The following is a 230,686-nucleotide window of genomic DNA, read 5'->3' on the forward strand; positions in this document are numbered from 1 at the left end:
TGCTGATTTGATGCTTTCGGCTGTGCATGTTGGGGACCTACCGCTGTACTCTAAATTAATCGGGTAGGTGTCTCAAGTTATATTGGCACAGGGGGTTGGCACAAACTGATTATCTTGGACCTACGTGTGCCCATCGGTTTGCGCTGTATTCCAGTCGTCTTATCCGTCCAATCTGACCCTCGATTCACCTCTGCTAAAGAAGGTGGTCACAATGGAAATATTGCATCTTGCTGAGGTATTCGAGGCGGTGCCGAACGTTGTAGAAACAGGCTTTGCCTGTCCGCAGCGTGTTCTGTGGGTCGTGCCGGACGAAGACGTGCTCGTTGCCATCGGCATACAGAAGAATTTAAAGAAACCGGGTGTATATAGCCTGCAGGAGGTGATGCGGCTTCTAAACGATGGCCTGCTTCAACGAATCGAAGTGAAGCTGCGACCATATGTGTTTCAGCCTGAGGAAGCGATCTTGCGCCGGAGTCTGGATGTTAGGGATCGAGCTTGGGCGGTTATTAAACCTCTGGTCCGCGAAGACTGTATTCCTGATATCTATCTGCCGCGTACCCGTGGCCGCCTGATCCTGGCGCGTGCTGCGGAATTAGAGCTCGATCCTAAGCAGGTGTACCGACCTTTGTATCGATATTGGGCGTACGGTAGCTGTATTGATGCGCTAATTGCGTGCTACGACTTGTGTGGACCGTCTGGTCAGCGGCAGAAGGCAGGATCGAACAAACGTGGTCGACGGCCAGACCGGGTGAAGCTGCAGAACGATCCATCGGTGCTTGGGCCGTCGAGAGCCGATGTCCAAACCAAGATCGTTCAGGGAATTCATGCCTTTCTGAAGCCCGGTGTGACGATAAAGAAGGCCTGGGAGGATACCAAGCGGACATACTTTAAAACCGGGGAGATTGAACACGGAAATCTGCTGATCCCGGTACTACCTGAAGATCACGAAGCGCCGTCGCTGCACCAGTTCAATCAGGTCGTAAAGGAGATGAATCAGGATTTTTCACTTACCAAGCGAAACATTGTCAACGGCGATTGAAAACTGATACAGATTTCGTCGTCCCAGCGATTTAAAACTGATACACCGCCGTCGCCGAACACCGTCCGTGTTCAGCCCATTTCTGCAACATCGCTCCCCCTCATCATCCCGGCCTGTCGCTGGTGCTTCAGCCGGTAGCTCTCACCTGCAATCGGCACGATATGCGCATGGTGCAGCAGCCGGTCGAGCAGGGCCGCGGTGAGCGTCGTATCCTGCGCAAAGGTCGTGTCCCATTGTCCGAACGGCAGGTTACTGGTCACGATCAGGCTGCTGCGCTCATACAAGGCCGCGATCACCTGGAAGAACAGGTTGGCCTGTTCCCGGTTCATCGGCAAGTAACCTATCTCGTCGATGATCAAGAGCCGATATGCCTTGATCGCGCGGTGCATCACCGCTTTCAAATTGTTCTGCGTATGCGCCGTCGTCAGTGCCAGCATGAGGTCGGCCGCCGTCGTGAAGCGCGTCTTGATGCCGGCCTGCGTGGCCTTGTAACCCAGTGCCATCGCCAGGTGCGTTTTGCCTACACCGCTCGGCCCGACCAGTACCACGTTCTCATGCCGCTCGACGAATCCCAGGCCGGCCAGCTCCTCGACTTGGCTGCGCTTTACGCCTTTGGCGAAGTCATAGTTAAATTCGTCCAGCGTCTTCACCACGGGGAATCCTGCCAGACGGGTCATCGTGTTTTGCTTGCGCACGTTGCGCCCAGCTGCTTCCTCCCTCAGCAGCCCCTCCAGGAAGTCGCTGTAGGCCATCTCCTGTTTCGCTGCTTTCTGGGTTGCGGCGCCGTAGCCCTGTGCCACGAACGGCAGGTTCAGGCTCTCGCACAACGCCGCGATACGCTCATGCTGCAGGTTCATGCCGCCACCCCTTCCGATACCCGCACCAGCAGCGCGTCATACACCTGCAACGGATGCTGTACCGGAGAAGGTTGCGCGATCCGCTCCACCACTGCTGCCGGCCGCGGCGCCGCAGGTGCTGCAGCAGCCGGCTGCGGCCTGGCTGCCGCGATGTCCGCCCGCCACGGTGCCGGCAGCGCTTGCAGGTGCTCCACTTCCCGCTTCAAGGCTTCGGCTGGCGGTTCTCCGGTCGTGCCGTGGATGCGCGCATTGGCCACTTCGCGCAGCCAGTGGGCCACCTCGACGTTGGCCGTCACGACGTCGAGCTTCTGGCCGCTCTGTGCCAGCCGGCTCGCCAGCGGCACATAGAACGATCGGCGCAGGTAGCCGTTGAACCGCTCGACCTTACCCTTGGTCTTGGCCCGGTACGGCTGGCACAGCTTGATCACGAAGCCGCTATGCCTGGCATAGTCCAGGAAGCCGGCGTGGAAGCGGTGCTCGCCCTCACCGTACGCATCGCGCTCCAGTACCACCGTCTTCATATTGTCGTACAGGACCCGCCGCGTCACGCCGCCGAACGCTGCAAAGGCGCGCTCGTGGCAGGCGATCAGGGTATCCACCTTCATGTTGTTGACGAACTCCACGTAGCTGGCCCGGCTAAAGCCGAGCGTCGCGCAGAACGCGTGCAATGGCGCGCTGCCTTTACGAAATTCGACCCAGTCCACCTGCAGCTGCTCACCCATCGCCGTCTCGAAACGCACCACCGGATCGGCGGGAGGCGCCGGGCGCAAGGTGCGCACGAAGGCCCTCAACTGGCTCATGCCGCCCTCGTAGCCGCGCGCGGCAATCTCGCGGTACAGCACGGTGGCTGGAATCACGTCGGGCTGAGCAGCTTGCTGCCGATCCCTCAGGTACTGCTCGAACTGCGCCAGCTTCGTCTGGCGTTTGACTTTGCGTTCGTACTTCGGCACGGCCTCCAGGGCCAGGTGCCGGCGCACCGTGTTCACTGCACAGCCTACCTCGGCGGCGATCTGCCGAAGGCTTAACCCATGCTTCTTCAGTAGTTGGATTTCCACGTACACCTCTTTGGGTTTCAAGGCCGCTCCGCAAAGCGGCCATCTTCTCAAAATGGTGTATCAGTTTTCAATCGCTGCCTGTATCAGTTTACAACCGCTGCTGACAAACATCAGCACGACTACTTGGAACCTTAAGCATCGGGGAGTACTCGGATCCTCTAAGAGCAGGGTATTTGGTCCCGCGGCGCGGTTCGAAATCGACGCAACCATCGTAGACGTCTACCTTGTATCGGTGTTCAATCGTGCCTGGCTGATCGGGCGGCCCGTCCTGTATGTTGTGGTCGATGTCTTTTCCCGAATGGTGGTGGGGTTTTATCTCGGGCTCGAGGGTCCAAGTTGGGAAGGCGCTAGGTTGGCCTTGTTCAATGCATTCTCATACAAGGCCGATTTCTGTCGGCAGCTAGGCATTGATATCGGCCCGGATCTTTGGCCTTGTCATCATCTGCCTCACAAACTACTGTGCGATAACGGCGAGCTGAAATCCAAGGCCTCAGATGCGTTACCAAAAGAACTCGGCATCACTATCCAGAACGCTGCGGTTCGCCGGCCTGACTGGAAACCTAATGTGGAGCAGCAGTTCAACCTCATCAATAATCACACCATCCATTTTGAGCCGGGGGCATTGAACCGCCGGCTGGACGAGATGAAGCGACGCCACTGTTCGCTCGACGCTTCGCTGACACTTCCTGAGTTGAGCCGGATCCTGGCCTACAAGCTGATCAAGTACAACTTGTCTGCATATCGCGCTCACGCACTGCCCGAAGAAATGCTGGGAGAAAATCTCATGGATGCGACCCCACTAGCGGTTTGGAATTGGGGGATGGAGCACCTGACGGGAGGAGCGAAGGTGCTAGAAAAACAGAGGGTGTGGACGAAGCTTTTACCGGCCGCCACCGCATCGGTCCGGCGTGACGGTATCTATTTCCATGGGCGCCGTTACGCCTGCGAGCGAGCTATCCGCGAAGAGTGGTTTGCACGGGCAAGAACGAACGGCAAGGTCGAACCGATCGAGATCCGTCATCTGCCGTATGCGCCTGCGTCCATCTGGATTCTCAACGCCATATCACGCGAGTGGGAACCCTGCGAACTGTTGGACGACAACGAGAAATATCGGCTGGCACGTCTGGAAGAGATGATTGATCGCGCCAAGTTGCTTGGCTTGGAAGCAGACCACAAAGCTTCGGCGCTGCGGCAGGTGTCCGCCACACTGGACGCCGAGTGCGAAGCAATCACGGCGGCCGCAAAGGAAGCCGCGGCGCAAGCCAAGCAGGGACTGAGCAAGACCGAGAAGAAGGCGAATGTGCATGCGAACCGAGCCTTCGAGAAAACTGCCGAGCGAGTTGAACACGCGCGTGAAGCGGCGCAGTCGTATTGCGAGCCACCGGCGCAAGACAATGTGGTGAAGTTGCGCCCCGATATGCGAAAACAAAACCCACTCGACGACATCTGGAGTTTGTAAAGAATTGGCGCCGGGAGCGGTGGCCATACTGGAGGCAGCTAATGAGTACCGACCATTCTTCTCCTGCGTATGTTGAGCAGAATATCGCAGAGTATCGCGATAACCCGCTCATAGAAGCACTTCCCCCGATCCTCACCGAGAAGGAAGCTGCGAGGGCAATGGTCCTGCGTCCGCAGATTCAGCCGGAAGAGCGTGCGATGTCGACCGAGGAGCGCTGGCACCTCCTTGCACGGCTCAAGTATGTCGTGATTCCTCGCCTAATTTTCTATGACGTCGAACGCACTATCTCGCGCCTGCTCCGGGCGGGCTACGTCGTCCGCAATCCGTTCGAGGCAACGACCTGGCGCAGCATCTATACCGCCCAGGATCACGAGCAGTGGCGAAACCTCGACTGGCAACTAATCCCGTGCGAATCTCAACTGTTCATCGTCGGGCTGAGCGGGTCTGGAAAGACAACCTGCGCCGATGCGATCTTGCGAACATATCCCCAACAGGTCATCCATCACGCTTCTTGGCGAGGGCGCCATCTGCCGATCACGCAACTGGTATGGCTGAAAGTGACCTGTCCCAAAAACGGTTCGATCTCGAGTTTCTGCCGTGAGTTCGCGCGACAGGTAGATGCCGCTCTCGGCACTGGCGGCAAATACGAAAAATTGTTTTCAAGGACAGTAATGCGTGAGGACATGCTTGAAGGGGCCATGCGCCAGATCGCTGCGACCCACTTCCTCGGCATCCTGATCATTGACGAGATTCAGCGGCTCAGTTTGCAGAAGACACACGGCACGGCCCCGTTGCTGCATTTCTTCCAGGATCTGCGCACAACCCTTCGGGTGCCGGTAGTGGAAATCGGTACTAGCAAGGCAGCCAACCTGTTCACAAATGAAATGAAGGACGGCCGCCGGGCTTCGGAAAGCGGCCTGATCCAGTTCGAGAGGCCGCCAAAGCGTGTGAAGGAGTGGGATGATTTCGTTCGGCGCATCTGGAGGTATCAGTGGGTCCGACAACCACAAGATCCGGATGACGAGATGCTCGATACGGTCTTCGATCTTAGTCAGAGCATTCCTGACTTCGTCGTGTTGCTCTTCAAGCTCGCGCAACAGCGTGCCATGCTCGATGGCACTGAAACGTTGACGCCGAAGCTACTGAGGCAGACGTACGATGATGGGTTGGGATTGCTTCACCCAGCGATCAATGCGCTACGCTTGAATACGACAAAGTCGCTGTCGCAATACGAAGATTTGCTGCCGGTCGACGAAGCCCTGGCGAAATTGCTCGAGTTTCCCAAACACGTCACGGTCGTGCAGGATCATCTTGATCAGCTGTTTCCGGTCACGGGTTTTGCCGCGCCGGCAGCGGAGACCGGACAGAGCGCATCACCACAGTCGTGTGACGGTAGCACGGAACCCGGCGATTCCGGTGAGGTCGATCCAGCACTACCTCCTGGGTACGTGGACATGCGGACCGCGGCGGATGCTGATGATCCGCACAAGTACCTGGTCGAGAAGGGGGTGATCAGCCATGAAGGCGTCAGCCTGGGCGGTCGTCGATAAATGGGGTGCGAAACCATCTGCAGCCTTAGAAGGGAAGCCGGCAGGAAGCGCTGGCGATATCGTCGTTCCCGAAGAGACGATATTTGGCATCGTGTCCCGCTACCATGCACTGACTGGCCATCCGACCTCCGGGGACACACTGATCGAATTGCTGGGTCGCCGATGCGTGACGCTGGGCACGGCCTTTCCCAGCGGCCTGAACGTGATCTCTAAGCATCTCCGGTTGCAGGTGAACACTATCGAAGAACTGATTGAAGGACACACGATTCTCCCGTGCTTCAGGCCGTTTATGAACCTTGCCCACTACACACGGATTGCCAATTCGATGGCGACGGGCACGGCAACCAACACAAAAATCGCTTTGGGACTGTTGGCAAGTCGCGTGGGAGCGGAAGACGTGCCACGTTTCTGCCCTGTCTGTGCTGGTGTCGACTGCGAGACAATCGGCATAGCGACGTGGTATCGCGCGCATCAGTTCCCAGGTGTCCTGGTTTGCCCGTACCACGGGGTTTCTCTCGTCGCATTTGACTGCCTGGCACAGCGCTTGAAACGCACGCAGTTATTTCTCCCGGCTGCAGCCGCGAAGTGGAGCGGAAAGAGCAATGTTCCCAATGTCGATGAGCAGGAACGCGAAAGATTGGTTCTTGTCTCGCGGCTCATTGCGCAGTTATTTTTGTTGCGCACTGTGCCGGTAAATCCCTTGACCTGGCGGAACCATTACCTTGCTCATTTGGTGGACCGGGGCTTGGCTACAACCAGCATGAGGGTCCATCAACGGGCGTTGCAAAGCGAGCTCCTCGGCTTTTGGGAAAGCTTGAGAAACCTGCCTCCGTTTGATGGCATATTCGCGCGTTGCAATGGGGAGGACTCGTGGGGTAATCCCCCCATTTTTAGAGCACGCTAAAAGTAGAGGTTAAGCGGCAAGGGCAAGTTTCTGTTTTGGTGTGATGCCGCCGAGCGCCATATTGGGTCGGTCGTGATTGTAGGTCCACAGCCAGCGGGTGGCAAATTCCTGGATTTGGTCGAGCGTTTCAAAGAGGTGGTGCGCCAGCCAATCGTAGCGCACGGTCCTGTTATATCGCTCGACGTAGGCGTTTTGCTGGGGCTGGCCTGGCTGGATGAAATCGATGCGAATGCCGTGCCTGGCGGCCCAAGCCAACGTCACGGCGCTGATATATTCGGGGCCGTTGTCGCAGCGGATCGCCTCCGGTTTGCCGCGCCATTCGATGATCCGGTCCAATGATCTGATAACGCGTTCGGATGGCAGCGAGAAGTCGACCTCGATTCCCAAGCCTTCACGATTGAAGTCATCGATGACGTTGAACAGGCGGATACTGCGGCCGTCGGCAAGCTGGTCATGCATGAAGTCCATCGACCAGCTCTGGTTGATCGCGGTCGGTACGGCCAATGGCAGCGGCTTCTCGCGCACCAAGCGGTGACGCGGCTTGATCCGCAGGTTCAGCTCAAGTTCGCGGTAAATCCTGTAGACCCTCTTATGGTTCCACTTGAATCCCTTGACGTTGCGCAGGTACAGGAAGCACAGCCCGAAGCCCCAATTGCGCTGGTTGTTCGTCAGCCGAGCCAGCCAGTCAGCGATGACGCTGTTTTCCTCGTCCAGCTTGGCCTTGTACCGATAGCAGGTCTGGCTGATGCCAAACGCCCTGCACGCCACGTTAATCGTGGCTGACCGCTGTGCCACGGCCCACTGCGCCATCTCTCGCCGCTGAGATGGCGCTACCACTTTTTTGCCAGCGCCTCGGCCACAATCTCGGCCTTCAGACGTTCCTCGGCATACATTTTCTTCAAGCGCCGATTCTCGTCTTCGAGCTCCTTCATGCGTGCCATCAGCGACGCATCCATGCCGCCGTACTTGGCGCGCCATTTGTAGAACGTGGCGTTGCTGATGCCGTGCTCGCGGCACAGTTCCGGGACAGGGCTGCCGGCTTCGGCTTGCTTGAGGATGGCGATGATCTGGCTGTCGGTAAAGCGGGACGTCTTCATGTAGAGCTTTCTGTTAAGTAGAAAATTCTACTTCTAAACACGCTCTTTTTGCGGGGGGATTACCGTGGTTGACGAGCCTTTACCGCCGGCCTCGCGCTACACACCATCCGCTGCTGCATGTCCTGCTGATCGGGTTTCTGGCCGAGAGCATCGAATCCTTTCTCTGGACAGATATCCCGTCTCTGGTGACTAATTCAGCGGCTGACGACCGGGCATCCGCAGCTACGGAATGCAAGATTGCCGAGCTGGCGGCTGAGGGCCGGTCGATGCGTCAGGTGGCAAAAGAAATCGGCCTATCTGTCAATGCAGTCTTGGTAAAAGCGGAAAAAATCGGCATCGGCTTTATGCGCAGGTCCAAGAAGCTCGATGTCACGGTTCGTTCGCAAGTTTGGCATGCCTTGGCGGCGGGCAACGCCATCGCGGATATTGTGAAAACGACCGGAATGTCAGCATCAACCGTTAATCGCATTCTGGGAGCGGATCGCGGCCTGCAAGCTCAGCGTACCGCCAGCCTGCGGGTGCAGCGGCAGGCACATGCCCGTGGCAAGCTTCGAGCCGTGACGGGCGCGACACCATCAGTCGGATTTAAGGCGCTCAGGACTGCACTTGGTGCCGACTTCACCTGGTTGTATCGGCATGACCGCGCCTGGCTCCAGGCTCAACTTCCCTCCACGCCCCGGATTGTGGAGCGGACCTCGTCAGTGGACTGGTGCATCCGCGACAGGGCGATGGCGGAGCGCGTGACGCTTGCGGTTGGAGAGATACTGGAACCGTCGAGACGTCCGACACGTTTGACGCTCAACGAGATCGGGCGATTCACTGGCAACGCATTGTGGCTCGACAAACATCTTGCACGGCTACCCCGAACGGCAGAACTGCTGTCCCAAGTCCTTGAACCAGCTGCGGTGTTTCGAGCGCGGCAACTTGCGTGGCGTGAGAAACATACCGAAGACGCGCTAGGTTAGCCGCTACACCGAAAGTTGAAGGGAACTGATGCGGATCTCTATTTTTTTGGGCTTGGTCAGGCTCGGCAATCTAGATCTAGCTCTTCGTATAGTACTTGCGGCCAGCGGGAGGAAACTCACGCGCCGGGCAGGGGCCGGGCCAGTCGCGTTGGATGCCGTGTTCTGCAAGCAGCCGCGTTATGGTTTCAGCGTCGTAAGAGACCGATAGATCGACATCCTGAAAAAAATCCATTAGTACGAGAGAGCGATGGTATTCCACTCCCGACCGGGCTCTTGCAATGCTGATCGCAGCATGCTTGTGCGCTAGCTTGGCCCACAAAATCCGCCTGGCATAGAAGTGCCAGTTGGATTCCGCACACTCTTCCAGCGCTTGCAGAGTTTCTGGAAAGGCGTACTGACTGAGTGCTGTAGGATTCCAGCCGGTGTCTTTGGCGAGACGGTTGATCGTAACTTTTTCTGGCTTGCCAACGGATGCATACAAGGCTGCGGCCGTCGCTCTGATCGAGCGCGCTCGTTCGCCGTCTTTCTCACTCTTGTGCGGAACTCTTGCCGGGCCAACCGGCCTAGGTTTCAGCTGCTGAAGCTTGCGTCTTAATAGGGTAACCGCTTCCAGATCGAGAGAGACAAGTCGCTTCATCATCCCATAATGCGATTTCCACAAATCTTCGATAGAGCAATTAGGAATATCGCGAGCGCGATCTGTAAGCTCGCGCGAAAGGCTTGCGATACGCTGCTTTATGCTCGGCTTGCTTGTCCTGCTGGTACCGATACCGCCAGTTCGTCGTTTCATAGCGGGCCGTTCAGTGCCAGCCGTTCGCTCATTCCCGCTGCTCGAACCGATGGAACTCAGGAACTGGGTGGCGTCGCGAAACAGAAAATGCGCAAACAACAGATGGCGGCCGAGCGGTGGTTCTGTAACGCTGGAATCATTCAGCATCTTTAACCATTCACTTAGCCGATCTTCGCGATAAGCTGCATCCGTCCTTCTTAGAAAAGCTTTTCCATAGAATTTTTCCATCTCTGTCTTCAGTCGGACATGGCTCACTCTGTCGTTGCCCCAACTGTAGCCAGTTGCACGCGCGCGCTCACGATAGCTCTCGACCAGCATGCGTGGTGACACCGTTGAGTGTGGTGCCGACTGCAAAAGCGTCGCAGAGAACTGGGCATAGGACAGCGCGATGGGAGCTGCTTCCTGTGCGGGCGGGCGGTGTTTGTCAACGTAGTTGTCGCGTCACCTCACACGACCTGCTGTAGTTTCTCTGGTCGAATCCGTTCCGGATTCAACCAGACTTGACCATCCAAAGTCCAGTTCCTGACATTGCGCGACCAGCGCCGAGGATTGCGGCTTTTCGCTTCTCGATATACCTGTTCGCGATGCTCGAGAATCGCTTCAGCCTGGCCGCCATGGCGCTGTGCCGGCGTCACGAATTTCAGGCCGCTGTGTTTGTGATCCTGGTTGTACCAGCGCACAAATTTCTGCGTCCATGCCCGCGCTTGTTCGAGCGTCGCGAACGGCTTACTTGGGTAATCCGGCCGATATTTGCAGGTCCTGAACAAGGACTCAGCGTAGGCATTGTCGTTGCTCACACGCGGCCTGCTGAACGACGGGGCAACGCCGAGTTGCTCCAATGTGGCCAGCATGGTCGAGCCTTTCATTGCACTGCCGTTATCCGAGTGCAGTACGAGCGGCCTGCCTGCCAATCCCTCGGCCAGACTGGCCCGCCGCATCAGCCGTGACGCCGATTCCGCCGACTCGGCCTCATGAACTTCGTGACCGACGATCTTGCGGCTGTAGATGTCGAGCACCATGTACCAGTAGTGGTACTTGCCCTTGATCGCGGCCGGCAGCCACGTAATGTCCCAACTCCAAACCTGGTTCGGCGCCATGGCGCAATGGCTCGTGACGACGCGTTCACTCGGCTTCTTTGCCTTGCCGCGATGGTGCTGTTGCGAGGCCGACTTCAAGACGCGGTAGAAGCTCGATTCCGAGGCTACATAGATGCCTCGATCAGCCAGCGTCGGCACGATCTGACTCGGTGGCAGACTGGCAAATTCCTCGCTGTTGGCGACAGCCAGAATCTCGGTACGCTCGTTGTCAGTGAGCTTGTTGGCCGGCTCAGGCCTGATGCAGGTCGGGCGGCTGTCGACGGCTACAGCATCATCCCCAGCCCGCACCCAGCGTTGAAACGTCCGTAGGGTGATGCCGAGCTCGCGGCAGGCCGGTGACAACCGGCTGCCTGCAGCTTCGGCTTCACGGATCAACGCTACACATGACAGGCGATCTGGGACGCTGATCAGTCTTCCTCTTTGTCCCCCCAGATCGCCTGGGCTTTTTTTCGCAGGATCAGCAACGCTGCGGCTTCAGCCAGCGCCTTCTCCTTGCGCTGCAAGTCTTTCTCCAACTGCCGAATCCGCTTCTTGTCTTCCTTCGACTGGACCTGTTGCGCCCGCGTCTGCTGCACCATGCTCACGTTGGCGGCCATGCATGCGGCTCGCCACGTGGCGATCTGCTCTGCAAATAGTCCCTTCCGGCGACAATACTCCGACAGTTCGCTCTCGTTTAACGCTGCCGTTTCCAGCACCACCGCGAACTTGTCCTCCGAGGTCCATTCCTCAGCATTTTTCCCACTACCTGGCACCGGTGTTCCTTGATCACGAAGTTGACGGCGCCAAGTATAAAGCGTCTGCTCGGTGATCCCGCTCTCCCGCGCCAATTCCGACACCAACCGGTTCTGGGGCGGCATCATCTGCCGCAACATCGCCTCTTTTCGTTCTGCTGGATACTGCTTCACACATTCTCTCTTGCCCGTCCCCGGTATGACTTCACTTAATCAGGTGACGCGACAACTATTCTGACACCGGGGGCGGGATGCTTTCGAAAACATATTTCTTGCAGGTGCATCGCCGCCAAGGTACGAGGGAAAGATTGTAATGTCGGCTGAATGCACACTCGCAGTGAGGGCATTTGTATAGCAAAGGGGAGGCGTGCTTACTGCACACTTCTACTCCAGGTATTTGATGCGATCGGTGAATGTAGCGAACACCATAGACATCCATATCTTCACGCAGGCATTCTAGGCAAAGTCGGATCGTCTCGGTAGAAAGCCGCTTTGGTGGGTTCGCCGCGTTGTTTGCGGTCGCTCTACTTGGATTGGCAGGGAACGACAGTCCGTTGAAAATTGCAAATAAGGGGTACAGCGTATGCGCACGCAAGATCTCCAGCGTGCACGCTTCCACATCCTCACCTATCCGCGATGCGAGCATCTCGACGTGCGGGGGGATCCAGGCAGACAAGTTGAACGGAGCGCAGTTGAATAACTCTTGGAAAGTGGCCGTCGGCGTCCCATTAGAGCTCAGGACATGGAACCGCCCGATAACGGAAATGATGGCTTCATCTGGTAAGGACGGCGCGACGAGATAATGCTCGGGCCCAGTTGTTGCAAGGGGTATAGGCCACCTCGTTATACACAACTCGTCAGTCTCCAAGTTCGCGTAGTGCTTGAAGGGTGAGAGCTGAGGCGCGCACGTCGCGCAGCCCTTCCCAGAGGGTCTTGGCACCAGGTTCGCCATCACCTTTTCGGCCCAAGAAGCCGCCCGCGCGGGCGATCAAGCGTATTACTTCGTTTAACGCCGGGTTGGGCTGGGGGCGTAATTTGTTGAGCAAGTAGGCGCCGCGTATCTCATCGGGATCAAAGAACAAGTGGGCATCCAGGTTCGGGCAGGTACGGCCCATGCGTACCAGATAGGCAATGCGCCAGGCTACGACCAAGTACAGCGCCAGTGCGCGCTCGATGCGCTCGATCGTGCCCAGCTGAAGTTCCTCGACCTTGCAGCCGTTCTTGAGCACATTGAACAGCATTTCAATTTCCCAGCGGGCGCGATACCAGTCGATCAATTCGGCCACCTCGGCCGCGCTGGTGGCGACCCGGTTCGTCAGCAGGCGCCATTCGATCGGCTTGACGCCGGCCGGAGCGCCGTGTTCACGCGCCACGATGCATGTGGCGGTCACCACCTTGCCCTTGCCCGCGTTCAGTTCGACCCGGCGTGCCCACAGCTGCTGGCGCACGATGCGCGCCTTGGCGCCCGGCCGCGCGGCCAGCGCGAACTCGATTTCCCCCAGCGGCGCGCCTTCCGTGGCATGCGGCCACAGCTTCTCGCTGTTGGGCAAGCAGCGGTTGTGCGCGGCGCGCACCAGCCAGTCCACCGGGCAGTCGAGCTGCTGCGCCCGCGCCATCAAGGGCAGCATGTCCGCCTCGCGGTCGGCCACATACACCAAGCGCGTGGCGGGCAGGCGCGGTGCCAGTTCCGCCAGTCTTTCGTAGCCTTCGATCCAGCGCAGGCTTTCCTTGGGGCCGCCGCGCTGGCCGTTGGTGTCGCGCAGCGCGCGCGCCCACATCCACACGTCCAGGATCCCCAGCGGCTCGCGCGCCGTCGTCACCGCGTAGGTGGGGTGGACGTACATGCCGCGCTGCGCTTCATAGCTGAGCGGTCCGAGGCCGCGCGCCTGCTGTCCGTTAAAGTCCAGTTCGGTCGTGTCCTGCAGACACAGCACCACCGACTGCTCGGCCATTCGCTGTTCCGTTTGCTGCCAGTGCGGCTCCAGGATTGCCCGCCAGTCGACGCCGTCATTGTCGAAGAAGCGATACGCGGCCATCGTCTCACCCCAGCCGTTACAGGCCTTTGGCACGCTCGCCGTCGGTGCCCCCGCCATTGTTTCCATCAGTGTCCTCGCTCGCCGGTTCAGGCGCGCGTCGCCCAGGTCGAGTTGCTCAAACTCCGAATCGGTCCATCCCTTCGATTTGCTCGCCAATTGCGCCACGCAAAAGACGAGAGTAAACGCGATTTTGCAAAGGTTTACAAGGGCGCTGGCAAGTCATTGAAAGTAAACGGGATTTTCAGCCGGCGTGGTGAGGCTGGCGGACTTGTGTATAACGAGGTGGGTATAGGCGTGTCGCCCTGCAGCACCTGCCGGTGGTGACTTGGTTGCACTAGAGAATCTGATGATATTCTTGTTGCCATGACGGTACCGCTGTCCTATCTGACGAGCCCTAGGTTCACCGTGCTGGCTCTTACTTTAGGCCGCGCAGCGATTGTGGACAAGGGGCGCTCGACTGGTTGGAACTAGAATCGGCCCCTGACAGCTGACGACCACCGTTTCAAGCATCTGCGTACCGCGGTTTGACAAACATTGGCGGCGCCAACAGACACCCTTCCGCTGCAGAGCAAGATTTGACAAACATTGACTAACCAGTAACATGCCTAAGCTGTTGATTTTACAAGCGCGGATTTGACAGACATAATTCCCCTCTCTCATGGCATGTGAAAAAACAATAAAGTTCGACACAAAACAATAAAGTTCGACACAAAACAATAAAGTTTGACACGACCGGCCATGACGAGATGCTCTGGCGCCACTTCCGATTTCGGTCAAGAGAAGACATTTTGAAATAGTGCGAAGTAAGTGCATGTTAATTGAATCGGTTTTCTAACTTTTAGCCACTTCCCTCAGGCTACCTTACGGTTAGGTTGCCGATCACCTTTGTGGGGCTTTGTTGCATAAATCAGCAGAGTTCGTAATTCCCCAAACCCCAGGCGGAATTACGGCATGCTCACCGCCATAGTCGTAGGCGTGCCCAACCGGGTGAACCGATTGAGAATGGCGGCACGGACCTGTAGTTCCGCGACCTGACGGTCGAAATCACGTGCCATAACGCGTTCACCGAGCAGCTTGAAACAACGCATCTTGGTCTCGACAAGGCTGCGCCGGTGATAGCCGCTCCACTTCTTCCAGATTTTCCTGCCCAGTAGACGCGTGGCCGCCAGGATGGCGTTGCGGGCTGTGGCGCCTGGGCGCCGATCCTTCCATGGCTTGGCGTTCTTACGAGTTGGAATAACCGCTTGTGCCCCACGTTGCGCGATCGCTTCATGACAGTCTTTGGTGTCGTAGGCACCATCACCGCTGACGCTTGCGACGGTCTCGCTGGCGGGAATTTGGTCGAGCAGGTATGGCAGCATCTGCGCATCGCCTGTGGCGTTGTCGGTCACTTCAATGGCCCGGATTTCCAGCGTGGCCGCATCAATGCCAAGGTGGACCTTACGCCACTGACGACGATAGTCGGCCCCATGTTTTTTGGTCTTCCACTCGCCTTCGCCCAGCATCTTAATGCCCGTGCTGTCGACTAGGAGGTGCAATCCGGTTACCCCCTCTGTCAGGATAGATGTCGCGTCACTTGAATCACTTTAATCCATCCGGGGGCGGAGCAAAGACGCGCAGTGAATCAGTACCCAGCAGAACGCAAGGAAGCCATTCTTCGGCAAATGATGCCACCGGAGAACAGGCCGGTATCGGCCCTGGCGAAGGAGAGCGGCATCTCGGAACAGACACTTTATACTTGGCGACGAAATCTACAGTCTCAGGGAGTGCCGGTGCCGGGAAATGGAAAGAATGCGGTCGTGTGGTCGTCGGCCGACAAGTTTGGCGTGGTGCTGGAAACGGCACACATGAACGAGGCGGAACTGGCTCAATACTGTCGTGGCAAAGGCTTGTTCGTCGAGCAGGTTGCCGAATGGCGCGAGGCCTGTCAGCAGGCCAATGAAGCACCGGCCGAGCGCAACCGGGAGCTGCGCGAGCAAAGCAAAAGCGACCGCAAAGAAATCAAGCAGTTGAAGAAGGATTTGCAGCGCAAAGAGAAGGCACTGGCAGAGGCAGCGGCGCTGATCATTCTCAGAAAAAAAGCCCAGGCGATCTGGGGGGAGCCCGAGGACGATTGATCGGCACTCCAGATCGCCAGCAGGTGATTGCACTGGTTGAAGAAGCCGTCGACGGCGGGTGTCGGCGTGCACAGGCCTGTAGCGCCTTGGAGATCAGCCTTCGCACCTATCAGCGCTGGATGCGCGACGGTGACGGCGATAACGGCCAGGTTGACGGACGAAAAGGCAGCCGCCGCGTGGCGCCGGCCAACAAGCTGAGCGAAGACGAGCGCCAGCGAATTCTGGAGGTTGCCAACAGCCCTGAATTTGCCAGCAGTCCGCCTAGTCAGATCGTGCCGACCTTGGCTGATCGAGGCGAGTATTTGGCATCAGAATCGACTGTCTACCGGATCTTGAAAGACGAGAAGCAGCAGCATCACCGCGGCCGCGCAAAGAAGCCAAGCACAAGGGTCGTCACGAGCCACTGCGCAACCGAGCCGAACCGCTTGTGGGCGTGGGACATCACGTGGTTGCCGACCGGAGTGCGGGGCTTGTATTTTTACTGGTACATGGTACTTGACGTCTACAGCCGCAAGATCGTCGGGCACGAAGTGAATGTCGCCGAGTCGGCTGAAATGGCATCGCTGCTGATGCACAAGGCCAGCTTGGCCGAGGGACTGGCCGGGCGTGAGGTGGTGCTCCACTCGGACAATGGCAGTTCGATGAAAGGCTCCACAATGTTGGCGACGTTAGAAAAGCTGGGGATCATGCCGTCGTTCAGCAGGCCTCGTGTGAGTAACGACAATGCCTACGCCGAGTCACTGTTCCGGACCTGCAAATACCGGCCGAACTATCCGAGCAAGCCGTTTGAAAGTATCGAAAAGGCGCGGCAATGGACGCTGTCATTTGTGCAGTGGTACAACCATCAGCACAAGCACAGCGGCCTGAAATTCGTGACGCCTGCGCAGCGCCATGACGGCAGGGACGCGGCGATCCTGAACCACCGCAAGCAGATCTACGAGGCTGCGAAGCAACGCCATCCGGAGCGCTGGAGTGGGGCTACTCGGGACTGGGAATTGAACGATGAAGTCTGGCTGAATCCGGAACGGAAACCGCCAGAGCAATTAAGAAAAGCCGCATGACTTGACGCGACATCTTTGTTGACAACTACCGGTTACAGTCGGCTGCGCTCCGATCGTTACCGGTAGATATTTCTGGCGCCGGCTAACGGTGCTGAAGTCAGGCACCTGCCAGTCCAGGCCAGCGAGCTTGAGCAGGCTTTGCGCCATGCCCATCGCCTGGCGCAGGGCCAGATTGAACAAGCCCTTGATGGTCAGGCAGAACTGGATTGCCGCCTCGCTGTACTTCGGTCGTCGGCCCCGCTTGCCGCTGGCACTGCCGTGCCAGCGCATGTCCTTGTCCAGCCAGATGAGCAGCGAGCCGCGCGCCTTCAGCGCCGTGTTGTAGTCTTTCCAGTTGGTCGTTCGGTACTTTGGTTTTGCTGGGGCAGTCATGCCGTCAGTTTACCCCGCACCCACGCTAGACCGCTGAACGGGGCCTATTTGTGCAACAAAGCCCTGTGTGGGGCGGGTTAGTCACACGAGCTGGCGCTCGTCGTATGATTTAACATAATTTTAACGACACTAGTGCAGAATAGTGAGATGGTAAATATAAGATCGATTGAGCCATACCCTAATCGACTTTTGACCAAAAAATTCTCTCCATAGACGATCAAATAACATGTGTGATGAAACAAACCACAAGCAAGCATTGCTTATCTCAGTTTTAATTCCAGCGAAGAATGAGGCTGGCAACATCGGGGACCTGGTGAACGAGATTCATGGCGCCCTCGCCGGTCGTTTTCCCCATGAAGTAGTACTGGTCGACGACGGAAGCACCGACGACACCGGTGCTGTATTCTTGCAACATTGCCAGCAATTAAGCACGCCTGCGAGGCTGATTCGCCACGCGCACAGTGCTGGGCAGAGCACAGCGCTGTGGACCGGCGCGCGTCACGCTGCCGGGCGTTTTCTTGTCACGATAGACGGTGACGGTCAAAACGACCCAGCTGACATCCCTGCATTGGTGGCAAAGGCGCTGATATTGGAAGGGAAGCACCGGCATTTCTGCATTGCTGGCTTTCGCAAGAACCGGCGTGACACGCGCTGGAAAATAATTCAGTCCCGCATCGCCAATGCCGTGCGTCGCCTTATACTCGACGACGGCGTTCCGGATACTGGCTGCGGCCTCAAACTGGTACCGCGCGAAACTTGGCTAGGCCTGCCCTATTTTGACCACATGCATCGGTTTGTGCCGGCGATGGTCAAGCGCCTAGGCGGCGCGATTGCGGTAGTGCCGGTACACCATCGGCACCGTATCGCTGGTGTATCGAAATACACTGCATGGAACCGGTTGTGGGTCGGCATCGTCGACATGTGGGGAGTGAGCTGGCTAATCCGGCGCAGCAAGCTGCCGCTGATCGAACGCATGGAAGTGCGACAGTGAAAACCGAACTAAAACTACTGTTCAAGCCGCTGGTTCTGACCTGCCTGCTAACGCTCGGCTTTGCCTCGCTCCATTTCCATTGGTGGGGATCATTCTCAGAAATGGACTTACTGAACCGGTTGTTCGAGCGACATTGGGCGGTCGCCTGGCCTATCTTCGTGATCACCGGCGTCGTCTATACTGCACTCGGCGGCCCGCGCCAGCTGCTTGCCTTTAGTTCCGGTTACCTGTTGGGAGGCTTAGTAGGTGCGCTGCTGAGCACCACGCTCACGGGATTCGGCGCGCTGCTCGCGATCTACTGGGTGCGAAATATCGGCATGGAGCGCATGCTCAAACGCCACGGCGAACATGTCGTTTTCATCCGCCGGCTACTAGCGCAAGACACTTGGCTATGGATTTGCACGGTGCGCCTGATGCCAATCGGCAGCAACTTGGCAACCAATATTGCAGTGGCCTTGGCTAGGCTGAGCATACCGGCAGTGTTCTGGGGCAGCCTTTTAGGCTACCTTCCGCAAATGCTGCTGTTCAGTTTTGTCGGCGCAGGCCTTGCTCTGCAGGACGAGCAGCAGCTCTGGATCAGCCTGTTCATGCTGGTGCTGTCCACGGCGCTCGTACTCTATCTCTACCATCATGGCTTCAAGCAGCGGCTACAAGAAATTCGAGGACAAACGCATGCAAGTCCCATCCAATCTTAGTGCTAGGCAAGACACAAGCTGGTGGCCGTGGATCGCTGCCCTACTGGTCGTAGTTCTGTTCGCCGGAATTGGGCTGCGCGACCCCTGGCCTGCCGACGAGCCGCGCTTTGCGCAAGTTGCCCGCGAAATGGTGGAATCGGGCCAGTGGTTGTTCCCCACACGCGGGGGCGAGTTTTATCCAGATAAGCCGCCGGTTTTCATGTGGCTGATCGCGATCTTCTATCAACTTACCGGACAGCTGAAAATCGCCTTTCTAGTGCCTAGTGCGTTAGCGGGGCTGGGCACACTGTGGTTGGTATTCGACCTGGGCCGCCGTTTGTGGGGAGAAAAGGTCGGGCGTTCGGCAGTGCTTGCCCTCGCGTTCACGCCGCAGTTCCTGCTACAGGCCAAGGGCGCGCAAATCGACGCAATGGTCTGCTTCTGGATCACGCTCGGATGCTACGGACTGCTCCGTCATTTCCTGCTCGGTCCGGCCTGGGGCTGGTATGCCGCCAGCTGGGTGGCGATGGCACTAGGTATCGTGACGAAGGGCGTTGGTTTCCTACCGGTGCTGATGCTGATACCGCTGGCGATCTGGCGCACCCCCGTCACTGTGTCCGGGCAGCGGGCTTGGTGTAGGCGCGCATGGTGGGGGCCAGCCTTATTGCTGGGCACTTTGGCACTTTGGCTAGTCCCGATGTGGATGGCAGTCGAACGCATCCAGAGTCCGGAACTACTGGCCTACCGCGACAACATTCTGCTCAGGCAAACAGCTGAACGCTATGCAAATGCTTGGCATCACATCAAGCCTTGGCACTACTACTTGACGATTGCGGCGCCGAGCATGTGGTTTCCGCTGGCCGTGCTCTTCCTGCTGCAGCTGAGCAGCATCAGGAGGCTTTGGCCGTCCAGCGCTGCACTGCGCGTAATGCTGAGCTGGGTTGCGCTAGTGTTGCTCTTCTTTTCCATCAGCCCCGGCAAGCGCGAGGTGTACATCCTTCCCGCGCTGCCGATGTTCGCTTTGGCGCTAGCCTACGTATGGGAACAGGTACCCGCAGAAGGGCGTCGCACGGCGACTGTTCTGTTGCGTGCGGCGCTCGCGCTCATGTGGATGCTCGTGATCCTCATCGCGACTGTCGCGCTTTTTGCTCCAGAGCATCTGCCTTCCCGGGCGGATGACTATGCTGACGCCGTCGCGGTACTAGCACCGGGCTTGTTAGTACTTGGATTAGCGGTGTTCGGCAGTGTCTGGCTGTTGCGCAAACGTCCATTGTTCGAACAGCTCGCCCTGGCCAGCATGCTGGCCTGGCTGTTCGTCTCTTTCTGGCTATGGCCCATCCTGAATACACACCGGACACCGCGTACAATCATGCAGGAACTCGAACGGCGCGTTGCCCCTGAAACGGAAGTGGGCATGCTCGAGTTCAAGGAACAGTTCCTGTTGTTCGCAGAACGGCCTCTGGTCCATTTCAGCTATCTGGCGCCTGTGCCGGAGCAGGAATGGAACGCCTGGCGCTGGATGCGCGCTGATCCGACGCGCGTGCTGTTACTCTCTGACGACCTAGCGTTACGCTGCTTCGACGTTACGAAGAAACGTGTTATCGGCGAAGCCCATCGGCGAAGCTGGGTGCTACTCGACAACTCGTCGGTACGTAAGAGTTGCGATGCGGCTGCTGATCGGCCTCCCTACCGATACGTACCGGTGAAGAAAGATATCCTCCACTGACTCGATACGAAATGACGAGCACCATCTAAAGTGGACCCATCAGTCAAGACACTCAGCCGGCTAGTTTAAGCTGTGTCCATTTCCACTTCAGCAGCTGCCCGGCGCTGCCCCGTTCCGCCGTTTTTCTCCGGCTCTTGGTCCGCGTCGCCGAACTTGTCGACGATCAACGCACCTCCTCCAACACCGGCACGGTAGACATGATCTGGCGTCTCGTAGCCCAGCGCCTGGTGTGGACGCTCGGCGTTGTAAAACGCGAAGTACTGTGCCAGGCCGACTGTCAGCTCGGCCATGTTGGCGTAGCCCTTCAGGTACACGTCCTCGTACTTCACGTTGCGCCACAGGCGCTCGACGAAGATGTTGTCCAGCGCCCGTCCTCGCCCATCCATGCTGATGGCCACGCCTTCGCGCTTGAGCACGCTGGTAAAGGCGTCACTGGTGAACTGCGAGCCCTGGTCGCTGTTGAATACCTCGGGCTTGCCGTGGTGGCGCAATGCCTCCTCCAGACAGTCCACGCAGAACGACGCGTCCATGCTGTTGCTGATGCGCCAGGCCAGCACACGACGCGAGTACCAATCGATGACCGCCACCAGGTAGGCAAAGCCGCGCGCCAGCCGAATGTACGTCAGGTCCGTACTCCACACCTGGTTCGGCCGCGTGACCGCCACCCCGCGCAGCAGATAGGGATAGACCTTGTGCTGCGGGTGCGGCTTGCTCGTGGACGGCCCCGGCGCCATGCCCGCCAAGCCCATTTCCCGCATCAGGCGCTGCACGCGCTTGCGGTTGACGCGGTGCTCTCGGCCTCGCAGGAAGACCGCCATGCGCCGGCTGCCGTAGAACGGGCGGCTGGTGTACTCCTCGTCGATCAGGGCGCGCAGCTGGCCGTCCTCCTCCTCGATGCATTCCTGTCGGGCCGCCGCCTCCAGCCGCCGATACACGGTCGAACGCGGCACGCCGGCCAGCTCGCACTGCATCGTCAGCGGTATCTTGTCCTCGCGCTCGATCCACCGTGCCCGCTCGGCCGGACTCATTCCCCAAGCTTTTTTTTGAGCCAATCCACCTGCATCTTCAGCTTGCCGATCTCGCTGTACAGCTTGTCCTCCGGGCTGCTTTCGTCCACCGGCTTCGGCCCGCGCTTGACGTCGAACAGGGCGCCGGCGTTCTCCAGGATCTCCTTCTTCCACTGGCCCACCAGTACTGGATGCACGCCGAATTCCTGCGCAATCTCCGTCACCGTCTTCACCCCACGCACCGCTTCCAACCCAACCTTGGCCTTGAACTCGGCGCTGTGCACCCTGCGTTTTTTACCTTCACTCATTCGCTGTCATCCTTTCGCGGACGACAGCTTAAACCACCGTCTCAGATTCGGGGTCCACTATACTATGCCGACCGAATGGTGTAGTCAGCCATCACCGACCAATCCCTTTCACCACCGCCGGCACTGACAGCCTCGCCCATTCGCTGACGAACCGCATCGAGCATCGGCAGCTGCCGCCCCAGCTGTTCCGCCGCCGCATGCGCAAGCCGCAAATCCTTCAAGCCCAGCGATGCCTTGAATCCCGGCTCGTAGCGCTCGTGCATGATATTGGCCGAATACACCTGGTATGAACGACTGCCGAACAGGGTATGCAGGATCAGGTCGAAGAACCGCTCGCGCGCCAGTCCATGCGATTCGGTCAGCACAACGGCTTCGGCCATGGCCTCGATCGCCATCGTGATCATCATGTTGCAGGCGAGCTTGGCGGCATAGGCCGTGGGCGGTTCCGCGCCCATGTCCCATACGCGCTTGCCGATGACTTCCAGCACTGGCCGAACCGTGTCCAGTGCCGCGGGCTGACCGGCGGCCAGCACCTGCAGTTCCCCCTTGGCGGCAACGTCCGGCCGCCCCAGCACCGGCGCGGCCACGTAGCCAATTTTCACAGTGCGGTGACATTCGACGAGTTCCCGTGCGAAGGCGACAGAGATGGTCGATGCAACGATGTGCACCAATCCTCTGCGCGCCTGCGCCAGCGCCCCGGTCTCCAGCAAGACACTGCGGATCGCGGCATCGTCGGACAGCATCGTCAAGGCGACGTCCGCCTGCAGCGCTTGCGCCGGCGTCTCCACCATCCGCACGCCCGCGACGTCTCCACCGGAACGATTCCACGCCTTCACCGCATGCCCCGCCGCAGCCAGATTGCGCGCGATCGCGCGGCCCATGGCGCCCAGGCCGATGATGCCGATCTCCATCAGCGCATGCCTCCCGAACCCAGGACGATCTCGCCCGTCACCCAGCCGGCATCGCTTGACGCCAGAAAGGACACGATCGGCGCGATGTCCTGCACCTGGCCGCTGCGGCCGAGCGGTGTCCGTTCCTCGTTCCAGGTCTGGAAGTCGGATCCGATTGCCCCGGCGGTGTGCGTGCCTTCGGTCTCGATCAGGCCGGGATTCACCGCATTGACGCGGATGCCGCGCGGACCGAGTTCGCGCGCCAGCACGCCGGTGATGACGTCGATCGCACCCTTGGTGCCGCTGTAGATGGCGCTCTCGACCGGAAGAACGCTCGTGACGTTGGAACCGATGTTGATGATGCTGCCGCCCTCGCCCAGGTGTGGCGCGGCGGCGGCGCTGACCAGCAGCGGACCGAGGACGTTGATGTCGAACTGCTTGCGATAGCGTTCTTCGGTGGTCTCTTCGATCCGCGCGAACTGGTAGATGCCGGAGTTGTTGACCACGATGTCCAGGCGCCCGAAATGGTCGATCGCCGCCTTCACCAGCGCTTCGACCTCCGTCTTGTTGGTGACATCCGCGCCCACCGCCACCGCGAACCCGCCGGCGGCTTCGATATCGGCGACCACCTTGTCTGCACCGCTCTTGCTCGAGGCGTAATTGACGACGACCTTCGCGCCATCGGCCGCGAGCCGGCGCGCGATGCCCGCGCCGATCCCTTTCGACGCGCCCGTCACGATGGCGACCTTGTCTGCTAACTTGTTCATGTCTTGCGATCCCGGATGAGGCCAGCCCGGAATGGGCCGGCACGCTTGAAGCGCCATGGTGCCCCTTACGATATTGTTTGAGAACTGCCATCCATGTATATTCCAAGTACATTTTTGAACGGGTAGCGACGACATGGAATGGAGCGACGTCCGCGTCTTCCTGGCAGTGGTGCGCGGCGGATCGTTCGGTGAAGCCGCCCGGACGCTGGGTGTGAGCCATCCGACAGTCGGCCGCCGGATCAAGGCGCTCGAAGACGAGGCGCAGCAGGCGCTGTTTCGCCGGACCAGGGATGGATTGGTGCTCACGGATGCCGGGGACGGCGTGCTGGCGCTGGCCGAATCCATGGAAAATTCCGCGCTGGCCATGGAAAGACGTTTGGCGGGTAATCACGACCGCCTCGAAGGCATGTTGCGGATATCCTCGGCAGAGTGGTTCGCAGGCTATGTGTTGGCGCCTGTCCTGGCCGAATTGACGCGCCGCCATCCGGCGGTCGTGCCGGAAGTCATCGCCAGCTACCGCCTGCTCGACCTGTCGCGCCGCGAGGCCGATGTGGCGTTTCGCCTCGTTCCTTTCAGCGAACCGGACATCGTCCAGCGCCGCCTGATGAGCATGGCATATGGTGTGTATGGCTCGGCCGACACCGCATCCGCACTGCAGGCCGATCCGGCATCGGTCGGCCTTGTTCTCATGAATACGGCGCAGTCCCACTTTCCCGATGTCGCCTGGCTGCTCGACAGGTTTCCACTGTCGCGGCGGGTCTTCACGAGCACGAGCCGGGCCGTCCAGGCACAGATGTGCCTGCAAGGCATGGGCATTGCAGTGCTGCCGAGGCCGCTTGGCGATGCGCTATCTGGCTTGCAGCGCATCGACATGCCGGACCAACCCCCGGGCAGGGATATCTGGGTGGGGTACCATCACGACCTGCGGCATATGGATCGCCTGCGGGCGATGCTGGATATCGCCGCTACGATGCTGTCGAATACCTCGAGCACAACGCCATGATCGAATCGTGCTGCTAACAGCAGGAACGATCAGTGACTGTGCTGAACCGTCTAGGTAACCTTCTCTCATTCAATGTGGTTTCAATCCATCGAATGGGGAGCAGCAGTGAAGTCGATTTTATTCATCGGACTCATGGTATTAAGTGGCCTGAACAACGCCTTCGCGCAAGCCATTCAGGAAACGCCAGGCGCCGACCTGATCGTCCATAACGCCAAGATCTACACCGGCAATCCGGCACAACCATCGGCATCCGCCGTGGCCGTCAAGAACGGCCGCATCTACTCGGTCGGCACCGATGCCGACGTGCTGTGCCTGAAGAACGCCAACACGAAAATCATCGATTCCCGCGGCCGCCGACTCATCCCGGGCATCATCGACGCCCACACCCACGTGCTCAACGAGGGCGGCTACAACTACACCCTGCGCTGGGACGGCGTGCCCACGCTGCGCCGGGCCCTGCAGATGCTGAGCGAGCAAGCCAGGCGCACCCCGGAAGGCCACTGGGTGAAGGTGATCGGCGGCTGGTCTCCCTACCAGTTCGAGGAAAACCGCTTCCCCACCATGGACGAACTGCGCAAGGCCGTCCCCAACCGTCCGCTCATCGTGCAGTACGCCTACAACCGCGCCTTCCTGAACCAGCAGGCGCTGGACGCCCTCGGCGCCGGCACCGACAGGTTCCCCAACCTGCCGGGCACCGAGCTGGAGAAAGACGCGCAGGGCCGCCTTACGGGCGTGGTCCACGGCTTCACGTTCACCTTCATCACCATGGAAACCATGGTCCCCCAGCTCACCCCGGAGGAAGAGGTGAGCTCGCTGGTCCAGACGGTGCATAGTCTGAACCGTGTCGGGGTCACGTCGATCGTCGATGCGGGCACGGGCTTCCGCGGCTATCCCAAGGCCGTGCGCACCGTGGACGCCCTCGCCCGCGACAACCGCCTCAACATCCGCATGCCCTTCATGGACATCCAGTTCGGCGACGGCGCCGACTTCAACGTGGTGGACGCCCAGATCACGGCGATCACCAGGACGGCGCCGATCGCTCCCGGCCACAACCTGCACCCGCACCTGGCCCATGGTCATTCCTATCAAGGCGCCGGCGAGCTGCTGGCGGTGGAGGTGCACGACCACGAAAACTTCGACCGTCCGGCGGTCATCATCGAGCCTTCCAAGATGCATCGACTGGTCGAGCGCGACATCGCCAAGCTGGTCCAGCGGCGCATTCCCTTCCGCGAGCACATCACCTACGACGAGAACATCACGCCCTTCCTCGATGCGCTCGAGAAGCTCGACCAGAAGATGCCGCTCGACGGCCTGCGCTGGAGCCTCGAACACGCCGAGACCATCAGTCCGGCCAACGTCGCCCGCGTGAAGGCGCTGGGCGGCGGCATCGCCCTGGACACCAAGATGGCGCTGCATGGCGACAGCTTCGTCAAGACCCACGGCCGCGACAAGGCCTTGATCACCCCGCGCCTGCGCGAGCTCGTCGACAGCGGCGTGCCGCTGGCCATGACCACCGACGCCTTCCGCGCCGCCTCGTTCAATCCGTGGATCGGCATCAGCTGGATGGTGTCCGGCAAATCGATCTCCGGCGCCGAGATCCTGGCCCGGAATAACCGCCTCACACGTGAAGAAGCGCTCAAGCTGTTTACGCGCAATGCGGCGTGGTTCATGAACACCGAGTCCGAGATGGGCATGATCGCCCCCGGCTACCTCGCCGACTTCGCGCTGCTCGACCGGGATTACTTTACGGTGCCGGAAGCCCAGATCAAGTCCGTTTCCTCGGTCCTGACGGTCATGGATGGCCGGGTGGTGTACGGCGCACAGGACTACGGTTCGCTGTCGCCGGCATTGCCCGAGATCTTGCCCGCGTGGTCGCCGATCAAGCACTTCGGCGGCTATTACCAGGCGCGGTAAGGTGAATGCGCACGCGGCCTGGCTCGCCATTCCTTTGCTGCTGGCAGCCGACGCCGCGCTCGCGCAGTTCCAGCCGTAGCGCTTCGACGACGACGTCAAGGCCCAGCGCCAGGGATGCGGCCGGCAAGGCAGCCGCACCGCATGCTGGAAGGGCCGCCCGCTCGCGGACCATGTGCGCCTGACGCTGGGAGGCGACTTGCGCCTGCGCTACGAGCACACCGGCAATCCGCGCCTGGTCGCTCGCGACCCGTATGGAGCGCGCACCGGAAATAGTTCTACAAAGAACTAAATCCTGTATAGTCAAGCTCCTGACCGACCGCCCCGGCGCGTCCACGCGGCCAGGGACGCCGCACTGCGTCTGTCCGGTGCCCGATTGCCAATGCTACGCCCATGAACGCCGAGAACCCCGACCTGATGTACCGCCTGCTCGTCCAGGGCGTGGTCGACTACGCCATCTACATGCTCACGCCGACCGGCGTCGTCTCCAGCTGGAACGCCGGCGCCCAGCGCGCCAAGGGCTATACCGCCGGCGAGATCGTCGGCCGCCACTATGCGTGCTTCTACGGCGCCGAGGACCGGGAGGCCGGCCTGCCCGACATCAACCTCGAGATCGCCACCCGCACCGGCCGCTTCGAAGACCAGGGCTGGCGTGTGCGCAAGGATGGCAGCGCGTTCTGGGCCCATGTGGTGATCGACGCCATCCGCGACGATGACGGCGCCCTGGTCGGCTTTGCCAAGATCACGCGCGACATCACCGAACGCCACCAGCAGCGGCGCAAGCTGGTCGAGGCCAAGGAGCTGGCCGAAGCCTATAGCCGCCAGATGGCCTCGCTGTCGCACTTCCTCGATTCGGTGATCGCCAACATCCCGGCCAGCGTGCTGGTGCTGGACGTCGCATCGCGCACCATTCTGCTGGCCAACCAGCAGGCGCAGCGCCTGTTCGCCCAGGTCTATGTCGACCTCAAGGGCTTGCCAGTCGGCGATTGCCTGAGCCCGAGCGTGGCCGACTACGTCGAGCGCCAGACGGCGCATGCGGCGCCCACCAGGGTCGGGCTGGACGACGCCGTGCTGGTCGAAACCTCGGTCGGCCCGCGCAGCCTGCGCAGCCGCACGGTGCTGGGCAAGCAGCCCGACGGCGAGGGCGATTACGTCCTGATCATCACCGAAGACGTGACCGACGAGCTGGCCGCGTATGCGCAAATCCACCACATGGCGCAGCACGACGGCCTGACCAATCTGCCCAACCGCAACCTGTTCAACGCACGCCTCGAGAGCGCGCTCTCGCACAGCGCGGAGGATGACTCCGGGGTGGGCATCCTGTGCCTCGACCTGGACAATTTCAAGAACATCAACGACGCCTACGGCCATGGCTTCGGCGACAAGATCCTCTTGACGCTGGCGGGCCGCTTGCGCAAATGCCTGCGCGACCAGGACACGCTGGCGCGCCTGGGCGGCGACGAGTTCGCCGTGGTCCTGCCGCGCATCAAGCGCCTGGAAGAAGCGCAACAGGCGGCGCAGCGCCTGATCGAGGCGGTGGCGCCGGCATTCTCGATCGAGGGCCACAGCTTCGCGGTCGGCATCAGCGTCGGCATCGCCTTGTCCACATCCGCCGGCAACACGGCCGAGCAATTGCTGCAGCACGCAGACATGGCCTTGTATGAAGCCAAGCGCAACGGCCGCAACCGCCACGAGGTGTTCCAGCCCGAGATGGAGGCGGCGGCGCGGGTGCGGCGCCAGATCGAGATCGACCTGCGCCGCGCGCTGCACCGCGGCGAGCTGCAGATGCACTATCAACCGATCGTCGAAAAGGCCGGCAACCGCATCTCGGGCTATGAGGCCCTGATCCGCTGGCGGCATCCGGAGCGCGGTGCGATTGCGCCGATCGACTTCATACCGATCGCCGAGGAAACCGGCCTGATCCACGAGCTCGGCGCGCGCGCCTTGAACCTCGCTTGCCAGGAAGCGGCGACCTGGACCAACGGCGAAACGATCGCCGTCAACCTGTCGCCGATCCAGTTCAAGAGCAGCGAACTGGTGAGCATGGTGGCGCTGGCGCTGGCCGATTCCGGCCTTGCCGCCGAGCGGCTGGAACTCGAGATCACCGAGTCGGTATTGCTCGACAATAGCGATGGCAATATCCGCACCCTGAAGGCCTTGAAGAAGCTGGGTGTGCGCATTTCGCTCGACGACTTCGGCACCGGCTATTCCTCGCTGAGCTATCTGCGCTTTTTCCCCTTCGACAAGATTAAGATCGACAAGTCGTTCGTGCAAGAGATCGGGCAGAGCCGGGAAGCGGTGGCGATCATTCGCGCCATCACCGGCCTCTCCAGCAGCCTGCTGATCGAGACGACGGCCGAGGGCGTGGAGACCGAGGAGCAGCTGCGGCGCCTGGTGGAAGAAGGCTGCTCGCACTTCCAGGGCTATCTGTTCGGGCGTCCGGAAGCGGCAGAGAACCGGATGCAGCGGCTCGACTGGCCTGCGGTCTGACTGGACGCATTTGCCGTAGTCGATAATGAAACGGACAACGACATTTTCCAGCGACTGCCATGCATCACGACGCCATCGTCGGTGACCGCATGATATGGCGGCTGGGCCGGCAGCCGCCCGCATTTTTCGCATAGACACAGGATCGCCCATGATCGACCAACACCTCATCCAGCGCGCCGAGCAGGCCTTTTCCAACGCCTGCGGCATGCCATTCGAAAAACTGCTGGCGCCGATCGAGGGCGAACCCGGCGCCGGGCAGGCAGCCAGCGATGGCATCGTCAGGGCGATCCGCCAGTGGCGCACCGCCGGCGACGCCAGCCTGCCGATGGGCGCGTTCACGGGCGAATTGCGGCGCCCGGATTGGGACAAGATCATGCACATCTCGTGCGAGGCCCTCGTCCGCCACGGCAAGGACCTGCAGGTGGCCGCCTGGCTGCTCGAGGCCCAGATCCACCAACATGGGTTTGCGGCGATCGCCGGCGGCCTGCACCTCATGACGCGCCTGTGCGAGCAGTATTGGGACGACATCCATCCCCAGGGCGCCGCCGACACCTACGAGCGCCGCGCCAACATCTTCCACTGGGTCAACCACGCGCTGTCCCCGATCCTGCGCCAGGTGCCGCTGGCCTTCGGTCACCAGGGCCAGCCGTTCACCCTCGCCGACTGGGAACGCGCGCGCCGCCATGAACACTTGCGCCAGACCGATTCCTGCGGCAACGTCGAAGGCCCGTCCGGCGCCGATCTGTCCGCGGCGCTCGCGGCGGTGGCGGACGACACCTGCGCCGACATGGAGCGCGACCTGGCCGACGCCCTGGCGATGCTGAAGCACCTGGCCGACGTGCTCGAGCCGAGATTGGACGAAGGCGCGCCATCCTTCGGCATGTTCGCCGGAGTGATGGAACAGGCACGTGGACTGTTCGAGGCCGAACTCGAGCGGCGCGGCCTGCCGCGTCATGCGCGGCCGAGTCCGATTCCGGCGGAGCCGGCCGTGCCCGCGGCGCCCGAGGAAGCGGCCGCGACGCCGGCAGACGTCATCCTGCCGCGGACCACCATGGCGGAGCCCGCCGCCATACGCGATCGCGCCGAAGCGTATGCGCTGCTCGAGCAGGCGGCCAGCTTCCTGCAGCGTGATGACCCGCACAGCCCGGTGCCCTACCTGGTGCGTCGCGCCGCCGAATGGGGGAAGCTGAACGCCGCCGAGCTGTACCAGGAGCTGTTCCTGCGCAGGGGCGGCCAGGTCCACATCTTCGACGTCATGGGCCTGGACACTCCCGGACAGGCCGACAAGAAAGACTGAACAAGGAGCACGCAATGGCGATCATTTATCAGGCCAGCAATTTCGGTGACGCCGACCTGCGCGTCGCCCTGGTCGAACGCGGCATGGCCGACCTGCTGGTGCACAGGGTGGCGGCGCGCGGCCTGGCGCATGGCGACGCGCTGTGGTACAGCACGCGGCACCGCGAGGACGCCAGTGTGCGCGTCTTCTTCGTTTCGCCGGGAATGGCCCAGCTGAAAATCTTTTTTGTCCCGAACCAGGACGAGGCCGGCTGGCAGCGTCCGCGGCCGCCCGCAATCCACCTGCGCTAGCGTGCGTAACGCCGGCCGGGCCGGCGTGATGTCGTTCCGCCAAGGCGGACTCGGTACTACTACTGAGTCCGCCACAGGTCGAATACTGAGAGGGCCACGTTTACCGGGGGTGGTCCGCGCAAGCCTGATTTGTTTGGGCTATACTCCGCTCAGTCCTCTATAGGACTTCCCGCTCAATGGACGCCAGGGATATCGACTGGCCTGCCTGACAATCCATGTCAGCGCGTCATATCCGTGTTGCCTGCAAGGCCGGTTTGACTGTCATCCAGTTCACCGTTGCCTTGCCTTCGCTATGCGTCGGTTGCCGAGTTTTGTTGCTGTTCTCACGGATCGCGACAGGTCCCGACAACCCGTTCCTTATCGGTGCTTCGATACCGCCAGCAGGCGGTGTGGAAACATTCCTTTACCGAGCCGTTGAACTTTTTAAATCTGATTGCATGCCAGGCCATCGCAAACATTTTTCAGGTGATACTCGTATGCGTACCTCGCTTCTAGTTGTCCTTTCTTGCTTCATCGTTGCATCTTGCAGTAAAGCCCCCGCTCCTTCCAATGACAAGCCGGTCGACGTCGTCCTGATCGGCGCCGGCGTCATGAGCGCCACGCTCGGCACCATGCTCAAGGAACTCGATCCCGAACTCACGATCGAGATGTTCGAGCGCATGGATTCGGTCTCGGCCGAGAGCTCCGACGCGATGAACAATGCCGGCACCGGTCACTCCGGTTTCGCCGAGCTGAACTACACGCCCGAAATGCCGGACGGCACCATCGACACCAAGAAGGCCGTCGACATCAACGAGCAGTTCGAGATCTCGAAGCAGTTCTGGGCCTACCAGGTCAAGAAGGAATACCTGGGCGCGCCGAACACCTTCATCAACAACGTGCCGCACATGGCCTTTGTCTGGGGTGACGACAACATCAACTACCTGCGCAAGCGCTACGATGCGCTGCAGAAGGAAAACCTGTTCAAGGGCATGCTGTACACCGAAGATCATGAGACGATCCGCAAGTGGGCGCCGCTGGTCATGAACGGCCGCGACGCGAACCAGAAAGTGGCCGCGACCCGCATGGACATCGGTACCGACGTCAACTACGGCACCCTGACCCGCAGCATGGTCAAGCACCTGACCGGCACCCACGGCATGACCCTGAACCTGCGTAGCCAGGTCGAAGACATCAAGCGCGGCAAGGATGGCCTGTGGAACGTGACCGTCAAGAACCTGGCGGACAACAAGCTCAAGACCGTGAGCGCGAAGTTCGTGTTCATCGGCGCCGGCGGCGGCGCGCTGCCGCTGCTGGAAAAGACCGGCATTCCTGAAGCCAAGGGCTACGGTGGCGTTCCGGTCGGCGGCCAGTGGCTGGTGACCACCAACCAGGCGCTGATCGAAGCGCACCACGCCAAGGTGTACGGCAAGGCCTCGGTCGGTTCGCCGCCGATGTCGGTGCCTCACCTCGACACCCGTATCATCGACGGCAAGAAAGCCCTGCTGTTCGGACCGTTCGCGACCTTCTCGACCAAGTTCCTCAAGAACGGTTCGTGGGTCGACCTGCCGGCCTCGATCGGCACCGGCAACGTGCGTCCGATGGTGCAGGCTGGCATCGACAACATTCCGCTGACCAAGTACCTGGTCGAGCAGGTGATGAACTCGCAGGAAGACCGCGTGGCCACCCTGCGTGAGTACCTGCCGGAAGCCAAGATGGAAGACTGGGAACTGGTCAACGCCGGCCAGCGCGTCCAGATCGTCAAGGACGACCCGAAGAAGGGTGGCCTGCTGCAGTTCGGCACCGAAGTCGTTGCCTCGGCTGACGGCTCCGTGACCGCCCTGCTGGGTGCATCGCCAGGCGCCTCGACCGCCGCGCCGATCATGCTCAAGGTGCTCAAGGCATCGGCCTTCCGCGACAAGCTGGAAACGCCGGAATGGCAAGCCAAGATGCACGAAATGATTCCTTCGTACGGCCGCAAGCTGAACGACGATCCGGCCTTCGCCAACCAGATCCGCCAGCAGAGCAGCGCTGCGCTGGGCCTGAAGGCGTTCACGCTGGACGTGCCGGCGGCAACGCAGGAATAATGGTGTAGAGAACGGCTGCGGCATGAGCCGCAGCCATTCAACAAGCAGTGATGCAACAAAAAAAAGGCCTCGGTTCAGTGAACCGAGGCCTTTTTGTATTTCAGCCGACGCAGGCTTATTTGCGTGCGCGCAGGGCTTCGAGTTCGGCGCGCAGATTGCTGCGTTCGCTGCGCGAGTTGTCGAGCATGGTGCGCAATTCCTTGACCTCGGCCGCCAGGTTGTCGCGCTCGGTCGTGACGCCGACCAGCTCCATCTGGGCGCGCAGGCGCGCATCCGACTCGGCCGCGGTGGCCGCCACGTTGCGCTCGAGCTGCTGGCGCAGGTCGGCCAGCTGGGCATCCTTGCCGTCGATCGCCAACTGATCCTTGGCCTTGCCGACCAGCGCATCGGCGGCGATCTGGCGCGCATTGCGCAGCTCGGCCGTCAGGCGCTCGATCTCTTCGTTGCGTTCATCCGCGATCAACTGAGCCTGTTCGCGCGCGACCCGCGCATCGCTCAGTTCGGCGTTCAGGCCGTCACGCTCGGCTTCGAGTGCATTGCCGGCTTCGAGCAGCGCATCCATGTCGCTCTCGGCGCGCGCCAGCGCATCGCGCATGCCGGCGCCGGCATCCTGCGCATACTGCTGGGCCCAGCGGCTCAGTTCGGCGAGCAGCTCGGGCGGCATCTCGGCCTTCGGCGTCTCGACCGGTTGCGCATGGCTGGCGCGCCAGGTGGCCAGGTGCTGGTGGATGGTCTTGGTCGACCCGGCGCCGATCAGGGCGCGCACCGCCTCGATCGTGACTTGCTGCCTGTCGTTCTGGAGAGTGTTGGCCGCCTCGATGACGTCGCCGAGCGTCACGTCCAGGTGTGCCATATCCGTTTTCATACCGCGTCAGAATGTTCGTTGTAGGGCTGTCCATCATACGCTAGACGATGGTTTAGTTGCTCGAAAGCATCGCCCGATACGACCAAGTGTCGCGGATTTGCCGCTATTTCAGGCCGAGGCCGGCGTGGCTGCGATTATTCCATTTCCATGCTGACAAAATTCTCGTCCAGCCAGGCGCCCAGCGCCTCGGTTCCCGGCCCGTCGAGATGCGGCAGCATCGCGGCGTACCAGGCGCGTCCCTCCTCCTGGCCCAGCACGGCGCGGACGATGGGCAGGCTGTTCTGCAGGAAGATGCCGAACAGGGGCGCCCGGCGCACGAACAGCGAGGTGGCATCAAGGCAGCCCAGGCCCGTATAGATCGCGCGCATCTGTTCGAGATACGGCATCGCGCGCGCCGCCTGGCCCGACTGGGTCAGGGCAGTGATGAAGCTGGTCACGATCTGCGGGTCCGGCATTTCGCGCGAGGCGGCATTGCGTTCGCGCGCCCAGGCGATCCACTCTTCGCCGCGCGCCGTGTCGCCCGTCATGGCGCAGCAGCATCCGGTTTGCAGCGCGTTGAAGGCGCTCGGCTCTTCGTCGCACAAGGCGTTCCAGTAGCGCAGCGATTCGGCCCAGCGCCCCAGGCGCGCGCTGGCCATCGCGCACAGGCGGATCGCATCGATGCGCAAGCCGTCCTGCGTGGCCGCCGCATGGGGCATGGCGCCGGCCAGCGCTTCCTCCAGGCGGCCGGCGCCCAGATGGTCGATGGCGTCGGCCAGTTCCGGCGGGTCGGCCTGGGCCGCCCCTGCATTCATTGCGGTCGGTGCGCTGCATTCCTCGATGATCCGTTCGGCATCCATGCCCGGCAGGCGCAGGTAGGCGATGACCGGCCGCGTGGTCTTCTTTTCCTTTTTTGCGTCACGCTCGACCTTCACGTTGTCGATCGAAACGAACGGGTCGCCTCCGGTGCGGTACAGCGTCACCGCGCTGTAGCGTGAGGCGTCCGCCTCGACGCTGGCGCCGAGGATCGAAAACAGTTCACCGGGCGCGGTTTCGAGCCGGTGCACGACGACATGGGGTTCTTCGATCCAGGCGAATCTGCGCGGCAGCTCGAACGGCGTCGCCCAGCTGTCGCTCAGCTCGCAGAACGGTTCCTCGGCCGCGTCGCGCGCCAGCGAACGGGGCACGGTGGTCAGCAGGATGAATTCGACGACCCAGCCGGCGACGAGCGCGCTGCCCTCGATCCGCATCCCCGCGACGTGGCGCACTTCGTTCTCCGCCAGCACCATCCCGAAGCGCCACATGTCCTGCGGAGCGCCGAGCAGCGATGCGAAGCTGCCCGCGTCGGCGATGGCAAGCCAGGCGGCCCAGTGGGCGTACCAGCCCACGACGCCGATCGCCAGGCCCGATCTGCCCATCCACATGGGGTTGCGCGCCTTCGCCTGGCGCGCCACCGCGCGCGCGGCCACGCCCATGACGAGCGCGAAGACGCCCATGGCGAGCCAGTTGAGCAGGATGAGCGGCGAGTGGATCGTCAGCCAGGCATACAGCCAGGCCGGGATGACGACGAACAGCGCGCAGGCCGCCGTCGAGACGATCGCCTGCGCCGGCAGGCGGCCCGACGGCACGTAATAGGGTGAACTCATGGCGTGTCCTGTGGCTTGGGAGCGGGGCGGACCAGGGCCAGCGCCCGCAAGTCCGGCCTGTCGTTGCCCACGCAAAGCAGCGGCGCATCGTGTTCGAGCGCGGCGTGCGCGGCCAGCGCCAGCGCGGCGACGAAGGGCACGGCGCCGCATGTGCCGCAGGCCGGGCCGAGGCGGACGATGTCGCTGGCGTTGTCGAGGTGCGGCGTGGTGGCGTCGCCGAATTCCATCAGTTCGAGCGCGTGGCGCGTGTCGGCGCCGGCATCGGCGACGAGCATGGCGACGGCGGCCGGCGCGATCGCCGCGCCCTGCAGCAGGCGCCCGGCGAGCATGTTCAGGCGCTGCGGCGACAGGCGTTTGAGGCTGGCGGATGCTGGATCGCAGGCGTCGGCTTCCAGGCTGACGTGCGCAATGCCGGCGCCGTTCGCCGCTGGCGCCAGCAGCAGGCCGGCCGCGCCTTCGCCGGGGATGCGGCCACGCGGATGAAAGGAGGTGAACAGCGTGCCGTTGGCCGACCAGCGGTCGACCGTCTCCTGGCCGATGTGGGAGCAGAAGGCGAGCAGGATCGTCGCCGCGGGCTCCGCGCTTTTTTCTGTTTGCTGCGCCAGCCGGGCAATGAATGGCGCAGGAGCTGCGGCTTCGGTGACGTCGATGCGCGCCGCGGGCCAGCCAGCCTGCGCCAGCACCTGCCTGCACCACATCGCTGCCGCCTGGCGTTGTTCCACCTGCCAGTCGTCCGGCAGCACCAAGGCCAGTTGCAGCGTGAAAGGCGCGTCTTCGTCCGCGCCCAGCAGCCCTGCCGCGCGATCGGCGAGCTCGCGCAGGACCGCCGTGCCGAGAACGAGCGCGCGCCACCCCTCGTCGCCAAAGGGCGGCGCCGGCGCGGCGCACGAGTCCAGCCAGTCGGCGATCTCTTCGCGCACCGCCTCGTCGCCGGCCTGTTCGCAGCGTGCGCTCATGACCGGGAAACCGTCGTCGTCCACCAGTTCGCGGTCAAGGTCGGCGTCGACCTTGTTGGCGGCAAGCGCGGCGCCCAGTTCTTCGGCGGATGCGCCATGCGGCGTGCGCAGCGCGCCGGCGAGGATGGACAAGGTCGGGCAGCGTCGCTCCTGGACGGCGTCCTGCTGCACCGCCGGCGCGGCGGCGGCCTGTGCGACAGCCTGGCGCGCGAGCAGCCTGCCACCGATGCGGCCGAGCCAGCCCGGGGCCGGCGGCGTAGTCGTGGTGGACATGGGCTCAGACCTGGTCGATGGTGGTTTGCTGGCCGGCGATCAGCGTCGCGCCGCAGGCGGTCTTGTCGCCATGCCGCGCGGCCGCCTTGCCGTCGACGATCAGGGTCGCATCGCCTTCGATGATCGGCCCGGGGCCATGCTTGGGACAGCTCGTCCTGTCGCCCATGCGGGCGATGCCGACGCCATCGATATCGCTGTTGGGCGAGGCTTCCAGCACGACGCCGCCGTGCGAGGTTCTGTCGCCGAGTCTGATCAGTGCTCCTGCCATGGTTTTTCCTCGTCTGGATAACTTCAACTATGTGATCTGGAATTTCACTTGATTAACCAGGGACCCAGCTTATTCAGGCCATGGTGATTTAATAAGGTAGCGGTCGCTCATTCGCGCTCAAGCACGAGTAAGTGAAAGCTCTTGGGATAAGCATCGGCAACACTAGCCACATCGCTTCGTGCCTCAAGTTTCATGGAGATTTTTTTATTACTTTTGAGGGCGAAAACGAAGATTAACGGATCTTTTATTCTGTATTCGGGGCGATTTTCTTGTTCTGAACGTAAGAGAACATAGTCGTCAAAGAATTGCGCAGGCAGATTCATCGAGAAAACCCCAATAGGAAAGTTTCGGGGAGTTGCTGAAATCCAAGCCTTATTCCATTTTTTCGCGTTGTCTTCCCTGCTGATGTTTATGTGGATTCCACGCATCCGAAAATTTTTCTCGTGATAAAACTTAGATCGCATGACGGGTGCCTGTGGATCTTTCGGCCAGAAAAAATTACCTTCGCCCAGAATTTCGGATTCTTCAGTTTCTAAATTGGAACTTGCATCTATGACGCGATGCACGGAGGAAACTAGTCCCATTAAATATGATCGTTCTTCTTCATTCAGTTCAACTATAGACGGAAGTTCTAGAATGTCTTTGTCTTCATATTTATTGATAATAGGTTTCTGGGTCATGCCGGCCCTCGTTTTTTTATCAATTTCAGTGAGGCTTTGTGATATCTGTGAAGAAGACTCTTTCTTGCAGCTTATAATGATGGGAATGGCTGCTAGTAGAAATAGATATCTCATTAAGATCATAAGCACATCAAGTAGTTTGTTCGGATTTTGCCAATGATGGATTTTCATAGATAGGATCAATATTGCCAATCAGAGGAATCCAGTGGCGATCCGAATGAAAGACAATTTCTTGATATTTGGCTTTAAATTCTTTATGCCACTTGTATGGATTGACAGCGTAGGCAATTGGAATGTCAGCTATGTTGCTATGTTTGATCCAACTGAAGCCGTTGGGTGTCTCGATGTCAGAATCATCAAGAATCTCCTTGGCAGTTTCGGCACAGGTGTCGTTGACAATTGCCGAATAAGTCAACTGTCCTTTATATATTTCAACTCGCGCTTTTGTAATGTTTTCATTTACTGCCCCTGCTTGTTTTCTACTTATCGGAATTTTGAAGGATTTTACTTTTTCCGTAATCATGTAATCAGCAGTGCCGGGCCGTGAATTTTTCTGCCCATCTTTTTTTATGGCGCCAACTGTATATATCTGTTTTCCCTTGCTAAATCCTTTATTGAGCCAGCCTACTTTCCCGGCCCCATCAGGACCGAAGCTGAAGGATTGAATTACTTTAGTATTTTGTACTAGGTAATAAAACATGTGTCCATAATCAATTGCGATGTCATGAGTATTATGTTTAAATGCATCGACACTATTGACTTCAAAGCCTATAACAAGATAGAAGACGTCCAGCTCTACGCTTTTTCTGGCTGTATGGTCAACAGGCGAAGTACGTGATGCTCCAATATTCGCCCACTTCATTGTCCGAGACGGCATCCTTGTCATTCTTTAACCTCGATAGTCACGGTTTCTTCCTTATCGGATCTGACAATATGAGTCAGGCCGTTCTCATCCGTTTTTCCATACTCAAACGTTCCGTCTTCGCGCTTGATTCTGTAATCGACATGAGCAAGTGGTGCGCCGGTGGCTTTATCACGCACGGTAAAAGCTTCATCAAAGAGGTTTGCATTAGAATCGGGCAAGCTGCCTAACCTGGATGGACTGCCTTCGCCCTTATCAAATTGGTGTTTGCCGCCCTTGACGGAAAACTTCCCCGGACAGGCGAACGTAATGTCCCCACCTTCCAGCGTGATCGCCGACTCGCCCGCCTGCAGCACAATCTTTTCCTTCGCCTTGATCTCGATCCGGTCATTCACCGACATCACGGTGACTTCCTTGTCCGCCAAAATCTCCAGCTGATCCGTATGCGCCTGCAACGACACCGGTCCATTCGCCGCAATCGCTTGAATCCCGCCCGCATGCGAAAACAGGCTGGCAGCGCCACCTGCAACAGTCGACACCGTATGCGCCGCGGCGATATGGACATCCGACTGCGTCGTCCACTGCATCTGCCCGCCGGCATAGATCACGGTCGATGCCGGCGTCGCCCAATTGATGCTGGCCGCCGAGTCCATCAGCACGACCGCCGCCCCGAATTTTTCAACGGGCTGCCCGCCATCGAGCTCGCGCGACCCCACCTTGGCCTTGAGCGTCGTCTGACCACCTACCGCGCCGTCGTACTTGCCCCTGGCCTGAGGATCGATCAGCGCGATGAATTCCTCCTGCGCCTTGGCCGCGTCAAGACTGAACAGCGCCTGCGACTGGCCCGCCGCATCGCGCAGCGCGTCGCCCAGCGATTGCGCCGCCTTGAACTGCGCCACAGCCTCCGCCACATCCATCTGCGTCGACGTGATCCCGCTGCCGAGCTGCGGCCGCGCACTGGTCGACAGCAGGACGCCTTCACCGCCGCGCACGACCGCCCAGGCATCGGTGCGCAGCTCGAAGCCGCTGCCGCGATAACGGACACGTTGTGACGTGCCGGGCGGCTGCTCGATCAGATAACCAAGATTGAGTTCGCTGCCGGCGCTGCTGCTTGCCAGCCGCGTGCGCAGCTGTCCGGGCGTATCGTCCACCTGCCACTGATTGAAGCCCCCGCCATCGAAGTTCCGGCTATGGATACCGGACAGCACGCCGGCGTGATCCGCCCCCGAATCCACGCCAGCCGGGAAGGGCGGTAGATCGAGGCCGTTATGCAACTGCGCCACGATGACTGGCCGGTCGATATCGCCTTCAATAAAATCCACCAGCACTTCGGTGCCGATGCGCGGCGTGAACACAGTGCCCCAGTTCGGCCCGGCCAGCGCCTCGGCCACCCGTATCCAGCTGCCGGAAGCATCGTTGCCCGGCGCGCTGCCCCGTTCATCCAGGTTGTGCGCCACGCCTCCGGGATTCGGATTGACGCCACGCTGCCAAGCGAACTGGACTTTTACTTGATGATCGCGCGTGCTGGTGGCGACCGCATTCGGCAAGCCGACCACCAGCGCGGTCTGCGGCCCCAGGCTCGTGCAGGGATGCGGCGCGGCGGTCGCGACCGGCACCAGCGCCACCACGTCGCGCACGCAGGCGAAGGTATTGCAATAGGTGCCGTTCTCGACCTGTTTCGACGCGCCAGCGATGCCGGTGTCGAAGTTGTTGCGCGCCTCGTGTTGCACCCACAGCACGGTGAAGGCGTTGGCGCCGGCCGGATAGCGGTCGTGCTGCGTCAAGCTAAAGCCGTGTCCCGCCGCCAGCCGGCGCACGGCGCCCGCGCCTTCGAAGACCTTGTTGTCCAACTCGAGCGCCAGCAGCATCAACTCGCTGTGACCACGCATCGCGGCGCCGGTGTCGCCGCCGATGCGTTCGCCGCTGCCGTCGTGGATGGAGAGCGCGGGCAGGGCGCCGGCATCGAGGTGCGAACCCAGTTCGGCTGCCGGCGCCAGCAAGACGGCCGGGTTCCAGCTGCTGATGCTGACGCCGTTGGCTGCTACCCGGCGCCTTGCGTGGAAGGCGTCGATCGCATCGTCGCGCTCGGTCGCACGCACGCCATGAAAGCGCAACGTCGCGCCGCCGGGCATTGGGGGAATCCGCGCCCGCCGGTCGAAGATCACCAGCCGGTGCCGCGCCTGGCCGTGGTCGGCGCCCGCCACTGTCTCGAACGGAGAATGATCGAAGCGCCAGCTCAGGCCCTCGGACGCCAGCAGCCGCGCGAAGAATGCGTAATCGCTTTCGCGGTACTGGGTGCAGACGGGCCGTGGCGTCAGTTCCTGCGTCACGTCGAACGCGACGTTCACCTGTGGATAATCGGCCAGTAATTCACAGACGATGTCGCGCACCGTCTTGTTCTGGAACAGGTAGCAATCGCGCCGCAGCGTCAACAGCGCCAGCGCCGGTTCGAGCACCAGGCGGTAGCGGGCGACGCCGCCATCGGCGCCCAGCCAGGACGCTTGCGTACACAGGCCATGCCAGGCGCGCCGGCCGCCGTCCGGCTGCAGCAGCCCGACAGTCAATTCTTCGCCGATGAAGGAAGACAGGTCGAGGTCGGTCGAGGTGCTGAGCGCATCGACCTCGAAGCGGAACAGCTCGTTGACGGCCTCGCGTCCCGCGAAGCGCTCCGCCACCAGCGATTGCGGCAAACCGCTTTGCTGGCTGCTGGCCAGGGTGAGGAGCCGCGCGTGCTGGCTCAGGCCCGTGCCGTACAGGCCGAGCGAAGCGGGGGCGGGAAAGGCTCTCATCGGCGCGCTATTCCGCGTTCAGGACATCACCGCCAGCAGCTCGAGCTTGAGCTCCTTCATGCCGGCCGGGACGTAGATCGAGATCGACTGCGCCTTGAGCATGCGCTCGTACATCGCCCCTTTCGCCTCGAGGATGAAGTAGCAGGTGTCGGGCCGCACGGGGATCGCCGCCGGCGGCTGTGGCGTGTACTGCAGGCGCACGCCGGGCAGGGCCGAGAGCACGAATTTCTCGACGTCGTCCGGGGCGCCGACCTTGAAGCGCAGCGGCGCCACGTCGACCAGTTCCACCGCCGGGATGTCGGCCGAGACGGCGATGTAGAAGGTGGTGTCGTCGTCGATCTTGCCCGAGTCGAGCATGCCGATGTGGTAGCAGGGCCGCACCTCGTTCAGGGCGATGCCGAAGTACTTGGCCGAGATGACGGTGTCGAGCAGTTCGCGGATGATCTGGTGCAGCCTGGCGAAGGCGGGGCCGGGATCGTGGTGCTGGTAGGACGGCAGATCGGACAGGGTCCAGCTCTTGGAAAAGGTCATCAGGCCGCCGGCCACGTCCAGCAGCGCCTCGAACACGCGCTCGGGGTGCAGCGCCGGCTGGTTGAAATGATGCGACAGCGTCGCATAGGCCGAACTGGCCGTGTGCAGCAGCCAGAACGAGGACATGTCGCCCGAGCGGAATTCGATGACGTTGCGAGTCGGCTCGCGGTGGTGGCCGTACAGCGCGCCGACCTTGGCCTGCAGCGCGTCGAGCAGGCGGCGCAACTGCTGGAACAGGGCCGGGGCGGCGCCCAGCGACATCGACGGCGGCACCAGCGCCGGATCGAGCTCGAAGCCGCCGGTGGCGCATCTGCGCACGCGCAGCAAGGGAAAGTGGATGTAGGCGTCGCGCGGCTCGAATTCGGACACCAGGCGCAGCGCGCGCTTCAGGTAGGCCAGCTGCACCGGCGCCGCCTGGGTGTAGAGGTCGGGCGTCTCTTCGTTGGCCTGGATGAAGCGGGTAGTGCTGGCGGACTGCGTGGCCGCCTGCCCCGGCTGGACGAAGTTGGCGTTGAAGGGCTTGAGTCCCGGCAGCGCCGCGTAATACGTCACGGCCTGCACCGACTGCTGCAGGCCGCTCAGGTCGACGGTGCCGGGCAGCTCGTCGAGGCCGGGCGCCTCGTACAGCTCGCCGTCCTGGAAGCGCAGCGACAGGTTTAGCACGCGCAGCATGCCGCTCGCCAGCGCCTCGCGGTCGATGTCGAATCCCTCGACCCCCCATGCATACGGGTGCGCCGCCTTGACGCCCTTGTACAGGCAATGCTCGTGATAGGCGTCCTGGCGCTGGAAATGCTGCGGGCGCAGCAGCAGGCCTTCGCCCCAGAGGACTTTGCTGGTCATGGCTGTTGTTCCTTCACCTTGTTCTTTGCGAAAGGAAACGATAACGACGAGATGCTGTTGCGCATGTGAACTTGATCAAAGGTTGGCGCTAAACGCCGTGGCAACATGCTTCGGTGCGCAACACCAGCTTGTGCCAACGAGGGGGATCGATGAAAGGATTCACGCCGGACCTGTTCGACCGCCTGCTCGGCCAGCCGCTGCGCAATGGCGTGGTAGTGGCGCGCCTGAACGTCGAGGAACTGAAGGATGCGGTCGCGCGCGACCTCGAAGCGCTGCTCAACACGCGCTCGACCATCCAGGACGGCGCGCTGGCCGTCTTTCCCGAATGCGGCAAGTCGATGGTCGGCTATGGGCTGTGCGACTTCGCCGACCGCTCGCTGTCCAGTCCCACCGACCGCGCCCACATTTGCGCCTGCATCGAAAACACCATCGCGCGCCACGAGCCGCGGCTGCAGAACGTGAAGGCGCTGCTCGAGATGCAGGGCGATGCCGGCGCGCCCTCGGTCAACCGCCTCGGTTTTTCGATCACGGCGGTGCTGGTGGGAAGCATGTCGGAGGAGCCGGTCAACTTCGACGCCGTGCTGCAGCCGTCCACGCTCCAGTACAGCATCCGCAAGGCCGGCCGCGCGGGCGCGGCGGCGGCGGCATCGGCGATGGCGGGAGCCTGAGTTGGACCGCCTGCTACCCTATTACGAAAGCGAACTGGCCTACCTGCGGCGCAACCTGCGCGAATTCGCCGAGCGCTATCCGCGCATCGCCGGGCGCCTGGCGATCAGCGGCGAAGTATGCGAAGACCCGCATACCGAACGCATGATCGAGTCGTTCGCCTTCCTGAACGCGCGCATCGCCAAGCGCCTGGACGACGACTATCCCGAGTTCACCGAGGCGCTGTTCGATGTGCTGTATCCACATTACCTGCGGCCTTTTCCATCGTGCTCGATCGCGCGCCTGGACGTCGCCGCCGCGGCCAAGCAGCAGACCACGGTGAGCACCATCCCGCGCGGCACCAAGCTGACCACGCGCCCGGTGCGCGGCGTGACCTGCATCTTCCGCACCGTGTACCCGGTCGCGATGGCGCCGCTGGTCCTGAGCCGGGCGGTGTTCTCGCCGATCATCCACGCGCCGGATGCGGTGCGCCTGCCGCCCGGCGCCAGCGCGAGCATCAGCCTGTCCCTGAACGTTGGCTGCGAAGGCGGCGGCCTGGAGGCGATCGACCTGCCGGCGCTGCGCCTGTTCCTCGATGGCGAACCGTCGTTCTGCGCGGCCCTGCGCGACGCGCTGCTGGCGCGCACGGTCGCGGCCTATGCGCAGCCCGAGGGCGGCCACTGGATCGCCCTGCCGGCGCTGCCGGTGCGCGCCGCCGGCTTCATCGAGGACGACGCGCTGATCGACTTCCCGGCCCGTTCCCACACCGCCTACCGCCTGCTGACCGAATACTTCTGCTTTCCCGAGAAGTTCAATTTCGTCGATCTCGACCTGGCGCTGCTGGCGCGCAGCCTGCCCGCGGGCACGCGCCGCCTCACCGTGCACCTGGCCCTGAACGGGATCCGCAGCGACTCGAACCTGGCGCGCATGCTGTCCACCCTGTCGACCAACAACCTGGTGGCGGGCTGCACGCCGGTGATCAACCTGTTCGCCCAGCGCGGCGAACCGATCCGCCTGACCCATGCCACGGCCAGCTATCCGGTGCTGGCCGATGCGCGCCGCGCCTATGCCTACGAGGTCAACGCGATCGACGAGGTCAACCTGGTGCGCCAGACGCCGCAGGGCGAGACGGTGGTGCGGTTCCAGCCCTTCTATTCGCTCAAGCATGCGCAGACGCCCGAGCAGAACGGGCATTACTGGGCCATGCGCCGCGACGACACGATGGCCGAGCGCAGCCCGGGCTTCGAAACCCAGATCTCGATCGTCGACATCGACTTCGACCCGGCCGACGTCGAGACCACGACCCTGAACCTGGAGCTGACCTGCACCAACCGCGATCTGCCGCTGCTGCTCAGCTACGGCCAGCCGGGCGGCGACCTGTTCCTCGAAGGCGGATCTGGCGTGCGCGAGATTTCCTTCCTGCGCAAACCCAGCCCCACCTGGCGCTTCTCGCGCGGACGCAGCGCGCACTGGCGCCTGATCTCGCTGCTCTCGCTCAACCACCTGTCGCTGGCTGACGGCGGCGTCGACGCCTTCCGCGAGATGCTGGCCCTGCACGACCTGCCGCGCTCGGCGGCGTCGACGCGCCAGGTCGGCGGCATCAATGCGATCGCCTATACGCCCACCAGCGCCTGGCTGTCCGGGAACCCCTTCAACTGCCTGGTGCGCGGGGTCGAGGTCAGGATCGCGATCGACGAGGAAGCGTTCGTGGGCAGCGGCATCCATGCCTTCGCCCACATCGTCGAGCGCTTCCTGGCGCTGTACGTGCACGCCAACAGCTTCACCCAGCTGGTGATCGTGTCCCACCAATCCGGAGAGGAGCTGCTGCGATGCGGGCCGAGAAGCGGAGAACTGAGCCTCCTGTGATCGAGCGCCTGCTGCGCGAGCCGTGGCGCTTCGAGTTCTTCCAGGCGGTGCGCGTGCTCGAGCTATGGCTCAAGCGCCGCGGCCGCCGGCCGCACGGCCTGGTGCCCGACATGCTGCGGTTCCGGAACACCCTCTCCCTCGGCTTCCCGGCCAGCCAGCTGGAAGCCATCGAGCCCGAGCTGCGCGACCTCGAGGTCGGCATGCCCTTCGACCTGCCGATCGACGCCGCCGCGCTGGGCGAGGCGGTGCGCGAAGGGACCTTGCGCCGGGTGCACCTGACCCCCGCCTTCATGGGCCTGCTGGGCGGGCACGGCGTGCTGCCGGCCCACTACACCGAGCGCATCGCCGAGCACGCGGCGCGCCACAAGAACGAAGACGAGGACCAGGGCCCGCGCGCCTTCCTGGACGCGTTCTCGAACCGCTCGCTGGCGCTGTTCTACGAAGCCTGGCGCAAGTACCGCTTGCCGTTCAAGTACCAGCTGGACGGCCAGGATGCCTTCCTGCCCCTGCTGCTGTCCCTGGCCGGCCTGGGCGACGCCGCGCTGCGCCGGCGCCTGGCCGGCGCGGCCGACGGCGCCGTGCTGGACGAATCGATCGGGTATTTCGCGGCGGCGATCCGGCACCGGCCGGTGTCCGCCGTGCAGCTGGCGCGGGTGCTGTCGGAATACTTCGGCGAACAGGTCGAGGCCGAGCAGTTCGTCGGTTCCTGGTACGACGTGCCGCCGGCGCAGCAGACCACGCTGGGCCAGGACAGCGCCGTCCTCGGCGGGCGCGCGATCGCCGGCGCGCGCGTCTGGCAGCGCAGCCTGCGCCTGCGCCTGGTCGTGGGGCCGCTGGCGCATGCCGGCTTCCAGGCCTTCTTGCCGGGCGGCCTGGCGGCGCGGGCCTTGGGGAGCGTGCTGGCGCTGTTCACCGGCGTCGCGCTCGAATACGAAGTCGAGGTGGTCCTGCGCGCCGCCGACGTCCACAACACCACGCTGGACGACCTGCATCCCGGCCGCCTCGGCTGGGACGCCTTCCTGGTGCTGGACGCCCCGCCGGGCGACCGCCACGACGTGCGCTATGACCTGAACGCGGCCGGACGGCCGCCGCACGCCTGCTGAACGCACCTGCCGGCGCCGATGGCGTATCCTGACGATGTCAGGCTTCGCGCCTCAATGAACGGGAATGGTGATGAGCGAACGTATCATCTCGGCGATCAAGCTGGGCGGCCAGCAGCTGGCCGCCGTGGTCACGCTGCCGGGGCCGGAGCGCTACGAGTACTTCATCAAGCGCGTCGCCGACGCGCGCGAGGTGTGGGGGCTGTACCAGGACGGCTGGGCCCTGGCCAAGACCGACGACGGCACCCTGGTGTTTCCGATGTGGCCGGCGAGCGACTACGCCAGCCTGTGCGCCGAATACGAATGGGACGGCTATGACGCCCAGGCGTTCTCGCTCGAGGAGCTGATCGACGAATTGCTGCCGCAGCTGGAAGAAGACCGGGTGTTGCCGGGCGTGTTCTATACCCCGGGCGACAAGGGCATCACGCCGAGCGTGGTCCAGCTGATCGGCGACCTGGAGGACGAGCTGCGCAGGACCTGATTCCGTGTTTTACAACCGCGCCAGCAATTCCTCCACCACCGCCAGCTGCACCGGCTTGGTGAGATGGTGGTCGAAGCCGGCCTCGCTCGAGCGCTGGCGGTCGCTTTCGGCGCCCCAGCCGGTCAGGGCCACCAGCACGACCCCATCCAGTTCCTCCATGGCGCGGATCGCGCGCGCCGTGTCGTAGCCGCTCATGCCCGGCATGCCGATGTCGAGGAAGGCGACGCGCGGACGAAACTCGCGCGCCGCCTCCAGCGCCCCGTAGCCGTCGTGCGCCACCCGGGTGACGTGGCCCGACGCTTCCAGGATCATCGACAGCGTCAGCGCGGCATCGACGTTGTCGTCCACCACCAGCACTTTGAGACCGGCCTCGCCGCCGCCGGCCGGGCCACCGTCGCCGGCCGGCGCGTCCCAACCCAGCGGGCGGGCGGCCTGATCGTCGGACACCTCAGCCAGCGGCAGGCGCACCGTGAACACGCTGCCGGCGTTCGGGCCGCCGCTCTCGGCGACCACGCTGCCGCCATGCATCTCGACCAGGCGCCGCACCAGCGACAGGCCGATGCCGAGCCCGCCCTGCGAGCGGTCGACGGTGCGGCCGATCTGGTTGAACATCTGGAACACGCCGGCCAGCGCGTCGCCGGCGATCCCGACGCCGGTGTCGCTGACGGCGATCACCGCTTCAAGCCCCTCGCGCCGCACCGACAGCCGGATATGCCCGCGCGCCGGCGTGTACTTGGCGGCGTTGTTGAGCAGGTTGGCCACCACCTGGGCGATGCGGGTGGCGTCGGCGTCCATCAACAGCGGCAGGTCGGGCACGTCCACCTCGAGCGCGTGCTGGCCCGCCTCGATCAGCGGCAGGCTGGTCTCGACCGCGCTGGCCAGGATCGCGCGCAGGTCGGCGCGCTGGCGTTTGAGTTCGAGCTTGCCGCCGCTGATGCGGGCCACGTCGAGCAGGTCGTCGATCAGGTGCACCATGTGGCCGACCTGGCGTTCCATCATCTCCCTGACCTTGCCGACCGCCGCCGGATTGTCGCCGCCCAGGCGCATCACCGACAGGCCGTTGCGGATCGGCGCCAGGGGATTGCGCAGCTCGTGCGCCAGCGTGGCCAGGAACTCGGTCTTGCGGCGGTCGGCCTCGGCCAGGTCGTCGGCCAGCCGGCGCAGCTCTTCCTCGGAGCGCTTGCGCGCCGAGACGTCGGAAAACAGCAGCGCCACCTTGCGGCTGTCCGGGCCGCCGATGCGGTTGGCGTAGACGTCGAACCAGCGGCCCATGGCCGGGGCCTCGTTCTCGAAGCGCGCGGGGATGCCGGTCAGCGCCACCCTGCCATAGGTCTCGAACCAGAAGTCGTCCAGGCCGGGCAGCAGCTCGCGCGCGGTGCGGCCGGCCGCATCCACCAGGCCGGTGTGGCGCTCGAACATCGGGTTCATCTCCAGGAAGCGGTAGTCGACCGCCTTGCCGGCCGCGTCGAAGATCATCTCGAAGATGCAGAAGCCCTGGTCGACCGACTCGAACAGGGTGCGGTAGCGTTCTTCGCTGGCGCGCAGCTGCTCCTGAACCTGCTTGTTCCCGGTGGTGTCGAGGACGATCGCGACCAGGCCCTGGAACTCGCCGTCGGGGCCGCGCAGCGCATTGACGCTGCTGGTGGCCGAGACCAGCGAGCCGTCCTTGTGCAGGTAATACTTGTCGAGCGCCACGCCGGCGGCGCCGGCCTTCAGGCGCTCGAGCGCATCGTGGGTCTGGGCGCGCGACTGCGGCGCGGTGACCTCGGCCACGCTCATGCCGAGCAGCTCGGCCTCGCTGCGGCCCACCATCTCGCAATACTTCTGGTTGGCCAGCACGATGCGGCCCGCGGTGTCGATCTGCACCACCCCGGTGGAGGCCTGGCTGACGATTTTCTCGAAGCGCTCGCGGCTGGCGTGCAGCGCGCGCTCGGTCTCCTTGCGCAGGGCCTCGGCGCGCACCTGTTCGGTGATGTCGCGCGAGATCGCCAGCAGGCGTGTTTCCTGGTCGCCGGTCGCGGCGGTGCGGGTGACCATCACGTCCCACCATTTGGGCTTGCCCTTGACCGTCGGACAGGCGGCGCTGAAGTGCCCGGTGCCGCCGGCGCGCGCCGCGCCCAGGGCCGCCTCGATGGCTGCGTGCGACGGCTGCGGCCAATATGCCTTCCACGGCTTGCCGCCCACCGTCCCGGCGTCGTCGATCTCCATCGAGAGCAGGCCGTTGCGGTTGATCGCCAACACCATGCCGTCCATGTCGAGCAGTTTCACGCAGTCGGGTATGGCTTCGAACAGGGCCCATCCCAAGGTGATCGTGTCCTGCTGCGGCGTGGGGGCGCGGTTTTCCTGCATCTGTCTGTTTCCGGTAAAACGTCATCTATACCACAACGGCCCGGCCGGGAGCGTCCGCGTCCGGTGAATGACACATAAATATTAAAAATGCCGCTAAGAAAAGCACAAGCGTGCCGCACCAGTGTCATCAAACTGTGACCAAACTGTCACGGAGTCGTCATGTTGCCTTACTACCATTTAGTGGCTTTCCTTTCCCACACTAGAAAACAGGATCCACTTCCGTGAACAAGCCGACCGATTTCGCCCGCATGCCTGTCGACCACGACGACATCGATTCGAACAACTCGTCGAACGAACACTTCAGCACCGTCCTCCAGACCCGCCTGAGCCGCCGCAACATGCTGCGCGGCAGCGCTGCGACGGCCGCGACCGCCCTGCTCGGCAGCTTCGGCCTGACCGCCTGCGGCGGTTCGGACGACGATCCTGTCACCCCGCCGACCAACCCGCCGACCGGCACCACCCCGCCGCCGGCGCCGGTCGAGAAGCTGCTCGGCTTCACCGCCGTGGGCAAGAGCCTGGCCGACACCGTCGTGGTCCCGGCCGGCTATACCGCTACCGTCCTGTACGCGCTGGGCGATCCGCTCACCAGCAGTACCCCGGCCTACAAGAACGACGGCACCGATACCGATTTCGAAAACCGCGCTGGCGACCACCACGACGGCATGGAATTCTTCTCGCTGTCCGACAGCGGCGGCGTCTCGACCACCGGCGCCACCCGCGGCCTGCTGGCGATGAACCATGAGGCCACCACCAACGAAGGCCTGCCGTCGTTCTTCGTGCACGCCAACGGCGGCACCAATGCGCTGCCGCGCCCTGCCCTCGAGGTGGACAAGGAAATGGCCCTGCACGGCCTGTCGGTCCTCGAAGTGCGCAGCAACAACGGCAAGTGGGAATACCTGAAGGGTTCGAACTTCAACCGCCGCGTGCACCAGCAGACCGAAGTCCAGATCTCGGGCCCGGTGCGCGGCAATGCCCTGGTCAAGACCAAGTACTCGCCGGACGGCACCAAATTCCGCGGCACCATCAATAACTGCGGCACCGGCCGCACCCCGTGGAACACCTATCTGTCGGGCGAGGAGAACTGGGCCGGCTACTTCACCCGTTCGAGCACCGACAACGCCGCGCGCGGCGACAAGAGCGTCGCTTCGCTCAACCGCTACGGCATGTCGCAGGGCGCGTCCTCGCGCCACGGCTGGGAAACCGGCGGCGTGGACGACAAGTACCAGCGCTGGGACATCAGCAAGAAGGGCACGTCGACGGACGGCACCGACGATTACCGCAATGAACTGAACGGCGAAGGCTACATCGTCGAGATGGACGCCTACGACAAGACCCGCCCGCTCAAGAAGCGCACCGCGCTGGGCCGCTTCGCCCACGAAAGCGCCTCGTTCGGCCGCCTGACCGCCGGCCAGCCGCTGGCCGTCTACATGGGCGACGATTCGCGCGGCGAATACATCTACAAGTTCGTGTCGACCGCACCGTGGAACCCGGCCGACGCCGTCGCGCTCGATCGTATCGCCACCGGCGACAAATACCTCGACAGCGGCAAGCTGTACGTCGCCAAATTCAATGCCGACGGCAAGGGCCAGTGGATCGAGCTGACCATCGCCAACAGCGTCATCGCCAACTACGCGAACTACAAGTTCGCCGACCAGGCCGACGTGCTGGTCAACGCCCGCCTGGCCGCCGACGCCGTCGGCGCGACCAGGATGGACCGTCCGGAATGGTGCGCGGTGAACCCTGCCAACGGCGAGATCTACTACACGCTGACCAACAACAGCAACCGCCGCGTCGAGCCGGGCAGCTCGAGCCAGGTCGCGCCAGACGCCGCCAACCCGCGGTCGTACACCGACATGAAGGGCTCCACCGCCCAGCTGGGCAACTCGAACGGCCACATCATCCGCGTGCGTGAAGACGCCGCCGGCTCGACCGCCACCAGCTTCGCCTGGGACGTCTACCTGTTCGGCGCCGAAGCCGCCGCCGATGCCGCCCGCATCAACCTGTCGGGCCTGACCGCCGACCAGGACTTCTCGAGCCCGGACGGCCTGGCCTTCAGCAACTCGACCGGCATCTGCTGGTTCCAGACCGACGATGGCGCCTACACCGACGTCACCAACTGCATGATGGTGGCCGGCCTGCCGGGCAAGGTCGGCGACGGCAAGAAGGTCACCCTGAGCTATCCGAAGACCGACGGCTCGACCCTGAGCGTCGACACCTTCGTGGGCAAGGCCGCCAGCGCCGACACGCTCAAGCGCTTCCTGGTCGGCCCGGTCGGCTGCGAACTGACCGGCATCACCGAGACCCCGGACGGCAAGGCGCTGTTCGTCAACATCCAGCACCCGGGCGAAACCACCGCCGCGGCCAATGTCGGCGACGCCAGCAAGTACACCAGCCAGTGGCCGGCGAACGCGGGCTACGGCGCCGGCCGCCGCCCACGCTCGGCGACCCTGGTCATCACCAAGAACGACGGCGGCCGCATCGGTTCGTGATGTGACGCTGTAAGGCGTGAAAGGGCCGGTTGCATACGCAGCCGGCCCTTTCTTTATTGTGCGCAAGATGGGCCAGTCCGGCCCGTGTCAGCATCAAGCGGATCGTTCAACCGGGAGTCCGCCATGCCTGCCCTGCCGCTATCGACCTACCTGCGCCTCGCGCGCGCCAGCGCCGCCTACGACGTCGTGCAGATCCTGCCCTTCGCCACGCCGTGGACCTTCGCCCTGCTGCTCGACTGGCTATCCGGCATGAACGTGTGGCTGGGCGGCGCGCCGCTGCCGCCGTTCGCGCCGCTGCACCTGTTGTTGTCGTCTCTCCTTGGCACGCTGGTGCTGCTGTGGTGCGCCGTGCGCCTGAAGGAGCCCAGCCTGCGCCTGGGTCGCTTCGACGGCGTCGGACGCCTGCTGTTCGCATTCTGGATCGGCTGGGCGATGCTGAAGGCGGATCTGCCGGTGCTGTGGCTGTTCCTGGTCCCCGAACTGCTGTGGGGCGTGGCGCAGTGGTGGCCGGTCGCTCAGGCGAGCGGCAGCAGCACGCCGCGCGCGGCCTTCACCAGCGCCGTGCCCATGCGCTCCAGCCGCGGCGGCTGAATGCGCCAGGCGTGCCAGTACAGCGGCACGTCGTGGTGCAAGGCCGGCGCCAGGTCGACCAGTTCTCCCGTATCCAGCAGGGCGCCGCACTGCTCCAGCGGCAGCATGCCGTAGCCCATGCCGTGGCGTACCGCGTGCACGAAGGGATCGCTGGCCGGCACGTAGTGAAACGGATAGGCGCCGTCCGGCAGGCCGAAGTGGGTGAGCAGAAAAGAAGACTGCATCGCATCCTTGCGGTCGAACACCACCAGCGGCGCGCGCTGGGCCGTGGCGCGCGTCATCCCGTCCGGGAACCAGCGCCGCGCAAAGTCGGGCGAGGCCACCATCCGGTAGCGCATCATGCCGAGCGCTCTGGCGCTGCAGCCGCGCATCGGCTCGGTCTCTCCCGAGATGCAGGCCACCGCATGGCCGCCCTCCAGCAGCGCGAAGGTATGGCCCTGGTTGTCGAGGACGAATTCGACCAGCAGGCCTTCGGCATCGAGGATCGGCGCCAGCACCGGCAGCAGCCAGGTGGCGAGGGTGTCGTTGTTGACCGCCAGCGTGACCCGCGCCGGGCCAGGGTCGTCCTTCATCCCGGCCAGGAATTCCGACTCGAGCAGGGTCGAGCGGCGCAGGTATTGCAGCAGCCGCGTGCCGGGCGCGGTCGGGCGACAGGGACGGCTGCGCACCAGCAGCGGCGTGCCCAGCTCTTGCTCGAGCGCCGCGATGCGCTGCGAGATGGCCGACGGCGTGACTTTGAGCTGGGCGGCGGCGCCCTCCAGGCTGCCGCAATCCACGGCGGCCACGAAGGCGGCGCTGCGGCGGGGATCGATCGTCATGAATTAGATTTTCTTAAGTAACCTGAATATTCATGAATATAATTGAAGTAGACCAGCCGGGCTGGGATAGTGGCGCTTTTTCACAAAGAGGCGGCCATGTTCTCGCATCAAATCTATCTACAGGGGCTGGGCCTGGGCGCCGGTCTCATCATGGGGATCGGCGCCCAGAACGCCCATGTGCTGCGCACGGCGGTGCGCGGCCGGCACGTGCTGCCGACGGTGCTCACCTGCATCGTGGTCGACGTGATCCTGATCGCCGCCGGCACTGCCGGCCTGGGCGCCCTGATCGAGGCGTCGCCCCTCTTGACGTCGGTGGCGCGTTATGGCGGCGCCGCCTTCCTGCTCTGGTATGGCCTGCGCTGCTGGAAGAGCAGCCTGCGCGGCGGCGCCTCGCTGGCCGCCGATCCGGCGGCGCAGACCCAGACCCTCGGCGCGGCGCTGGCGACCGTGCTGGCGCTGTCGCTGCTCAACCCGCACGTCTATCTCGACACCGTGGTGCTGCTGGGCGCCGTCGGCAGCAGCCTGGCGCTTGAAGAGCGCGGCTCGTTTGCCCTGGGCGCCATCACGGCCTCGATCCTGTGGTTCACGGCGATCGGTGTCGGTGCGCAGCGCTTCGCCCCGGTGCTGGCGCGCCCTGGGGTGTGGCGCGTGTTCGAGGCGCTTACCGGCGCCATGATGCTGGTGCTGGCGGCGTTGCTGCTGACAGACAGCTGAGCAAAAAAATGGATGGGTAAGATGTTGTCCGGTGTAAAGTTGCTATTTACCCATCCATTGCCCGGAGGCTGCTTGAACCGCTTGACCCTGAACGTCCTATCCCTGTGCCTGGCCGCCGCCGGCTGGTCTTCCGCCCATGCCGCGGATGTCGTCATCAGCGCCGACCGCCTGCTCGACGTCAAGAGCGGCCGCATGATCCAGAACCCCGAGATCCTGGTGCGCGACGGGAAGGTCGTCAGCCTCAAGCCGGATGCCGCGACGCCGCCAGCCGCCGACGCGACCCGCATCGCCCTGCCCGGCATGACCCTGCTGCCCGGCCTGATCGACATGCACGTCCACCTCGATTCGGATCCGACCTATGGCGGCTACACCGGCCTCGAATACAACGACCGCTTCTGGTCGGCGCTGGCCGTGGCCCACGCGGGCAAGACGCTGGACGCCGGCTTCACGACGGTGCGCAACCTGGGCGCCTCGGACTGGAACGACGTCGGCCTGGGCCAGGCCATCGCCGCCGGCAAGGTGCGCGGTCCGCGCATCGTGCCCGCCGCCTGGTCGTTCGGCGCGACCGGCGGCCATTGCGACAGCACCTACTTCCCGCCGTCGATGGAGGAAAAGAACAAGTACAACGCCGACAGCCCGGACGAGGCGCGCAAGTCGGTGCGCGAGCTGCGCAAGTACGGCGCCCAGGTGATCAAGATCTGCGCCACCGGCGGCGTCTTCTCGCGCAATACCGAGCCGGGCCAGCAGCAGATGAACCTGGCCGAGATGCGCGCCGCGGTGGAGGAAGCGCACCAGTGGGGCCTGCAGGTGGCGGCCCACGCCCACGGCGCGGCCGGCATCAAGGACGCGATCCGCGCCGGCGTCAACACGATCGAGCATGCGAGCCTGATCGACGACGAGGGCATCGCCTTGGCGAAAAAGCATGGCGCCTGGCTGTCGATGGACATCTACAACGGCACCTATACCGCGCTTGAAGGCAAGAAGAACGGCGTGTTGGAAGATAATCTGCGCAAGGACCGCGAAGTGACCGAGTTGCAGCGCCAGAACTTCAAAAAGGCGCATGCGGCCGGGGTCAAGATGGTGTTCGGCACCGACGCCGGCGTGCACCCGCACGGCGGCAACGCCAAGCAGTTCGCCGTGATGGTCCAGTACGGGATGACGCCGCTGCAGGCGATCCAGGCGGCCACCGTGAACGCGGCCGAGGCGCTGGCGCGCAAGGACATCGGCGTCGTCGAGCCGGGCCGCTATGCCGACATGGTGGCGGTGAAGGGCGATCCGCTCGTGGACGTCACCCTGCTGGAAGCGCCGGCGGCCGTGATCCAGGGCGGCGCCGTCGTCAAGGGCGGCGCGCTCTAAACCTCGCCCAGCCGCTCCAGCAATGGAGCGCAGCGCTCCTTCAGGAGCGCATGCAACAGCTTCACCGCGGGCGAGAACTGCTTGCGGTGCGGGCACACCAGGTTCAACGGGGTGGCTTCGCCGGGCATGTCCGGCAAGACCACCTCGAGCCTTCCCGCCGTCACGTCCTGGCAGACGTCGAGCCAGGATTTATAGGCGATGCCTTCGCCGGCGACGGCCCAGCGCCGCACCACGTCGGCGTCGTCGCTCACCAGCGATCCCTTGACCTGCGCCACCTGGTCTCCTGCGGGCAGCGGAAAGCACCAGCGGTCATAGATGCGCCCGCGCAGGCGGTAGGCCAGGCAGCTGTGTGAAGCCAGGTCGGCCAGCGCCGAGGGGCGGCCGTGCCGTTCCAGGTAGGCGGGAGAAGCGATCAGCACCCGCCGGTTCTCCGGCGCCACCGGCAGCGCGATGAAGCTCGCGTCATCGATCTGGCCGTAGCGCAGCGCGATGTCGACCGGATCGCGGAACACGTCCGCCACCTGGTCCGACACCAGCAGCTGGATGTCCAGGCCCGGGTGGGCGCGCCGGAACTCGGCGATCCACGGCAGCAGCACGTTGCGGCCGAAATCGGACGGCGCCGCCACCTGCAAGGTGCCGGACAGGGACGCATTCTCGCCGCGCATGCCGTCATGGCCGTCGCGCAGCGCCTGCAGCGCATCCTGGGCAAAGGGCAGGTAGCGCTTGCCCTCGTCGGTCAGGCGCAGGCTGCGCGTCGAGCGCGCGAACAGGCGGACGTCGAGTTCGCGTTCCAGCCTCTGGATCGCCGCGCTGGCCTGGCCGGGCAGCAGGTTCACCTCGCGCGCGGCCTGCGAAAAGCTGCCGAGGGCGGCGGCGCGCACGAACAGCGACAGGTCGTCCAGGCGGATCATTTTCTCTTCCACAGTGAAAGTGAAACTCTGCCATGGCACTGTTTCGCCGGTTGATGCATCCCTAAAATGGTCTTCACTGCCCTGCTCACTTTATGCCTGGAGAAGAAAATGAAAGCGATAGTCTATACCCAACACGGCCTGCCCATCGACGACCCGCAGGCCCTGCTCGACACCGAACTGCCGATGCCGCTGGCCGGCCCGCACGACCTGCTGGTCGAAGTGCGCGCCGTCTCGGTCAACCCGGTCGACACCAAGATCCGCCTGGGCGTCGCGGTGAACGAGCCGCGCGTGCTGGGCTGGGACGCCAGCGGCATCGTGCGCGCCGTGGGCGCCAACGTGACCCTGTTCGCGCCGGGCGACGAAGTGTTCTATGCCGGCTCGATCGTCCGCCCCGGCTCCAACAGCCAGTTCCAGGCGGTCGACGAGCGCATCGTCGGCAGGAAGCCCGCCAATCTGGGCTTCGCCGAAGCGGCCGCCCTGCCCCTGACCTCGATCACGGCCTGGGAGTTGCTGTTCGACCGTCTGCGCGTGCCGGAAGGCGGCGGCGAAGGCAAGTCGCTCCTGATCGTCGGCGCCGGCGGCGGCGTCGGTTCGATCCTGACCCAGCTCGCGCGCCGGCTCACCAAACTGACCGTGATCGGCAGCGCCTCGCGCGACGCCACCCGCGAATGGGTGACCAGGCTGGGCGCCCACCACACGGTCGACCACACCCGCCCGATGCAGCCGCAACTGGAGGAGCTGGGCTTCGCCAACGTCGACATCGTGATCAGCCTGACCCACACCGACCGCCATTATCAAGACATCATCGAGGCGCTGGCGCCGCAGGGCCAGCTGGCGCTGATCGACGATCCGGCCACGCTCGACGCGGTGCCGCTCAAGCGCAAGTCGATCTCGCTGCACTGGGAGCTGATGTTCACCCGCTCGATGTTCGAAACGGCCGACATGGTGTGCCAGCACGAGCTCCTGAACCGGGTGGCCGCGATGATCGAGGACGGCGCCCTGACCACCACCCTGGGCGAGCACTTCGGCACGATCAACGCCGCCAACCTGCGCCGCGCCCACGCCCTCATCGAGAGCAACCGCGCGATCGGAAAAATCGTCCTTGAAGACTTTTAAGCCGCAGATCGCTTAAGATCGTCGGATTCATTATCAGAAGGAACACCATGAATATCCTGTCGGCCGCACAAAAACGCCATACCGCCAAAGCCTACGATGTGGAGCGCCGCATCCCCGAAGAAGTGATGCAGCAAGTGTACGACCTGCTGCGCAGCAGCCCGTCGTCGGTCAATTCGCAGCCGTGGCACTTCGTCGTCGCCAACACGCCGGAAGGCCGCGCGCGCATCGCCAAGGCGGCGCAGGGCGGCTACAGCTACAACGCAGCCAAGATCAACGACGCTTCGCACGTGATCGTGCTGTGCTCGCGCATCGACATGGACGAGGCGCACCTGGAAGCGCTGCTGGACCAGGAACAACGCGATGGCCGCTTCCGCGATGACGCCGCGCGCGCCGGCCAGGACGCGGGACGCCGCGGCTATGTGCGCCAGCACCGCTTCGGCGGCAAGGACGTGGCGCAGTGGCTCGAAAAGCAGGTCTACCTGGCGCTGGGCACGGCGCTCCTCGGCGCGGCCACGCTCGAGATCGACGCGACTCCGATGGAAGGCTTCGACCAGAAGATCCTGGACGAGGAGTTCGGCCTGAACGCGAAAGGTTTGACCAGCCTGGTGCTGGTGAGCTTCGGCTATTCGTCGGAAAGCGATTTCAATGCCGGCCTGCCGAAATCGCGCCTGACGCAGGAAGCGACCTTCACCTTCATCTGATCGTGTGATGGTCGCCACCTGCGGGTGGTTCGTGACAACGGCGTGCAGCGATGCACGCCGTTTTTTTGCGTCCTGCCCTCGGATTCGGTCACATGCATGATGGCTCAAATTGAGGGATATACGACCAACGGGCCATGTTCCATCTCCGTAGACTGTTTCTATCGACAACGAAACACCAGGGAGAACGATATGACCACGACCGCACAAGCCACCACCGCCCTGATCACCGGCGCCTCGACCGGCATCGGCGCCCGCTACGCCCAACGCCTGGCCGAACGCGGCTACGACCTGGTGCTGGTGGCGCGCAACCAGCAACGCCTCGAGCAGGTCGCCGCCCGGCTGCGCGCCGAGACCGGCCGCAAGATCGACATCCTGGCCGCCGACCTCACGCAAAGTGCCGACCTGCGCCGCGTGGAAGAGCGCCTGGCAAGCGATGCGTCGATCACCCTGTTGCTGAACAACGCCGGCCTGGGCGCCACCGCCAGCATGCTCGATTCGAGCGTCGAAGACCTCGACCGCATGATCGCGCTGAACGTGACGGCGCTGACCCGCCTGACGCGCGCCGTCGTGCCGCGCCTGGTGGCGCGCGGCCAGGGCACCATCATCAATATCTCGTCGATCGCCGCCGTCGCGCCCGAGGTGCTGAACGGCACCTACGGCGGCAGCAAGGCCTTCGTGCTGGCGTTGACCCAATCGCTGCAGCACGAAGTCGGCGGCAAGGGCATCCGGGTCCAGGCCGTGCTGCCCGGCGCCACCGCCACCGAATTCTGGGATCACGCCGGGGTGCCGGTCGCGCACCTGCCGCAAGAGATCGTGATGCACGTGAATGACATGGTCGACGCCGCTCTCGCGGGCCTGGACCAGGGCGAAGTCATCACGATTCCCGCCCTGCCCGACAGCGCCGACTGGGACGCCTTCGAAAACGCCCGCCGCGCGCTGGGACCGAACCTGTCGCACACCAAGCCGGCCGCGCGCTATGCCGCAGTCCAGTCCAACGCCGCCTGATCGCCGATATGTCAAGGAGAACACCATGCAAATGAATGACAACACCATCCTGATCACCGGCGGCGCCTCGGGCATCGGTCGCGGCCTGGCGGAAGCCTTTCACAAGCTGGGCAATACCGTGATCATCGCGGGCCGCCGCAAGGCGCTGCTGGACGAGGTGGTCAAAGCCAATCCGGGCATGCATGCGGTGGCGCTGGACATCGCCAACGCCGCCAGCATCAAGCGCGTCGCGGCCCAGGTGACGCAGGATTTCCCGAATCTGAACGTATTGATCAACAACGCCGGCATCATGCCCTTCGACGATGCGGCCGGCGAGATCGACGAAGACACGATGCTGTCGACGGTCACCACCAACCTGCTCGGCCCGATCCGCATGAGTTCCGCGCTGCTGGGCCACCTGAAGCAGCAGCCGCGCGCCACCATCGTCAACAACACCTCGGTGCTGGCCTACGTGCCGCTGGCCTCGACCGCCGTGTATTCGGCCACCAAGGCGGCGCTGCACTCGTACACGCTGTCGCAGCGCTTCATGCTGCGCGACACCTCGGTGACCTTGCAGGAAATCGCTCCGCCCTGGGTGAACACGGATCTGATCCACAAGGGCGACGATCCGCGCGCCATGCCGCTGGAGGATTTCATTGCCCAGACCATGGCGGGTCTTGCGACCGACAAGGAAGAAGTGGTGGTGGAGTCGGCCCAGCCGATGCGCGACAACGCGGGGCCGGGCGAGCACAAGCTGGTCAATGAGTTCAATGCCTATCTGGCGGCGAACCCGATTCCGACGCACTAGACGGCACGCAGTTCGCATTCTCCAGGACGATCTCTTTGTAGATGTCGAGCGGCGGCAGCCCCAGGGCGGCGCGCCGCGCTTCCACTTTCTCGCGGTCGTCCATCGTGTTGAAGTCGAACTCGCAGGGCCGCTCGGCCGGCGCCATCAACTGCGTCCCATACAGCTGCGGCCGTTTTTCGGCTACCGCGACCCGGTCCGCGAGGTAGGCGAAGCTGCGGCGCACCGGTTCGCCGCGCTGCGCGGCCATCTTTTCGAGCAGCGACAGGGTGTACTTCTGGAACGCCACGTCGTGGTCGGCATGCTGGACCAGCAGCCAGGCGTTGCCCTGGGCCTTCTCGCCATGCTTGTCCTTGTCCGGAAAACCGCATTGCTCGAACGCGGCTTTCAGCCACGCTGTGTTGGCACGGTCGACGATGCCCATTTGCTGCATCAGCTTCTTCTGGTCTGGATCATCCATCCGGCTGAAGTCGAGTCGTGCGCGCAGGGCCTGGTCGGCGCTGACCCGTGTGGCGAGTTGTTGCGGATAGTCGTCGCAGGCGGCGTGGGCTGGCAGGGCGGTCAGGATGGCGGAAATCGCGATCCCCAGGAGGGGCGACAAACGGTGCATCGGCGTTGGGGCGAAGTGGACGAATGGCCGAGTGTACGCGGCGCCGGCGCACTGGTCCATTCGTCCTGCATGAGCCGCCGTCTCAGGAAGGCCGGGCTAGCTGCTTTTCCATGAACACCGACTTGAGGTCGACCCCGCAGCGGTGCGGATACAGCTCTTCGCGCAGCGACACGAAGCCGGCGCGCTCGTAGAACGGCGCCGCATTGAGCGAGGCCGAGACGAACAGGCGGGCCAGTCCGCGTTCGCGCGCCATCGATTCGAGCTGCCGCAGCAATTGCAGGGCGATGCCGCGGCCCTGGTGGCTCGGCTCGACGAAGGCGGCATTGAGCTCGCCGGTCTCCAGGTTCAGCACGGCGTAGCCCACGATCTGTCCTTCTTCCTCGGCCACGACGGCGCCGCCGGTCTGGATCAGCAAGGGCAACGAGGCGGGAGCCGGGGCGGCGCACCAGATGTCGATCACCGCGGCCGGGTAATGGCCGGAGCAACCGGCGCGCACCGCCCGGGTGCGCAATTCCCATAATGTCGACAGGTCGGCCTGGGTGGCAGGGCGGCGCGATGGCATGCTGTCTCCTTGAATAATGGCAATATATTCATACTACACCGGCGGCCTGGGTCGCCGTCTCCTGCAGAGCAGCCGTGCGCCCATGGTCTGGCGCCGGCGTTATGCTGGGATGCTGCATTCGTCATGGATTTCTTCTTCTGGAGCAAGCCAATGAAACTGCTTTTGAAGCGCACACTCGTGCTGGCCGCCCTGCTGTCCGCCGCGGCCACCGCTTCCGCCCACCACGGCTGGAGCGAATACGATGCCAAGCAACCCCAACAGCTGACCGGCACCATCGAAGAATCCGGTTACCAGCAGCCGCACGGCTTCGTGCGCCTCAAGACAGCCGACAAGACCTGGCTCGTGGTGCTGGCGCCGCCGGGACGGATGGAAAACCGCGGCCTGGCAAAGGACATGCTGGCCGTCGGCAACAAGGTCACCGTCTACGGCTATCCCAATCGCAGCAAGGCCGATGAGTTGCGCGCCGAGCGCATCACCGTCGGCGACAAGGTCACGGAGCTGCGCTGAGCGTCGCGCCGGACTTCGTCCAGGAGGCGGCCGCCTGGGCCGCCGCGACGCCGCTGGCGCAGGCCCTGCGCGACGATCCGTGGTTGTATCCGATCGTCGAGATCGTCCACATCGTCGGCTTCACCGTGCTGGTGGGGGCGGCGGCGATGTTCGACCTGCGCCTGCTCGGCTTCGGCCGCGCCGTGCCGGTGCAGGCGCTGGCGCGCCACCTGCTGCCGTGGTCCTGGTTCGGGCTGCTGCTGATCGTGCCGAGCGGCTTGCTGATGTTCTCGACCCAGCCCGAGCTGCTGGCTAACGGGGTGTTCCTGCTCAAGCTGGCGCTGATCGTGGCGGCCGGCGTCAATGCTCTCGTCTTTCATGCCGGCCCCTGGCGCGGGGCCGCCAGCTGGCCGGCCGGCGCGCCGGCCTGGGCCAGGCTGCATGCGGCGCTGTCGCTGCTGCTCTGGATCGCCGTGATCGCCTGCGGGCGCCTGCTGGCGTATGTCTGAAGCGCAGGCGAGGGCGAACCGATGGCGATCGTGCTACAGTCTGTTGCCGCTTTTTCAGTCAACCATGATGCTCAAACAGTTTTCCACCTTCGCCGTCGCCTGCGCCATCGCCTGCATGAGCGCGGGCGCCGCCCAGGCCGCGCCGCCGGTCTACGGTTTCATTGTCAAGAATACCTACCCCCACGATCCCCAGGCTTTCACGCAAGGCTTGTTCTACCGTGACGGCCACCTGTACGAAAGCACCGGCCAGTATGGCCGCTCGACGATCCGCAAGGTGGAGCTCAAGACCGGCAAGGTGGTGCAGAAGGCCGATTTGCCGAAGGAAGTGTTTGGCGAAGGGTCGACCGCGGTGGGCAACCACCTGGTCGGCCTGACCTGGACTTCGCAGGTCGGCTATGTGTTCGACGTCAAGACCTTCAAGCTCAAGCAGAGCTTCAAGTACGAGGGAGAAGGCTGGGGCCTGGCCAGCGATGCCAGGCAGCTATACATGAGCGACGGCAGTTCCTTCATCCGCATCCTCGATCCGAAGACGATGAAGGAGCTGCGCCGGGTGCAGGTCACGAGCGAGGGCCGCCCGGTCGAGCGCCTGAACGAACTCGAAATGGTCGACGGCGAGCTGTACTCGAACATCTGGGGCAGCGAACTCATCGCCCGCATCGACCCCGACAGCGGCAAGGTGCTCGGGGTGATCGATCTCACCGGCCTGCTGCCGCCCGACCAGCGCGGCACGAAGGAGGTCGATGCCGTCCTCAACGGCATCGCCTGGGATGGCAAGGGCAAGCGCCTGTTCGTCACCGGCAAGCTGTGGCCCAAGCTGTTCGAGATCGAGCTGGTGCCGAAGCTTCGAAAGTAAGCTGCGCTGCTGATCTAGGAGCGGTCGGTGACGTCGATCACGACCTTGCCGAAGTGCGCGCCGGACGCCATGTGGCGATACGCCTCCTGGGCCTGGCCGAACGGGAACACGCGATCGATCACCGGCTTGACGCCGCTCACGTCCACGAAGCGCATCACGTCTTCCAGCATGGCGCGGCTGCCGACATAGATGCCCACCAGGCGCTTGGCGCTGGCCAGCAGCGAGGCCGGATTGACTTCACCGCCGAAACCGCTGACGCCGCCGATGACGGCGACGGTCCCGCCCATCGCGGCGCTCGACACCGATTTGTTCACCGTCCCCTTGCCGCCCACTTCCAGCACCACCTGGGCGCCGACGCCGTGGGTGAGGTGCAGCACCTCGTCGTGCCACTCGGGAATCGCCTGGTAATTGATCGTGTGGTGGGCGCCCAGCGCGCGCGCCCGCGCCAGCTTGTCGTCGCTGGACGAGGTGACGATGGCGCGCAGGCCCGCCGCGCGCGCCAGTTGCAGGCCGAGGATCGAGACGCCGCCGGTGCCCAGCAGCAGCACGGTATCGCCCGGCTTGACATGATTGCTGGAGACGAAGATCGCGTTCCAGGCGGTGACCGCGGCGCACGGCATGGTCGATGCCTCGATGAAGGACAGGCCGGCCGGGATGATGGCCAGCGCGTCCTCGTGCAGGATGACTTCTTCGGCCAGCATGCCGTCGATGTCGCCGCCCAGGCCGTGACGCACCTTGTCAGGCGTCGGCCCGCCTTCCAGCCAGTGCGGGAAGAAGGAGCCGGCCACGCGGTCGCCGACCTGCACCCGGGTCACGCCGGGACCGACCGCCAGCACTTCGCCGGCGCCGTCCGAGCACGGGATGATGGGGTCCTCGACCGAGACCAGGTAGTTGCCGCCGGCGACCATCAGGTCGCGGTAGTTGAGCGAGACGGCGTGCACGCGGATGCGCACCTCGCCCAGGCCGAGGTCGCGCTCCGGGTAGTCGATGCACTGGAGGCCGTCGATGTTCGCGCCGTGAAGAATCTGGTAAGCCCGCATGCGTAAATCTCCTTCTGGTTGATCGGTACGCGGGCCATTGTACGCGGCTGGCCGAGGGCGGGACGCTCGCCAGTCGCGCGTCTGTCGAGTGTCGGGTTTATGATAAATTAGGATTCTTGGTTGCAACCCGCAAGAGGTAGAACATGGAAGAACAAGCAGCTTGGAAATTGCTTAAAACAGTACTCGGAGTCGCTGCCTTCATCGCCTTTGGCGTGGGCGTCTGGGGCGGGTGGACGGTGGCGAAAACGTATTTCGATACGAAGGATGCAGCCCACTCCCGTTACACCGGCTTGGCCACCATCAGCCAGAAAATCACGATGAACGCCGCGAACGCCGGCACGCCCAGCGTCACCCAGATCCTGAAATAACGCCAGTACAGCGCCGGTAACGGCGTATCGAGCCGCGCCGCCTCCGCCGCCATGTCGCGCATGCGGATCTGCAGCCACACCACCGGCAGCCAGCAGGCGCCGGCGATCACGTACAGGATGATCGACCACATGATCCATTTGCTGTGCAGCGGATAGCCGGCCAGGTGGATCATGTAGAAGCCCGTCAGCGGCTGCAGGATGGCGGTGGTGGCCGTGAACAGCCAGTCGGCGATGACGACGTATTTCGCCACCACCGCGATCGCCCGCACGTCGCGGCTGACGTTCGCGAACAGCATGTACCAGGCCGATCCGATGCCGGTGCCGAACAGCAGCGTCGACGAGACGATATGCAGCCATTTCAGCACCACGTAATCCATTATTTTTCCTCGAGTTGATACAGCAGCCAGATCGCCGCCAGCATCGGCAGGTTCTTGGTCAGCGGCCCGTAGGGATGCAGCAGGAATTCAGGCAGCTTGAACGCTATCACGATCGTATAAAACCCGATCAGGCCCAATTGTGCGAGCCATAGCCAGCGCCGCCGCGCCAGGAACAGGATGCCAAGCCCCAGCAGCAGGTCGAAGCTGGCGGCGCCATACAGCATCAATGGCTGCAGGTCGGGAGGAATGCCGGTGCGCGCCAGCAGCTCGTAGCTGGCCTCGACCGGATACAGGCCGAAGGAGACGATCGCGGTCAGGATCCACACCGCCGCGATGCTGTAGCGGAGCATCGGCAGCAGCCAGCCGAGCTTGGCGCGCGCGCGTTCGCCGTCCGGGTCGCCGATGAATTCATCCGGTGAGCGCGGCAGATGGCCGAGCAGCATCGCCGTCTGCATGACGTCGCCCGTGTTGTCGCGGTCCAGCATGCTCAGCGCATCGCGGCTGATGAGCGAACCCGGCAGGACGGCGGCCGCCAGCCGCGCCACCGGTCCCGGCAGGGGCAGCACACGCTGGCGCCCCATGCCCATCGATGAGCGCAGCAGGCCGAGATAGTCGGTGAACGGCATCGCCTGCGGCCCCACCAGCGGCACCCGCATCGAGGTGCCCGCTCCCGGCGCCATCGGCAGGCGGTGCTTGAGCAGGCCGACGATGGCCAGCGCCAGGTCGTCGACGTGGATCGGTTGCACCAGCTGCGGCTTGCTGCCGAAGCGCAGCGTGAACGGCATGCTGGCCAGGGTGCGGAAGGTGCGCGCGCTGGCGCCGTCGCGGCCATACACGAGCGAGGGCTGGACGATGTAGGAGCGCAGCGGCAGCGAGGCCAGGTAGTCGTCGGCATCGCGCTTGGACAGGTGGTAGGGCGTCGTCGCATCGCGGTCGGCGCCCAGCGCCGACAGTTGAATCACCATCTGCACGTCGTGCGATTCGGCGCAGGCGGCGAACAGCGCGCGCGGCGTGTCGCGGTGCAGGCGGGCGAAATCCTGGCGTCCGCTTTCGCGGAAAATGCCGACCGTGTTGATCACGACGTCGATATGCGACAGGCGCGCCAGCCAGGTGGATTTATCGGTATCTTTGGAAAAATCGGCGTGGATAGTGCTCAAGCGCGGGTCAGCGCTTTTCGGAAGCTTCGCTTCAGGTGCTCTCACCGCGCACACGACGTGGTGGCCTTCGGTGAGCAACGCCTGCAGCAAATGTTGCCCGATGAAACCGCTCGCCCCCGTCAGCAAAATCCGCATCCGTGCTTCCCTTCACATCAAGTAAAAGAGGATTGTATGGAAAATACGGCATTACAGCGCGCACTCATCTCCGGGGCGACTTCGAGCATCCTGTCGACGGTGGCGATGTCCGTGGTCGGCAAGATGCAGACCGGCAGCGCCTATGCACCGACCAATGCCGTCAGCCACTATGTGCATGGCCATAAAGCAGGCTACCGCGACCGCTTCTCGCTGCGCTACACGGTTCCCGGCTACCTGATCCACCATGCCAGCGCGACCTTCTGGTCGTTCGTGTTCGAACGCGCGCTCGGGGGTGTGATGGACGGCAAGAACCCGATGGCCATTGCCGCCGCCTCGGCGGCGACCTCCGCGTTCGTGGCCTTCACCGACTACAAGCTGACGCCGCGGCCGCTGCAGCCGGGCTATGAAAAGCGCCTGTCGCGCAATGCGCTGGGCGTGGTGTATGCGGGGTTTGCGATCGGACTGGCGATCGGCGCCATCATGTCGCGCAAGAACGAACCGCCGAAATGAATGGTGAGCGGCGCGGGCTGGATGCCCGCGCCGGTGAACGGGATCAGTGCGCGGCCGCCTTCTTGCCGCGCATGCGCTGCACCAGCGTCACCACGCCCAGCACCACGGCGCCCACCAGCACGCCGACCAGGGCATCGACCAGGATCGGCGCCAGGAAGGCCAGCACCCCACCGACCGTCGGCACATCGGCTACCGCGGCGGCCGCTCCCTGCGAAAAGTGGTGCAGCGCCGGCACCCCATGCGAGATGATGCCGCCGCCGACCAGGAACATGGCGGCGGTGCCGACCACCGCCAGGATCTTCATCAGGCGTGGCGCGGCTGCCAGCAAACCCTTGCCCAAGCTACGGGCGGCGCCGCTCTGGCTCTTGCTCAGGTGCAGGCCGGCGTCATCCATCTTGACGATGGCGGCCACCAGGCCATAGACGCCGACCGTCATCACCACTGCGATGACGGTCAGCACCAGGGCCTGCTGTCCGAGCGCCACGCCGGCCACGGTGCCGAGCGAGATCACGATGATCTCGGCCGACAGGATGAAGTCGGTGCGCACCGCGCCCTTGATCTTGTCTTTCTCGAGCTGGACGATGTCGATCGCCTGGTTGGCCACGGCCGCCTCGTGCTGCGCCTTGTGCCGGGCCTCGTCCTGCGCGCTGTGCAGGTATTTGTGCGCCAGTTTCTCGAAGCCCTCGAAGCACAGGAAGGCGCCGCCGATCATCAGCAGCGGCGTGATCAGCCAGGGCAGGAAGACCGAGATCGCCAGGGCGGCCGGCACCAGGATCGCCTTGTTGACCATCGATCCCTTGGCCACCGCCCAGACCACCGGCAGCTCGCGATCGGCTTTCACGCCCGAGACTTGCTGCGCATTGAGCGCCAGGTCGTCGCCCAGCACGCCCGCGGTTTTCTTGGCCGCAATCTTGCTCATCGCGGCGACGTCGTCGAGGATGGTGGCGATATCGTCCAGGAGTGCAAGTAAGCCGACTCCAGCCATAGTTCTGCTCCTTCATGTCAAGTTGCTACGATATTAACCGAGCCGCCAAATGCTCGCTACACGGTTCGCGGCGCCGTTCGGCGCGGCTTTTTGCATTTCATGCCTGGAAATCTGCATCTCGTCGCTTTTGCCGGGCGACTGCCGGTCTGCATACGTATAGTGCAACGCTGAAGGTTGCGGCACTGCAGCCTCGTCCCCCCAAACGAAGGAGATCATCCAATGCATACCGATTCGATCCAGCCTGCCGCTTCCACTTCCGCTCCGGTCCGCCGTGCCCGTCCGCCGAAGCGCAAGACCCGCATCACGATCTATCTCGACGACGAGGTGCTGAAGGAATTCCGCAACTTGTCCGAGCGTTGCGGCACCGGTTACCAGACCCTGATCAACGCCGCGCTGCGCAACCGTTTGAGCGGTCCGGTCATCGAATCTGGCGTCGCATAAGGCTTCCTTTCAAATTTCCCTCGGGGAGCGGCATTACACATAGCAATATTTATGCTAATCTTCCCGCTCTTTTAACCCCGGAGGGATTTATGAAAAAAGGCGAACTGATCGCAGAATTCGCGAAGCGCACCGAGATGTCGGGCGCTGCCGCTGGCGACGCCGTGAACACCATCATCGAGATCATCACCGAGCGCCTGAAAAAGGGCGACACGGTGGGCATCACCGGCTTCGGCACCTTCTCGGTGACCAAGCGCGCCGCACGCAAGGGCCGTAACCCTGCCACCGGCGAAGTGATCAAGATCGCGGCGTCGAAGAGCCCGCGTTTCTCGGCTGGCGCGACCCTGAAGGCAGCGGTCAACCCGACCAAGAAGAAGTAATCAGTACCCGGCCTCGCGTCGCGGCCCGTTCGCGGGTCGCGCGCGCTGGCTGAATGTGTCGTTTCTTGCCTCCCCGGCAGTCGTCTTCCCCCTCCTTCCGCAGCACCATTCATTTTTCACCACCATGAGCTTCGCCACCTGGATCGCCTTCGTCATCGCCGGTTCGCTGATCGCCATTTCGCCCGGTTCCGGCGCGGTCCTGTCGATGTCGCATGGCCTGGCCTACGGCCTCAAGAAGGCCAGCGCGACCGTCCTCGGCCTGCAGCTGGGCCTGGTCCTGGTGCTGGTCATCGCCGGCGCCGGCGTCGGTTCGCTGCTGCTGGCATCCTCGGTCGCCTTCACGGCGGTCAAGGTGATCGGCGCGCTGTACCTGATCTATCTCGGCATCAGCCAGTGGCGCGCCGCCCCGGCGCCCGGCCCGACGGCGTCGACCGCCGGCCTGGAAGCGCATCCGTCCTTCGGCAAGCGCGTGCTGACCGGCTTTCTCACCAATACCACGAACCCGAAGGGCATCATCTTCATGGTCGCCGTGCTGCCGCAATTCATCGCCAAGGATGCGCCGCTGCTCACCCAGCTGGCGATCCTGGGCGTGACCATGGTGGCGATCGATTCGATCGTGATGCACGGCTACGCCGCCCTGGCCGCCTCGATGCAGCGCTTCATGCGCGATCCACGCCACATGCGCCTGCAGAACCGCGTGTTCGGCGCGGTGCTGGTGCTGATCGGCTCGATGCTGTTCTTCGTCAAGCGCCAGCCGGCCTGACAATGTGCATGGCGCCGGCTACTATTTCCGCTAAGCCGGCAGATGCAACTTTGTGTAACCCGCGTTGTCCGCGTGGGAGCTCGAGCGTTGTAATGAGGCTGAACCACCCCGTCCGCGTTCCATCCTGGAGCATGTCATGACCCATCGCCTCGTCCATACCGCCGCCCTGCTCGCCCTGGCTGCGATTTCCACCTGCGCGTCCGCGCAGACCGTGCTGCAGACCGATCCGCCAGGGCAGGTCGAAGCGACCGGCAACGGCGTCATGGAAACCGAGCCGCCGGGCCGGGTGGGCCGCGTTTCCCTGGTCCAGGGCCAGGTCGAGATCGGCGGTGACGTCGGCGCCGAGAGCGCCGCCGCCGTGGTCAACTGGCCGGTCACCACGCGCAACCTCGTCACGACTTCGCCCGGCGCCCGCACCGAGATCCGCATCGGCTCCACCTCGATCCGCCTGGACGGCGACAGCTCGCTCGAGTTCACCGAACTGGACGACGACCGCCTGCGCCTGCGCCTGCACTTCGGCAGCGCCAGCATCCGCGTCATGAACAGCGAGGTGGCGCCCGAGTTCGAACTGCGCACGGCCCAGGCGACCGTGCGCCTGACCCAGCCGGGCCGCCTGCGCGTGGACGCCGACCGCGTGCCCGACACCAGCCTGGTGAGCGTGCTCGATGGCGAGGCCCAGGTCGACGGCGCCGGCGCCAGCCTCACCGTGCGCGCCGGCCGCAGCGCCGAGGTACGCGACGAGGACGTGAGCACGCGCCAGGCGCGGCGCGACGAATTCGACGACTGGGCCCTCACGCGCGACCAGGCGCTGGTGGCCGGGCAGTCGTCGCGCCACATCGGCACCGAGATGACCGGCTACGAAGAGCTCGACCGCTACGGCAGCTGGAGCACCCACTCCGACTACGGCAGCCTGTGGACGCCCACCGTGGTGGCATCCGACTGGACGCCCTACCGTGACGGCCAGTGGAGCTATATCGCGCCGTGGGGCTGGACCTGGGTCGACAATGCGCCATGGGGCTATGCGCCCTTCCACTACGGCCGCTGGGTGCAGGTGCGCAACCGTTGGGCCTGGGCCCCGGGCCGTCTCGAGCGGCGGCCGGTATGGTCGCCGGCGCTGGTCGGCTGGGTCGGCGGCGGCAACTGGAGCGTCGGCTTCGCCTCGCACGACCTGCACGCGCATGGCTGGTATCCGCTCAGCCCCTACGACCGCTACGTGCCCGGCTACCGCCTGTCCAGCGAGCGCCTGCGGCGCCTGAACGACTGGCGCCACGCCACCCGCCGCGCGGCCCAGCAGCGGCCGGGACACCAGGGCCTGACCGTGGTGCCGCGCGAGCACTTCGGCGGTCGCGGGCCGGTGGTCGTGCCGCGCGCGCCGCGCCCCGACCGCGCGAACTTCGCGCTGCCGCGCGGACCGGGCAGCGCCCCGCCGCCGCCGCTGGTGGCGCGCGCCGACTGGAACCGTGGGAACAACGAACGGCGCGACCTGCTCGAGCGGCGCGAGGTGCGCCAGCGCCTGGAGACCGGCCATGTGACGCGCGACGGCTTCGTGCAGGATCGCGGCCGCCTCGAGACGGACCCGATGGCGCGCCAGCGCGAGAGCAACGAGCGCCTGTCGCGCGAACGCTTGCAGCAGCAGGAGCGCGTCGTGCGCCAGCAGGAAGAGCGCGACCGCATGCAGCGCGACCTGGACAACCGCATGCAGGCCGACCGCATGAGTTTCGGGCGCCACGCCGAGCGCGAACGCGAGCAGCGCGAACGCATGCGCGAGCGGGCCGAACGCGGCCAGCAACTGCAGCAGCAGCGCCCGCCGGCCATGGCGCCCACTACGGCGCCGGCGTTTGCTCGCCCCGAACCGCGACCGATGCCGCGGCCCGACGTGCGTCCGCCGCCGCACATGGTTGCCGCGCCGCCGCCACGGCCCGCCCCGCCGCCGCAGATGGTCGCCCCGCCCGCGCCGCGCCCGCAACCGTCCGCGCCGGCCTTCACCCCGCGCGGCGGCGGCGAGCAGCGCGCCCATACGGATGCGCGCGGCCGGCAAATTCAGGAACGCTGAGGAAAACGCCGGCATTGGCTACAATGCGCATTTACACAGGATTAGTCATGGACCCGAAAGAATCCCTCATAGAATACCCGAGCGAATTCCCGATCAAGGTGATGGGCGCGACCCATATCGATTTCGCTCCCACCATCGTCGCGCTAGTGACCCAGCTGGATCCGACTTTCCATGAAGGCAAGCTGGAAACCCGTCCTTCGGCCAAGGGCAACTACACCGGCCTGACCGTCACCGTCACCGCCACCAGCCGCGAGATGCTGGACGAGGTGTACCGCACCCTGTCGACCCACCCGATGGTCAAGATGGTCCTGTAAGGGCGGCTTGCCATCTCGTCAACGGGGCAGGCTGCCTGTTCGGCAGGCACGCCCCATCGTGCTGGCTTATAATGACGGGGCTGGTGCGACCTGCGGTCGCTTATGTCGCTCTGCGGCAATCATTTGAAGCTGTACCTTATCTTGCAAGCCACTCGGTAAGTCCTTGATTCAGTTAGACTAAATTTCCTGGACTGGCATTTAAAAACCGTGGGCTCCCTAATTGCGTCTGCAATTCTCGGGGAAACAACTCAAACAAACACCGACAAACGCAATCCTCGGCAGGGGCGTTTCCACGCCTGAGCACGTAGAATCTGCTAACGTTAGGGGCCTAATTGGGCTATGTTTGTTGTCTCAACGCAACGATTCATCGAAATCTAAGCAAATTTCTCAACCTGAGAATCAAAGAGACGGACCCGCTCGGGTCTTGCTGTCAAAAGGTACGGCGGTAAGCGCAAACTCTGCGATATCTTGTCACACCCGAGGGATCGGGCCCGTGACCAGGTGTACGACCACCTGACACCTACTCGAACATGCCAGCCTGGCAACGGGTTGGTTTGAAGCTTCGACGACGATGTCCCCCGTTTAACACGGTGCATTCCACACGCGAGTGAGGGTGCAGAAACTGCTAGCAGCAATGCGGTGGAGGGGCTAGGTGAGGCTGCATGGGTAATGTAATGTGAACTGACGCTTGAACCCTCGTAAACATTGACGGGCCTAAGCTGCTGCTGGCCCGAACCAAACGGTATGTGGTTAGTTGTCTCCGTCAGCCTAGGGGATACGTCGTTACTAAACCACCGGGGGAAAGTCAGACCCTAAACAGTCATGTGCGGCAGGCTATGCCGTGCTGGTATCACAGGGAACAGGGTAAGCCCGATTCGCTGCCTATCCCAGAGCACCGGGATAGGCAAGTAACTCGACGGGAGAAGATCCTAAGAGAAGCCCTTGGCGAAGCGGGTATGGGAGGATGGAAAAAGCGAACGCCGGCTTGTAATGGGACGGATAGGGATTCGAGATTTGTCCCGACGTGAAAGCGTGCAGACTTCCATCTGGTGCAACAGTCGTCAAACGACTACATAGACAAGTAGATTCCACAACCGCCCCAAGGGACGCAGCCTCCCTTCGGGGACGGTTTGCGTCCTCGTCGGGCAACTACTACGACGAGGTTCAGCAATGAGAGTAATCGAAGACAACTTCGGTTCTGCGTCCTCGCACCCTCCTACCGAATGGACCACCATTGATTGGCGGCGCGTTCAAAAGAGTGTGAAGGTCATGCAGATCCGTCTAACGAAGGCTACACAGGAAGGCGACTGGCGCAGGGTGAAATCCCTGCAGCGGTGGCTGACCCGCTCGTTCAGCGCGAAGGCGTTGGCGGTTAAACGAGTGACTGAGAATCAAGGTAAACGTACTTCAGGTGTGGACCGGCAGCTATGGGAAACACCGTCGCAGAAGTATGCGGCAATTGCGCAGTTGCAGAAACGGCGGTATCGACCCCGGCCTCTCCGGAGGGTCTATATCCCCAAAGCCAATGGGAAAGAACGCCCGCTGGGTATTCCAACCATGAGAGACCGAGCGATGCAGGCGCTTTTCCTGTTCGCGCTCGATCCGGTGCTGGAGACGGTAAGCGACCCGAACTCGTATGGGTTCAGGAAGAACCGCTCGACGGCAGACGCAATGGGCCAAATCTTCCTCCAGACATGCCGGGGAAACTCGGCGCAATGGGTGCTGGACGCGGACATTGAGGGCTTTTTCGACAACATCAACCACGAATGGATGATCAGACATGTCTGCATGGACAAGACGATCCTTCGGAAATGGCTGAAAGCCGGGGTAGTCGACCGGGCGCAATTGTTGGCCACCACAGCAGGAACGCCGCAGGGTGGCATCATCAGCCCTGCACTAGCAAATTGGACGCTGAATGGACTGGAAACCGAACTGACGAAGTACCTTGGTACACGAGTCGGTCGGTCGAAGGTCGAAAAGCTGAAAGTCGGGGTCGTACGATATGCGGACGATTTTGTGATCACAGGGGTCTCGCAAGAGCTTCTGGAAAACGAGATCCGGCCTTGGGTGGAAGAGTTCCTAGCAATACGGGGACTACGACTGTCTCAAGCCAAAACCAAAGTCATACACATCGACAAAGGCTTTGACTTCCTCGGGTGGAACTTCCGGAAATACAACGGAAAACTACTCATCAAGCCAAGTAAGAAAAACGTTAAAACGTTCTACGAAAAGCTGAGGAAAGTCATCGGCGATAACCTCGCAAGTAAGCATGAGAACCTGATTCGACTGCTGAACCCGATACTACGGGGCTGGGCGCAGTATCACAGTCCCGTGGTGGCCAAAGCAACGTTCTCGCTCGTGGAGTCGCTGATGTTTTGGCGGCTCACGAGGTGGGCCAAGAGGAGGCACCCAAGGATGAAACTCAGCAAAATCCGCAAGAAGTACTGGCGGACAGTAGGAGATCGGAACTGGGTGTTTGCGGCAGTCGTGCGCAAAAAGGATGGCACGAAAGGGTTACTGGAGCTGTACTCGCTTCCGGGTACCCCGATCGAACGCCACAGGAAAATCAAGGGGGAATACAACCCTTATGACCCACAATGGGAAGTGTATGGCGAAACCCTTCGTCAGGAGCGGATGCTGAAGAGCATGCGCTACCGAAAGGAATGGGCGAAGTTGTATTCCGACCAACGAGGCCTGTGCGCGTTATGCGGGCAGGAGATGGACATGTATACCGGATGGCATGACCACCACATAGAGTACCGTGTGGCCGGTGGCAGCAATGCCCTTGGAAATCGCGTATTATTGCACCCTAATTGCCACTCGCAAGTGCATAGCCTTGGATTACAAATTGTTAAGCCGGTTCCTGAATAGGAACTTATTGTTGTGCTTGAGCCGTGTGCTATGAAAGTAGCATGCACGGTTCTTAGGGGGGAGGGGTTCTGGTAACAGACCCTTCCTACCCTCCTCCATACTATGGCCCGATGCCTCGCCCCCGATTCCATGTCTTCGATCCACCCCGCCGCGCCGCTCGTCCGTGAACTCGGCCGCGCCGACTACGAACCCACCTTCGCCGCCATGCGCGCCTTCACCGACGCGCGCACGCCCGAGACCCGGGACGAATTGTGGATCGTCGAGCACCCGCCCGTGTTCACGCTGGGCCTGGGCGCCGATCCGGGCCACGTGCTGGCGCCGCACGGCGTGCCGGTGGTCCAGACCGACCGCGGCGGCGAGGTCACTTACCACGGCCCCGGCCAGGTCGTGATCTACCTGTTGATGGACTTGCGCCGCAACAAGCCGGGCGGCAAGCTGTATGCGCGCCAGTTCGTGGAAAAAATCGAACAGGCGGTCATCGATGTATTAGGGGCGTATAATCTGGCCGGTGAGCGCATCGCCGGCGCGCCCGGCATCTATATCGCCGAGGGCCCGCGCAAGGGCGCCAAGATCGCCGCGCTCGGCCTCAAGGTGCGCGGCAACGGCTGCACCTATCACGGCGTATCGCTGAACGTGGGCATGGACCTGGCCCCGTTTACCTGGATCAACCCGTGCGGCTATTCGGGATTGGCCACGGTCGACATGCGCACCATGGGCGTCGAGGCGCCGCTGGCCGATGTCCAGCAGGCGCTGGCCAGGGCCCTGACCGGGCATCTCGGCCAGTCGCCCGTGCCAGACAGTGTCCCAACCGAACAAACCAACTGACGCCCTTCTGGGGCAACGAGCCAAATGACTTCCGAAATCGACACCGGCATCGCCTCCGCATCCGCCTACAACGCCAGCGAAAAGCAGAAAGGCGCCAGCAAGACGTCGCGCATCCCGATCAAGATCGTGCCGATCGCGGACGTCGAGCGCCTGAAAAAGCCGGACTGGATCCGCGTCAAGGCCGCCACCGCCTCGTCGCGCTTCTACGAAATCAAGGACATCCTGCGCGCCAACAAGCTGGTGACGGTGTGCGAGGAAGCCAGCTGCCCGAACATCGGCGAATGTTTCGGCAAGGGCACCGCGACCTTCATGATCATGGGCGACAAGTGCACCCGCCGCTGCCCGTTCTGCGACGTCGGCCACGGCCGCCCGGATCCGCTGGATGTGAATGAGCCGGGCAACCTGGCCAAGACCATCGCCGACCTGCGCCTGTCCTACGTCGTGATCACTTCGGTCGACCGCGACGACCTGCGCGACGGCGGCGCCGGCCACTTCGTCGAGTGCATCCAGAAGACCCGCGCGCTGTCGCCCAACACCAAGATCGAAGTGCTGGTGCCGGATTTCCGCGGCCGCCTCGAAAAGGCATTGAACATCTTCGCCGACGGCCTGCCGGACGTGATGAACCACAACCTGGAAACCGTGCCGCGCCTGTACAAGGAAGCGCGTCCTGGCGCCGACTACAAGCACTCGCTGGTCCTGCTGCGCGACTTCAAGAAGATGTACCCGAGCGCGGTCACCAAGTCGGGCCTGATGGTCGGCCTGGGCGAGACCGACGAAGAGATCCTCGAAGTCATGCGCGACATGCGCGAGCACGACATCGACATGCTGACCATCGGCCAGTACCTGGCGCCGACCAGTTCGCACCTGCCGGTGCGCCGCTACGTGCATCCTGATGTCTTCAAGATGTTCGAAGAAAAGGCGTATGAGATGGGCTTCGTGCACGCCGCCGTGGGCGCGATGGTGCGTTCGTCGTACCACGCCGACCAGCAGGCGCACGAGGCGGGCGTCGCCGCCTAAGCCAGCCCGGCCAGCCCGGCCACTTCGGCTGCCCCGGCAGCCGCCCTGCCCAGCCGGCGACAGCGTGCCGGCGGCGGCAGGCCATGGTTCCTGAAGTGCCGCCGCAGCGATTCGGCCGACCCCAGGCCGGCGAGGTCGGCGACGGCGTCGATGGACAGGCTTGGGCGCGTCTCCAGTATCCTTTCCGCCAGCGCGACCCGCTCGCCCACCAGCCAGGCCAGCGGCGTCACGCCGGTGACGTCCTTGAAGCGGCGCTGGAAGGTGCGCGTGCCCATTCGCGCCCGGGCCGCCATCGACTCCACCGTGTGCCCCGCCCGCACGTTTTCTCTTACCCAATCCATCAGCTGCGCGATCGCGTTGCGCTCGCCCGGCGGCAGCGGGCGCGCCACGAGCTGGGCCTGGTCGCCGTCGCGGTGGGCCGGGATCACCAGGCGCTGCGCCACGCGGCTGGCCAGCTCGGCGCCGAAGTCGCTGCGCACCACGTGCAGCAGCATGTCCAGGCCGGCGGCGGAACCGGCCGACGTCACGATGCGGCCGTCCTGCACGTACAGCACGCCCTGCTCCACTTCTACTTGCGGGAAGCTTGCCGCGAGCCGCTCGAGATAGCGCCAGTGGGTGGTCGCCCTGCGGCCGTCCAGCAGGCCGGCATGGGCCAGCACGAAGCTGCCGGAACAGATCGCGCACAGCCGCGCGCCGCGGGCTTGGGCGCGGCGCAGCGCGTCGACCAGGCTTGGCGGCGGCGGCTCCGCCGCGTCGCGCCAGCCGGGGATGACGATCGTGTCGGCGGCGTCGAGCGCCTCCAGGCCGTGCGGCGCGACGACGCTCAAGCCGCCCATGGCGCGCAGCGGGCCGGGGTCTAGGGCGCACACCGCATGCGTGTACCAGGGCACGCCGAGCTCCGGCCGCTCGAGGGCGAACAGCTCCACCGCGCAGCCGAATTCGAAGGTGCACAGGCCGTCGTAGACGAGGATGGCGACATGGTGGGGCATGGCGCGATGTTACCAGTTTCTGTCGTCCCGCCACCTGCCCCGGCCCCTCGTTCGCTGCCACACTGCAGGCTCTTTCAACGAGGAGCAACCATGATGACTTCACCCGTTTCCGCGGTTCCGGCGGCGCCGAGCGACAGGGCGCTGGCGCATTTCAGCGCGGCGTTCGAATACGAGACCGACTGCGCCGACGTGCATGCGGCCTTCGAGGGCGGCCACCCCGACTTCGTCCTGTTCGACGTGCGCGGTCCCGCGCTGTACGCGGCCGGCCACGTGCCGGGCGCCCTGAACATGCCGCACGCGAAGCTGGTCGAGGTCAAGCTGCGCGATTATCCGATGGACACGCTGTTCGTCGTCTACTGCGCCGGCCCGCATTGCAATGGCGCGCACCGCGGCGCCGCGCGCCTGGCGGGGCTGGGGCGGCCGGTCAAGCTGATGATCGGCGGCGTCAGGGGCTGGGTCGATGAAGGCTATGCGCTCGTGAAAGACGGGGGCGCCTGACGGACAATGCGTCGGTCGCTTACGCGCTATAGTGGCGGCAAGCGATTCTGACGCATTCACTCATGAGCAACCACCACGACAATCTTTCTTCCGACAACCTCGAGAACGACGACGCCTTCCTCGAGCGCGAACTCGGCCTGGCCGCGCGCGGCATCGAGCTGGTCAAGCTCGAAGGCCGCGTGTTCCTGCGCTTTTCCGGCGAGGTGCAGTACGAAGGCCTGCGCGTGCCCTACCGCCTGGTGCCGGCGCGCGGCGTGCTGGCCAAGCCGAGCAAGTGGCGCAAGATGGACTTGCTGGCGCGGCGCGAGCTGGTCGAGGAACGCACCGACCAGAAAGACCTGCAGCGCCTGCACCTCGAAGCCGAGGAATTCGTGCGCGACATCGCCGAGGATGCCGACCAGTTCGGCTGGGACCCGATGCTGTTTCTCGACGTGCTCGACGAGCTGGAAACGTCCGAGCCGGCCGAGTACGTGTTCCAGCGCATCTCGCAGCGCCTGACCCACGCGGTCGAGCGCGAAGAGGAAGAGCGCCATGCGGCGCGCACCAAGGAAAGCATCAACCTGGCCGAGTATCCGCGCTCGTTCGAGGTGGCCAGCCGCATGCAGCGCAAGTTCATCGCCCTGCTGGGGCCCACCAACTCGGGCAAGACCCACCGCGCGATGGAGGCGCTGGCCAAGGCCGGCAGCGGCGTGTATCTGGCGCCGCTGCGCCTGCTGGCGCTGGAGAACTACGAGCGCCTGCAGGCCGCGCGTCCGCACGGCGAGCCGATCAAAGTCAGCCTGATCACCGGCGAGGAACGGCGCCTCGAAGAAGGCGCGACCCACGTCGCCAGCACGGTCGAGATGCTCGACACCAAGACGCCGGTGGAAGTGGCCGTGATCGACGAGATCCAGATGCTGGCCGACCGCGACCGCGGCGCGGCCTGGACCACCGCCGTGGTCGGGGCGCCGGCGAACGTCGTGTACCTGGTCGGCGCGCCGGAAGCGCGGCGCGCGATCGAGGCGCTGGCCGAGCGCCTGGAGGTGCCGCTCGAGGTTCACGTGCTCAAGCGCATGGGGCCATTGTCGATGGAGCCGTCCAGCGTGCGCAAGCTGTCGAACCTGCGCCGCGGCGACGCCGTGATCTGCTTCTCGCGGCGCGAGGTCTTGATGTGGCGCGACATGATCACCGAGAAGGGCCTGTCGGTGGCGACGGTGTATGGCAACCTGTCGCCCGAGGTGCGCCGGGCCCAGGCCGAGCGCTTCCGCGAAGGGCAGGCCGACATCGTGGTCGGCACCGACGCGCTGGCGATGGGCCTGAACATGCCGATCGCGCGCATCGTGATGACCACCACGGTCAAGTACAACGGCTATGAGGAAGAAGAGATCCCGGCGGCGCTGGCCAAGCAGATCGCGGGCCGGGCAGGGCGCTACGGCGTGCACGAGGAGGGCTTCGTCGCCGGCTACGACGACGACACCCACCAGGTGATGCGCGCGCTGATGAAGGAAAAGATCCCGCCGGTGGCCGCCACCGGCTTCGCAGTCGCGCCGTCGCTCGAGCAGCTGCACCGCATCGCGGCGGTGACCGGCGAGACCTCGCTGGTCAAGCTCCTGAAACGCTTCGTGCACAATATCGACGTGCCGGACGGCTTCTTCTACCCGCGCATCACCGAGGAGCAGAACGAGCGCGCCGAATGGCTCGACACGCTGCCCTTGTCGGTGGCGGAAAAATTCATGCTGTCGCTGGTGCCGATCTCGAGCCGCGTGCCGGTGCTGCAAAGCGCCTGGGAACACTGGGCGCTGTCGCTGGCCAAGAAGAAGGTGGTCAAGCTGCAGCCGAACCCGAATCCGCAGCACCTGTTCTACATGAACCTGCAAGAGGTCGAGGACACCTGCCGCGTGTATTCGGCCTATGCCTGGCTGGGCTACCGCGAGCCGGAATACTTCCCGAGCATCGAGCTGGCCCAGGAGCTGGCGCGCGAGGCGTCGGAGCGGGTCGACGCGATGCTGCAGCAGCAGAATTCGGCGGCGCGCAGGCGCCAGGGGAGCAAGCAGGGAGGCAAGCAGGGCGGACGACAGGGTGGCGCCAAGCGCCGTTGAGCCGGCCGAGTAGAAGCATCACTCGACCCGGTGGAACGATCCCGGTGTACGATGCCGTTTTTTACAACAACATCGAGACACACGTGAATACCAAGTACACCCCGGAAGCCTTCAACGAGTTCGGCGCCAAGTTCCTCCCTGGCCACCTGGGCATCCGCATCACTGACGTCAGCCCCGGCAAGCTGTCCGCCGAGATGAAGGTCGAGCCGCAGCTGCTGGCGCCCAATGGCTACCTGCACGCCGGCAGCGTGGTCACCCTGGCCGACACCTGCGCCGGCTATGGCTGCGTCAGCAACCTGCCGGAAGGCGCCCAGAATTTCACCACCATCGAACTGAAATCGAACCACCTGGGCACCGCGCGCGAAGGCACCTTGGCCTGCACCGCCACCGCGGTGCACCTGGGCCGCACCACGCAGGTGTGGGACGCCACCGTCACGGACCAGGCCAGCGGCAAGACCATCGCCCTGTTCCGCTGCACCCAGATGATCCTGTATCCGAAAGCCTGAGCCTCAGCCGGCCAGTTCCTTCTCGATCAGCTTGTGGACGGCCGCGAAGTCCGGCTCGCCCACATAGGTCTTGAGGATGCGGCCCTCTTTGTCGATCAGGAAGGTGGTCGGGGTCAGGGTGACGTCGCCGAACTGGCGCGCGATGTCGCCGGCCGAATCCAGCGCCACCTTGAACGGCAGCTTGCGCTGCTCGGTGAAGTTCAGCACGTAGTCGGGGCGGTCGTACTGCATCGCGACCGCGACGAATTCCAGGCCCTGGTCCTTGTACTTGTTGTAGGTCGCGACCATGTCCGGCATCTCCTTGACGCAGGTGACGCAGGAAGTGGCCCAGAAGTTGACCATCACGACCTTGCCGCGCAAGGATTGGGTGCTGATCTTTTCTCCGGCGATGCTGATGAAGGTGACGTCGGGCGCCTGCGTGGTGCTGCTGAACGAGGCGTAGCCGATGCCGGCCAGGGCGAGCACCACGGCGCCGATGGCGGCGGGCTTGAACCAGGAACGGGTAGCGGATGAATGCGTGGGAGCGGTCATGGTCGGTCGATATGAAAAAACGGCAGGACCATTATAGTCCTGCCGCTTCTGGTGGGCTGATGAAGGCCTTGTTTAATCCAGCGAAGCCTGCGCCGGGCTGTTCTGCCGCACGCGCGGATCTTCTTCGTTGATGTATTCAAAGATCTTCACCACGCGGGTGACGCCCGAGACGCCCTTGGCGACATCGGCGGCGATATTGCCTTCGCGCGGAGTGACGAGGCCCATCAGGTAGACCACGCCGCGTTCGGTGGTGACCTTGAACGAGATCGCCGACACGGTCTTCATGTCGACCAGGCTGGTCTTGACCTTGGTGGTGATCAGCGCGTCGTTCGAGCGCGAGGTGTAGCTCGACGAACCGGAGACCGCCAGCTCGTTGATGACCGACACCACGTTGGCGATCTTGCGCACTTCGCGCTCGGCCGCCTGCTTCATGGCTTCGTCGCGCACTTCGCCGGTCAGCAGCACGCGGCGGTTGAAGCTGGTGACGTTGACGTTGCCGGCATCGCCGGTGACTTTGCGCATTTCCAGCTCGGCCTTGACCGTGATCGACTTGTCCTCGGTCTGGGCGCCCAGCGTGCGGCGGTCGACCGTGGACACGGCGCCGGCCACGCCGGCGCCGACGATCAGGCCGAAGCAGCCCGACAGCGATGCCGCCAGGGCGGTGCCCAGCACGACTTTGGTCAATAGCGCGGCCATGGGCCGGCGGGTGTTACGCATTCTCGTCTCCTCCGAACAGCGCGACGTCGATGCCGTCGCAGATGCAGTGAATGGCGCACAGGTGGACTTCCTGGATGCGCGCGGTGCGCGCATGCTGGACGTTGATGTGCACGTCGGCGTCGGTCAGCAGCTTGCCCAACTGGCCGCCGTCCTTGCCGGTGAAGGCCACGATGCGCATCTCGCGCTCCAGGGCCGCCTCGACCGCGGCCAGCACGTTGGCCGAGTTGCCCGAGGTCGAAATCGCCAGCAGGATGTCGCCCGCCTGGCCGAATGCCTGCACCTGCTTCGAGAAGATCTCCTTGAAGCTGTAGTCGTTGCCGACCGCGGTCAGGATCGAGGTGTCGGTGGTCAGGGCGATCGCCGGCAGCGGGAAGCGCTCGCGCTCGAAACGGCCGACCAGCTCGGCCGCGAAGTGCTGGCAGTCGGCGGCCGAACCGCCGTTGCCGCAGGCCAGGATCTTGTTGCCGTTGGAGAGGGCGCTGAACATGAGTTCTACCGCCGCCGAAATGGAAGGAGCCAGGGTGGCGGCCGACTTCATCTTCAGGTCGGCGCTCTCCTGGAAGTGAGCGAGGATGCGTTGAGTATTCATAGCCGAGGATTATAGTGCAGCGGCAACCCCACCTGAGCAAGCGCAGTAAAAATTGCTTACACTTCAATGATGTTCCGCAACCATTCGATATGCTCGCCATCGATGGCGACCAGGTCGAAACGGCAGGGAGGAGTGACGGGAAAACGCAACAGATAGACTTGCGCCGCACAGACCAGGCGGTGGATCTTGGCAGGGGTGATGCTGGCGGCGGCGCCGCCGTGTGCGCGGTCGGCGCGCTGGCGCACCTCGACGAACACCAGGGTTGCGCCATCGCGCATGATCAGGTCGATCTCGCCGCCCTTGCAGCGAAAATTCTCCTCGACCCGGGACAGTTTATGGTGTTTTAAGTAATCGAGGGCGGCGCGTTCCCATTCCCGGCCCTGGGCCTGCCGTCGGGACAGGCGCAAGGGCCACATTTCATAAACCGGTCGCGACCGGTTCGAACACGCGGCGCGGGCGCGGAAGGCTGTCGCCGCCGGCATCGTCGGTGAGGATTTCTTCAGTCGGGCCATTGTCGCGCACCACGACGCCGGTCTCGACGCGGCGGAAGGCGCGATCGCCCTGGCCGACGTTCACCGACAGGCGGCCGGTGGCGCCATCGAGTTCGAACGCGCCGGTGGGGCGTTGCGCCAGTTCGCGCGCGATGCGGTAGGCGTCGATGCCGAGCGCGTACAGGCGCTGCGGATCGAGCCCCTGGCCGCCATTGCTCCAGCGCGGATAGCCGGCGACGGCCGGATGGTCGGGCTGTACGGTCCAGGGCAGGTCGAGGAAGCGCACGCCGACCAGTTCGGCCGGCACGCTGGACATGTCGAGGCCCGGATTGACCGAGGCGGTGCCATAGGTCGGCAGCGAGGTGCCGATCGCCATGCGCACCTGGCGCAGGCCGTTGGCGTCGAGGGCGGCATACACCAGCTGCGGCGGCTCGGCCGACAAACGGGCGCGCAGCTCGGCCAGCGCATTGCCGTCGACGTAGCCGCCTTCGGCCGGCAGTTCGACCGTCGCGTGCATGCGGCCCAGTTCGGCCCAGCGCTGGCTGAAGGCGCCCGACAGGCGTTGCTGCCAGGCGGCGCGGCCGGTCAGCACCAGGGCCTGGCCGACCGGCTGCTCGCTCGCGGCCCACTCGGCCACCTGGCGCGCTTCGTCTTCGAGCGACAGGCCGATGACGAGCATCTGGCGCGGCAGCGGGGAATTGACTTGCGGGTGGTTCAGGGCGATGGTCGGCTTGTTGACCGCGCCGCTGGTGGCCAGGGCCGCCACGGCGGACCGCGCCAGCGGACCGACCACGATATCGTTCTGCTCGGCCGCGCCGCGATAGGCGTCGAGCGCGGCCTGCGTCGAGTCGCCGGTGGGCACCAGGTTGACGGTGACGCCTTCGCGCTGCTGGTCGTGGGCGGCCATGAAGCCGGCGCGCACCGCTTCGGCCGGCTGGGCCAGCGCCTGCGACTCGAGCGGCAGCAGCAGCGCCACGCGCACGGCCGGGCCGCTGTACGGCGCCGACGATGGCGCCGCGGCGCGCGGGCCGCCGCCGGCGCTCGGCGGCAGTTCGACCGGATTGGTCTGTACGCCACTTTCTTCGCGCGGCGGCGGCGTGTAAGCTGGCGCCGGTGGCGGCGCATTCGTCACCGGCGTCGCAGGACCGCACACTCCGCCTGGCATGCCGCAACCGGTATCGGGAGGCAGCGGCGTGCTGCCGCAGCCTGCCAAGAGTGTAATGACGGCGGCCGCGAGCAAGCCCGGTAGATTTTTTTTCTTCAGCATCGGAACCCTTTATGACAGATCAGCAGACCATCGACATCGCCCGACTTCCCGTCATGGGCGAGGCGGCCCAGCAGTCCTATCCTACCGCAACGCTGTACGTCGTGGCTACTCCGATCGGCAACGTCACCGACATCACCCTGCGTGCTTTACACCTGCTGGCCCTCAGCGACGTGGTCGCCTGCGAGGACACGCGCAAGACCGGTGCGCTGCTGCAGCGCTTCGGCCTGTCCCAGCCGACCATCGCCGCGCACCAGCACAACGAGCGCGAAGTGGCCGAGAAAATCGTCGAGCGCCTGCGCGCCGGACAACGCGTGGCGCTGGTGTCCGACGCCGGCACGCCGGGCGTGTCCGATCCCGGCGCGCGCATCGTCGATGCGGTGCGCAGCGCGGGCCTGAACGTGGTGCCGCTGCCGGGTCCCTCGGCCGCGATCGCGGCGCTGTCGGCCAGCGGCCTGGTGAACGACCGCTTCCACTTCGTCGGCTTCCTGCCGGCCAAGGCCAAGGGCCGCGAGGCGGCGCTGGCGCCGTTGGCGCGCGAGACCTCGACCCTGGTGTTCTATGAGGCGCCGCATCGCATCGTCGATTGCGTCGAGGCGCTGGCGGCGGCTTTCGAGCCGACCCGGCAGGTGGTGTTCGCCCGCGAGCTGAGCAAGATGTTCGAGGAAGTGCACCGCTGCGAACTGAAGGATGCGCGCGCCTGGGTCACGGCCGACCAGCACCGCGAGCGCGGCGAATTCGTGGTGCTGGTGGCCGGCGCCGTCGAGGCCACGGACGCCGAAGATGCCGAGGCCGAGCGCGTGCTGCAGATCCTGTTGAGCGAGTGCAGCGTGAAGCAGGCGGCGAACCTGGCGGCGCAGATCACGGGGCGCAAGAAGAATGCGCTCTACGAGCGTGCGCTGCAGATCAAGGGTGAATGACGGCTTACCACTTGCAGCCCGAATCCTTTTTCTCCATCAGTAAATAAATCGGCGCCAGCAGCCCGCCCGGAAGGCCGTCCTTGCAATCGGGCCGCTTGGCTTCGCGGATGCCGCGCGCCAGCTTGGATTCGGTCTGCAGCGCCGGCTCGGGGAATTGCGCGAGCGCCGTGCCTTCCTTCGACGGGTCGCGCAGGTGGGCATTCGCGCGCGCCACCGCGCGCGCCGCGTTCATGTCGAACTTCGGCGCTGGTTCCGCGGTTTCTTCCTGTTGCACGACGAACGGATCGGGCTCGGCGCGTGAACTTTCCGGGACCGCGATCACGGCTTGTGGCGGCGCAGGCCGGGTCGTGCGTGGTGCAGCGGCGGCGCTGGGGGCTGGCGCCGGGGGACGAACGATTTCCGGCGCGGGTGGTGGCGGTGGCGGCGCCGGAGGGGCGATCATGACGGACAGCACAGTCGGCTCGGCCGGCGCGATCTCCATGGTCTTGAACGTCGTATTCCGGTACGCCAGCAGGAATAATGCGTGCACCGCGATCGATACCGCGACGCCGATGACGATGCGCCGGTTGCCTCGTTGCAGGCTGACCGGGTCGCCAAAGTTCAGAGCCATATGCATGACATACATACCTCAACTTAACTTCAGAAAACTACCAGCTCGCTATTTTGCAACGAAAACTTGACCAGGTCACGCGAAACCGATATTATCTCGCTTCTTCGGAGTGTAGCGCAGCCCGGTAGCGCACCTGGTTTGGGACCAGGGGGTCCAAGGTTCGAATCCTTGTACTCCGACCAGCATTAAGAGAAAAGCCGACAACGTGAGTTGTCGGCTTTTTTCGTTGTGGGGTGCCGTCCACCCCGACGATTCATCCGGCGCGCTTGGCCGCGATCGCGTTGCCGGCGCGGCTGATGCTCTTGCGGCCCAGCTGCTGCGAGATGAACAGGCCGGCATCGACCACCTGGTCGAGATCCACGCCGGTCTCGATGCCCAGCCCCTGCATCAGGTACAGCACGTCCTCGGTCGCCACGTTGCCGGTCGCGCCCTTGGCATAGGGGCAGCCGCCCAGGCCGGCCACCGAGGAGTGGAAGATCGCCACGCCCACCTCCATCGCCGCATAGATGTTGGCCAGCGCCTGGCCATAGGTGTCGTGGAAGTGGCCGGCCAGCTGGGCGATCGGGAATTCGCGCGCCGCGCGCAGCATCACGGCCTGGGTCTTGCGCGCGGTCGAGACGCCGATGGTGTCGGCGATGTCGATCTCGTCACAGCCCAGGTCGCGCATGCGCGCCACCACGTCGCCGACGGCGTCAAGCGGCACCTCGCCCTGGTAGGGGCAGCCGAAGGCGGTGCTGATCGAGCCGCGCAGGCGCAGGCCGTGTTCCTTCGCCGCGCGCGCCACCGGCTCGAAGCGGGCGATCGACTCGGCGATCGAGCAGTTGATGTTCTTTTGCGAGAAGGCTTCGGAGGCCGCGCCGAACACGACCACCTCGTCGGCCCCGCCGGCAAGCGCGGCCTCGAAGCCCTGCATATTCGGCACCAGCGCCGAATAGATGGTGCCGGGCTGGCGCGCGATGCGCGCCAGCACCTCGGCGCTGGTCGCCATCTGCGGCACCCATTTCGGCGACACGAAGGCGGCCGCTTCCACGTTGACGAAGCCGGCGCGCGCCAGGCGCTCGACCAGTTCGACTTTCACGTCGGCGCTCAGCGCTTCCTTCTCGTTCTGCAGGCCGTCGCGCGGGCCGACTTCGACGATCTTGACTTTGGTGGGCAATGCAGGCTGGTTCATCTCAGTATCCAAGTTGGCGGTCGACCAGGTCGTCGACCGGTTCGCCGTCTTCCAGGGCGCCGATCTTGGCGGCGATCTGGCGCACGGCGTCGAGGCGCATGGTGAGCGCCGAGATATGCGGGGTGAGGGCGATGCGCGGTTCGTTCCAGAACGGATGCGGGGCCGGCAGCGGCTCGTGGCGGAACACGTCGAGCGTGGCGCCGGCGATGTGCCCCGAGCGGATCAGCGTCATCAGGTCGGGCTCGGCCAGGATCGCGCCGCGCGAGACGTTGATCAGATAGGCGCCGGGCGCCAGCTTGCCCAGCCGGTGGCGGTCGAGCAGGTTGGTCGTGTCCGCGGTGAGCGGCAGCAGGCAGACCAGCACCCGCGTGCCGTGTAAAAAGTCGTCGAGCCCCTCCATGCCGGCATAGGTCGGCACCCCGGGGATGTCCTTCGGGCTGCGGCTCCAGCCGCGCACCGGAAAGCCGAAATGGCGCATCGCCTCGACCACCGGCATGCCGAGCTTGCCCAGTCCCATGACGCCGATCGTGAACGACTCTTTCGGATGCTGGGGCAGCGGATTCCAGGCGCCGTGCCGTGCCTGCTGTTCGTATTCGTCGAAGCGCCTGAAGTAGCGCAGCACGGCGTGCGCCACGTACTCGGCCATCTGCACGCCCATGCCGGCGTCGCCCAGGCGCACCAGCGGCACGCGCGGCAGCGTCTCGCCGAACTTGAGCACGGCGTCGACGCCGGCGCCCATCAGGAAGATCGCCTTGACCTCGTCCAGCTGCGCCAGCAGGCCGGGCGCCGGGTTCCACAATACCGCGTAATCGCAGGGGGGCAGCAACTGGCCCTCCTTCCAGGTGACCGTTTCGACGCCTGGCATCATGGCCGAGAACTCGCGTTCCCACGGCTCGATGACGCCATCGCCCCGGTACAGGACAATGCGCATGTCTCCCCCTCGTTTTTGTCAGGGTGGTTCTGGCACCTCGAAAAACCTGCTGCGCGTTGCATTTTCGGTCTGCGATGCTCGCTGTACTCCAGTACAGCTGCGCTTCTCACCCGAAACTGCTGCCGCTCGCGACGGTTTTTCGAGGTGCCCTTTATGGGTCTTGCTTACGCCGCCTTGAAGGCCAGCAGCGGCGCGCCATCCGCCACCTGGTCGCCGACCTGGTACAGCACTTCTTCCACCAGGCCGTCGCTCGGCGCGGAAATCGTGTGTTCCATCTTCATCGCTTCCATGATCACCAGCGGCTCGCCCTGTTTGACGTCCTTGCCGGACTGGGCCAGTACCGCGACCACCTTGCCCGGCATCGGCGCCGTCAGGCGACCGCCCGCCGATTCAATCTCACCGGCATGTGCCATCGGGTCATTGTACGTCAGGGTGTGATGGCGGCCACCGCTAAACACGTGGAACATGTCGCCATCGCGGCGCACGCAGCCATGCACGGCAGTTTCTCCCAGCCGCAGCGTCAGCTCGGCATCGTTCCGCGAGATTAGTTCGATGCGCTGGCGCTGCTTATCAAGGTCAATTTCCCACGCACTATTGAGATAAGTCAGACCGACACGGTAATCGCCGTGCTCGTCGCTGAAGGACAGGGTGCGGCGGTAGTCGCCATTCATGCGCCAGCCACGGGCCTGGCTCCATGGGTCGGCGTCGTTGGCAGCGCCGTGCGCGGTTTCGCTGTTGACGAGCGCAAGCGCGGCCAGGGCCAGCGCGCCGAGCGGGGCCGGGGCCGGTGGCGGGAAAAGTGAGGAATGATTGCGCTCGATCAAACCCGTATCCAGGTCGGCGCTAGCGAACGCTTCGCCTTCGACCAGGCGTTTCAGGAAGGCGATATTGGTGGCCAGGCCGACGATGCGGAACTCGGCCAGCGCCTGCGACATGCGCGCCAGCGCCTGCGTGCGGTCCGCGCCCCAGACGATCAGCTTGGCGATCATCGGGTCGTAGAACGGCGAGATCGCATCGCCTTCGCGTACGCCGGAGTCGACGCGCACGGCGGCGGGATGCATTGCATCCGCGCCGAGCTCGAACGCCACCGCCTGCGGCACGTCCATGTGGCGCAAGGCGCCGATCGACGGCAGGAAGCCTTTTTCGGGATTCTCGGCATACACGCGCGCCTCGATCGCGTGGCCGTGGATGCCGAGTTCATGCTGTTTCTTCGGCAGCGGCTCGCCAAAGGCGACGCGCAACTGCCATTCGACCAGATCTAGCCCGGTGATCATTTCCGTCACCGGATGCTCGACCTGCAGGCGGGTGTTCATCTCCATGAAGTAGAACGAACCGTCCTGGTTGGCGATGAATTCCACCGTGCCGGCGCCGACGTAGCCGACCGCGCGCGCGGCATTCACCGCCGCTTCGCCCATGGCCGCGCGACGGTCCGCCGGCATGCCCGGGGCCGGCGCTTCTTCCAGCACTTTCTGGTGGCGGCGTTGCACCGAGCAGTCGCGCTCGTGCAGGTAGACGCAACCGCCCAGGCTGTCGGCGAAGACCTGGATCTCGATGTGGCGCGGGCGGATCAGGTACTTCTCGACCAGCACCTTGTCGTCGCCGAAGCTGGAGATCGCCTCGCGCTTGCACGAGGCCAGCGCGGCTTCGAAATCTTCCGAACGCTCGACCACGCGCATGCCCTTGCCGCCGCCGCCGGCGCTGGCCTTGAGCAGCACCGGGTAACCAATGCGGTCGGCCTGCATATGCAGTAAATCCGGACTCTGCTCGTCGCCATGGTAGCCCGGCACCAGCGGCACGTTGGCGCTCTCCATCAGCTGCTTGGCGGCCGACTTCGAGCCCATCGCGCGCATCGAGGAAGCCGGCGGGCCGATGAACACCAGTCCGGCGGCCTGCACCGCCTCCGCGAACTCGGCGTTCTCGGACAGGAAGCCGTAGCCCGGATGGATCGCCTGGGCGCCGGTGGCCCTGGCCACCTCGATGATCTTGCTGCCACGCAGATAGCTGTCCTTGGCGGCCGCGGGGCCGATCAGGACCGCCTCATCGCACACCGCGACGTGCTTGGCGCCGGCGTCGGCCTCGGAATACACGGCGACGGTACGAATACCCATGCGGCGCGCGGTGGCGGCGACACGGCAGGCAATTTCGCCACGGTTGGCGATGAGGATCTTGGTGAACATGCGCTTATCTTTCGCTGATGGTTGTTCGGACGAATTGTGGGCGCGGCCGTGTCTCCCCGGCCGCGCAGGGTGCTGCATCAGCAGCCGCAAGCTTCCTTCTGTACCGAATCGAGCGTGGCGGCGCGCGTCTTGAGGCCCAGCTTCTCGAGCAGCACGCGGTCGTCGTCGGCTTCCGGATTGTCGGTGGTGAGCAGCTTGTCGCCGTAGAAGATCGAGTTGGCGCCGGCCATGAAGCACATCGCCTGCACCGCTTCGCCCAGCTCGCGACGGCCCGCCGACAGGCGCACGCGCGCTTGCGGCATGGTGATGCGCGCGACCGCGATGGTGCGCACGAATTCGATCGGGTCCAGCTTGTCGAGGCCGTGCAGCGGCGTGCCCTCGACCTGCACCAGGTGGTTGACCGGCACCGATTCCGGATACGGGTTCAGGTTGGCCAGCTGGGCGATCAGGCCGGCGCGCTGCTCGCGCGTCTCGCCCATGCCGACGATGCCGCCGCAGCAGACCTTCAGGCCCGCTTCGCGCACGCGGCCCAGCGTGTCCAGGCGGTCCTGGTATTCGCGGGTCGAAATGACGTTGTTGTAAAAGTCAGGCGCGGTGTCGATATTGTGGTTGTAGTAGTCCAGGCCCGCTTTTTTCAGCTGCTCGGCCTGGCCGGCTTCGAGCATGCCCAGCGTGGCGCAGGTCTCCATGCCCAGCGCCTTCACTTCGCGCACCATGGTCTCGACCTTTTCCATGTCGCGCTCCTTCGGGCTGCGCCAGGCGGCGCCCATGCAGAAGCGCGTCGCGCCGCTGGCCTTCGCCGCGCGCGCCGCGTCCAGCACGGTGTCGATGTCGAGGATCTTCTTGGCTTCGACGCCGGTGTCGTAGCGCGCCGCCTGCGGGCAGTAGCCGCAGTCTTCCTCGCAGCCGCCGGTCTTGATCGACAGCAGGGTCGCCAGTTCGACGTCGCCGTCCGGGAAGTATTCGCGGTGCAGGGTCGAGGCGCGGTGCATCAGTTCCGGGAATGGCAGCTCGAACAGCGCGAGCACGTCGGCCAGCGGCCAGGTGGCGTTTTCCGCTGGTTTGATCGGGGCCGCCGGGCGGTGCAGGGCGACGGTGTTCATATTGGACATGGTGGTTCCTTCAGGACTGGCCTCGCGTGGACGGCCATCCCGGCAGTCCAGCGAGATCGATGAATTCGGCCGCCGCGGCGGCCGTCGGTGTTTGCAGGCGCGGCACGCGGCCCAGCAGCGGCGCCGGGATGCGCTGTGCCAGCGCCTCGATGTTCTCTTGCTCGAACCTCATATTCGGGTCGGCCGTGTTGGCGACCCAGCCGGCCAGCACCAACCCGCGCGCCACGATCGCTTCGACCGTGAGCAGGGCGTGGCTGATGCAGCCCAGGCGCATGCCGACCACCAGGATCACCGGCAGGTTCAGTTGCGCGGCCAGGTCGGCGCTGTCGAAGTTGTCGTTGAACGGCACCCGGAAGCCGCCCACGCCCTCGACCACGACCGCGTCGGAGGCGGCCTGGATCTCGGCGAAGGCGGCGATGATCGGCGCCGATTCGATGGTGACGTTTTCCAGCGCGGCGGCGATGTGCGGCGCCGCCGGTTCGCGCAGCATATACGGCGTCGTGATCGACGACGGCAGGTGCACGTTGCCGGCAGCGACCAGCATGTCGGCGTCGTCGTTATGCAGTTCGCCGTCGCGCAGTTCGGCGCCGGCCGCCACCGGCTTCATGCCGCAGGCGCGCACGCCGCTGGCGGCGAGCTTGTGCAGGATGGCGCTCGAGACCAGGGTCTTGCCGATCTCGGTGTCGGTGCCGGTGACGAAGCAGGCGAAGCGCGAAGGCAGGCCGTCGATGGCGCGCGCCTCGAGCTCTGGCTCAAGTTCCGGTCTATGAGCCGGCTCGTGGAGGTCGACCTCTGGCACCGCAGCGGGCGGCGCCGCGATCGGGTCGTCATTGTCGTTCAGGTTGTTCGGGTTGTTCATGGTGCGGCCTTTTCCAGTCTGTTGAGCGCCTGCGCCAGTTGCGCGACGTCGTCGATGCCGTGGGCGGCCGACAAGGTCACGCGCAGGCGCGCCGTGCCCGGCGCCACGGTCGGCGGGCGGATCGCCGGCACCCACAGGCCCTGTTCATGCAGGGCGGCGGAGGCGCGCAGCGCGGCGTCGTTGCTGCCGATGATGACGGGCTGGATCGCGGTGGTCGACGCCGCCAGTTTCCAACGTTGGAAATCCAGCGACTCGCGCAACTGCCTGACCAGCCCCGCCAGGTGGGCGCGTCGTGATTCTCCTTCGGCGCCGCCAATGATATCAAGGCTGGCGAGCAGGGCGTGCGCGAGGGCCGGCGGGCAGGCCGTGGTGTAGATGTAGGGACGGGCGCGCTGCACCAGCAATTCGATGACGCTGGCGTGCGCGGCGACGAAGGCGCCGCCGACGCCGGCCGCCTTGCCGAGCGTGCCCATATACACCAGGTTGGGCGAGCGCAGGCCGAAGTGTTCGAGCGCGCCGCGGCCGTTCGTCCCCAGCACGCCGAAGCCATGGGCGTCGTCGACCACCAGCCAGGCGCCGTGACGCTCGCACACGGCCAGCAGCGCCGGCAGCGGGGCCAGGTTGCCGTCCATGCTGAAGACGCTGTCGGTGACGACGATTTTCGTGGCGGCGGTGCTGGCCTTCAGTTGCGCCTCGAGCGCATCGACGTCGCCATGCGGATAAACGGTGACGCCGGCCTTCGCCAGGCGCGCGCCGTCGATCAGCGAGGCGTGGTTCAGCTCCTCCGAGAAGATCGTCGCATCGGCATCCAGGCCCAGCGCGGTCAGGATCGCGAGGTTGGCCATATAGCCGGTGCACAGCGTGAGCGCGCGCGCCTGTTGCAGGTGCGGCGCCATCCACTCGGCCAGGCGCTCTTCCAGCACGTGGTGGGCGCGGCCGTGGCCCGACACCAGGTGCGAGGCGCCGCTGCCGGCGCCGTACAAAGTGGCGCCCGCGCGCAATGCTTCGATGACCACGGGATGCGACGCCAGGCCGAGGTAGTCGTTGCTGCAGAAGGCCAGCAGCATACGATCGTCAACCCGTTGGCGCGGCGCGCAGGCGCCGTCGGTCACGCGACGCTTGCGCACCAGGCTGTGGGCGGCGAGCGCGTCGAGCTTGCGGTCGATGGCGGCAATCAGGTTCATGGTCACGCAGCAATCACCGATTCGAAGGTCTTGATGGTGCGCGCGGCCAGGCCGGCGACGTCCTCGTCGTCCAGCACATAGGGCGGCATCAGGTAGACGGTGCGGCCGATCGGGCGCAGCAGCAGTTCGTTCTCGACCGCGGTGGAGAAGAAGCGGCGCGAGAAGGTCGAGGCGCGATCCTTGTCCGGCTCGATGGCGTCGAACGCGAAGATCATGCCGCGCTGGCGGAAGTGGCGGGCGCGCTCGTGTTCCGCCAGCGGCGCCAGCGCGATCGTCATTTTGGTGGCCAGTTCGCGATTGCGGTTCAAGACATCGTCTTCCTCGAAGATGTCGAGCGTGGCCAGCGCGGCGCGGCAGGCCAGCGGATTGCCGGTGTACGAGTGCGAGTGCAGGAAGCCGCGCGTGATGTCTTCGCTGTAGAAGGCCTGGTAGATGTCGTCGCGGGTGAGCACCAGCGACAGCGGCAGGTAGCCGCCGCTGATGCCTTTCGACAGGCACATGAAGTCGGGCCAGATCGACGCCTGTTCGCAGGCGAAGAAGGTGCCGGTGCGCCCGCAGCCGACCGCGATCTCGTCGGCGATCAGGTGCACATGGTGCTGGTCGCACAGGTCGCGCAGCAACTTGAGGTAGAGCGGGTCGTACATCGCCATGCCGGTCGCGCACTGCACCAGCGGTTCGACGATGATGGCCGCGATGTTGTCGCCGCGCTGCTCGAACAGTTCCTTCACTTCCAGGATCGCGCGGCGCGCCACGTCCTGGGCGGTTTCGCCTTCGCCCGCGTTGCGCGCGTCGGGCGCGCTCACCACGTGGGAGGCGCGCAGCAGCGGGCCATAGGCATCCTTGAACAGCGGGACGTCGGTGACCGACAGCGCGCCGATGGTCTCGCCGTGGTAGCTGCCTTGCAGGCAGACGAATTCCTGTTTGGCCGGCTTGCCGGCATTGCGCCAGGCGTGGAAGCTCATCTTCATCGCGATCTCGACCGCGGAAGCGCCATCCGAGGCGAAAGTGGCGTGGCCCAGCGCGTGGCCGGTCAGCTTCGACAGGCGTTCGGCCAGCTCGACCACCGGCGCATGCGTGAAGCCGGCCAGCATCGCGTGTTCGAGCTTGTCCAGCTGGTCTTTCAGCGCGGCGTTGATGCGCGGGTTCGCATGGCCGAACAGATTGACCCACCACGAGCTGATGCCGTCCAGGTAGCGCTTGCCGTCATAGTCATAGAGCCACGGGCCCTTGCCATGGCTGACCGCGATCAGCGGCACCTCCTCGTGATGCTGCATTTGCGTGCAGGGATGCCATACGCTGCGCAGGCTGCGCGCGATCCACTCGGAGGAGGTCGATTGAGTCACTTCTGTATTCCAATATCTATGATTGCAGCCATGTGGGCTTGCGTTTTTCAAGGAAGGAAGCCACGCCTTCCCGCCCTTCCAGTGAGGCGCGGATGGCGGCGATGCGGCCGGCGGTATCGAGCAGCAGCGCATCGTCGACTGGTTTGCCGACGATGTCGCGCACCAGCGTCTTGGCTTCCTTCAGGGCGTTCGGGCTGTTGTTGACCAGGGCGCGGGCAATGCCGGCGACCGTCGCGTCGAGCGCGTCGGCGGCCACCACTTCATGCGCGAAGCCGATGCGGCGCGCCTCAAGCGCATCGAAACGTTCGGCCGTCAAGAAGTAGCGGCGCGCGGCCTGCTCGCCCATGGCCTTGATCACGTAAGGCGAGATGGTAGCCGGAATCAGGCCGAGCTTCACTTCGGACAGGCAAAAACCGGCGGTGTCGATGGCGACGACGATGTCGCAGGCGGCCACCAGCCCCATGCCGCCGGCGTAGCAGTCGCCCTGCACCTTGGCCACGGTGGGCTTCGGGCACAGGTAGATCGTGCGCAGCATGTCGGCCAGGCGCAGCGCATCTTCCTGGTTTTCTTCATGCGAGTAGCCGGCCATCTTCTTCATCCAGTTCAGGTCGGCGCCGGCGCAGAAGGCCGGACCGTTCGCGGCCAGGACGATGGCGCGCACCGTGTCGCTCCGGCCCAGTTCATCGAAGGCCAGCGCCAGTTCGGCGATCGCGTGCTCGTTGAAGGCGTTGCGCAGCTCGGGGCGGTTCAGGGTGACGGTGGCGACCTTGTCGGCGATCGCGATGGTGAGGGTCTGATAGTCCATATTCATCTCTCCCTTACATGCGGAACACGCCGAACTTCGTGTCCTCGATCGGCTTGTTCATGGCGCTTGATAAGCCCAGGCCCAGCACCATGCGCGTATCAACCGGATCGATCACGCCATCGTCCCACAGGCGCGCGCTGGCATAGTAGGGGTGGCCCTGGTGTTCGTACTGGTCCTTGATCGGCTGCTTGAACGCGGCTTCTTCTTCGGGCGACCACTGGCCGCCTTTCGCTTCCAGCCCATCGCGCTTGACGGTGGCCAGCACCGACGCCGCCTGATCTCCGCCCATCACCGAGATGCGCGCGTTCGGCCACATCCACAGGAAGCGCGGCGAGAACGCGCGGCCGCACATGCCGTAGTTGCCTGCGCCGAAGGAGCCGCCGATGATGATGGTGAACTTCGGCACCGAGGCGGTGGCGACGGCGGTGACCATCTTGGCGCCGTTGCGGGCGATGCCTTCGTTTTCGTACTTGCGGCCGACCATGAAGCCGGTGATGTTCTGCAAAAAGACGAGCGGGATCTTGCGCTGGCAGCACAGTTCGATGAAGTGGGCGCCTTTCAAGGCGGACTCGGAGAACAGGATGCCGTTGTTGGCGATGATGCCGACCTTCATGCCGTAGATGTGGGCGAAGCCGCACACCAGCGTGGTGCCATATCTCGCCTTGAATTCGTCGAATTCGCTACCGTCCACCACGCGCGCGATCACTTCGCGCACGTCGAAGGGCTTGCGGGTATCGACCGGAATGACGCCATACAGTTCTTCAGGGGCGTACTTCGGCTCCACGCTCTCGCGCAGCGCGCCCTGCACCGGCTTGACCCGGTTCAGGTTCGAGACGATGGTGCGCGCCAGCGCCAGCGCATGCGGATCGTTCTGGGCCAGGTGGTCGGCCACGCCCGACAGGCGGGTGTGGACGTCGCCGCCGCCCAGGTCTTCGGCGCTGACCACTTCGCCGGTCGCGGCCTTCACCAGCGGCGGGCCGCCGAGGAAGATCGTGCCCTGTTCCTTGACGATGATCGACTCGTCGCTCATCGCCGGCACGTAGGCGCCGCCGGCGGTGCACGAACCCATCACCACGGCGATCTGCGGGATGCCCTTGGCCGACAGGTTCGCCTGGTTGTAGAAGATGCGGCCGAAGTGGTCGCGGTCGGGGAAGACGTCGTCCTGGTTCGGCAGGTTGGCGCCGCCCGAGTCGACCAGGTAGATGCAGGGCAGGTTGTTCTGCTCGGCGATCTCCTGCGCGCGCAGGTGTTTTTTCACCGTCATCGGGTAATAGGTGCCGCCCTTGACGGTGGCATCGTTACAGACGATCACGCATTCCTGGCCCGATACGCGGCCGATGCCGGTGATGATGCCGGCGCTGGGGGCGGCGCCGTCATACATCTCATAGGCGGCCAGCTGCGAGAATTCGAGGAAGGGCGTACCCGGATCGAGCAGGTGTTCGACGCGCTCGCGCGGCAGCAGCTTGCCGCGCGCAACGTGCTTGGCGCAGGCCGCTTCGCCACCGCCCTGGGACATCTGGGCAACGCGCGCGCGCAAGTCGTCCACCACCGCCTGCATTGCCGCGGCATTGGTCTTGAAGTCCTCGCCGCGCGGGTTCAGTTTGCTCTCGATCTGGGGCATGTGCCGTCCTCTGCTTTCGTCTCTTTTTTGTCCGCCTCTCGCGGCGCTACTTCTTGTCAGGGAAACTGCCGTCCAGGTAGAACCAGCGAAGCGCGCCATCCGGGCCGGGTTCGCGCACGAAGCGGCTGACTTCGTGCAGGCGGTGCGCACGGCCGCCAACCTTGAAGCGGGCGACGAATTCGACGCTATCCTCGTTGATACGGTTCGGGTCTTGCTCTGGATCGTCCGGCAATTCTGCTTTACGTTGACGTAAACGTAAAGCAGTTTTTATCTCGAGTCCGAGCCAGCGCATGGGCTCGGACTCGTCGATGATCGCTTCCTGCGGGCGGGTACTTGGATGCCAGGTGGCAACCAGATAGGACTCGTCCTTGAGCGTGAATGCGGTATACCGCGAGCGCATCAGGGTTTCGGCGGTCGGCGGCAGGGCCGCGCCGGCCAGGTAGGGTCCGCAGCATTGCGCGAACGCGGGGCCGCCGCAGGGGCAGGGAGAGGTGGGACGGGTGGACATGGCGGCAATTATCCGCGATTTCGCGACTGTGGGTCATGCGGGCTGCATGACTCCGGCGCCAAGGATAATTGCTGGAACGTATAGACAGGCGAAGTGTCTATTTCATCGTAAAAGTGGACCGCAGCTAAAAAATTCAGCAGTTGGGTATGGACTTGTACTGGAGCTTATATGTTTGCCAATCGAATGCGGCCAGTTCATCCTGGAGAGGTTCTGCGTGAAGAATATTTGGTGCCACTGAAAATGTCAGGTGATGCATTAGCCGTCGCGTTGCTCGTCAGTCCCGCACAAGTGAATAGAATCAGGCGCGAAAAGTCTGGTATCAGTCCAATCATGGCGTTGCGCCTTTCACGTTACTTCGGAACGACTCCAGAGTTCTGGTTGAACTTGCAGATGATGTACGAGCTTCAAACAGCCAAGTCCCTGTCTGGAGAATCGATCACCAAGATGATCCAGCCACGTTGTAGCCGTTGACGCATGAACGGAATTTATTAACGCAGCGTCAACCCATCCAACCCAAACGGCGGCGCCTTCCCCTGCACCAGGTCGGCCAGCACCGCCGCCGTCCCGCAGGCAAACGTAAACCCCAACGGCCCGTGCCCGACGTTCAGCCACAGATTGTCATACCGGGTGGCCCCGATGATCGGCGCGCTGCTCGGCGTGGCCGGCCGCAAGCCCGCCCACACCGAGACCTGCGAATAATCCGCCGCGCGCGGCATGGTGTCGCGCACCTGGCGCGTCAGGCCCTCGACCCGCTTCGGATCGTGGCGCAGGTCCTCGCCCACCATGTCGACCATCGCCGCCACCCGCAGCCGGTCGCCGATGCGCGCATACAGCACCTTGCGTTCGAAGTCGGTGACGCTGATCTCGGGCGCCACGTCGTCCTGGCGGATCGGGGCGGACAGGCTGTAGCCCTTGAGCGGATACAGCGGCAGGTCGATGCCGATCGATCCGGCCAGGTCGCGGCTCTGGATCCCGGCCGCCAGCACGTAGGCGTCCGCCGTGAGCAGGCCGCCGGCCGTCTCGACGCCGCGGATGCGTCCGCGCTCGGCGTACAGCCCGCGCGCCTCGCCATGGACGAAGCCGCGAAAGCGCGGGTGTTCTCGCAGGCGCCCGGCCAGGGCCAGGCAGAAGGCGTGGCAGTCGGCCACCGCCTCGCCGGCGTTGTAGATGCCGCCGGCCAGCAGGTGCTGGCTTGCCGCCAGCGCCGGTTCGCGCGCGCCGCACTCTTCGGGCGACCAGACCTGGCCGGCGCCGGGTTTCGACGCCGCTGCCTCGAACACCTCGCGCGAGCGGTAGACCACCAGCTTGCCGGCGTCGCGCCAGTGGAAGGATTCGGGCGGCACCACCAGATCGAGCTGCCCCATCGCGCGGCGCGAGCATTCTCCCAGCTCGAGCAGCTTGGCCGTGGTGCGGCGGTTGACGTCGGCGCGGCAGTGGGCCAGGAAGCTGGCCAGCCAGCGGTACTGGCGCAGGTCGGCCTCCGGCTTGAAGCGCAGCGGGCCGTCGGCCTGGAACAGCCATTTGACGGCCTTGAGCGGAATGCCTGCGTCGGCCAGCGGCGAGACGTAGCGGTAGCTGAGCTGGCCGCCGTTGCCGTAGCTGGCGCCGCTGCCGACTTCCGGCGCGCGCTCGAGCAGGGTGACGCCGTAGCCGGCTTCCACCAGCCACCAGGCCGATGCCAGGCCGACGACGCCGCCGCCGATCACGATGATGTGCTGCATGCCAGACTCGTTTGTTCAGATTGGGGGAGAGAGCTTAGAGGCTGGTTGGACGGCCCGCCAATGAATGGTGGGCGAACAGTCATAACCGGCATATATGTACGCATTTGCGCGAGCGTTCACGAAGATTGGCCGAGGATGGCGCGCCGGTAAACACTTGCCAGCACGCGTTCCTCGTAGCGCGCCAGCGAGGAATCGCGGCCCGGATCGGTCGACGGGTCACGCGCGCTGCCGCCGGCCAGCACCACGATGCCGTTGCCACTGGCGCGGTCCATGGCGAAGACCGAGCGCAGGCCGTAGGCGTCGCCCAGGTGGCCCACCGCGTCGAAGCCGGGCGTCAGCCACATCCCGGGACGGTCGGGATAGTGGGCGTTGCCCAGGCCGCGCGGGCTGAGGATGCTGCCCAGCGGGTTGCCGTTGCCGCCGACGCCGTCGTAACGCCAGTGGCGGGCGAACATCCGGTCGAGCGTCGCTTGTTGCAGCAGGCGCTTGCCGTCATGCACGCCGCCCGCCATCAGCATGCGCATGACGACGCCAAGGTCGCGCGCCGAGATGCGCAGGCCGCCGGTCGGGCTGAACGGCGTGGCGTTCGTGCCCGGCACGTAGCCGGCCAGGCCGGGCGGCGGCTGGATGCCGGGGGCGTCGACCTGCGCGACCCAGGGGCCGTCGGATTGCCAGGTGTCGCTGTCCACCGCGCGCTTGCGGTAGATGGTCGCCAGCCGGTCCTGCGCCGCCTTCGGCAGTTCGGACGGATTGTAGCCGGCCTGCAGGCCGAGCGGCTGCAACAGCAGGCGCGCCATCAGGCGGTCGAAGCGTTCGCCGGTCACGCGCTCCATGATCGTGCCGATCAGGCCGAAGCCCAGGTTGCAGTAGCTGTAATAGGCGCCGTCAGGGCCGGCGAGGCTCGACCAGGCGGGCCGCACGTCCTTCAGCGCGGTCGTGGCCGGCCAGAAGTAGCCGGCGTCGTCGCGCAGCGAGGAGGTATGCAGCAACAGGTGGCGCAGGGTGATCGCCTGGTTGGCGAAATGCGGATTGCGCAAGTCGAAACCGAGGTAGTCCGAGACGTCGGCATCGAGATCGACCTTGCCGTCTTCCAGCAGGCGCATCAGGCCGAGCGTGGTGACCAGCTTCGAGATCGAGGCGATGCGGAACAAAGTATCCGGTGTGGCGGGACGGTCGGGCATGGCGCCGTTGCCGATGGTGCGGCGCCCGAACGCGCCTTCGTACACCGGCCGACCGGCGCGCAGGGCCACCACCGACAGGCTGGCCAGCGGGAAGGCGGGATCATCGGCGATGGCAGCCAGCTCGGCGTCGAGCGAGGCCACACCGCCGGACGCCGGCGGCATCGCCGCGAACAGCGGTTCCATCGCGCCCAGCATGACCATGCCGAGCAGGGATCGCCTGCCGTGATTCATGTCATTCCTTTTTTATTGAGTTTGCGGGATCAGGATACGGACAGCCCGAAACCCTTGCCTAATGAATAGCCGTGGGGACGCCATAACTCTTTTGTATTGGTCTCAAGTGGTATGCTTCCACGGTATGAACACCCCCGGTCCCGGATTCCAGGTCAACCTGGACGACAATTCTCCCCTCTACATGCAGCTGGCGCGCAAGCTGGCGCAGGACGTGCGCGACGGCCGCTACCAGGCCGACCAGGCGCTGCCCTCCGAACGCATGCTGTCCGAACAGCTCGACGTCTCGCGCGTCACCGCGCGCAAGGCGATCGACCAGCTGGTCGAGCAGGGCCTCGTGGTGCGCCGTCGCGGCTCGGGCAACTATATCGCGCCGCGCATCGAGCAGCCGCTGTCGAACCTGTCGAGTTTTTCGGAACAACTGCAGCAGCGCGGCTACACCCCGCGCTCCGAGTGGCTGCGCCGCGAAGTGGTCTTGGCCGACGCCGACGAGCAGCTCTCGCTGGGCCTCTCGCCCGGCGCGCGGGTGGCGCGCCTGGAACGCCTGCGCCTGGCCGACGACGTCGTGATGGCCTACGAGGTCAGCGTGATCCCGGCCACGGTGCTGCCGCGTCCCGATGGCGTGGCCGCCTCGCTGTACGCCCACCTCGGCAAGACCGGCCACATGCCGGTGCGCGCGCTGCAGCATATCCGCGCCATGAACGCCGACGCCGAGCTGGCGGCGCGCCTGGACGTGCCGGAAGGCCGCGCGGTGCTGTTCATCACCCGCGTCGGCTACCTGGAATCGGGCGAGCCGGTCGAGCTGACCCATTCCTACTGCCGCAGCGATCACTACGACTTCGTGGCTGAGCTGCGCCGACCCGCATAACCTCGCGGCATGGCGGCGGCCGATCCTTTCATGGGATGGCTTGCCGAATTGGTATTACACTGGTTTCATCACAATTCCATCCTCGAGACACGGCGATGCTCAATACCGAAACCCCTTCCCAGGCGCACGCCGCCCTCGACCAGTATCCGACCACCGAACTGGTGAACGTCTTCGTCGACGACCAGTTCCAGGCCGTCGAGGCGGTGCGCAAGGCCGCGCCGCGCATCGCCGCCGCCGTCACCGCCGCGCTGCCGCGCATGGAGGCGGGCGGACGCCTGATCTATGTCGGCGCCGGCACCTCGGGCCGCCTCGGCGTGCTCGACAGCGTCGAGCTGTACCCGACCTTCTCCTGGCCGCATGGACGCGCGGTGGCGCTGCTGGCCGGCGGGAGCGACGCGATGTTCGTCGCGGTCGAAGGGGCCGAAGACGACGTGGAGCAGGGCGGCGCGGACCTGGAGGGCGTGAACGTGGGGCCGGACGACGTGGTGCTGGCGATCGCCGCATCGGGCGGCACGCCGTATGTGCTGGGCGCGATCCGGGCCGCGCGCGCGGTCGGCGCGCTGACGATCGGCTTCGCCAACAACCCGGACGCGCCGGTCACGCGGGAAGCCGAAATCGGCATCACCCTGGACACCGGGCCGGAAGTGGTCTCGGGCAGCACGCGCCTGAAGGCCGGCACCTCGCAAAAGATCGCGCTGAACACCTTTTCCAGCGCGCTGATGGTGCGTTTGAACAAGGTCTACGGCAACCTGATGGTAGACTTGAAGGCTACCAATGCCAAACTGGTACGGCGCGCGATCCGCCTCACCAGCTTCGCCACCGGCGCCGACGAGGAGGCCGCGCGGGCGGTGCTGGAGCAATGCGGATTCCACGTCAAGACCGCCATCGTGGCCTTGTCCAAACAAACCAGTGTCGAGCAGGCGCAAGCGCTGCTGGAAGCGGCGCGCGGCAGCGTGCGCCAGGCGCTCGCGTAAGCGCGTTTCCGCAGCCTTGCCTAAGGGCACAAGAAAGAGACATGCAGAAACCGCAAGCGAACCGCCCATGGCTGTGGGTGCCGTCCCTGTACTTCGCCCAGGCCATCCCCTATGTCGTGGTGATGAACCTGACCGTCATCATGTACAAGGACATGGGGATCTCGAATTCCGACATCGCCTTCTACACCAGCCTGCTGTACCTGCCGTGGGTCGTCAAGCCGCTGTGGTCGCCCATCGTCGACATGTTCGGCACCAAGCGCCGCTGGACCGTGCTGTTGCAGATCGTGGTCGGCGCTTCGCTGATCGCGGTCGGCACCGTATTGCACACACCGGCCTTTTTCGCCGTCAGCCTGGCCGTCATGTGGATCATGGCGTTCAGCTCGGCCACCCATGACATCTCGGCCGACGGCTTCTACATGCTGGGCCTGCGCCAGCAGCAGCAGGCCGCCTTCGTCGGCGTGCGCAGCACCTTCTATCGCCTGGCGACCCTGGTCGGGCAAGGCCCGCTGGTGGTGCTGGCCGGCTACCTGGCCGTGAGCCTGGGCGACGTCAGGCAAGCCTGGGCGATCGTGTTCTACGTACTGGCCGGGATCTTCTTCGCCGCATTCGCCTGGCACCAGTTCGTGCTGCCGGTGCCCGAGGACGACCGTCCCGCCCCGACCACCAATAATCCGCTGCGCGACTTCTTCGGCACCTTCGCCGCCTTCTTCAGGAAGCGCGACATCTGGATGATCGTCGCCTTCATCCTCACCTTCCGCCTGGGCGAGGCCCAGCTGCTCAAGCTCGTGGCGCCGTTCCTGAAGGACCCGGTCAGCGAAGGCGGCCTGGGGCTCACCACCGCCGAATACGGCATCGCCTACGGCACGGTCGGCATCATCGCGCTGACGCTGGGCGGCCTGGCCGGCGGCTGGCTGATCTCGCGCCTGGGGCTCAAGCGCTGCCTGTGGCTGATGGTGTTCGCGATCCACCTGCCGGACCTGGTGTTCGTCTATCTGTCGCAGACGCAGCCCACCGACCTGGTGACGGTGTCCGCCTTCCTCGCGCTCGAGCAGTTCGGCTACGGCTTCGGCTTCACGGCCATGATGATGTACATGATCATGGTGGCCGATGGTCCCAATAAAACCGCGCACTATGCAATCTGCACCGGCCTGATGGCGCTGGGCATGATGGTGCCGGGCATGTGGAGCGGCGACCTGCAGGAATACCTGGGCTACAAGCACTTCTTCATCTGGACCTGCCTGGCGACGATCCCCGCATTCATCGTGGCGGCGCTGGTGAAGATCGATCCCGAATTCGGGAAAAAATAACGGGCCATGATCGACGCACCGGTGCGCCTGACATCGCTCGACGCCTTCCGCGGCTTCACCATCGCCGCGATGGTGCTCGTGAATAATCCGGGCGACTGGGGCCACCTGCATGCGCAGCTCGCGCATGCGGCCTGGCATGGGTGGACGTTCACCGACACCATCTTCCCTTTCTTTTTATTCATTGGCGGCGTCGCGATGGCGCTGTCGCTGGGCCGCCTGGCCGCCGCCGGCGCGCACAAGCCGCAGCTGCTCCTCAAGCTGGCCAAGCGTGCCGCGTTGATCTTCCTGATCGGCTTCCTGCTCAACCTGATCCCGCGTTTCGATTTCGACAGCGTGCGCATTCCCGGCGTGCTGCAGCGCATCGCCCTGTGCACCTTGCTGGCGGCGCCGCTGGTGGTCTACCTGACGTGGCGCGGCCAGGCGCTCGCCGTCTTCCTGCTGCTGGCGCTGTACAGCGTGCTGATGCTGCTGGTGCCGGTGCCCGGCATCGGCGCAGGCAACCTGGAGCCGGGCCGGGATGCCGGCGCCTGGATCGACCGCGCGCTGATGGACGGCCACCTGTGGGCGCAGGCGAAGACCTGGGACCCGGAAGGCCTGGTGTCCACGCTCCCGGCCGTGTGCAGCCTGTTGTTCGGCGTGCTGGCCGGCCGCCTGCTGCTCTCGGCGCTGCCGCGGGTCGAGCAGGTGGTGTGGCTGATGCTCTCCGGCCTGGCCTGCCTGGCGCTGGGCTCCACGCTCGACGCGGTCCTCATGCCGATCAATAAAAGCCTGTGGACGCCATCGTTCTGCCTGTTGATGAGCGGCTGGGCGCTGCTGGCCTTCGGCGCCAGCTACTGGCTGCTGGACGCGGCGCCGTCAACGGCACTGCGCGAGCGCATGCAGCGCCTGAGCACCCCCTTCGTCATCTACGGCATGAACGCGCTGTTCATCTTCGCTTTATCCGGCCTCATCGCCAAGATGCTCGGTTTGATCCAACTCACGCAGCCGGACGGTAGCCAGCTCGCGCTCGGCCGACTCCTGTACGCGCCGTTCGCCGCGCTGCCGCTGGACCCACGCAACACCTCATTACTGTACGCCATCGCTTTCAACGCCTGCATGTTTGCCATTGCCTGGTGCATGTGGCGCAAGCGCTGGTTCGTCAAAGTCTGAACAGAACACAAAGGAGCCACTTTGCTTCCCGATATGAACAAACGCGCTTTCACGCTCGGCATGGCCAGCGCCTTCGCCCTGGGCGGTCTGCTGGCCGGCTGCGGCACCAAGCCGCTCACCCGCGACGTGCCGGTCGCCGAAACCAGCGGCGGCGACGACCCGCCCGCCGCGCCGCGCGAGCTGCGCGCCGCCTGGGTCTCGACCGTCGCCAATATCGACTGGCCCAGCAAGCCCGGCCTGTCGTCCGCCAAGCAGCAGCAGGAAGCCATCGCCATCCTCGACCGCGCCAAGTCGCTGAACCTGAATGCGATCGTGCTGCAGGTGCGTCCTTCGGCCGATGCGATCTATCCGTCGAAGATCGAGCCGTGGACCGAGTACCTGAGCGGCGCGCAAGGCAAACCGCCAATGCCGGCCTACGATCCGCTCAAGTTCTGGATCGACCAGGCGCATGCGCGCGGCCTCGAGCTGCACGCCTGGTTCAACCCCTACCGTGCGCGCATGGACGCGGCGCGCTCGCAGTCGGCGCCGAACCACATCACCAACACCAATCCCGACATCGTCAAGCGCTATGGCAAGTTCATGTGGATGGACCCGGGCGAGCCGGAAGCCGTCAAGCAGACCATGGACGTGATCCTCGACGTCGTGCGCCGCTACGACATCGACGGCGTGCACATCGACGACTATTTCTATCCCTACCCGATCGAGGCCACGCCGGCCGTGGCCGGCAATGCCGCCGCGCTGGATGGCCGCGCGGCCAGGGCCGAACTGGACTTCCCCGACGATCCGGCCTGGCAGCGCTACCTGAAGAGCGGCGGCACATTGGCGCGCGCCGACTGGCGCCGCGACAATGTCAACCGCCTGATCGAGGCCATGTACAAGGGCATCCATGCCGAAAAAAGCTGGGTGCGCTTCGGCATCAGCCCCTTCGGCCTGGGCCGGCCCGACCGCCGTCCGCCTGGCATCGTCGGCTTCTCGCAATACGACAAGCTGTATGCCGACGCCGAACTGTGGCTGCAGGAGGGCTGGCTCGACTACTTCGTGCCGCAGCTGTACTGGCCGATCAAGCCGCCGGGCCAGGCCTATGACGTGCTGCTGGACTACTGGATCGGCCAGAACCCGCTCGGCCGCCATATCTGGCCGGGCCTGTTCACCAGCCGCATCGGCGCGCCGACCCGCGACTACGAGCCGGACGAAGTGCTGCAGCAGGTCAGCGTGACCCGTTCGCGTCCGCTGGCCACCGGCCACATCCACTTCAGCATGGTGGCCCTGATGCAGAACCGCAAGGGCATCAGCGACCAGCTGCGCACGACCCGCTACACCGGCCAGGCGCTGGTGCCGGCCACGCCGTGGCTGGGCAGCACGCGGCCCGGCACGCCCGCGATCAAGGCGACCCGCGGCGCCAGATCGGTCGACCTGAGCCTGAAGGCGGGCAAGGGCAATGCCCTGTATGCGATCTGGGCCCGCCACGGCAATGAATGGCGCTTCGCCGTGGCGCCGGCGGCGCGCGCGACCTGGACGATTTCCGACGACGAACGCCTCGGCCCGGCCGAGATCGTCGTGGTGAGCGCGGTCGACCGCCTCGGCAACGAGGGCGAGCGCGTGCGTGTGTGGTCGAAACCATAATGCGGGTAGCATCACGGTATGCCGACTGATCAAGACATTCTGCGCGTAGCAGGCGCCGGCCTGGGCATCGACGCCGGCGGCACCCAGACCCGCTGGGCGCTGGCGGCGCCCGGCGGCGCGATCCTGGCCGAGGGCACGGTCGACGGTCTCTCCGCCCTGCAGATGGCCACGCCCCACGGCCGCGACGCCGTGCGCGCCACCTTCGAACGGCTGGCGGCGGCGGTATTGCAGCATGCGAACCCGGTGCGGGTGCAGGCCGGCCTGACCGGCTTCGGCGGCGATGGCGAACTGCTGCAGGGCTGGCTGGCCGCCTTGCTGGGCGTGGCGCCGGGCGCGGTCACCTTGTGCAACGACATCGAGATCGCCTACCGCGCCAGCTTCGCGCCGGGCGAAGGTTACCTGGTCTATGCCGGCACCGGTTCGATCGGGGCCTTCATCGACGAGCACGACGTGTTCCACCGCGCCGGCGGCCGGGGCGTGGTGCTGGACGATGGCGGCGGCGGCTTCTGGATCGCGCGCGAAGCGCTGCGCCACATCTGGCGCAATGAAGACGAACGTCCCGGCTGCTGGCGGGATTCGCCGATGGCGCATGCCGTGTTCGAACACGTCGGCGGATCGGACTGGGCCGAATCGCGAAAGTTCATCTATCAAAACGAGCGCGGGACGGTCGGCAAGCTGGCGCTGGCCGTCGCCGCCAGTGCGCAAAGCGATCCGGCGGCGCGCGCCATCCTGGTCGACGCCGGCCGCGAACTGGCGCGCCTGGCGTCGGCCTTGATCGCGCGCTTCGGGGCGCGTCCGGTGGCCTTGAGCGGACGCGCCGCCGAACTGCATCCGCTGATCGCCGACACCATGCGCGCAGCGCTGCCCCCGAATATCGACTTTGCGCAGACCGGATTGCGCGCCCACCACGCGGCCGCGCGCCTGGCGCTGGGTTGAACGACAAGAAACCACCAAGGAGAACAAGATGAAATCGATCGCCGCCTTACTCGCCCTGACCGTGCTGGCGGGCTGCTCCACCGTCCCGCGCTACGACACCACCTATACCGCCAAGGGCCAGTCGAGCCGGGCGCGCTTCCTGGTGCTGCATTACACGGTCGCCAACACGCCGAGCTCGATCAAGATCCTGACCGAGCAGCAGGTCAGCTCGCACTACCTGCTGACCGACGAGGCGACGCCGAAGATCTATCGCCTGGTCGACGAGAACCGCGCCGCCTGGCATGCCGGCAATTCGAGCTGGAAGAACTTCACCCAGCTGAACAACAGCTCGATCGGCATCGAGATCGTCAACGCCGGCTGGAAGGACACGCCGACCGGCCGCGTCTATGCGCCGTTCCCGCAAGCGCAGGTGGACGCCCTGGTTCCGCTGGTAAAAGACATTGTCCAGCGCCACGGCATCGCGCCCGAGAACGTGCTGGGCCACAGCGACATCGCGCCGTTGAGGAAGCAGGATCCGGGTCCGCAATTCCCGTGGCAGCGCCTGGCGCAAGAGGGCCTGGTGCTGTGGCCGGACGCCGCCCGCGTGGCGGCCGTGCGCCCGGCCTTCGACGCCCTGCTGCCCGACGTCGGCTGGTTCCAGCGCAAGCTGGCGACCCACGGTTTCGGCATTGTGCAAAGCGGCGTGTACGACGAAGCCACCCGCACCACGCTGGCGGCGTTCCAGATGAAATACCGCCCGCTGGACATTTCCGGCAATCCGGACGCCGAGACGGCGGCGCTGCTCGAAGTGCTGACCACGCCGGCCGGCACTCCGCCGCCGCCGATGCCGGTGATCCCGGCCCAGCCGCTGCCGCTGCCGCAGCAAGCGCCGGCGCCCATGCCGGCGCCCATGCCGCCGGTCGGTACGCCAGTGCCGCCATCGGCGCCGGCCCCGACTGCCGAGCCGCTGCCGGGCGCGCTGGAGAACGTGCCGCCGACCGCGCCGGTGCCTGCGCCCGTGCCTGCCACGCCGCCAGTGAATACACCGTGACCCATCGCCGTACAGCAATTTTCGCTGTATCCTTCGCCCATCCACCCTGTGCGTATGCGGGGTGGGTTTTCTACTGAAGGATGAAGCAATGCGTCTGCGTCATATCGAGGTATTCCACGCCATCATGCAAGTCGGCACCATCAGCGGCGCCGCCCAGGTGCTGCATATCTCCCAGCCGGCGGTGACCAAGGTGCTGCAGCACGCCGAGCTGCAGCTGGGCATGCCGCTGTTCGAGCGCGTGCGCGGCAAGCTGTATCCCAAGCCGGAAGCGCACCGCCTGTTCGCCGAAACCGAGAAACTGAACCGCGACCTGCAGGGCATCCGCCGCCTGGCCGCCAGCCTCAAGGGCCGCGCGGTCGAGACCGTGCGCCTGGTGTCGACGCCGACCATCGCGGTCAGCGTGCTGCCGGTGGGGATGACGGCCTGGCGCCGCGATTTTCCCGAAACCCGTTGTGAGCTTGCAACGCATCACACGAGCGAGATCGTCAATGCGCTGCGCCTGGGCGAAGCCGACCTCGCGCTGTCGCTGCAGGATCCGCGCCATCCCGGCATCGTGGCCGAGCCGATCGCGCACGGCCTGCTGACCGTGGTGGCGCCCGCCGGCACCTGGACCGACGACGAATGCAAAAAGCCGATCTCGGCCGAAGACCTGAGCGGTGAACTGATCGGCCTGGCCGACCGCGATCCGCTGGGCGAGATGGTCGTCGCCGCCTGCGAGGCCCAGGGCGTGCAGCCGGTGTTCCGCACCGTGGTGCAGACCTACCAGATCGCGCGCTCGCTGGTGGAGGCCGGCGCCGGCACCGCCATCCTCGACCCGTTCACCGCCGCCTCGGCGGCCCCAAGCAAGGTGCAGTGCCGCCAGTGGTCGCCATCGATCCCGGTGCACCTGTACCTGCTCACCGCCAGCCATTCGCCCCTGTCGCACGGGGCGCGCGAGCTGGCCAACTGCATCGGCGCGACCGCGCGCGCCTGCCTTGAACAAAAGTAGACCATGACGCTTACCCTCGCCAGCGAGGACATCGCCGGCAGCCCCGAATTTCGCCACCTGGACAGCATCGCCGGCATCGACGTCGACCTGCGCTACGCCACGGCCAACAACTTCGTCGGACGCGACCTGTATTCGCCCTACGACTGCGCCTGGCTGCACGTCGAGGCGGCGGCGGCGCTCGAGCGCGCGGTGGCCTGGCTGGCCGTGCATGCGCCCGGCTTGAAGCCGCTGGTGCTGGACGCCCTGCGTCCTCAGCGCGTGCAGCAGCAGTTGTGGGATGCGCTCGAGGGCACCGACCTGCGCCTGTATCTGGCCGATCCGGCGCGCGGCTCGATCCACTCCTACGGCATGGCGCTCGACATCACCTTGCTCGATGCCGACGGCGTCGAACTGGACATGGGCACCGGCTTCGACGACATGACGGAGCTGTCGCATCCGGCGCTGGAAGAAGGCTTTTTGCTGGCCGGACAACTGACCGAGCATCAGCTGGCCAACCGGCGCCTGCTGCGTGAAGCGATGCTGCAGGCCGGCTTCCTGGGCATCAAGACCGAGTGGTGGCACTTCGATTGCGGCGACCGCGACCTGGTGCGCGCCACCTTCCGCCGGGTGCTGTAGTTACGCGGCCAGCTCGACCGATTCGACCCGGTTGCGGCCGTTGCGCTTGGCCGCATACAGCTGCTTGTCGGCCGCCACGATCAGGTCGGGCAGGGTGACGCGCAGGTTGGCGCTGGCGAAATCGAAGGCGGCCACGCCGAAGCTGGCGCTGGTCGGCACCGGTTCGCCGTCGACCGTGAAGGTGCTGGCGGCGAAGGCATCGCGCAGGCGGTCGGCCAGGACGGTCGCCCCCGCCGGCCCGGTCTCGGGCAGGATCAGCAGGAATTCCTCGCCGCCGTAGCGCACCACCGCATCGACGCCCTGGCGCGTCATCCGCTGCAGCAGGGTGGCGAAGTTCTGGATCACGTGGTCGCCCTGGTGGTGGCCGAAGGTGTCGTTGATGTGCTTGAAGTGATCGATATCGCACAGCACCACCGAGACCGGATGGCCGAAGCGCCGCGCCCGCGCCAGCTCGGCGCCCAGCAGATGGTCGTTCAGGTAGTGGCGGTTGTAGCAGCCGGTGAGCTGGTCGCGCTCGGCCAGGCGCTTCAATTGCGTCTGCAGCCGGAATTCCTCGCGCGCCACCCGGTTGAAGCGGCGCGCCGCCAGGATGCCGAAGGTGTTGATCATCGCCAGCAGCATGCCCATCGTGAGCAGGTCGGCGACCGGCCGCGGCGGCAGCAGGGTGTGCACCAGCGCCAGGAAGACGATGACGCCGCCGCTCGCGATCGCGGTGGCGTAGGCCAGCCGGTTCGGGATGTACAGGTAGATCACGACCTGGATCACCACCATCGACAGCGCATGCCAGTGCACCTCGTTCGGACGGGCCAGCGCAACCACCATGAAGCAGCCCAGCGACAGGATTTCGGCGCTCGACGCGGCCAGCCGGGTGCCGCGTATGGACAGCGGACGGCGATAGGCCAGCCAGGCGCAGATGCCGCCATTGACGGCCACGCCCAGGCGCGCCGGCAGGGTTTCCCTGAGCGCGGTGTCCAGGCCCAGCGCCGCGATATCGGTCAGGAAGAAGAACTGGAAAAACACGACGCAGAACAGCAGCGTGAAGCCGAGCAGCGAGCGCGTACGGGGAAGCTGACTGTTCAGGAATTCGGTCTCGTCCGCGGCGCGCGCGAATTCTCCGGTCAGGGGATGGAATTTCATGGATGATCAGGACAGCCAAACTTGAAAGTCGGCAACGCGTCCTGCGGAGGCGGAACCGGAGCGCGGGACACACACCAGGCCGCTATTGTGTCAGCTTTTGCTATCGAAAACTAACGAATTATAGTAATTCGATAGTGACCTTGTTTCGACAGCATTGTTTACCTGTGCATTCACGGTTCAGGGCGCGGCGCCCGAGCGCGCCACCCAGTCCACCAGCGTGTCGAGCACGATGCGTCCGCGGCCATTGCCGCTTTGCTCGCTGTTGATCATCGCCACGAACACGCAAGGAATGCCGTTCGCGTCCGGCACGTAGCCGGCCAGGGCGGTGACGTTGCGCAGCGAGCCTGTCTTGAGGCGCGCGCGGCCGGCGGCGGGGCTGTCCTGCAGGCGGCGGCGCATGGTGCCGTCGACCGCGCCGATCGGGATGCTGGACTGGAATTCCGGCGCCCAGGGGCTGCGCAGCCCGGCCTGCAACAGGCGCGCCATCTGCTGCGCGCTGATGCGCTCGATGCGCGACAGGCCGGAGCCGTTGTCGATCACGAAGCCGGTGTCGTCGATCTGCTTTTCGCGCAGCCAGGCGCGCACGGCGGCGTCGGCGCGGGCGAAGGTCGATTCCCCGGCCAGCGGCAGCGCCAGGCTGCCCGCCACCGGATCGGCCTGCAGGCTGCCCAGGCTCAGGAACAGGGTGCGCGCCAGCGCGTTGTCGGAAGGCTTGTTGGTGTCGCGCACCAGTTCCGGCAGCAGCCGCGACACGTGGGCGGCGAGCAGACGGGCGTCAAGCGGCGTCGCGCCGGTGATGGTGCGGCCGCTCAGCACGCCTCCTTGATCGCTCCAGGCCTGGCGCACCAGGCGGCTCACGTAATCGTCGCGATCGAGCACGTTGACGCCGTAGCTGCGGTTGCAGTTCTTCGGAAAGGTGCCGCGCAAGACCACCTTGATGCGGCCATCGGGCTGGCGCTGCGCCTCGGGCAGCTTCCAGCCGGCCTCCCATTGGGCGCAGTCGGCGTCGACCAGGGTCATCTCGGAGGCCACCGAGACCCGCTCCAGTTGCGGATGCATGCGCAGCCGCAGGGTTGACGCGGTGGAGCGCATGTCGAGCTGCAGCATGTTCTTGTTGACCAGCAGGGCGTCGGGGATCACGTTGTAATACGCTTCGGGCGACTCGTCGAACGGCGGCAGGCCGACATCCGGACGGTCCGGCTGGAACAGGGCGCGGTCGAGCACCAGGTCGCCCTCGATGCGTTCGATGCCCTCGTAGCGCAGCGCGCGCAGCATGTCGGCGATGTGTTCGCCGGATAAGTCGGCATCGGCGCCGCCCTTCATGTACAGGCTCCCGCGCAGCACGCCGTCCTCGACCTGGCCAGTGGTGCGCAGCTCGGTGCGGCCGCGGAAGGCGGGGCCCAGGCGTTCCAGGCCGACCAGGGTCGTCACCAGCTTCATGGTCGATGCCGGCTGCATCGGCAGGCCGGCCCGGTGTTCCAGCACGGTGGCGTCGCCGCGCAGCACCAGCACCCCGATCTCGTCCTGCCCGATGCCGTTCTGCTGCAGCGCCTGGGCCACCGGTTGCGGCAGCTGGGCGTGGGCGAACGAGATGCTCGTGAAGAGCGCGGCAAGAGCGAAGACGGAGCGTTGGAGCATGCTGTTCCTTTTAACCGAAGAAGAGATAGGCGACGAAGATGGCGGCGACGATGCCGATCAGGTCGGCCAGCAGGCCATAGCTGACCGCATAGCGGGTCTTGCGGATGCCGACCGAGCCGAAATACAGGGCGATGATGTAGAAAGTGGTGTCCGAGGCGCCCTGCAGGATGCTGGCCAGGCGGCCGACGAAGGAATCGACGCCGTAGGTATTGATCGCATCGATCATCATGGCGCGCGCGCCGCTGCCCGACAGCGACTTCATGAGCGCGGTCGGCAGCGCGCCGACGAAGTCGGTCTGCAGGCCGAGCGAGGCGAACACCCAGGCGAAGCCGTTCACGATCAGGCCCAGGATGCCGGAGTTGCGCACCACGCTGATCGCGACGATCATGCCGACCAGGTAGGGGATGATCTTGATCGCGGTCTCGACTCCGCCCTTGGCGCCTTCGATGAAGGCCTCGAACACGTTCACCTTTTTCATCAGGGCCCCGGTCATGAAGGCGGCGATCACCGAGAACAGCACCAGGTTGGCGACCACGGTCGACACCAGCTGGATCTGCGATTTATCGAGGAAGTAGGTAAAACTGAACACCATCGACGCGATCAGCGCGGCGGTGCCGCCGATCCAGGCAAAGACCACCGGGTCGAACATATTGATGCGCTGGCGGATGCCCACCGCGATGATGCTGAAGATGGTGGCGGTATAGGTGGCGATCAGGGTCGGGATGAAGATGTCGGCCGGATTGGCGGCGCCGAGCACCGCGCGCTGGGCCATGACGGCCAGCGGGATGATGGTCAGGCCGGAGGTCTGGATCACCAGGAACATCAGCTGGGCGTCGCTGGCCTCGTCCTTCTTCGGGTTGATCGACTGCAGGCTTTCCATCGCCTTCAGGCCGAAGGGCGTGGCGGCGTTGTCCAGCCCCAGCATATTGGCCGAGAAGTTCATCACCATGTGGCCATTGGCCGGATGGTCCCGCGGCACGCCGGGGAAGATGCGCGAAAAGAAGGGCGCGATCACGCGCGCGAACAGGTTGATGGCGCCGGCCTTTTCGCCGACGTTCATGATGCCCAGCCAGAAGGTCATCACGCCGGCGAGCGGCAGGGCGATGTCCATCACGGCCATCTTGGCCGAGTCGAAGGTGCCGTCGATGATGCGCTTGAAAATCTCGGTATCGCCGAGGAACAGCCATTGGAATAGCGCTGCGATGAAGCCGACGAGGAAGAAGCCAGTCCAGATGTAATTGAGTGCCATGAAGTAGGTCGCTGCTGGGTATCGCACGATTGTGCAGTGGACAGGGGCTGAGGGCAAGCCGCGTGGATGAAAGAATGCAGCCGCACCATGTGCAAAAGTTATGAGCGTTGCCTCGGGCAGGGCGCCGGCCTATGATACGCAACGCCCAACACGCCCCGCCGTCATGACATTCCGCTACGCCGCCGCCCTTGTATTCACCCTGTCCTGCCTTGGTGCGCAGGCGGCCGGAGCCCAGGCGCAGCCGCCGGCGCAGTCGGAGCAAAAAGTGCTGCGCATGTTCCTGTCCACCAGCGAAACGGGGCTCGACCCGGCGATGGCGTCCGACAACGCCACCCTGTCGCTGCTGGAAAACCTGTTCGATCCGCTGCTGCGCTACGACTACCTGGCGCGGCCGGCCAAGCTGCGGCCGAACACGGTAACTGCGATGCCCCAGGTGAGCGCCGACGGCCTGACGTATACCTTCCGCATCCGCCCCGGCATCCATTTCACGCCCGACCCGGCCTTCAAGGGCGTGAAGCGCGAAGTCACCGCCGCCGACTATGTCTACAGCCTCGAGCGCCTGCGCGACCCGTCGCTCAGGTCGCCCTGGTCGTATATGCTCGAAGGCAAGCAGGTGGAGGCGGTCGACCGCTACACCCTGCGCATCCGCCTGGCCGCGCCCGACAACAACTTCCTGTTCTATCTCGCCACCCCGGCCACCGGCGTGGTGGCGCGCGAGGTGATCGAGGCCTATCCGGGCCAGGCCGGCAACCATCCGGTCGGCACCGGCCCCTTCATGGTCAAGGAATGGAAGCGCAGCGACCGCATCGTCCTGCTGGCGAATCCCTATTCGACGGCCGTGTTCCATGCCACGCCGGGAGACGACCCGGAAGACCGGGCGATTGCCGCCGCCCTGAACGGAAAACGCCTGCCGCGGGTGGACCGGATCGACGTGAAGATCGCCGAGGAATTCCAGGGCCGCATGCTGGGCTTCCTGAATGGCGAATACGACTACCTGGAACAGATTCCCGAATCGATGACCGAGATGGTGGTGCGCGATGGCGAACTCAAACCCGAGCTGGCGGCGCGCGGCATCGTGCTGTCGCGCTTCCCGGTGCTGCAGACCTATTACATGTGGATGAACATGAACGACCCGGTGGTCGGCGGCTACGGAAAGGACAGGGTAGCGCTGCGGCGCGCGATCTCGATGTCGTATAACAGCGCGGAAGACATCGCGCTGCTCAAGAAGGGATTCGCGATCAAGGCCGAATCGCCGCTGCCGCCGAACGTGCTCGGCTACGATCCGGATTACCGCAGCCCGGTGCCCTACAACCCGGCGCTGGCCAACGCGCTGCTGGACCGCCATGGCTACGACGGGCGCGATGCCGATGGTTTCCGGCGCGCGCCTGGTGGCAAGCCGCTGACGCTCACGATGCACAGCGAAGCCACCGTCGGCGGCCGCCTGCGCGACGAGTTGTGGAGAAAATGCCTGAACGCGATCGGCCTGCGCGTGGTGTTCAAGTCGGACAAGAAGACCGAGATCATCAAGGCGTCGCGCCTGGGCACGGTGCAGATGTTCGAAAGTAACTGGATTGCCGACTTCCCCGACGGCGACAATTTTTACCAGCTGCTGTACGGACCCAATGCGGGCCGCGCCAACTACGCGCGTTTCAACCTGCCCGAGTACAACGTGCGCTACGAAAGAGCGCGTCTGCTCGGCGATGGTGCGCAGCGCAACCAGCTGTATTTCGAGATGAATCAGCTCATCCACGCCTATAACCCATGGGTGCCGTTGACCCATGTGCTGTCCGGCGACCTGCGTCATCCGTGGTTGAAAAACTACAAACGGCATCCGGTCGAATTCACGACCTGGCGTTACCTCGATGTCGATGTTGCGCAAAGAGCACGCTCCGCCAGAGCTAAGCGATAGATTCCGTTAGTTTTTCCTAAATAAAATATTCCTGCTGGTTATACTGCCCTCCGGATAATTCATTGGCACCTGAGATTTTTGTGGGCGTACTCTGAATTCACAACATAACGTAATGCTAAGAGCGAACTAGCCATTACGAAGAGAGCAGGCCAGGCGCCGCACCCCTGCGGTGCACCAGACTGGCCCAAGACCGCCAAGGGAAACGTTAGGAGAAACACGGTGAAATTAAAAGAGCTGGCACAGTGGATGGCCTTGATGGGCGCTGCCGCCCCGATCGTGGCACAAGCGCAGGCACAGGCGGAAGCGTCGATGCAGCGGGTGGAAATCACCGGCTCGAGCATCAAGCGCATCGCCAAGGAAGGTGCGCTGCCGGTTGAAATCATTTCGCGCAAACAGCTCGAGGACCAGGGCATCGTGACGGCCGAGCAGCTGATCGCGACCCTGAACGTCAACGGCAACGGTTCCGACAACCTGGCGTCGAACGCCGACGTGACGTCCGGCGCCCAGCGCGGCAACAACGGCGCCTCGAGCGCCAACCTGCGCGGCCAGGGTTCCGATTCGACCCTGGTGCTGCTCAACGGCCGCCGCGTCGCGACCCACGGCATGAAGGGCTCGGCGGTCGACCTGAACTCGATCCCGATGGCGGCGGTCGAGCGCGTCGAAGTGCTGAAGGACGGCGCCTCGGCCGTGTATGGCACCGACGCGATCGGCGGCGTGATCAACTTCATCCTGCGCAAGAACTACAAGGGCCTGGAAGCCCAGGCCTTCACCGACATCGCCGAAGAGAGCGGCGGCGAAATCGGCCGCGCCACCATCACCGGCGGCTGGGGCGACCTCGACACCCAGGGCTGGAACGTGCTGGTGACGGCCGCGCACAGCGAGAACAAGGCGCTGCGCGGCGACCAGCGTGATTTCGTGAATACCTTCCAGCCGAACCGCGGCGTGTCGGTCGATACCCGCGGCACGCCGAGCGGCAACATCTTCGCCACCACCCTGGCGCCGACCCTGCTGTCGCGCACCGGCACCGGTCCGACCATCCCGGGCGGCGGCACCGTGGCCTACAACGGCATCAGCCTGCTCGACCTGCCGGGCGGCCCTGGCTGCGACAGCATCGACGGCATGGGCGCCTACGACGAGAAGCTCTGGGATTCGCCGGGCGCCGCCTATGGCTGCGCCTGGGATACCGGCCGCGCCGCCGTGCTGCAGCAGCCGGTCAAGAATTCGAATGCGCTGGCGCGCGCCACCTTCCGCATGGGCGAGCACGAGTTCTATGCCGAAGGCGTGGCCTCGCGCGTCGAAGTAGCCAAGCGCTTCTCGCCGAATCAGATTTCTCCTTCCGCCTCGACCTTCGGTCCGACCTCGTTCTACCCAAGCACCGGCGCCGCCTACGACGACGTGTACAACGCGCTGGTCAAGGTCTTCCCGAGCATCTCGGCCAACTACGGCCTGCCGATCGCCTACCGCTGGCGCTGCATGGAGTGCGGCAACCGCGAGATCGAGACCGAGACCAAGGCCGGCCGCCTGCTGCTGGGCGCCGACGGACCATTGAGCCTGTTCGGCAAGCGCTACGACTACCGCGTGGGCCTGTCGCGCGCCTTCAGCGAATCGGATTCGACGCTGGGCACCGGCTACAACTACACCCGGGCGCTGGCCGACGTGCTGGGTTCGGGCATCGTGAACCCGTTCCTGCTGCCGGGCCAGAGCCAGAGCCAGGAAGCGATCGACGCGATCCGCGCCACCTCGGCCGCCGGCGTGGTGATGTATGGCGGCAAAGTGACCATGACGCAGTTCGATGCCGCGATTTCGGGCGAACTGTTCAACCTGCCGGCCGGCCCCGTCATGGCCGCGCTGGGCACCGACCTGCGCCGCGAGGAATACAAGTTCAATGGCGACCGCCGCGCCGCCGACGCGCGTCCGGCGATCCTGAACGCGCCGTTCGACGACGTCAACGCGCTGGACCAGGTCAAGCGCGACATCAAGGCGATCTACGCCGAGGTGCTGGTGCCGGTGACCCAGGCGCTGGAACTGACCTTCGCCATCCGCCGCGACGACTACACGGGTTTCGGCGCCACCACCAATCCGAAGGTGTCGTTCCGTTACCAGCCGATCCCGCAACTGATGTTCCGCGGCTCGTACAACGAAAGCTTCCGCGCGCCGTCGTTCAACCAGCTGTTCAACGGCGTGACCGAGTCGCCGTATGCAGGCAAGGACCTGGCCGACCCGGCCACCTGCCCGATCGGCCGCGTCGACAGCACGATCGCCGGCTGCGAGGCCGTCAACCCGGTCACCATCACCGGCGGCCAGCCGATGCTGGGACCGGAAACGGCGAAGCAGGGCAGCCTGGGCGTGGTGTTCGAGCCGACCAGCTACTTCTCGGCCAATGCCGACCTGTGGGAGATCCGCAAGTACGACACGATCGATTCGTTCAATGTGGCGACCATGGTCGAGAACTACAATCTGTTCCAGGACCAGTTCATCCGTGACCCGGCCACCGGCCAGCTGGCCATCATCGACCAGCGCTGGCTCAATGCCGGCGAGCGCATCACGCGCGGCGTCGAAGTCGGCGCCCGCCTGAACGGCAAGTTCAGCACCGGCGCCGTGTGGACCGTGGGCCTGGACGGCTCGCGCCTGCTCGAGAAGAAGTCGCGCGCCACGAAGAACTCGGAGTTCGGCGAAAGCGAAGTAGGCCGCTTCCTGTTCACCGGCGACCTGGGCCTGAAGTGGAAGCACAGCGCCTACGTCACCTACAAGCAGGGCAACTGGAGCGGCATGCTGCAGAACATCTACCGTTCGGGCTATGACGACCAGGTGCTGCCGGGCGTGGCCAGCGGTCGCATCGTGCCGTCGAACTACAGCAGCAAGGTCGACGACTATTCGATCTTCAACCTGTCGGTGAACTATACGGGCTTCCAGAACCTGACCCTGACCGCGGGCGTCAAGAACCTGCTGGACGAAGATCCGCCGTTCGCGATCACCTACGACAGCAACACCGGCGCCGGCAGCAGCTGGGAACCGCGCGTCGCCGATCCACGGGGCCGTTCGTTCACCCTGATGGCCAACTACAAGTTCTTCTGATTGGCCTACACTGAGGGCCCGCGCCATGGAGGTTTTCGGCCTCCCGGCGCGGGCCTTTTTTCATCTGGAGTCCTGCCTCACGCATGAAGATCAGCCGCCGCAGCTTCGGCGCCATCGCCGCCGCCTTGTCCCTTGCCTTGCCCGGCCTTGCCGCAGCGCGCCAGCACCCCTCACGCCCCATGAAAAAACTCATCAAACCACCGCGCCTGAAGCGCGGCGACACCGTCGGCCTGATCGCGCCCGGCGGCTATACCAACGACCGCGCCATCGAGAAGGCGGTGCGCAATATCGAAGCGCTGGGTTTCAAGGTCAAGACGGGCGCCTATCTGCGCGAAGTGTTCGGCAACTATGCCGGCTCGGTCCAGCAGCGCCTGGCCGATCTGCATGCGATGTTCCTCGACCCGGAAGTGAAGGCGATCTGGCCGATCCGCGGCGGCTCGGGCTGCATCTCGCTGGTCTCAAGCCTCGACTACGAGCTCATTCGCCGCAATCCGAAGGTCCTGATCGGCTATTCCGACATCACGGCACTGCATCTCGCGATCCTCAAACAGACCGGCCTGGTGACCTTCCACGGTCCGGTGGCCTCGTCGACGATGACGCCATATTCGAGCGAGCACATGATGGCGGTGCTGACCGAGCCGCAGGCCAGCTACACGATCCCCATGTCGCACGAGAACGCGCAGCGCGCCGCGAGCGAGCCGCATTTCGGCGTCCACACCTTCACCCACGGCGTGGCCACCGGTCCGCTCATGGGCGGCAACCTGTCGCTGGTGGCGGCGCTGGCCGGCACGCCGTATGCGGCCGACATCAAGGACAGCATCCTGTTCCTGGAAGAGGTGAACGAAGCGCCGTACCGGATCGACCGCTGGATGACCCAGCTCGACCTGGCGGGCGGCTTCAACAACGCGGCGGCGCTGGTGGTCGGCATTTGCGAGAACTGCGGGCCGGAGCACGAAGACATTTCATTGACGCTGGAGCGGACCCTGGGCCTGCACCTGCATCCGCTGACGATTCCGGCGGTGTCGGGCTATTCGATCGGGCATATCCGCAACCAGTTCACCCTGCCGATGGGGATCCAGGCGCGGATCGATACCAAGGCGCAGACGATCACGCTGCTGGAGCCTGCCGTTACCTGACGCGCCGGCTCATCATGACCGAGCCGTGCGATTCGCCATCGATGCGGTACAGGTCGGGCACCTCGCCCGTGACGACGAAGCCGGCGCGTTCGTACAGCCGGCGCGCGGCGAGGTTTACCGACAGCACGTCGAGGTCGACCCATTCGAGCGGCGGCGTGGCGGCAGCCCAGGCCAGCGCCGTCTCGACCAGTTGCCGGCCCAGTCCAAAGCGCCGGTAGTCGCGGTGCACGCCCATGCCCAGCAGCGCGCGGTGGCTGGAAGCTGGATCGGACCGCGCGCGCAGGTCGACATGGCCCGCGATCGCACCCAGCGTGTCGAGCGCGATCCACATATGGCGCCAGCCCGGCTGGCCGAACGGCACCGAGAAGCTGGCCGCGAAGGCCGCCGCCTTCTCGGGCGGCACGCGCGACTGGAGGCGCGACAGCGGCTGGAACAGCGGCATGCCGCCGCGGCCATTTTCCTGCAGCTGGTCGTCGAGATACTGGAACAGCTGCGCCAGCCGCTCGGGCTCGAGCGGCACGATCCGCAGTAAAGGAAGGCTCACAGCGCGCGCGCGATCAGGATCTTCTGGATATCGCTGGTGCCTTCATAGATCTGGCACACGCGCACGTCGCGGTAGATGCGCTCGACCGGGAAGTCGGCCACGTAGCCATAGCCGCCGAACACCTGCATCGCGCTCGACACGACGTTCTCGGCCATCTCTGACGCGAACAGCTTGGCCATCGCCGCCTCCTTCAGGCAGGGCAGGCCCGCATCCTTCATCGCGGCGGCGTGCAGGATCAGCTGGCGCGCGGCTTCGATCTTCATCGCCATCTCGGCCAGGCGGAACTGCACCGCCTGGTGCTCGAAGATCGGCTTGCCGAAACTCTCGCGCTCCTTCGCATAGCCGAGCGCCGCCTCGTAGGCCGCGCGCGCCATGCCGACCGATTGCGAGGCGATGCCGATGCGGCCGCCCTCCAGCCCGGACAGGGCGATCTTGTAGCCCATGCCCTCCTCGCCGATCAGGTTGGCCGCCGGGATGCGGCAGTTGTCGAACACGATCTGCGCCGTGTCCGACGAATGCTGGCCCATCTTCTGCTCGATGCCGGCCACGATGTAGCCGGACGTAGCGGTCGGCACCCAGAAAGCGCTGATGCCCTTCTTGCCGGCCGCCTTGTCGGTGACGGCCATGACGATGGCCACGTCGCCATGCTTGCCGCTGGTGATGAACTGCTTGGCGCCGTTGATGACGTAGCTGTCGCCGTCACCGCCTTTGTCACGTACTGCTGTGGTGCGCAGCGCCGCCGCATCGCTGCCGGTGTGCGGTTCGGTGAGGGCGAAGGCGCCCAGCAGCTCTCCCTGGGCGAGAGGGCGCAGCCAGCGTGCTTTTTGCTCTTCGTTCGCATACATCATGGCGATGCTGCACACGGGGCAGTTGTTGACCGAGATGATGGTCGAGGTGCCGCCGTCGCCGGCCGCGATCTCTTCGAGCACCAGCGCCAGCGACACGTAGTCCAGGCCCGCGCCGCCATACTGCTCCGGCACCGCCACGCCGAAGGCGCCCAGGGCCGCCAGTTCCTTCAGTTCCTCTTTCGGGAAATGGTGTTCGCGGTCCCAGCGCGCGGCGTTGGGGGCCAGGCGCTCCTGCGCAAAGCTGCGCAGGGCGTCGCGGATCATCTGGTGTTCTTCGCTCAGGATCATGGTGTCTCGTGTGTCTTTTTATGTGTAGTGATTGCCTACCAGGCGATGGCGGCGCCGTCGTGGTTCAGGAAGCTGCCGTTGGCGCTGGCGTCCACCTTCGCCAGGGTAGCGCGCAGGTCGCGCACGCTGTGCTCCGGCGTCAGGCTGGCGCCCGAGCCGCCCATATCGGTCTGAACCCAGCCCGGATGGAAGGCGACACAGGTGACGCCTTGCGCGCCATAGGTGATCGACGCGTCCCTCAGCACGGAGTTGAGCGCCGCCTTGCTGGCGCGGTACAGCGTGCCTTCGGTGCCCGTGCGCTCTCCGATCGATCCCATGCGCGAGGAGACGACCGCCAGCTTGCCGCGCGTGTCGGCCAGCAGCGGGCCGATGATGGGGATCAGGCGCATCGCGGCCAGCACGTTGGTGTGCATGACGGCGTCGAATTCGGGACCGGTCGGGAAGCTGCCGTGGGTCGGGCCGTAGACACCGGCCACCAGCCAGGCGGCGTCGACTTGTTCATCGTCGAGGCGCCAGGCCAGCGCCGCGATCGAATCGGCCACCGTGACGTCGAGCTGGTGGGCCTCGGCGCCGAGGTGGACCAGTTCATCGCAGTCTTCCTGCTTGCGCGCGGTGGCGATGACGCGCCAGCCCTCGAGCCGGTACTGGCGGACCATCTCGTGGCCGATGCCGCGCGAGGCGCCGATGATCAGTGCGGTTGGCATGATGAACTCCCTGTGAACGGTTGAATCCTCAATGTTCGCATGGTTCGTTCATCATTGCCGCGCTGGTCGACGGATTACACCAGCTCGATCGCCATCGCGGTGGCCTCGCCGCCGCCGATGCACAGCGAGGCCACGCCGCGCTTGCCGCCGCTGCGCTTGAGCGCGCCGAGCAGGGTGACGATGATGCGCGCGCCGGAGGCGCCGATCGGGTGGCCCAGCGCGCAGGCGCCGCCGTGGACGTTGACCTTGCCGTGCGGGATGTCGAGGTCGCGCATGGCGGCCATCGGCACCGCGGCGAAGGCTTCGTTGATCTCGAACAGGTCGACGTCGCCGGCCGTCCAGCCGGTCTTCTTGAACAGCTTGCGCATCGCGCCGATCGGGGCGGTGGTGAACAGGTTCGGCTCTTGCGCGTGGGTGGCGTGGCCCAGCACGCGCGCGATCGGCGTCAGTCCCAGTTCCTTGGCCTTCGATTCGCGCATCATCACCAGCGCGGCGGCGCCGTCGTTGATCGACGACGACGAGGCGGCGGTCACGGTGCCGTCCTTCTTGAACGCAGGCTTGAGCGACGGGATCTTGTCGACCTTGGCCTTGAGCGGGCCTTCGTCCTTGTCGATCACGGTGTCGCCGGCGCGGCTGGTGACGCTGACCGGGGCGATTTCCCAGTCGAAGCCGCCCTCGAGGCTGGCGGCCTGCGCACGCTTGACCGAGGCGATCGCGAACGCGTCCTGCTCCTCGCGCGTGAACTGGTACGTCGCCACGCACTCTTCGGCGAAGGTGCCCATCGAGCGGCCTTCGCCGGTCTTCTCGTTGCGCGAGTAGGCGTCTTCCAGGCCGTCGAGCATCATGTGGTCGAACATCGGCGCGTGGCCGATGCGGTAGCCGCCGCGCGCCTTCGGGATCAGGTAGGGCGCATTGGTCATCGACTCCATGCCGCCGGCGACCACGATGTCGGCGCTGCCGGCCACCAGCTGGTCGTGGGCGAAGATGGCGGCCTGCATCGCCGAGCCGCACATCTTGGACAGCGTGACGGCGCCGGTCGACAGCGGCAGCCCGGCCTTGATCAGCGCCTGGCGCGCCGGGGCCTGGCCCTGGCCGGCCATCAGGCAGTTGCCGAAGTAGACGTGCTCGACCGCGTCAGGGGCGACGCCGGCGCGCTCGACCGCGGCCTTGATCGCCACCGCGCCGAGGTCGCTCGCGGTCTTGGAAGAAAAATCGCCCTGGAAGGCGCCCATCGGGGTGCGCGCTGCGCCGACGATGACGACTGGATCGTTCATGGTATCTGTCTCCAATGAAGGGTTACATGGTTTCGCCGAACAGCTCGCGGCCGATCAGCATGCGACGGATTTCGCTGGTGCCGGCGCCGATCTCGTACAGCTTGGCGTCGCGCCACAGGCGGCCGACCGGGTATTCGTTGATGTAGCCATTGCCGCCCAGGGTCTGGATCGCTTCGCCCGCCATCCAGGTGGCCTTTTCGGCGCTGTACAGGATGGCGCCGGCGGCGTCCTTGCGCAGGGCGCGCACTTGTTCCGGCATCGTTGCGCGGTCGCAGGCCTGGCCCACGGCATACACATAGGCGCGGCAAGCCATCATGGTCGAATACATGTCGGCGATCTTGCCCTGCATCAGCTGGAACTCACCGATCGCCTGGCCGAACTGCTTGCGCTCGTGGATGTACGGCACCACGGCGTCCATGCAGGCCGACATGATGCCCAGCGGGCCGCCGGACAGCACGGTGCGTTCGAAGTCCAGCCCCGACATCAGGACGTTGACGCCCTTGCCGACGCCGCCCAGCACGTTTTCCACAGGTACTTCGCAATCCTGGAACACCAGTTCGCCGGTGTGCGAGCCGCGCATGCCCAGCTTGTCCAGTTTCTGCGCGATCGAGAAGCCCTTGAAGCCTTTTTCGATCAGGAAGGCGGTCATGCCGCGCGGGCCCGCCTCGAGGTCGGTCTTGGCGTACACCACCAGGGTGTCGGCATCCGGACCGTTGGTGATCCACATCTTGTTGCCGTTCAGGACGTAACGATCGCCCTTGAGGTCGGCGCGCAGCTTCATGCTGACCACGTCGGAACCGGCATTCGGCTCGGACATCGCCAGCGCGCCGACGTGCTCGCCCGAGATCAGTTGCGGCAGATAGCGACGTTTTTGTTCCTCGGTGCCGTTGCGCTTGATCTGGTTGACGCACAGGTTCGAATGGGCGCCGTAGGACAGGCCGACCGAGGCCGAGGCGCGCGAGATTTCTTCCATGGCCACGATGTGCGCCAGGTAACCCATATTGGCGCCGCCGTATTCCTCGCCGACGGTGATGCCCAGCAGGCCCAGTTCGCCCATCTTCTTCCACAAGTCCATCGGGAACTGGTCGCTGCGGTCGATCTCCGCCGCGCGCGGGGCGATTTCGCTCGCCGCGAATTGTTGGACTGCTTCGCGCAGCGCGGCGATGTCTTCGCCATGGTCAAAGGTCAAGCCTGGGAGATGCAGCATGTCGTCCTCACGGTGAACGGTGGTTGGGCAGAGTGGGCAGCCAGTGAAGGAATATCATACTCGCCTGTTACGTTAACGTAAACGTAAAGTGAAGTGGTCTACGACAGCCTCTTCAACCGGCGACAAGCCCGCCGCACCAGCACGGACGTCACGCTGATGAGAATGACAATAAATGCATTCACCAAGAATAAATGTCTGGTTATTGAACAGGGTAGAAAACGGCGATTCTACGATTCTTAAAAGGCAGAAAAGGAATGGGGCAGATTGATAAATGTTAAATGTGGTATTTACACCATAAGGTGGCCATCGAGTCGCCTTTGTTGTTATCCTCAAACAACGCACTACGTCATATCGCCACGGATGAAAAATAAAGATTTTTTTATGGCAATATGTGGTTGTTTTCTTTGCTGGATCTTATTGCCCGTTCAGCGCTCGCAAAGCCTTAGTGATGCTCCCAGCCAATCCAGAACAATGCGCTCGACAGGGGAGCAGACATGGTCCGGGTCGCGCCGCGGTCTGGGCGCCGAACAGGGGGGAATAACGGGAAGGAGGTCGAGGAAATTCTGTCGCGTACAAAGTTCTGATGGCTGCCAATCATAGCTGGAGACAAACCATGAAAACGCTATTGCTTATCCTATTGCTGTCAACGAGTGCCACCTTTGCGTTCGCCAATACGGCGCATTACGAATTGAAGGTTTGGCAGAGCAATAATCAGAATCTCAAGAGTATCGGGAAATACGCGACATTGGGTCAATGCCGGACGGCGCTCGCCGAATTCCGCAAGGCTAATTCAGGATGGGCGGGGGGATGCTTCAATATCTAGTTCACGAGATCGTTCCGACTCCTGGAACCGGAACCCTGAACAGCATGCATGCAATCCGCACGGCGTCGATCGCCATTGCGGATTGAATGTCTTCGTGCTGCGACAGTTGAGTTGATCAACCACTTTTGATCGGCTGAATCACTGCAGGCCTTGCCGCGGACCAGGCGAATGTCACGCCGTGTCGCGCGCCGCCTCGTCCTCGCTCAGCAGGCGACGGCATTCTTCCTCGTGGGCCGAAATCTCTTCCAGCGCCATCTCGATGTCAGCGCGCTGCTGTTCCAGGGTCAGACGCTGCTGGGCCAGCACGCCCAGGAAGCGGTTGATCTGTGCCACGGTGTCCCTTGGCGACTCATACATGTCGACGATGCTCTTAATTTCGGACAGCGTCAGGCCGAGGCGCTTGCCGCGCAGGGTCAGTTTCAGGCGGGTGCGGTCGCGCGGGGTGTACACGCGGTTGCGTCCGCCCACGCCTTCGCGCTTGGGGCTGAGCAGGCCCTGGTCTTCATAAAAACGGATCGCCCTTGCGGTGATGTCGAATTCGCGCGCCAGTTCGGCAATGGTATAGGTAGTGGGCATGAGATTTAAGGCAATTGGGAAACGCTGGCGGAATCGCTTAGAATCGAAAAATGATACCGTGATTGCCGTTTACGTTAACTGTCGGTTTCGCCACATTGTAGCGCGGTCCACCGACCCGGAAAATGAAAAGAATGCCATGAATGCCCTCGAAGCCCAGCTGGATTATCCATTTGGCGACACCATCCCTGTTCCCGGCGCCGTGCACGAGGTCATGCCGGGCCTGCGCTGGGCGCGCATGCCGTTGCCGTTTGCGCTGGACCATGTCAATGTGTGGCTGCTGGAAGACGAACTCGAGGAGCGGCGCGGCTGGAGCCTGGTCGATACCGGCGCCAGCACCGACGCCACCCGCGCCGCCTGGGAACAGGTATTGGCCGGGGGGCTGGATGGCCGGCCGCTGCTGCGCCTGATCGCGACGCATTGTCATCCCGACCACGTCGGCCTGTCCGGCTGGCTGTGCACGCGTTTTGGGGCGCCGTTCTGGACCACCACCGGCGAGTTCGGCTTCATGCGCATGATGGCGGCGGCGCTGCCGGGCGTGGATGGGCCGTCGGCCATTCCCCATTTCGAACGCCACGGCCTGGTCGATGCGGCGATGCTGGACCAGATGCGCAGCCGCCGCAATTACTATCCTTCGCTGGTGCCGTCGGTGCCGCAAGCCTATACCCGGCTGCAGGATGGGCAGGTCGTCACGATCGGCGGCCAGGCGTGGCGCGTGATCACCGGCTTCGGCCACTCGCCGGAACATGCTTCGCTCTACTGCGCGGCGCTGAACGTGCTGGTCTCGGGCGATATGGTGTTGCCGCGGATCTCGACCAATGTCTCGGTATTCGCGGTCGAGCCCGAGGGCAATCCGCTCCAGCTCTATCTCGACTCACTGTCGAAATTCGCCGACCTGCCCGAGGACGTGCTGGTGCTGCCGTCGCACGGCAAGCCCTTCCGCGGCCTGCATACCCGCATCGCCCAGCTGCGCGAGCACCACACGGCGCGCCTGGCCGAGGTGATCGCGGCCTGCGCCGCGCCACGCTCGGCGACCGACATCGTGCCGATCATGTTCCGGAGGCCGCTCGACGCGCACCAGCTCAGCTTTGCGCTGGGCGAGGCGCTGGCCCACCTGCACAAGCTGTGGCGCGACGGTCGCCTACGCCGCATGATTGGTCACGACGGCGTAGTGAGATTTCAACAAATCTAACATTTAAATTGTAACCATTGGATACAATTTTTTTGGTACGTGCATTCCAGTCATCCTGTCTAAGTAATGGTGCGTAGACTTATTCATTTCGAATAATAGAAAATTTTGTGGAAATCCTACTTGGCTGTATTGCTGTTGGGTATTAGTTGCACTGAGCGTAAAAACTCTTAAAAAACCACATCATTGTTACATTTTAGTTGTATGATTTGGACCCCATGGCTTCTCATCCGCAAGGGATGGAGAAGCCGCCCGTCCAGTCTCAACAACCCAGTATCACGATGAATTCAACGAATGAACGGGAGAGCTTCAGTGAGCGACTGCAGCAGGCCCTGAAGAACGCACACTACTCGCCCGACAGTCCGACCCGCCTTGCCCGAGAATTTAATATCCGCTTCGAAGGCCGTCCGATCACGGTTCACGCGGCCCGTAAATGGCTGGTAGGCGAAGCCATTCCCACCCAGGAAAAGCTGCGCATGATCGCCCAGTGGCTGGGCGTGCCGGCCGACTGGCTGCGCTTCGGCGGCGCCGAGCAGGCCGCCAGCCTTGACGCCGCCAACGGTGGTGGCGCTCGCTTCGAATCGGCCGACGTCAAACTGATCGCCGACCTGCAGCGCCTGGATGAACACCACCGCCAGCTGGCGCGCGAGTTCATCCGCATGCTGGTGCGCATGAACCACCAGAAAGCGGAAGCAAAGTAAGCCTGCCCCGCAGGGGCTTGCACTTTTCGTCATGCCGGGCCGCACAAACGGCCGCAGCTGGGTCATAATCTGTTCAGGTGGCAGCATGTCCGCCACCGCCCCAGGTCTACCCAGGAGCAGCTGACGCATGCGAAACAACTACGCCAATACCGCCCAGCTCAAGGATTTGATGACGGCGCCCCCCATGACGGCAGCGCGTCATGCCGAGGTCATGCGAGAACGCAATGCCCGGCGCCGAATGCTTGAAGAGGCGCGCGAGTTGAAGAAGTCCCAAGACAAGTACGACGACAAACGCTGAACGCGTGCGCCGGCAGGACGCTGGCGCGCGTTCAGGCGTCTTGTTCGCCCTTCATGCCGCCCCAGCGGGCGGCCTGGGCATTCTCTATCCCTAATAAATCCACGACACGGTCCACCGTGTGCTCGACCATGTCCGCGATCGTCGCCGGCCGATGATAGAAGCTGGGCAGGGGAGGGAAGACGATGCCGCCCATTTCGGTCACGGCCGTCATATTGCGCAAGTGGGCCAGGTTGAAGGGCGTTTCGCGCACCATCAGGACCAGGCGCCGGCGTTCCTTGAGGATCACGTCGGCCGCGCGTGTCACAAGGTTGTCAGAAAAACCATGCGCGACCGCTGCCAGCGTTTTCATCGAACAGGGGGCGATCACCATGCCGTCCGCTTGGTACGAGCCGCTGGCGATCGAGGCGCCGACGTCGCGGTTGCGGTGGACGACGTGGGCCAGCGCTTCGGCGTCGCGCCGCTGCAGGCCGAGTTCCTGGTGCAGGGTGAGGGAGGCGGCGTCGGAAACGACCAGGTGGGTCTCGACGCCCGGGGCGCCGTGCAGCCGCCGCAGCAGCTGCACGCCGTAGGTCGCGCCGGTCGCGCCGGTGATGGCGATGATAATCCGGCGCGGACGTTCGGCCATGCGCTCAGCCGTTCTTCAGCAAGGTCTGCAGTTCGCCGGATTCGTACATCTCGTTCATGATGTCGGTGCCGCCGATGAACTCGCCCTTCACGTACAGCTGGGGAATGGTCGGCCAGTTCGAATAGTCCTTGATGCCCTGGCGAACTTCGGCGTCGTCCAGCACATTGACGGTGGCAACGTTGTCAACACCGCAGGCTTTCAGGATCTGGATGGCGCGGCCCGAGAAGCCGCACTGCGGGAACTGGGCGGTGCCCTTCATGAACAGCACGACCGGGGTGGAGGTCACGGTTTCTTTGATCCAGGTTTGCACGTCGCTCATTTGATTTTGCCTTTGAAGAAAAGGAATAAGTAGATGGCGACATTCTATAACGACTTGGCCGACAAAGTTGGCCAAGTCGCCCCCACGCAGGTGGGGGCCAAGTTCATATCGCCGTCGACCGTCGGTGGTCTGCGGTATCATCGACCAGTTAAAGATTACCTAGAAACACGATGAAGACGTTTGCTACCTTGCCTCCAGTGGCCATGTGGGTGTTCGCGGCCGTGCTGGGGCTGCCTGCCTTGTTCGATATCGCCAGCGCCCTCTCGCGTGGCTGGTTCGCCGGCATCTTCTTCGCGCTCGGGCCGCTGATGATGGCGCTGTACCTGGCCTGGTGCGCATTGCAGCGCCGGGCCGGCCGCACGGCGCTGCTGGCGTCGCCGCGCGTCACCCTGATCGGCTACATCTGCTTCGGCGCCTTCGTCGGCAGCTTCCTGGTGAAGATCATGACGCAGGGCGCGACCCTGAGACTGCCCGGGATGTGACGGTATGCGGCCGGCATTGCGGTATGATCGCCCGGTTTGTCATTCAGATTATTGGAGTAACGATGCAGCAACCCCGCCCGCGCGTACCATCGCCGAACATGAACTTCGTGATCGCCGCCCTGCTGGGCATTCCCGGCCTGCTGAACATTTATAGCGGCGTCACACGCTCCAGCGTGGGCGACATCCTGTCCGGCGTGGCGGCCCTGGTGTATGCCGTGCTGCTGGTGCGCGACGCCGTGCACATCAAGAAGACCGGCCTGCCGGCCATCCCGCAGGCGCGCATGCTCCTGATCGGTTTCGGCTGCCTGACGGTCTACCTGATCGGCATGTTCATGAAGCACGCCTGAGATGAGCGCTCACAGCCGCCTGCCCAGGCAGATCGACACGGCGCGGCCGACGTAGCGGCCATAAGGCGGCACTTCCACGTAACCGTGCCGTTCATAGAAGTCGACCGCGCGCACGTTCACGCGCCGCGTCGACAGCGATAACCGGCGGTAGCCGCAGGCAGCGGCATGCCGTTCCAGCTCGGCCAGAATGGGCGCGCCGGCGCCGCTGCCGGCACGCGCATACATCCGCTTGATTTCACCCACCTCGCCTTCGAGCGATCGCAGCGCGCCGCAGCCGACCGCGACGCCTTGCGCGTCATAGGCGATCACGAAGACCGCGCCGGCCCCACGGCAATCCTGCGGATCGAACGACGAGGCGCCGCTGTCGCCCGTGATGGCGGCCAGCGCCGCGTCGAGCTCGGCGATCAGCTGCCTTGCATCGGGGCTGTCCGGATCGACGCTGGCCAGCCGCGGCATCCGCTTATTTTCCGCGCAGCTTGGCGAAGGCGTCCGCCATCGCATTGTTGGACGGCGGCGCCGACCGTTCCTGGCGCTGATGCTGGGCCACGCGCTTGGCGTCGGTACGGTCGCCGCGCTGCTCCGGCCGCGAACCCGCCTGCGGCGCGCTGTCCGCCAGGCGCATGGTCAGCGCGATGCGCTTGCGCTTGGGGTCGACTTCCAGCACCTTGACCTTGACCACCTGGCCGGCCTTGACCACCGTGTGCGGATCCTTCACGAAGGTGTTCGACAGCGCCGAGATGTGCACCAGCCCGTCCTGGTGCACGCCGATGTCCACGAAAGCGCCGAAGGCGGCGACGTTGGTCACCACGCCTTCCAGGATCATGTCCGGACGCAGGTCCGAGATCTCTTCCACGCCTTCCTTGAAGGTGGCGGTGATGAATTCCGGACGCGGGTCGCGGCCCGGCTTTTCCAGCTCCTTCAGGATGTCGCTCACGGTCGGCACGCCGAATTTCTCGTCCGCGTACTTCGACGGAGACAGGGCTTTCAGCAAGGGGCCGTCGCCGATCAGCGATTTGACGTCGCGCTTGACGTCGGCCAGGATCTTCTCGACCACCGGATACGATTCCGGGTGCACCGCCGACGCGTCCAGCGGATTGGCGCCGTTCACGATGCGCAAGAAGCCGGCCGCCTGCTCGAAGGTCTTGTCGCCCAGGCGCGGCACCTTCTTGAGCGCGGCGCGCGAGGCGAACGCGCCGTTGGCGTCGCGGTAGGCCACGATGCCCTGGGCCACGGTATTCGACAGGCCCGAGACCCGCGCCAGCAGCGGCGCCGAGGCGGTGTTCACGTCCACGCCCACCGCGTTCACGCAATCCTCGACCACCGCGTCGAGCGAGCGCGCGAGCTGGGTCTGCGAGACGTCGTGCTGGTACTGGCCGACGCCGATCGACTTCGGATCGATCTTGACCAGTTCGGCCAGCGGATCCTGCAGGCGGCGCGCGATCGAGACCGCGCCGCGCAGCGAGACGTCCATGTCGGGCAGTTCGCGCGACGCGAATTCGGACGCCGAATACACCGAGGCGCCCGCTTCCGAGACCACGATCTTGGTCAGCTTGAGTTCCTGATTCTGTTTGATCAGGTCTTGCGCCAGCTTGTCGGTCTCGCGCGAGCCGGTGCCGTTGCCGATCGAGATCAGCGACACCTTGTGCTTGGCCGCCAGCTGGCCCAGCGTGTGCAGCGCGCCATGCCAGTCGTTGCGCGGCTGGTGCGGATAGACGGTGGCGGTGTCGACCACCTTGCCGGTGGCGTCGACCACGGCCACCTTGACGCCGGTGCGCAGGCCCGGATCGAGGCCCATGGTGGCGCGCTGTCCGGCCGGCGCCGCCAGCAGCAGCGCTTTCAGGTTGCGCGCGAAGACGCCGATCGCGTCCAGTTCGGCCTTGTCGCGCAGGGCGCCCATCAACTCGGTGTCCAGGTGCATGAAGCTTTTCACGCGCCAGGTCCAGCGCGCGGTGTCCTGCAGCCACTTGTCGGCCGGGCGGCCTTGCGCCTTGATGCCGAAGCGCGCCGCGATGCGGCCCTCGCACGGGTTCAGCGGCGCATCCCACTTCGGCTTCTCGGGTTCCGAATCCAGGCGCAGGCTCACGTCCAGCACGCCCTCGCGGCGGCCGCGCAGCAGGGCCAGCGCACGGTGCGACGGCACGGCGCCCAGGGGCTCGTTGTAGTCGAAGTAGTCGGCGAACTTTTCGCCCTCGTCTTCCTTGCCGGCGACGACCTTCGATTCGACCACGCCGTGCTCCTGCACGTACTCGCGCAGCGATTGCAGCAGTTCTGCGTCTTCCGCAAAACGCTCCATCAGGATCTGGCGCGCGCCGTCCAGGGCCGCCTTGGTGTCCGCCACGCCGGGGTTGGCGCCGCCATCGGCATTGGTGAATGCCTCGCGCAGGTAGCCGTTTGCCACTTCTTCCGGGTTCAGGGTCGGATCGGCCAGCAGGCTATCCGCCAGCGGCGCCAGGCCGGCCTCGATCGCGATCTGGGCCTTGGTGCGGCGCTTCTGCTTGTAGGGCAGGTACAGGTCTTCGAGGCGGGTCTTGTCTTCCGCCATGGCGATCGCCTGCATCAGCTCGGGCGTCATCTTGTTCTGTTCCGTGATCGACGCGACGATGGTGGCGCGCCGGTCTTCGAGCTCGCGCAGGTAACGCAGGCGTTCTTCGAGCAGGCGCAGCTGGGTGTCGTCGAGACCGCCCGTGGCTTCCTTGCGATAGCGGGCGATGAAGGGCACGGTGGCGCCTTCGTCGAGCAAGGCGATGGCGGCGGCCACCTGGGCCGGGCGGGCGGCGAGTTCTTGGGCGAGGCGTTGTTCGATGGAGGGCAGCATGTGAATCGTTGTATCGAAGATCAAGCGGCCAATGATACGCGCTCATCGACGATGCGCCAGTCTTGACAGCGTGTCGCGGACATGAGAGAACAACCGGTTGACGAGAAAGCGTGCGCACTGCGCACGGATGAGATTTGTCCGCTACGTGCGATTCCGAACAAAACGGAAGTGATCGTATGCGAGATAATGCCGTTTATTGCCTTTTTTGATACGAAGCCACGAGACCCAATGACCACAGTCGATTATCTTCGCGAGAAAGCCAGCGACGCACCTCCGGTCCGCGCTCCCGCACGTTCCCCGGCCCTTCCGGCGCCGGTGGTGAGCTGGCTGCAACGGGTCGAGGCCGCGGCCCATCCCCAGCCGAAGCTGACCGATGAAGTCGTCGACCCCAAGGCCGCGCAATACAAGTTCGTCTATGTCATGGCGCCCACCAGCGGCGGCCGCCACGTCGCGCTGTGCCTGTGCAAGGCGCGCCTGCGTCCGAACGGCGACGTGGCCGCGGCCAGCCCGGTCAGCGAAGTGTTCTCGCTGCTGTCGGCGCCGCCCGCCTACCTCGAAGGCGACGACGTCGACCTGGTGCGCTTCTTCATCGCCATGCGCAGCGGGTCGGCCCAGGGCACCAGCGCCACCGAACCCAAGGGCAAGGTGGGCGCGATCCTGCTGCAGATGCTGCTCGATCAGGGCAAGCTGCTGTGGGCGAACTCGTGGTCCGACATGGCCAGCGGCCTTGTCTATCCGTTGCAGGGTGGCCCGACCCGCCTGGCCAGCCTGGCCTGGCGCGACGAAGGCCGGGTGTCCAAGCTCGGGTGGTCGGTGGAGCCGGTCGGTGGCGCCGCCACCCACAGCGCGGCCGACCAGATCGACTACATGCTGCCGACCGATCCGCCGTGGTACATCGACAACCTGTCCTGCGGGCCGCTCGAACTCAATCGCGGCGGCATCGACATCTCGCTGGCCGAACTGCAGGCCCTGGTGGCGCAAGCCCCGGCCCTGACCGGCACCGACAAGAAACGCGTCTCGCAGCTGCTGCTGGCCCACGGCCTGCAGCAGCTGATGCCATTGCCGCAACCGCTGACCCAGCGCCTGCGCAATGACGTCAAGCCGATTCCGCACCTGCTGCTCGATGCCGTGCAGCTGGCCGACGGCAACGTCACGCGCTGGCAAGACTTCGCCGTGCTGGCCTTCGACTACGACGGCCAGCGCGTCTCGTTCGACCCGTCGCAGCGCGTGGTGCGCCAGATCGGCGACCTCACCGAAATCATCGAACGCGACCCGAAGGCCGAGAGCGACGCCCTCGATAAACTGGGCGAGATCGGCTTCCGCAAGCCGGTCACCGCCCCGTTCAACGCCATGGCCGGCGCGCTGCAGCTCGAAAGCCAGGCGCACTGGCTGCGCTTTGCCGAGAACGACGTCGACGCGCTGTCCGACGCCGGCTGGCACCTGCAGAAATCTAACAAGTACCGGTATGACGTCGTACCGGTCGAAGACTGGTATGCCGACATCGACGAGCCGGCCGAAGCAGGCAACGCCTGGTTCGAGCTGGAGCTGGGCATCGTGGTGGCGAAGAAGCGCGTGCCGCTGCTGCCGGTGCTGGTGCAGCTGATCCGCAGCGCGCCGCTCGAATTCGACCCTGCCGTGCTGGCCGCCCATGCCGAGGCCGACCAGATGTTGGCCGTCCTGCCTGACGGCGTGCGCGTGGCGCTGCCGTGGGGCCGCCTCAAGCCGATCCTCGCCACCCTGGGCGAGCTGTACTTCAACGACAAGATCAAGGGCAAGCTGCGCCTGTCGACCCTCGATGCGGCGCGCCTCGAAGAATTGGCGCGCGGCGTCGAGCTGCGCTGGACCGGCGGCGAGCGCCTGCGCGAGACCGGCCGCAAGCTGAGCCAGTTCGGCGCGGTCAAGAAGGTCGAAGCGCCCAAGGGCCTGCAAGCGACCCTCCGTGATTACCAGCTCGACGGCCTGTCCTGGATGCAGTTCCTGCGCGAGTACGACCTGGGCGGCATCCTGGCCGACGACATGGGTCTCGGTAAAACGGTGCAGACGCTGGCCCACATCCTCACCGAGAAAGAGGCCGGCCGTCTTACCAGCCCGGCCCTGGTGATCGCCCCGACCAGCCTGATGGCCAACTGGTTCGACGAAGCCGCGCGCTTCGCGCCGAGCCTCAAGGTGCTGCTCCTGCAGGGCAAGGAGCGCATGGACCTGTTCGACCAGATCGACGACGCCGACATCGTCCTGACCACCTATGCGCTGCTGCCGCGCGACGAAGAAGAACTGCGCAAGCACCACTATCACCTGGTGATCCTCGACGAATCGCACTACATCAAGAACACCCGCTCCAAGGCGGCGCAGACGGCCGGCTCGCTCGACGCCCGCCACCGCCTGTGCCTGTCGGGCACCCCGCTCGAGAACCACCTGGGCGAATTGTGGTCGCAGTTCCACTTCCTGCTCCCGGGCCTCCTGGGCGACGAGAAGACCTTCAACACGCAGTTCCGCCATCCGATCGAGCGCCAGGACGACCCGGTGCGCCGCACCCTGCTGAACCGCCGCATCCGTCCCTTCCTGCTGCGCCGCACGAAAGACCACGTGGCCAAGGAGCTGCCGGAGAAAACCGAGATGGTGCGCCGCATCGAGCTGGCCGGCCCGCAGCGCGACCTGTACGAGACCGTGCGCCTGGCGATGGACAAGAAGGTGCGCGACGAGATCGACCGCAAGGGCGTGGCGCGCAGCCAGATCGTCATCCTCGAGGCCTTGCTCAAGCTGCGCCAGGTCTGCTGCGATCCGCGCCTGGTGAAGGCGATGCCGTCCAAGAAGAACACGGCCGCCGTGTCGGCCAAGCTGCTGGACCTGATGCAGATGGTCGAAGACCTGCTGGGCGAGGGCCGCAAGATCCTCGTGTTCTCGCAGTTCACCAGCATGCTCGGCCTGATCGAGGAAGAACTCGACGCGCGCAACATCCCGTACGCGATCCTGACCGGCGAGACGCGCGACCGCTCGGCCCAGGTGGCGGCCTTCCAGCAGGGCGCGGTGCCGATCTTCCTGATCAGCCTGAAAGCCGGCGGTGTAGGACTCAATCTCACAGCGGCCGACACCGTGATCCACTACGACCCGTGGTGGAACCCGGCGGCCGAGAACCAAGCGACCGACCGCGCCTGGCGCATCGGGCAAGACAAGCCCGTGTTCGTGTACAAGTTGATCGCGAAAGGCACGCTGGAAGAAAAAATCCAGCAGCTGCAGCAGAAGAAGTCGGAGCTGGCGCAGTCGATCCTGTCCGAAGGCGAATCGCAGAAGATGGCGCTGACGCAGGAAGACCTGCAGGCGATCTTCGCGCCGCTGGACGACTGATTGGATGGGGCCGCGCTCGCTGGCGTGAGCGCGGCCGAAAAGAAAGCACGCGGCGCAAGGCCGCGTGCGACGCTGTCAAGACAGCTTATTTGTAGAAGGCTTCGACCTTGCCCTTGAGCTTGATGAGCATCGGCTTGCCGCGGCGGTCGAGGGTCTTGCCGGCGGCGACCTTGATCCAGCCTTCGCTGAGGCAATATTCTTCGACGTCGTAGCGATCCTTGTCGTTGAAGCGGATGCCGATTTCGCGCTGGAACACGTCACGGTTGTGGAAAGGGCTGCTCGGATCGATCGACAGCCGGTCTGGGAGCGGGGGGAGGGTTGCGGTATCGTTCATGGTGCGCGAATTATCCCTCAACTCGCCGGGACATGGCGCATTTCTTTGCGCGGGCGGCCTTTGGCCCGGGCCTGGCCCGAATCATGGCGTGCCCATCGAGAGATATTTCACAAACACTGTTTCATGGCTGTATACTTGATGGTAAACCTGACATCCTTGCTAGTTGGTCAAGAAAGAGCCCGATGAAGTCCAGCCCCCATGCCGCCGCCTCGTCGCCAGGCTCCCCTCCCATCGCGGGCCGCCCTGACGACGATGCGCTGCCGGCCGGGCAGTTCCGCGCGATCGCCGAACTGGGCGGCGATGTCGCCTTCGCCATCGCGCTGCCGGCGCACCGCTTCGTGTATCTGAGCCCCGCCTTCGGCGCACTGAGCGGCTTCGACCGCGAGGCGCTGCAGCGTGCGCTCGACGGCGACGCCGTCTCGCCCCTGGCGCCGCTCGCGGCCTGGCTGCGCGAGGCGGCCGGCGGCGCGCCCGGCGCGCGCAGCCAGCGCGAATTCGACCTGTTCGACGCCGAGGGCCGGCCGCTGGCGCTGGAAGGCCTGGCCACGGCGCTGGTCGACGGCTCTGCCGACGGTGCTGCCGACCATGGCGCGACCCTGGTCGGGCTGCTGCGCGACCTGTCGGCGCGACGCGCCCACCAAAGCGAGCAGAAGCGTTTTGCCAGCATGCTCAATCACGAATTCCGCACCCCGTTGGCCACGATCGACGGCGCCATCCAGCGCCTCGAGGCGACGTCGAGCCACGCCGACGAGCCCACGCGCACGCGCTACCGCAAGATCGGCGCCGCGGTCGACCGCCTGATCGGGATGCTCGATGAATACCTGTCGCCGGATCGCATGGCCGCGCTCGGCCGCGCGCGGCAGCCGAACACGATCACCGTGAGCGACCTGGTCGACAGCGGCGCCGTCCAGATCCGCGCGGCCGGCCGCGAAGCCGCGCTGCGGCTGGAAGAACTACCACTGACCCTGCGCGGGGAGCCGGAAGGCCTGCGCCTGGCGCTCAAGGTCTTGATCGATAATGCATTGGCGTTTTCGCCGCCGTCGGCGCCCGTGATCCTGCGTGCGCGGCGCAGCGGCGGCGGGGTCGAGCTGGCGGTGCTGGACGGCGGCGCCGGCGTGCCGCCGGAGGACGTGGCGCGGGTCTTCGACAAGGGCTACCGCGGCCGCAACGCCGCCGGCCTGCCCGGCAGCGGCCTCGGTCTGTACATGGCGCGCTCGATCGTCGAGGTGCATGGCGGTGTGCTGAGCCTGGCGCCGGGAGAGGAAGGGGCGGGCGCCGAATTCCGTTTATGGATGCCTGCTTTGAGCCTTTAGGGAGTTATAGAGGAACAACTCCTTGCTTCAGACCGCCTCAGCAACGATAATCGGACCGCGACCCGGCAAGGATAACGCTACCATTGGTATCATTGTCGGGTTAAAGAACACTACGGCCAAGGAATGACGCAGATACTGATTGTTGAAGACAATGGCGAATACGCCGACGACATGGCCGAGTTCCTGAAGGAGCTCGACCATGAAGTGACGATCGCCAGGACCGCCAGCGAGATGTGGGCGGCGCTGACGCGCACCCCGGCCGCGGTGGTCGTGCTCGACCTTGGCTTGCCGGACGAGGACGGTTTCAATGTCATTCCGCGCATGCGCCAGCTGTATCCCGAGATCGGCCTGCTGGTGCTGACGGGCCGGGTGGCGTTCGACCACCGCATCCTGGGCCTGCGCCTGGGCGCCGACCATTATTTGACCAAGCCGATCAAGTTCCCCGAACTGGCGGCCCACATCGAAGCCCTGGACCGGCGCGTGCGTCCGCCCGATCCGGTCCCGACGCCGAGCAAGTGGACCCTGCGCGTGAGCGCGCGCCAGCTCGAGCTGATGGGCAAGGTGATCGACCTGACCGAAAAAGAGTGCAATTTCCTGCACCTGTTGACGATCAATACCCGTCCGGTGCCGCGCCACGTGATCGTGGCAGGCATGGGCGGCGAAGACCCGGACGCCAGCCGCCGGGTCGACATGCTGGTCTACCGCCTGCGCAAGAAAGCCCGTTCCGGCCTCGGCCAGGACCTCCCCCTGCGCAGCGCCTATGGCGAAGGCTACAGCCTCTCCGCCGGCTTCACCCTCTCCTAATCAGGGTCAGCGTCGAATTATTGGCCAATAGCCGCTCGGACAATTAGGGTCAGATACCGTCTTGGATTGCAAGGTTTTTGTGAAGGTAATTGGCGTCAAATGGCTTGCCGGTTCGAACGACGCCGTAGATCAGATGCGCTAGCTTATGGGTAACAGCGCTGATCACTGCTCGCTTGGCCATGCCGTTCGCTAATAGGCGTTCGGCGAATTGATGCAGGATTGGATTGTGTCGGCGTGCGACCATACTGGGCATGAAAAGCGCTGCCCGTAGCGATGTGCTGCCGGTTTTGCAGAGCATTGTGCGGCCTTTGAGCGACGTGCCCGAGGTTCGCTGTTTGGGTGTGACGCCCAGGAAGGCAGCGAAGGCTTTCGCGTTTTTGAAGCGACGAATGTCGCCAAGATGGCCAAGTATGCGGGCAACCGTCGTCATCCCCAGCCCAGGGATACTGGCGATGAGTGCGGCATCGTTCTTCAATCCTGGATGGCGATCAATGTGATCGTCGATATCATCCTGCAGCTTTCGAATCTCGGCATCAAGCCATTTGATGTGCTCAGCGACGTTGTCGGCAACGTCTTGTAAGCCTGCCACGATGTGCGCTTCTATGCGGTTCTGTTCCTGCTGCCGAATGTCCTTCAGGGACTGCACGCGCAAGGTCCATGCACGCAGCTGGCGCTGCTCAAGCGGCGGCGCAACCCAAGGCTCCGGATTCATCGCCGCGCAATAACGCGCGATCAAGGCAGCGTCGATTTCGTCATTCTTGTTGCGGATGTTCTCGCCCGATCCAAAGCCCTTGATACAGGCTGGATTAACCACGCTGACCTTGAATCCCTCAGCGTGGAGCGTCGTGGCGATCGCCTCGTAGTACACACCTGTCGCCTCCATACAGATGTGCAGCGTCGCCAGCGATGCTTTGGAGTCACGTAACCACTCCACCAGCGCACGATGCCCTGCGGATGTGTTATCGAATACCTTCGCCTTCAACTTCCCATTGATCAGCAAGGCCAAGTCTAGCTTCTTCTTGCTGACATCGATTCCCAGCACGTCATTACGTGTCGTGTTCATTTTTGGCCTCTCTCGTATGCGGGCTCCACGCCGTGTGCGATGGCCCAAGATACCGTTCGGACTAACAAAATGAAACGGGCAGAGGCACCTATCTGACCCACGTGCTCAACGGCACTCGAGTCGTTCGGCATCACTCCGCCCGACCGCTTCGTCGCCATCATAGACCAGCTCCGCCGCGGCACCTTCAATATACGAGAGTCGAATTATTGGCCAATTTCCTTGGCAATCTTGCCGTCTTACTCAGTTTTACTCAACATTGCGCGGTTTCGATTGCTCCTGGCTTGTGTGTCCAATAAATGGGGACAGAGTCAGCCTATTTTTGCCGCCGCTTGCGATTAATTGGGGACAGAGTCGATTTGTGCTGTAAAATCGCTGCTCAACATTTGAGCAGACGCCATGGCACGCCAACCCCGACTCATCGTTCCCGAGCAACCGCACCACGTCATCCAGCGCGGCAATAACCGCCAGGTGATCTTTCGTGAAGAGGCCGATTACCAGCGCTTCCTGGTCTGGCTCAAGGAGGGCGCCAGGTTCTATGACGTGGCGATCCACTCCTACGTCCTGATGCCGAACCACCTGCACCTGCTGGCCACGCCCAGCGACGCCACCGGCCTGGCGCTGATGATGCAGAAGGTGGGCCGGCTCTACGTTCCCTGGTTCAATCTCAAGTACGAGCGCAGCGGCGGCCTGTTCGAAGGGCGTTTCCGCACCTCGCTGATCGATTCGGACCGCTATTTCATGACCTGCAGCCGCTATATCGAGCTCAATCCGGTGCGCGCGCAGCTCACGGTGGCGCCGGACGACTATCCCTGGTCCAGCTACGCCCACCACGCCGGCATCCGCACCGACACCCTAGTCGCCGATCACCCGTTGTTCTGGGCACTGGGCAACACGCCGTTCCAGCGCGAGGCCGCCTATATCGACATGGTCCGGCAAGGCCTCAGCACGGAAGAGGTCGATTTCATCACGATCGCGATCCTCAAGAACCAGCCGCTCGGCTCGCTCTCCTTCAAGACCGAACTCGAGCGTAAAACGCAACGCCAGATCCTGCCGGCCAAGCGCGGACGCCCCTTCAATCCGCCGTTACCGCCGCTTTCAGCAGCCTGAGGCGCACAATTCCTGACATAACGGCACGGTTATTCGTGCCGTTTTTTTTGCCCAAAATCCTCTTAGGATCAACGACTTAGTGTCAAATCAAGTGATTCTGAACAGGCATGATTGACTCTGTCCCCAATTAATCGTCAAGACAAAAAGTTGTCAAACAATTCGACTCTGACCCTAATTATTCTGGTTGACGAGGCATTTTGCAGTGCACTATTCTCGGCGTTCGACCCCCGAAAAGTTGTGGAGAATGTCTCATGATTGCCCAAGGTTTGTATGATCCCGCCAATGAACACGATGCCTGCGGCGTCGGCTTCATCGCCCATATCAAGGGCAACAAGAGTCACTCGATTATTGAACAGGGTCTGCAGATCCTGAAGAACCTCGATCACCGGGGCGCGGTGGGCGCCGATGCGCTGATGGGCGATGGCGCCGGCATCCTGATCCAGATCCCGGACCAGTACTTCCGCGACGAGATGGCCAAGCAGGGCGTCGAACTGCCGCCGCCCGGCGAATACGGCGTCGGCATGGTGTTCCTGCCGAAAGAGCACGCCTCGCGCATCGCCTGCGAACAGGAAATCGAGCGCGCCGTGCGCATCGAAGGCCAGGTCGTGCTGGGCTGGCGCAACGTGCCGGTCGACGAGACCATGCCGATGTCGCCTTTCGTGCGCGCCAAGGAACCCGTGATCCGCCAGATCTTCATCGGCCGCGGCCCGGACATCATGGTCACCGACGCGCTCGAACGCAAGCTCTACGTCATCCGCAAATCGTCCGGCCACGCGATCCAGGCCCTGAAACTCCTGCACGGCAAGGAATTCTTCGTGCCGTCGATGTCGGCGCGCACCATCGTCTACAAGGGCCTGCTGCTGGCCGACCAGGTCGGCGTCTACTACAAGGACCTGCAGGACCCGCGCTGCATCTCGGCCCTGTCGCTGGTCCACCAGCGCTTCTCGACCAACACCTTCCCCGAGTGGCCGCTGGCCCACCCGTATCGCATGATCGCCCACAATGGCGAGATCAACACCGTCAAGGGCAACTTCAACTGGACCCGCGCGCGCGAAGGCACGCTCAAGTCGGCCGTGCTGGGCGAAGACCTGAACAAGCTGTTCCCGCTGATCTACGAAGGCCAGTCCGACACCGCCTGCTTCGACAATGCGCTCGAGCTGCTGGTGATGGCCGGCTATCCGGTGGCCCAGGCGATGATGATGATGATCCCTGAAGCCTGGGAAAACCACACCGCGATGGACGACAACCGCCGCGCCTTCTACGAATATCACGCGGCGATGATGGAACCATGGGACGGCCCGGCCGCCATGGCCTTCACCGACGGCCGCCACATCGGCGGCACCCTGGACCGCAACGGCCTGCGTCCGGCGCGCTACGTCATCACCGAGGACGACCTGGTCGTGATGGCCTCCGAATCGGGCGTGCTGCCGATCCCCGAATCGCGCATCGTCAAGAAGTGGCGCCTCCAGCCGGGCAAGATGTTCCTGATCGACCTGGAAGCCGGCCGCATCATCGACGACAAGGAGCTCAAGGACAGCTTCGCCAACGCCAAGCCCTATAAGGCCTGGATCAAGTCGGTGCGCATCAAGCTGGGTGAAATCAAGCTGTCCGAATCGCAGCTGATGGCCGCGCGCGCCAAGGACGCGCAAGGCGAGAAGCAGCCGCTGACCCTGCTCGACCGCCAGCAGGCGTTCGGCTACACGCAAGAAGACCTGAAATTCCTGATGGCGCCGATGGCCGTGCTGGGCGAGGAAGCCACCGGCTCGATGGGCAACGATTCGCCGCTGGCCGTCACCTCGAACAAGCTCAAGCCGCTGTATAACTACTTCAAGCAGCTGTTCGCGCAAGTGACCAACCCGCCGATCGACCCGATCCGCGAAAGCATGGTCATGTCGCTGGTGTCCTTCATCGGCCCCAAGCCGAACATCCTCGACACCAACAACGTCAACCCGCCGATGCGCCTCGAAGTGTCGCAGCCGATCCTCGGCTTCGACGACATGGCGCGCCTGCGCGCCATCGGCCAGCACACCGGCAGCAAGTTCAAGGCCTATGAGCTGAACATCTGCTATCCGGTCGCCTGGGGCAAGGAAGGCATCGAAGCCTCGCTCGCCTCGCTGTGCGCCGAAGCGGTCGACGCCGTCAAGTCGGGCCACAACATCCTGATCGTGTCGGACCGCCGCCTGTCGCCCGACCTGGTCGCCATCCCCGCGCTGCTGGCCACGTCCAGCGTGCACCAGCACCTGGTGGCGAAGGGCCTGCGCGCCTCGACCGGCCTGGTGATCGAGACCGGTTCGGCGCGCGAGACCCACCACTTCGCCCTGCTGGCGGGCTACGGCGCCGAAGCCGTCCACCCCTACCTGGCGCTGGAAACCCTGGCCGAACTGGCGCATGGCCTGCCGCACGAAATGTCGGCGGAGACCGCGAGCTACAACTACATCAAGGCGATCGGCAAGGGCTTGCTGAAGGTGATGTCGAAGATGGGCATCTCGACCTACATGTCCTACTGCGGCGCCCAGATCTTCGAGGCCGTCGGCCTCAACAAATCGCTGGTCGACAAGTACTTCAAGGGCACCTCGTCGAACGTCGAAGGCATCGGCCTGTTCGAAGTGGCCGAGGAAGCGCTGCGCCTGCACGCCCTGGCCTTCGGCAACGATCCTGTGCTGGCCAACAGCCTGGACGTCGGCGGCGAATACGCCTTCCGCGTGCGCGGCGAAGACCACCTGTGGACGCCGGACGCGATCGCCAAGCTGCAGCACTCGACCCGCGCCAACAACTTCTCGACCTATAAAGAGTACGCCCAGCTGATCAACGACCAGACGCGCCGTCACCTGACGCTGCGCGGCCTGTTCGAATTCCGCATCGACCGCGACAAGGCGATCCCGATCGAGGAAGTCGAGCCGGCGAAAGAGATCGTCAAGCGCTTCGCCACCGGCGCGATGTCGCTCGGCTCGATCAGCACCGAAGCCCACGCCACGCTGGCGATCGCGATGAACCGCATCGGCGGCAAGAGCAATACCGGCGAAGGCGGCGAGGACCCATCGCGCTACCTGAACGAATTCAAGGGAATCGCCATCAAGAAGGGCGAGAGCCTGTCCTCGGTGCTGGGCAAGGACCGCGTGATGGTCGACATCCCGCTCGAAGAGGGCGATTCGCTGCGCTCGAAGATCAAGCAGGTGGCCTCGGGCCGCTTCGGCGTCACGGCCGAATACCTGAACGCGGCCGACCAGATCCAGATCAAGATGGCGCAGGGCGCCAAGCCGGGCGAGGGCGGCCAGCTGCCGGGCCATAAGGTGTCCGAATACATCGCGTCCCTGCGCTTCTCGGTGCCGGGTGTCGGCCTGATCTCGCCGCCGCCGCACCACGACATCTATTCGATCGAAGACCTGGCCCAGCTGATCCACGATCTCAAGAACGCCAATCCGCGCGCCTCGATCTCGGTCAAGCTGGTGTCGGAAGTCGGCATCGGCACCGTCGCCGCCGGCGTCTCGAAGGCCAAGGCCGACCACGTGGTGGTCGCCGGCCATGACGGCGGCACCGGCGCCTCGCCGCTGTCCTCGGTCAAGCACGCCGGCACGCCGTGGGAGCTCGGCCTGGCCGAGACCCAGCAGACCCTGGTCCTGAACGGCCTGCGCAGCCGCATCCGCGTGCAAGCGGATGGCCAGATGCGCACCGGCCGCGACGTCGTGATCGCCGCCATGCTGGGCGCCGACGAAGTGGGCTTCGCCACCGCGCCGCTGGTCGTCGAGGGCTGCATCATGATGCGTAAATGCCACCTGAATACCTGCCCGGTGGGCGTGGCCACGCAGGATCCGGTGTTGCGCGCCAAGTTCCAGGGCAAACCCGAGCACGTGGTGAACTACTTCTTCTTCGTTGCCGAGGAAGCGCGCCAGATCATGGCCCAATTGGGCATCCGCAGCTACGACGAGTTGATCGGCCGCGCCGACCTGCTCGACAAATCGAAGGCGGTCCAGCACTGGAAGGCGCAGGGCCTGGACTTCTCGAACATCTTCTACCAGCCGCAGGTCGACTGTCGCAGCGCCCTGTACCACACGGGCGAGCAGGACCACGGCCTGGATAAAGCGCTGGACCACAAGCTGATCGCGCAAGCGAAAGCCGCGCTGGAAAAGGGCGAGCGCGTCTCGTTCATCTCGCCGGTGAAGAACCTGAACCGGACCGTGGGCGCCATGCTGTCGGGCGAAGTCGCCAAGCGCTATGGACACGCCGGCCTGCCGGACGACACCATCCACATCCAGCTGCAAGGCACGGCGGGCCAGTCGGCGGCGGCCTTCCTGGCCGGCGGCATCACGATCGACCTGGTCGGCGAAGGCAACGACTACGTCGGCAAGGGCCTGTCGGGCGGCCGCATCATCGTGCGCCCGAACACCGAGTTCCGCGGCTGGGCGGTGGACAACATCATCGTCGGCAATACCGTGATGTATGGCGCGATCTCGGGCGAAGCCTTCTTCAACGGCGTGGCCGGCGAGCGCTTCGCGGTGCGTAACTCGGGCGCCATCGCGGTGGTCGAGGGTTGCGGCGACCACGGTTGCGAATACATGACCGGCGGCACCGTCGTGGTGCTGGGCGAGACCGGACGCAACTTCGCGGCCGGCATGTCGGGCGGGGTGGCCTTCGTCTACGATCCGAAGGGCGAGTTCGCGGGCCGCTGCAATACCACGATGGTCAACCTGGAGCCGGTGCTGTCGGCCAAGGAGCAGTGCGACCCGGCGGTCTGGCACAGCCAGACCCGCAATGGCGAGCGCGAATGCGACGAGGTCATCCTGCGCCGCCTGATCGAGCGTCACTTCAAGCATACCGGCAGCACGCGCGCGCGCAACCTGCTGGACGACTGGGCCAACAGCCGCAGCAAGTTCGTCAAGGTGTTCCCGACCGACTACAAGCGCGCCCTCGAGGAGATGCACAACTCGAGCATGGAAGAAGCGAACGACAAGATCGAACTGGCCGCTTAAGCGCCGATAGCAAAGGAAAACATTGTGGGCAAAATCACCGGTTTCATGGAATTCGCACGGCAGGAAGAGGAATACCTCGACCCGCCCGTGCGTCTCAAGAACTACAAGGAATTCGTCGTCACCCTGACCGACGGCCAGGCCAAGGTGCAGGGCGCGCGCTGCATGGATTGCGGCATCCCGTTCTGCAACACGGGCTGCCCGGTCAATAATATGATCCCGGACTGGAACGACCTGGTCTTCCATGGCAACTACCGCCATGCGCTGGACAATCTCCACTCCACCAATAACTTCCCCGAGTTCACCGGCCGCATCTGCCCGGCGCCGTGCGAATCGGCCTGTACCCTCGGCATCAACAACGACCCGGTCGGCATCAAGTCGATCGAGCGCAAGATCATCGACACCGGCTGGGAGCACGGCTGGGTGGTGCCGCAACCCCCCAGCGTCAAGACCGGCAAGAAGGTCGCCATCGTCGGCTCGGGTCCTGCCGGCCTGGCCGCGGCCCAGCAGCTGGCGCGCGCCGGCCACGACGTGACGGTGTTCGAAAAGAGCGACCGCATCGGCGGCCTGCTGCGCTACGGGATCCCCGACTTCAAGATGGAGAAGGACCTGATCGACCGTCGCGTCGAGCAGATGCAGGCCGAGGGTGTCACCTTCCGCACCGGTGTCCTGATCGGCAAGGACTTCCCGGCCACGGTCAGCAATATGGCGCGCGACACGATCTTCCCGGAAGACCTGGAAAAGGACTTCGACGCCGTGATCCTGGCCGGCGGCGCCGAGCAGCCGCGCGACCTGCCGGTCCCGGGCCGCCAATTGAAGGGCGTGCACTTCGCGATGGACTTCCTGCCGCAGCAGAACCGGGTCAATGCCGGCGACAAGCTGAAGGACCAGATCAAGGCCACGGGCAAGCACGTGGTGGTCATCGGCGGCGGCGACACCGGTTCGGACTGCGTCGGCACCTCGAACCGCCACGGCGCGGCCTCGGTCACCCAGTTCGAACTGATGCCGCAGCCGCCGGAACAAGAGAACAAGCCGCTGGTCTGGCCTTACTGGCCGACCCGCCTGCGCACCTCGTCCTCGCACGAGGAAGGCTGCGAGCGCGACTGGGCGGTGGCGACCAAGCGCCTGGAAGGCAAGGGCGGCAAGGTCGAGAAGCTGATCGCCTGCCGCGTCGAATGGAAGGACGGCAAGATGAGCGAAGTGCCGGACAGCGAATTCGAACTCAAGGCCGACCTGGTGTTCCTGGCGATGGGCTTCGTCTCGCCGGTGCAGCAGGTGCTGGACGCCTTCGGCGTGCAGAAAGACCCGCGCGGCAACGTGCGCGCCGCCACCGAGGGCGAAGGCGCCTACCAGACCTCGAACCCGAAGCTGTTCGCGGCCGGCGACATGCGCCGTGGCCAGTCGCTGGTGGTGTGGGCGATCCGCGAAGGCCGCCAGTGCGCGCGCTCGGTCGACGAGTTCCTGATGGGTTCCTCGGTCCTGCCCCGTTGAGATCCCGGTGGCGGACGCGCAATGCGGCCGCCACTACCTTCGCTCCCGCATCGATCGCCGCTTCGTCGAAGGCGGCGATGCCCATCACCCGCGATGGCGCCGGCCGCGCTCATGCGCCAGCCGGACTTCCCCGAACCCCGCCTATACGCCATCCTGCCCAAGTGAAACGCCATCCCGGCATCTGATCCGCGGTTGTATCTTGCGTTGACAAAATGGCGACAGAGTATTGCATATTCTGTCACTTGCTATTTCGTCACGTCGGCCCCAGATTATGGTGCGTTGCAAAAAATGTGGCTTACCGGGCCAGTAATTAGGAGGAGCTTAAACCTGCCCCTTCGGCAGTTTTTGGATGCTGCTTATTGATACAATTCAACAATGCCAATATTGTGAAACATACATATCTTAATAAAAACAATGGCTTATAAGCGGAATTATCTGACTCATTAGTTATTAGTGTTGTAATAGTACGTCGCCGCCTGAGGGTAAAATCGGGTCCCTCAAGCAGGTAAATAGCTTTCTGCACTACAATACCGGATTCCCCAAACATTAATTATGCTGTGTCGAACCTAGTCGAAATCCGCGATCTGCATTTTGCTTACGGTGAGCGTTCCATCCTGTCGAATCTCCGTATGGACTTCCCACGCGGCAAGCTCATTGCGGTCATGGGCGGGTCGGGTTGCGGCAAGACCACGGTGCTGCGCCTGATCGGCGGCCAGATCCGTCCCCAGCGGGGCGAAGTGCGCATCGGCGGCGAAGTCGTGCACCAGCTCGATACCGAGGGCCTGTACCGCCTGCGCCGCCGCATGGGCATGCTGTTCCAGTTCGGCGCGCTGTTTACCGACCTGTCGGTGTTCGATAACGTCGCCTTCCCGCTGCGCGAGCACACCGACCTGTCCGAAGAGCTCATCCGCGACCTGGTCCTGATGAAGCTCAACGCCGTCGGCCTGCGCAATGCGCACCGCCTGAAGCCGGCCGAGATCTCGGGCGGCATGGCGCGCCGCGTGGCCGTGGCGCGCGCGGTGGCGCTGGACCCCGAACTGATCATGTACGACGAGCCGTTCGCCGGCCTCGATCCGATCTCGATGGGCGTGACCGCCAACCTGATCCGCAACCTGAACGACGCGCTGGGCTCGACCTCGATCCTCGTCTCGCACGACGTGCACGAGTGCTTCGCGATCGCCGACTATGTGTACTTCATGTCCGCCGGCAAGATCGTGGCGGAGGGCACGCCGGACGACCTGCGCGTCTCGGAAGACCCTTACGTGAAACAATTCGTCAATGCCGCCCCGGACGGTCCGGTGCCGTTCCATTATCCCGGCAGCTCGCTGGCCGACGACCTGGGCCTGGGAGCGCGCACATGATCGCTCGCGTCCTTGGCCTGGTCGGCTGCACCGTGCGCGAAGGCTTCGCCGGCCTCGGTTTCGCCGTGCGCTCCTTCTTCAACCTGCTGGGCGTCTCGCCGGGCGCTTTCCGCCGCCCTGGCCTGATTTCTGAGCAGATCCATTTTATCGGCAACTATTCGCTGGTGATCATCGCCGTGTCCGGCCTGTTCGTCGGCATGGTGCTGGGCCTGCAGGGTTACTACACGCTGAACCAGTATGGCGCCGAACAGATGCTGGGCCAGGTGGTGGCGCTGGCGCTGGTGCGCGAACTGGGCCCGGTCGTGACCGCGCTGCTGTTCGCCGGCCGCGCCGGCACCTCGTTGACCGCCCAGATCGGCCTCATGAAGGCCGGCGAACAGCTGTCGGCGATGGAAATGATGGCCATCAACCCGGTGCAGCGCGTGCTGGCGCCGCGCTTCTGGGCCGGCGTGATCGCCATGCCAGTCCTGGCCACCGTGTTCTCGGCGGTGGGCGTGCTGGGCGGCTACATCGTCGGCGTGAAACTGATCGGCGTCGACGAAGGATCGTTCTGGTCGCAGATGCAAGCCGGTGTCGATGTGCGAGCTGACGTACTGAACGGCGTGATTAAAAGCTTTATCTTTGGCATCGCAGTGACCTTTACCGCCCTGTTCCAGGGCTACCAGGCCCAGCCGACGCCGGAAGACGTGTCGCGCGCGACCACGCGCACCGTCGTGATTGCATCGCTGCTGGTCTGGGGGCTGAATTTCGTCATGACGGCCCTGATGTTCAATAAATAAGTTTAATAAACGGTTAAAACGGTTACTGTAGGGTATTCAAAATGCATCGCAAAACTATCGACGTCTGGGTCGGCCTGTTCGTTCTGCTGGGTCTGGCCGCGCTGCTGTTCCTGGCTTTCCAGGCAGGAAACATGAGGTCTCTGTCGTTCGGCCAAACGTATTCGATCACGGGCCGTTTCGACAATATCGGCGGGCTCAAGCCGCAGGCGCCGGTCAAGAGCGCGGGCGTGGTGGTCGGTCGCGTGGGTGAGATCACCTTCGACGACAAGAGCTTCCAGGCATCGGTGCGCCTCGATATGGAGTCTGAATATAAATTCCCGAAAGACAGCTCGCTGAAGATTTTGACTGCTGGCTTATTGGGTGAACAATACATCGGCATCGAAGCCGGTGGCGATGAGCAAAATCTGGCGGAGGGCGATCGCATCAACCGTACCCAGTCGGCGACGGTCCTGGAAGACTTAATTAATCAATTTATCTACAGCAAGGCTGCTGAAGGAAAGGAAGGTAGTGAATGAACTACGCCGTCACGCTCTCGCACTTGCGCCTCGGCGCCGCCGCCGCCGCCATCCTGGTCCTGACGGGATGCGCAACGACTGCCTCCAACCCCCAGGATCCGCTGGAAGGCTATAACCGCGCCATGTTCAGCTTCAACGATGCGGTCGACCGCGCCGTGCTGAAGCCGGTGGCCACCGGCTACAAGAACGTCGTGCCGGGCTTTGCCCAGACCGGCGTCGGCAATTTCTTTGGCAATCTGTCGGATGCCTGGAGCTCGGTCAACAACCTGCTGCAGGGTAAACCCGAGCAGGCCGGCACCGATTTCGGCCGCGTTGCGCTGAACTCGACCTTCGGCATCTTCGGCCTGCTCGACATCGCTTCCGAAGCAGGCATGCAGAAAAGCGACGAAGACTTCGGCCAGACCCTGGGCAAATGGGGCGTGCCAAGCGGCCCCTACTTGATTTTGCCGCTGCTGGGCCCATCTACCGTGCGTGATACCGCAGCGTTGCCGGCCGATATCGGCGGTGACATCTGGAAGTACAAGGAGCCAGCCAACTGGCGCAATATCGGCGCGGGCATCCGCGTGATCGATACCCGCGCCAGCCTGCTCGACGCGTCCAGCCTGCTCGAAGACGCCGCACTCGACCGTTACGAGTTCCTGCGCGACGGCTATCTGCAGCGCCGCCAGAGCCAGGTGTACGACGGCGACGTGCCGCGCCAGGCCCCGGACGCCGACGAGCAGTAACAACAAGATCAACCGTGCGCGCGGCCATCGCCGCCGCCAACCGAAAGGAAACCGATGAAGCCATTCATGCACCTGGTCGCCGCCGCCGCCACCGTGGCGTTCTCCACCGTCCTGGTCGCCGCCCCGGTGGCCGCCGCCGAAGCGCCGGACGCGCTGGTCAAGCGCATCAGCAATGAAGTGATCGACAGCGTCAAGGCCGACAAGGACATCCAGGCCGGCAACCGCAGCAAGATCATGGGCCTGGTCAACGAAAAGATCCTGCCCCACGTCGACGCCGAGAAGATGACCCAGCAGGCGGCCGGCCGCCACTGGCGCAGCGCCACCCCGGAACAGAAGCAGAAGCTGACCAAGGAGTTCCGCGACCTGCTGGTGTACACCTACGCCGGCGCGCTGTCGACCATCAAGAACGAGACCGTCGAGTTCAAGCCGATGCGCGGCTCGCCGACCGATAGCGACGTCGAAGTGCGCTCGCAGGTGAACGTCGCCCGCGGCGAACCGATCACCCTGAACTACCGCCTGAGCAACGACAAGGGCAGCTGGAAGATCTATGACGTGAACGTGCTGGGCGCCTGGCTGGTCCAGACCTATACCAGCACCTTCAACAGCGAGATCAGCAAGAGCGGCATCGATGGCCTGATCAAGCGCCTGGCCGACCGCAACGCCCAGCTGGCCTCCAAGCCGCTGGCCGCGCCGGCGAAGTGATCCGTCAACATGGCTGAATCCAACCCGATGCTGTCGATCGACGCCCTGACCTTCCTGACCGCCCACCAGGCGCTGGAGCAGGGCGCGGCGGCGATCCGCGCCGGCGAGACCGTGTTCGATCTCGGCGGCGTGAAGGCGGCCGATTCGTCCGGCGTGGCCCTGCTGCTGGCCTGGCAGCGCCGCGCGCGCGATGCCGGCCACCGGCTCACCTTCGTGAACGTGCCGGACAACGTGCAAAAGCTGGCGGCCCTGTACGGGGTCGACACGCTGCTGCCGCAAGCCTGAAGACCGGCGGCCGACTGGCCGCCGTTTGCATTGCGCCTCTCTCCGGCGTACCCCGCGCAATTCTCCCCTCTGCCCGCTTGACATGGCGATTTCACCTATAATGGACCGTTTCTCCGCACGGTCCTTCGGTGCGCTTACGGGTCGAATCCCATTTCCGCGCGCCGCGCCATCCAACAAGCATGACAGCAATCCAGATTGACAGCGTCGAGAAGAGCTACAAGGGCTTCAAGGCCCTGAAGGGCGTCTCCTTGGACATCGAGGAAGGCGAGTTCTTCGGCCTCTTGGGCCCGAACGGCGCCGGCAAGACCACCCTGATCTCCACCATCGCGGGCCTGATCCGGCCCGATGCCGGCCGCGTGCGCATCCACGGCCACGACGTCGTGAGCGACTTCCGCGAAGCGAGAAAGCGCCTGGGCGTGGTGCCGCAGGAACTGGTGTTCGATCCCTTCTTCACGGTGCGCGAGACCCTGCGCCTGCAGTCGGGCTACTTCGGCATTCGCAACAACGACGCCTGGATCGACGAGGTGATGCACAACCTCGATCTCACCGACAAGGCCGACGTGAACATGCGCGCGCTGTCGGGCGGCATGAAGCGGCGCGTGCTGGTGGCGCAGGCCCTGGTGCACCGTCCGCCCGTGATCGTGCTCGACGAGCCGACCGCCGGCGTCGACGTCGAGCTGCGCCAGACCCTGTGGAAGTTCATCGCGCGTTTGAACCGCGAGGGCGGCCACACCGTGGTCCTCACTACCCACTACCTCGAGGAAGCGCAAGCCATGTGCCAGCGCGTGGCCATGCTCCGGCGCGGCAATGTGGTGGCGCTCGACACCATGAGCGCGCTGCTGCGCCGCGTGTCGGGTTCGCAGCTGGTGGTGCACCTGAAGTCGGGGGATCTGCCCGAGTCGCTGCGCCATCTCGTCTCGCACGACGAGCACACCAACGGCAATGGCAACGGCGGCGGCAACAAGTACACGCTGCGCGTGAACGATTATTCGGAGGTCGAGCCGATCCTGGCGCGCCTGCGCGAGAACGGCGCCGTCATCGACGAGATGCAGCTGGAGCAGGCCGACCTCGAGGACATCTTCATCCAGATCATGGAGGAGGGCAAGTAATGTTCTCGATCGGTTTCCGTACCCTGTTCTACAAGGAGTCGCTGCGCTTCTGGAAGGTCGCGACCCAGACCGTGGCCGCGCCGGTGGTCACCGCCATGCTCTACCTCCTGATCTTCGGCCACGTGCTCGACGGCCGGGTCGAGATGCTCGACGGCGTCGCCTACACCTCGTTCCTGATCCCGGGCCTGGTGATGATGAGCGTGCTGCAGAACGCCTTCGCCAACTCGTCCTCGTCGCTGATCCAGTCCAAGATCAGCGGCAACCTGGTGTTCATCCTGCTGCCGCCGCTGTCGCACGCCGAGATCCTGTCCGCCTACGTGCTGGCCTCGATGCTGCGCGGGATCGTGGTCGGCGCCGGCGTGTTCGCCATCACCGCCTGGTTCGCCCACCTGGAGTTCGTGGCGCCGGTGTGGATCGTGGTGTTCGCCCTGCTGGGCGCGGCCATCCTCGGCACCATGGGCACGATCGCCGGCATCTGGGCCGAGAAGTTCGACCAGCTGGCGGCTTTCCAGAACTTCCTGATCATGCCGGCGACCTTCCTGGCCGGCGTGTTCTATTCCGTCCAAAAACTGCCGCCTTTCTGGCTCGCCGTCTCGCATTTCAACCCGTTCTTTTATATGATTGACGGGTTCCGCTATGGGTTCTTCGGCCAGTCCGACGTTTCGCCATGGACCAGCCTGGCCGTCGTGACCGTGTTCTTCGCGGTGCTGACGGGCGTGGCGATCAATCTGCTCAAGCGCGGCTACAATCTGCGCCATTAATAGTACAAAGTTTAACTGGAGTTATCGTGGCGACCACACCCGAACTGATCCACGGCTATATCAGCGCCGGCCTCGAATGCACCCACCTCGACGTGAAGGGCGATGGCCATCACTTCGAGGCCGTGATCGTCTCGCCTGCCTTCGCCGGCAAGCGTCCCATCCAGCGTCACCAGATCGTGTACGCCGCGCTGGGCGACCGCATGCGCGAGGAAATCCACGCGCTGTCGATGAAAACCCTGACCCCTGAAGAATTCGGAGGATAAGCATGGACAAGCTCCAGATCGTCGGCGGCAAGCGCCTGGCTGGTGAGATTTCGGTATCCGGCGCCAAGAACGCGGCGCTGCCCATCCTGTGCGCCGGCCTCTTGACCGCCGGCGACCTGCAGCTGTCGAACGTGCCGCGCCTGCATGACGTGCGCACCATGCTCAAGCTCCTGGAAAAGACCGGCCTGAAGGTCGTGCAGGATGATGAAAACGTCACCCTGAACGGCGGCGCCATCGACACCCTCGAAGCGCCGTACGAGCTGGTGAAGACCATGCGCGCCTCGATCCTGGTGCTGGGTCCCCTGCTGGCGCGTTTCGGCGAAGCCAAGGTCTCGCTGCCGGGCGGCTGCGCGATCGGCTCGCGTCCGGTCGACCAGCACATCAAGGGCCTGCGCGCGATGGGCGCCGAGATCACGATCGAGGGCGGCTACATCTACGCCAAGGCGAAGAAGCTGAAGGGCGCGCGCATCCACACCGACATGATCACCGTGACCGGCACCGAGAACCTCTTGATGGCCGCCACCCTGGCCGAAGGCGAGACGGTGCTCGAGAACGCCGCGCGCGAGCCGGAAGTGACCGACCTGGCCAATCTACTCGTGGCCATGGGCGCGAAGATCGAGGGCATCGGCACCGACCGCCTGGTGATCCAGGGCGTGGACGAACTGCACGGGGCCACCCATGCGGTGATCTCGGACCGCATCGAGGCCGCGACTTTCCTGTGCGCGGTGGCGGCTACCGGCGGCGACATCGTGCTGACCAATACCCGCACCGACATCTTCGACGTCGCGCTCGACAAGCTGCGCGAGATCGGCCTGCAGCTCACCGTCGGTGAACATACCATCCGCGCGCAGATGGACGGCCGTCCGCGTCCGGTCTCGTTCCGCACCACCGAATATCCGGGCTTCCCGACCGATATGCAGGCCCAGTTCATGGCCGTGAACACGATCGCGGACGGTGCGTCGAAAGTCACCGAGACGATCTTCGAGAACCGCTTCATGCACGTGCAGGAGATGAACCGCCTCGGCGCGCACATTTCGACCGAAGGCAATACTGCCTTCATCAAGGGCGTCGAACGCCTGGTCGGCGCGCCGGTGATGGCGACCGACCTGCGCGCCTCGGCTTCCCTGGTGATCGCCGGCATGGCGGCCGAGGGCACGACCCTGATCGACCGCATCTACCACCTCGATCGCGGCTACGACCGGATGGAAGTGAAACTGTCGGCCGTTGGCGCCGCGATTGTCCGTATTAAGTAAGTACGTATTAAATAAACTCAAGCACATGACATTCAATGGCGTACATGGAGAACCCCAGCTGATCCTGGCGCTTTCCAAGGGCCGCATCTTCGAAGACACCCTGCCGCTGCTGTCGGCGGCCGGGATCGAGGTGCTGGAAAACCCCGAGACTTCGCGTAAACTCATCCTCTCGACCAACGATCCGGGCGTGCGGGTGCTGATCGTGCGCGCGTCCGACGTGCCGACTTACGTCCAGCATGGCGCGGCCGATTTCGGCGTGGCCGGCAAGGACGTGCTGCTCGAGCATGGCGGAGAAGGGCTGTATCAGCCGATCGACCTGCGCATCGCCCAGTGCCGCATGTCGGTCGCGGTCAACGCCGGCTTCGACTACGACAGCGCCGTGCGCCAGGGCGCGCGCCTGCGGGTGGCCACCAAGTTCGTCAACACCGCGCGCGAGCACTTCGCCAGCAAGGGCGTGCACGTCGACCTGATCAAGCTGTACGGCTCGATGGAACTGGCGCCGCTGGTCGGCCTGTCGGACGCCATCGTCGACGTCGTTTCGACCGGCGGCACCCTGCGCGCCAACAACCTGGTCGAAGTCGAAAAAATCATGGACATCTCCTCGCGCCTGGTGGTGAACCAGGCCGCGCTCAAGCTCAAGCGAGAGCGCCTGCAACCGATTCTCGAGGCGTTTGAACGCGCCTCCCAACGACAAGGCTGAAGCATCATGGCAGTACAGATCCGCAAGTTAGACTCCACCGCGCCCGACTTCAAGAACACCCTCGACGCCCTGCTGGCGTTCGAAGCGGAAACCGATGACGCCATCGAGACCGCGGTCGCGCATATCCTGCGCGACGTGAAGGCGCGCGGCGACGCGGCTGTGCTGGAGTACACCAACAAGTTCGACCGCATCCCCAACGGCGGCGCGAAGTCGATGGCCGAATTCGACATTGGCCAGGCCGAGTTGGACCAGGCCCTGGCCGCGCTGCCGGAAGCCCAGCGCGCCGCGCTGCAGGTGGCGGCCGACCGCGTGCGCGTGTTCCACGAGCGCCAGAAGGACGCCTCGACCGGCTTCACCTTCACCGAGCCCGATGGCACGGTGCTGGGCCAGCGCGTGACCCCGCTGGACCGGGTCGGCATCTATGTCCCGGGCGGCAAGGCGGCGTATCCGTCGTCGGTGCTGATGAACGCGATTCCGGCCCACGTCGCCGGCGTGAAAGAAATCATCATGGTCGTGCCGACCCCGGACGGCGTGAAGAACCAGATGGTCTTGGCCGCCGCCGCGATCGCCGGCGTGACCCGCGTGATCACCATCGGCGGCGCGCAAGCCGTCGGCGCGCTGGCCTACGGCACCGAGACCATCCAGCCGGTCGACAAGATCGTCGGCCCCGGCAACGCCTATGTCGCCGCCGCCAAGCGCCGCGTGTTCGGCGTGGTCGGCATCGACATGATCGCCGGCCCGTCCGAGATCCTGGTGCTGTGCGACGGCACCACCGATCCGGACTGGGTGGCGATGGACCTGTTCTCGCAGGCCGAGCACGACGAACTGGCCCAGGCCATCCTGCTGTGCCCCGACGCCGACTACATCGCGAAAGTGGAGCAGAGCATCCACAAGCTGCTGCCGACGATGCCGCGCAAGGACACGATCACCACGTCGATGACCGACCGTGGCGCGCTGATCAAGGTGCGCGACATGGACGAGGCCTGCGAGATTGCCTCAAGCATCGCCGCCGAACACCTCGAAATCTCGGCGCTCGATCCGATGCAGTGGGCGGATAAAATCCGCCACGCGGGCGCGATGTTCCTGGGACGTTTTTCATCCGAGTCGCTGGGCGACTATTGCTGCGGCCCGAACCACGTGCTGCCGACCTCGCGCACGGCGCGCTTCTCGTCGCCACTGGGCGTGTACGACTTCCAGAAACGCTCGTCGATCATCCAGGTCAGCGAAGCCGGCGCCCAGACGCTGGGCAAGGTCGCTGCCACCCTCGCGTATGGCGAAGGCCTGCAGGCGCACGCGCGCAGCGCCGAGCTGCGTCTGGATCCCACGCAGTTGCAAAACCTGCCGCAGGCATCATGACGTCCTGGGTCAACCAGGTATTCTGCGAGGATGCGCTGGCCGGCCTGGCGCGCATCCCGGACGGGTCCATCGACCTGATCCTGACCGACCCGCCCTACAACCTGGGCAAGGACTACGGCAACGCGTCGGACCAGCAAAGCGTCGAGGCCTACCTCGCCTGGACCGAGCAGTGGATCGACGCCGCCATCCCCAAGCTCAAGCCCAACGGCAGCCTGTACATCTTCCTCACCTGGCGCTTCGCGCCCGAGATCTTCGTGATGCTGAAAAAACGCATGATGATGATGAACGAGATCATCTGGGACCGCCGCGTGCCATCGATGGGCGGCAGCGTGCGCAGCTTCTCCTCGGTGCACGACACCATCGGCTTCTTCGCCAGGCGCAAGGATTACTATTTCGACCTGGACGCGGTGCGCATCCCGTATGACGCCGAGACCAAGAAGGCGCGTTCGCGCTCGATCTTCGTCGGCGCCAAGTGGCTCGAAGTCGGCTACAACCCGAAGGACGTGTGGAGCGTGTCGCGCCTGCACCGCGAGCATCCGGAGCGCGCCGACCATCCGACCCAGAAGCCGCTCGAGATCATCGAGCGCATGGTCAAGGCCTCCTGCCCGCCGGGCGGCATCGTGCTCGACCCCTTCATGGGCAGCGGCACCACGGCCATCGCCGCCAAGCGCCTGGGCCGCCAGTACACCGGCTTCGAACTGAATCCCGATTACTGCGCCATCATTGCCGAACGCTTGGCCGCGCCTGAGGTGCCGGTCAGCGGGGCGAAAGCAAAAAAATTGCGCAAGGCCGCCAAGGCCGCCAACATCACGGAAGAAACATCATGACCGACATCGCCAAACTGATCGAGAACACCATCCGCGCCGACGTGCGCGCCGTGGGCAGCTATCACGTGCCGGACTCGATCGGCTACGTCAAGCTCGACTCGATGGAAAACCCATACCAGCTGCCCGAGCCGCTGCGCGCCGAACTGGGCGCGCGCCTGGCCGAGGCGGCCCTGAACCGCTATCCGGTGCCGTCCTACCGCACCCTCAAGGACAGGATCTGCAGCAAGCTGGGCGTCCCGGAAGGCTATGACGTCCTGCTCGGCAACGGCTCGGACGAGCTGATCACGATCCTGGCGACCGCGATCGCGCGCCAGGAACGCGAAGCCGGCAGCCGCCGCGCCGTGGTGATGGCCCCGGTCCCGGCCTTCGTGATGTTCTCGCGCTCGGCCCAGTTCGCGGGCGCCGACTTCGTCGGCGTGCCGATCCAGTCCGATTTCTCGCTCGACCTGCCGGCCATGCTGGCGGCGATTGCCGAGCACAAGCCGTCGCTGGTATTCCTGGCCTATCCGAACAACCCGACCGGCAACCTGTACGATGCCGGCGACATGGTCGCGATCATCGAGGCCGTGGGCGAGCATGGCATCGTGGTGGTCGACGAGGCGTATCAACCGTTCGCCCGGGTCAGCTTCATGGAGCGGCTGCCGCAACACCCGAACCTGGTCGTGATGCGCACCCTGTCCAAGCTGGGCCTGGCCGGTATCCGCCTCGGCTATATGTCGGCCGCCGCGCCGCTGCTGGCGGAGTTCGAGAAGGTGCGCCCGCCGTACAACGTCAATGTGCTCACGCAAGTGGCGGCCGAGTTCGCGCTCGACCACCTGGACGTGCTGGACCGCCAGGCCGGCCTGCTCAACGAGGAACGCACCCGCCTGGCCGCCGCCCTGGCGGCCCTGCCCGGTGTGGAAGTGTTCCCGTCGGCCGCCAATTTCATCTCGCTGCGCGTGCCCGATGCCGAGCGCGCCTGTGCGATTCTCCATGGCGAGAAGGTCTTGATCAAAAATTTGAGTAAAATGCATAAATTGCTGGCCAACTGCATCCGCGTCACGGTCAGCACCCCCGAAGAGAACGACCAGTTCCTGGCAGCCCTGAAGACGTCGCTGTAATCCAGCGCCCCTGACGGACACCATTTAATCCAGTCGGCTCCTGCCCAGCAAGAGACCGACCGACGACCGCCCTTAGCAATGACCCGCACTGCCGACATCACGCGCAATACCAACGAGACGCAGATCCGCGTCTCGATCAACCTCGACGGCACCGGCCGCCAGAAGCTCAATACCGGCGTCCCCTTCCTCGACCATATGCTCGACCAGATCGCGCGTCACGGCATGTTCGACCTCGAGGTCGAGGCCGTGGGCGACCTGCACATCGACGCCCACCATACGGTGGAAGACGTCGGCATCACGCTGGGCATGGCCGTGGCCAAGGCCATCGGCGACAAGAAGGGCATCGTCCGCTACGGCCACTCGTACGTGCCGCTGGACGAAGCGCTGTCGCGCGTGGTGATCGATTTCTCGGGCCGTCCCGGCCTGGAGCTGCACGTGCCGTTCACGCGCGCCATGATCGGCGCCTTCGACGTCGACCTGACCGGCGAATTCTTCCGCGGCTTCGTGAACCACGCGGCGGTCACCCTGCACATCGACAACCTGCGCGGCGTGAACGCCCACCACCAGTGCGAGACGGTGTTCAAGGCCTTCGGCCGTGCGCTGCGCATGGCCACCGAGCTGGACCCGCGTGCGGCCGGCATCATCCCGTCGACCAAGGGCAGCCTGTAATCATGGCCAACAAGATCGTCGTCGTCGATGGACTCGGTAACCTGCGCTCGGTGGCGCAGGCGCTGCGCGCCGCCGCGCCCGAGGCCGACGTCCTCATTTCCAGCTCGGCCGCGGACCTGGACCGCGCCGACCGCATCGTGCTGCCGGGCCAGGGCGCCATGCGCGACTGCATGCGCAGCCTGCGCGAATCCGGTCTCGAAGACGCGCTGATGCGCGCCGCCAGGACCCGTCCGATCATGGGCGTGTGCGTGGGCGAGCAGATGCTGTTCGATGAAAGTGAAGAGAACGAAGGCACCCCCGGCCTGGGCCTGTTGCCCGGCAAGGTGGTGCGGTTCCAGTTGGACGGCAAGCTGCAGGCCGACGGCTCGCGCTTCAAGGTCCCGCAGATGGGCTGGAACCAGGTGCGCCAGGCGCGTCCCCACCCGCTGTGGGAGGGCGTCGAGGACGGCAGCTATTTCTATTTCGTGCATAGTTACTACGCCGCGCCGGAGAACCGCGACGACGTGATCGGCGAGACCGACTACGGCGGCCCGTTCTGCTGCGCCGTCGGCCGCGATAATATCGTCGCCACCCAGTTCCACCCCGAAAAGAGCGCCGCCGCCGGGCTGCGCCTGTACCGCAATTTCATTCACTGGAATCCGTGATTCCGCGTTTTAAACCGTCAACCAACCGACAACGACCATGCTGCTGATCCCCGCCATCGACCTGAAAGACGGTCACTGCGTTCGCCTGAAACAAGGCGATATGGACCTCGCCACCGTGTTTTCCGAAGATCCCGCCGACATGGCGCTGCATTGGCTGAAGAAGGGCGCGCGTCGCCTGCACCTGGTCGACCTGAACGGCGCATTCGCGGGCAAGCCGAAGAACGAGTCCGCCATCAAATCGATCCTGCAGGTGGTGCAGGAATACGCCGAAGACAATGGCCTGGACGAGATCCCGGTCCAGCTGGGCGGCGGCATCCGCGACCTCGACACCATCGAGCGCTACCTGGACGACGGCATCAGCTACATCATCGTCGGCACCGCCGCGGTCAAGAACCCGGGCTTCCTGCACGACGCCTGCGGCGCCTTCCCGGGCCACATCATCGTCGGCCTGGACGCCAAGGATGGCAAGGTCGCGACCGACGGCTGGAGCAAGATGTCGGGCCACGAAGTCATCGACCTGGCCAAGAAATTCGAAGGCTATGGCGTCGAATCGATCATCTACACCGACATCGGCCGCGACGGCATGATGGCCGGCGTGAACATCGAGGCGACCGTCAAGCTGGCGCGCGCGGTGAAGATTCCCGTGATCGCCTCGGGCGGCGTGCACGTGCTGGCCGACGTCGAAGCGCTGTGCGCGGTGCAGGACGAAGGCATCGAGGGCGTGATCTGCGGCCGTTCGATCTACGAAGGCACGCTCGACCTGGCCTCGGCCCAGGAGCGCGCGGATGAACTGACGGAAGGGGCGCAAACCTGAACACGTCGTTCCCGCGCAGGCGGGAACCCAAGTTTTACGCGCAGTCGATCTGCATGCGAACTTGGGTCCCCGCCTGCGCGGGGATGACGTGCCGGCGCTGAGAAATCATGCTAGCTAAACGCATTATCCCCTGCCTCGACGTCACCGGCGGCCGCGTGGTCAAGGGCGTCAATTTCACCGAGCTGCGCGATGCCGGCGACCCGGTCGAGATCGCGCGCCGCTACGACGCCCAGGGCGCCGACGAGATCACCTTCCTCGACATCACCGCCTCCAGCGACGGCCGCGACCTGATCCTGCCGATCATCGAAGCCGTCGCCTCGACCGTGTTCATCCCGCTCACCGTCGGTGGCGGCGTGCGCAAGGTCGAGGACGTGCGGCGCCTGCTCAATGCCGGCGCCGACAAGGTCAGCATGAACACCTCGGCCGTCACCAATCCGCAACTGGTGTTCGACGCCGCCAACAAGCACGGCTCGCAGTGCATCGTGGTGGCGATCGACGCCAAGGAGACCGGTCCCGGCAAGTGGGAGGTCTTCACCCATGGCGGGCGCAATGCCACCGGTCTCGACGCGGTGGAATGGGCGCGCAAGATGGAGAGCCTCGGCGCCGGTGAGTTGCTGCTCACTTCGATGGACCGCGACGGCACGAAAATCGGCTTCGACCTGGGCCTGACCCGCGCCGTCTCGGACGCCGTGGGCATCCCCGTCATCGCTTCCGGCGGCGTCGGCGGCCTGAAGGACCTGGCCGACGGTGTGCTCGAAGGCCATGCCGATGCGGTGCTGGCCGCCAGCATCTTCCACTACGGGCAGCACACGGTCGGCGAGGCCAAGCGCTACATGCTCGACCGTGGCATCCCGATGCGCCTCGCTTAAGGAAAGCCACATGCCGACCAATGCCAAGTGGCTCAACAAGGTGCGCTGGGACGAGCACGGCCTGGTGCCGGTGATCGCCCAGGAAGCGGCGACCGGCGACATATTGATGTTCGCCTGGATGAACCGCGACGCCCTGACCCGCACCGTCGAGACGGGCGAAGCCGTGTACTGGAGCCGCTCGCGCAAGAAGCTGTGGCACAAGGGCGAAGAGTCCGGCCACATCCAGAAGGTGAGCGAGATCCGCCTCGATTGCGACGAAGACGTGGTCTTGCTCAAGATCGAGCAGGTGGGCGGCATCGCCTGCCATACCGGCCGCCATTCCTGCTTCTTCCAGAAGTACGACAACGGCGACTGGCACAGCGTCGAACCGGTGCTGCAGGACCCCGACACCATTTATTCCCCGGACAAGAAGAAGACCCCATGAGCGTTACCCTGGCCCGCGTCGCGGCCGTGATCGAATCGCGCAAGCCCGAACACGGCGGCGACCCCGCGACCTCCTACGTCGCCAAGCTGTTCGCCAAGGGCGACGACGCCATCCTCAAGAAGATCGGCGAGGAAGCCACCGAGCTGGTGATGGCGGCCAAGGACGCGCGCGTGGCGAACGACCCGTCCAAAGTGCTCTACGAATGCGCCGACCTGTGGTTCCATTCGATGGTGCTGCTGGCCAGGTTCGACCTGACGCCGCAACAGGTGCTGGACGAGCTGGCGCGGCGCGAAGGCGTGTCCGGCATCGTTGAAAAAGCTGCACGCAAGGAATAAATAGTTCCTGAAGCGTTGCAAGTGAGCACCTGCTCACTGTGCGTGGCCGTGCTTCCGGTGTCATAATCGGGGACTGAGCGTCATACCGATGTCATGCGGCGTTGATACGATGCCTCGGCTTCGCGGGCCTGTAAGTCCTTGAAATGTTGTAATAATCTGGAGACAAGATGGATAACTGCATTTTTTGCAAGATCGTCGCCAAGCAGATCCCGGCCGCCGTCGTCTATGAAGACGAGGACGTGCTGGCATTCAAGGACATCAACCCGGCGGCGCCGGTGCACTTGCTGGTGATTCCGAAGCGGCACGTGTCCACCTTGTCCGACTGCACCGAGGAGCATACGGCGCTGCTCGGCAAGATGCTCGCGCTGGCGCCGAAGCTTGCGAAAGAGAATGGTATTGACGTCAAAATCGGCGCCGACGGCAAGCCGGGCGGCGGCTTCAAGACCCTGATCAATGCCGGTCCGGACGGCGGGCAAGAGGTGTATCACCTGCACCTGCATATGTACGGTGGCCCGCGTCCGTGGCGCGGACTGGGCTTGTGAAGCGGCCTCTAAGCCAGGACTAAGTTTCAATGGGGGCAGAGTGCCCCCGCATCGCGTATACTGTGGTAGACGCTTTCCCGATTTTTCAGGCGCGTGCGCCTTGCTAGGAGAAATAACATGGGTGGTTTGAGTATTTGGCACTGGGTCATCGTGCTGGTGGTCGTGATGCTGATCTTCGGCACCAAAAAGATCAGCAATATGGGTTCCGACCTGGGCAAGGCCGTCAAGGGCTTCAAGGATGGCGTCAAGGGCGACGAAGAGAAGGCTGCCGAAGCCAACCCGGCCCAGCCGACGCAGCAGGTGGCCGACAAGTCGACCATCGACGTGGAAGCCCGCGACAAGACCCGCTTGTAATCCGCAGTCCCCATGATCGACCTCGGACTGTCGAAAATCGCGATCATCGGCGTGGTCGCCCTGATCGTGATCGGCCCTGAAAAGCTGCCCAAGGTGGCGCGCATGGCCGGCACGCTCTATGGCCGCGCCCAGCGCTACCTGCATGACGTGAAGTCCGAGGTCAGCCGCGAGATCGAGCTCGACGAGCTGCGCAACCTGCACAAGGAAGTGCAGGAGAAAGCGCAATCGTTCAAGAGCGAGGTCGAGTCGGCCACCAGCGATTTCGAGTCGTCCGTCACCAGCCACGTCGACGAGGTCGAGGCCTTGTGGGATGACCGCGCGGTGCACGACAGCAGCGCCACGACGGTCACGCCGACCGTGGCCGACATCGACCGCAAGGCCAGGGATTTCCGCCGCAAGAAGCTGGTGCGCACCTCGAGCGTGCCGGCCTGGTACAAGAACCGCCATGGCACCAAGCGCCATGTGATGTCGGGCGCCGCCCGGGTGCGCAAGTTCCGCCCCGGCAACGCCAGCAAATCCAATTCTTCTTTCTTCTAAATGACTGAGCAAGCCGCCGGCGAAGACACTTTCATCTCGCACCTGGTCGAGCTGCGTGACCGCCTGGTCAAGGCCTCGATCGGGATCGCGATCGTGTGCGCCGCGCTGATGGCGTGGCCGGGGCCGTCGCATATCTACGACCTGATCGCCGCGCCGATGATCGCCTCGATGCCGCCCGGCTCGACCATGATCGCCACCGGCGTCATCTCGCCGTTCCTGGTGCCGATGAAGGTCACCCTGCTGCTGTCCTTCATCCTGGCGCTGCCCTGGGTGTTCTACCAGGCCTGGGCTTTCGTCGCGCCCGGCCTGTATGCCCACGAAAAGCGCCTGGTGCTGCCGCTGGTGATCTCGTCCTCGGTCCTGTTCATCGCCGGCGTCGCGTTCTGCTACTTCTTCGTGTTCGGCCGCGTGTTCCACTTCATCGGCGAATTCGCGCCGACCTCGATCGCGGTCATGCCCGATATCGAAAACTACCTCGATTTCGTGATGTCGATGTGCCTGGCCTTCGGCGCCTCGTTCGAGGTGCCGGTGGTGGTCGTGATCCTGGTGCGCATGGGCATCGTCAGCCTCGAGAAGCTGCGTTCGGTGCGTTCCTACGTGATCGTCGGCGCCTTCGTGATTGCCGCCATCGTCACCCCGCCGGACGTGGTCAGCCAGCTGGCCCTGGCCATTCCGATGTGCCTGCTCTACGAGCTGGGCCTGCTGGTGGCGCCGATGTTCGCGCGCGCCACCCGCGCGCCGGAAGAAACCGCATAACAATGTACGCCGGGCGCTGCCCCGGCGCTACGGACAATTCCCCACGATGTAGTACCCCTGCGCCGTCTGCGCCAGCGTGCTGGTGAAGAAGGTGTTGTACAGTCCCATGTTCTGGTTCGAGCCGTTGGCGAGCGCATAGCCGCCGCTCGCGTGCGCGCGCCCCGCCTGGACATGGGCATAGTTGCTGGCGCTGGACGTGGTGCAGGTGAATACCGGCGGCGGCGTGCCCGTCCCCACCTGGAAGGCGGGAAGGGCGCAGGCATTCGACGTTTGTCCGTTATTGCCGATGGCCGTCACGCTGCCGCCGTAGCTGCCGTCCGCGCGGTTCGCATAGGCCTTGCTGAAGGCGGCGCCGCTGCCGGCCGCATCGTCGTCGACCGGCGACGGGCCGTTGAGCAGCACCCGGTAGCCGGCGATCGACCCTTCGGCGAAACTGGCGGCGCCGTTCACCGTGACCGTCGATCCCGACACGCTGGCGCTGCACGAGGCCATGACGGGCGCCGGCGCCTGCGACACCCGCAGGTTCTTGTTGAACCAGAAATCCATGATGAAGGCCGGGTAGTTCACGCGGGTCGCATTCACGTAGTTGGCGTTCTGGCCGCCCGTGCCGGCGGGCCAGGCGTGGCCGAGCCCTGTCACCGTGATCTGCGAGGTGCGCACCTTGCCGTTCGCGTCCGTGTATTCCACATTGCTGCCGCTGCCCGGCACGGTCACCGCCGCGCCTTGCGTCCAGGCGCCGCCATACACCTGGCGCATGGCGGCGGCGTCCAGCGGGCCATAGGCTTGCGCCACCGTGTAGTCGCTGCTTCCCCAGATCACGCCCGTGACCTGGGTCGCGAAATGGTCAAGCGCGCTGCCCGCCATCGCGCGGCAGGCATTGGCCGCGGTGGTCGCCGTATAGCCGGAAGGGACGATCGAGATCTGGCCGGTGGTGACGCCCGGCGGCGGGGCGGCCGACAGGCCCAGGCCGGCGAAGATCTCGGGCGCGGTGCAGCCCAGCACCATGGCCTTGGCGCCGCCCGAGGACAGGCCGGCCACGTACACCTGTTTCGGATCGATCGCGTATTGCGGGTTGGAGAGGAAGCGGTTGATCAGGTCGAGCAGCACCGCCGTGTGGCCATAGGAACGGCTGCGGTTGGTGGCGGCCCAGTCCCAGCAGTGGGTACCATAGACGTTGCCGGTGGCGTTCGGCGCCAGGATCACCGCGCCGTACTGGTCGGCCACCGCCTTCCAGTTGTAGCCGGCGTCGCCGCTGCCGTTGATCACGTCGCCGCCCGCGGTCTGGGCGCAACCGTGCAGCACCAGCACCAGCGCGCGCTTGTTGTCCAGGCTAGGTGGCGTGGCGGGCCAGTAGTAGTAGCCGCTCAGGGCGCCGCCGTGGGTGGTATCGTTGGCCCAGACCTGGTTGGCGCTCCAGGCGCCGGGGCCGGCCTGGACCGGGGTCTGGGCGAAGGCAGGGGGCAACGGCGCACACAGCGCCAGGCAGATCGCGGCTTGCGCCGCTCGTCGGTGGAAGGGCAGCATGCGGAGTCTCCGAATATGGTTGTCGTGGGCTTGCCGGTGTCGGCCTGCCACATTCATCATAGTTCGGGAGACGGGGCGCACAAGCGGGCGTGCGAGCACGCCGCTTGTGCGTTTTTGCACGGCCTGGACAGCCATGCGGACGGGGTTACTGCATCAACTCCGAGATCATCTTGACCGGCGCATTGCCGTAGCTGAGGAACTGGTCGTGGAATTCCTTCAGCTTGAAGCGCTCGCCCAGCTGCTGCTTGCGGCGTTCGCGCAGTTCCATGATCTGGTGGTAGCCGCTGAAGTAGCTGGTCAGCTGCACCGAGGTCAGGGTCACGCGGCGCCATTTTTCGTCGGCTTCCTGGCGCGTCTGGAAGGCCTGGCGCGTGAGCAGGTCGATCGCCGCCTCTTGCCCCATGCCGTTCACGTGCACGCTGTAGTCGAGGATGGTGTTGGTCACGCTGCGCAGGTTCCATTTCGAGTACATCAGCCACATCTCGGGCGCGTTGTCGCCGTAGCCCGATTCGAGCATCATGCGCTCGCCATACACGGCCCAGCCTTCGACCATGGCGCCATTGCCGAACAGCGACTTGATCAGGGAAGGCGAGCGGTTGGCGTGCACCAGTTGCGCATAGTGGCCGGGGATCGCCTCGTGGATGTTCAGGATCTGCAGGATCCACTCGTTGTACTCGCGCAGGCTGCTCTCGGCCTGTTCCGGGGTGAGGTTGTCCATCGGCGTGACGTTGTAATACGTCTTGTCCTTCGAGCGGTAAGGGCCCGGCGCGTCGATGCTGGCGCCGGCCACGCCGCGCTGGTACATCGGGGTCTCTCGCACCTCGAGCGGCTTGCTCGGGTCCAGCGTCAACAGGTCATGCTTGATCACCCAGTCCTGCAGCAGCGGGATCTGGCGCCGGATCTCGGCGAAGAAGTTCTCGCGTGCGACGTGGCGGCTCGATAACTTGTCGATCATCATGCCGATCTTCTGGAAGCGGTCCTGCGGCTTGGCGACGCCCGCCATATAGCGCGGCCACAGCTCGTCCGAGATGCGGTCCATGTTCGACAGCAGTTCCTCGCGCGTGACCAGGGCCTTGCGGAAGGTCTCTTCGGCGCTGGAGGACGACTGGATGTCGAGCGCGAACTTCTGCTCGTACAGCGCCTTGCCGGCGCGGAAAGGACGCGCCTTGCCGTTGGCCGCCTGGCGCTGCTCGACACCGTTCAAAAAGTCGACGTAACCCAGCACCGCGCTGCCGGCGTTGGCGATGCGCTGGGCAAAGATCGCCTTCTCTTGCGGCGTCAGGATCGATTCCTCGGCCGCCTTGCCCAGGTCGGCCAGCACGGCCAGCGTGCCCGGCGCCTGGCCGATCGCGAGCTGGGTGTGCTCGCGCGTCGGGTTGGTAATGGAAGCCTGCGCCGCCGCGTAATAGTCCGGCACGTCGGCCAGGCGCTTGAGGATGGTGCGCAGGCGCTGCGGCTTGGCCGCGTAGTCGGTGTTCAGGATCAGGTCGAGCGGCGCGGCGACGTTGTACTGCGATGGGTTCCACTCGTGTTCGCGCCAGGTGGTGAGGCGCCAGCGGTCCTTCTCCAGCTTGTTGACCAGGAGGGCCAGGTCGGTGCGGTAGCGCGGCGACAGCTGCCTGGGATCGAGCTTGCCGAATTTTTCCAGCCACTCGTTGGCGAAGGCGAGCTGTTTCGCGCGCGTGTCGGCGTTCGGGATGGTGAGATTCGCTGCGTGGTCGAACTTGCCGACGTAGATGCCGCCCTCGGGATCCATGCGCCACAGGGCGGTCAGGTATTGCATGCTCAGGGTCGACATGCGGCGGTCGACGCGCGTTTCCGCGGCGTTGGCGCCGGCCGCCCCCGCGGCTGCGGCGCCGGCGCCGACGGCAGCGGCGCCGACCAGGGCCTTCTTGCCCTTGCTGGAAGTCTTCTTCTTGACGACCTTCGAGGATTTCGCCTTGCCCTTGGCTGGCTTGGAGGTGGCGGCGACGGCCGGCGTCAGTGCGAAACACGCCAGCAAGGCCGCCAGCGCGATTTTCGTTTTCATCATCGTATTCAGCCCTGTAACTAAGGAGATGTCTTGCTCGCGGGAGGCGCGAAGGCGTGCAGATTAGCACTAATTGCATCATTTGCGGGCAGCTGAAACATTCCGACACGCATGAATACCAATATTGACGAATCGATAAAATCAGCGCCCGAGTCCCGCCTTGAGCATCTCCAGCATATCCCCCGGCGACATGCGCGCCGCCATCTCGGTCCCTTCCAGCAGGCTGTCGGCCAGGTCGCGCTTGTGGCGGTGCAGGTCGACGATGCCTTCCTCGATCGTGCCGCGCGCGACCAGGCGGTAGATGGTCACCGGCCGCTGCTGGCCCATGCGGTGGGCGCGATCGGACGCCTGGTCCTCGACCGCCGGGTTCCACCACGGGTCCATGTGGATCACGTAGTCGGCCGCCGTCAGGTTGATGCCGACGCCGCCCGCCTTCAGGCTGATGAGGAACAGGTCGCCCTCGCCGGCCTGGAAGGCGTCCACGCGGCGCTTGCGTTCCTGGATCGGGGTCGATCCGTCCAGGTACTGGTAGGCGACGCCCTGGGCGTCGAGATACTGGCGGATCAGGGTCAGGTGGTCGACGAACTGGCTGAACACCAGCACCTTGTGCCGGTTCTCGAGCAGGTCGGTCGTCAGGCGCGCGAAGGTCGCCAGCTTGCTGCTGGCGACGCCGGCGCCGGGCGCCACCAGCTCGGGATTGCAGCAGGCGCGGCGCAGCCGCATCATCTCGGCCAGGATCTCGATCGCCTTCTGGCCCTCGGGCGCCTCGAGCGCGGCCAGCTTGTCGAGGGCCTGGCGCCGCAGCGATTCATAGAGCGCATTCTCTTCGGCGCTCAATTCCACCGGGACCACGATCTCGGTGCGCGGCGGCAGCTCGGACAGCACCTGCGCCTTGGTGCGGCGCAGGATGAAGGGCGCGGTCAGGCGCTTCAAACGTGCGTGCGCGCCGGCCTCGGCGCGTTTGTCCTGGGCTTTCTCGATCGGGCCGGCAAAGCGCAGCTGGAACTGGTCGGCGCTGCCCAGCAAGCCCGGATTGATGAAGCGGAACAGGTTCCACAATTCTCCCAGGTGGTTTTCCAGCGGCGTGCCGGTGGCCGCCATGCGGAAGTCCCCCTGCAGCGCCATCACCGCCTGCGAGCGCTTGGTGTGCATGTTCTTGATCGCCTGGGCCTCGTCGAGCACGATGCTGTGCCAGCGCCGGCCCTTGAAGCGCGCCGCTTCCAGCTGCAGCAGGCCGTAGCTGACCACGACCACGTCGAACGGCCCGGCGTCGTCGACCGTGGCGGCGCGTTCGCCGGGACCGAACAGCTTCAGGTTCAGGGTCGGCGCGAAGCGCGCCGCCTCGTCGATCCAGTTCAGGCACACCGAGGTCGGCGCCACCACCAGCGCCGGGCCGTCCTTGGCGCGCGTGAGCAGCAGCGCCAGCGCCTGCAAGGTCTTGCCCAGGCCCATGTCGTCGGCCAGGCAGGCGCCCACGCCCCAGTGGGCCAGGCGCGCCAGCCACTGGAAGCCTTCGACCTGATAATCGCGCAGCTCGGCCTGCAGGGTGGACGGCAGCTCGGGCAGATACGCCGCATTGTCGGCCATGCGTTTCAGGTGCCCCTGCCAGGCCTTGTCGGCGTCGACGTGGCCGGCGTCGCGCGCCAGTTCGTCCAGTGCGAAGCTGGCCAGCGCATGGGTGCGGATGCCGTCGCCGTGCAGTTCGCCATACGCCCCCAGCTCCGTCAGGCGCCGGTGCAGCTCGTCGGACAGGGCCAGGTATTCGTTCTCGCCCAGGGCCACGAAGCGGCTGCCGCTCTCCTGGATCTTTTCCAGCAGGGTGCGCAGGTTCATCACGCGCCCTTCGTCGATGACGACGTCGCCGCTGGCCGCGAACCAGTCGCGCTCGCGCCGGATCTGCACCCGCACCGACTTCGTCGTGGCCTTCTTCGTGACCCTGAATTTTTCGCCCTCGGGCCAGGCGACCACGATGGCGTCGCCATCCAGCGCGCGCAGCTGGTCGACCAGCTCCAATGCCAGCAGCGGCTGGCCGAGCAGCCATTCGCCGTGGTCCGGCTCCGCGTGTTCGAGGGCCTGGCATTTGCCGATCAGCTGGCGCTCGGCTTCGCGCTCGGCGTTCAAGTCGCGCCGCGCTTCGGTGCGGATGCCCTCGACGTCGGCGATCACATTGGCCGCGCCTTCCCCAGGGCCGTAATAGGCGCCGTCCGGCAGGGGGCGCACCAGCAGCTGCATGCGCATGCCCTGCTGGTAGGGACGCAGCAGCACGTGCAGGCGCGGGTCGGCCGGCACGGTCTCGATATCGCTGCTGCTGGCGCCGATGTCCGATTGCACGGTGACGATCGACGACACCGCCCCGATCGCGCGCAGCACGCGGCGCTCGGCCGCCATCGGCACCGTCAAGCCTGCGCCGACGATGGCGGCGATGCGTCGGTGCTCGTCCCTGACGTGCACCAGGCGCAGGCGGGTCGGCGTCTCGCGCGTGACCACGACCTCGCCGTCGCCGTCTTCCACCGGCGGATGCAGCACGATCGACACCATCTCGCCCTGTTTCTTGACCAGCAGTTCCGGCTCGCCCGGCAGCAGCTCGACCCGGGTGCCGGGCGAATCCATCCAGAACAGCAGCGGATGGCCGACCAGGGCGGCCAGCGCCTTGTGCACCTCGAGCTCGAAACGGATGCCGCTGCCGGCGTAGTAGCGGCGGCCGGCGATCGCGTTCACCGCCTGCAGGTCTTGCGCGGTGAGGAAGTCGAGCGCGGCGCCTTCCTCGGCCAGGCGTTTCAGGCCCATGGCGCGGCCGCGGCTCCAGCCGCCTTGCGCGTCGCGCTTCTGCTCGCGCGGCTCCAGCTCCTGCACCCCCAGGTGCGGGTCGTAGCGGATCAGCCAGACCAGGCGCGACTCGCGGACGTTTTCCACGTTCGCCGCCGGCTGCAGGTTGATCAGGGCGTTCAGCTGGCGTTCCCACGGTTCCTCGCGCGCGAACCAGCCGGTCATGTCGGGCAAGCGGTGCCTGCGTCGCAGTTCACTGGCGCGCGCTTCGTGGGCCAGGTGGCCGGCCTGGCCCATCTGCGCCAGCACGCCGGCCAGCTGGGCCGACCACAGGTCGAAGCCGGCCGCCTCGGATTGCAGCAGCATGTCTTCCAGCCGTGCGCGCTGGTCGTTCAATGCGGGCAGGGCCAGCCAGTGATGGATCAGGGCGCGGAACACGGTCGGTTCCAGCGACAGCTCCCAGCTGCGCGTGCCGAACAGCGCGGCGTCGACGGTGCCGCGCTGGATCTCGTGCAGCATGCCGAGCTGGAACCAGACCGCGTTGTCGGGCCGCTGCACCGCGCGCGTCTCGATCTCGAGCCAGGCATCGGCCAGCTTGCGGTAAGCCGGATCGCTGCTGCGCAGCAGGGCGGCCATCGCGATGTGCGCGCAGTGGCCGTCGAACACGGCCTTGCGCTTGCCGGTTTCGCGGCGCAGCTGCTTGATCGACGCATCGATGCCGGCCAGGCCTGTATCCGTGTCGTCGCGCAGCACCTGCACCACGCTGCGCAGGAACAGGCCGGGCGAATCGCCCGTCTCGTTCACCAGCGACAAGGCGTCATCCAGACGCCCGCACAGGATGTAGTGCTCGCCCAGCGAGCGGCGCAGCGGGCTTTCCGGGCTGCTGCGCGCCACCAGTCGCTCGGCGTACTCGCGTACCGCTGGCGCAAGCTGGGGTTCGCTGCGCGCATGCATGACCAGGATGTGCAGGATGCCTTCGCGCAGGCGCGGGTGGATGCGCTCCATCATGCCTGGCGCGAACGGGCGCGCGCAGACGTCGACCAGCGGATGCAGGTAGCTCGCCTCGTGGCAGCGCTGGCAGGCGTCCAGCAAGGGGGAAACGACGTCGTGTTCCTGTCCGGTCAGCAGGGCGATGCGCAGCAGGGCCAGGCCCTGGCGGTAGCTGCGCAGCATCAGGTTGCCCTGCCAGTCGCGGCGCACGGTCGAGACCTGGCCATAGGCGGCGGCCACGCTGTCGAACAGGCCATCGTCGAGGGCCGCGTCCAGCACCGGCCAGGACAGCTCGGGCGCGATGGCGGCGCCGCGCTCGCCCATCTCGACCACCAGCTTGCGCTCGCGCAGGCGCGCCAGTTCATCGACCCATTGCGCGATCGGCAGCGCCACGCCCAGCGCCCGCATATGCTCCAGGATGCGCTGGCGGCCCATCGGTTCGCCCGCGATCGCCAGCACGACCAGCAGCGCCCGTTCTTCCGCCGTGCAGGCGGCCAGGCGCGCGTTCACATCGTCAGTCGTCATGCGAGGTTGTCGATCTCCACCGCCGGCAGGCCGTCCGGCACCGGGATGCCGAACACGCGCAGATAGAAGTACAACTCCGCTTCCAGCGTGCGCACCACGCTGTCCGCCTTGCGGAAGCCATGGCCTTCGCCTTCGAGCGTCAGGTAGGCCACCGGCAGCTTGCGCGCGCGCAGCGCCTCGACCACGCTCTCGGACTGCTGCGGCGGCACCACCTTGTCGTCCAGGCCCTGGAAGAAGATCATCGGCCGCCGCAGTTTATCGGTATGGTGGATTGGCGAGCGCTCGCGGTACACCGCCGCGGCGGTTTCCGGCGGCGCGATCAGGTACTGGTTGTAGTGCGACTCGAACTTGTGCGAGTCGGCGTCCAGGCCGGCCAGGTCGGACACGCCGTAGTAGCTGGCGCCGGCCTTGAAGACGTCGTGGAAGCCGAGCGCCGACAGCACGGTCAGGCCGCCGGCGCTGCTGCCGCGGATCAAGAGGCGTTCGGGATCGACGATGCCCTGCGCCGCCAGGTGGCGCGCGCCGGCCACGCAATCCTCGACGTCGACCACGCCCCATTGATGCTTGAGCAGGTTGCGGTAGGCGCGCCCGAAGCCGGTGCTGCCGCCATAGTTCACGTCGAGCACGGCGAAGCCGCGGCTGGTCCAGTATTGGGTGGACAGCTTCAGGGTGCTGGCCGCCATGCCGGTCGGGCCGCCGTGGCCGATCACGATCAGCGGCGGCAGTTCGCGCGCCGGGGGCGCATGGTCGGCATTGGTCGGCGCATAGTAGAAGGCGTGGGCGGTGCGACCATTCTCACTCGGATAATCGATCGCCAGCGGCACCGACAGGTAGCCGGTGGCCGGCAGTTGCGGGATCGAATGCGCCAGCACCTCGCTGCTGTTGTTGGCCAGGTCGATCCGCGCCAGTTCCGGCGCGATGGTCGGCGCGCCGCCCAGCACGGCCACGACGTCGCCCTGCACCCGCAGCTCGCGGATCTCTTCATACGGCGACTCCAGCGGCAGCAGCTTGCCGCCCGACAGGCGCGCCAGATAGCTGACGCCTTGTTCGACGTAGGCGCACACGATCTCGTCCTCGGAACGGAAGCCGTACAGCGAACCGCCGAAGCTCCAGTGCGGGCCGCCGAATTCAGCCGCGCGCGGGCACAGCGCGTGCACGACGCCGTGGTCGTAGCGGTACAGGTTCCACCAGCCGCTGCGGTCCGACACGAAGTGCAGCACGCCGCCGGGCGACCACTCGGGCTGGCAGATCGATTCGTCAAGGCCGCCCGCGACCAGGCGGCCGTTCACCAGCGTCCCATCGGCGGCCACGTCGGCCAGCCACAGTTCCGTGCCTTCCCACGGCATGCGCGGATGGTCCCAGCACAGCCAGGCCAGCTGGCGGCCATCGGGCGACAGGCGCGGCGCCGCATAGAAGTCGTTGCCGTCCACGAGCACGGTCTCGACGCCGTCGAAGCCGACCGCGGCCAGCGTATTGACGGGGTGGGCGGCGCCGGCCGAATGATCCTCGCGCACGGCGACCAGGCGTTGGCGTGCGCCGTCGAGCACGAAGTCGGCGAAGCGGTGGCCCGTGCCCTCGGCGCTCACGGCGACCGGCTGTCCGCCGATCTCGACCCGGTACAGGCGGTTGTCCACATGGTGCGAGAACCAGGCCACGCCGCCCGCCAGCAGGCAGGCGCCGCCGCCGTACTCATGGACGCGGCTGCGCACATTGAAGGGCGCGGGCGTCAGCTCGCGCGTGCCGGCGGCGTCGTGCAGCATGAGCGTCGTGCGTCCGCCTTCGCTGGCGCGGCCCTCGAGCCAACCCAGGCGCGGGCCGTCGAGCATCGTTTGGGACAGCGGCACCGCGCCGGCCGCGACCACCGCGGCGCTGATCGGGGAGGGCCAGGCGCCGCAAGGCAAAGGATGTTTGCTGGTGGCAATCGTCATGATCCGGACTCTTTCCTTGGTGGGGGCGCCTATTATAGTGTTCGCCCAAGAATGCGATAATAGCCGTTTCCTTACCAACGCCATTGTCAGCCATGCCACAATTTGCCCCGCTCCAGAACGACACCTTCCTGCGTGCGCTGTTGCGCCAGCCAACCGACTACACCCCGGTATGGCTGATGCGGCAGGCAGGCCGCTACCTGCCGGAATACCGCGCCACCCGCGCGCGCGCCGGCTCGTTCCTGGGGTTGGCGAAGAATCCCGACTACGCCACCGAAGTCACGCTGCAGCCGATCGACCGCTATCCGCTGGACGCGTCGATCCTGTTCTCGGACATCCTGACAGTGCCGGACGCGATGGGCCTGGGCCTGTATTTCGCCGACGGCGAAGGTCCGAAGTTCGAGCGTCCGCTGCGCAGCGAGGCCGAAGTCAACGCCCTGGCCGTGCCCGACATGGCGTCGCTCGACTATGTGTTCAAGGCGGTGACCTCGATCCGCACCGCGCTGAACGGCCGCGTGCCGCTGATCGGTTTCTCGGGCAGCCCGTGGACGCTGGCCTGCTATATGGTCGAAGGCGGCGGCTCGCGTGAATTCCATACGGTCAAGAAGATGCTGTACAGCCGTCCGGACCTGATGCACCGCATCCTGGACATCAATGCGCAGGCCGTGACCCAGTACCTGAACGCCCAGATCGACGCCGGCGCCCAGGCCGTGATGATCTTCGATTCCTGGGGCGGGGCGCTGGCCGACGGCGCCTACCAGGAGTTCTCGCTGGAGTACATGCGCAAGATCGTGGCCGGCCTGAAGCGCGAACACGACGGCGTGCGCATCCCGGCCATCGTCTTCACCAAGGGCGGCGGCATCTGGCTGGACGAGATGGCCGACATCGGCGCCGACGCGCTGGGCCTGGACTGGACCATGAACCTGGGGCGCGCGCGCAAGCTGGTGGGCGACCGCGTGGCGCTGCAGGGCAACCTCGATCCGGCCATCCTGTTCGCCGAACCGGACCAGATCCGCGCCGAAGTCGAGCGCTCGCTCTCCGCCTATGGCGCGCCGTCGAGCGGCCATGGCCACGTGTTCAACCTGGGCCACGGCATCTCGCAATTCACGCCGCCGGAATCGGTCAGCGCCATGGTCGACGCCGTCCACAGCTTCAGCCGCAAGCAGCGCGCCGCCTGAGTCATCCTCCGGACTGGCGGCCCTCTTGACAAGGCCGCCAGTCACCCCCTCACTTGTTCACAACTTCCTAAAAGTGGGTAAAAATTCCTGTGGACATCTCAGCATCTTCTGAATCAACGTAAGGCGATGATTTATAAGTGTTTTTTGCTTGAGGGTAGTGCTGAGTGCGTCCTGCACCACAAGGTTGTCCAGTAGAATTCAGCCAGTTTCGGCTCTTGTTCACAAAGTTATCAACAGACGTTTTAGCAATACGGAAAAGTGCTTGGTTTACCGGGACTTAGCGCGCTTCTTCAAGTATTGCCTTAGGTTTGTGATGCAACGCAGCGAGTTTTCCACCTCCGCCACCCCAGTTATGCACAACGCGGAAAAAGCCCTCGAGCTTGTTAACAGGTGTCAGGGCGAATATGCAAGTCATTGATTCATAAGTAAAAAATTGTCTTGAATTTGAGAATTATCGATTGCGACTTGATCTAACGTAAACCTTTGATGGGGTCAAGTCCCACGCTATTCACAAAGTTTTCCACAGATTTGCACAGGTTCCAGATTGTCAACCAGCACCGATAGCACGCATTGCTTCCTCGAAGTCGTGCTCGATACACCGCTGAACAGCAGTTTCGACTACCGCTGGCCATGCCGGCCGGGCGAAGAACCGCTGCCCGGCCAGCTGGCGCTGGTGCCGTTCGCGCGCCGCGAGGTCATGGCGCTGATCGTGGCGGTCAAGTTCGAGACCGATGTCGCGCCCGAAAAACTGAAGGATGCGCTGGCCGTGCGCAGCCAGCTGTCCCCCCTGCCGGAGCGCTGGATCGCCCTGGCGCGCTTCGCCGCCGACTACTACCAGCGTCCGCTGGGCGAGGTGGCGCTGCCCGGCCTGCCCAAGAACCTGCGCGTGCCCAAGACGGTGGCGCTGGACCGGGCCCTGAAAAAACTGGCCAAGCTCGACCAGGCACAAGATGCGACGGCGGTCGACATGCCGGTGCTGAACCCCGCCCAGCAGGAGGCGGCCGACGCGATCGGCGGCGCCGACGGCTTCACGCCGCTGCTGCTGTGGGGCGTGACCGGCAGCGGCAAGACCGAGGTCTACCTGCAGGCCTGCGCCCGGGTGCTCGCGCGCGACCCGCAGGCGCAGATCCTGATCATGGTCCCCGAGATCAACCTCACGCCCCAGCTCGAAGGGAATATCCGGGCCCGCTTCCCGGGCATGATGCTGGCCACCCTGCACAGCAGCCTGTCCGAGGGCGAGCGCATGCTGCACTGGCTGGCCGCGCATGGCGGCCAGGCGCGCATCGTGCTCGGCACCCGGCTGGCGATCCTGGCCTCGCTGCCGAACCTGCGGCTGATCGTGATCGACGAAGAGCACGACCCCTCGTACAAGCAGCAGGAAGGCTTGCGCTATTCGGCGCGCGACCTGGCCGTGTGGCGCGCGCACCAGCTGGGAATCCCGATCGTGCTCGGCTCGGCCACGCCGTCGCTCGAATCCTGGCATCACGCGCGCTCGGGACGCTACCGGCGGCTGGACCTGCGCGAGCGCGCCGTGCGCGACGCCGTGCTGCCGAAAGTCAGGCTGGTGGACATGGAACGCGACCGTCCACGCGACGGGCTGACGAGCGAGGTGCTGGCGGCCCTGCGCGGGCGGCTGGAGCGCGGCGAACAGTCGCTCCTGTTCCTGAACCGGCGCGGCTACTCCCCGGTGATCTGTTGCGACGCCTGCGGCTGGATCAGCAACTGCACCCGCTGCACCGCCTTCATGGTGCTGCACAAGCCCGAGCACCGGCTGCGCTGCCACCACTGCAGCCTGGAGTTGCGCATTCCGCGTTCCTGCCCGACCTGCGGCAACGTGGACCTGCAGCCGCTGGGACGCGGCACCCAGCGCGTGGAAGAGGGATTGCAAGCGATGTTCCCCGAGGCGCGCATCCTGCGCATCGACGCCGACTCCACGCGCCTGAAGGGCAGCGCGCAAGCCGCCTTCGACAGCGTGCACCGGGGCGAGGTGGACATCCTGATCGGCACGCAGATGGTCGCCAAGGGCCACGACTTCAAGAAGCTGACCCTGGTCGGGATCCTGAACCCCGACACCGTCCTGTTCTCGCAGGACTATCGCGCCAGCGAGCGCCTGTTCGCCCAGCTGATGCAGGTGGCGGGGCGGGCCGGCCGCGCCGGCGCGCCGTCCGAGGTGCTGGTGCAGACGCGGTATGCGCAGCATCCGCTGTACGGCGCGGTGATGCGCCACGATTACGAACGTTTCGCCGGCCAGCTGCTCGAAGAGCGCCGGGAAGCAGGCCTGCCGCCCTTCATGTACCAGGCCTTGCTGCGGGCCGAGGCGAAGGAGCTGCCGATCGCGATCGCATTCCTGGAAGCGGCGCGCGACTGCCTGCCCAGCGACGCCATCCTGATCAACGACCCGATCCCGATGACGATGACGCGGGTCCACAACGTGGACCGCGCCCAGCTGCTGGTCGAGTCCAGCTCGCGGCCCGCGCTGCAGGCCTTCCTGCGGGTCTGGGTCGATCAGCTGCGGGCGATGAAGTCGCGCGTGAAGTGGTCGCTCGAGGTCGACCCGCTCGACATTTAAGTCAAACCGCAGCCCTGGCGCCGCTGCGGCGGCGCTTGGCATAGCCCATCAGCGCCAGGCCGGCGCCGAGCAGCAGGCCGGTGGCCGGCTCGGGCACTTCGCCAGGTTCTTCCCCGGCCGCCGGTTCCACATTGAAGGTGATGGTGCCGAAGTCCCACTGGCCGTCCACTCCCAGCAGATCGTCGTAGTCTTCGAAGAATTCCAGGCGCAGGATGCCGTCGACGCCGACTTCGAACGCCAGGCCCAGGTCGACCAGGTTGGCGAACCCCGAGTAGCTCAGGGTGCCCGGGAACCACTCCTCGATGCCCGGCGTGAAGAACACGCCTTCGGTCTGCTTGGAATTTTCGAAAGCGACGACCATGTCCGCCAGCCAGCTCGGCGAATCGGCGGTCAGGGTGAAGTCGTAGGCGATGCTGGTGACGAGCGAGTTGGCGCCGATGTCGAGCAGGACGACCGTGTTGTCGGCGTCGCCGCGCAGTCCATGACTCTGGATGCCGGTGACATCGAAGGTGATCGGCGCGGCGAACAGCGACGACGAGGCGAACAGCGACAAGCTGACAAGCAGTTTCTTGAAGGTAGCAAGTTTCATGACGATCTCCCTGGTTGTGGAATTCACCGATGAGCAACAAGCGTGCCGGGGGACGTGGCTTCTTGCAATCAACTGATTTCTAAGGAGAAATTAATAAAGTATGGCTGCGATACCGGATGGTATGTAAAGTTGCTCGACATGCAATATGAATACGGTGCCGGATGCGGCGCCGATCCGGCGCATGCGGCAGGGCCGGATTCGCCACCGGCAGCGGCAAAATAGCGTATCGTTTTGCCTGTCATTAGCGCAGCAGCGGAGACCAGCAATGAAACAACTGAACGTGGACGTCGCCATCATCGGCACCGGCACCGCCGGCATGACCGCCTACCGCGCCGCCAAGGCGCAAGGGGCGCGCACGGTGGTGATCGAGAGCGGCCAGTACGGCACCACCTGCGCCCGGGTCGGCTGCATGCCGAGCAAGCTCCTGATCGCGGCGGCCGAGGCGACCCACGTGATCGACACCTGCGCGCCATTCGGCGTGCATGCCGGTGAAAAACGCATCGACGGCCGCGCCGTGATGGAACGGGTCAAGCGCGAACGCGACCGCTTCGTCGGCTTCGTGCTCGAAGGCGTGGAGGCGATGCCGGTGCAAGACCGCCTGCAGGGTCGCGCGCGCTTCACCGGCCCCTGCACGCTGGTGGTCGACGACCACACCGAGATCCAGGCCGGCCGCATCGTGATCGCCACCGGCTCCATGCCGCTGCGCCTGCCGCAACTCGAGAACGTCGGTCCCGGCGTCGTCACCAGCGACGACGTGTTCTATTGGGACGACCTGCCGCGCTCGGTGGCCGTGATCGGCACCGGCGTCATCGGTCTCGAACTGGGCCAGGCCATGGCGCGGCTCGGCGTGCGCGTGCGTTTCTACGCGCGCGGCGGCAGCATCGCCAACATCACCGATCCGGAAGTGCTGCGCTGCGCGGGACGGGTCTTGATGGAAGAACTCGACATCGCCTTCCAGACCGAGGTGGTCGGGGCCGTGCAAGAGGGCGACGAGGTGGCGCTGACGGTGCGCGATGCGCTGGGCAAGGAAAGCACCGAGCGCTTCCAGTACGTGTTGATGACGGCCGGCCGCACGCCGAACGTGCACGACCTGGGACTGGAGCATACGGGGCTGGAGCGCGGGCCGGACGGCATCCCCGTGTTCGATGCGCGCACCATGCAGTGCGGCACCAGCAACATCTTCATCGCGGGCGACGCCAACAACGAACGCCCGCTGCTGCACGACGCGGCCGACCACGGCAAGATCGCCGGCGACAACGCGGGCCGCTACCCGGACGTGCGTCCGGGCCTGCGCCGCGCGCCGATCGCGGTCGCCTTCACCGAGCCGAACATCGCCACCCTGGGCAAGAACTACAAGGCCCTGTGCGCCGGCGGCCAGCGCAAGTTCGCGGTCGGCAGCGTGTCGTTCGCCAACCAGGGCCGCAGCCGGGTCATGTTGCAGAACAAGGGGATGTTGCGGGTGTATGCCGAGTATGGCACCCGGCTGTTCCTGGGCGCCGAGATGATCGCGCCGCGCGCCGAACACCTGGCCCATCTGCTGTCATGGGCATTCCAGATGCGCCTGACGGTCGACCAGATGCTCGAGATGCCGTTCTACCACCCGGTGATCGAGGAGGGCGTACGCACCGCGCTGCGCGACCTGGCCGCCAACCTCTCCAAGGGCGATAGCCAGACCGACCCGGCCGATACCGAGCCGGGGACGTGACGCTCAGTTCAGCAGCGTGGTGTTCAGCTTGCCTTCGCTGGCGAGCTTGCGCAGGATGCGCACCGTGTCGAGGTCGGCTTCTTCATATGCCGACTTCTTGAACTCGTCATACATCGCATTGGCCGGATCGACGTGCTCGCCGGTGCCGTCGTCGTAGCAAAAACGCACCAGCAGCATGGCGTTGGTCGGCGCTTCGATGATCATGCGCAGGCTCGAGGCCGCGATCTCGCCCTGGGCCGGCACCTCATAGCGCACTTCCTGCAGTGGGGTCAGGAAAACCTGGTCTTCGATCACCAGGTCGCCGAAGGTCAGGCGGCGGCGGAAAGCGCCCGCCTCGCGCTCGACGATCTCGCTGGCGTCCAGGTGCGGAATGAACATCTTCGGGTCCTCGGCGCGCAGGACCAGGCCATGCCAGACCTGCTCGCGGGTGAGGGTGTCGATCAGCGGGTTCATCGGGTCGTTGATTTCTACGAGATGTTCGAATTTCATAGGGCGTATGTCCAGAAAATAGAGCCGCAGCGGAGCAAACCGCAAAGGACGCATGTTACTCGATTGCGCGCCCGCGCGTCCGGCGTCGTCCGCTCGGGCCATCCCGGCCGGTGTTGCAATCCGCAGTGTTGCAATCCGGTATATGTGGCGCGCGCCATCGCCCGCTGAGTCCGCCAGATTGTTACAATCGCTGCCTGTCCCTCCAGAAATAATTCCCATGTCCAATGCACCAAGATTCGGCCTCAACGGGCCGCAGAGCGAAGCCGCGCTATACCTCGACGGCCCATGCCTGGTGCTGGCCGGCGCCGGCTCGGGCAAGACCCGCGTGATCACGCAAAAGATCGCCTACATGATCGAGCATTGCGGCTACGATCCGCGCACCATCGCCGCGCTGACCTTCACCAACAAGGCGGCGCTCGAGATGCAGGAGCGCATCGGCAAGCTGCTCAAGCAGCCCAAGCAAGCCAAACAATTGACCGTGTCCACCTTCCACTCGCTGGGCGTCAAGATCCTGCGCCAGGAAGCGGCCGGGGTCGGCTTGAAGGACAAGTTCTCGATCATGGACAGCGACGATTGCTACACCATCGTGTCGAGCCTGGCCCTGACCACGGACAAGCAGGAAATCCGCGGCATCCAGAACGCGATCTCGCTGTGGAAGAACGGCCTGGTCGACCCGGAAGACGCGATCAAGGCGGCGCGCGACGAGGACGAGGCCCTGGCCGGACGGGTCTACCGCAGCTACGTGGCGACCCTGCAGGCTTACCAGGCGGTCGACTTCGACGACCTGATCCGCCTGCCGGTGGAACTGTTTCGCAATAACGAACCGATCCGCGACCGCTGGCAGCGGCGCCTGCGCTATCTGCTGATGGACGAATACCAGGACACCAATACCTGCCAGTACGAGCTGGTCAAGCTGCTGGTGACGGGCCTGGGCAAGAAGCCGATGTTCACGGCGGTCGGCGACGACGACCAGGCGATCTATGCCTGGCGCGGCGCCTCGGTCGAAAATCTCAAGACGCTGGGCGACGATTTCCCCGACCTGAAGGTGATCAAGCTCGAGCAGAACTACCGCTCCACCACCCGCATCCTGCAGGCGGCCAACGCCGTCATCGGCAACAACCCGAAGCTGTTCGAGAAGTCGCTGTGGTCCGAGCACGGCCTGGGCGAGCCGATCAAGGTGCTGGGCATGCAGAACGACGACCAGGAAGCCGACCAGGTCGCGATCATGATCTCGGCCGACCACTTCCAGCGCAAGAACAAATGGACGGACTACGCGATCCTGTACCGCGGCAACCACCAGGCGCGCGTGATCGAACAGGCGCTGCGCAAGGAGCGCATTCCCTACACGATGTCCGGCGGCCAGAGCTTTTTTGACAAGGCGGAGATCAAGGACATCATCGCCTACCTGCGCCTGATCGCCAACCAGGACGACGACCCGGCCTTCATCCGCGCCGTGACGACGCCCAAGCGCGGCGTCGGCATGGCCACGCTGGAAGTGCTGGGCGAGTTTTCCAAGCAGTGGAACTGCTCGCTGTTCGAAGCGGCGAGAAAGGGCGGCATCGAGGCCAAGCTGGCCGAGCGCCAGCTGGGGCCGCTGCGCGACTTCTGCCACTTCATCGCCGAGCTGGAAGACCGCGCCACCCGGCCGGGGCCATCGGGCAGCGGCGACCATGCGGCCGAGGTGCTCGACGACATGATGAAGGAGATGAACTACGAGCACTACCTGTACGAAAACTTCGACGACCGCGCAGCCCAGGGCAAGTGGCAGAACGTGCTCGAGTTCACCAACTGGCTGAAAGACCGCGGCCGTGGCGGACGCGACCGCGATGGCGAGGAAAAGAACCTGCTCGAATTGACCCAGATGGTGGCCCTGATGTCGATGCTCGAGGGAGCCGACGAGGAGCAGGATGCCGTGCGCATGTCGACCCTGCACGCCTCCAAGGGACTGGAATATCCGCACGTCTTCCTGGTCGGGGTGGAAGAGGGCATCTTGCCGCACAAGGGCGATCCGGACGCGTCGGTCGAGTCGATCGCGGCGCGCATCCAGGAAGAGCGCCGCCTGATGTATGTGGGCATCACGCGCGCCCAGCGCACGCTGCACGTGAGCTGGTGCAAGCGCAGGAAACGAGCGGGCGAACTGGTCAATTGCGATCCCTCGCGCTTCATCAAGGAGATGGCGCTGGACGTGGGCGAGGCGGCGCCGATGGAAAGCGAAATCCTGAGTCCGAAGGAAAGATTGGCGAACCTGAAAGCCTTGTTGGCAACACCCAGACCGGTTCCTGAATAAGTTGGAAATTGAACGTTGCGCGTAAGCCTTGGCGGATCGATAAGACCTGCGCACGATTGAAATCGCATTTGACTTCGACTGTCGAGCAAGAAATACTTGCCCGAATGCGAGTTTTTCGATAGCTAAAGTTCCACGGCAATTGCTGTGTGGCAAGCGCAACGTTTTTTATTCCGATTCATGGCCACCGTTTCCGATATCACCGACACCCCGCTCTCGGGCTTGAACCACATCGACGCCCTGCTGGACAAGGGGCCCGACTGGAATTACCTCAGCAATTCCAACGCCAACGTCCTGTTCTACACCTTCTCGACGGCGTCGGGCAACGAAACCGGCAAGACCGGCCAGGAAGCGTTCAGCGCCGCCCAGCAGGCGGCAACCCGCGCCGCCTTCACCTATCTGCAGCAAATTACCGGCATCGAATTTCGCGAGACGGGATCCGGGACGGCGGCCCAGATTCACCTGGCGAACATCGATCTCGAGGGCCAGTACACGACCGGCCTGTGCAGCTGGCAGGCCGGCTACCGCGCGACCTCGAACGGCGCGCTGACCGAGTACACGGCCAACGCCTATGTGTACCTGGACAACGCCGAGTGGCGCCACATCACCGAGAACCTGACGGCGGGCACCCAGGGCTATGAAACCCTGTTGCACGAGCTGGGCCACGCACTGGGCCTGAAGCATTCTTTCCGCGAGGGTGTGGCAGGCGAGATCGTCTTGCCCGGCAACGAAAACAATACCAGCAACACGCTGATGTCCTACGACTCGCTCGGCGGCTGGCACAGCACCTACAGTCCCTATGACATCGCCGCCTTCAACTGGCTGTACGGTGGCGACGGCCTGCGCGGAGAGCTCGGTCTCAACGGCAGCGGCGGTCGCTATATCACCGGCAGCTATAAGGACGACGTCCTGGTGGGCACCCAATTCAACGACACTTTGCAAGGTAATGGAGGCAACGACATGATCGACGGCGGAGCAGGAATCGATACGGTGGTCTACAACGGCAACCGCAACAGCTATACCTTCGGCACCCTGGCCGATGGCGGACTAGCGGTCTCGGGAGCGGAGGGAACGGATACCCTGCGCAATATCGACTGGCTGCAGTTTGCCGACATGAAGGTCGAGCGCGCCAACGTGGTGAGCTCGGACACGGTGGCCCCGGCGGCGCCGGTGATGGCGATCACCCAGAACGGGCTGCTGTATGCGAACAGCAACCGGCCGCTCATCAATGGCACTGCGGAAGCGAATGCCACCATCAAGGTCTATATCGGCGACCGCCTGATCGCCACCGCCACTGCCGACGCCAATGGCTTGTGGAATGCCCGGGCCACGGAAACGCTGGCGGATGGCTTCAACTACCAGGCATTCGCGACCGCGACTGACGCGGCGGGCAATGTGTCGGCGAACAGTGCGGTAGTGCCTTTCCACGTGGACGCCACGGCGCCATCCGTCCCGACGGTGAGCGCGACGCTGGCCGCCGGCGGCAACCGTCCGGTGTTCACCGGCACCGGCGATGCCGGCACCACGATCGAGCTGTATCGCGACAGCGACTTTACCAAGATCGGCAGCGCGGTCGTCGGCGCCGACGGCAAGTGGGTGCTGAACTCGCATCCACTGCCCAATGGTAATTACAATGTTGTCGTCACCTCGCTCGATGCCGCGGGTAATGCGCGCGCCGGACAAGCCACCGTCAGCCTGGCGATCAACAACAACGGTTACCAGGCCGGCACCGCCAATGGCGACACCATCACCATCAATCCCGGCAGCACCGCGGTGGACGCGGGCGCCGGCATCGATACCGTCGTGTTCAACGGCAACCGCGCGGACTACAGGCTGCGCGACGAGACCTGGGGCTTCTCGGCGACTGCCGCCAATGGCGAAGTGGACGGCCTGTTCAATGTCGAGCGGATCAAGTTCAACGATGGCTACAAGGCGATCGACATCGACGGCGCGGCCGGCGAAGTGTTCCGCCTCTACCAGGCCATCTTCGACCGTGCGCCTGACCTCGGCGGCATGGGCTATTGGCTGCACCGCCGGGATACGGGAACCGAGCTGATGCAGATTGCCAAGGAGTTCATGAGCATCACGGCGCCGGACGGCACCATCGAATTCGAGACGCTGTACGGAAAGAACTTGAGCAATGAACAATTCATTGTCGAGCTGTACGACAATGTGCTGAACCGCGCTCCCGATGCCGGCGGCCAGGCCTACTGGCTGCAGCAGATCCAGCTGCACAGCCGCGAGCAGATCCTCATGGCGTTCAGCGAGAGCCCGGAAAACAAGGTGAACGTGGTCGAGCTGATCGCCCAGGGCATCGACTACGTGCCTTTCGCCTGATCGGCGGCGGCAAGGCTGGCATAATGCCGGCTTTGCCGGAGTCCGCCATGACCCAGGAAGACCGCTTCGTCAGTCTCGAAATCAAGCTCGCCCAGCAGGAAGACCTGTTGGACGAGCTGAACAAGACCATCTACCGCCAGGATCGCCGCATCGACCAGCTCGAGGCGATGGTCGCCAAGCTGGCCGACCACGTGCGCACCCTGCGCGACGCCGGCCAGGCGCCCCTCAACGAACGTCCACCGCATTACTGACGCCGCGCCGCATGGCCGGCCTGGCCATGCATACATGTCTTTACGCGCGTAAGTACGGGGCGTGTTTCCTGATACATTGCAATACTTTTTAATTGTGACGGTGGGCATGCAAGCCTGCTATGATCTTCAGCGCACTGCCGTCGAGCTAGCCCCGACGGCGCCTTCCCTAGTGTTCGCGAAAGACCTCATGACCCGTCCACAACTGCTCATCATCGCAGCCAGCGTGGCGCTGGCGCATGCAACCGCAATTGCCGCCCCCGCCGCTCCCGCGCTCGACGCCTCCAACCCCTTCGCCCAGCCCAGCAGCCTGCCGCTGAACTACCCGGCCTTCGACAAGATCAAGGACGCGCACTTCCTGCCCGCCTTCCATGCCGGCATGCGCGAAGAACTGCGCGAAGTCGAAGCGATCGCGGGCGACAAGGCCGCGCCTACTTTCGAGAACACCATCGTGGCGCTGGAACGTTCCGGCCAGCTGCTGGCGCGTGTGGTCGCGACCTTCTCGAACCTGCAGGGCGCCAACACCAACGACACGCTGGACGCGGTCGACCGCGAGATGTCGCCCAAGCTGGCGGCCCACTCCGACGCCATCCACCTGAACCCGAAACTGTTCGCGCGCGTGAAAGCGCTGCACGACAAGCGCGATACGCTGGGCCTGGACGCCGAGTCGGTCCACCTGCTCGAGCGCTATTACAAGGAATTCGTGCGCGCCGGCGCCAACCTGTCCAAGGCCGACCAGGCCAAGCTGAAGAAATTCAATGGCGAGATCGCCTCGCTGCAGTCGGACTTCCAGCAGCGCGTGCTCAAGGGCGCCAATGCCGCGGCCCTGATCGTGAACACCCGCGCCGAACTGGCCGGCATGAGCGATGCGCAGATCAGCGCCGCCGCCGACGAAGCCGCCAAGCGCGGCCAGAAAGGCAAGTTCGCGATCCCGATCGTGAACACCTCGAGCCAGCCGGCCCTGTCGTTCCTGACCTCCCGCGCCACGCGCGAGCGCCTGATGAAGGCGTCGCTGGAACGCGGCACCCATGGCGGCCAGTTCGACACCACGGAGCAGGTGCTGCGCCTGGTCAAGCTGCGCGCCGAGCGCGCCGTGCTGCTGGGCTACCCGAACTTCGCGGCCTATTCGCAGGAACTGGAAACCGCGCGCAACCCGGCCGCCGTCAACAAGCTGCTGGGCGACCTGGCCGCGCCTGCCGTCAACAACGCCAAGAAGGAAGCGGCCGAGATCCAGAAGGTCATCGACAAAGAGGGCGGCAAGTACCAGGTCGCCGCCTGGGACTGGCCGATGTACCAGGACAAGGTGCGCGCCGCGACCTTCAACTTCGACGAGAGCCAGCTGCGCCCTTACTTCGAATTGAATCGCGTGCTGGTCGACGGCGTGTTCTTCGCCGCCACCAAGGAATTCGGCATCACCTTCAAGCAGCGCACCGACCTGCCGGTGTACAACCCGGACGTGACCGTGTACGACATCTTCGACGTCGACGGCAAGCCGTTGGCGATCTTCATCTTCGACCCCTATGCCCGCGGCAACAAGCAGGGCGGCGCCTGGATGAACGAATACGTCTCGCAGTCGCACCTGCTGGGTCACAAGCCGGTGATCGGCAACCACCTGAACATCCCCAAGCCGCCGAAGGGCGAGCCGACCCTGCTGACCTACGATGAAGTGGTCACCACCTTCCACGAGTTCGGCCACGCACTGCACGGCATGTTCTCGAACGTGAAGTATCCGAAGTTCTCGGGCACCAACGTGCCGCGCGACTTCGTCGAGTATCCGTCGCAGGTCAACGAGATGTGGGTGACCTGGCCCGAGGTGCTGGCCAACTACGCCAAGCACCACCAGACCGGCGCGCCGATGCCGAAGGATTTGCTCGATAAAGTCGTCGCTTCGAAGAAGTTCGCCCAGGGCTACCGCACCACCGAATACCTGGCCGCGGCGCTGCTCGACCAGCGCTGGCACCAGCTGACCCCGAGCCAGATCCCGACCGACGTGCTGTCGTTCGAAGCCAAGGCGCTGCAGGATGCCGGCGTGGCCTATCCGCCAGTGCCGCCGCGCTACCGCACCGGTTACTTCTCGCACTCGATGGGCGGCGGCTATTCGGCCGGCTACTACGCCTACCTGTGGAGCGAGCGTCTCGACGCCGAGACCGTCAAGTGGTTCACCGAAAGCGGCGGCCTGACCCGCAAGAACGGCGATCACTTCCGCAAGACCCTGCTGTCGCGCGGCGGCACGGCGGAAGCGATGGACCTGTTCCGCGACTTCCGCGGCCGCGATCCGGAAATCGGACCGCTGCTCGAGCGCCGCGGCCTGGTCGAGACCAAGCCCTCCAGCAACTGATATCGCGCCGCCCTCATTCGCTGTCACGAGCAGCGGGTGAGGGCGGCGTGCTATTTGCAGTACTTCTTTCCCACAACGCACAAGAGACACAATGAACCGTCCACAAATGCTGCTGATCGCAGCCAGCGTCGCCATGGCCACCTTCTCCTTCGCCCAACCCGCCGCCGCCGCCCTGGAGGCCTCGAATCCGTTCGCCAAGCCGAGCACCCTGCAGTACGGCTACCCGGCTTTCGACAAGATCCGGAACGAGCACTTCGCGCCGGCCTTCGCCGAAGGCATGCGCCTGGAAGCGCTCGAGGTCGCGAAGATCGCCGACAACAAGGCCGCGCCGACCTTCGAGAACACGATCGTGGCGATGGAACGCTCGGGCGAACTGCTGACGCGCGTGCGCTCGGTGTTCTCCGCCCTGACCGGTTCGTACACCAACGACACCCTGCAGGCGCTGCAAAAAGACCTGGCGCCGAAGTTCGCCGCCCACGGCGATGCGATCCGCCTGAACCCGAAGCTGTTCGCGCGCATCAAGACCCTGCACGACAAGCGCGATTCGCTGGGCCTGGACGCCGAATCGAAGTTCCTGCTCGAGCGCTACTACAAGGACTTCGTGCGTTCCGGCGCCAATCTGTCCGAGGCCGACAAGGCCAAGCTGAAAGGCTACAACGCCCAGCTGGCGGCGCTGCAGACCCAGTTCAGCCAGAACGTGCTGCGTGAAGTGAACGCCTCGGCCTTCGTGGTCGACACCCGCGAAGAGCTGGCCGGCCTGCCGGAAAAAGCGATCGAAGCGGCCGCCGTGGAAGCGAAGAAGCGCGGCCTGGACGGCAAGTTCGTGATCCCGGTGGTGAACACCACCCAGCAGCCGGCGATGGCGCAGCTGAGCGTGCGCGGCACCCGCGAGAAGCTCTTGACCACCTCGATGATCCGCGGCGCCCGCGGCGGCGAATTCGACAACCGCAACGTCGTGCTGCAGCTGGCCAAGCTGCGCGCCGAGCGCGCCGAACTGCTGGGCTACGACAGCTACGCCGCCTATTCGCTGGAAGACCAGACCGCCAAGGACACCGCCTCGGTCAACAAGCTGCTGGGCGACCTGACCGCGCCGGCCGTGCGCAACGCCAAGAAAGAGGCTGCCGAGATCCAGCAGGTGATCGATGCCGAAAAAGGCGGGTTCCAGGTGGGCGCCCAGGACTGGAGCTACTACAGCGACAAGGTGCGCACCGCCAAGTACGCCTTCGACGCCAACCAGCTCAAGCCCTACTTCGAGTTCAACAACGTGCTGGAGAAGGGCGCCTTCTTCGCCGCCAACCAGCTGTGGGGCATCACCTTCAAGCAGCGCACCGACCTGCCGACCTATGACCCGGACGTGCGCGTGTACGACGTGTTCGAGGAAAACGGCGAGCACCTGGCGATCTTCGTGATCGACCCGTATGCGCGTTCGAACAAGCGCGGCGGCGCCTGGATGAGCTCCCTGGTCGACCAGAGCTTCCTGCTGAACCAGAAGCCGGTCATCACCAACAACCTGAACCTGACCAAGCCGGCCGCCGGCGAACCAACCCTGCTCACCTGGGACGAAGTGCGCACCACCTTCCACGAACTGGGCCACGCCACCCACGGCTGGTTCTCGAAGGTGAAGTACCCGCGCTTCTCGGGCACCAGCGTGCCGCGCGACTACGTCGAGCTGCCATCGCAGGTCTACGAGATGTGGATGGCCTGGCCTGAAGTGCTGGCCAACTACGCCAGGCACTACCAGACCGGCGCGCCGATGCCGAAAGAGCTGCTGGACAAGCTGCGCGCCGCCCAGCGCTTCAACGAAGGCTACCGTACCACCGAGTACCTGGCGGCCGCGGTGCTGGACCAGAAATGGCACCAGCTGGGTTCGAAGCAGATGCCGAGCGACGTGATCGCCTTCGAGCAGCAGGCATTGAAAGAGGCCGGCCTCGATTTCGCGCCGGTGCCGCCGCGCTACCGCAGCACCTACTTCTCGCACGCCATGGGCGGCGGTTACTCGGCCGGCTACTACAGCTACCTGTGGGCCGAGCGCCTGGACGCCGATGCCGGCGAGTGGTTCAAGGAAAACGGCGGCCTGCTGCGCAAGAACGGCGACGTGTTCCGCCAGAAGGTGCTGTCCAGGGGCGGCACCATGGACGCGGTCGAGATGTACCGCGACTTCCGCGGCCGTGACCCGGTCATCGAGCCGCTGCTGGAGCGCCGCGGCCTGAACTAAGCCGCCCGGCAAGCCGGCCCCGCGCCGGCTTCCTTCCGCACTACCTTCACAACGAGAAGCAAACAATATGAAACGTACCCACTTCCTGCTGGCCGCCGCCGTGAGCGCAGCCGTCCTGAACATCGCCCATGCGGCGCCCGCCGCGCCAGCGGCAGCGGCCAGCGCCGCGTCGGCCAGGTTCGACGCCTCGAACCCGTTCGCGAAAGAGAGCGCGCTGCCGTTCAACTACCCGGCCTGGGACAAGATCCGCAACGAGCACTTCGCGCCGGCCTACGAAGAAGGCATGCGCCAGCACGCGCTCGAGATCGAGAAGATCGCCAACAACAAGGCCGCGCCGACCTTCGAGAACACGATCGTCGCGATGGAGCGCTCGGGCCGCATGCTGGCGCGCGTGAGCACCGCCTTCGGCACCCTGTCGGGCTCCTACACCAACGACACCCTGATCGCCCTGGGCCGCGAGATGGCGCCGAAGCTGTCGCAGCACAGTGACGCGATCCGCCTGAACGCCAAGCTGTACCAGCGCATCAAGACCCTGTACGACAAGCGCGACAGCCTCAAGCTGGACGCCGAATCGGCCTACCTGCTGGACCGCTACAACAATGACTTCGAGCGCGCCGGCGCCAAGCTCTCCGAAGCGGACAAGGTCAAGCTGAAGGAATACAACAGCAAGCTGGCCGCCCTGCAGACCCAGTTCGCCCAGAACACGCTGAAGGAAGCCAATGCATCGGCGCTGGTGGTCGACACCCGCGCCGAGCTGGCCGGCATGAGCGACAAGGCGATCGACGCCGCCGCTCTAGAGGCGAAAAAGCGCGGCCTGGACGGCAAGTTCGTGATCCCGGTCGTGAACACCACCCAGCAGGCGGACCTGTCGGTATTGACCAACCGCGACACCCGCGCCAAGCTGCTGTCGGCCTCGATGGCGCGCGGCAGCCGCGGCGGCGAGTTCGACACCCGCCAGATCGTCCTGCAGATTGCCAAGCTGCGCGCCGAGCGCGCCGTGCTGCTGGGCTACCCGAACCACGCCGCCTACAACCTGGAAGAGCAGACCGCGAAGACCACCGACGCCGTCAACGCCTTGCTGGGCGAACTGGCCACGCCTGCCGTCAACAACGCCAGGAAAGAGGCGGCCGACATCCAGAAGGTGATCGATGCCGAAAAAGGTGGCTTCAAGGCCGCCGCCCATGACTGGGCCTTCTACAGTGACAAGGTGCGCGCCCAGCGCTACGCTTTCGATGCCGGCCAGCTGCGCCCGTATTTCGAACTGAACCGCGTGCTGGTCGACGGCGTGTTCTTCGCCGCCAACAAGGAATTCGGCCTGACCTTCAAGGAGCGCAAGGACCTGCCGGGCTACAACGAAGACGTGCGCATGTTCGACGTGTTCGACGCCGACGGCAAGCAGCTGGCGATCTTCACCTTCGATCCGTACGCGCGCTCGAACAAGCGCGGCGGCGCCTGGGCCAACGCCTGGGTCCCTCAGAGCAAGCTGCTGGGTACCAAGCCGGTCATCGCCAACAACCTGAACGTGACCAAGCCGGCCGCCGGCGAGCCGACGCTCTTGACGTACGACGAAGTGCGCACCACCTTCCACGAGTTCGGCCACGCGCTGCATGGCATGTTCTCGGACGTGCAGTACCCGCGTTTCTCGGGTTCGCGCGTGCCGCGCGACTACGTCGAGTTCCCGTCGCAGGTGAACGAGATGTGGATGGCCTGGCCCGAAGTGCTGGCCAACTACGCCAAGCACTACCAGACCGGCGAGCCGATGCCGAAGGAATTGCTGGACAAGGTCCAGGCATCAAGCCAGTTCAACGAAGGCTTCCGCACCACCGAGTACCTGGCCGCGGCGCTGCTGGACCAGGCCTGGCACCAGCTGGCCCCGAACCAGATCCCGCAGGACGTGCTGGCCTTCGAGGCTGAGGCGCTCAAGAAGGCCGGCGTCGACTTCGCCCTGGTGCCGCCGCGCTACCGCAGCACCTACTTCTCGCACACCTTCTCTGGCGGCTACTCGGCCGGCTACTACGGCTACCTGTGGGCCGAGAAGCTGGACGCCGACACCGTCGAATGGTTCAAGGCCAACGGCGGCCTGACCCGCAAGAACGGCGACCACTTCCGCAAGACCCTGCTGTCGCGCGGCGGCACGCTGGATGCGATGCAGATGTACCGCAACTTCCGCGGCAAGGATGCGGACATCAAGCCGCTGCTGGAGCGTCGTGGTTTGACCGGCGAGTGATGCCGGTTTGCGCCGGTCGTGGTGACATGACGGGCGTCGTGGTTTGCTGAGAAACTTGGGCTCCCGCCTTCGCGGGAGCGACGTTGTTTGAGAGTAGGGAAGAGTTGACTGCAACTCTTTGGCCAATAACTCATGCATGTCGCTCCCGCGAAGGCGGGAGTCCAAGTACTCTGCAAACCGCTCCTCCCACAGCCGTGTTCCTCCTCCCGCCCCCCATGGCTTACAATGAAATCGAGCCAACACCGGAGAACACGATGCAATCCGAACACGATGCCGACCTGAAGGCACGCCTGAAAGCCCTGCACCGCGAACTGCAAGAGACGGGCGACACCGATGTCGAACTGGAAACGCTGCTGCGCCAGCTCGATGGCGACATCGAGAAAGTGCTGGAGCGCCGCGCCGAGCAGCAGCTCGACGCCAACACCTACGGCCTGGGTTCGCGCACCCAGGAACTGGCGGCGCGCTTCGCCGCCCGCCACCCGCGCGTCGAGTCCGGCCTGCGCGAACTGGGCCAAATCCTGTCGAATATGGGTATCTAACGTAGGCGAATAAGCCACAAGTCATTGATTTTAAGCCATTTTTCGGGGCTGTCCGATGCCCCATAAATGGTTTTCCGGTACAATGCCGGCCAATGAACTCCCCAGCCAATCTCTTTGCGACGGTCGCCAAGCGCTCCAGCCGCGCCGCTGCCGCACCTTTTCTCCCGATGTCCCGTGCCGAAATGGACAAATTGGGCTGGGATTCGTGCGACATCATCCTGATCACGGGCGACGCCTACATCGACCACCCGAGCTTCGGCATGGCCCTGGTCGGCCGCCTGCTGGAAGCGCAGGGCTACCGCGTCGGCATCATCAGCCAGCCCGACTGGACCTCGGTCGAACCGTTCCGCGCGCTGGGCAAACCCAATCTGTACTGGGGCATCACCGCCGGCAATATGGACTCGATGGTCAACCGCTACACGGCCGACCGCAAGATCCGTTCCGACGACGCCTATACCCCCAACGCCGAGCCGAACAAGCGTCCCGATCGCGCCGTCACCGTGTATTGCCAGCGCGCCCGCGAAGCCTTCCCCGGCGTGCCGGTGATCGCCGGCAGCATCGAAGCCTCGCTGCGCCGCATCGCCCACTACGATTACTGGTCCGACAAGGTGCGCCGCTCGGTGCTGTTCGAGTCGAAGGCCGACCTGGTCATCTTCGGCAATGCCGAGCGGGCCCTGGTCGACGTCACGCGCCGCATCGCAGCGGGCGAGAACATCAAGACCATCCGCGACCTGCGCGGCACCGCCTTCCTGGTGCCGCAGGGCTGGCTGCCGGACGAAGAGTGGTCGGTGCACAACTCCACCCGCGTGGACGTGCCGGGCCGCATCGACAAGCAGCCGAACCCGTATGCGATGGCGCTGGAAGACCCGAAGACCTGCGCGCTCGACAACGCCGCGCCGGAGCCGGAAGTCAAACCGGTGGTCATCATGACGCGCGAGCAGCGCCAGGCCGCGGCCCGCGAAAAGGCCGCCAAGACCGTGGTGCGCCTGCCGTCGTTCGAAACCGTCAGCGAAGATCCTGTGATGTATGCGCACGCTTCGCGCGTGTTCCACCTGGAGTCGAACCCGGGCAATGCGCGCGCGCTGGTGCAGGCGCACGGCGACCGCGACGTCTGGCTCAATCCGCCGCCGCTGCCGCTGGCCATGGACGAGATGGACAACGTCTATGACCTGCCATACGCGCGCGCGCCGCACCCGAGCTATGGCAAGGCCCATATCCCGGCCTGGGAAATGATCCGTTATTCGGTGAACATCATGCGCGGCTGCTTCGGCGGCTGCACCTTCTGCTCGATCACCGAGCACGAAGGCCGCATCATCCAGAGCCGCTCGGAACCCTCGATCCTGCGCGAGATCGAGCTGATCCGCGACACGACCAAGAACTTCGCCGGCACCATCACCGACCTGGGCGGCCCGACGGCGAATATGTACCGCCTGGCCTGCAAGGAAAAGAAGATCGAGGAAAGCTGCCGCCGCCTGTCGTGCGTGTATCCGACCATCTGCTCGAACCTGGGCACCGACCACAGCAAGCTGATCTCGCTGTACCGCAAGGCGCGCGCCATCCCCGGCATCAAGAAGATCCTGATCGGTTCCGGCCTGCGCTACGACCTGGCCGTGCGCTCGCCCGAGTACGTGAAAGAGCTGGTGACCCACCACGTGGGCGGCCTGCTGAAAATCGCGCCGGAGCATACCGAGCAGGGCACGCTGTCGAAGATGATGAAGCCGGGCATCGGCGCCTATGACGAGTTCAAGCGCCTGTTCGACAAGTATTCGGTCGAGGCGGGCAAGAAGCAGTACCTGATTCCGTACTTCATCGCGGCCCACCCCGGCTCGACCGACGAGGACATGCTGAACCTGGCGCTGTGGCTGAAGAAGAACAACTTCAAGCTGGACCAGGTGCAGACCTTCACGCCGACGCCGATGGCGATGGCGACCACCATGTATCACTCGCGCAAGAACCCGCTGGCCAAGGTGACCGAGGATTCGGAGATCGTCGAAACCGCCAAGAGCGGCAAGACGCGCAAGCTGCACAAGGCCTTCCTGCGCTATTACGACCCGGAGAACTGGCCGATCCTGCGTGAAGGCCTGAAGCGCATGGGGCGGACCGACTTGATCGGCAATGGCGAGCGGCATTTGATTCCGCCGCCGGGCGGCGAGTTGCCGGGTGCGGCGCGTGAAGAGCGTCGTCCGGCCGGTGCACCGCCGAAGGGCCGTGTGATCGAGGTGGCGCCGAAGCGGGCTGCGGGCCCTGGCGGCCAGCGTAGCGAACGTCGGAATGACCGCGCGTCGGCGGGAACGCCATTCATGGCGCCGCCGTCGAAGGTCAAGCCGTCGATCCTGTCGACCATCAAGTCCAAGCCGAAAGCGGCGGGACGGAAATAGCGGTGCAATACCGATCGGAACCGGGATTGGTCTCCCGGTTTTTTTTCGTCCATGCAATATGGTCCTAATGAGTCTGTGAAGTATCAACCCACGAGGGGCAGTTCAGGCACGTCGTTGCGTTTATTTCGTTTGTTTCGTAGAATTCGTTTACAATGGATTTGGGAGTAGCCTGGCACAGCAGCGGCAGCGAAGTCTGCCGCTGCTGTGCCAGGCGTGCAAGAACGCACTCCTAAAAAATACCAGGAGCAAAATGATGTCTGAAATGATTGATCGCTTGGAAAGTAAGGAAGATGTCGAGCTTGCGAAAGCCGCACAACGGTGCATCGTCAGTGCTCTTGACCACTCTCGGGCGGTTAATATCGCAATTTTGGAAGATGGCGTAGAGCGTATCGAAGACTCTCCGATTCTGAAATTGCCCCCAAAAGTGCTGCGTTTGTTTGCGGATATGTTGGGTTCGCTGGCCCAAGGCAATGCGGTTGCTATCATGCCCAAGGAGCTTTATGTCACTACTCAAGAAGCAGCAATGTTCTTGAATGTATCTCGTCCCTATTTAGTCAAGATGCTAGATGATGGAAAGATTCCTCACCATAAAGTAGGGACGCATCGTCGTATCAGGTTTGAGGATGTGGTTGCATATAAAGAGCAGCGCAAGAAAACCGCTCATTCAGCGCTTCAAGAATTAGTTGATCAAGCACAAGAACTCGATATGGGATATTGATGGCAGGGAACGTCCAGTATACGGCTGTTCTAGACGCGTGCGTTCTTTATCCCGCGCCTCTCAGGGACATCCTGATGACGCTAGGTGCTGAAGGGGTTTACCGTGCGCGCTGGACGGCCGAGATACAGGATGAGTGGATTCGCAATCTGATTGACAAGCGCCCGGATCTGAACAAGGAAAAGCTGCTGTATACGGCATCGCTCATGAATGCAGCTGTCGAAGATGCCATTGTCCGGGACTATGAGTATCTCATTCCAACGTTAGCGTTACCTGATATCGATGATCGACATGTCCTGGCGGCCGCGATCGTTGGTCATGCAGACGCTATCGTCACTTTCAATCTTAAAGACTTTCCTGAAGGAATAGTTTCTCGACATGCAATCGAGATTCTGCACCCTGACGATTTTCTTGTTGCGCAATACGACTTGGACAAGATTGGCATCCTCAGCATGATGAAGACGTGTCGCATGAAATTAAGAAAACCGCCGAAATCAGCTGAGGATTATATTGCCACGCTTGAACAGCAAGGTTTGCCTCAGATGTGCCAAATATTGCGAAATGCGATCGGCCTGATCTAGCTTTTATGGCTTCGAATTGGGCGTCGGCGCCCCGCGCCGCTCGCGCGCGATGTCCAGGTCCACGCTGGCCTGCCTGGTGCGCAAGGCCCGCGCATACCGATGCCTTGCCCGCAAGCGCGGATTGGTCACCAGCGTCCCCAGCGTTTCGCCGATCACCATCACCACTCCCAGCAGCGGCAGCACCAGCATCAGCCCGACCACGCCCGCCAGCATGCCGCCGATAAAAATCATCAGCACCGTGACCAGCGGGTGGATGTGCAGGCTGCGGCCGAGGGTCAGCGGCATGAACAGGAAATCGTCCAGCAGCCGCACCAGCACGAACACCCCGATCGCCCCATAGGCCATCAACGGATTGCCCGGCGCATCGGTCGACGCCACGATCACCACCAGCACGCAGCCGGCAATCGACCCGACGAACGGCACCCAGGCCAGCACGGCCGAGATCAAGCCGAGCAGCAAGGGCGACGACACGCCGATCACCCACAGGCCCAGCGCCAGCACCAGCGTGTCGAGCACGGTCAGTTTCAGCAAGCCTTCGAAATAGCGGCGCGCGGTCTGGTCGACCTCGTGCAGCAGGTACAGCGCACGCTCGAAATAGGCGTTCGGCACCGCCCGCGCCAGGAACTTCTTGAAGCGCACGCCGTCGCGCAGCAGGAAGAAAGTGAGGAAGGGCGCCAGCAGCAGCGACGGCACCCAGGTCACGACGCCGACCACGATGTCGCCCAGGTGGTTCTGCGCGAAGTCGTTGGTATAGGTGGTGAAGGCCATGTCGACGGTCGAGGTCAGCCGCATCTCGGCCAGGATCGGGAATTTCGCCTCGAGCATGGCCAGCGAGGTGCGGACAAAGGCCACCCCGCCATCGAGGTACAGGCCGATGGTCGCTTCCCACGAGTCTTCTTCCGGTCCGTCGCTCCAGCTCAGGGCCGCCGCCAGCGCCAGCGCGGCCAGCCCGAAGAACAGGGTGCAGACCCAGACCGCGGCCGCATTGCGGCTGAAGCCCGAGCGCACCATGCGCTGCATCGGTCCCAGCAGGATGTAATACAGCACGGTGCCGAAGATGAAGGGCAGGAATAGCCACAGCAGCTGCTGGACCACCAGCAGCAACAGGCAGGTGGCGGCGACGATCCCGGTCCAGACCACGGGACCGGCGCGCTCGGGACCGTTGACGATGCCCGGCACCGGACTCATAGCGCTTCCAGTTGCGGCCGTCCGGTGCCCATCCATTCGCGCAGGCGCAGGCCGATGTGGCGCGCCAGCGCCAGCGAGATCTTGTAGCCGAGGACGGCGTCGGTTTCCATCAGGCCCAGGAAGTCGGCGCGGAAGAACACCGCCACCTCGCAGGGCTCGAGCGCGCGCGCCTGGGCATTGCGCGGCGAGTTGTCGAGCAGGGCCAGGTCGCCGAAGAAGCCGCCCGGCTCCAGCTCGGCCACCACCTGGGTCATGCCCTCGTGCAGGCGGCTGATGCGCACCCGGCCGCTCATCAGCAGATACAGCGCCTGGCCTTCCTCGCCCTCGTCGAAAACGATCTCATCCTTTAGATAGCGGCGCTCGTGCAGCAATCCATCGACGATCTTCAATTCCAGCGGAGTGAGCGCACTGAACAGCGATGAACTCTTCAGCCGGTGCAGGCGCGGCGACATCCGAGGGGGCTTGAGGAAACGAAAAATCACGTGATGCTCCGGCGTGGTGCGGTGTGTTGTCTGTTTGATTATCCGCGATTGGATGCTGCTGCGCATCAAAAAGCTTCAGCCGTGCACGACAGTGTGGCGTGTTGTTCATACATCCTTCAAACGTGCGCACCACGATATTGGAAACCGTGTAACATAAATTCTTTACGGCAACAGTAGTTGTTGTAGTGATATTTGCCATGCGAGCCGTCGCGCATGGCCCGGCCAACGTTCCCGAAGAGGACAGGCAGTGATCGATATACAGACTTTTCTTCTTGCGCTCGGGATCGGTAACGTCGGCTTTGCGATCCTGATGGCAGGATATACCCACGGGGCGCAGCGCAATCCGGGATTGCACCTGTGGATGTGGGCGCGCCTGGGCATGGGCCTGAGCCAGCTGGCCGGCTGGGCCCGTCCGATGGTCGGCCTGGCCTTCCTGGGCGGCCTGGAAGGCATCGGCTGGATCCTCGCGGTATCGCTCGAGATGGCGGCCTACTGCGTGTTCTTCGGCTTCACGCGCTGGGGCCGGATCGTGTTGCCGATTGCCGTGCTGTCGTCCGCGGTGGTGATCGCGGCCGGCGTCCATGGCGCCAGCCACGCCCAGCTCAGCGCCCTGGTGGCGGGCGTGGTGGCGCTGTTCGCCGCCGCCATGGCCTGGGTGCTGCTGCGCCGGCGCCATGCGTCCCTGCTGCAGCGGATCATCGGCATCAACGATGCGCTGTTCTCCGTCGCGGTCTCGCTGTGGGCCGGCTCGACCCTGCTGGGCAAGGGGCCGTTCGACCACGTGCTGGCGCGCGAAGCGGCCTACCTGGCCGGCTACATGCTCATGATCGTCAACGGCTTCGGCTTCCTCTTGCTGTGCAAGCAGAAGGACGATGCGCGCATGGCCCGGCTGGCCTCCACCGACTGCCTCACCGGCCTGCCCAACCGCCACGCCTTCATGGAGCGCGCCGAGCGCGCGCGCCTGGCCTCCCAGCGCCAGCGCCACCCGCTGGCGCTGATGATGATCGACATCGACCACTTCAAGCAGATCAATGACCGCTGGGGCCACGCCAGCGGCGACGACGCCCTCCAGGTGTTCGCCCGCACCGCGCGCGACGTGATGCGCGAGCACGAGACCATCGGCCGCCTGGGCGGCGAGGAATTCGCGATGATGCTGCCCGGCGCCGACATCGACGCCGCGATGCAGGCGGCCCAGCGCCTGCGCCAGGCGGTGCGCGCGGCCACCGTGATCACCAGCGGGCCGAGCTACACGATGACGGTCAGTATCGGCGTGGTGGTGCTCGATCCGAACGAAGACCTGAGCGCGGCGCTGGCGCGCGCCGACCATGCCTTGTATACGGCCAAGCGCGCGGGACGCGATCGGGTGGAAGTCGGGGATCCGGTGCGGCGCCGGGCGTGAACCGAAGACCGCAGATAAAACCAGGAACGGAAAAAGAAAAAGGGTCCGACGAATCGGACCCTTCTTCCTTGATGCTGGCGGAGCGGACGGGGCTCGAACCCGCGACCCCCGGCGTGACAGGCCGGTATTCTAACCAACTGAACTACCGCTCCGTTTACTCTGATCGTACCTTCGATCGACCATCGAGATGCTTTGGTGGGCGCTGAGAGGCTCGAACTCCCGACCTAATCCTTGTAAGGGATCCGCTCTACCAACTGAGCTAAGCGCCCATCTCGGTGGTTTCTATCTGACGCTTGTCATTGCGTCCGAAGAGGCCCGAATTATAGAGGGTGGCTTTCAAGGTCTGCAAGGGTTTTTCGAAAAAATATCAAAAACCTTTTTTCGACCCATGGCGGATGGACCGGAAGGCGGAGCCCGAGCCGGCACATCTGCATGTGTTGTAATCGCGGCGACACACGCGATATTTACTTGCCGTCGCACATGCCCATCACGGACAATACCACCTTTGACAAGTCGGCAACCTTAAAAACATCGCAAAGATGTGCGCCTGAGATGCGCTGCCGAGGGCGGGTCATATCCGCTCGCGCACCCGGCGGGGGTAGCGTCCATAAGAAGAGGAACGGGGACATCGGTTCTTTTTTTAATCAACAGGAAACACTCCAATGACCAAGATGTCCAAGATGCACAAGCGCGTCATCCGCGCGCATGGCGCAATGCTGGCGCTGTCCGCCGCGTTGCCGATCGCACCGGCGTTCGCCCAGACGACCGAGTCCGACCAGTCCCTCCAGCTGCAATCCGTGACCGTGACGGCCCAGCGCCGCACCGAGAACATCCGCGACGTGCCGGTCTCCGTCACCGCCCTCAAGGGCGACAAGCTGGATGTGCTGGTCTCCGGCGGCGAAGACATCCGCCTGCTGGCCGGCAAGGTGCCGAGCCTGAACGTCGAATCGTCGAACGGCCGCACCTTCCCGCGCTTCTACATCCGCGGCTACGGCAACACCGACTTCAACACCTTCGCCTCGCAGCCGGTCTCGCTGGTGTACGACGACATCGTGCAGGAGAATCCGATCCTGAAGGGCTTCCCGATCTTTGACCTGGCCAGCGTCGAAGTGCTGCGCGGCCCGCAGGGCACCCTGTTCGGCCGCAACACCCCGGCCGGCGTCGTGAAATTCGAATCCGAAAAGCCGAACCTGAAGAAGGTCGAGGGCTACTACAACCTGTCGGCGGCCTCGCACTACACGATGAACGCCGAAGGCGCCGTCAACGTGCCGCTGTCGACCAATGTGGCGATGCGCGTGTCGGCCGTCGGCCAGCACCGTGACGACTACGTCAACAACTTCAGCGACGTCGCCAAGACCCGCAAGACCGGTGAACTGGACGGCTACAACGAGCACGCCGAACGCGTGCAGTTCTTGTACAGCAAGGACGGCTTCAGCGGCCTGCTGGGCTTCCACCAGCGCCAGACCAACGGCAGCGCGCGCCTGTTCCGCGCCAACCTGATCAAGAAGGGCAGCAACACCTTCGCCGACGGCACCGACCTGGACGACATCGTCACCAACGCCCAGAACTTCCAGAGCCTGAAGACCAACGGCATCAACCTGCGCCTGCAGTGGGACCTGGGCAACTACAAGCTGCACTCGATCACCGGTTACGAGCACATCATCGATTACTCGAGCCGCGGCGACATCGACGGCGGCACGCCGGCCGGCCCGGGCTTCATCCCGTTCCAGGTCGAGACCAACGGCTATATCGAGAACCTGGACCAGTACACCCAGGAATTCCGCCTCGAGTCGGCCTACGCCGGCCCGTTCAACTGGCAGGCCGGCCTGTACTTCTTCGACGAAGACGTGACTGGCGGCAGCGACAACTTCAACAGCACCACCTATGCGCGCACCTCGCGCCTGCGTTCGAACCAGAAGAACGAAGCCTGGGCCGCGTTCGCATCGGCAAGCTACGACCTGACCCCGGACTGGACCATCCGCGGCGGCCTGCGCTACACCAAGGACGAGAAGGAATTCCGCACCATCGAGGCGACCAACGTCGTCCAGATCGGCCCGTCGTCGGTGGAAGAGAGCAAGGACAAGATCAACTGGGACCTGTCGGCGACCTACAAGCTGACCCCGACCGTGAACGTCTACGGCCGCGCCGCCACCGGCTTCCGCGCACCGAGCATCGCCGCCGCCTCGGCCGAAGTGCCGATCACCGTGGCCGATTCGGAAACCATCAAGTCGTTCGAGCTGGGCGTGAAAGCCGACCTGTTCGACCGCCGCGCCCGCACCTCGTTCTCGATCTATGACTACACGATCGAAGACCAGCAGCTGACCGTGGTGGGTGGCAACTCGAACGTCAATCGCCTGATCAATGCCGACAAGACCAAGGGCAAGGGCGCCGAGTTCGACTTCGAAGCGGCCGTCAGCACCGCCCTGCGCGTGAGCGCCGGCGCCAGCTACAACTACACGCAGATCCGCGACGGCAGCCTGTCGGTGAACAAGTGCGCCCAGTGCACGGTCACCAACCCGCTGAACGCCTTTGGCCGCGTGGTCATCGACGGCAACCCGCTGCCGCAGGCGCCGCGCTGGACCTTCAACGCGACCGCCCGCTACGGCGTGCCGTTCCGTGACGGCGAGCTGTACGTCTTCACCGACTGGTCGTACCGCAGCAAGATCAACTTCTTCCTGTACGAGGCCACCGAGTTCACCGGCGCCCCGCTGACCGAAGGCGGCGTGCGCGTCGGCTACATCTTCGGCAACGGCAAGTACGAAGTCGCCGCGTTCGGCCGCAACATCCTCGACCAGCGCCGCATCACCGGCGCCATCGACTTCAACAACCTGACCGGTTTCACCAACGAGCCGCGCCAGTGGGGTATGCAGTTCAAGGGCAATTTCTGATCGTTTGACAGTCAGTTCGCCTGAACCGAAGGGCCGCGCATTGCGCGGCCCTTTTTTGCGTTTTGCCCACGGTGCATGACACAAAAAACCAGAAGTGTTGCATGAATATTTATCTGCTAATTACACTATTCGCAATGCATACTTGTTCAACATCTTTATCATGGCACTAAATATTTTGAATATTTAACGATTTGCCGAAGAAATCATGTTTCTGCTGAATATGCCGAGTTAACCGTTGTATGCACGCCGAAAACGGTTGGAATTTATTCCTGCCAGTTCTTTTCTTCAAGCTAAGCTGAGTTTGCCGCCTCGAGACGGCACCGGCACTGCCGGTCCTACAACGACACAAGCGAGCCATCGCTTGACGGAAAACCTTGAAGAAGGAAGAACCATGAAGCAAACGCATTCGATTCATCCGACCGTGTTGAAGATGTGTGCAGCGGTCGCGCTGGCGCTGGGAGCCGGATCCGCCCTCGCGGCCGCCGGCGCGAGCGGCAGCGGCGCGCCGCAGTTCGTCGTGGAGACAGACCGTATCATCGTGAAGTACCGCGACTCGAAGGCCGCCGCCAATGGCGCCGCGGCCCGGGTCGCCGGCCTGAGCAGCGACCGCAAGGCGAAGCTCGACCGCGCCGGCCAGCAGTTCGGCATGGTGGTCAAGGAAAGCCATGCCATCTCGACCGGCGCCCAGGTGTTCAAGCTGGACCGCCGGCGCCACCTGAAGGAAGTGGAATCGCTGGCCGCCGAGATGATGGCGCGCGACCCGTCCATCGAGTACGCCGAGCCGGACCGCATCATGACCCATATGGCGACGCCGACCGACCCGCGCTACACCGACCAGTGGCACTACTATGAAACCGCCGGCGGCCTGCGCCTGCCGACCGCCTGGGACAAGTCGACCGGCAGCGGCGTGGTGGTGGCGGTGATCGACACCGGCTACCGCCCGCACGCCGACCTCTCGGGCCAGCTCTTGGCCGGCTATGACTTCATCAGCACCGCCACCATCGGCAACGACGGCAACGGCCGCGACAGCGACGCCAGCGATCCGGGCGACGCCGTGGTGGCCGGCGAATGCGGCAACGGCCAGCCGACCCGCGACCAGGGTTCGAGCTGGCACGGCACCCACGTCGCCGGCACGGTGGCGGCGCGCACCAACAACGGCACCGGCGTGGCGGGCGTGGCCTACAACGCCAAGATCGTCCCGGTGCGCGTGCTCGGCAAGTGCGGCGGCTATACCTCGGACATCGCCGACGCGATCACCTGGTCGTCGGGCGGCAGCGTGTCGGGCGTGCCGGCCAATGCCAACAAGGCGCGCGTGCTGAACCTGTCGCTGGGCGGCGGCGGCGCCTGCGGCGCGACCACCCAGAACGCCATCAACGGCGCCCGCTCGCGCGGCGCGGTGGTGGTGGTCGCCGCCGGCAACGACGCCGTCAACGTCAGCAACGCCAGCCCGGCCAACTGCTCGGGCGTGATCGCGGTGGCGGCCACCGGCCGCACCGGCGGGCGCGCTTCCTACTCGAACTACGGCACCCTGATCGACGTGGCGGCGCCGGGCGGCGACGGCGCCTATGGCGTGCTGTCGACGCTGAACACCGGCACCACCGCGCCGGCCTCGGACAGCTATGCGGCCTACCAGGGCACCTCGATGGCCACCCCGCACGTGGCCGGCGTGGCGGCGCTGATGCTGGCGCTGAACACCAACCTGACGCCGGACGACATCGAGTCGAAACTGAAATCGACGGCGCGCGCCTTCCCGGCCAGCTGCTCGGGTTGCGGCACCGGCATCGTGGACGCCACCGCGGCGGTCAATGCGGCCACCACCGGCGGCACCGCGGCCACGACCCTGGCCGAGAGCGAGGCGAACAACACCATCGCCACCGCCGACCTGGTCACGGTCGGCAACACGACCGTGAACGGCAACCTCGGCTCGACCACCGACACGGATTACTTCCGCGTCGACCTGCCGGCGGGTAAAACGCTGAGCGCGGTCCTGACCCCGGGCCTCTCCAATGCCGACTACGACCTGTACGTGTATAACGCATCGGGTACGCAGCTGGGCACCAGCCAGAACGGCGTCGGCGCGGTGGACAGCGTCAGCTCCAGCAATACGGGCACCAGCGCGGCGACCCGCTACGTGCGCGTGACCTACTACAGTGGCGGCACCGGCGCCACCAATGGCAAGTACAGCCTGAAGCTCACCTGGTAAGCGCGTCGGCGCCAGGAGGAGGTGAACGCGCGGTCTCGGCCGCGCGTTTTTTTTTTGCCGGCACACGCCGGGTTCCTGGCCGGACGCCGCCTGATGAGGGACAGGAAGTTCGAACAGGACTGTTGCGCACGGTTGGCATTTGTGCAAATGTTTTTATGTCCATAGAATGTATGCATGCAAATCGCCAATCCCGAGCCGACGCCGGCCGCGTTTCCTTCCTGAGCTTCTCCATGCAGCTTCCGAACCGCTTGCAGTTCCTGCTCAATCGCCTGCGCGAGCGGCTGTGGGTCAAGCCGCTGCTCGCCTGTATCCTGTCCATCGCGGGCGTGGCGCTGGCGCATCTCGCCGACAACATCCCGATCGACTGGAAGGTGCCGGAGATCGCACAGAACTCGGTCATCGAATTATTGAAGGTGATTGCCGCCAGCATGCTGGGCGTGGCCACGTTCGCGGTCGCGTCGATGGTGGCGGCCTACGCGTCGACCGGCCAGTCGGCCACCGCGCGCGCCTTCCCGCTGATCGTCGCCGACGACGTCTCGCAGAACGCGCTGTCGATCTTCGTCGGCGCCTTCATCTTCGCGATCGTGGGCCTGAGCGCCACCACCAACGATTATTTCGGCAAGGCGGGGCGGTTCACCTTGTTCATGCTCACGCTGTCCTCGCTGGCGCTCGTGATCGTGGTGTTCGTGCGCTGGGTCGACAGCATCGCGCGGCTCGGCCGCCTGGGCGCGGTCATCGCCAAGGTCGAGCAAGCCACGTCGCGCGCCATGGCCCAGCGCAGCCGCCGCCCCTGCCTGGGCGGCATGGCCGCTTTCGGTCCGGCCATCGGCCTGGCCTTCCACAGCGACACCAGCGGCTACCTGCAGCGGGTCGACATGGCCGCCCTGCAGCGGATCGCGGCGGCGCGCAAGCTGCGCATCACGCTGGCCGTCGTGCCGGGATCGATGGTGGTGCCGTCCCGGCCGCTGGGCTATGTGCTGCCGGACGGCGCCTGCAGCGAAGCGGTCGAGCCGGCCCTGTTGCGCGAGGCCTTCACCATCGGTCCGCTGCGCCACTTCGACGACGATCCCCGTTTCGGTCTGGTCGCGCTCGCGGAAATCGGCAGCCGCGCCCTGTCTCGCGGCATCAACGATCCCGGGACCGCGATCGGGGTGCTCGGTTCGGTGTACCGGATCCTGAGCGAGTGGGCGCGCCCGGTCGAGGTCGAGGCGCCGGAATATGACCTGGTGGAGGTGCCGGTCTTGTCGGTCGACGATCTGTTCGACGACGTGTTTCCCGCCATGGCCCGCGATGGCGCCGGGGCCATCGAGGTCGCGTTGCGCGTGCAACGGGTGCTGGGCGAACTCGGTTGCTGCGGGGAGCAGCAGATGCGCGCCGTGGCGCGGCGCCATGCCTGCATGGCGATGGCGCGCTCGGAACGCGCCCTCGACTTCGCGCCCGACCTGGAGCAGCTGCGGTGGCGTCATGAGGATTTCTGGGGCAAGGCGGCTTGCACGAAACGGCGTTTCGGATAATACTGTATGCAATTACAGTAGCCGGCCCCAGCTCCCGTTCCCGGGGCGCCGCCTCAGAGTGAACGCCCCGCTTCGAAAAATCATCCACTGCGATTGCGATTGTTTTTATGCGTCGGTCGAGATGCGCGACGATCCGTCGCTGCGCGGCCGACCGCTCGCCGTGGGCGGCCGGCCCGACCAGCGCGGCGTGGTCGCCACCTGCAACTACGAGGCGCGGCGCTACGGCATCCATTCGGCGATGGCCACCGCCACCGCCATCAAGCTGTGTCCCGATCTGCTGGTGATCCCGCCGGCAATGGAAAAATACCGTATCGCCTCACGCCAGATCATGGCGATCTACCAGGACTACACCGAGATCGTCGAGCCGCTGTCGCTCGACGAAGCCTACCTGGACGTCACCGATTCCCCCCACTGCAAGGGCAGCGCGACCCTGATCGCGCAAGAGATCCGGCGCCGCATCTTCGAGACCGTCGGCATCACCGCCTCGGCCGGCGTGGCGCCGAACAAGTTCGTGGCCAAGATCGCCAGCGACTGGAACAAGCCGGACGGGCTGTTCCTGGTGCGCCCTGACGAAGTCGACGCCTTCGTGGCGGCGCTGCCGGTCAAGAAGCTGCACGGCGTGGGTAAGGTGACGGCGGAAAAGATGAACCGCCTGGGCCTGCAGACCTGCGCCGACCTGCGCGCCTGGAGCATGGACCAGCTGCAGGAACACTTCGGCAGCTTCGGCGCGCGCTTATACGACCTGAGCCGCGGCATCGACCATCGGGAGGTGAACGTCTCGCGCGAGCGCAAGTCGATCAGCACCGAAGAAACCTATACGCCCGACGTGCCCGACCTGGCCGGCTGCCTGGCCTTGCTGCCCGATTTATACGAGCACCTGCTGGGCCGGATCAAGCGCGCGAATGCCGAAAAATTCATCAACAAGTTGTTCGTGAAAATCAAATTCTCGGATTTCCAGCAGACGACGGTCGAGTGCGTGGGCTATGCGCCACATATTCCGACCTATGCGCGCCTGATGGAGACCGGCTGGGCTAGAGCCAGCCGCCCGGTGCGCCTGCTGGGCGTGGGCGTGCGCCTGGGCGACACCGAAACCGTCGAGCAGCTGCGGCTGTTCGACGACGTTCTGGACGATTCGATAAGGTCCTGAGCTTTTTATGCGACGTTGCCATATAGCAGCGTAGAATATCGATCCTTTGAAATACTGACACAACCGGATAACCTATGTGGTTCAAGAATCTACAGATTTACCGTCTGCCGGCCCCATGGGCCTATACCCCTGAACAACTGGAAAAAGCCCTCGAGCCGCAGAGCTTCGTGCCTGCCAGCAGCAATGAATTGCTGCGCCAGGGCTGGGACAAGCCGCGCCCGAACGGCGGCCTGGTCCACGTGGTCAACAAGCAGATGCTGATCATGCTGGGCACCGAAAAGAAGTTGCTGCCGGCATCGGTCATCAACCAGGTGGCCAAGGCCAAGGCAGCCGAGCTGGAAGAGCAGCAAGGCTTCCCGCCAGGCAAAAAGGCAATGAAAGAACTGAAGGAACGCGTGGCCGACGAACTGCTGCCGCGCGCCTTCACCCTGCGCAGCAACGTCTGGACCTGGATCGACCCGGTCAATGGCTGGCTGGTGGTCGATGCGGCGAGCCCGGCGAAGGCCGACGACATCGTCAAGCTGCTGCTCAAGGCCGTCGACAAGATGCCGCTGGAATCGCTGCGCGTCCAGAAATCGCCGGTCGCCGTGATGACCGGCTGGCTGGAAGCCGATGAAGCGCCGTACGGCTTCACGATCGACCAGGACACCGAGCTGCGCGCGACCGGCGAAAGCCGCGCTGCGGTGCGCTACGTGAAGCACACGCTGGAACCGGACGACATCCGCCGCCACATCGCGGCCGGCAAGCAGTGCACCCGCCTGGCCATGACCTGGAACGACCGCATCAGCTTCGTGCTGACCGAGTCGCTGGCGATCAAGGGCATCAAGCCGCTGGACGTGATCAAGGAAGGCGAAAGCCCGACCTATAGCGACGATGAGCGTTTCGACAACGACATCGTGCTGATGACGGGCGAGCTGGCCAAGTTGCTGGCCGACGTGGTCGAGGCGCTGGGCGGCGAAGCCAAGGCGTAATTGACGGCCCGCTAAGGTGATGTGGGGTGGAGAGCCTGTCAGAATTTCTGTGTGGAACCGGGGTCATGAAATAATCCCGAAAGGACTGTTCCATGACCGAAGTGATGACCACTAAGAAGCTCAAGAAGCAAAAAGCAGCATACCCATTCCCCGTCGAGCTGATCGACCAGTTGCTGGCCCAGGTTGAGAACAAGGACGCTGAGTCGATCCTTGGCGAATCGGGCCTGGCCGGGCAACTCAAGAAGATGCTGGCCGAACGTATGTTGTCGGCCGAGTTGAACCATCACTTGGCCAACGAGGAAGAAGGCACTAAAAACCACCGTAACGGCAGCAGCCCTAAGAAGGTGCTCACGCCCGGCGGCGAGCTCCACCTGGACGTGCCGCGCGATCGCCTGTCGAGCTTTGAGCCCAAGCTGGTGGCCAAACATCAGCGCCGGATGTCTGGCTTTGATGATCACGTCATCAGCATGTACGCGCGTGGGATGAGCGTGCGTGAGATCCAGGCGCATCTGCTGGAGTTGTACGGTACCGAGGTGTCGCCGGACCTGATTTCGACCATCACCGACGAGGTGCTCGACGAGGTCGCACAGTGGCAACAACGGCCGCTTGAAGCGATGTATCCAATCGTCTATTTCGACGCGTTGCGCCTGAAGATCCGGGACGAAGGTACAGTCAAGAACAAGGCTGTGTATTTGGCTCTGGGCATTCGTGCCGACGGCCGCAAGGAAGTGCTGGGTCTGTGGATCGAGCAGACCGAAGGCGCCAAGTTCTGGCTGAAGGTTTTCAACGAGCTCAAGAATCGTGGGCTGGACGATATCCTGATCGCTGTCGTCGATGGCCTGCGTGGCTTCCCCGAGGCCATTGAAGCCGTTTATCCGCAGGCGCAGATCCAGACGTGCATCGTGCACCTGATCCGCAACTCGACGACGCTTGCGGCCTGGAAGGACCGTAAAGAGCTGGCAGCGGCGCTCAAGCCGATTTACCACGCTGCCAATGCCGACCTGGCAGAAGCGGCGCTGGACGCGTTTGCGGAAGGTCCATGGGGCACTAAGTTTCCGACCGTGGCTGCAATGTGGCGGCGCCAGTGGCAGCAGGTGATTCCCTTCTTTGCCTACCCGCCTGAAGTGCGCACGATTATCTACACGACCAACGCCATCGAGAGCCTGCATATGCGCCTACGGAAGATCGTCAAGAACCGCGGCCACTTCCCCAGCGACGAAGCCGCGACCAAGTTATTGTTCCTGGCCTTGCGCAATATCGAGAAAGATTGGAAGATGCCGCAGCGTACCTGGAAGCAGGCTGCCAACCAGTTCGCTATCATGTTCGGCGAGCGCTTCACGAACGCAATTATCTAACTCTGAATTCTGGCCCCGCACACAGAATTTCTGACAGGTCCGGGGTGGACGGCTTGCCGTCCACCCCACAATATTTAACGGATCACATCATTTCGCCGCCGCGACTTCTTCGCTCGTGGCCGGCTCCGACTTCCCACCCGCACCACTGCCATTTTCCAGCTCCCCACTGGTATAGGTCGCCCCCTGCCGATCCTCGTGCGGCGCCGGACGGTTCGGCAACGGCGGCAGCGCCTTGGCCTTCTCCAGGTCGATCCCGGCGATCTCCGCCACGCGGCGGCCATAATCCTCGTCGCAGTGCCACAGATGCCACACCATGCGCAGCTGGATCGGTTCCGGGCATTGTTTCAAATCTCCCCCGACGTTGTTGACCAGGTCGTCGCGCTCCCAGTCCTCGAAGGTGCGGTAGCGCGTGCCGGCCTGCTTGTAGTCGTCGCGCGTGGTGGTGGTCTGGTAGCGGCCCAGGTGGCCTTCGACCCACTGGTGGTATTCGTAGCCCGGCTGCTCGGCTTCCTGGTAGCCGCCCATCAGGCTCGGCTCGTAGTTGATGTGCTTGTCCTCGTCCGAACCATCGACGCCGTCCACATAGAACGTCATCTGCCCATCGCGCTGGTTGGTGCGCGCCTTCGCCTTCTCTTGCGGCGCGTTGATCGGCAGTTGCAGGTAGTTGGGCCCCACGCGGTAGCGCTGGGTGTCGGAATACGACAGGGTGCGGCCCTGCAGCATCTTGTCGTCCGAGAAGTCGATGCCCTCGACCAGCACGCCGGTGCCGAAGGCCGACTGCTCGGTTTCTGCAAACACATTGTCTGGGTTCTTGTTCAGCACCATGCGGCCCACCGGCAGCAGCGGGAACTGGTCTTCCGGCCAGCGCTTGGTGTCGTCCAGCGGGTCGAAGTCGAGCTCGGGATGCTCGCCGTCGGCCATGATCTGGACGCAGAATTCCCATTCCGGGTAGTCGCCGCGTTCGATCGCGTCGTACAGGTCGCGCGTGGCGTGGCTGGTGTCGCGGCCCTGGATCTCGGCCGCTTGTTGCGCGGTCAGGTTGCGCACGCCCTGCTTGGGTTGCCAGTGGAATTTCACCAGGTGGGCGACGCCCTGGTCATTGACCAGCTTGTAGGTGTTGACGCCCGAACCTTCCATCTCGCGGTAGTTGGCGGGGATGCCCCATGGGCTCTTGACCCAGGTAACCATGTGCAGCGCTTCCGGATGGCTGCAGATGAAGTCGTAGAAGCGCCACGGTTCTTGCTGGTTGGTGACGGGGTCGGGCTTGAAGGCGTGGATCATGTCCGGGAACTTGATCGCGTCGCGGATGAAGAAGACCTTGAGGTTATTGCCCACCAGGTCCCAATTGCCGTCGACGGTTTTCAGCTTGACCGCGAAGCCGCGCGGATCGCGCGCGGTTTCGGGCGATTCCTTGGCGCCGATCACGGTCGAGAAGCGCACGAATACCGGGGTCTGCACGCCGGTCTCGTTGAGCACGCGTGCCGTCGTGTACTTGGCGGCGGGCTCATCGCCGATCTTGCCATAGGCTTCGAAGAAGCCGTGGGCGCCGGTGCCGCGCGCATGCACGACGCGCTCGGGGATGCGCTCGCGGTCGAAGTGGGTGATCTTTTCGATGAACTGGTAGTTCTCGAGCGTGGCCGGACCACGTTCGCCGACCGAGCGCAGGGACTGGTTGTCGCGGACGGGGTGACCCTGGCGCGTGGTCAGCGTGGGACGCTTCTCATTCATTGCCTTCTCCTTTGATGCAGGTGATCGAGAAGGGCAGTATAGGAACTCGAACGGGAAGGCAGCGCGCGGCTGCCCTCGCCTTTAATCCCCGTCAAAAAGGCACAGGAACTATTGCTTACAACTGCTGGAAGACGCCTTCGCTGCGGTTCTTGGTCACGTTATCCCATGGGAAAACCTGACCGTTCATGGCGACATACACGCCGGCCGGCAGGGTCTGCGCCACGCCGCAGGCAAATCCCAGGTTGAACAGCGCATCCGAGTTGGCGATGGAATATGGAATCATGGCGCCGGTCAGCACGATGGTCTGGTCGAGCTTGGCCGCGCCGAGGACGGCGGCCGTCTCGCGCATGGTGTCGGTGCCGTGCACGATCACGATCGCCTTCTCGCTGGCGGCCTGGCACGACGCCAGCACGCGTTGGCGGTCGGCATCCTGCATGTCGAGCGAATCGAGCAGCGGCAGCACGTCGAGCGCGACCGGCACCGTCATGCGGCTGCGCTTGATCACCTCTGGCAGATGGCTTTCGGCAAAGCCGAGGACGCCGTTCAGTTCATTGTAATGCTTGTCGAAAGTGCCACCGGTGGCGATGAGTCGCAAAGTCATGTTGGTTTATCTACTCGCAGAAAAAAGGTGCGTCATGATAGCCGCAAACCATAGTGTATCCGACTGTGACTGCGCTAGAATCGTCCGGATCGGATGAGTACACTCATCGTCTTTCTTTTCTTTCTTTCCCCCGGCCATGAAAGCAGTTGCACCCGGCACCGTCATCTTCCACCGCCATCGCGGCTATGGCGTGATCACCCACGTCAATCTGCTCACTGGCTGGATCTCGGCGCGTTTCAACGACGAGGCGCGCGCCCTCGACCTGAACCTGTCGAGCGACGAAGTCCAGCACGCCGACGGCGAGCCGATCCTGTTCCGGCGCGCGCCGCCAGACCGCATGCCGCATGCGCGCCTGATGGCCGTGGTGCGCGCATTGCACGAGGCCGGCTACCAGAAGCTGTACCTGTATTCCTGGCCCAAGCCCTCCGGCCTGCACTGGCGCTGGCACCTGTTCACGGGGCCGCGCAACTGGATGCAGCGCACCTGGCGCGAAGGCTGGTATGGGTCGGGCGCCGACTACAACAACAATCCCGTGATGGGGTGGGGCGACGTGCCGGGCGCCACCACCGACGAGCTGATCCACGCGCTGGCGAAGTTCGATCCGCAAGGGCTGGCGCAGGCGCTGGGCCGCGACGAAGACCATACCGCCTGGTTCGCGCAAGCCTGCGACCTGCTGCTGCCGGGATACATGTACAGCCTCAATATGGAACGTCCCGCGGGCGGCGGGCTGGTCGAGGCGCCGGCGGTGCCGATCGTGCCGGTACGCTCCGGCCTCAAGGCCTATACCGGCCGCGACATCGGCTGGCCGCCGGGCTGGGCGGGACTCTGGACCGGCACCCACGTGATGCCGGCGCCAAAGGTCAACCTCACGGGCGAGCCCGAACTGCGCTGAGCGCTTCCGGATTGAGAATGTTCGCCGGCTCGCCTTGCGCGAACTTGACGATGTTCTCGAACGCCGCCTGGAAATAAATCTCGTAACTGTCTTTCTCAACATAGCCCAGGTGCGGGGTGGCCAGCACCGTCGGGATGCGCAGCAGCGCAGAGTCCTGCGCCAGCGGTTCGCTGGTGAACACGTCCAGCGCCGCCGTGCCCGGACGGCCCTGCTTCAGGGCGTGCTCGAGCGCGCCTTCCGCCACCAGTTCGGCGCGGCTGGTGTTGACGAACAATGCATCCGGCTTCATGCACGCCAGGTCGCCGGCCGTGACGATGCCGCGCGTCGATTCCGCCAGCCGCAAATGCAGGCTCAGCACGTCGGCCTGCTCGAACAGCGCTGCGCGCGACTGCGCCGCCTCGAAGCCGTCGGCGACGGCCGCCGCGCGGCTGGCTTCGCTGCCCCAGACCAGCACCCGCATCCCGAAAGCGCGCGCATAGCCGGCCACCAGCTTGCCGATCTTGCCGTAACTCCAAAGGCCCAGGGTACGCCCGTGCAGCACCCGTCCCACGCCATTGAGCGCCGGATTGATCGAAGCCGTCTGCCACAAGCCATCCTTCAGATTGTTCGCATACGGCACGATCTTGCGGCTGGCGGCCATGATCAGGGCCCAGGTCAGCTCGGCCGGCGCGAGCGGCGAGCTGACCCCTTCGGCGATGGCGATGCCGTGCGCGGTCGCGGCGGCCACGTCGATGTGGCCGCTGACCTTGCCGGTCTGCGAGATGAGCCTCAGGTTCGGCAGCTTCGCCAGCAATGCCGGCGTAAAAGCGGTGCGTTCGCGGATCAGCACCAGGGCGTCGAAAGGGGCGAGGCGGATCGCCAGCTGGCCCAGTCCTCGGGTGGTGTTATTGAAGACCTTGACCTCATGGCCGTCGAGCAGTCGGAAGCAGTCAAGACCACGCACAGCGTCTTGATAATCGTCAAGAATCGCGATTTTCATTGGTGTTGTCAGAGTTATATCAGTTAAATGTAAACAAATAACAGGGTAGGGCATTTGCCCAAATAGCCTACTACATTACTAGGGCATTTTTCCTACTTTTTTGTAGTGGAAGGGTCCGTAAGACGCTTTTTGGGGTGTACAATCGGCTCAGAACTTAAAGGAATGACACGTATCCAACGGTGCTCATGAGACGCACTGCTCAGCCTTGCCAGAGGCTGCCGACCCGACCGCTGTCCCACCGCGATCCTGCCATGGGCCGCCCGCCCACCGTTGATCCCGACCATGGGGCGCCCCGGCCAAAGGACGATCCCGACCCAGCGATCCACCCGAATTCTTTATTGGCATTTGGAGGACTCCCATGAATCAGCCCGTGATGGGCGGCGTCGCCGCACTGAACGTTCCAGTTTACATCAAACATCAAAAGCTCATCAATTGGGTCGCGGAAATCGCCGCCCTGACCAAGCCTGACAGCATTTACTGGTGCGACGGTTCGGAAGAAGAATACGACCGCCTGTGCGCACAGATGGTCGAAGCGGGCACGATGCAGAAGCTCAACCCCGCCAAGCGTCCGAATTCCTACCTGGCCTGGTCCGATCCGTCGGACGTGGCGCGCGTTGAAGACCGCACCTTCATCTGCTCCGCCACCAAAGAGCAAGCCGGCCCGACCAACAACTGGATGGAGCCGGCCGAGATGCGCCGCACCCTGCACGGCCTGTTCGACGGCTGCATGGCCGGCCGCACCCTGTACGTGGTGCCGTTCTCGATGGGCCCGCTGGGCTCGCCGATCGCCCATATCGGCGTCGAACTGTCCGACTCGCCTTATGTCGCGGTCAATATGCGCATCATGACGCGCATGGGCAAGGCCGTGTACGACGTGCTGGGCCCGGACGGCGAGTTCGTTCCCTGCGTCCACTCCGTTGGCGCGCCGCTGGCTGCCGGCCAGAAGGACGTCGCCTGGCCATGCAACGCCACCAAGTACATCGTGCACTATCCGGAGACCCGCGAGATCTGGTCCTTCGGTTCCGGCTACGGCGGCAATGCGCTGCTGGGCAAGAAATGCTTCGCCCTGCGCATTGCCTCGAACATGGGTTATCAAGAGGCGCAAGCCGGCGGCACCGGCTGGCTGGCCGAACACATGCTGATCCTGGGCGTCGAGTCGCCGCAGGGCGACAAGAAATACGTGGCCGCGGCCTTCCCTTCGGCCTGCGGCAAGACCAACTTCGCGATGCTGATCCCGCCGAAGACCTTCGACGGCTGGAAAGTGACGACCATCGGCGACGACATCGCCTGGATCAAGCCGGCCGCGGACGGCAAGCTGGTCGCGATCAACCCGGAAGCCGGCTACTTCGGCGTGGCCCCGGGCACCAATGAAAAGACCAATCCGAACTGCATGGCCTCGCTGCGCGAGAACGTGATCTTCACCAACGTGGCGCTGACCGACGACGGCGACGTGTGGTGGGAAGGCATGACGAAGGAAGCCCCGGCCCACCTGATCGACTGGCAGGGCAAGGACTGGACCCCGGCCTCCGGCACCAAGGCGGCGCACCCGAATGCGCGCTTCACCGTGGCCGCGACCCAGAATCCGGTGATCGACCCGGCCTGGGACGATCCGGCCGGCGTGCCGATCTCGGCCTTCATTTTCGGCGGCCGCCGCTCGACCACGGTGCCGCTGGTGACCGAGGCCAACAACTGGGTGGATGGCGTGTACATGGCCGCGACCATGGGTTCCGAAACCACCGCCGCCGCCGCCGGCCAGATGGGCGTGGTGCGCCGCGATCCGTTCGCGATGCTGCCGTTCATCGGCTACAACATGAGCGACTATTTCCAGCACTGGCTCGATCTGGGCAAGAAAGTGGCCGCGATCGATCCGGCTGCGCTGCCGAAGATCTTCTGCGTCAACTGGTTCCGCACCGGCGAGGATGGCAGCTTCGTGTGGCCGGGCTATGGCGACAATATGCGCGTGCTGAAATGGATCCTCGACCGTACCGAAGGCAGCGCCGCCGCCGGCAACGCGCACCTGTTCGGCACCTCGCCATCGTATGGCGACCTGAACTGGGATGGGGTGGAATTCACCGAAGCGCAGTTCACCCAGATCACATCGATCGACAAGAACGCCTGGGCCGAAGAACTGAAGCTGCACGGCGAATTGTTCGACAAGCTGGCCTACCGTCTGCCGCAAGAGCTGGTGGACACCAGGGTCCGCCTGGAAAGGCAACTGGCCGACTGAGACCGGCCGAGTGGGGGAGAGGCCGCTGCCGAAGCGGCCATATAAAAAAGAACAGGGGCAACGCCGGTGGCGTTGCCCCTGTTTCATTTGGGACGAACCGTGAAGATCAAGCCTTGAGCAGCGGCTTCAGGTACTTGCCGGTCGGGCTGTCCTTGACCTTGGCCACCTGCTCCGGCGTGCCGCAGGCCACGATGGTGCCGCCGCCGGCGCCGCCTTCCGGCCCCAGGTCGACGATCCAGTCCGCGGTCTTGATCACGTCCAGGTTGTGCTCGATGATGGCGAGCGTATTGCCCTGGTCGCGCAGGCGGTGGATCACCTTCAGCAGCAAGTCGATGTCGGCGAAGTGCAGGCCGGTGGTTGGTTCATCCAGGATGTACAAGGTGCGTCCGGTGTCGCGCTTGGACAGCTCGAGCGACAGCTTGACGCGCTGCGCCTCGCCGCCCGACAGCGTGGTCGCGCTTTGTCCGAGCTTGATGTAGCCCAGGCCCACGTCCAGCAAGGTCTGGAGTTTACGCGCGATGACCGGCACCGGCTTGAAGAACTCGCGCGCATCCTCGACCGTCATGTCCAGCACTTCGGTGATGTTCTTGCCCTTGTACTGCACTTCCAGCGTTTCGCGGTTGTAGCGCTTGCCATGGCAGACGTCGCACGGCACGTACACGTCCGGCAAGAAGTGCATCTCGACCTTGATCACGCCATCGCCCTGGCAGGCTTCGCAGCGGCCGCCCTTGACGTTGAACGAGAAGCGGCCGGCGCTGTATCCGCGTTCCTTCGCGGTCGGCACGGTCGCGAACAGGTCACGGATCGGCGTGAACAGGCCGGTATAGGTCGCCGGGTTCGAACGCGGCGTGCGGCCGATCGGCGCCTGGTCGACCGAGATCACCTTGTCGAAGTGTTCCAGGCCATGGATTGAACTGTGCTCGGCCGGCTCGGTCTGCGAACCGTACAGGTGGCGCGACAGCGCCGGATACAGCGTGTCGTTGATCAGCGTCGACTTGCCGGAGCCCGAAACGCCCGTCACGCAGGTCATCAGGCCCACCGGCAAGGTCAGGGTCACATCCTTCAGGTTATTACCCTTCGCACCCGTGATCACCAGCTGGCGCGCCGGGTCGGCCTTGGTGCGCTTCTTCGGCACTTCGATCTTGCGCCGGCCGTCAAGATATTGCGCGGTCAGCGAATGCTCGTTGTTCATGATCTGCTCGAGCGTGCCCTCGGCGATCACGGCGCCGCCGTGCACGCCTGCGCCCGGACCCATGTCGACGATGTAGTCGGCGGTGCGGATCGCGTCTTCGTCGTGCTCGACCACCAGCACGCTATTGCCGATGTCGCGCAAATGCTTCAGGGTGGCGATCAGGCGATCGTTGTCACGCTGGTGCAGGCCGATCGACGGTTCGTCGAGCACGTACATGACGCCGGTCAGGCCCGAGCCGATCTGCGAGGCCAAGCGGATACGCTGGGCTTCGCCGCCGGACAGGGTATCCGCGCTGCGGTCGAGCGACAGGTAGTCCAGCCCGACGTTGTTCAGGAACTTCAGGCGCGAGACGATTTCTTTGATCACCCGCTCGGCGATGTCGCGCTTGGCGCCGCTCAGTTCAAGCTTGTCGAAGTAGTCCAGCGTTTCGCGCAGGGGCTTGTCCGACACCTCATAAATGGCGCGCTGCTGCTCGCCCTGGCCGATCTTGACGAAACGCGCTTCGGTGCGCAGGCGCGCGCCTTCGCAGGCCGGGCACTTCTTTTCGTTGATGAACTTGGCCAGCTCTTCCTTGACCGCCATGGAGTCGGTCTCGCGGTAGCGCCGCTGCAGGTTGTTGACCACGCCTTCGAAGGTGTGCTCGCGGATCACGGTGCGGCCACGCTCGTTCACATAGCTGAACGGGATCGCGGTCTTGCCGGAGCCGAACAATACGGCTTCCTGCGACGATTTCGGCAATTGCTCGAAAGGCTTGTCGAGGTCGAAGTCGTAATGGGCCGCCAGGCTCTGCAGCATCTGGAAGTAGAACTGGTTGCGGCGGTCCCAGCCCTTGACGGCGCCGGACGCCAGCGACAGGTGCGGGAAGGCCACGATGCGCTTCGGATCGAAGAACTCGATATGGCCCAGGCCATCGCATTCCTGGCAGGCGCCCATCGGGTTATTGAACGAGAACAGGCGTGGTTCCAGCTCTTGCAGCGAGTAGCCGCAAACATTGCAGGCGAACTTGTTCGAGAAGACGGTTTCCTTCTCGGACTCCATCTCATAGGCCACGGCGCGGCCATCGGCCAGGCGCAGGGCGGTCTCGAAGCTTTCGGCCAGGCGCTGCTTGATGTCCGGGTTCACTTTCACCCGGTCGATCACGACATCGATGCTGTGCTTTTCGGTCTTCTTGAGCTTGGGCAGCTCGTCGATCTCGTAGATCTTGGCAGGGTTGACGCCGCTGGCGATGCGGAAGCGCACGAAGCCCTGGGCCTGCATGGCCTGGAACAGGTCGCCGTGTTCGCCCTTGCGGCCGGCCACGACCGGCGCAAGGATCATCAGTTTGGTGCCTTCCGGCATGGCAAGCACCGCATCGACCATCTGCGACACGGTCTGGGCCGACAGCGGCTCATGCGGGTGTTGCGGGCAATACGGCGTGCCGACGCGCGCGTACAGCAGGCGCAGGTAATCGTGGATCTCGGTGACGGTGCCGACGGTCGAGCGCGGGTTGTGCGAGGTCGCCTTCTGCTCGATCGAGATCGCCGGCGACAGGCCTTCGATCAGGTCGACGTCCGGCTTTTCCATCAGTTGCAGGAACTGGCGCGCATACGCCGACAGCGATTCGACGTAGCGGCGCTGGCCTTCGGCATACAGGGTGTCGAAGGCGAGCGAGGATTTGCCCGAGCCCGACAGGCCGGTGATCACGATCAGCTTGTTGCGTGGCAGGTCGAGGTTGATGTTCTTCAGATTGTGCGTGCGGGCACCACGAATGCGAATTTCTTCCATTAAGTTCGGCAGACTTTCTATCAGTTTTTGCGGGGCCGCAGACGCCAGCAGCGCGGTAAGCGGGCCAATCGGGGAGAACCCGTAAGTGTAGCGCGTTTTTGTTTCGGCTGTACATTCATCCAGTGGTTGGTGTACAGCGATGGCAGAACAGCACGGGGCCCGGATGCGCTTGCAGCCGGCCGGCGCCGTCCGGGGTATGTGGGCGTCTTCAAGGACGCTTCAATGGCAAATCGTTCAGAATCCCAAAATAATTTACGGCGCCCCGCTGTTCCTTCACGCAGGTTTTTTCAGCATCCCGGCGTCAAGTCTTTGTTGCTCTCAGGTTACAATTTACTTCTTTGGGCGAGGGCTTGTGCAATGCAGATTTTTACCGAAGACGACTAAAGTGGACCCATCAGTCAAGACACTCAGCCGGCTAGTTTAAGCTGTGTCCATTTCCACTTCAGCAGCTGCCCGGCGCTGCCCCGTTCCGCCGTTTTTCTCCGGCTCTTGGTCCGCGTCGCCGAACTTGTCGACGATCAACGCACCTCCTCCAACACCGGCACGGTAGACATGATCTGGCGTCTCGTAGCCCAGCGCCTGGTGTGGACGCTCGGCGTTGTAAAACGCGAAGTACTGTGCCAGGCCGACTGTCAGCTCGGCCATGTTGGCGTAGCCCTTCAGGTACACGTCCTCGTACTTCACGTTGCGCCACAGGCGCTCGACGAAGATGTTGTCCAGCGCCCGTCCTCGCCCATCCATGCTGATGGCCACGCCTTCGCGCTTGAGCACGCTGGTAAAGGCGTCACTGGTGAACTGCGAGCCCTGGTCGCTGTTGAATACCTCGGGCTTGCCGTGGTGGCGCAATGCCTCCTCCAGACAGTCCACGCAGAACGACGCGTCCATGCTGTTGCTGATGCGCCAGGCCAGCACACGACGCGAGTACCAATCGATGACCGCCACCAGGTAGGCAAAGCCGCGCGCCAGCCGAATGTACGTCAGGTCCGTACTCCACACCTGGTTCGGCCGCGTGACCGCCACCCCGCGCAGCAGATAGGGATAGACCTTGTGCTGCGGGTGCGGCTTGCTCGTGGACGGCCCCGGCGCCATGCCCGCCAAGCCCATTTCCCGCATCAGGCGCTGCACGCGCTTGCGGTTGACGCGGTGCTCTCGGCCTCGCAGGAAGACCGCCATGCGCCGGCTGCCGTAGAACGGGCGGCTGGTGTACTCCTCGTCGATCAGGGCGCGCAGCTGGCCGTCCTCCTCCTCGATGCATTCCTGTCGGGCCGCCGCCTCCAGCCGCCGATACACGGTCGAACGCGGCACGCCGGCCAGCTCGCACTGCATCGTCAGCGGTATCTTGTCCTCGCGCTCGATCCACCGTGCCCGCTCGGCCGGACTCATTCCCCAAGCTTTTTTTTGAGCCAATCCACCTGCATCTTCAGCTTGCCGATCTCGCTGTACAGCTTGTCCTCCGGGCTGCTTTCGTCCACCGGCTTCGGCCCGCGCTTGACGTCGAACAGGGCGCCGGCGTTCTCCAGGATCTCCTTCTTCCACTGGCCCACCAGTACTGGATGCACGCCGAATTCCTGCGCAATCTCCGTCACCGTCTTCACCCCACGCACCGCTTCCAACCCAACCTTGGCCTTGAACTCGGCGCTGTGCACCCTGCGTTTTTTACCTTCACTCATTCGCTGTCATCCTTTCGCGGACGACAGCTTAAACCACCGTCTCAGATTCGGGGTCCACTATAGACTTCAGCGGCGAACAGCCGGACCACCCATGGGCGGCGCAATTCACCGTCATGTCGTATGCGAGCGGCGGCTACACCAGCATCCCGCACGGGTTCTTCCGTAACTGGCTGGACGAAGAAGCCACCCATGGTTATTTCTACATTGGCCGCTGTTCGGGATTGGGCGTGGGTTCCATCGCCAAGTACGATGCCGGAAAACAGAACCTGGCGGTGGGGCGCTTCGTCGCCGGCGGCTTGCGCCTGCGCTTCCTGTTGAATGGCCAGCACGACATGCGGACCATCTCGACTAGTATGTTCTCGGTCCAGGGCATGGGCTTGCGCAATGCGCCGCCGCCGCAATATGCCGATACCGTGATCAAGAACGACGTCTGGATCGGCGACGAGACCATGGTGCTGGGCGGCAGTGTGATCGAGAATGGCTGCGTGATCGGCGCCCGTTCCGTCCTGCCGCCCAACTTTCGTTCCGAGCCGTACGGGATCTATGCCGGCTCGCCGGCGCGCCTGATCCGCTTCCGTTTCTCGGAGAAAGTGCGCGCCGCGCTGGTCGAACTCGCCTGGTGGGACATGCCGCTGAGCTGGATCCGCGACAATAACGACGCCTTCCTTCAAGACATGACGCAGGACGAGGATGCGGCGCTGGCCACCATCGCCAAGCTGATCGAGCGCCGCAAGGCCTACGAGGCCGAGCATGGCCCGCAGACCTGACATTGCGTCCGATTGAGGAAGCTCACCGGCCAGGATTTATCACGTTTTGATGCATTAAAAACCACGAACAAATTCTGCTGAACAGGCATAATATCGGGTTGCAGCACACAGTTCCCTGACGCTTAGTCAAGTGCAGAGTCAGGGCTCACAACACCATTCAAGGAACCATCATGGCATCAGTCAACAAGGTCATCATCGTCGGCAATCTCGGCCGCGATCCCGAAATCCGCTACATGCCGAGCGGCGACGCCATCGCGAACATCGCGGTCGCCACTTCCTACCGCTCGAAGGACCGCAATACCGGCGAACAGAAAGAACTGACCGAGTGGCACCGCATCTCCTTCTTCGGCCGCCTGGCCGAGATCGTGGGCCAGTACCTCAAGAAAGGTTCGTCGGTCTACGTCGAAGGCCGCCTGCAGACCCGCAAGTACACCGACAAGGACGGCATCGAGCGCTACGCCACCGACATCATCGCTGAAAACATGCAGATGCTGGGCGGTCGCCAGGGTATGGGCGGCGACAGCATGGGTGGCGGTATGGGCGGCGGCATGGACGACGACTACTCGGCCCCGCAGCGTCCGGCTCCGCGCCAGGCGCCACCGGCTCCGGCCGCGCGTCCGCAGCCGAAACCGGCGCCGAACTTCTCGGATATGGATGACGATATTCCGTTCTAAGTGCGCCGTTTAATCTTATAAATCAAGTACTTACGGCATTTATGCCTGTAGTGTAGCTTACTTGGGAAGCTACTGGCAACCCGTCCCACCTTCGTTGGTAACAACTGTAATCCCGAAAGGGAGAGGGGAAAGCAGCATGGCGGGAAAAGGCGGAGACGCGGGGAAAAGACCTACCTTGCTTCCGTCATGCCAAGTCCCGTATGGCTAAGCCTGTATTGGTTGAACCATAGTCCTAAGCCGGGTTCGGGATCTCACCGACGCAGGGTCTTTGAAGCGTCGGTTCGGAAGATAGGCGGGTGATATTAGAACGCCCGCCTACCAAGTTCTTCCGAGGCGCGTACGACGAGTACGTTCACAGGACGAAAGTGGAGCCTAACCGAGACGCATCTTGTTTATAAGAGAACTCGGGATACCCTAAGTTGGACGCCTGGAAGATAGGCGGCCCAATATGGGTACGGAGTCCTCGTAGTACCCAAAGTCGGGCTGCAATGGCACCGGCAGTTCGGACGAACCCGAAGGAACGTATCCGGACCTGATAACCCGCTATAAGTGATCGGCAACGAAAGCGAAAGGTGGCGGTTCAGGGGGAAGGGGGACAGTCAACAGGTCCCTCGATGAAGACCTGAAAGGGAGGATAGTCAGTGCTGTCCGATCGAACGATTAAGGCCATCGAGGGTGCAGCAAAGGCTGTACACAACGGTTGTAAGGCAAAGAAGCTACTCAAGATCATGGGGGCTTGTCCTGACCTATGGTTGCGAGCCTACGCCAACATCCATCCCAACAAAGGCGCGCTAACGCGAGGGGTTGATGACAACACGCTGGACGGCTTTAGCATGGAGAGGGTCAACAACCTGATCCAGTCCATCAAGCACGGAGCGTATAGCCCCAAACCGGTACGACGTGTTCATATCCCAAAGGACAAGCTCAACCCGAAGGGGAAGACGCGGCCATTGGGCATTCCAACCGGGGACGACAAGCTGGTACAGGAGGTCATGCGAATGATCTTGGAAGCCCTGTATGAGCCAGTATTCAGCGAAGACTCCCATGGTTTCAGGCCGCGCAGGTCTTGCCACACCGCGTTGGATGGCATCCGGAGCGGCTGGAAGAGCACGAAGTGGTTTTGCGAAGTAGACATTAAGGGGTACTTCGACAACATCGACCATACGAAGCTGCTCGATATCCTAAGGAAGCGGATCGAGGACGAGACGTTCCTGTCGTTGCTCGGTAAATTTCTGAAGGCCGGGTATGTGGAGGACTGGCGATGGAGTGCAACCCACAGTGGAACACCCCAAGGCGGGATCGTTTCGCCGATTTTGGCAAACATCTACCTGCACGAGCTCGATATCTTCATGCAGGGCCTGAAGGCACAGTTCAATAAGGGACACCGCCGGAGACCGAACCAGGAATACGCAAGGCTGAAGAACCGTGCCTACCTTAGAAGGAAGCGACTGAGGGCGGCAGACACGCTGGGGGAAGAGGAAGCGAGCAATCTTCGAGAGAAGATCGCGACTCTGAAGGAGCAGTACCCTGGGAAGCCAAACGGAGACCTGGACCTTGATGCACCAGCGTACCGAAAGCTCGACAACGAGCTGGCAAAACTGCAGGCGGTGTTGCGGGATAAGGGACCAATTGATGACGAGGAGGTCGGAAGACTGCAATCGGAAATCAAGGTCCTGACCAAGCAGTACAATGCAATGCCAGCCAACGACATGCACGATCCGAACTTCCGTAGGCTGCACTATGTTCGGTATGCCGATGATTTTCTCATCGGGGTAACCGGCACCAAGGACGAAGCCAAAGGGATCATGGCTCACGTGGCCTCATTCATTGAGGGCGAACTGAAGCTTGAAGTCTCGACGGAGAAATCCCGGCTAGGTGCATTCGAGGACGGGTGCAAGTTCCTCGGCTATGGGGTCAAAATGCGGAGAGAAGCAAAGCGGATGAAAACTGTGGTTGGCCGAAGAAGCGGACGTGCGATCCACGCCGTCAAGAGGACAATTACGGGGCACATTCACTTCTCGGTGCCAGAAGAAAAATGTCGTAAGTTTGTACGAAGTCATGGATACGGTGTCTATGACGCTGGGAGGACTGGGTTCTGGTGTCAACGGCGATTGAAAACTGATACAGATTTCGTCGTCCCAGCGATTTAAAACTGATACACCGCCGTCGCCGAACACCGTCCGTGTTCAGCCCATTTCTGCAACATCGCTCCCCCTCATCATCCCGGCCTGTCGCTGGTGCTTCAGCCGGTAGCTCTCACCTGCAATCGGCACGATATGCGCATGGTGCAGCAGCCGGTCGAGCAGGGCCGCGGTGAGCGTCGTATCCTGCGCAAAGGTCGTGTCCCATTGTCCGAACGGCAGGTTACTGGTCACGATCAGGCTGCTGCGCTCATACAAGGCCGCGATCACCTGGAAGAACAGGTTGGCCTGTTCCCGGTTCATCGGCAAGTAACCTATCTCGTCGATGATCAAGAGCCGATATGCCTTGATCGCGCGGTGCATCACCGCTTTCAAATTGTTCTGCGTATGCGCCGTCGTCAGTGCCAGCATGAGGTCGGCCGCCGTCGTGAAGCGCGTCTTGATGCCGGCCTGCGTGGCCTTGTAACCCAGTGCCATCGCCAGGTGCGTTTTGCCTACACCGCTCGGCCCGACCAGTACCACGTTCTCATGCCGCTCGACGAATCCCAGGCCGGCCAGCTCCTCGACTTGGCTGCGCTTTACGCCTTTGGCGAAGTCATAGTTAAATTCGTCCAGCGTCTTCACCACGGGGAATCCTGCCAGACGGGTCATCGTGTTTTGCTTGCGCACGTTGCGCCCAGCTGCTTCCTCCCTCAGCAGCCCCTCCAGGAAGTCGCTGTAGGCCATCTCCTGTTTCGCTGCTTTCTGGGTTGCGGCGCCGTAGCCCTGTGCCACGAACGGCAGGTTCAGGCTCTCGCACAACGCCGCGATACGCTCATGCTGCAGGTTCATGCCGCCACCCCTTCCGATACCCGCACCAGCAGCGCGTCATACACCTGCAACGGATGCTGTACCGGAGAAGGTTGCGCGATCCGCTCCACCACTGCTGCCGGCCGCGGCGCCGCAGGTGCTGCAGCAGCCGGCTGCGGCCTGGCTGCCGCGATGTCCGCCCGCCACGGTGCCGGCAGCGCTTGCAGGTGCTCCACTTCCCGCTTCAAGGCTTCGGCTGGCGGTTCTCCGGTCGTGCCGTGGATGCGCGCATTGGCCACTTCGCGCAGCCAGTGGGCCACCTCGACGTTGGCCGTCACGACGTCGAGCTTCTGGCCGCTCTGTGCCAGCCGGCTCGCCAGCGGCACATAGAACGATCGGCGCAGGTAGCCGTTGAACCGCTCGACCTTACCCTTGGTCTTGGCCCGGTACGGCTGGCACAGCTTGATCACGAAGCCGCTATGCCTGGCATAGTCCAGGAAGCCGGCGTGGAAGCGGTGCTCGCCCTCACCGTACGCATCGCGCTCCAGTACCACCGTCTTCATATTGTCGTACAGGACCCGCCGCGTCACGCCGCCGAACGCTGCAAAGGCGCGCTCGTGGCAGGCGATCAGGGTATCCACCTTCATGTTGTTGACGAACTCCACGTAGCTGGCCCGGCTAAAGCCGAGCGTCGCGCAGAACGCGTGCAATGGCGCGCTGCCTTTACGAAATTCGACCCAGTCCACCTGCAGCTGCTCACCCATCGCCGTCTCGAAACGCACCACCGGATCGGCGGGAGGCGCCGGGCGCAAGGTGCGCACGAAGGCCCTCAACTGGCTCATGCCGCCCTCGTAGCCGCGCGCGGCAATCTCGCGGTACAGCACGGTGGCTGGAATCACGTCGGGCTGAGCAGCTTGCTGCCGATCCCTCAGGTACTGCTCGAACTGCGCCAGCTTCGTCTGGCGTTTGACTTTGCGTTCGTACTTCGGCACGGCCTCCAGGGCCAGGTGCCGGCGCACCGTGTTCACTGCACAGCCTACCTCGGCGGCGATCTGCCGAAGGCTTAACCCATGCTTCTTCAGTAGTTGGATTTCCACGTACACCTCTTTGGGTTTCAAGGCCGCTCCGCAAAGCGGCCATCTTCTCAAAATGGTGTATCAGTTTTCAATCGCTGCCTGTATCAGTTTACAACCGCTGCTGACATCTGGCCGCGTAAATGGATGACGCAATGTTCAGAATACGAAATCGTGACCCAGTACAACGCAGAAATGCGTGGCTTTGCGAACTACTACAACAGATGTGCGCGACTCTACCTGAACAAGGTGGAGTGGATATGGCTGAATAGTCTGATCAGGACTCTTGGCTGGAAATGGGGCCACATGACCCCCAACGCGGTGTACAGCAGACTGCGCCAGCCCGACGGAACGCATGCACTGGAGTTCGAGGGTAAGGATGGGAAACCGCGATTACTCAAGATATACAGTCTAACGGACCGCCGCCGCATATCCTACGGCGACAAAGGGCTGGAGAACCCCTATGTGGACATTCAGCCGAAGGCGGGATGGATGCTTGGGCGGACCGAACTACTGCGTAGGCTGAATGCGCACATTTGTGAATACTGCTGGGACGAGGAGGGGCCGTTCGAGGTTCACCACGTACGGAAAATGAAGGACATCGCCGAAGGGAAGAGTATGTGGCAAAAGCTGATGATCGCCCGGCAGCGAAAGACGATGGTGTTGTGTCTACCCTGTCACCACAGGCTCCACCAAGGCGCTCTCCCGGACAACCGGTTTTGGAAAAATGTTGATACTGTTGATGGAGAGCCGGATGCGTAGAAATGCGCAAGTCCGGTTCGGAGGGAGGGTAACGGGCGACTCTTGAGCGTCACGTACCCTACCCTACGATTTCCGGTCTGATCGGTACGACAAACCCTGCGAGTGCATCATTCGCAGGGTTTTTTTATAGTGCAGCATATTCAAGACACTAGCGCCGCGCCGCCTTCAGGAACAAGCCATGCGCCGGCGCGAAGTTCGCATGCAGCGGCAAATAAGCCGCGCCGATGACCTTGGCCGTCATCCCGATCGTCCCCGCCATCACCAGCGGCCGCTCGGTGCCCTGCCAGCTGTAGCGCGTCATCTGCTCCTGCACCGCGGCGATCAGGCGTTCGAGCAGGGCGCGGCTGACGGCGCCGTCGACGATCACGCCGTCCAGGTCGAGCAGGCAGGCTGCGCCGGTGACGCCGAAGGTGATCGCATTCGCGGCTTCCTCGACCCATTGCAGGGTCACCGCTTCCCATGGGCCGCTCAAGAGGCGGTCGTCGCCGAACGCCAGCGGCGCCAATCCGGCCTGCGCAAGCATCTCTTCCAGCCGCACCAGCGAGGCCGCCCCGAGCAGTTGCGGCGCCACGCCGCGTTCGTCCGTTCCGGCCAGGCCCAATGGCATCGAACCGATCGCGCCGGCGTTGCCGAACTGGCCGCTGTGCGGCTCGCCGTCGATCACCAGGCCGCCGCCGACCAGGGTGTCCACGAACACGTACAGATAGCTTTTCAGCTTGCGTCCGCGGCCGGCCACCAGTTCGGCCACGCAGGCCGCGATCGTGTCCTTGGCGAAGTCCACGCGCAGCGGCGTCATGGCCTGCAGGCGGATGCGCAGGTCGACCCGGCGCCAGGCTTCGGCCTGATGCGGCAGCAGGCTTTCCAGGCCGTGCCAGGTGCCCAGCGTGAGCGGGGCGGCCAGGCCGATGCCGGTCAGGCGCGGGGCCAGCTCCGGGCCGAGGAAGTCGTCCACCTCGCGCAGCCTGGCGTCGATGGCGGCGAACACCTGCTCCACGTCGGGGCTGGCGTAGGGCGTCGACGACTGCCAGCGCAGCGCGCCCGTGAAATCGAGCAGGACCACGTCCAGCGCGCGCCTGCCGATCTGGATGCCGATCGAGAACGCGCCTTCCGGATTCAGGGCGATCGGCTGCGACGGCTGGCCGACCTTGCCGCGCACGGCGTCGCGCTTGACCACCAGCTGCTCGTCCAGCAGGCGGTTGATGATCACCGAGGCGGTCTGGGTGCTCAGATTGGTCAGGCGCGCGACTTCGGCCTTGGGCAGGCTGCCATGGGTGCGGATCGCCTGCAGCACGACCCGCTCGTTGAACTCGCGCATGCCGACCTGGTTCGAGCCGACGGTGCGCAGCAGCGGCATGGTGGCGGGGTCAAAGGCGGGAGGCGGTGCGTTATAGGGCGGCATGGCGCGGCGTTCGATGGGCAAGACAGCGGGAGACGGTAAGTATACGTCCTTCCGCTAAATAAACCTATGCGACTTATTTTTCGGGCCGATCGGGCGCTGTTGGTCGCCGCGCTGGGCCGCTTCGCGCTCGCCCGCCAAAAAATAATGCGGTGACAACTGGTCGAACTTGGCGTTAGAATCGCGCCCAATCAAGTGAATGGTGCCTTCCTGCTCGTCTGCAGGGAGGTGAAACGGGAAGCCGGTGACGTGCGCGATAGCCATCGCGCGCCAGTCCGGCGCAGCCCCCGCTGCTGTAAGCCTGACGACCCCGGTCGAACGCCACTGTGCCCCGTGCACGGGAAGGCAGGACCGGGGAAGGAAGACGGCGAGCCAGAAGACCGGCCATCCACGATGCATTCGCACGTCCCGGGGTGAGGGCGTGCCTGTTGGTTGTCCGCTGTTCCTTCTTTGTCTGCTCGCGTCATTCGCTGCGATCGCTCGCCTGCGCGGCGCGCAAGCGTCCCTGTTCATCGTGGAAGGATGGCGGCTGCCTGTTGTCGTGCGCGCGTCAAGCGCGCAGCTGAAAGGTCGACGTTCACATGAACACGCTTCTCCCTGTCCGCATCTGCGTCGCGCTGGTGTTCCTGCTCGCCTGCATGTCGGGCTTCCAGCACGCCGGCGCCGCCACCCTGTTCGCCGTGGTCACCGAGCGCGCCGCGCCGGGCGCGATCGAAGCCGCCCACCGCCACCTGGCCAGCCGTCCGCGAGACCGCATCCTGCTGCGCACCCCGGCGCAGCTGATGGCGGCCGGCGAGCGCGAGGTGGCGCAGTGGATCGCCGGCGCCGACAGCATCCTGGCGGTGTCGCTGTTCGGCGACCCGGCGCGGCGCATGAAGGATGCACTGGCGCGCCACGCCAGGCCAGGCACCGCCGTGCTGGCGCTGAACGGCGAGGCGACCCTGAACCTCATGACGCGCTCGCGCCACGGCAGCCTGGCCGGCTTCCCGCCCGAGCTGCTGCGCCAGCTGGCCAGCGAAGCGCCGCCGCAGGCCGCGCTGCGGGCGGCCGACGCCAATCCCGCCGCCCGCCACTGGCTGGCCGCGCGCCGCGTGTGGCAGGCGGGCGGCGTCGACAACACCACGGAGCTGATGCGGCACCTGCTCGCGCCGGGCACGCCCCTGGCCGATCCGCAGCCGGAACCGACCCTGCGCCTGCGCGCCGGACAGCGCGAGCTGCAGGACGGCGCCGCCTGGGGCAATGCGTCGAAACTCGGCCTGCAGGACCGCCCGACCGTGGTCGTGCTCGACCTGGCGAACATGGATGGCGTGGTGCCCGCGGCGCTGTGCCGGCGCATCGAGGAACTGGGCCAGCCCTGCGTGCAGCTGCTCACGCGCTGGGGCGGCGCCTCGCGCGAGGCGCTCGAGCGCCTGCCGCAGCTGGTCGCGCCGGCCAAGCCTGCCACGCTGGTGGTGCTGCAGGACTTCGTGGTCGGCGCCGCCGAGGGCCGGGAGGCGGTGGCGGAGGCTTTCAAGCGTCTGGACATCCCGGTGTTCAAGGCGATCCGCCTGTCGGACCGCACCGCGATGCAGTGGCAGCTATCGCCCGACGGCCTGCCGCCCGATTCGGTCCAGTACCGCGTGGCCTTGCCCGAACTGCAGGGCATCGGCCAGCCGATGGTGGTGGCGGCCCTGGGCCAGGCCCGGCGCGACCCCCAGACCGGCATCGAGAACCGCCCGCCCGTGGTGCTGCCGGCTGAAGTCGACCGCCTGTCGGGCCGCGTGGCGCGCTGGCTGGCGCTGCGCGCCAAAGCGAACGCCGACAAGAAGATCGCGATGGTCTACTACAACCATCCGCCGGGCCGCCAGAACATCGGCGCCGATAACCTCAACGTGCCGGACTCGCTGTTCGGGATGCTGCATGCCCTCAAGGCGGCCGGCTACACGGTCGGCGAACTGCCGGCCTCGCCCGAGGCGCTGCTCGACATGATCATGGCGCACGGCGTCAACCTGCCGGAAGACCGCGCCGCCCTGCGCGAGATGGCCGGCGCCGTCAACGGCGTCACGGCGCAGGATTACGCGCGCTGGTTCGCGACCCTGTCGCCGCGGGTGCGGGGCGAGATGCAGGACGGCCTGCTGGGCCGCCTGCATGCCGACGTGCTGGCGGCCGAGAAGGCCGGCGAGCGCGCGCTGGGCCGCAAGCAGGCCGAGACCGTGATCGAGGAGCTGCTGCACCTGGTCGAGGGCGTCGACCATCCGCAGCGCGAGCAGGCCACGCGCGACCTGCATGCGCTGGAAGAAGGCTACTTTGCCTGCCTCGATGAAGCCAGGCCACGGCCCTGCAAGGCGCTGGCGCCCCTCTACCGACGCCTGATCGGCTACGGCATCGAAGGCATGCGCGGCTGGGGCCCGGCGCCGGGCAAAGTGATGGTGGATGGCGGCAAGATGCTGGTGCCGGGACTGGTATTCGGCAACGTCTTCATCGGCCCGCAGCCGCCGCGCGGCTGGGAAGTGGACGAGGAACTGCTGCACGC

At 64.4% G+C, this 230,686-nt stretch carries 195 protein-coding genes, 3 tRNA genes, 3 pseudogenes and 1 riboswitch (1 of these 202 cut by a window edge); of the genes and pseudogenes, 120 read left to right on the forward strand and 81 right to left on the reverse strand.

Going from position 1 to position 230,686, the window contains the following annotated elements:
- Nucleotides 1-211: 211 nt before the first annotated feature.
- Complete coding sequence (locus HMPREF9710_RS04030) at nt 212-1,039, forward strand: hypothetical protein (protein WP_005664145.1); 828 nt, start codon at nt 212-214, stop codon at nt 1,037-1,039.
- Between the two features lie 71 nt (nt 1,040-1,110).
- Here the strand turns inward: HMPREF9710_RS04030 and istB (HMPREF9710_RS04035) are convergent, their stop codons facing one another.
- On the reverse strand, nt 1,111-1,896 hold the full coding sequence (istB, locus tag HMPREF9710_RS04035) for an IS21-like element helper ATPase IstB (RefSeq protein ID WP_005663619.1): 786 nt from the start codon (nt 1,894-1,896) through the stop codon (nt 1,111-1,113).
- Nucleotides 1,893-2,972 carry an IS21 family transposase gene (gene istA, locus HMPREF9710_RS04040; RefSeq protein ID WP_005663623.1) on the reverse strand — a complete coding sequence of 360 codons (1,080 nt, stop codon included), beginning with the start codon at nt 2,970-2,972 and terminating at the stop codon, nt 1,893-1,895. Before istA (HMPREF9710_RS04040) ends, istB (HMPREF9710_RS04035) begins: the two co-directional genes overlap by 4 nt.
- Between istA (HMPREF9710_RS04040) and HMPREF9710_RS04045 the strand changes: the two genes are divergently transcribed.
- From HMPREF9710_RS04045 to HMPREF9710_RS04055, 3 genes are read left to right on the forward strand one after another with little or no spacing between them, the layout of a single operon-like run.
- Complete coding sequence (locus HMPREF9710_RS04045) at nt 2,962-4,410, forward strand: TnsB C-terminal domain-containing protein (protein ID WP_157225427.1); 1,449 nt, start codon at nt 2,962-2,964, stop codon at nt 4,408-4,410. The two genes, istA (HMPREF9710_RS04040) and HMPREF9710_RS04045, sit on opposite strands and share 11 nt — an antisense overlap.
- 41 nt (nt 4,411-4,451) lie before the next feature.
- A complete protein-coding gene (locus HMPREF9710_RS04050; protein WP_005664147.1) occupies nt 4,452-5,960 on the forward strand; it encodes an ATP-binding protein in 1,509 nt (502 codons plus the stop codon).
- On the forward strand, nt 5,929-6,864 hold the full coding sequence (locus HMPREF9710_RS04055) for a TniQ family protein (protein ID WP_005664148.1): 936 nt from the start codon (nt 5,929-5,931) through the stop codon (nt 6,862-6,864). The genes HMPREF9710_RS04050 and HMPREF9710_RS04055 overlap by 32 nt, the downstream gene beginning before the upstream one ends.
- Before the next feature lie 9 nt (nt 6,865-6,873).
- Here the strand turns inward: HMPREF9710_RS04055 and HMPREF9710_RS04060 are convergent.
- A protein-coding gene (locus HMPREF9710_RS04060) for an IS3 family transposase (RefSeq protein ID WP_229409723.1) occupies nt 6,874-7,961 on the reverse strand; the annotation gives its coding sequence in 2 pieces (ribosomal slippage) (nt 6,874-7,700 and nt 7,700-7,961; 1,089 coding nt in all).
- Nucleotides 7,962-8,029: 68 nt separating this feature from the next.
- On the opposite strand from HMPREF9710_RS04060, the gene HMPREF9710_RS04070 reads away from it, so the two are divergent.
- Nucleotides 8,030-8,926: a TnsD family Tn7-like transposition protein gene (locus tag HMPREF9710_RS04070; protein ID WP_005664154.1), complete on the forward strand. Its 897-nt coding sequence runs from the start codon at nt 8,030-8,032 to the stop codon at nt 8,924-8,926.
- Between the two features lie 76 nt (nt 8,927-9,002).
- On the opposite strand, the gene HMPREF9710_RS26930 is transcribed toward HMPREF9710_RS04070, so the two are convergent.
- The 5 genes and pseudogenes from HMPREF9710_RS26930 to HMPREF9710_RS04090 all read right to left on the reverse strand — a co-directional run.
- On the reverse strand, nt 9,003-10,106 hold the full coding sequence (locus tag HMPREF9710_RS26930; protein ID WP_081589841.1) for a TnsD family Tn7-like transposition protein: 1,104 nt from the start codon (nt 10,104-10,106) through the stop codon (nt 9,003-9,005).
- 56 nt (nt 10,107-10,162) lie between these two features.
- Nucleotides 10,163-11,718, reverse strand: a protein-coding gene (locus HMPREF9710_RS04075) for an IS3 family transposase (protein ID WP_229409724.1) whose coding sequence is annotated in 2 segments (ribosomal slippage) — nt 10,163-11,256 and nt 11,256-11,718 — 1,557 coding nt in all. Because the reading frame shifts where the segments join, the coding sequence is not laid out codon by codon here.
- A 55-nt stretch (nt 11,719-11,773) separates the two neighbouring features.
- Nucleotides 11,774-12,496, reverse strand: a complete 723-nt coding sequence (locus tag HMPREF9710_RS28890; RefSeq protein WP_081589842.1) for a TniQ family protein — start codon at nt 12,494-12,496, stop codon at nt 11,774-11,776.
- Complete coding sequence (locus tag HMPREF9710_RS04085) at nt 12,402-13,736, reverse strand: IS4 family transposase (protein WP_040775003.1); 1,335 nt, start codon at nt 13,734-13,736, stop codon at nt 12,402-12,404. Before HMPREF9710_RS04085 ends, HMPREF9710_RS28890 begins: the two co-directional genes overlap by 95 nt.
- Nucleotides 13,737-14,524: 788 nt before the next feature.
- Nucleotides 14,525-15,124: pseudogene (locus HMPREF9710_RS04090) on the reverse strand (IS5 family transposase); the annotation flags it as partial.
- Between the two features lie 75 nt (nt 15,125-15,199).
- Here HMPREF9710_RS04090 and HMPREF9710_RS04100 point away from each other — a divergent pair.
- A protein-coding gene (locus tag HMPREF9710_RS04100) for an IS3 family transposase (RefSeq protein WP_229409704.1) occupies nt 15,200-16,758 on the forward strand; the annotation gives its coding sequence in 2 pieces (ribosomal slippage) (nt 15,200-15,662 and nt 15,662-16,758; 1,560 coding nt in all).
- A 27-nt stretch (nt 16,759-16,785) separates the two neighbouring features.
- Here HMPREF9710_RS04100 and HMPREF9710_RS26940 read toward each other — a convergent pair.
- Nucleotides 16,786-17,130, reverse strand: a pseudogene (locus HMPREF9710_RS26940) (transposase); the annotation flags it as partial.
- A 226-nt stretch (nt 17,131-17,356) separates the two neighbouring features.
- Here HMPREF9710_RS26940 and HMPREF9710_RS04110 point away from each other — a divergent pair.
- From HMPREF9710_RS04110 to HMPREF9710_RS04120, 3 genes are read left to right on the forward strand one after another with little or no spacing between them, the layout of a single operon-like run.
- Complete coding sequence (locus HMPREF9710_RS04110; RefSeq protein WP_005664168.1) at nt 17,357-18,121, forward strand: glycosyltransferase family 2 protein; 765 nt, start codon at nt 17,357-17,359, stop codon at nt 18,119-18,121.
- A complete protein-coding gene (locus HMPREF9710_RS04115) occupies nt 18,118-18,816 on the forward strand; it encodes a TVP38/TMEM64 family protein (RefSeq protein WP_005664169.1) in 699 nt (232 codons plus the stop codon). The genes HMPREF9710_RS04110 and HMPREF9710_RS04115 overlap by 4 nt, the downstream gene beginning before the upstream one ends.
- The gene (locus HMPREF9710_RS04120) at nt 18,794-20,521 is read left to right on the forward strand and encodes an ArnT family glycosyltransferase (RefSeq protein ID WP_005664171.1); all 1,728 of its coding nucleotides are present in this window, start codon (nt 18,794-18,796) and stop codon (nt 20,519-20,521) included. The genes HMPREF9710_RS04115 and HMPREF9710_RS04120 overlap by 23 nt, the downstream gene beginning before the upstream one ends.
- A gap of 65 nt (nt 20,522-20,586) precedes the next feature.
- On the opposite strand, the gene HMPREF9710_RS04125 is transcribed toward HMPREF9710_RS04120, so the two are convergent.
- From HMPREF9710_RS04125 to HMPREF9710_RS04140, 3 genes are all read right to left on the reverse strand, one after another.
- A protein-coding gene (locus HMPREF9710_RS04125) for an IS3 family transposase (RefSeq protein WP_229409725.1) occupies nt 20,587-21,836 on the reverse strand; the annotation gives its coding sequence in 2 pieces (ribosomal slippage) (nt 20,587-21,551 and nt 21,551-21,836; 1,251 coding nt in all).
- Nucleotides 21,837-21,898: 62 nt separating this feature from the next.
- Nucleotides 21,899-22,747, reverse strand: coding sequence for an NAD(P)-dependent oxidoreductase (locus HMPREF9710_RS04135; RefSeq protein WP_005664175.1), 849 nt, complete (start codon nt 22,745-22,747; stop codon nt 21,899-21,901).
- A complete protein-coding gene (locus HMPREF9710_RS04140; RefSeq protein ID WP_005664177.1) occupies nt 22,747-23,493 on the reverse strand; it encodes a glucose 1-dehydrogenase in 747 nt (248 codons plus the stop codon). Before HMPREF9710_RS04140 ends, HMPREF9710_RS04135 begins: the two co-directional genes overlap by 1 nt.
- Before the next feature lie 133 nt (nt 23,494-23,626).
- Between HMPREF9710_RS04140 and HMPREF9710_RS04145 the strand changes: the two genes are divergently transcribed.
- The 6 genes from HMPREF9710_RS04145 to mqo all read left to right on the forward strand — a co-directional run bounded on the left by HMPREF9710_RS04145 (nt 23,627) and on the right by mqo (nt 32,550).
- A complete protein-coding gene (locus tag HMPREF9710_RS04145; protein WP_005664180.1) occupies nt 23,627-24,496 on the forward strand; it encodes a LysR family transcriptional regulator in 870 nt (289 codons plus the stop codon).
- A gap of 105 nt (nt 24,497-24,601) precedes the next feature.
- Nucleotides 24,602-26,410: an amidohydrolase gene (locus HMPREF9710_RS04150; protein WP_005664181.1), complete on the forward strand. Its 1,809-nt coding sequence runs from the start codon at nt 24,602-24,604 to the stop codon at nt 26,408-26,410.
- 390 nt (nt 26,411-26,800) lie between these two features.
- Complete coding sequence (locus HMPREF9710_RS04155; RefSeq protein WP_005664183.1) at nt 26,801-28,897, forward strand: putative bifunctional diguanylate cyclase/phosphodiesterase; 2,097 nt, start codon at nt 26,801-26,803, stop codon at nt 28,895-28,897.
- A gap of 148 nt (nt 28,898-29,045) precedes the next feature.
- The gene (tssA, locus tag HMPREF9710_RS04160; RefSeq protein ID WP_005664186.1) at nt 29,046-30,194 is read left to right on the forward strand and encodes a type VI secretion system protein TssA; all 1,149 of its coding nucleotides are present in this window, start codon (nt 29,046-29,048) and stop codon (nt 30,192-30,194) included.
- A gap of 14 nt (nt 30,195-30,208) precedes the next feature.
- Nucleotides 30,209-30,484 carry a 7(1) septoil knot domain-containing protein gene (locus HMPREF9710_RS04165; protein ID WP_005664187.1) on the forward strand — a complete coding sequence of 92 codons (276 nt, stop codon included), beginning with the start codon at nt 30,209-30,211 and terminating at the stop codon, nt 30,482-30,484.
- A gap of 476 nt (nt 30,485-30,960) precedes the next feature.
- On the forward strand, nt 30,961-32,550 hold the full coding sequence (mqo, locus tag HMPREF9710_RS04170; protein WP_005664189.1) for a malate dehydrogenase (quinone): 1,590 nt from the start codon (nt 30,961-30,963) through the stop codon (nt 32,548-32,550).
- A 115-nt stretch (nt 32,551-32,665) separates the two neighbouring features.
- On the opposite strand, the gene HMPREF9710_RS04175 is transcribed toward mqo, so the two are convergent.
- The 8 genes from HMPREF9710_RS04175 to tssK all read right to left on the reverse strand — a co-directional run bounded on the left by HMPREF9710_RS04175 (nt 32,666) and on the right by tssK (nt 42,239).
- The gene (locus tag HMPREF9710_RS04175) at nt 32,666-33,403 is read right to left on the reverse strand and encodes a DNA-binding protein (protein ID WP_229409726.1); all 738 of its coding nucleotides are present in this window, start codon (nt 33,401-33,403) and stop codon (nt 32,666-32,668) included.
- Between the two features lie 146 nt (nt 33,404-33,549).
- Nucleotides 33,550-35,040, reverse strand: coding sequence for a hypothetical protein (locus HMPREF9710_RS26445; protein ID WP_005664193.1), 1,491 nt, complete (start codon nt 35,038-35,040; stop codon nt 33,550-33,552).
- Nucleotides 35,037-36,269, reverse strand: coding sequence for a hypothetical protein (locus HMPREF9710_RS04185; RefSeq protein WP_005664195.1), 1,233 nt, complete (start codon nt 36,267-36,269; stop codon nt 35,037-35,039). The genes HMPREF9710_RS26445 and HMPREF9710_RS04185 overlap by 4 nt, the downstream gene beginning before the upstream one ends.
- 4 nt (nt 36,270-36,273) lie before the next feature.
- Complete coding sequence (locus HMPREF9710_RS04190; RefSeq protein WP_005664197.1) at nt 36,274-36,537, reverse strand: PAAR domain-containing protein; 264 nt, start codon at nt 36,535-36,537, stop codon at nt 36,274-36,276.
- Between the two features lie 107 nt (nt 36,538-36,644).
- A complete protein-coding gene (locus HMPREF9710_RS27695; protein ID WP_157225430.1) occupies nt 36,645-37,217 on the reverse strand; it encodes a hypothetical protein in 573 nt (190 codons plus the stop codon).
- A 130-nt stretch (nt 37,218-37,347) separates the two neighbouring features.
- A complete protein-coding gene (locus HMPREF9710_RS27700; protein WP_157225431.1) occupies nt 37,348-38,079 on the reverse strand; it encodes a hypothetical protein in 732 nt (243 codons plus the stop codon).
- A 20-nt stretch (nt 38,080-38,099) separates the two neighbouring features.
- A complete protein-coding gene (locus tag HMPREF9710_RS04195) occupies nt 38,100-40,868 on the reverse strand; it encodes a type VI secretion system Vgr family protein (RefSeq protein ID WP_005664203.1) in 2,769 nt (922 codons plus the stop codon).
- 18 nt (nt 40,869-40,886) lie between these two features.
- Nucleotides 40,887-42,239, reverse strand: coding sequence for a type VI secretion system baseplate subunit TssK (tssK, locus tag HMPREF9710_RS04200; protein ID WP_005664205.1), 1,353 nt, complete (start codon nt 42,237-42,239; stop codon nt 40,887-40,889).
- 149 nt (nt 42,240-42,388) lie between these two features.
- Here tssK and tssE point away from each other — a divergent pair, with 149 nt between their 5' ends.
- The 4 genes from tssE to HMPREF9710_RS04220 all read left to right on the forward strand — a co-directional run bounded on the left by tssE (nt 42,389) and on the right by HMPREF9710_RS04220 (nt 46,331).
- Nucleotides 42,389-42,907 carry a type VI secretion system baseplate subunit TssE gene (tssE, locus tag HMPREF9710_RS04205; RefSeq protein WP_005664207.1) on the forward strand — a complete coding sequence of 173 codons (519 nt, stop codon included), beginning with the start codon at nt 42,389-42,391 and terminating at the stop codon, nt 42,905-42,907.
- A gap of 1 nt (nt 42,908) precedes the next feature.
- The gene (gene tssF / locus HMPREF9710_RS04210) at nt 42,909-44,750 is read left to right on the forward strand and encodes a type VI secretion system baseplate subunit TssF (protein ID WP_005664208.1); all 1,842 of its coding nucleotides are present in this window, start codon (nt 42,909-42,911) and stop codon (nt 44,748-44,750) included.
- A complete protein-coding gene (gene tssG, locus HMPREF9710_RS04215) occupies nt 44,714-45,853 on the forward strand; it encodes a type VI secretion system baseplate subunit TssG (RefSeq protein WP_005664210.1) in 1,140 nt (379 codons plus the stop codon). Before tssF ends, tssG begins: the two co-directional genes overlap by 37 nt.
- A gap of 70 nt (nt 45,854-45,923) precedes the next feature.
- On the forward strand, nt 45,924-46,331 hold the full coding sequence (locus tag HMPREF9710_RS04220) for a DUF2750 domain-containing protein (protein WP_005664212.1): 408 nt from the start codon (nt 45,924-45,926) through the stop codon (nt 46,329-46,331).
- Between the two features lie 9 nt (nt 46,332-46,340).
- Here the strand turns inward: HMPREF9710_RS04220 and HMPREF9710_RS04225 are convergent, their stop codons facing one another.
- Nucleotides 46,341-48,680 carry a hybrid sensor histidine kinase/response regulator gene (locus HMPREF9710_RS04225; RefSeq protein WP_005664213.1) on the reverse strand — a complete coding sequence of 780 codons (2,340 nt, stop codon included), beginning with the start codon at nt 48,678-48,680 and terminating at the stop codon, nt 46,341-46,343.
- Between the two features lie 221 nt (nt 48,681-48,901).
- Between HMPREF9710_RS04225 and HMPREF9710_RS04230 the strand changes: the two genes are divergently transcribed.
- Both HMPREF9710_RS04230 and HMPREF9710_RS04235 read left to right on the forward strand, forming a co-directional pair.
- Nucleotides 48,902-51,169: a PhoX family protein gene (locus tag HMPREF9710_RS04230; RefSeq protein WP_005664215.1), complete on the forward strand. Its 2,268-nt coding sequence runs from the start codon at nt 48,902-48,904 to the stop codon at nt 51,167-51,169.
- A 123-nt stretch (nt 51,170-51,292) separates the two neighbouring features.
- A complete protein-coding gene (locus tag HMPREF9710_RS04235) occupies nt 51,293-51,760 on the forward strand; it encodes a hypothetical protein (RefSeq protein WP_005664217.1) in 468 nt (155 codons plus the stop codon).
- Here the strand turns inward: HMPREF9710_RS04235 and HMPREF9710_RS04240 are convergent.
- A complete protein-coding gene (locus tag HMPREF9710_RS04240; protein WP_005664218.1) occupies nt 51,685-52,578 on the reverse strand; it encodes a LysR family transcriptional regulator ArgP in 894 nt (297 codons plus the stop codon). The genes HMPREF9710_RS04235 and HMPREF9710_RS04240 overlap by 76 nt on opposite strands.
- A 96-nt stretch (nt 52,579-52,674) precedes the next feature.
- On the opposite strand from HMPREF9710_RS04240, the gene HMPREF9710_RS04245 reads away from it, so the two are divergent.
- On the forward strand, nt 52,675-53,292 hold the full coding sequence (locus HMPREF9710_RS04245; protein WP_005664221.1) for a LysE/ArgO family amino acid transporter: 618 nt from the start codon (nt 52,675-52,677) through the stop codon (nt 53,290-53,292).
- A 72-nt stretch (nt 53,293-53,364) separates the two neighbouring features.
- Complete coding sequence (locus tag HMPREF9710_RS04250; protein WP_005664222.1) at nt 53,365-54,648, forward strand: Xaa-Pro dipeptidase; 1,284 nt, start codon at nt 53,365-53,367, stop codon at nt 54,646-54,648.
- On the opposite strand, the gene HMPREF9710_RS04255 is transcribed toward HMPREF9710_RS04250, so the two are convergent.
- Entirely contained in the window at nt 54,645-55,559 is a 915-nt protein-coding gene (locus HMPREF9710_RS04255; RefSeq protein ID WP_005664224.1) for a LysR family transcriptional regulator, read from the reverse strand. The genes HMPREF9710_RS04250 and HMPREF9710_RS04255 overlap by 4 nt on opposite strands.
- 108 nt (nt 55,560-55,667) lie before the next feature.
- Between HMPREF9710_RS04255 and HMPREF9710_RS04260 the strand changes: the two genes are divergently transcribed.
- The 4 genes from HMPREF9710_RS04260 to HMPREF9710_RS04275 all read left to right on the forward strand — a co-directional run bounded on the left by HMPREF9710_RS04260 (nt 55,668) and on the right by HMPREF9710_RS04275 (nt 59,168).
- On the forward strand, nt 55,668-56,675 hold the full coding sequence (locus tag HMPREF9710_RS04260; RefSeq protein WP_005664226.1) for a zinc-binding alcohol dehydrogenase family protein: 1,008 nt from the start codon (nt 55,668-55,670) through the stop codon (nt 56,673-56,675).
- Between the two features lie 47 nt (nt 56,676-56,722).
- Nucleotides 56,723-57,376 carry an oxygen-insensitive NAD(P)H nitroreductase gene (gene nfsB / locus HMPREF9710_RS04265; RefSeq protein WP_005664228.1) on the forward strand — a complete coding sequence of 218 codons (654 nt, stop codon included), beginning with the start codon at nt 56,723-56,725 and terminating at the stop codon, nt 57,374-57,376.
- 189 nt (nt 57,377-57,565) lie between these two features.
- Nucleotides 57,566-58,381, forward strand: a complete 816-nt coding sequence (locus tag HMPREF9710_RS04270) for an SDR family NAD(P)-dependent oxidoreductase (protein ID WP_005664230.1) — start codon at nt 57,566-57,568, stop codon at nt 58,379-58,381.
- A gap of 25 nt (nt 58,382-58,406) precedes the next feature.
- Nucleotides 58,407-59,168 carry an SDR family oxidoreductase gene (locus tag HMPREF9710_RS04275; protein WP_005664231.1) on the forward strand — a complete coding sequence of 254 codons (762 nt, stop codon included), beginning with the start codon at nt 58,407-58,409 and terminating at the stop codon, nt 59,166-59,168.
- Here HMPREF9710_RS04275 and HMPREF9710_RS04280 read toward each other — a convergent pair.
- Both HMPREF9710_RS04280 and HMPREF9710_RS04285 read right to left on the reverse strand, forming a co-directional pair.
- The gene (locus tag HMPREF9710_RS04280) at nt 59,128-59,775 is read right to left on the reverse strand and encodes a DUF6624 domain-containing protein (protein ID WP_005664233.1); all 648 of its coding nucleotides are present in this window, start codon (nt 59,773-59,775) and stop codon (nt 59,128-59,130) included. The two genes, HMPREF9710_RS04275 and HMPREF9710_RS04280, sit on opposite strands and share 41 nt — an antisense overlap.
- Before the next feature lie 82 nt (nt 59,776-59,857).
- Complete coding sequence (locus tag HMPREF9710_RS04285; protein WP_005664234.1) at nt 59,858-60,337, reverse strand: GNAT family N-acetyltransferase; 480 nt, start codon at nt 60,335-60,337, stop codon at nt 59,858-59,860.
- Between the two features lie 150 nt (nt 60,338-60,487).
- Here HMPREF9710_RS04285 and HMPREF9710_RS04290 point away from each other — a divergent pair, with 150 nt between their 5' ends.
- From HMPREF9710_RS04290 to HMPREF9710_RS04300, 3 genes are all read left to right on the forward strand, one after another.
- Entirely contained in the window at nt 60,488-60,844 is a 357-nt protein-coding gene (locus tag HMPREF9710_RS04290) for a DUF6152 family protein (RefSeq protein ID WP_005664235.1), read from the forward strand.
- Between the two features lie 83 nt (nt 60,845-60,927).
- The gene (locus HMPREF9710_RS04295) at nt 60,928-61,332 is read left to right on the forward strand and encodes a DUF6644 family protein (protein ID WP_005664237.1); all 405 of its coding nucleotides are present in this window, start codon (nt 60,928-60,930) and stop codon (nt 61,330-61,332) included.
- Nucleotides 61,333-61,396: 64 nt separating this feature from the next.
- On the forward strand, nt 61,397-62,185 hold the full coding sequence (locus HMPREF9710_RS04300; protein WP_005664239.1) for a glutaminyl-peptide cyclotransferase: 789 nt from the start codon (nt 61,397-61,399) through the stop codon (nt 62,183-62,185).
- 14 nt (nt 62,186-62,199) lie between these two features.
- Here HMPREF9710_RS04300 and HMPREF9710_RS04305 read toward each other — a convergent pair whose 3' ends face one another.
- The 3 genes from HMPREF9710_RS04305 to HMPREF9710_RS04315 form a co-directional block, all read right to left on the reverse strand.
- Complete coding sequence (locus HMPREF9710_RS04305) at nt 62,200-63,225, reverse strand: zinc-dependent alcohol dehydrogenase family protein (RefSeq protein ID WP_005664241.1); 1,026 nt, start codon at nt 63,223-63,225, stop codon at nt 62,200-62,202.
- 280 nt (nt 63,226-63,505) lie between these two features.
- Nucleotides 63,506-63,970: a DUF2269 family protein gene (locus HMPREF9710_RS04310; RefSeq protein WP_005664245.1), complete on the reverse strand. Its 465-nt coding sequence runs from the start codon at nt 63,968-63,970 to the stop codon at nt 63,506-63,508.
- Complete coding sequence (locus tag HMPREF9710_RS04315) at nt 63,970-65,262, reverse strand: SDR family oxidoreductase (protein WP_005664246.1); 1,293 nt, start codon at nt 65,260-65,262, stop codon at nt 63,970-63,972. Before HMPREF9710_RS04315 ends, HMPREF9710_RS04310 begins: the two co-directional genes overlap by 1 nt.
- 36 nt (nt 65,263-65,298) lie before the next feature.
- Here HMPREF9710_RS04315 and HMPREF9710_RS04320 point away from each other — a divergent pair, with 36 nt between their 5' ends.
- On the forward strand, nt 65,299-65,772 hold the full coding sequence (locus HMPREF9710_RS04320; protein ID WP_005664248.1) for a hypothetical protein: 474 nt from the start codon (nt 65,299-65,301) through the stop codon (nt 65,770-65,772).
- 43 nt (nt 65,773-65,815) lie between these two features.
- Here HMPREF9710_RS04320 and HMPREF9710_RS04325 read toward each other — a convergent pair whose 3' ends face one another.
- Complete coding sequence (locus tag HMPREF9710_RS04325; RefSeq protein ID WP_005664250.1) at nt 65,816-66,757, reverse strand: DUF808 domain-containing protein; 942 nt, start codon at nt 66,755-66,757, stop codon at nt 65,816-65,818.
- A 219-nt stretch (nt 66,758-66,976) separates the two neighbouring features.
- On the opposite strand from HMPREF9710_RS04325, the gene HMPREF9710_RS04335 reads away from it, so the two are divergent.
- The 8 genes from HMPREF9710_RS04335 (at nt 66,977) to lipA (ending at nt 75,418) form a co-directional block, all read left to right on the forward strand.
- Entirely contained in the window at nt 66,977-67,198 is a 222-nt protein-coding gene (locus HMPREF9710_RS04335) for a BrnA antitoxin family protein (protein WP_005664251.1), read from the forward strand.
- A gap of 89 nt (nt 67,199-67,287) precedes the next feature.
- The gene (locus HMPREF9710_RS04340) at nt 67,288-67,575 is read left to right on the forward strand and encodes an HU family DNA-binding protein (RefSeq protein WP_005664253.1); all 288 of its coding nucleotides are present in this window, start codon (nt 67,288-67,290) and stop codon (nt 67,573-67,575) included.
- A 124-nt stretch (nt 67,576-67,699) separates the two neighbouring features.
- Nucleotides 67,700-68,338: a LysE family transporter gene (locus HMPREF9710_RS04345; RefSeq protein WP_005664254.1), complete on the forward strand. Its 639-nt coding sequence runs from the start codon at nt 67,700-67,702 to the stop codon at nt 68,336-68,338.
- Nucleotides 68,339-68,474: 136 nt separating this feature from the next.
- A complete protein-coding gene (locus HMPREF9710_RS04350) occupies nt 68,475-70,391 on the forward strand; it encodes a DUF6600 domain-containing protein (protein ID WP_005664255.1) in 1,917 nt (638 codons plus the stop codon).
- 47 nt (nt 70,392-70,438) lie between these two features.
- Nucleotides 70,439-70,705 (forward strand): DUF493 family protein, encoded by a 267-nt coding sequence (locus tag HMPREF9710_RS04360; protein ID WP_005664257.1) that lies wholly within the window; start codon nt 70,439-70,441, stop codon nt 70,703-70,705.
- A 1,170-nt stretch (nt 70,706-71,875) separates the two neighbouring features.
- Nucleotides 71,876-73,576, forward strand: a complete 1,701-nt coding sequence (gene ltrA / locus HMPREF9710_RS04365) for a group II intron reverse transcriptase/maturase (RefSeq protein ID WP_040775017.1) — start codon at nt 71,876-71,878, stop codon at nt 73,574-73,576.
- 129 nt (nt 73,577-73,705) lie between these two features.
- Nucleotides 73,706-74,401, forward strand: coding sequence for a lipoyl(octanoyl) transferase LipB (lipB, locus tag HMPREF9710_RS04370; protein ID WP_005664261.1), 696 nt, complete (start codon nt 73,706-73,708; stop codon nt 74,399-74,401).
- Nucleotides 74,402-74,425: 24 nt separating this feature from the next.
- Nucleotides 74,426-75,418, forward strand: coding sequence for a lipoyl synthase (gene lipA, locus HMPREF9710_RS04375; protein WP_005664262.1), 993 nt, complete (start codon nt 74,426-74,428; stop codon nt 75,416-75,418).
- On the opposite strand, the gene ftrA is transcribed toward lipA, so the two are convergent.
- Complete coding sequence (ftrA, locus tag HMPREF9710_RS04380) at nt 75,415-76,407, reverse strand: transcriptional regulator FtrA (protein ID WP_005664264.1); 993 nt, start codon at nt 76,405-76,407, stop codon at nt 75,415-75,417. The genes lipA and ftrA overlap by 4 nt on opposite strands.
- A 90-nt stretch (nt 76,408-76,497) precedes the next feature.
- Between ftrA and HMPREF9710_RS04385 the strand changes: the two genes are divergently transcribed.
- From HMPREF9710_RS04385 to HMPREF9710_RS04395, 3 genes are all read left to right on the forward strand, one after another.
- Complete coding sequence (locus tag HMPREF9710_RS04385) at nt 76,498-76,905, forward strand: rhodanese-like domain-containing protein (protein ID WP_005664265.1); 408 nt, start codon at nt 76,498-76,500, stop codon at nt 76,903-76,905.
- A gap of 62 nt (nt 76,906-76,967) precedes the next feature.
- Nucleotides 76,968-78,983, forward strand: a complete 2,016-nt coding sequence (locus tag HMPREF9710_RS04390) for a helicase-related protein (protein WP_005664266.1) — start codon at nt 76,968-76,970, stop codon at nt 78,981-78,983.
- An 83-nt stretch (nt 78,984-79,066) separates the two neighbouring features.
- The gene (locus tag HMPREF9710_RS04395; protein WP_143054479.1) at nt 79,067-79,489 is read left to right on the forward strand and encodes a PaaI family thioesterase; all 423 of its coding nucleotides are present in this window, start codon (nt 79,067-79,069) and stop codon (nt 79,487-79,489) included.
- A 3-nt stretch (nt 79,490-79,492) separates the two neighbouring features.
- Here the strand turns inward: HMPREF9710_RS04395 and HMPREF9710_RS04400 are convergent, their stop codons facing one another.
- From HMPREF9710_RS04400 to HMPREF9710_RS04420, 5 genes are all read right to left on the reverse strand, one after another.
- On the reverse strand, nt 79,493-80,020 hold the full coding sequence (locus HMPREF9710_RS04400; RefSeq protein ID WP_005664269.1) for a TlpA disulfide reductase family protein: 528 nt from the start codon (nt 80,018-80,020) through the stop codon (nt 79,493-79,495).
- 72 nt (nt 80,021-80,092) lie between these two features.
- The gene (locus HMPREF9710_RS04405; protein WP_005664270.1) at nt 80,093-80,737 is read right to left on the reverse strand and encodes a BON domain-containing protein; all 645 of its coding nucleotides are present in this window, start codon (nt 80,735-80,737) and stop codon (nt 80,093-80,095) included.
- Nucleotides 80,730-81,326 (reverse strand): phosphoheptose isomerase, encoded by a 597-nt coding sequence (locus tag HMPREF9710_RS04410; protein WP_005664272.1) that lies wholly within the window; start codon nt 81,324-81,326, stop codon nt 80,730-80,732. Before HMPREF9710_RS04410 ends, HMPREF9710_RS04405 begins: the two co-directional genes overlap by 8 nt.
- 56 nt (nt 81,327-81,382) lie before the next feature.
- The gene (locus tag HMPREF9710_RS04415) at nt 81,383-81,742 is read right to left on the reverse strand and encodes a YraN family protein (protein ID WP_005664273.1); all 360 of its coding nucleotides are present in this window, start codon (nt 81,740-81,742) and stop codon (nt 81,383-81,385) included.
- Nucleotide 81,743: 1 nt separating this feature from the next.
- Nucleotides 81,744-83,084, reverse strand: coding sequence for a penicillin-binding protein activator (locus HMPREF9710_RS04420; protein ID WP_005664274.1), 1,341 nt, complete (start codon nt 83,082-83,084; stop codon nt 81,744-81,746).
- Between the two features lie 11 nt (nt 83,085-83,095).
- On the opposite strand from HMPREF9710_RS04420, the gene rsmI reads away from it, so the two are divergent.
- Entirely contained in the window at nt 83,096-84,001 is a 906-nt protein-coding gene (gene rsmI, locus HMPREF9710_RS04425; RefSeq protein ID WP_005664275.1) for a 16S rRNA (cytidine(1402)-2'-O)-methyltransferase, read from the forward strand.
- Nucleotides 84,002-84,005: 4 nt separating this feature from the next.
- Here rsmI and HMPREF9710_RS04430 read toward each other — a convergent pair whose 3' ends face one another.
- Complete coding sequence (locus tag HMPREF9710_RS04430; protein WP_005664276.1) at nt 84,006-84,617, reverse strand: hypothetical protein; 612 nt, start codon at nt 84,615-84,617, stop codon at nt 84,006-84,008.
- Between the two features lie 99 nt (nt 84,618-84,716).
- Here HMPREF9710_RS04430 and HMPREF9710_RS04435 point away from each other — a divergent pair.
- Nucleotides 84,717-84,793: transfer RNA gene (locus HMPREF9710_RS04435), tRNA-Pro, on the forward strand.
- Between the two features lie 71 nt (nt 84,794-84,864).
- Here HMPREF9710_RS04435 and HMPREF9710_RS04440 read toward each other — a convergent pair.
- From HMPREF9710_RS04440 to HMPREF9710_RS04485, 10 genes are all read right to left on the reverse strand, one after another.
- Nucleotides 84,865-85,782 (reverse strand): hydroxymethylglutaryl-CoA lyase, encoded by a 918-nt coding sequence (locus HMPREF9710_RS04440; protein ID WP_005664277.1) that lies wholly within the window; start codon nt 85,780-85,782, stop codon nt 84,865-84,867.
- A 1-nt stretch (nt 85,783) separates the two neighbouring features.
- A complete protein-coding gene (locus HMPREF9710_RS04445) occupies nt 85,784-86,713 on the reverse strand; it encodes a 2-hydroxyacid dehydrogenase (RefSeq protein WP_005664278.1) in 930 nt (309 codons plus the stop codon).
- Between the two features lie 164 nt (nt 86,714-86,877).
- The gene (locus HMPREF9710_RS04450; protein ID WP_005664279.1) at nt 86,878-88,890 is read right to left on the reverse strand and encodes an acetyl/propionyl/methylcrotonyl-CoA carboxylase subunit alpha; all 2,013 of its coding nucleotides are present in this window, start codon (nt 88,888-88,890) and stop codon (nt 86,878-86,880) included.
- A 77-nt stretch (nt 88,891-88,967) separates the two neighbouring features.
- A complete protein-coding gene (gene bioB / locus HMPREF9710_RS04455) occupies nt 88,968-89,993 on the reverse strand; it encodes a biotin synthase BioB (protein ID WP_081589885.1) in 1,026 nt (341 codons plus the stop codon).
- 19 nt (nt 89,994-90,012) lie between these two features.
- Nucleotides 90,013-90,861, reverse strand: a complete 849-nt coding sequence (bioD, locus tag HMPREF9710_RS04460) for a dethiobiotin synthase (protein ID WP_005664281.1) — start codon at nt 90,859-90,861, stop codon at nt 90,013-90,015.
- Nucleotides 90,858-92,045 carry an 8-amino-7-oxononanoate synthase gene (bioF, locus tag HMPREF9710_RS04465; RefSeq protein ID WP_005664282.1) on the reverse strand — a complete coding sequence of 396 codons (1,188 nt, stop codon included), beginning with the start codon at nt 92,043-92,045 and terminating at the stop codon, nt 90,858-90,860. The genes bioD and bioF overlap by 4 nt, the downstream gene beginning before the upstream one ends.
- 2 nt (nt 92,046-92,047) lie before the next feature.
- Nucleotides 92,048-93,388: an adenosylmethionine--8-amino-7-oxononanoate transaminase gene (gene bioA / locus HMPREF9710_RS04470; protein WP_005664284.1), complete on the reverse strand. Its 1,341-nt coding sequence runs from the start codon at nt 93,386-93,388 to the stop codon at nt 92,048-92,050.
- A 16-nt stretch (nt 93,389-93,404) separates the two neighbouring features.
- Nucleotides 93,405-94,193: an enoyl-CoA hydratase/isomerase family protein gene (locus HMPREF9710_RS04475; RefSeq protein WP_005664286.1), complete on the reverse strand. Its 789-nt coding sequence runs from the start codon at nt 94,191-94,193 to the stop codon at nt 93,405-93,407.
- Between the two features lie 13 nt (nt 94,194-94,206).
- Nucleotides 94,207-95,814 (reverse strand): carboxyl transferase domain-containing protein, encoded by a 1,608-nt coding sequence (locus HMPREF9710_RS04480; protein ID WP_005664288.1) that lies wholly within the window; start codon nt 95,812-95,814, stop codon nt 94,207-94,209.
- A gap of 46 nt (nt 95,815-95,860) precedes the next feature.
- On the reverse strand, nt 95,861-96,322 hold the full coding sequence (locus HMPREF9710_RS04485) for a YchJ family protein (protein ID WP_005664290.1): 462 nt from the start codon (nt 96,320-96,322) through the stop codon (nt 95,861-95,863).
- 168 nt (nt 96,323-96,490) lie between these two features.
- Between HMPREF9710_RS04485 and HMPREF9710_RS26945 the strand changes: the two genes are divergently transcribed.
- Nucleotides 96,491-96,793, forward strand: a complete 303-nt coding sequence (locus tag HMPREF9710_RS26945; protein ID WP_081589847.1) for a HigA family addiction module antitoxin — start codon at nt 96,491-96,493, stop codon at nt 96,791-96,793.
- A 17-nt stretch (nt 96,794-96,810) separates the two neighbouring features.
- Here the strand turns inward: HMPREF9710_RS26945 and HMPREF9710_RS04490 are convergent, their stop codons facing one another.
- Together HMPREF9710_RS04490 and HMPREF9710_RS04495 are read right to left on the reverse strand one after the other, a co-directional pair.
- Nucleotides 96,811-98,043, reverse strand: coding sequence for a D-amino acid dehydrogenase (locus HMPREF9710_RS04490; RefSeq protein WP_005664292.1), 1,233 nt, complete (start codon nt 98,041-98,043; stop codon nt 96,811-96,813).
- 116 nt (nt 98,044-98,159) lie between these two features.
- Entirely contained in the window at nt 98,160-99,455 is a 1,296-nt protein-coding gene (locus HMPREF9710_RS04495; protein WP_005664294.1) for a serine hydrolase domain-containing protein, read from the reverse strand.
- Nucleotides 99,456-99,579: 124 nt separating this feature from the next.
- Between HMPREF9710_RS04495 and HMPREF9710_RS04500 the strand changes: the two genes are divergently transcribed.
- From HMPREF9710_RS04500 to HMPREF9710_RS04540, 9 genes and pseudogenes are all read left to right on the forward strand, one after another.
- Nucleotides 99,580-100,320, forward strand: coding sequence for a GntR family transcriptional regulator (locus HMPREF9710_RS04500; RefSeq protein ID WP_005664296.1), 741 nt, complete (start codon nt 99,580-99,582; stop codon nt 100,318-100,320).
- A gap of 95 nt (nt 100,321-100,415) precedes the next feature.
- Entirely contained in the window at nt 100,416-101,294 is an 879-nt protein-coding gene (gene murQ / locus HMPREF9710_RS04505; RefSeq protein WP_005664298.1) for an N-acetylmuramic acid 6-phosphate etherase, read from the forward strand.
- 41 nt (nt 101,295-101,335) lie between these two features.
- Nucleotides 101,336-102,601, forward strand: coding sequence for an MFS transporter (locus HMPREF9710_RS04510; RefSeq protein WP_005664299.1), 1,266 nt, complete (start codon nt 101,336-101,338; stop codon nt 102,599-102,601).
- A gap of 6 nt (nt 102,602-102,607) precedes the next feature.
- The gene (locus tag HMPREF9710_RS04515) at nt 102,608-103,750 is read left to right on the forward strand and encodes an acyltransferase family protein (protein WP_005664301.1); all 1,143 of its coding nucleotides are present in this window, start codon (nt 102,608-102,610) and stop codon (nt 103,748-103,750) included.
- A gap of 33 nt (nt 103,751-103,783) precedes the next feature.
- A complete protein-coding gene (locus HMPREF9710_RS04520) occupies nt 103,784-105,373 on the forward strand; it encodes a glycoside hydrolase family 10-like protein (RefSeq protein WP_169331313.1) in 1,590 nt (529 codons plus the stop codon).
- Nucleotides 105,374-105,391: 18 nt separating this feature from the next.
- Nucleotides 105,392-106,309, forward strand: a complete 918-nt coding sequence (locus tag HMPREF9710_RS04525; RefSeq protein ID WP_005664305.1) for an N-acetylglucosamine kinase — start codon at nt 105,392-105,394, stop codon at nt 106,307-106,309.
- A 28-nt stretch (nt 106,310-106,337) separates the two neighbouring features.
- Nucleotides 106,338-107,102: pseudogene (locus HMPREF9710_RS04530) on the forward strand (N-acetylmuramoyl-L-alanine amidase); the annotation flags it as partial.
- 325 nt (nt 107,103-107,427) lie between these two features.
- Entirely contained in the window at nt 107,428-108,327 is a 900-nt protein-coding gene (locus HMPREF9710_RS04535) for a LysR family transcriptional regulator (protein WP_005664309.1), read from the forward strand.
- Nucleotides 108,328-108,330: 3 nt separating this feature from the next.
- A complete protein-coding gene (locus tag HMPREF9710_RS04540; protein WP_005664311.1) occupies nt 108,331-108,942 on the forward strand; it encodes a M15 family metallopeptidase in 612 nt (203 codons plus the stop codon).
- Here HMPREF9710_RS04540 and HMPREF9710_RS04545 read toward each other — a convergent pair whose 3' ends face one another.
- The 3 genes from HMPREF9710_RS04545 to HMPREF9710_RS04555 form a co-directional block, all read right to left on the reverse strand.
- Complete coding sequence (locus HMPREF9710_RS04545) at nt 108,943-110,079, reverse strand: GGDEF domain-containing protein (protein ID WP_005664313.1); 1,137 nt, start codon at nt 110,077-110,079, stop codon at nt 108,943-108,945. It abuts the gene before it with no gap.
- 177 nt (nt 110,080-110,256) lie between these two features.
- The gene (gene dacB, locus HMPREF9710_RS04550; RefSeq protein WP_005664315.1) at nt 110,257-111,717 is read right to left on the reverse strand and encodes a D-alanyl-D-alanine carboxypeptidase/D-alanyl-D-alanine endopeptidase; all 1,461 of its coding nucleotides are present in this window, start codon (nt 111,715-111,717) and stop codon (nt 110,257-110,259) included.
- Between the two features lie 10 nt (nt 111,718-111,727).
- The gene (locus HMPREF9710_RS04555) at nt 111,728-112,966 is read right to left on the reverse strand and encodes a spore maturation protein (RefSeq protein WP_005664317.1); all 1,239 of its coding nucleotides are present in this window, start codon (nt 112,964-112,966) and stop codon (nt 111,728-111,730) included.
- 163 nt (nt 112,967-113,129) lie between these two features.
- Between HMPREF9710_RS04555 and HMPREF9710_RS04560 the strand changes: the two genes are divergently transcribed.
- From HMPREF9710_RS04560 to HMPREF9710_RS04570, 3 genes are all read left to right on the forward strand, one after another.
- Nucleotides 113,130-114,875, forward strand: coding sequence for an ABC transporter substrate-binding protein (locus HMPREF9710_RS04560; protein ID WP_005664318.1), 1,746 nt, complete (start codon nt 113,130-113,132; stop codon nt 114,873-114,875).
- A 219-nt stretch (nt 114,876-115,094) separates the two neighbouring features.
- A complete protein-coding gene (locus tag HMPREF9710_RS04565; RefSeq protein WP_005664320.1) occupies nt 115,095-117,950 on the forward strand; it encodes a TonB-dependent receptor domain-containing protein in 2,856 nt (951 codons plus the stop codon).
- Nucleotides 117,951-118,033: 83 nt separating this feature from the next.
- Nucleotides 118,034-119,086, forward strand: coding sequence for a S66 peptidase family protein (locus tag HMPREF9710_RS04570; RefSeq protein ID WP_005664322.1), 1,053 nt, complete (start codon nt 118,034-118,036; stop codon nt 119,084-119,086).
- Here HMPREF9710_RS04570 and HMPREF9710_RS04575 read toward each other — a convergent pair.
- The 5 genes from HMPREF9710_RS04575 to HMPREF9710_RS04595 all read right to left on the reverse strand — a co-directional run bounded on the left by HMPREF9710_RS04575 (nt 119,079) and on the right by HMPREF9710_RS04595 (nt 123,951).
- Nucleotides 119,079-119,630 carry a GNAT family N-acetyltransferase gene (locus HMPREF9710_RS04575; protein ID WP_005664324.1) on the reverse strand — a complete coding sequence of 184 codons (552 nt, stop codon included), beginning with the start codon at nt 119,628-119,630 and terminating at the stop codon, nt 119,079-119,081. The genes HMPREF9710_RS04570 and HMPREF9710_RS04575 overlap by 8 nt on opposite strands.
- Nucleotides 119,627-120,766, reverse strand: a complete 1,140-nt coding sequence (locus tag HMPREF9710_RS04580; RefSeq protein WP_005664326.1) for an acyl-CoA dehydrogenase family protein — start codon at nt 120,764-120,766, stop codon at nt 119,627-119,629. The genes HMPREF9710_RS04575 and HMPREF9710_RS04580 overlap by 4 nt, the downstream gene beginning before the upstream one ends.
- Nucleotides 120,767-120,801: 35 nt before the next feature.
- Entirely contained in the window at nt 120,802-121,470 is a 669-nt protein-coding gene (locus HMPREF9710_RS04585) for an SDR family oxidoreductase (protein WP_005664328.1), read from the reverse strand.
- Nucleotides 121,471-121,544: 74 nt separating this feature from the next.
- Nucleotides 121,545-122,744 carry an acetyl-CoA C-acyltransferase gene (locus tag HMPREF9710_RS04590; protein ID WP_005664330.1) on the reverse strand — a complete coding sequence of 400 codons (1,200 nt, stop codon included), beginning with the start codon at nt 122,742-122,744 and terminating at the stop codon, nt 121,545-121,547.
- 22 nt (nt 122,745-122,766) lie between these two features.
- Complete coding sequence (locus tag HMPREF9710_RS04595) at nt 122,767-123,951, reverse strand: isovaleryl-CoA dehydrogenase (RefSeq protein WP_005664332.1); 1,185 nt, start codon at nt 123,949-123,951, stop codon at nt 122,767-122,769.
- Nucleotides 123,952-124,564: 613 nt separating this feature from the next.
- Here HMPREF9710_RS04595 and HMPREF9710_RS04600 point away from each other — a divergent pair.
- The gene (locus HMPREF9710_RS04600) at nt 124,565-124,774 is read left to right on the forward strand and encodes a hypothetical protein (RefSeq protein ID WP_005664334.1); all 210 of its coding nucleotides are present in this window, start codon (nt 124,565-124,567) and stop codon (nt 124,772-124,774) included.
- Nucleotides 124,775-124,945: 171 nt separating this feature from the next.
- On the opposite strand, the gene HMPREF9710_RS04605 is transcribed toward HMPREF9710_RS04600, so the two are convergent.
- Nucleotides 124,946-125,350, reverse strand: a complete 405-nt coding sequence (locus tag HMPREF9710_RS04605; protein WP_005664336.1) for a MerR family transcriptional regulator — start codon at nt 125,348-125,350, stop codon at nt 124,946-124,948.
- 136 nt (nt 125,351-125,486) lie between these two features.
- On the opposite strand from HMPREF9710_RS04605, the gene HMPREF9710_RS04610 reads away from it, so the two are divergent.
- From HMPREF9710_RS04610 to HMPREF9710_RS28200, 3 genes are all read left to right on the forward strand, one after another.
- Complete coding sequence (locus HMPREF9710_RS04610) at nt 125,487-126,539, forward strand: MBL fold metallo-hydrolase (RefSeq protein WP_005664338.1); 1,053 nt, start codon at nt 125,487-125,489, stop codon at nt 126,537-126,539.
- 278 nt (nt 126,540-126,817) lie between these two features.
- Nucleotides 126,818-127,237 carry a hypothetical protein gene (locus HMPREF9710_RS04615; RefSeq protein WP_040775023.1) on the forward strand — a complete coding sequence of 140 codons (420 nt, stop codon included), beginning with the start codon at nt 126,818-126,820 and terminating at the stop codon, nt 127,235-127,237.
- A 127-nt stretch (nt 127,238-127,364) separates the two neighbouring features.
- Nucleotides 127,365-127,535: a hypothetical protein gene (locus HMPREF9710_RS28200; RefSeq protein WP_005664342.1), complete on the forward strand. Its 171-nt coding sequence runs from the start codon at nt 127,365-127,367 to the stop codon at nt 127,533-127,535.
- A 31-nt stretch (nt 127,536-127,566) separates the two neighbouring features.
- Here HMPREF9710_RS28200 and HMPREF9710_RS04620 read toward each other — a convergent pair whose 3' ends face one another.
- The gene (locus HMPREF9710_RS04620; protein ID WP_005664343.1) at nt 127,567-128,160 is read right to left on the reverse strand and encodes a UbiX family flavin prenyltransferase; all 594 of its coding nucleotides are present in this window, start codon (nt 128,158-128,160) and stop codon (nt 127,567-127,569) included.
- Between the two features lie 4 nt (nt 128,161-128,164).
- On the reverse strand, nt 128,165-128,479 hold the full coding sequence (gene grxD, locus HMPREF9710_RS04625) for a Grx4 family monothiol glutaredoxin (RefSeq protein ID WP_005664345.1): 315 nt from the start codon (nt 128,477-128,479) through the stop codon (nt 128,165-128,167).
- A gap of 170 nt (nt 128,480-128,649) precedes the next feature.
- Between grxD and HMPREF9710_RS04630 the strand changes: the two genes are divergently transcribed.
- Together HMPREF9710_RS04630 and HMPREF9710_RS04635 are read left to right on the forward strand one after the other, a co-directional pair.
- A complete protein-coding gene (locus HMPREF9710_RS04630) occupies nt 128,650-128,961 on the forward strand; it encodes a hypothetical protein (RefSeq protein ID WP_005664348.1) in 312 nt (103 codons plus the stop codon).
- A 62-nt stretch (nt 128,962-129,023) separates the two neighbouring features.
- The gene (locus HMPREF9710_RS04635) at nt 129,024-129,308 is read left to right on the forward strand and encodes a hypothetical protein (RefSeq protein WP_005664350.1); all 285 of its coding nucleotides are present in this window, start codon (nt 129,024-129,026) and stop codon (nt 129,306-129,308) included.
- 9 nt (nt 129,309-129,317) lie between these two features.
- Here the strand turns inward: HMPREF9710_RS04635 and HMPREF9710_RS04640 are convergent, their stop codons facing one another.
- Together HMPREF9710_RS04640 and HMPREF9710_RS04645 are read right to left on the reverse strand one after the other, a co-directional pair.
- Nucleotides 129,318-129,764 (reverse strand): GNAT family N-acetyltransferase, encoded by a 447-nt coding sequence (locus tag HMPREF9710_RS04640; RefSeq protein WP_005664352.1) that lies wholly within the window; start codon nt 129,762-129,764, stop codon nt 129,318-129,320.
- A 4-nt stretch (nt 129,765-129,768) separates the two neighbouring features.
- Nucleotides 129,769-132,123, reverse strand: coding sequence for a Tex family protein (locus tag HMPREF9710_RS04645; protein ID WP_005664353.1), 2,355 nt, complete (start codon nt 132,121-132,123; stop codon nt 129,769-129,771).
- A 228-nt stretch (nt 132,124-132,351) separates the two neighbouring features.
- On the opposite strand from HMPREF9710_RS04645, the gene HMPREF9710_RS04650 reads away from it, so the two are divergent.
- Nucleotides 132,352-135,465 (forward strand): DEAD/DEAH box helicase, encoded by a 3,114-nt coding sequence (locus HMPREF9710_RS04650; protein WP_005664356.1) that lies wholly within the window; start codon nt 132,352-132,354, stop codon nt 135,463-135,465.
- Nucleotides 135,466-135,550: 85 nt separating this feature from the next.
- Here HMPREF9710_RS04650 and HMPREF9710_RS04655 read toward each other — a convergent pair whose 3' ends face one another.
- The gene (locus HMPREF9710_RS04655; RefSeq protein ID WP_005664358.1) at nt 135,551-135,799 is read right to left on the reverse strand and encodes a DUF3297 family protein; all 249 of its coding nucleotides are present in this window, start codon (nt 135,797-135,799) and stop codon (nt 135,551-135,553) included.
- Between the two features lie 182 nt (nt 135,800-135,981).
- On the opposite strand from HMPREF9710_RS04655, the gene HMPREF9710_RS04660 reads away from it, so the two are divergent.
- Complete coding sequence (locus HMPREF9710_RS04660) at nt 135,982-137,112, forward strand: PAS domain-containing sensor histidine kinase (RefSeq protein ID WP_005664360.1); 1,131 nt, start codon at nt 135,982-135,984, stop codon at nt 137,110-137,112.
- Nucleotides 137,113-137,235: 123 nt separating this feature from the next.
- Entirely contained in the window at nt 137,236-137,916 is a 681-nt protein-coding gene (locus tag HMPREF9710_RS04665) for a response regulator transcription factor (protein ID WP_005664361.1), read from the forward strand.
- A 49-nt stretch (nt 137,917-137,965) separates the two neighbouring features.
- Here the strand turns inward: HMPREF9710_RS04665 and HMPREF9710_RS04670 are convergent, their stop codons facing one another.
- Nucleotides 137,966-138,979: an IS110 family RNA-guided transposase gene (locus HMPREF9710_RS04670; protein WP_005664362.1), complete on the reverse strand. Its 1,014-nt coding sequence runs from the start codon at nt 138,977-138,979 to the stop codon at nt 137,966-137,968.
- A 396-nt stretch (nt 138,980-139,375) separates the two neighbouring features.
- Here HMPREF9710_RS04670 and HMPREF9710_RS04675 point away from each other — a divergent pair, with 396 nt between their 5' ends.
- From HMPREF9710_RS04675 to tatC, 27 genes are all read left to right on the forward strand, one after another.
- Entirely contained in the window at nt 139,376-140,086 is a 711-nt protein-coding gene (locus HMPREF9710_RS04675; RefSeq protein ID WP_005664365.1) for a transposase, read from the forward strand.
- 251 nt (nt 140,087-140,337) lie between these two features.
- Entirely contained in the window at nt 140,338-145,053 is a 4,716-nt protein-coding gene (locus HMPREF9710_RS04680; RefSeq protein ID WP_005664366.1) for a glutamate synthase-related protein, read from the forward strand.
- A gap of 24 nt (nt 145,054-145,077) precedes the next feature.
- Nucleotides 145,078-146,541: a glutamate synthase subunit beta gene (locus tag HMPREF9710_RS04685; RefSeq protein WP_005664368.1), complete on the forward strand. Its 1,464-nt coding sequence runs from the start codon at nt 145,078-145,080 to the stop codon at nt 146,539-146,541.
- Between the two features lie 557 nt (nt 146,542-147,098).
- Nucleotides 147,099-147,902: an ABC transporter ATP-binding protein gene (locus HMPREF9710_RS04690; protein ID WP_071361032.1), complete on the forward strand. Its 804-nt coding sequence runs from the start codon at nt 147,099-147,101 to the stop codon at nt 147,900-147,902.
- Nucleotides 147,899-148,681 carry a lipid asymmetry maintenance ABC transporter permease subunit MlaE gene (mlaE, locus tag HMPREF9710_RS04695; RefSeq protein ID WP_005664373.1) on the forward strand — a complete coding sequence of 261 codons (783 nt, stop codon included), beginning with the start codon at nt 147,899-147,901 and terminating at the stop codon, nt 148,679-148,681. Before HMPREF9710_RS04690 ends, mlaE begins: the two co-directional genes overlap by 4 nt.
- Nucleotides 148,682-148,722: 41 nt before the next feature.
- Nucleotides 148,723-149,196, forward strand: coding sequence for an outer membrane lipid asymmetry maintenance protein MlaD (mlaD, locus tag HMPREF9710_RS04700; RefSeq protein ID WP_005664375.1), 474 nt, complete (start codon nt 148,723-148,725; stop codon nt 149,194-149,196).
- Nucleotides 149,193-149,921, forward strand: coding sequence for an MlaA family lipoprotein (locus HMPREF9710_RS04705; protein WP_005664377.1), 729 nt, complete (start codon nt 149,193-149,195; stop codon nt 149,919-149,921). The genes mlaD and HMPREF9710_RS04705 overlap by 4 nt, the downstream gene beginning before the upstream one ends.
- 54 nt (nt 149,922-149,975) lie before the next feature.
- The gene (locus HMPREF9710_RS04710; protein ID WP_005664379.1) at nt 149,976-150,623 is read left to right on the forward strand and encodes an MlaC/ttg2D family ABC transporter substrate-binding protein; all 648 of its coding nucleotides are present in this window, start codon (nt 149,976-149,978) and stop codon (nt 150,621-150,623) included.
- A gap of 9 nt (nt 150,624-150,632) precedes the next feature.
- Nucleotides 150,633-150,908: an STAS domain-containing protein gene (locus tag HMPREF9710_RS04715; protein ID WP_005664380.1), complete on the forward strand. Its 276-nt coding sequence runs from the start codon at nt 150,633-150,635 to the stop codon at nt 150,906-150,908.
- Nucleotides 150,909-151,087: 179 nt separating this feature from the next.
- Nucleotides 151,088-152,017, forward strand: coding sequence for an ABC transporter ATP-binding protein (locus HMPREF9710_RS04720; protein WP_005664382.1), 930 nt, complete (start codon nt 151,088-151,090; stop codon nt 152,015-152,017).
- Entirely contained in the window at nt 152,017-152,778 is a 762-nt protein-coding gene (locus HMPREF9710_RS04725; RefSeq protein ID WP_005664384.1) for an ABC transporter permease, read from the forward strand. The genes HMPREF9710_RS04720 and HMPREF9710_RS04725 overlap by 1 nt, the downstream gene beginning before the upstream one ends.
- Before the next feature lie 26 nt (nt 152,779-152,804).
- Complete coding sequence (locus HMPREF9710_RS04730) at nt 152,805-153,041, forward strand: BolA family protein (protein WP_005664385.1); 237 nt, start codon at nt 152,805-152,807, stop codon at nt 153,039-153,041.
- A gap of 2 nt (nt 153,042-153,043) precedes the next feature.
- Entirely contained in the window at nt 153,044-154,294 is a 1,251-nt protein-coding gene (murA, locus tag HMPREF9710_RS04735) for a UDP-N-acetylglucosamine 1-carboxyvinyltransferase (protein ID WP_005664387.1), read from the forward strand.
- Nucleotides 154,295-154,319: 25 nt separating this feature from the next.
- Complete coding sequence (gene hisG, locus HMPREF9710_RS04740) at nt 154,320-154,994, forward strand: ATP phosphoribosyltransferase (protein WP_005664389.1); 675 nt, start codon at nt 154,320-154,322, stop codon at nt 154,992-154,994.
- Between the two features lie 6 nt (nt 154,995-155,000).
- Complete coding sequence (gene hisD, locus HMPREF9710_RS04745) at nt 155,001-156,350, forward strand: histidinol dehydrogenase (RefSeq protein WP_005664391.1); 1,350 nt, start codon at nt 155,001-155,003, stop codon at nt 156,348-156,350.
- Nucleotides 156,347-157,177: a DNA-methyltransferase gene (locus HMPREF9710_RS04750; RefSeq protein WP_005664393.1), complete on the forward strand. Its 831-nt coding sequence runs from the start codon at nt 156,347-156,349 to the stop codon at nt 157,175-157,177. Before hisD ends, HMPREF9710_RS04750 begins: the two co-directional genes overlap by 4 nt.
- On the forward strand, nt 157,174-158,277 hold the full coding sequence (gene hisC / locus HMPREF9710_RS04755; RefSeq protein WP_005664395.1) for a histidinol-phosphate transaminase: 1,104 nt from the start codon (nt 157,174-157,176) through the stop codon (nt 158,275-158,277). Before HMPREF9710_RS04750 ends, hisC begins: the two co-directional genes overlap by 4 nt.
- A 78-nt stretch (nt 158,278-158,355) precedes the next feature.
- Entirely contained in the window at nt 158,356-158,946 is a 591-nt protein-coding gene (gene hisB / locus HMPREF9710_RS04760) for an imidazoleglycerol-phosphate dehydratase HisB (protein ID WP_005664397.1), read from the forward strand.
- 2 nt (nt 158,947-158,948) lie between these two features.
- Nucleotides 158,949-159,590: an imidazole glycerol phosphate synthase subunit HisH gene (hisH, locus tag HMPREF9710_RS04765; RefSeq protein ID WP_005664399.1), complete on the forward strand. Its 642-nt coding sequence runs from the start codon at nt 158,949-158,951 to the stop codon at nt 159,588-159,590.
- A gap of 37 nt (nt 159,591-159,627) precedes the next feature.
- Nucleotides 159,628-160,404, forward strand: coding sequence for a 1-(5-phosphoribosyl)-5-[(5-phosphoribosylamino)methylideneamino]imidazole-4-carboxamide isomerase (gene hisA, locus HMPREF9710_RS04770; protein ID WP_005664401.1), 777 nt, complete (start codon nt 159,628-159,630; stop codon nt 160,402-160,404).
- 104 nt (nt 160,405-160,508) lie between these two features.
- Entirely contained in the window at nt 160,509-161,273 is a 765-nt protein-coding gene (gene hisF, locus HMPREF9710_RS04775) for an imidazole glycerol phosphate synthase subunit HisF (protein WP_085986699.1), read from the forward strand.
- Between the two features lie 10 nt (nt 161,274-161,283).
- Nucleotides 161,284-161,697, forward strand: coding sequence for a phosphoribosyl-AMP cyclohydrolase (hisI, locus tag HMPREF9710_RS04780; protein ID WP_005664403.1), 414 nt, complete (start codon nt 161,284-161,286; stop codon nt 161,695-161,697).
- Complete coding sequence (locus tag HMPREF9710_RS04785; RefSeq protein ID WP_005664404.1) at nt 161,694-162,032, forward strand: phosphoribosyl-ATP diphosphatase; 339 nt, start codon at nt 161,694-161,696, stop codon at nt 162,030-162,032. The genes hisI and HMPREF9710_RS04785 overlap by 4 nt, the downstream gene beginning before the upstream one ends.
- A gap of 167 nt (nt 162,033-162,199) precedes the next feature.
- Nucleotides 162,200-162,574 (forward strand): histidine triad nucleotide-binding protein, encoded by a 375-nt coding sequence (locus HMPREF9710_RS04790; protein WP_005664405.1) that lies wholly within the window; start codon nt 162,200-162,202, stop codon nt 162,572-162,574.
- Between the two features lie 117 nt (nt 162,575-162,691).
- Entirely contained in the window at nt 162,692-162,928 is a 237-nt protein-coding gene (gene tatA / locus HMPREF9710_RS04795; RefSeq protein WP_005664406.1) for a Sec-independent protein translocase subunit TatA, read from the forward strand.
- A 12-nt stretch (nt 162,929-162,940) separates the two neighbouring features.
- Complete coding sequence (tatB, locus tag HMPREF9710_RS04800; RefSeq protein WP_005664407.1) at nt 162,941-163,465, forward strand: Sec-independent protein translocase protein TatB; 525 nt, start codon at nt 162,941-162,943, stop codon at nt 163,463-163,465.
- Nucleotides 163,466-164,221: a twin-arginine translocase subunit TatC gene (gene tatC, locus HMPREF9710_RS04805; protein ID WP_005664408.1), complete on the forward strand. Its 756-nt coding sequence runs from the start codon at nt 163,466-163,468 to the stop codon at nt 164,219-164,221. It abuts the gene before it with no gap.
- Nucleotides 164,222-164,248: 27 nt separating this feature from the next.
- Here the strand turns inward: tatC and HMPREF9710_RS04810 are convergent, their stop codons facing one another.
- From HMPREF9710_RS04810 to HMPREF9710_RS04825, 4 genes are all read right to left on the reverse strand, one after another.
- Nucleotides 164,249-165,760, reverse strand: a complete 1,512-nt coding sequence (locus HMPREF9710_RS04810) for an extracellular catalytic domain type 1 short-chain-length polyhydroxyalkanoate depolymerase (protein ID WP_370660083.1) — start codon at nt 165,758-165,760, stop codon at nt 164,249-164,251.
- Between the two features lie 130 nt (nt 165,761-165,890).
- A complete protein-coding gene (locus HMPREF9710_RS04815; RefSeq protein WP_005664410.1) occupies nt 165,891-167,777 on the reverse strand; it encodes a DUF885 domain-containing protein in 1,887 nt (628 codons plus the stop codon).
- A gap of 138 nt (nt 167,778-167,915) precedes the next feature.
- Complete coding sequence (locus tag HMPREF9710_RS04820) at nt 167,916-172,055, reverse strand: DEAD/DEAH box helicase (protein WP_005664411.1); 4,140 nt, start codon at nt 172,053-172,055, stop codon at nt 167,916-167,918.
- Nucleotides 172,052-173,983, reverse strand: a complete 1,932-nt coding sequence (locus HMPREF9710_RS04825) for a S9 family peptidase (RefSeq protein ID WP_005664412.1) — start codon at nt 173,981-173,983, stop codon at nt 172,052-172,054. The genes HMPREF9710_RS04820 and HMPREF9710_RS04825 overlap by 4 nt, the downstream gene beginning before the upstream one ends.
- A gap of 92 nt (nt 173,984-174,075) precedes the next feature.
- On the opposite strand from HMPREF9710_RS04825, the gene hemE reads away from it, so the two are divergent.
- Nucleotides 174,076-175,158, forward strand: coding sequence for a uroporphyrinogen decarboxylase (gene hemE / locus HMPREF9710_RS04830; RefSeq protein ID WP_005664413.1), 1,083 nt, complete (start codon nt 174,076-174,078; stop codon nt 175,156-175,158).
- Nucleotides 175,159-175,702: 544 nt separating this feature from the next.
- Nucleotides 175,703-177,727 (forward strand): primosomal protein N', encoded by a 2,025-nt coding sequence (locus HMPREF9710_RS04835; protein ID WP_005664414.1) that lies wholly within the window; start codon nt 175,703-175,705, stop codon nt 177,725-177,727.
- 1 nt (nt 177,728) lies between these two features.
- On the opposite strand, the gene HMPREF9710_RS04840 is transcribed toward HMPREF9710_RS04835, so the two are convergent.
- Nucleotides 177,729-178,316 (reverse strand): PEP-CTERM sorting domain-containing protein, encoded by a 588-nt coding sequence (locus HMPREF9710_RS04840; RefSeq protein WP_005664415.1) that lies wholly within the window; start codon nt 178,314-178,316, stop codon nt 177,729-177,731.
- 265 nt (nt 178,317-178,581) lie between these two features.
- On the opposite strand from HMPREF9710_RS04840, the gene HMPREF9710_RS04845 reads away from it, so the two are divergent.
- Nucleotides 178,582-180,021: a dihydrolipoyl dehydrogenase gene (locus HMPREF9710_RS04845; protein WP_005664416.1), complete on the forward strand. Its 1,440-nt coding sequence runs from the start codon at nt 178,582-178,584 to the stop codon at nt 180,019-180,021.
- 3 nt (nt 180,022-180,024) lie between these two features.
- On the opposite strand, the gene HMPREF9710_RS04850 is transcribed toward HMPREF9710_RS04845, so the two are convergent.
- Nucleotides 180,025-180,510 (reverse strand): SRPBCC family protein, encoded by a 486-nt coding sequence (locus tag HMPREF9710_RS04850; protein ID WP_005664418.1) that lies wholly within the window; start codon nt 180,508-180,510, stop codon nt 180,025-180,027.
- Between the two features lie 217 nt (nt 180,511-180,727).
- Here HMPREF9710_RS04850 and HMPREF9710_RS04855 point away from each other — a divergent pair, with 217 nt between their 5' ends.
- The 10 genes from HMPREF9710_RS04855 to HMPREF9710_RS04900 all read left to right on the forward strand — a co-directional run bounded on the left by HMPREF9710_RS04855 (nt 180,728) and on the right by HMPREF9710_RS04900 (nt 196,372).
- On the forward strand, nt 180,728-182,797 hold the full coding sequence (locus tag HMPREF9710_RS04855) for a UvrD-helicase domain-containing protein (protein WP_005664419.1): 2,070 nt from the start codon (nt 180,728-180,730) through the stop codon (nt 182,795-182,797).
- A gap of 177 nt (nt 182,798-182,974) precedes the next feature.
- Nucleotides 182,975-185,131 (forward strand): DUF4214 domain-containing protein, encoded by a 2,157-nt coding sequence (locus HMPREF9710_RS04860; RefSeq protein WP_005664420.1) that lies wholly within the window; start codon nt 182,975-182,977, stop codon nt 185,129-185,131.
- Between the two features lie 47 nt (nt 185,132-185,178).
- On the forward strand, nt 185,179-185,382 hold the full coding sequence (locus HMPREF9710_RS04865) for a SlyX family protein (RefSeq protein WP_005664422.1): 204 nt from the start codon (nt 185,179-185,181) through the stop codon (nt 185,380-185,382).
- 187 nt (nt 185,383-185,569) lie between these two features.
- Nucleotides 185,570-187,717, forward strand: a complete 2,148-nt coding sequence (locus HMPREF9710_RS04870) for a M3 family metallopeptidase (RefSeq protein WP_040775679.1) — start codon at nt 185,570-185,572, stop codon at nt 187,715-187,717.
- A 91-nt stretch (nt 187,718-187,808) separates the two neighbouring features.
- Complete coding sequence (locus tag HMPREF9710_RS04875) at nt 187,809-189,932, forward strand: M3 family metallopeptidase (RefSeq protein ID WP_005664426.1); 2,124 nt, start codon at nt 187,809-187,811, stop codon at nt 189,930-189,932.
- Between the two features lie 67 nt (nt 189,933-189,999).
- Nucleotides 190,000-192,159, forward strand: coding sequence for a M3 family metallopeptidase (locus HMPREF9710_RS04880; RefSeq protein ID WP_005664428.1), 2,160 nt, complete (start codon nt 190,000-190,002; stop codon nt 192,157-192,159).
- A gap of 254 nt (nt 192,160-192,413) precedes the next feature.
- Nucleotides 192,414-192,698 (forward strand): DUF4404 family protein, encoded by a 285-nt coding sequence (locus tag HMPREF9710_RS04885; protein WP_005664429.1) that lies wholly within the window; start codon nt 192,414-192,416, stop codon nt 192,696-192,698.
- 92 nt (nt 192,699-192,790) lie between these two features.
- Nucleotides 192,791-195,076 (forward strand): YgiQ family radical SAM protein, encoded by a 2,286-nt coding sequence (locus HMPREF9710_RS04890; protein WP_005664431.1) that lies wholly within the window; start codon nt 192,791-192,793, stop codon nt 195,074-195,076.
- A gap of 250 nt (nt 195,077-195,326) precedes the next feature.
- A complete protein-coding gene (locus tag HMPREF9710_RS04895) occupies nt 195,327-195,794 on the forward strand; it encodes a helix-turn-helix domain-containing protein (RefSeq protein WP_051205018.1) in 468 nt (155 codons plus the stop codon).
- On the forward strand, nt 195,794-196,372 hold the full coding sequence (locus tag HMPREF9710_RS04900; RefSeq protein WP_040775037.1) for a PIN domain-containing protein: 579 nt from the start codon (nt 195,794-195,796) through the stop codon (nt 196,370-196,372). Before HMPREF9710_RS04895 ends, HMPREF9710_RS04900 begins: the two co-directional genes overlap by 1 nt.
- A 3-nt stretch (nt 196,373-196,375) precedes the next feature.
- Here HMPREF9710_RS04900 and HMPREF9710_RS04905 read toward each other — a convergent pair whose 3' ends face one another.
- Together HMPREF9710_RS04905 and HMPREF9710_RS04910 are read right to left on the reverse strand one after the other, a co-directional pair.
- A complete protein-coding gene (locus HMPREF9710_RS04905; protein ID WP_005664433.1) occupies nt 196,376-197,560 on the reverse strand; it encodes an AI-2E family transporter in 1,185 nt (394 codons plus the stop codon).
- Entirely contained in the window at nt 197,557-198,042 is a 486-nt protein-coding gene (locus HMPREF9710_RS04910; RefSeq protein WP_005664435.1) for a cyclic nucleotide-binding domain-containing protein, read from the reverse strand. Before HMPREF9710_RS04910 ends, HMPREF9710_RS04905 begins: the two co-directional genes overlap by 4 nt.
- Before the next feature lie 247 nt (nt 198,043-198,289).
- On the opposite strand from HMPREF9710_RS04910, the gene HMPREF9710_RS04915 reads away from it, so the two are divergent.
- Nucleotides 198,290-199,441, forward strand: coding sequence for a GGDEF domain-containing protein (locus HMPREF9710_RS04915; protein WP_005664437.1), 1,152 nt, complete (start codon nt 198,290-198,292; stop codon nt 199,439-199,441).
- Between the two features lie 75 nt (nt 199,442-199,516).
- Here the strand turns inward: HMPREF9710_RS04915 and HMPREF9710_RS04920 are convergent.
- Together HMPREF9710_RS04920 and HMPREF9710_RS04925 are read right to left on the reverse strand one after the other, a co-directional pair.
- A tRNA-Asp gene (locus tag HMPREF9710_RS04920) sits at nt 199,517-199,593 on the reverse strand.
- A 41-nt stretch (nt 199,594-199,634) separates the two neighbouring features.
- A tRNA-Val gene (locus HMPREF9710_RS04925) sits at nt 199,635-199,710 on the reverse strand.
- A gap of 393 nt (nt 199,711-200,103) precedes the next feature.
- Between HMPREF9710_RS04925 and HMPREF9710_RS04930 the strand changes: the two genes are divergently transcribed.
- The 6 genes from HMPREF9710_RS04930 to HMPREF9710_RS04955 all read left to right on the forward strand — a co-directional run bounded on the left by HMPREF9710_RS04930 (nt 200,104) and on the right by HMPREF9710_RS04955 (nt 209,519).
- On the forward strand, nt 200,104-202,329 hold the full coding sequence (locus tag HMPREF9710_RS04930; RefSeq protein ID WP_005664439.1) for a TonB-dependent receptor: 2,226 nt from the start codon (nt 200,104-200,106) through the stop codon (nt 202,327-202,329).
- Nucleotides 202,330-202,720: 391 nt separating this feature from the next.
- Entirely contained in the window at nt 202,721-204,532 is a 1,812-nt protein-coding gene (locus HMPREF9710_RS04935; RefSeq protein ID WP_005664441.1) for a S8 family peptidase, read from the forward strand.
- A gap of 230 nt (nt 204,533-204,762) precedes the next feature.
- Nucleotides 204,763-206,046 carry a DUF2254 domain-containing protein gene (locus HMPREF9710_RS04940; protein ID WP_005664444.1) on the forward strand — a complete coding sequence of 428 codons (1,284 nt, stop codon included), beginning with the start codon at nt 204,763-204,765 and terminating at the stop codon, nt 206,044-206,046.
- A 58-nt stretch (nt 206,047-206,104) separates the two neighbouring features.
- Complete coding sequence (gene dinB, locus HMPREF9710_RS04945) at nt 206,105-207,193, forward strand: DNA polymerase IV (protein WP_229409728.1); 1,089 nt, start codon at nt 206,105-206,107, stop codon at nt 207,191-207,193.
- A gap of 74 nt (nt 207,194-207,267) precedes the next feature.
- Entirely contained in the window at nt 207,268-208,164 is an 897-nt protein-coding gene (locus HMPREF9710_RS04950) for a recombination-associated protein RdgC (RefSeq protein WP_005664447.1), read from the forward strand.
- Nucleotides 208,165-208,268: 104 nt separating this feature from the next.
- Nucleotides 208,269-209,519, forward strand: coding sequence for an IS256 family transposase (locus HMPREF9710_RS04955; protein ID WP_157225472.1), 1,251 nt, complete (start codon nt 208,269-208,271; stop codon nt 209,517-209,519).
- 87 nt (nt 209,520-209,606) lie between these two features.
- On the opposite strand, the gene HMPREF9710_RS04960 is transcribed toward HMPREF9710_RS04955, so the two are convergent.
- Together HMPREF9710_RS04960 and HMPREF9710_RS04965 are read right to left on the reverse strand one after the other, a co-directional pair.
- Nucleotides 209,607-211,247 carry a catalase gene (locus tag HMPREF9710_RS04960; protein ID WP_005664449.1) on the reverse strand — a complete coding sequence of 547 codons (1,641 nt, stop codon included), beginning with the start codon at nt 211,245-211,247 and terminating at the stop codon, nt 209,607-209,609.
- 115 nt (nt 211,248-211,362) lie between these two features.
- Entirely contained in the window at nt 211,363-211,848 is a 486-nt protein-coding gene (locus HMPREF9710_RS04965; protein WP_005664450.1) for an asparaginase domain-containing protein, read from the reverse strand.
- 136 nt (nt 211,849-211,984) lie between these two features.
- On the opposite strand from HMPREF9710_RS04965, the gene HMPREF9710_RS04970 reads away from it, so the two are divergent.
- Entirely contained in the window at nt 211,985-212,740 is a 756-nt protein-coding gene (locus HMPREF9710_RS04970; RefSeq protein ID WP_005664452.1) for a hypothetical protein, read from the forward strand.
- Here HMPREF9710_RS04970 and HMPREF9710_RS04975 read toward each other — a convergent pair.
- Nucleotides 212,715-213,719: a D-2-hydroxyacid dehydrogenase family protein gene (locus tag HMPREF9710_RS04975; RefSeq protein ID WP_005664454.1), complete on the reverse strand. Its 1,005-nt coding sequence runs from the start codon at nt 213,717-213,719 to the stop codon at nt 212,715-212,717. The two genes, HMPREF9710_RS04970 and HMPREF9710_RS04975, sit on opposite strands and share 26 nt — an antisense overlap.
- Nucleotides 213,720-214,077: 358 nt before the next feature.
- On the opposite strand from HMPREF9710_RS04975, the gene HMPREF9710_RS04980 reads away from it, so the two are divergent.
- Entirely contained in the window at nt 214,078-215,946 is a 1,869-nt protein-coding gene (locus tag HMPREF9710_RS04980; RefSeq protein WP_005664456.1) for a phosphoenolpyruvate carboxykinase (GTP), read from the forward strand.
- Nucleotides 215,947-216,052: 106 nt separating this feature from the next.
- Here HMPREF9710_RS04980 and uvrA read toward each other — a convergent pair whose 3' ends face one another.
- A complete protein-coding gene (uvrA, locus tag HMPREF9710_RS04985; RefSeq protein ID WP_005664458.1) occupies nt 216,053-218,902 on the reverse strand; it encodes an excinuclease ABC subunit UvrA in 2,850 nt (949 codons plus the stop codon).
- A 420-nt stretch (nt 218,903-219,322) separates the two neighbouring features.
- A protein-coding gene (locus HMPREF9710_RS04990; protein WP_229409725.1) for an IS3 family transposase occupies nt 219,323-220,572 on the reverse strand; the annotation gives its coding sequence in 2 pieces (ribosomal slippage) (nt 219,323-220,287 and nt 220,287-220,572; 1,251 coding nt in all).
- Between the two features lie 113 nt (nt 220,573-220,685).
- Between HMPREF9710_RS04990 and HMPREF9710_RS05000 the strand changes: the two genes are divergently transcribed.
- The 3 genes from HMPREF9710_RS05000 (at nt 220,686) to HMPREF9710_RS28375 (ending at nt 224,163) form a co-directional block, all read left to right on the forward strand.
- Nucleotides 220,686-221,339, forward strand: coding sequence for an LbetaH domain-containing protein (locus HMPREF9710_RS05000; RefSeq protein ID WP_005664460.1), 654 nt, complete (start codon nt 220,686-220,688; stop codon nt 221,337-221,339).
- A gap of 170 nt (nt 221,340-221,509) precedes the next feature.
- The gene (ssb, locus tag HMPREF9710_RS05005) at nt 221,510-222,013 is read left to right on the forward strand and encodes a single-stranded DNA-binding protein (RefSeq protein WP_005664461.1); all 504 of its coding nucleotides are present in this window, start codon (nt 221,510-221,512) and stop codon (nt 222,011-222,013) included.
- Between the two features lie 641 nt (nt 222,014-222,654).
- Complete coding sequence (locus tag HMPREF9710_RS28375) at nt 222,655-224,163, forward strand: reverse transcriptase/maturase family protein (protein ID WP_051205019.1); 1,509 nt, start codon at nt 222,655-222,657, stop codon at nt 224,161-224,163.
- A gap of 36 nt (nt 224,164-224,199) precedes the next feature.
- Here the strand turns inward: HMPREF9710_RS28375 and istB (HMPREF9710_RS05015) are convergent, their stop codons facing one another.
- Both istB (HMPREF9710_RS05015) and istA (HMPREF9710_RS05020) read right to left on the reverse strand, forming a co-directional pair.
- Nucleotides 224,200-224,985, reverse strand: coding sequence for an IS21-like element helper ATPase IstB (gene istB, locus HMPREF9710_RS05015; RefSeq protein ID WP_005663619.1), 786 nt, complete (start codon nt 224,983-224,985; stop codon nt 224,200-224,202).
- Nucleotides 224,982-226,061 (reverse strand): IS21 family transposase, encoded by a 1,080-nt coding sequence (istA, locus tag HMPREF9710_RS05020; protein WP_005663623.1) that lies wholly within the window; start codon nt 226,059-226,061, stop codon nt 224,982-224,984. Before istA (HMPREF9710_RS05020) ends, istB (HMPREF9710_RS05015) begins: the two co-directional genes overlap by 4 nt.
- Nucleotides 226,062-226,163: 102 nt before the next feature.
- On the opposite strand from istA (HMPREF9710_RS05020), the gene HMPREF9710_RS05025 reads away from it, so the two are divergent.
- The gene (locus HMPREF9710_RS05025; RefSeq protein WP_005664464.1) at nt 226,164-226,778 is read left to right on the forward strand and encodes an HNH endonuclease; all 615 of its coding nucleotides are present in this window, start codon (nt 226,164-226,166) and stop codon (nt 226,776-226,778) included.
- 148 nt (nt 226,779-226,926) lie between these two features.
- On the opposite strand, the gene HMPREF9710_RS05030 is transcribed toward HMPREF9710_RS05025, so the two are convergent.
- Nucleotides 226,927-228,177, reverse strand: coding sequence for an ROK family transcriptional regulator (locus HMPREF9710_RS05030; protein ID WP_005664466.1), 1,251 nt, complete (start codon nt 228,175-228,177; stop codon nt 226,927-226,929).
- Between the two features lie 180 nt (nt 228,178-228,357).
- A riboswitch (cobalamin riboswitch) is annotated at nt 228,358-228,577 on the forward strand.
- 178 nt (nt 228,578-228,755) lie between these two features.
- On the opposite strand from HMPREF9710_RS05030, the gene HMPREF9710_RS05040 reads away from it, so the two are divergent.
- Nucleotides 228,756-230,686, forward strand: the 5' end (the start) of a protein-coding gene (locus HMPREF9710_RS05040) for a cobaltochelatase subunit CobN (protein ID WP_005664470.1). Its footprint extends 2,425 nt past the window's final position; 1,931 of the gene's 4,356 nt are visible here — the first part of the coding sequence; it begins with the start codon at nt 228,756-228,758; its stop codon lies off the right edge, out of view.

It is taken from the genome of Massilia timonae CCUG 45783 (assembly GCF_000315425.1).
GTDB lineage: Bacteria > Pseudomonadota > Gammaproteobacteria > Burkholderiales > Burkholderiaceae_D > Telluria > Telluria timonae.

Excerpts from the sequence above, each read along its gene's own strand:
- HMPREF9710_RS04030 (WP_005664145.1), top strand. The coding sequence starts at position 212 with ATGGAAATATTGCATCTTGCTGAGGTATTCGAGGCGGTGCCGAACGTT.
- istB (WP_005663619.1), bottom strand. The coding sequence starts at position 1,896 with ATGAACCTGCAGCATGAGCGTATCGCGGCGTTGTGCGAGAGCCTGAAC.
- HMPREF9710_RS04050 (WP_005664147.1), top strand. The coding sequence starts at position 4,452 with ATGAGTACCGACCATTCTTCTCCTGCGTATGTTGAGCAGAATATCGCA.
- HMPREF9710_RS04055 (WP_005664148.1), top strand. The coding sequence starts at position 5,929 with ATGAAGGCGTCAGCCTGGGCGGTCGTCGATAAATGGGGTGCGAAACCA.
- HMPREF9710_RS28890 (WP_081589842.1), bottom strand. The coding sequence starts at position 12,496 with ATGGCGAACCTGGTGCCAAGACCCTCTGGGAAGGGCTGCGCGACGTGC.
- HMPREF9710_RS04110 (WP_005664168.1), top strand. The coding sequence starts at position 17,357 with ATGTGTGATGAAACAAACCACAAGCAAGCATTGCTTATCTCAGTTTTA.
- HMPREF9710_RS04120 (WP_005664171.1), top strand. The coding sequence starts at position 18,794 with ATGCAAGTCCCATCCAATCTTAGTGCTAGGCAAGACACAAGCTGGTGG.
- HMPREF9710_RS04135 (WP_005664175.1), bottom strand. The coding sequence starts at position 22,747 with ATGGAGATCGGCATCATCGGCCTGGGCGCCATGGGCCGCGCGATCGCG.
- HMPREF9710_RS04140 (WP_005664177.1), bottom strand. The coding sequence starts at position 23,493 with ATGAACAAGTTAGCAGACAAGGTCGCCATCGTGACGGGCGCGTCGAAA.
- HMPREF9710_RS04145 (WP_005664180.1), top strand. The coding sequence starts at position 23,627 with ATGGAATGGAGCGACGTCCGCGTCTTCCTGGCAGTGGTGCGCGGCGGA.
- HMPREF9710_RS04155 (WP_005664183.1), top strand. The coding sequence starts at position 26,801 with ATGAACGCCGAGAACCCCGACCTGATGTACCGCCTGCTCGTCCAGGGC.
- tssA (WP_005664186.1), top strand. The coding sequence starts at position 29,046 with ATGATCGACCAACACCTCATCCAGCGCGCCGAGCAGGCCTTTTCCAAC.
- HMPREF9710_RS04165 (WP_005664187.1), top strand. The coding sequence starts at position 30,209 with ATGGCGATCATTTATCAGGCCAGCAATTTCGGTGACGCCGACCTGCGC.
- mqo (WP_005664189.1), top strand. The coding sequence starts at position 30,961 with ATGCGTACCTCGCTTCTAGTTGTCCTTTCTTGCTTCATCGTTGCATCT.
- HMPREF9710_RS04175 (WP_229409726.1), bottom strand. The coding sequence starts at position 33,403 with ATGGCACACCTGGACGTGACGCTCGGCGACGTCATCGAGGCGGCCAAC.
- HMPREF9710_RS26445 (WP_005664193.1), bottom strand. The coding sequence starts at position 35,040 with ATGAGTTCACCCTATTACGTGCCGTCGGGCCGCCTGCCGGCGCAGGCG.
- HMPREF9710_RS04185 (WP_005664195.1), bottom strand. The coding sequence starts at position 36,269 with ATGTCCACCACGACTACGCCGCCGGCCCCGGGCTGGCTCGGCCGCATC.
- HMPREF9710_RS04190 (WP_005664197.1), bottom strand. The coding sequence starts at position 36,537 with ATGGCAGGAGCACTGATCAGACTCGGCGACAGAACCTCGCACGGCGGC.
- HMPREF9710_RS27695 (WP_157225430.1), bottom strand. The coding sequence starts at position 37,217 with ATGACCCAGAAACCTATTATCAATAAATATGAAGACAAAGACATTCTA.
- HMPREF9710_RS27700 (WP_157225431.1), bottom strand. The coding sequence starts at position 38,079 with ATGAAGTGGGCGAATATTGGAGCATCACGTACTTCGCCTGTTGACCAT.
- HMPREF9710_RS04195 (WP_005664203.1), bottom strand. The coding sequence starts at position 40,868 with ATGAGAGCCTTTCCCGCCCCCGCTTCGCTCGGCCTGTACGGCACGGGC.
- tssK (WP_005664205.1), bottom strand. The coding sequence starts at position 42,239 with ATGACCAGCAAAGTCCTCTGGGGCGAAGGCCTGCTGCTGCGCCCGCAG.
- tssE (WP_005664207.1), top strand. The coding sequence starts at position 42,389 with ATGAAAGGATTCACGCCGGACCTGTTCGACCGCCTGCTCGGCCAGCCG.
- tssG (WP_005664210.1), top strand. The coding sequence starts at position 44,714 with ATGCGGGCCGAGAAGCGGAGAACTGAGCCTCCTGTGATCGAGCGCCTG.
- HMPREF9710_RS04220 (WP_005664212.1), top strand. The coding sequence starts at position 45,924 with ATGAGCGAACGTATCATCTCGGCGATCAAGCTGGGCGGCCAGCAGCTG.
- HMPREF9710_RS04225 (WP_005664213.1), bottom strand. The coding sequence starts at position 48,680 with ATGCAGGAAAACCGCGCCCCCACGCCGCAGCAGGACACGATCACCTTG.
- HMPREF9710_RS04235 (WP_005664217.1), top strand. The coding sequence starts at position 51,293 with ATGCCTGCCCTGCCGCTATCGACCTACCTGCGCCTCGCGCGCGCCAGC.
- HMPREF9710_RS04240 (WP_005664218.1), bottom strand. The coding sequence starts at position 52,578 with ATGACGATCGATCCCCGCCGCAGCGCCGCCTTCGTGGCCGCCGTGGAT.
- HMPREF9710_RS04245 (WP_005664221.1), top strand. The coding sequence starts at position 52,675 with ATGTTCTCGCATCAAATCTATCTACAGGGGCTGGGCCTGGGCGCCGGT.
- HMPREF9710_RS04255 (WP_005664224.1), bottom strand. The coding sequence starts at position 55,559 with ATGATCCGCCTGGACGACCTGTCGCTGTTCGTGCGCGCCGCCGCCCTC.
- HMPREF9710_RS04260 (WP_005664226.1), top strand. The coding sequence starts at position 55,668 with ATGAAAGCGATAGTCTATACCCAACACGGCCTGCCCATCGACGACCCG.
- nfsB (WP_005664228.1), top strand. The coding sequence starts at position 56,723 with ATGAATATCCTGTCGGCCGCACAAAAACGCCATACCGCCAAAGCCTAC.
- HMPREF9710_RS04270 (WP_005664230.1), top strand. The coding sequence starts at position 57,566 with ATGACCACGACCGCACAAGCCACCACCGCCCTGATCACCGGCGCCTCG.
- HMPREF9710_RS04275 (WP_005664231.1), top strand. The coding sequence starts at position 58,407 with ATGCAAATGAATGACAACACCATCCTGATCACCGGCGGCGCCTCGGGC.
- HMPREF9710_RS04280 (WP_005664233.1), bottom strand. The coding sequence starts at position 59,775 with ATGCACCGTTTGTCGCCCCTCCTGGGGATCGCGATTTCCGCCATCCTG.
- HMPREF9710_RS04285 (WP_005664234.1), bottom strand. The coding sequence starts at position 60,337 with ATGCCATCGCGCCGCCCTGCCACCCAGGCCGACCTGTCGACATTATGG.
- HMPREF9710_RS04290 (WP_005664235.1), top strand. The coding sequence starts at position 60,488 with ATGAAACTGCTTTTGAAGCGCACACTCGTGCTGGCCGCCCTGCTGTCC.
- HMPREF9710_RS04300 (WP_005664239.1), top strand. The coding sequence starts at position 61,397 with ATGATGCTCAAACAGTTTTCCACCTTCGCCGTCGCCTGCGCCATCGCC.
- HMPREF9710_RS04305 (WP_005664241.1), bottom strand. The coding sequence starts at position 63,225 with ATGCGGGCTTACCAGATTCTTCACGGCGCGAACATCGACGGCCTCCAG.
- HMPREF9710_RS04310 (WP_005664245.1), bottom strand. The coding sequence starts at position 63,970 with ATGGATTACGTGGTGCTGAAATGGCTGCATATCGTCTCGTCGACGCTG.
- HMPREF9710_RS04315 (WP_005664246.1), bottom strand. The coding sequence starts at position 65,262 with ATGCGGATTTTGCTGACGGGGGCGAGCGGTTTCATCGGGCAACATTTG.
- HMPREF9710_RS04320 (WP_005664248.1), top strand. The coding sequence starts at position 65,299 with ATGGAAAATACGGCATTACAGCGCGCACTCATCTCCGGGGCGACTTCG.
- HMPREF9710_RS04325 (WP_005664250.1), bottom strand. The coding sequence starts at position 66,757 with ATGGCTGGAGTCGGCTTACTTGCACTCCTGGACGATATCGCCACCATC.
- HMPREF9710_RS04335 (WP_005664251.1), top strand. The coding sequence starts at position 66,977 with ATGCATACCGATTCGATCCAGCCTGCCGCTTCCACTTCCGCTCCGGTC.
- HMPREF9710_RS04340 (WP_005664253.1), top strand. The coding sequence starts at position 67,288 with ATGAAAAAAGGCGAACTGATCGCAGAATTCGCGAAGCGCACCGAGATG.
- HMPREF9710_RS04345 (WP_005664254.1), top strand. The coding sequence starts at position 67,700 with ATGAGCTTCGCCACCTGGATCGCCTTCGTCATCGCCGGTTCGCTGATC.
- HMPREF9710_RS04350 (WP_005664255.1), top strand. The coding sequence starts at position 68,475 with ATGACCCATCGCCTCGTCCATACCGCCGCCCTGCTCGCCCTGGCTGCG.
- HMPREF9710_RS04360 (WP_005664257.1), top strand. The coding sequence starts at position 70,439 with ATGGACCCGAAAGAATCCCTCATAGAATACCCGAGCGAATTCCCGATC.
- ltrA (WP_040775017.1), top strand. The coding sequence starts at position 71,876 with ATGAGAGTAATCGAAGACAACTTCGGTTCTGCGTCCTCGCACCCTCCT.
- lipB (WP_005664261.1), top strand. The coding sequence starts at position 73,706 with ATGTCTTCGATCCACCCCGCCGCGCCGCTCGTCCGTGAACTCGGCCGC.
- lipA (WP_005664262.1), top strand. The coding sequence starts at position 74,426 with ATGACTTCCGAAATCGACACCGGCATCGCCTCCGCATCCGCCTACAAC.
- ftrA (WP_005664264.1), bottom strand. The coding sequence starts at position 76,407 with ATGCCCCACCATGTCGCCATCCTCGTCTACGACGGCCTGTGCACCTTC.
- HMPREF9710_RS04385 (WP_005664265.1), top strand. The coding sequence starts at position 76,498 with ATGATGACTTCACCCGTTTCCGCGGTTCCGGCGGCGCCGAGCGACAGG.
- HMPREF9710_RS04390 (WP_005664266.1), top strand. The coding sequence starts at position 76,968 with ATGAGCAACCACCACGACAATCTTTCTTCCGACAACCTCGAGAACGAC.
- HMPREF9710_RS04400 (WP_005664269.1), bottom strand. The coding sequence starts at position 80,020 with ATGACCGCTCCCACGCATTCATCCGCTACCCGTTCCTGGTTCAAGCCC.
- HMPREF9710_RS04405 (WP_005664270.1), bottom strand. The coding sequence starts at position 80,737 with ATGCGTAACACCCGCCGGCCCATGGCCGCGCTATTGACCAAAGTCGTG.
- HMPREF9710_RS04410 (WP_005664272.1), bottom strand. The coding sequence starts at position 81,326 with ATGAATACTCAACGCATCCTCGCTCACTTCCAGGAGAGCGCCGACCTG.
- HMPREF9710_RS04415 (WP_005664273.1), bottom strand. The coding sequence starts at position 81,742 with ATGTGGCCCTTGCGCCTGTCCCGACGGCAGGCCCAGGGCCGGGAATGG.
- HMPREF9710_RS04420 (WP_005664274.1), bottom strand. The coding sequence starts at position 83,084 with ATGCTGAAGAAAAAAAATCTACCGGGCTTGCTCGCGGCCGCCGTCATT.
- rsmI (WP_005664275.1), top strand. The coding sequence starts at position 83,096 with ATGACAGATCAGCAGACCATCGACATCGCCCGACTTCCCGTCATGGGC.
- HMPREF9710_RS04430 (WP_005664276.1), bottom strand. The coding sequence starts at position 84,617 with ATGCATATGGCTCTGAACTTTGGCGACCCGGTCAGCCTGCAACGAGGC.
- HMPREF9710_RS04440 (WP_005664277.1), bottom strand. The coding sequence starts at position 85,782 with ATGAACCAGCCTGCATTGCCCACCAAAGTCAAGATCGTCGAAGTCGGC.
- HMPREF9710_RS04445 (WP_005664278.1), bottom strand. The coding sequence starts at position 86,713 with ATGCGCATTGTCCTGTACCGGGGCGATGGCGTCATCGAGCCGTGGGAA.
- HMPREF9710_RS04450 (WP_005664279.1), bottom strand. The coding sequence starts at position 88,890 with ATGTTCACCAAGATCCTCATCGCCAACCGTGGCGAAATTGCCTGCCGT.
- bioB (WP_081589885.1), bottom strand. The coding sequence starts at position 89,993 with ATGAACACCGTCGCCCTGCACCGCCCGGCGGCCCCGATCAAACCAGCG.
- bioD (WP_005664281.1), bottom strand. The coding sequence starts at position 90,861 with ATGAACAACCCGAACAACCTGAACGACAATGACGACCCGATCGCGGCG.
- bioF (WP_005664282.1), bottom strand. The coding sequence starts at position 92,045 with ATGAACCTGATTGCCGCCATCGACCGCAAGCTCGACGCGCTCGCCGCC.
- HMPREF9710_RS04475 (WP_005664286.1), bottom strand. The coding sequence starts at position 94,193 with ATGGACTATCAGACCCTCACCATCGCGATCGCCGACAAGGTCGCCACC.
- HMPREF9710_RS04480 (WP_005664288.1), bottom strand. The coding sequence starts at position 95,814 with ATGCCCCAGATCGAGAGCAAACTGAACCCGCGCGGCGAGGACTTCAAG.
- HMPREF9710_RS04485 (WP_005664290.1), bottom strand. The coding sequence starts at position 96,322 with ATGTCCACCCGTCCCACCTCTCCCTGCCCCTGCGGCGGCCCCGCGTTC.
- HMPREF9710_RS26945 (WP_081589847.1), top strand. The coding sequence starts at position 96,491 with ATGTTTGCCAATCGAATGCGGCCAGTTCATCCTGGAGAGGTTCTGCGT.
- HMPREF9710_RS04490 (WP_005664292.1), bottom strand. The coding sequence starts at position 98,043 with ATGCAGCACATCATCGTGATCGGCGGCGGCGTCGTCGGCCTGGCATCG.
- HMPREF9710_RS04495 (WP_005664294.1), bottom strand. The coding sequence starts at position 99,455 with ATGAATCACGGCAGGCGATCCCTGCTCGGCATGGTCATGCTGGGCGCG.
- HMPREF9710_RS04500 (WP_005664296.1), top strand. The coding sequence starts at position 99,580 with ATGAACACCCCCGGTCCCGGATTCCAGGTCAACCTGGACGACAATTCT.
- murQ (WP_005664298.1), top strand. The coding sequence starts at position 100,416 with ATGCTCAATACCGAAACCCCTTCCCAGGCGCACGCCGCCCTCGACCAG.
- HMPREF9710_RS04510 (WP_005664299.1), top strand. The coding sequence starts at position 101,336 with ATGCAGAAACCGCAAGCGAACCGCCCATGGCTGTGGGTGCCGTCCCTG.
- HMPREF9710_RS04515 (WP_005664301.1), top strand. The coding sequence starts at position 102,608 with ATGATCGACGCACCGGTGCGCCTGACATCGCTCGACGCCTTCCGCGGC.
- HMPREF9710_RS04520 (WP_169331313.1), top strand. The coding sequence starts at position 103,784 with ATGAACAAACGCGCTTTCACGCTCGGCATGGCCAGCGCCTTCGCCCTG.
- HMPREF9710_RS04525 (WP_005664305.1), top strand. The coding sequence starts at position 105,392 with ATGCCGACTGATCAAGACATTCTGCGCGTAGCAGGCGCCGGCCTGGGC.
- HMPREF9710_RS04535 (WP_005664309.1), top strand. The coding sequence starts at position 107,428 with ATGCGTCTGCGTCATATCGAGGTATTCCACGCCATCATGCAAGTCGGC.
- HMPREF9710_RS04540 (WP_005664311.1), top strand. The coding sequence starts at position 108,331 with ATGACGCTTACCCTCGCCAGCGAGGACATCGCCGGCAGCCCCGAATTT.
- HMPREF9710_RS04545 (WP_005664313.1), bottom strand. The coding sequence starts at position 110,079 with ATGAAATTCCATCCCCTGACCGGAGAATTCGCGCGCGCCGCGGACGAG.
- dacB (WP_005664315.1), bottom strand. The coding sequence starts at position 111,717 with ATGCTCCAACGCTCCGTCTTCGCTCTTGCCGCGCTCTTCACGAGCATC.
- HMPREF9710_RS04555 (WP_005664317.1), bottom strand. The coding sequence starts at position 112,966 with ATGGCACTCAATTACATCTGGACTGGCTTCTTCCTCGTCGGCTTCATC.
- HMPREF9710_RS04560 (WP_005664318.1), top strand. The coding sequence starts at position 113,130 with ATGACATTCCGCTACGCCGCCGCCCTTGTATTCACCCTGTCCTGCCTT.
- HMPREF9710_RS04570 (WP_005664322.1), top strand. The coding sequence starts at position 118,034 with ATGAAGATCAGCCGCCGCAGCTTCGGCGCCATCGCCGCCGCCTTGTCC.
- HMPREF9710_RS04580 (WP_005664326.1), bottom strand. The coding sequence starts at position 120,766 with ATGATCCTGAGCGAAGAACACCAGATGATCCGCGACGCCCTGCGCAGC.
- HMPREF9710_RS04585 (WP_005664328.1), bottom strand. The coding sequence starts at position 121,470 with ATGCCAACCGCACTGATCATCGGCGCCTCGCGCGGCATCGGCCACGAG.
- HMPREF9710_RS04590 (WP_005664330.1), bottom strand. The coding sequence starts at position 122,744 with ATGAACGATCCAGTCGTCATCGTCGGCGCAGCGCGCACCCCGATGGGC.
- HMPREF9710_RS04595 (WP_005664332.1), bottom strand. The coding sequence starts at position 123,951 with ATGCTGCATCTCCCAGGCTTGACCTTTGACCATGGCGAAGACATCGCC.
- HMPREF9710_RS04600 (WP_005664334.1), top strand. The coding sequence starts at position 124,565 with ATGAAAACGCTATTGCTTATCCTATTGCTGTCAACGAGTGCCACCTTT.
- HMPREF9710_RS04605 (WP_005664336.1), bottom strand. The coding sequence starts at position 125,350 with ATGCCCACTACCTATACCATTGCCGAACTGGCGCGCGAATTCGACATC.
- HMPREF9710_RS04610 (WP_005664338.1), top strand. The coding sequence starts at position 125,487 with ATGAATGCCCTCGAAGCCCAGCTGGATTATCCATTTGGCGACACCATC.
- HMPREF9710_RS04615 (WP_040775023.1), top strand. The coding sequence starts at position 126,818 with ATGAATTCAACGAATGAACGGGAGAGCTTCAGTGAGCGACTGCAGCAG.
- HMPREF9710_RS28200 (WP_005664342.1), top strand. The coding sequence starts at position 127,365 with ATGCGAAACAACTACGCCAATACCGCCCAGCTCAAGGATTTGATGACG.
- HMPREF9710_RS04620 (WP_005664343.1), bottom strand. The coding sequence starts at position 128,160 with ATGGCCGAACGTCCGCGCCGGATTATCATCGCCATCACCGGCGCGACC.
- grxD (WP_005664345.1), bottom strand. The coding sequence starts at position 128,479 with ATGAGCGACGTGCAAACCTGGATCAAAGAAACCGTGACCTCCACCCCG.
- HMPREF9710_RS04630 (WP_005664348.1), top strand. The coding sequence starts at position 128,650 with ATGAAGACGTTTGCTACCTTGCCTCCAGTGGCCATGTGGGTGTTCGCG.
- HMPREF9710_RS04635 (WP_005664350.1), top strand. The coding sequence starts at position 129,024 with ATGCAGCAACCCCGCCCGCGCGTACCATCGCCGAACATGAACTTCGTG.
- HMPREF9710_RS04640 (WP_005664352.1), bottom strand. The coding sequence starts at position 129,764 with ATGCCGCGGCTGGCCAGCGTCGATCCGGACAGCCCCGATGCAAGGCAG.
- HMPREF9710_RS04645 (WP_005664353.1), bottom strand. The coding sequence starts at position 132,123 with ATGCTGCCCTCCATCGAACAACGCCTCGCCCAAGAACTCGCCGCCCGC.
- HMPREF9710_RS04650 (WP_005664356.1), top strand. The coding sequence starts at position 132,352 with ATGACCACAGTCGATTATCTTCGCGAGAAAGCCAGCGACGCACCTCCG.
- HMPREF9710_RS04655 (WP_005664358.1), bottom strand. The coding sequence starts at position 135,799 with ATGAACGATACCGCAACCCTCCCCCCGCTCCCAGACCGGCTGTCGATC.
- HMPREF9710_RS04660 (WP_005664360.1), top strand. The coding sequence starts at position 135,982 with ATGAAGTCCAGCCCCCATGCCGCCGCCTCGTCGCCAGGCTCCCCTCCC.
- HMPREF9710_RS04665 (WP_005664361.1), top strand. The coding sequence starts at position 137,236 with ATGACGCAGATACTGATTGTTGAAGACAATGGCGAATACGCCGACGAC.
- HMPREF9710_RS04670 (WP_005664362.1), bottom strand. The coding sequence starts at position 138,979 with ATGAACACGACACGTAATGACGTGCTGGGAATCGATGTCAGCAAGAAG.
- HMPREF9710_RS04675 (WP_005664365.1), top strand. The coding sequence starts at position 139,376 with ATGGCACGCCAACCCCGACTCATCGTTCCCGAGCAACCGCACCACGTC.
- HMPREF9710_RS04680 (WP_005664366.1), top strand. The coding sequence starts at position 140,338 with ATGATTGCCCAAGGTTTGTATGATCCCGCCAATGAACACGATGCCTGC.
- mlaE (WP_005664373.1), top strand. The coding sequence starts at position 147,899 with ATGATCGCTCGCGTCCTTGGCCTGGTCGGCTGCACCGTGCGCGAAGGC.
- mlaD (WP_005664375.1), top strand. The coding sequence starts at position 148,723 with ATGCATCGCAAAACTATCGACGTCTGGGTCGGCCTGTTCGTTCTGCTG.
- HMPREF9710_RS04705 (WP_005664377.1), top strand. The coding sequence starts at position 149,193 with ATGAACTACGCCGTCACGCTCTCGCACTTGCGCCTCGGCGCCGCCGCC.
- HMPREF9710_RS04710 (WP_005664379.1), top strand. The coding sequence starts at position 149,976 with ATGAAGCCATTCATGCACCTGGTCGCCGCCGCCGCCACCGTGGCGTTC.
- HMPREF9710_RS04715 (WP_005664380.1), top strand. The coding sequence starts at position 150,633 with ATGGCTGAATCCAACCCGATGCTGTCGATCGACGCCCTGACCTTCCTG.
- HMPREF9710_RS04720 (WP_005664382.1), top strand. The coding sequence starts at position 151,088 with ATGACAGCAATCCAGATTGACAGCGTCGAGAAGAGCTACAAGGGCTTC.
- HMPREF9710_RS04725 (WP_005664384.1), top strand. The coding sequence starts at position 152,017 with ATGTTCTCGATCGGTTTCCGTACCCTGTTCTACAAGGAGTCGCTGCGC.
- murA (WP_005664387.1), top strand. The coding sequence starts at position 153,044 with ATGGACAAGCTCCAGATCGTCGGCGGCAAGCGCCTGGCTGGTGAGATT.
- hisG (WP_005664389.1), top strand. The coding sequence starts at position 154,320 with ATGACATTCAATGGCGTACATGGAGAACCCCAGCTGATCCTGGCGCTT.
- hisD (WP_005664391.1), top strand. The coding sequence starts at position 155,001 with ATGGCAGTACAGATCCGCAAGTTAGACTCCACCGCGCCCGACTTCAAG.
- HMPREF9710_RS04750 (WP_005664393.1), top strand. The coding sequence starts at position 156,347 with ATGACGTCCTGGGTCAACCAGGTATTCTGCGAGGATGCGCTGGCCGGC.
- hisC (WP_005664395.1), top strand. The coding sequence starts at position 157,174 with ATGACCGACATCGCCAAACTGATCGAGAACACCATCCGCGCCGACGTG.
- hisB (WP_005664397.1), top strand. The coding sequence starts at position 158,356 with ATGACCCGCACTGCCGACATCACGCGCAATACCAACGAGACGCAGATC.
- hisH (WP_005664399.1), top strand. The coding sequence starts at position 158,949 with ATGGCCAACAAGATCGTCGTCGTCGATGGACTCGGTAACCTGCGCTCG.
- hisA (WP_005664401.1), top strand. The coding sequence starts at position 159,628 with ATGCTGCTGATCCCCGCCATCGACCTGAAAGACGGTCACTGCGTTCGC.
- hisI (WP_005664403.1), top strand. The coding sequence starts at position 161,284 with ATGCCGACCAATGCCAAGTGGCTCAACAAGGTGCGCTGGGACGAGCAC.
- HMPREF9710_RS04785 (WP_005664404.1), top strand. The coding sequence starts at position 161,694 with ATGAGCGTTACCCTGGCCCGCGTCGCGGCCGTGATCGAATCGCGCAAG.
- HMPREF9710_RS04790 (WP_005664405.1), top strand. The coding sequence starts at position 162,200 with ATGGATAACTGCATTTTTTGCAAGATCGTCGCCAAGCAGATCCCGGCC.
- tatA (WP_005664406.1), top strand. The coding sequence starts at position 162,692 with ATGGGTGGTTTGAGTATTTGGCACTGGGTCATCGTGCTGGTGGTCGTG.
- tatB (WP_005664407.1), top strand. The coding sequence starts at position 162,941 with ATGATCGACCTCGGACTGTCGAAAATCGCGATCATCGGCGTGGTCGCC.
- tatC (WP_005664408.1), top strand. The coding sequence starts at position 163,466 with ATGACTGAGCAAGCCGCCGGCGAAGACACTTTCATCTCGCACCTGGTC.
- HMPREF9710_RS04815 (WP_005664410.1), bottom strand. The coding sequence starts at position 167,777 with ATGATGAAAACGAAAATCGCGCTGGCGGCCTTGCTGGCGTGTTTCGCA.
- HMPREF9710_RS04820 (WP_005664411.1), bottom strand. The coding sequence starts at position 172,055 with ATGACGACTGACGATGTGAACGCGCGCCTGGCCGCCTGCACGGCGGAA.
- HMPREF9710_RS04825 (WP_005664412.1), bottom strand. The coding sequence starts at position 173,983 with ATGACGATTGCCACCAGCAAACATCCTTTGCCTTGCGGCGCCTGGCCC.
- hemE (WP_005664413.1), top strand. The coding sequence starts at position 174,076 with ATGCCACAATTTGCCCCGCTCCAGAACGACACCTTCCTGCGTGCGCTG.
- HMPREF9710_RS04840 (WP_005664415.1), bottom strand. The coding sequence starts at position 178,316 with ATGAAACTTGCTACCTTCAAGAAACTGCTTGTCAGCTTGTCGCTGTTC.
- HMPREF9710_RS04845 (WP_005664416.1), top strand. The coding sequence starts at position 178,582 with ATGAAACAACTGAACGTGGACGTCGCCATCATCGGCACCGGCACCGCC.
- HMPREF9710_RS04850 (WP_005664418.1), bottom strand. The coding sequence starts at position 180,510 with ATGAAATTCGAACATCTCGTAGAAATCAACGACCCGATGAACCCGCTG.
- HMPREF9710_RS04855 (WP_005664419.1), top strand. The coding sequence starts at position 180,728 with ATGTCCAATGCACCAAGATTCGGCCTCAACGGGCCGCAGAGCGAAGCC.
- HMPREF9710_RS04860 (WP_005664420.1), top strand. The coding sequence starts at position 182,975 with ATGGCCACCGTTTCCGATATCACCGACACCCCGCTCTCGGGCTTGAAC.
- HMPREF9710_RS04865 (WP_005664422.1), top strand. The coding sequence starts at position 185,179 with ATGACCCAGGAAGACCGCTTCGTCAGTCTCGAAATCAAGCTCGCCCAG.
- HMPREF9710_RS04870 (WP_040775679.1), top strand. The coding sequence starts at position 185,570 with ATGACCCGTCCACAACTGCTCATCATCGCAGCCAGCGTGGCGCTGGCG.
- HMPREF9710_RS04875 (WP_005664426.1), top strand. The coding sequence starts at position 187,809 with ATGAACCGTCCACAAATGCTGCTGATCGCAGCCAGCGTCGCCATGGCC.
- HMPREF9710_RS04880 (WP_005664428.1), top strand. The coding sequence starts at position 190,000 with ATGAAACGTACCCACTTCCTGCTGGCCGCCGCCGTGAGCGCAGCCGTC.
- HMPREF9710_RS04885 (WP_005664429.1), top strand. The coding sequence starts at position 192,414 with ATGCAATCCGAACACGATGCCGACCTGAAGGCACGCCTGAAAGCCCTG.
- HMPREF9710_RS04890 (WP_005664431.1), top strand. The coding sequence starts at position 192,791 with ATGAACTCCCCAGCCAATCTCTTTGCGACGGTCGCCAAGCGCTCCAGC.
- HMPREF9710_RS04895 (WP_051205018.1), top strand. The coding sequence starts at position 195,327 with ATGATGTCTGAAATGATTGATCGCTTGGAAAGTAAGGAAGATGTCGAG.
- HMPREF9710_RS04900 (WP_040775037.1), top strand. The coding sequence starts at position 195,794 with ATGGCAGGGAACGTCCAGTATACGGCTGTTCTAGACGCGTGCGTTCTT.
- HMPREF9710_RS04905 (WP_005664433.1), bottom strand. The coding sequence starts at position 197,560 with ATGAGTCCGGTGCCGGGCATCGTCAACGGTCCCGAGCGCGCCGGTCCC.
- HMPREF9710_RS04930 (WP_005664439.1), top strand. The coding sequence starts at position 200,104 with ATGACCAAGATGTCCAAGATGCACAAGCGCGTCATCCGCGCGCATGGC.
- HMPREF9710_RS04935 (WP_005664441.1), top strand. The coding sequence starts at position 202,721 with ATGAAGCAAACGCATTCGATTCATCCGACCGTGTTGAAGATGTGTGCA.
- HMPREF9710_RS04940 (WP_005664444.1), top strand. The coding sequence starts at position 204,763 with ATGCAGCTTCCGAACCGCTTGCAGTTCCTGCTCAATCGCCTGCGCGAG.
- HMPREF9710_RS04950 (WP_005664447.1), top strand. The coding sequence starts at position 207,268 with ATGTGGTTCAAGAATCTACAGATTTACCGTCTGCCGGCCCCATGGGCC.
- HMPREF9710_RS04955 (WP_157225472.1), top strand. The coding sequence starts at position 208,269 with ATGACCACTAAGAAGCTCAAGAAGCAAAAAGCAGCATACCCATTCCCC.
- HMPREF9710_RS04960 (WP_005664449.1), bottom strand. The coding sequence starts at position 211,247 with ATGAATGAGAAGCGTCCCACGCTGACCACGCGCCAGGGTCACCCCGTC.
- HMPREF9710_RS04965 (WP_005664450.1), bottom strand. The coding sequence starts at position 211,848 with ATGACTTTGCGACTCATCGCCACCGGTGGCACTTTCGACAAGCATTAC.
- HMPREF9710_RS04970 (WP_005664452.1), top strand. The coding sequence starts at position 211,985 with ATGAAAGCAGTTGCACCCGGCACCGTCATCTTCCACCGCCATCGCGGC.
- HMPREF9710_RS04975 (WP_005664454.1), bottom strand. The coding sequence starts at position 213,719 with ATGAAAATCGCGATTCTTGACGATTATCAAGACGCTGTGCGTGGTCTT.
- HMPREF9710_RS04980 (WP_005664456.1), top strand. The coding sequence starts at position 214,078 with ATGAATCAGCCCGTGATGGGCGGCGTCGCCGCACTGAACGTTCCAGTT.
- uvrA (WP_005664458.1), bottom strand. The coding sequence starts at position 218,902 with ATGGAAGAAATTCGCATTCGTGGTGCCCGCACGCACAATCTGAAGAAC.
- HMPREF9710_RS05000 (WP_005664460.1), top strand. The coding sequence starts at position 220,686 with ATGTCGTATGCGAGCGGCGGCTACACCAGCATCCCGCACGGGTTCTTC.
- ssb (WP_005664461.1), top strand. The coding sequence starts at position 221,510 with ATGGCATCAGTCAACAAGGTCATCATCGTCGGCAATCTCGGCCGCGAT.
- istB (WP_005663619.1), bottom strand. The coding sequence starts at position 224,985 with ATGAACCTGCAGCATGAGCGTATCGCGGCGTTGTGCGAGAGCCTGAAC.
- HMPREF9710_RS05025 (WP_005664464.1), top strand. The coding sequence starts at position 226,164 with ATGACGCAATGTTCAGAATACGAAATCGTGACCCAGTACAACGCAGAA.
- HMPREF9710_RS05030 (WP_005664466.1), bottom strand. The coding sequence starts at position 228,177 with ATGCCGCCCTATAACGCACCGCCTCCCGCCTTTGACCCCGCCACCATG.